The organism is Nocardia abscessus, from assembly GCF_015477775.1.
Classification (GTDB): Bacteria; Actinomycetota; Actinomycetes; order Mycobacteriales; family Mycobacteriaceae; genus Nocardia; species Nocardia abscessus_A.
This window is the reverse complement of record NZ_JADLQO010000014.1, coordinates 1-226,261: the sequence shown is the minus strand read 5'-3', so window position 1 is coordinate 226,261 and position 226,261 is coordinate 1. Positions and strand designations below refer to the sequence as shown.

At 68.8% G+C, this 226,261-nt stretch carries 209 protein-coding genes, 6 tRNA genes and 4 pseudogenes (1 of these 219 cut by a window edge); 114 read left to right on the top strand and 105 right to left on the bottom strand.

Annotated elements, in window-relative coordinates; all coding sequences use genetic code 11:
• From IU450_RS29830 to rdgB, 4 genes are all read left to right on the top strand, one after another.
• Positions 1 to 426, top strand: partial view of a rhomboid family protein gene (locus IU450_RS29830; RefSeq protein ID WP_195153059.1) — the 3' portion only. Its footprint begins 300 nt before the window's first position; the window shows 426 of its 726 coding nt (coding positions 301-726); its start codon lies beyond the left edge, outside the window; it ends in the stop codon at positions 424 to 426.
• Between the two features lie 69 nt (positions 427 to 495).
• Positions 496 to 1,260, top strand: coding sequence for a cyclic nucleotide-degrading phosphodiesterase (locus IU450_RS29825; RefSeq protein ID WP_195153058.1), 765 nt, complete (start codon positions 496 to 498; stop codon positions 1,258 to 1,260).
• A 375-nt stretch (positions 1,261 to 1,635) separates the two neighbouring features.
• Entirely contained in the window at positions 1,636 to 2,406 is a 771-nt protein-coding gene (gene rph, locus IU450_RS29820) for a ribonuclease PH (protein WP_195153057.1), read from the top strand.
• Positions 2,406 to 3,017: an RdgB/HAM1 family non-canonical purine NTP pyrophosphatase gene (rdgB, locus tag IU450_RS29815; RefSeq protein WP_195153056.1), complete on the top strand. Its 612-nt coding sequence runs from the start codon at positions 2,406 to 2,408 to the stop codon at positions 3,015 to 3,017. The genes rph and rdgB overlap by 1 nt, the downstream gene beginning before the upstream one ends.
• A 21-nt stretch (positions 3,018 to 3,038) precedes the next feature.
• On the opposite strand, the gene IU450_RS29810 is transcribed toward rdgB, so the two are convergent.
• The 4 genes from IU450_RS29810 to IU450_RS29795 all read right to left on the bottom strand — a co-directional run bounded on the left by IU450_RS29810 (position 3,039) and on the right by IU450_RS29795 (position 6,596).
• Positions 3,039 to 3,404 carry a DUF3817 domain-containing protein gene (locus tag IU450_RS29810; protein WP_195153055.1) on the bottom strand — a complete coding sequence of 122 codons (366 nt, stop codon included), beginning with the start codon at positions 3,402 to 3,404 and terminating at the stop codon, positions 3,039 to 3,041.
• Complete coding sequence (locus tag IU450_RS29805; protein WP_195153054.1) at positions 3,401 to 3,865, bottom strand: transcriptional regulator; 465 nt, start codon at positions 3,863 to 3,865, stop codon at positions 3,401 to 3,403. Before IU450_RS29805 ends, IU450_RS29810 begins: the two co-directional genes overlap by 4 nt.
• Positions 3,866 to 4,151: 286 nt before the next feature.
• On the bottom strand, positions 4,152 to 5,027 hold the full coding sequence (locus tag IU450_RS29800) for an oxidoreductase (RefSeq protein ID WP_195153053.1): 876 nt from the start codon (positions 5,025 to 5,027) through the stop codon (positions 4,152 to 4,154).
• Between the two features lie 126 nt (positions 5,028 to 5,153).
• Positions 5,154 to 6,596, bottom strand: a complete 1,443-nt coding sequence (locus IU450_RS29795) for a lipase family protein (RefSeq protein ID WP_416382916.1) — start codon at positions 6,594 to 6,596, stop codon at positions 5,154 to 5,156.
• A gap of 131 nt (positions 6,597 to 6,727) precedes the next feature.
• Here IU450_RS29795 and IU450_RS29790 point away from each other — a divergent pair, with 131 nt between their 5' ends.
• A complete protein-coding gene (locus IU450_RS29790; protein ID WP_324197874.1) occupies positions 6,728 to 7,369 on the top strand; it encodes a TetR/AcrR family transcriptional regulator in 642 nt (213 codons plus the stop codon).
• Here the strand turns inward: IU450_RS29790 and IU450_RS29785 are convergent.
• Positions 7,366 to 8,004 carry a TetR/AcrR family transcriptional regulator gene (locus tag IU450_RS29785; protein WP_195153051.1) on the bottom strand — a complete coding sequence of 213 codons (639 nt, stop codon included), beginning with the start codon at positions 8,002 to 8,004 and terminating at the stop codon, positions 7,366 to 7,368. The genes IU450_RS29790 and IU450_RS29785 overlap by 4 nt on opposite strands.
• A gap of 168 nt (positions 8,005 to 8,172) precedes the next feature.
• On the opposite strand from IU450_RS29785, the gene IU450_RS29780 reads away from it, so the two are divergent.
• The 6 genes from IU450_RS29780 (at position 8,173) to IU450_RS29755 (ending at position 14,649) form a co-directional block, all read left to right on the top strand.
• On the top strand, positions 8,173 to 8,409 hold the full coding sequence (locus tag IU450_RS29780; RefSeq protein WP_195153050.1) for a hypothetical protein: 237 nt from the start codon (positions 8,173 to 8,175) through the stop codon (positions 8,407 to 8,409).
• An 81-nt stretch (positions 8,410 to 8,490) separates the two neighbouring features.
• On the top strand, positions 8,491 to 9,447 hold the full coding sequence (locus tag IU450_RS29775; RefSeq protein WP_195153049.1) for a sigma-70 family RNA polymerase sigma factor: 957 nt from the start codon (positions 8,491 to 8,493) through the stop codon (positions 9,445 to 9,447).
• 55 nt (positions 9,448 to 9,502) lie between these two features.
• Positions 9,503 to 11,536 carry an MDR family MFS transporter gene (locus IU450_RS29770; RefSeq protein ID WP_324197873.1) on the top strand — a complete coding sequence of 678 codons (2,034 nt, stop codon included), beginning with the start codon at positions 9,503 to 9,505 and terminating at the stop codon, positions 11,534 to 11,536.
• A 58-nt stretch (positions 11,537 to 11,594) separates the two neighbouring features.
• Complete coding sequence (locus IU450_RS29765; protein WP_195153048.1) at positions 11,595 to 12,239, top strand: PadR family transcriptional regulator; 645 nt, start codon at positions 11,595 to 11,597, stop codon at positions 12,237 to 12,239.
• A gap of 181 nt (positions 12,240 to 12,420) precedes the next feature.
• The gene (locus IU450_RS29760) at positions 12,421 to 13,623 is read left to right on the top strand and encodes an FAD-dependent oxidoreductase (RefSeq protein ID WP_195153047.1); all 1,203 of its coding nucleotides are present in this window, start codon (positions 12,421 to 12,423) and stop codon (positions 13,621 to 13,623) included.
• A 102-nt stretch (positions 13,624 to 13,725) separates the two neighbouring features.
• Complete coding sequence (locus IU450_RS29755) at positions 13,726 to 14,649, top strand: LysR family transcriptional regulator (protein ID WP_195153046.1); 924 nt, start codon at positions 13,726 to 13,728, stop codon at positions 14,647 to 14,649.
• 12 nt (positions 14,650 to 14,661) lie between these two features.
• Here the strand turns inward: IU450_RS29755 and IU450_RS29750 are convergent, their stop codons facing one another.
• Complete coding sequence (locus tag IU450_RS29750; protein WP_195153045.1) at positions 14,662 to 15,453, bottom strand: helix-turn-helix domain-containing protein; 792 nt, start codon at positions 15,451 to 15,453, stop codon at positions 14,662 to 14,664.
• An 86-nt stretch (positions 15,454 to 15,539) separates the two neighbouring features.
• Here IU450_RS29750 and IU450_RS29745 point away from each other — a divergent pair, with 86 nt between their 5' ends.
• Positions 15,540 to 15,983 carry a hypothetical protein gene (locus tag IU450_RS29745; RefSeq protein WP_195153044.1) on the top strand — a complete coding sequence of 148 codons (444 nt, stop codon included), beginning with the start codon at positions 15,540 to 15,542 and terminating at the stop codon, positions 15,981 to 15,983.
• Between the two features lie 7 nt (positions 15,984 to 15,990).
• Here IU450_RS29745 and IU450_RS29740 read toward each other — a convergent pair whose 3' ends face one another.
• Positions 15,991 to 16,713 carry an HNH endonuclease family protein gene (locus IU450_RS29740; RefSeq protein WP_195153043.1) on the bottom strand — a complete coding sequence of 241 codons (723 nt, stop codon included), beginning with the start codon at positions 16,711 to 16,713 and terminating at the stop codon, positions 15,991 to 15,993.
• Positions 16,714 to 17,405: 692 nt separating this feature from the next.
• On the opposite strand from IU450_RS29740, the gene IU450_RS29735 reads away from it, so the two are divergent.
• Positions 17,406 to 18,278, top strand: a complete 873-nt coding sequence (locus IU450_RS29735; protein WP_195153042.1) for a haloalkane dehalogenase — start codon at positions 17,406 to 17,408, stop codon at positions 18,276 to 18,278.
• A 64-nt stretch (positions 18,279 to 18,342) separates the two neighbouring features.
• Positions 18,343 to 19,203 (top strand): RNA polymerase sigma factor, encoded by an 861-nt coding sequence (locus IU450_RS29730; protein ID WP_195153041.1) that lies wholly within the window; start codon positions 18,343 to 18,345, stop codon positions 19,201 to 19,203.
• Between the two features lie 45 nt (positions 19,204 to 19,248).
• Here the strand turns inward: IU450_RS29730 and IU450_RS29725 are convergent, their stop codons facing one another.
• On the bottom strand, positions 19,249 to 19,911 hold the full coding sequence (locus tag IU450_RS29725; protein ID WP_324197872.1) for a phosphate signaling complex PhoU family protein: 663 nt from the start codon (positions 19,909 to 19,911) through the stop codon (positions 19,249 to 19,251).
• 533 nt (positions 19,912 to 20,444) lie between these two features.
• Here IU450_RS29725 and IU450_RS29720 point away from each other — a divergent pair.
• A complete protein-coding gene (locus IU450_RS29720; protein ID WP_181719972.1) occupies positions 20,445 to 20,840 on the top strand; it encodes a nitroreductase/quinone reductase family protein in 396 nt (131 codons plus the stop codon).
• A 70-nt stretch (positions 20,841 to 20,910) separates the two neighbouring features.
• Positions 20,911 to 22,002 carry a calcium:proton antiporter gene (locus IU450_RS29715; RefSeq protein WP_228835293.1) on the top strand — a complete coding sequence of 364 codons (1,092 nt, stop codon included), beginning with the start codon at positions 20,911 to 20,913 and terminating at the stop codon, positions 22,000 to 22,002.
• Positions 22,003 to 22,070: 68 nt separating this feature from the next.
• On the opposite strand, the gene IU450_RS29710 is transcribed toward IU450_RS29715, so the two are convergent.
• On the bottom strand, positions 22,071 to 22,451 hold the full coding sequence (locus IU450_RS29710) for a DUF5313 family protein (protein ID WP_195153039.1): 381 nt from the start codon (positions 22,449 to 22,451) through the stop codon (positions 22,071 to 22,073).
• Positions 22,448 to 22,939 carry a MarR family winged helix-turn-helix transcriptional regulator gene (locus tag IU450_RS29705; RefSeq protein ID WP_195153038.1) on the bottom strand — a complete coding sequence of 164 codons (492 nt, stop codon included), beginning with the start codon at positions 22,937 to 22,939 and terminating at the stop codon, positions 22,448 to 22,450. The genes IU450_RS29710 and IU450_RS29705 overlap by 4 nt, the downstream gene beginning before the upstream one ends.
• A gap of 118 nt (positions 22,940 to 23,057) precedes the next feature.
• Here IU450_RS29705 and IU450_RS29700 point away from each other — a divergent pair, with 118 nt between their 5' ends.
• Positions 23,058 to 24,059 (top strand): DUF418 domain-containing protein, encoded by a 1,002-nt coding sequence (locus tag IU450_RS29700; protein WP_195153037.1) that lies wholly within the window; start codon positions 23,058 to 23,060, stop codon positions 24,057 to 24,059.
• A 2-nt stretch (positions 24,060 to 24,061) separates the two neighbouring features.
• On the opposite strand, the gene IU450_RS29695 is transcribed toward IU450_RS29700, so the two are convergent.
• The 5 genes from IU450_RS29695 to IU450_RS29675 all read right to left on the bottom strand — a co-directional run bounded on the left by IU450_RS29695 (position 24,062) and on the right by IU450_RS29675 (position 27,885).
• Positions 24,062 to 25,261: an MAB_1171c family putative transporter gene (locus tag IU450_RS29695; RefSeq protein ID WP_195153036.1), complete on the bottom strand. Its 1,200-nt coding sequence runs from the start codon at positions 25,259 to 25,261 to the stop codon at positions 24,062 to 24,064.
• Positions 25,262 to 25,265: 4 nt separating this feature from the next.
• Positions 25,266 to 25,823 (bottom strand): ImmA/IrrE family metallo-endopeptidase, encoded by a 558-nt coding sequence (locus IU450_RS29690; RefSeq protein WP_195153035.1) that lies wholly within the window; start codon positions 25,821 to 25,823, stop codon positions 25,266 to 25,268.
• Between the two features lie 3 nt (positions 25,824 to 25,826).
• On the bottom strand, positions 25,827 to 26,270 hold the full coding sequence (locus IU450_RS29685; RefSeq protein WP_195153034.1) for a hypothetical protein: 444 nt from the start codon (positions 26,268 to 26,270) through the stop codon (positions 25,827 to 25,829).
• A gap of 165 nt (positions 26,271 to 26,435) precedes the next feature.
• Positions 26,436 to 27,599, bottom strand: a complete 1,164-nt coding sequence (locus tag IU450_RS41060; RefSeq protein WP_195153033.1) for a cytochrome P450 — start codon at positions 27,597 to 27,599, stop codon at positions 26,436 to 26,438.
• Between the two features lie 91 nt (positions 27,600 to 27,690).
• Complete coding sequence (locus IU450_RS29675; protein ID WP_195153032.1) at positions 27,691 to 27,885, bottom strand: heavy-metal-associated domain-containing protein; 195 nt, start codon at positions 27,883 to 27,885, stop codon at positions 27,691 to 27,693.
• 114 nt (positions 27,886 to 27,999) lie between these two features.
• Between IU450_RS29675 and IU450_RS29670 the strand changes: the two genes are divergently transcribed.
• The 3 genes from IU450_RS29670 to IU450_RS29660 are packed head-to-tail and all read left to right on the top strand — an operon-like array spanning position 28,000 to position 28,801.
• Positions 28,000 to 28,437 carry a hypothetical protein gene (locus IU450_RS29670; RefSeq protein ID WP_195153031.1) on the top strand — a complete coding sequence of 146 codons (438 nt, stop codon included), beginning with the start codon at positions 28,000 to 28,002 and terminating at the stop codon, positions 28,435 to 28,437.
• Between the two features lie 23 nt (positions 28,438 to 28,460).
• Positions 28,461 to 28,616: a DUF6131 family protein gene (locus IU450_RS29665; protein ID WP_174188126.1), complete on the top strand. Its 156-nt coding sequence runs from the start codon at positions 28,461 to 28,463 to the stop codon at positions 28,614 to 28,616.
• Between the two features lie 11 nt (positions 28,617 to 28,627).
• Positions 28,628 to 28,801: a CsbD family protein gene (locus IU450_RS29660; RefSeq protein WP_195153030.1), complete on the top strand. Its 174-nt coding sequence runs from the start codon at positions 28,628 to 28,630 to the stop codon at positions 28,799 to 28,801.
• Positions 28,802 to 28,895: 94 nt separating this feature from the next.
• Here the strand turns inward: IU450_RS29660 and IU450_RS29655 are convergent, their stop codons facing one another.
• The 3 genes from IU450_RS29655 to IU450_RS29645 all read right to left on the bottom strand — a co-directional run bounded on the left by IU450_RS29655 (position 28,896) and on the right by IU450_RS29645 (position 30,511).
• The gene (locus IU450_RS29655) at positions 28,896 to 29,624 is read right to left on the bottom strand and encodes a VIT1/CCC1 transporter family protein (RefSeq protein ID WP_195153029.1); all 729 of its coding nucleotides are present in this window, start codon (positions 29,622 to 29,624) and stop codon (positions 28,896 to 28,898) included.
• Between the two features lie 61 nt (positions 29,625 to 29,685).
• On the bottom strand, positions 29,686 to 30,060 hold the full coding sequence (locus tag IU450_RS29650; RefSeq protein ID WP_195153028.1) for a hypothetical protein: 375 nt from the start codon (positions 30,058 to 30,060) through the stop codon (positions 29,686 to 29,688).
• Positions 30,061 to 30,121: 61 nt separating this feature from the next.
• Positions 30,122 to 30,511 (bottom strand): PPOX class F420-dependent oxidoreductase, encoded by a 390-nt coding sequence (locus IU450_RS29645; RefSeq protein ID WP_195153027.1) that lies wholly within the window; start codon positions 30,509 to 30,511, stop codon positions 30,122 to 30,124.
• Positions 30,512 to 30,667: 156 nt separating this feature from the next.
• Between IU450_RS29645 and IU450_RS29640 the strand changes: the two genes are divergently transcribed.
• Positions 30,668 to 31,660: a sigma-70 family RNA polymerase sigma factor gene (locus IU450_RS29640; RefSeq protein WP_195153026.1), complete on the top strand. Its 993-nt coding sequence runs from the start codon at positions 30,668 to 30,670 to the stop codon at positions 31,658 to 31,660.
• On the opposite strand, the gene IU450_RS29635 is transcribed toward IU450_RS29640, so the two are convergent.
• Complete coding sequence (locus IU450_RS29635; protein WP_195153025.1) at positions 31,657 to 33,600, bottom strand: UvrD-helicase domain-containing protein; 1,944 nt, start codon at positions 33,598 to 33,600, stop codon at positions 31,657 to 31,659. The genes IU450_RS29640 and IU450_RS29635 overlap by 4 nt on opposite strands.
• A 155-nt stretch (positions 33,601 to 33,755) precedes the next feature.
• On the bottom strand, positions 33,756 to 34,844 hold the full coding sequence (locus IU450_RS29630; RefSeq protein WP_228835292.1) for an AraC family transcriptional regulator: 1,089 nt from the start codon (positions 34,842 to 34,844) through the stop codon (positions 33,756 to 33,758).
• Here IU450_RS29630 and IU450_RS29625 point away from each other — a divergent pair.
• Complete coding sequence (locus tag IU450_RS29625; RefSeq protein ID WP_195153024.1) at positions 34,843 to 36,348, top strand: flavin-containing monooxygenase; 1,506 nt, start codon at positions 34,843 to 34,845, stop codon at positions 36,346 to 36,348. The genes IU450_RS29630 and IU450_RS29625 overlap by 2 nt on opposite strands.
• A gap of 24 nt (positions 36,349 to 36,372) precedes the next feature.
• On the opposite strand, the gene IU450_RS29620 is transcribed toward IU450_RS29625, so the two are convergent.
• Complete coding sequence (locus IU450_RS29620; RefSeq protein ID WP_195153023.1) at positions 36,373 to 37,185, bottom strand: DUF1460 domain-containing protein; 813 nt, start codon at positions 37,183 to 37,185, stop codon at positions 36,373 to 36,375.
• Between the two features lie 181 nt (positions 37,186 to 37,366).
• Between IU450_RS29620 and IU450_RS29615 the strand changes: the two genes are divergently transcribed.
• Complete coding sequence (locus IU450_RS29615; protein WP_195153022.1) at positions 37,367 to 37,777, top strand: nitroreductase family deazaflavin-dependent oxidoreductase; 411 nt, start codon at positions 37,367 to 37,369, stop codon at positions 37,775 to 37,777.
• Positions 37,778 to 37,845: 68 nt separating this feature from the next.
• Here the strand turns inward: IU450_RS29615 and IU450_RS29610 are convergent, their stop codons facing one another.
• The 4 genes from IU450_RS29610 to IU450_RS29595 form a co-directional block, all read right to left on the bottom strand.
• Complete coding sequence (locus tag IU450_RS29610) at positions 37,846 to 38,784, bottom strand: alpha/beta hydrolase (protein WP_195153021.1); 939 nt, start codon at positions 38,782 to 38,784, stop codon at positions 37,846 to 37,848.
• A gap of 167 nt (positions 38,785 to 38,951) precedes the next feature.
• On the bottom strand, positions 38,952 to 39,944 hold the full coding sequence (locus IU450_RS29605; RefSeq protein ID WP_195153020.1) for a hypothetical protein: 993 nt from the start codon (positions 39,942 to 39,944) through the stop codon (positions 38,952 to 38,954).
• Positions 39,931 to 41,262, bottom strand: coding sequence for a hypothetical protein (locus IU450_RS29600; RefSeq protein WP_195153019.1), 1,332 nt, complete (start codon positions 41,260 to 41,262; stop codon positions 39,931 to 39,933). Before IU450_RS29600 ends, IU450_RS29605 begins: the two co-directional genes overlap by 14 nt.
• Entirely contained in the window at positions 41,259 to 41,582 is a 324-nt protein-coding gene (locus tag IU450_RS29595) for a hypothetical protein (RefSeq protein WP_195153018.1), read from the bottom strand. Before IU450_RS29595 ends, IU450_RS29600 begins: the two co-directional genes overlap by 4 nt.
• A gap of 384 nt (positions 41,583 to 41,966) precedes the next feature.
• Between IU450_RS29595 and IU450_RS29590 the strand changes: the two genes are divergently transcribed.
• The 4 genes from IU450_RS29590 (at position 41,967) to IU450_RS29575 (ending at position 46,368) form a co-directional block, all read left to right on the top strand.
• Positions 41,967 to 43,046, top strand: coding sequence for a sugar ABC transporter substrate-binding protein (locus IU450_RS29590; protein ID WP_195153017.1), 1,080 nt, complete (start codon positions 41,967 to 41,969; stop codon positions 43,044 to 43,046).
• Positions 43,047 to 43,120: 74 nt separating this feature from the next.
• The gene (locus tag IU450_RS29585; protein ID WP_195153016.1) at positions 43,121 to 43,894 is read left to right on the top strand and encodes an ATP-binding cassette domain-containing protein; all 774 of its coding nucleotides are present in this window, start codon (positions 43,121 to 43,123) and stop codon (positions 43,892 to 43,894) included.
• Complete coding sequence (locus IU450_RS29580; protein WP_195153015.1) at positions 43,891 to 45,129, top strand: sugar ABC transporter permease; 1,239 nt, start codon at positions 43,891 to 43,893, stop codon at positions 45,127 to 45,129. The genes IU450_RS29585 and IU450_RS29580 overlap by 4 nt, the downstream gene beginning before the upstream one ends.
• A 30-nt stretch (positions 45,130 to 45,159) precedes the next feature.
• Complete coding sequence (locus tag IU450_RS29575; RefSeq protein WP_195153014.1) at positions 45,160 to 46,368, top strand: ROK family transcriptional regulator; 1,209 nt, start codon at positions 45,160 to 45,162, stop codon at positions 46,366 to 46,368.
• Positions 46,369 to 46,394: 26 nt separating this feature from the next.
• On the opposite strand, the gene IU450_RS29570 is transcribed toward IU450_RS29575, so the two are convergent.
• Entirely contained in the window at positions 46,395 to 47,642 is a 1,248-nt protein-coding gene (locus tag IU450_RS29570) for a phthiocerol/phthiodiolone dimycocerosyl transferase family protein (RefSeq protein WP_195153013.1), read from the bottom strand.
• Positions 47,643 to 47,869: 227 nt separating this feature from the next.
• Here IU450_RS29570 and IU450_RS29565 point away from each other — a divergent pair, with 227 nt between their 5' ends.
• From IU450_RS29565 to IU450_RS29535, 7 genes are all read left to right on the top strand, one after another.
• Complete coding sequence (locus IU450_RS29565; RefSeq protein WP_195153012.1) at positions 47,870 to 48,556, top strand: crotonase/enoyl-CoA hydratase family protein; 687 nt, start codon at positions 47,870 to 47,872, stop codon at positions 48,554 to 48,556.
• A 6-nt stretch (positions 48,557 to 48,562) separates the two neighbouring features.
• Complete coding sequence (locus tag IU450_RS29560) at positions 48,563 to 49,144, top strand: TetR/AcrR family transcriptional regulator (protein ID WP_195153011.1); 582 nt, start codon at positions 48,563 to 48,565, stop codon at positions 49,142 to 49,144.
• 132 nt (positions 49,145 to 49,276) lie between these two features.
• Positions 49,277 to 50,629 carry a flavin monoamine oxidase family protein gene (locus IU450_RS29555; RefSeq protein WP_195153010.1) on the top strand — a complete coding sequence of 451 codons (1,353 nt, stop codon included), beginning with the start codon at positions 49,277 to 49,279 and terminating at the stop codon, positions 50,627 to 50,629.
• Between the two features lie 58 nt (positions 50,630 to 50,687).
• Entirely contained in the window at positions 50,688 to 51,137 is a 450-nt protein-coding gene (locus IU450_RS29550; protein ID WP_195153009.1) for a universal stress protein, read from the top strand.
• A gap of 58 nt (positions 51,138 to 51,195) precedes the next feature.
• Positions 51,196 to 51,681: a CrcB family protein gene (locus tag IU450_RS29545; protein ID WP_324197871.1), complete on the top strand. Its 486-nt coding sequence runs from the start codon at positions 51,196 to 51,198 to the stop codon at positions 51,679 to 51,681.
• Positions 51,678 to 52,046 (top strand): fluoride efflux transporter CrcB, encoded by a 369-nt coding sequence (crcB, locus tag IU450_RS29540; RefSeq protein WP_195153008.1) that lies wholly within the window; start codon positions 51,678 to 51,680, stop codon positions 52,044 to 52,046. The genes IU450_RS29545 and crcB overlap by 4 nt, the downstream gene beginning before the upstream one ends.
• A gap of 141 nt (positions 52,047 to 52,187) precedes the next feature.
• Positions 52,188 to 53,195, top strand: coding sequence for a cation diffusion facilitator family transporter (locus IU450_RS29535; RefSeq protein WP_324197870.1), 1,008 nt, complete (start codon positions 52,188 to 52,190; stop codon positions 53,193 to 53,195).
• A gap of 1 nt (position 53,196) precedes the next feature.
• Here IU450_RS29535 and IU450_RS29530 read toward each other — a convergent pair whose 3' ends face one another.
• Positions 53,197 to 54,006, bottom strand: coding sequence for a class I SAM-dependent methyltransferase (locus IU450_RS29530; protein WP_195153006.1), 810 nt, complete (start codon positions 54,004 to 54,006; stop codon positions 53,197 to 53,199).
• A gap of 88 nt (positions 54,007 to 54,094) precedes the next feature.
• Positions 54,095 to 55,513, bottom strand: a complete 1,419-nt coding sequence (locus IU450_RS29525) for an amidase (protein ID WP_195153005.1) — start codon at positions 55,511 to 55,513, stop codon at positions 54,095 to 54,097.
• 241 nt (positions 55,514 to 55,754) lie between these two features.
• Between IU450_RS29525 and IU450_RS41055 the strand changes: the two are divergent.
• The 3 genes and pseudogenes from IU450_RS41055 to IU450_RS29510 all read left to right on the top strand — a co-directional run.
• Positions 55,755 to 56,867, top strand: a pseudogene (locus IU450_RS41055) (FUSC family protein); the annotation flags it as partial.
• Positions 56,868 to 57,266: 399 nt separating this feature from the next.
• The gene (locus tag IU450_RS41050) at positions 57,267 to 57,719 is read left to right on the top strand and encodes an SRPBCC family protein (protein WP_195153084.1); all 453 of its coding nucleotides are present in this window, start codon (positions 57,267 to 57,269) and stop codon (positions 57,717 to 57,719) included.
• 37 nt (positions 57,720 to 57,756) lie between these two features.
• Positions 57,757 to 58,410 carry an SDR family oxidoreductase gene (locus IU450_RS29510; protein WP_195153004.1) on the top strand — a complete coding sequence of 218 codons (654 nt, stop codon included), beginning with the start codon at positions 57,757 to 57,759 and terminating at the stop codon, positions 58,408 to 58,410.
• A 13-nt stretch (positions 58,411 to 58,423) separates the two neighbouring features.
• On the opposite strand, the gene IU450_RS29505 is transcribed toward IU450_RS29510, so the two are convergent.
• On the bottom strand, positions 58,424 to 59,677 hold the full coding sequence (locus tag IU450_RS29505) for a cytochrome P450 (protein WP_195153003.1): 1,254 nt from the start codon (positions 59,675 to 59,677) through the stop codon (positions 58,424 to 58,426).
• A 104-nt stretch (positions 59,678 to 59,781) separates the two neighbouring features.
• On the opposite strand from IU450_RS29505, the gene IU450_RS29500 reads away from it, so the two are divergent.
• Both IU450_RS29500 and IU450_RS29495 read left to right on the top strand, forming a co-directional pair.
• The gene (locus tag IU450_RS29500) at positions 59,782 to 60,252 is read left to right on the top strand and encodes a winged helix-turn-helix transcriptional regulator (RefSeq protein ID WP_195153002.1); all 471 of its coding nucleotides are present in this window, start codon (positions 59,782 to 59,784) and stop codon (positions 60,250 to 60,252) included.
• Between the two features lie 48 nt (positions 60,253 to 60,300).
• Positions 60,301 to 61,377: a DNA glycosylase AlkZ-like family protein gene (locus IU450_RS29495; RefSeq protein WP_195153001.1), complete on the top strand. Its 1,077-nt coding sequence runs from the start codon at positions 60,301 to 60,303 to the stop codon at positions 61,375 to 61,377.
• A gap of 230 nt (positions 61,378 to 61,607) precedes the next feature.
• Here IU450_RS29495 and IU450_RS29490 read toward each other — a convergent pair whose 3' ends face one another.
• Complete coding sequence (locus IU450_RS29490) at positions 61,608 to 62,831, bottom strand: L,D-transpeptidase (protein ID WP_195153000.1); 1,224 nt, start codon at positions 62,829 to 62,831, stop codon at positions 61,608 to 61,610.
• 268 nt (positions 62,832 to 63,099) lie between these two features.
• On the opposite strand from IU450_RS29490, the gene IU450_RS29485 reads away from it, so the two are divergent.
• From IU450_RS29485 to IU450_RS29475, 3 genes are read left to right on the top strand one after another with little or no spacing between them, the layout of a single operon-like run.
• Entirely contained in the window at positions 63,100 to 63,396 is a 297-nt protein-coding gene (locus tag IU450_RS29485) for a DUF6285 domain-containing protein (RefSeq protein ID WP_195152999.1), read from the top strand.
• A complete protein-coding gene (locus IU450_RS29480; RefSeq protein ID WP_195152998.1) occupies positions 63,393 to 64,391 on the top strand; it encodes a phosphotransferase family protein in 999 nt (332 codons plus the stop codon). The genes IU450_RS29485 and IU450_RS29480 overlap by 4 nt, the downstream gene beginning before the upstream one ends.
• A gap of 8 nt (positions 64,392 to 64,399) precedes the next feature.
• Positions 64,400 to 65,662: an acyl-CoA dehydrogenase family protein gene (locus tag IU450_RS29475; RefSeq protein WP_195152997.1), complete on the top strand. Its 1,263-nt coding sequence runs from the start codon at positions 64,400 to 64,402 to the stop codon at positions 65,660 to 65,662.
• A 6-nt stretch (positions 65,663 to 65,668) separates the two neighbouring features.
• Here the strand turns inward: IU450_RS29475 and IU450_RS29470 are convergent, their stop codons facing one another.
• The gene (locus IU450_RS29470; protein WP_195152996.1) at positions 65,669 to 66,346 is read right to left on the bottom strand and encodes a class I SAM-dependent methyltransferase; all 678 of its coding nucleotides are present in this window, start codon (positions 66,344 to 66,346) and stop codon (positions 65,669 to 65,671) included.
• A 126-nt stretch (positions 66,347 to 66,472) separates the two neighbouring features.
• Between IU450_RS29470 and IU450_RS29465 the strand changes: the two genes are divergently transcribed.
• Positions 66,473 to 66,637 (top strand): hypothetical protein, encoded by a 165-nt coding sequence (locus IU450_RS29465; RefSeq protein WP_195152995.1) that lies wholly within the window; start codon positions 66,473 to 66,475, stop codon positions 66,635 to 66,637.
• Between the two features lie 45 nt (positions 66,638 to 66,682).
• Here IU450_RS29465 and glpD read toward each other — a convergent pair whose 3' ends face one another.
• The 3 genes from glpD to IU450_RS29450 are packed head-to-tail and all read right to left on the bottom strand — an operon-like array spanning position 66,683 to position 70,788.
• Positions 66,683 to 68,362, bottom strand: coding sequence for a glycerol-3-phosphate dehydrogenase (gene glpD / locus IU450_RS29460; protein WP_195152994.1), 1,680 nt, complete (start codon positions 68,360 to 68,362; stop codon positions 66,683 to 66,685).
• A 51-nt stretch (positions 68,363 to 68,413) separates the two neighbouring features.
• Complete coding sequence (gene glpK / locus IU450_RS29455) at positions 68,414 to 69,934, bottom strand: glycerol kinase GlpK (protein WP_195152993.1); 1,521 nt, start codon at positions 69,932 to 69,934, stop codon at positions 68,414 to 68,416.
• 38 nt (positions 69,935 to 69,972) lie between these two features.
• The gene (locus IU450_RS29450; protein WP_195152992.1) at positions 69,973 to 70,788 is read right to left on the bottom strand and encodes an MIP/aquaporin family protein; all 816 of its coding nucleotides are present in this window, start codon (positions 70,786 to 70,788) and stop codon (positions 69,973 to 69,975) included.
• A 259-nt stretch (positions 70,789 to 71,047) separates the two neighbouring features.
• Between IU450_RS29450 and IU450_RS29445 the strand changes: the two genes are divergently transcribed.
• The 3 genes from IU450_RS29445 to IU450_RS29435 all read left to right on the top strand — a co-directional run bounded on the left by IU450_RS29445 (position 71,048) and on the right by IU450_RS29435 (position 74,281).
• On the top strand, positions 71,048 to 71,812 hold the full coding sequence (locus IU450_RS29445; RefSeq protein WP_195152991.1) for an IclR family transcriptional regulator: 765 nt from the start codon (positions 71,048 to 71,050) through the stop codon (positions 71,810 to 71,812).
• 48 nt (positions 71,813 to 71,860) lie between these two features.
• Positions 71,861 to 73,378 (top strand): glycerol kinase GlpK, encoded by a 1,518-nt coding sequence (gene glpK, locus IU450_RS29440; RefSeq protein WP_195152990.1) that lies wholly within the window; start codon positions 71,861 to 71,863, stop codon positions 73,376 to 73,378.
• A 63-nt stretch (positions 73,379 to 73,441) separates the two neighbouring features.
• Positions 73,442 to 74,281, top strand: coding sequence for a DUF72 domain-containing protein (locus IU450_RS29435; protein WP_228835291.1), 840 nt, complete (start codon positions 73,442 to 73,444; stop codon positions 74,279 to 74,281).
• A gap of 56 nt (positions 74,282 to 74,337) precedes the next feature.
• On the opposite strand, the gene IU450_RS29430 is transcribed toward IU450_RS29435, so the two are convergent.
• The 4 genes from IU450_RS29430 to IU450_RS29415 form a co-directional block, all read right to left on the bottom strand.
• Positions 74,338 to 74,886, bottom strand: a complete 549-nt coding sequence (locus tag IU450_RS29430; RefSeq protein ID WP_195152989.1) for a YceI family protein — start codon at positions 74,884 to 74,886, stop codon at positions 74,338 to 74,340.
• Positions 74,887 to 74,957: 71 nt separating this feature from the next.
• Positions 74,958 to 75,557 carry an FMN reductase gene (locus IU450_RS29425; protein ID WP_195152988.1) on the bottom strand — a complete coding sequence of 200 codons (600 nt, stop codon included), beginning with the start codon at positions 75,555 to 75,557 and terminating at the stop codon, positions 74,958 to 74,960.
• Positions 75,554 to 76,648: an LLM class flavin-dependent oxidoreductase gene (locus IU450_RS29420; RefSeq protein WP_195152987.1), complete on the bottom strand. Its 1,095-nt coding sequence runs from the start codon at positions 76,646 to 76,648 to the stop codon at positions 75,554 to 75,556. The genes IU450_RS29425 and IU450_RS29420 overlap by 4 nt, the downstream gene beginning before the upstream one ends.
• 102 nt (positions 76,649 to 76,750) lie before the next feature.
• Positions 76,751 to 77,998 carry an alpha/beta hydrolase gene (locus IU450_RS29415; protein ID WP_195152986.1) on the bottom strand — a complete coding sequence of 416 codons (1,248 nt, stop codon included), beginning with the start codon at positions 77,996 to 77,998 and terminating at the stop codon, positions 76,751 to 76,753.
• A gap of 348 nt (positions 77,999 to 78,346) precedes the next feature.
• Here IU450_RS29415 and IU450_RS29410 point away from each other — a divergent pair, with 348 nt between their 5' ends.
• Positions 78,347 to 78,724: an Rv3235 family protein gene (locus tag IU450_RS29410; protein WP_195152985.1), complete on the top strand. Its 378-nt coding sequence runs from the start codon at positions 78,347 to 78,349 to the stop codon at positions 78,722 to 78,724.
• 175 nt (positions 78,725 to 78,899) lie between these two features.
• Here IU450_RS29410 and IU450_RS29405 read toward each other — a convergent pair whose 3' ends face one another.
• Together IU450_RS29405 and IU450_RS29400 are read right to left on the bottom strand one after the other, a co-directional pair.
• A complete protein-coding gene (locus IU450_RS29405) occupies positions 78,900 to 79,796 on the bottom strand; it encodes a cutinase family protein (RefSeq protein WP_195152984.1) in 897 nt (298 codons plus the stop codon).
• A 221-nt stretch (positions 79,797 to 80,017) separates the two neighbouring features.
• Entirely contained in the window at positions 80,018 to 80,617 is a 600-nt protein-coding gene (locus tag IU450_RS29400) for a TetR/AcrR family transcriptional regulator (RefSeq protein WP_195152983.1), read from the bottom strand.
• Between the two features lie 108 nt (positions 80,618 to 80,725).
• Here IU450_RS29400 and IU450_RS29395 point away from each other — a divergent pair, with 108 nt between their 5' ends.
• Positions 80,726 to 81,742, top strand: coding sequence for a crotonase/enoyl-CoA hydratase family protein (locus tag IU450_RS29395; RefSeq protein WP_195152982.1), 1,017 nt, complete (start codon positions 80,726 to 80,728; stop codon positions 81,740 to 81,742).
• Here IU450_RS29395 and IU450_RS29390 read toward each other — a convergent pair.
• Together IU450_RS29390 and IU450_RS29385 are read right to left on the bottom strand one after the other, a co-directional pair.
• A complete protein-coding gene (locus IU450_RS29390; protein ID WP_195152981.1) occupies positions 81,718 to 84,252 on the bottom strand; it encodes an MFS transporter in 2,535 nt (844 codons plus the stop codon). The two genes, IU450_RS29395 and IU450_RS29390, sit on opposite strands and share 25 nt — an antisense overlap.
• 9 nt (positions 84,253 to 84,261) lie before the next feature.
• Positions 84,262 to 84,759 (bottom strand): MarR family winged helix-turn-helix transcriptional regulator, encoded by a 498-nt coding sequence (locus tag IU450_RS29385; protein WP_195152980.1) that lies wholly within the window; start codon positions 84,757 to 84,759, stop codon positions 84,262 to 84,264.
• Between the two features lie 133 nt (positions 84,760 to 84,892).
• Between IU450_RS29385 and IU450_RS29380 the strand changes: the two genes are divergently transcribed.
• Positions 84,893 to 85,702, top strand: a complete 810-nt coding sequence (locus tag IU450_RS29380; RefSeq protein WP_195152979.1) for an APH(3'') family aminoglycoside O-phosphotransferase — start codon at positions 84,893 to 84,895, stop codon at positions 85,700 to 85,702.
• 4 nt (positions 85,703 to 85,706) lie between these two features.
• Here IU450_RS29380 and IU450_RS29375 read toward each other — a convergent pair whose 3' ends face one another.
• Positions 85,707 to 85,925, bottom strand: coding sequence for a hypothetical protein (locus IU450_RS29375; protein WP_195152978.1), 219 nt, complete (start codon positions 85,923 to 85,925; stop codon positions 85,707 to 85,709).
• 217 nt (positions 85,926 to 86,142) lie between these two features.
• Between IU450_RS29375 and IU450_RS29370 the strand changes: the two genes are divergently transcribed.
• Both IU450_RS29370 and IU450_RS40685 read left to right on the top strand, forming a co-directional pair.
• Positions 86,143 to 86,817 carry a hypothetical protein gene (locus tag IU450_RS29370; RefSeq protein WP_228835289.1) on the top strand — a complete coding sequence of 225 codons (675 nt, stop codon included), beginning with the start codon at positions 86,143 to 86,145 and terminating at the stop codon, positions 86,815 to 86,817.
• Positions 86,818 to 86,913: 96 nt separating this feature from the next.
• Positions 86,914 to 87,216 carry a hypothetical protein gene (locus IU450_RS40685; RefSeq protein ID WP_195152977.1) on the top strand — a complete coding sequence of 101 codons (303 nt, stop codon included), beginning with the start codon at positions 86,914 to 86,916 and terminating at the stop codon, positions 87,214 to 87,216.
• Positions 87,217 to 87,299: 83 nt separating this feature from the next.
• Here IU450_RS40685 and IU450_RS29360 read toward each other — a convergent pair whose 3' ends face one another.
• Together IU450_RS29360 and IU450_RS29355 are read right to left on the bottom strand one after the other, a co-directional pair.
• Complete coding sequence (locus IU450_RS29360; protein ID WP_195152976.1) at positions 87,300 to 88,355, bottom strand: phosphotransferase family protein; 1,056 nt, start codon at positions 88,353 to 88,355, stop codon at positions 87,300 to 87,302.
• The gene (locus tag IU450_RS29355) at positions 88,352 to 89,560 is read right to left on the bottom strand and encodes an acyl-CoA dehydrogenase family protein (protein WP_195152975.1); all 1,209 of its coding nucleotides are present in this window, start codon (positions 89,558 to 89,560) and stop codon (positions 88,352 to 88,354) included. Before IU450_RS29355 ends, IU450_RS29360 begins: the two co-directional genes overlap by 4 nt.
• Positions 89,561 to 89,650: 90 nt before the next feature.
• Here IU450_RS29355 and IU450_RS29350 point away from each other — a divergent pair, with 90 nt between their 5' ends.
• The 4 genes from IU450_RS29350 (at position 89,651) to IU450_RS29335 (ending at position 93,672) form a co-directional block, all read left to right on the top strand.
• On the top strand, positions 89,651 to 90,316 hold the full coding sequence (locus IU450_RS29350) for a TetR/AcrR family transcriptional regulator (protein WP_195152974.1): 666 nt from the start codon (positions 89,651 to 89,653) through the stop codon (positions 90,314 to 90,316).
• Positions 90,317 to 90,500: 184 nt separating this feature from the next.
• The gene (locus IU450_RS29345; protein ID WP_195152973.1) at positions 90,501 to 92,078 is read left to right on the top strand and encodes a hypothetical protein; all 1,578 of its coding nucleotides are present in this window, start codon (positions 90,501 to 90,503) and stop codon (positions 92,076 to 92,078) included.
• A gap of 248 nt (positions 92,079 to 92,326) precedes the next feature.
• Positions 92,327 to 92,932, top strand: a complete 606-nt coding sequence (locus IU450_RS29340; RefSeq protein WP_195152972.1) for a ClpP family protease — start codon at positions 92,327 to 92,329, stop codon at positions 92,930 to 92,932.
• A 146-nt stretch (positions 92,933 to 93,078) separates the two neighbouring features.
• A complete protein-coding gene (locus IU450_RS29335; protein WP_195152971.1) occupies positions 93,079 to 93,672 on the top strand; it encodes a ClpP family protease in 594 nt (197 codons plus the stop codon).
• A 49-nt stretch (positions 93,673 to 93,721) separates the two neighbouring features.
• Here IU450_RS29335 and IU450_RS29330 read toward each other — a convergent pair whose 3' ends face one another.
• Positions 93,722 to 94,108, bottom strand: coding sequence for a helix-turn-helix domain-containing protein (locus IU450_RS29330; protein ID WP_195152970.1), 387 nt, complete (start codon positions 94,106 to 94,108; stop codon positions 93,722 to 93,724).
• Positions 94,109 to 94,248: 140 nt separating this feature from the next.
• Here IU450_RS29330 and ilvD point away from each other — a divergent pair, with 140 nt between their 5' ends.
• The 3 genes from ilvD to IU450_RS29315 all read left to right on the top strand — a co-directional run bounded on the left by ilvD (position 94,249) and on the right by IU450_RS29315 (position 98,481).
• Positions 94,249 to 95,955 (top strand): dihydroxy-acid dehydratase, encoded by a 1,707-nt coding sequence (gene ilvD, locus IU450_RS29325; RefSeq protein ID WP_195152969.1) that lies wholly within the window; start codon positions 94,249 to 94,251, stop codon positions 95,953 to 95,955.
• A gap of 475 nt (positions 95,956 to 96,430) precedes the next feature.
• Positions 96,431 to 97,045 carry a TetR/AcrR family transcriptional regulator gene (locus tag IU450_RS29320; protein WP_195153081.1) on the top strand — a complete coding sequence of 205 codons (615 nt, stop codon included), beginning with the start codon at positions 96,431 to 96,433 and terminating at the stop codon, positions 97,043 to 97,045.
• Complete coding sequence (locus tag IU450_RS29315; protein ID WP_228835288.1) at positions 97,042 to 98,481, top strand: hypothetical protein; 1,440 nt, start codon at positions 97,042 to 97,044, stop codon at positions 98,479 to 98,481. Before IU450_RS29320 ends, IU450_RS29315 begins: the two co-directional genes overlap by 4 nt.
• Before the next feature lie 128 nt (positions 98,482 to 98,609).
• Here the strand turns inward: IU450_RS29315 and IU450_RS29310 are convergent, their stop codons facing one another.
• The 4 genes from IU450_RS29310 to IU450_RS29295 form a co-directional block, all read right to left on the bottom strand.
• The gene (locus IU450_RS29310) at positions 98,610 to 99,341 is read right to left on the bottom strand and encodes an alpha/beta fold hydrolase (RefSeq protein WP_195152968.1); all 732 of its coding nucleotides are present in this window, start codon (positions 99,339 to 99,341) and stop codon (positions 98,610 to 98,612) included.
• 33 nt (positions 99,342 to 99,374) lie between these two features.
• Positions 99,375 to 100,340, bottom strand: a complete 966-nt coding sequence (locus IU450_RS29305) for an alpha/beta hydrolase (RefSeq protein WP_195152967.1) — start codon at positions 100,338 to 100,340, stop codon at positions 99,375 to 99,377.
• A gap of 35 nt (positions 100,341 to 100,375) precedes the next feature.
• On the bottom strand, positions 100,376 to 101,098 hold the full coding sequence (locus tag IU450_RS29300) for an alpha/beta fold hydrolase (protein WP_195152966.1): 723 nt from the start codon (positions 101,096 to 101,098) through the stop codon (positions 100,376 to 100,378).
• 104 nt (positions 101,099 to 101,202) lie between these two features.
• Positions 101,203 to 102,219 carry a GlxA family transcriptional regulator gene (locus IU450_RS29295; protein WP_195152965.1) on the bottom strand — a complete coding sequence of 339 codons (1,017 nt, stop codon included), beginning with the start codon at positions 102,217 to 102,219 and terminating at the stop codon, positions 101,203 to 101,205.
• A 78-nt stretch (positions 102,220 to 102,297) separates the two neighbouring features.
• Between IU450_RS29295 and IU450_RS29290 the strand changes: the two genes are divergently transcribed.
• Complete coding sequence (locus IU450_RS29290) at positions 102,298 to 102,909, top strand: TetR/AcrR family transcriptional regulator (protein WP_195152964.1); 612 nt, start codon at positions 102,298 to 102,300, stop codon at positions 102,907 to 102,909.
• A gap of 91 nt (positions 102,910 to 103,000) precedes the next feature.
• Here the strand turns inward: IU450_RS29290 and IU450_RS29285 are convergent, their stop codons facing one another.
• Positions 103,001 to 103,864: a helix-turn-helix transcriptional regulator gene (locus tag IU450_RS29285; RefSeq protein ID WP_324197869.1), complete on the bottom strand. Its 864-nt coding sequence runs from the start codon at positions 103,862 to 103,864 to the stop codon at positions 103,001 to 103,003.
• Positions 103,865 to 104,009: 145 nt separating this feature from the next.
• On the opposite strand from IU450_RS29285, the gene IU450_RS29280 reads away from it, so the two are divergent.
• Positions 104,010 to 104,933 (top strand): SDR family NAD(P)-dependent oxidoreductase, encoded by a 924-nt coding sequence (locus IU450_RS29280; protein ID WP_195152962.1) that lies wholly within the window; start codon positions 104,010 to 104,012, stop codon positions 104,931 to 104,933.
• A 451-nt stretch (positions 104,934 to 105,384) separates the two neighbouring features.
• On the opposite strand, the gene IU450_RS29275 is transcribed toward IU450_RS29280, so the two are convergent.
• Entirely contained in the window at positions 105,385 to 105,807 is a 423-nt protein-coding gene (locus IU450_RS29275; protein ID WP_195152961.1) for a hypothetical protein, read from the bottom strand.
• Between the two features lie 377 nt (positions 105,808 to 106,184).
• Positions 106,185 to 107,147 (bottom strand): serine/threonine-protein kinase, encoded by a 963-nt coding sequence (locus IU450_RS29270; protein WP_195152960.1) that lies wholly within the window; start codon positions 107,145 to 107,147, stop codon positions 106,185 to 106,187.
• Between the two features lie 185 nt (positions 107,148 to 107,332).
• On the opposite strand from IU450_RS29270, the gene eccB reads away from it, so the two are divergent.
• A complete protein-coding gene (gene eccB, locus IU450_RS29265; RefSeq protein ID WP_195152959.1) occupies positions 107,333 to 108,808 on the top strand; it encodes a type VII secretion protein EccB in 1,476 nt (491 codons plus the stop codon).
• A gap of 279 nt (positions 108,809 to 109,087) precedes the next feature.
• Complete coding sequence (locus tag IU450_RS29260) at positions 109,088 to 110,551, top strand: MDR family MFS transporter (protein ID WP_195152958.1); 1,464 nt, start codon at positions 109,088 to 109,090, stop codon at positions 110,549 to 110,551.
• 116 nt (positions 110,552 to 110,667) lie between these two features.
• Here IU450_RS29260 and IU450_RS29255 read toward each other — a convergent pair whose 3' ends face one another.
• The 10 genes from IU450_RS29255 to IU450_RS29210 form a co-directional block, all read right to left on the bottom strand.
• Entirely contained in the window at positions 110,668 to 111,987 is a 1,320-nt protein-coding gene (locus IU450_RS29255) for a UDP-glucose dehydrogenase family protein (RefSeq protein WP_195152957.1), read from the bottom strand.
• Positions 111,980 to 112,951, bottom strand: coding sequence for a glycosyltransferase family 9 protein (locus IU450_RS29250; protein ID WP_324197868.1), 972 nt, complete (start codon positions 112,949 to 112,951; stop codon positions 111,980 to 111,982). The genes IU450_RS29255 and IU450_RS29250 overlap by 8 nt, the downstream gene beginning before the upstream one ends.
• Positions 112,921 to 113,610, bottom strand: a complete 690-nt coding sequence (locus IU450_RS29245) for an SDR family oxidoreductase (protein ID WP_195152956.1) — start codon at positions 113,608 to 113,610, stop codon at positions 112,921 to 112,923. Before IU450_RS29245 ends, IU450_RS29250 begins: the two co-directional genes overlap by 31 nt.
• Positions 113,611 to 113,630: 20 nt before the next feature.
• Positions 113,631 to 115,007, bottom strand: a complete 1,377-nt coding sequence (rfaE2, locus tag IU450_RS29240) for a D-glycero-beta-D-manno-heptose 1-phosphate adenylyltransferase (protein ID WP_195152955.1) — start codon at positions 115,005 to 115,007, stop codon at positions 113,631 to 113,633.
• Entirely contained in the window at positions 115,004 to 115,567 is a 564-nt protein-coding gene (locus IU450_RS29235; protein WP_195152954.1) for a D-sedoheptulose-7-phosphate isomerase, read from the bottom strand. Before IU450_RS29235 ends, rfaE2 begins: the two co-directional genes overlap by 4 nt.
• Entirely contained in the window at positions 115,564 to 116,607 is a 1,044-nt protein-coding gene (locus IU450_RS29230; RefSeq protein ID WP_195152953.1) for a glycosyltransferase family 9 protein, read from the bottom strand. Before IU450_RS29230 ends, IU450_RS29235 begins: the two co-directional genes overlap by 4 nt.
• Positions 116,604 to 118,103 (bottom strand): HAD-IIIA family hydrolase, encoded by a 1,500-nt coding sequence (locus tag IU450_RS29225; RefSeq protein ID WP_195152952.1) that lies wholly within the window; start codon positions 118,101 to 118,103, stop codon positions 116,604 to 116,606. Before IU450_RS29225 ends, IU450_RS29230 begins: the two co-directional genes overlap by 4 nt.
• Positions 118,100 to 119,722 carry a carbamoyltransferase gene (locus IU450_RS29220; protein ID WP_195152951.1) on the bottom strand — a complete coding sequence of 541 codons (1,623 nt, stop codon included), beginning with the start codon at positions 119,720 to 119,722 and terminating at the stop codon, positions 118,100 to 118,102. Before IU450_RS29220 ends, IU450_RS29225 begins: the two co-directional genes overlap by 4 nt.
• A gap of 107 nt (positions 119,723 to 119,829) precedes the next feature.
• Positions 119,830 to 120,828, bottom strand: a complete 999-nt coding sequence (locus IU450_RS29215) for a UDP-glucuronic acid decarboxylase family protein (protein WP_195152950.1) — start codon at positions 120,826 to 120,828, stop codon at positions 119,830 to 119,832.
• On the bottom strand, positions 120,825 to 121,793 hold the full coding sequence (locus tag IU450_RS29210) for a glycosyltransferase (RefSeq protein ID WP_195152949.1): 969 nt from the start codon (positions 121,791 to 121,793) through the stop codon (positions 120,825 to 120,827). Before IU450_RS29210 ends, IU450_RS29215 begins: the two co-directional genes overlap by 4 nt.
• Positions 121,794 to 121,942: 149 nt before the next feature.
• Here IU450_RS29210 and IU450_RS29205 point away from each other — a divergent pair, with 149 nt between their 5' ends.
• A complete protein-coding gene (locus tag IU450_RS29205; RefSeq protein ID WP_195152948.1) occupies positions 121,943 to 123,334 on the top strand; it encodes an aldehyde dehydrogenase family protein in 1,392 nt (463 codons plus the stop codon).
• 47 nt (positions 123,335 to 123,381) lie between these two features.
• Here the strand turns inward: IU450_RS29205 and IU450_RS29200 are convergent, their stop codons facing one another.
• The 3 genes and pseudogenes from IU450_RS29200 to IU450_RS41415 all read right to left on the bottom strand — a co-directional run.
• Entirely contained in the window at positions 123,382 to 124,191 is an 810-nt protein-coding gene (locus IU450_RS29200; RefSeq protein ID WP_195152947.1) for an SDR family NAD(P)-dependent oxidoreductase, read from the bottom strand.
• A 70-nt stretch (positions 124,192 to 124,261) separates the two neighbouring features.
• On the bottom strand, positions 124,262 to 125,329 hold the full coding sequence (locus IU450_RS29195) for an alpha/beta fold hydrolase (RefSeq protein WP_195152946.1): 1,068 nt from the start codon (positions 125,327 to 125,329) through the stop codon (positions 124,262 to 124,264).
• A gap of 73 nt (positions 125,330 to 125,402) precedes the next feature.
• Positions 125,403 to 125,615 (bottom strand): annotated as a pseudogene (locus tag IU450_RS41415) (oxygenase MpaB family protein); the annotation flags it as partial.
• A gap of 143 nt (positions 125,616 to 125,758) precedes the next feature.
• Between IU450_RS41415 and IU450_RS29190 the strand changes: the two are divergent.
• From IU450_RS29190 to IU450_RS29175, 4 genes are all read left to right on the top strand, one after another.
• Positions 125,759 to 126,424: a TetR/AcrR family transcriptional regulator gene (locus tag IU450_RS29190; protein WP_195152945.1), complete on the top strand. Its 666-nt coding sequence runs from the start codon at positions 125,759 to 125,761 to the stop codon at positions 126,422 to 126,424.
• Positions 126,425 to 126,515: 91 nt separating this feature from the next.
• Positions 126,516 to 127,178, top strand: a complete 663-nt coding sequence (locus IU450_RS29185; protein ID WP_195152944.1) for a hypothetical protein — start codon at positions 126,516 to 126,518, stop codon at positions 127,176 to 127,178.
• Positions 127,179 to 127,372: 194 nt separating this feature from the next.
• Positions 127,373 to 127,552 (top strand): hypothetical protein, encoded by a 180-nt coding sequence (locus IU450_RS29180; RefSeq protein ID WP_195152943.1) that lies wholly within the window; start codon positions 127,373 to 127,375, stop codon positions 127,550 to 127,552.
• A 106-nt stretch (positions 127,553 to 127,658) separates the two neighbouring features.
• Entirely contained in the window at positions 127,659 to 128,855 is a 1,197-nt protein-coding gene (locus tag IU450_RS29175) for an MFS transporter (RefSeq protein WP_228835286.1), read from the top strand.
• A 459-nt stretch (positions 128,856 to 129,314) separates the two neighbouring features.
• Here the strand turns inward: IU450_RS29175 and IU450_RS29170 are convergent, their stop codons facing one another.
• Positions 129,315 to 129,794 (bottom strand): hypothetical protein, encoded by a 480-nt coding sequence (locus IU450_RS29170; RefSeq protein WP_195152942.1) that lies wholly within the window; start codon positions 129,792 to 129,794, stop codon positions 129,315 to 129,317.
• Positions 129,795 to 129,999: 205 nt separating this feature from the next.
• Entirely contained in the window at positions 130,000 to 130,836 is an 837-nt protein-coding gene (locus tag IU450_RS29165) for an NAD(P)H-binding protein (protein WP_195152941.1), read from the bottom strand.
• 63 nt (positions 130,837 to 130,899) lie between these two features.
• Between IU450_RS29165 and IU450_RS29160 the strand changes: the two genes are divergently transcribed.
• Positions 130,900 to 131,298 carry a winged helix-turn-helix transcriptional regulator gene (locus tag IU450_RS29160; RefSeq protein ID WP_195152940.1) on the top strand — a complete coding sequence of 133 codons (399 nt, stop codon included), beginning with the start codon at positions 130,900 to 130,902 and terminating at the stop codon, positions 131,296 to 131,298.
• Between the two features lie 190 nt (positions 131,299 to 131,488).
• Here the strand turns inward: IU450_RS29160 and IU450_RS29155 are convergent.
• The 3 genes and pseudogenes from IU450_RS29155 to IU450_RS41410 form a co-directional block, all read right to left on the bottom strand.
• A pseudogene (locus IU450_RS29155) lies at positions 131,489 to 132,525 on the bottom strand (LLM class flavin-dependent oxidoreductase).
• Between the two features lie 879 nt (positions 132,526 to 133,404).
• The gene (locus tag IU450_RS29150) at positions 133,405 to 133,719 is read right to left on the bottom strand and encodes a hypothetical protein (RefSeq protein ID WP_195153093.1); all 315 of its coding nucleotides are present in this window, start codon (positions 133,717 to 133,719) and stop codon (positions 133,405 to 133,407) included.
• Positions 133,720 to 133,838: 119 nt separating this feature from the next.
• A pseudogene (locus IU450_RS41410) lies at positions 133,839 to 134,027 on the bottom strand (TetR/AcrR family transcriptional regulator); the annotation flags it as partial.
• Between the two features lie 346 nt (positions 134,028 to 134,373).
• Here IU450_RS41410 and IU450_RS29140 point away from each other — a divergent pair.
• From IU450_RS29140 to IU450_RS29125, 4 genes are read left to right on the top strand one after another with little or no spacing between them, the layout of a single operon-like run.
• Positions 134,374 to 135,438, top strand: coding sequence for a trypsin-like peptidase domain-containing protein (locus tag IU450_RS29140; RefSeq protein WP_195152939.1), 1,065 nt, complete (start codon positions 134,374 to 134,376; stop codon positions 135,436 to 135,438).
• A gap of 6 nt (positions 135,439 to 135,444) precedes the next feature.
• Positions 135,445 to 138,783, top strand: a complete 3,339-nt coding sequence (locus IU450_RS41045; protein WP_195152938.1) for an SUMF1/EgtB/PvdO family nonheme iron enzyme — start codon at positions 135,445 to 135,447, stop codon at positions 138,781 to 138,783.
• Positions 138,784 to 138,792: 9 nt separating this feature from the next.
• Positions 138,793 to 139,653, top strand: coding sequence for an AAA family ATPase (locus IU450_RS29130; RefSeq protein WP_195152937.1), 861 nt, complete (start codon positions 138,793 to 138,795; stop codon positions 139,651 to 139,653).
• 23 nt (positions 139,654 to 139,676) lie between these two features.
• Positions 139,677 to 141,812, top strand: a complete 2,136-nt coding sequence (locus IU450_RS29125) for a hypothetical protein (protein WP_195152936.1) — start codon at positions 139,677 to 139,679, stop codon at positions 141,810 to 141,812.
• A 440-nt stretch (positions 141,813 to 142,252) separates the two neighbouring features.
• Here IU450_RS29125 and IU450_RS29120 read toward each other — a convergent pair whose 3' ends face one another.
• Positions 142,253 to 142,537: a hypothetical protein gene (locus tag IU450_RS29120; protein ID WP_195152935.1), complete on the bottom strand. Its 285-nt coding sequence runs from the start codon at positions 142,535 to 142,537 to the stop codon at positions 142,253 to 142,255.
• A gap of 178 nt (positions 142,538 to 142,715) precedes the next feature.
• Positions 142,716 to 142,797, bottom strand: a tRNA-Leu gene (locus IU450_RS29115).
• 386 nt (positions 142,798 to 143,183) lie between these two features.
• Between IU450_RS29115 and IU450_RS29110 the strand changes: the two genes are divergently transcribed.
• Both IU450_RS29110 and IU450_RS29105 read left to right on the top strand, forming a co-directional pair.
• Positions 143,184 to 152,507, top strand: a complete 9,324-nt coding sequence (locus IU450_RS29110) for a type I polyketide synthase (RefSeq protein ID WP_228835284.1) — start codon at positions 143,184 to 143,186, stop codon at positions 152,505 to 152,507.
• Positions 152,508 to 152,583: 76 nt separating this feature from the next.
• Positions 152,584 to 153,021 carry a holo-ACP synthase gene (locus IU450_RS29105; RefSeq protein WP_195152933.1) on the top strand — a complete coding sequence of 146 codons (438 nt, stop codon included), beginning with the start codon at positions 152,584 to 152,586 and terminating at the stop codon, positions 153,019 to 153,021.
• 37 nt (positions 153,022 to 153,058) lie between these two features.
• Here IU450_RS29105 and IU450_RS29100 read toward each other — a convergent pair whose 3' ends face one another.
• On the bottom strand, positions 153,059 to 153,679 hold the full coding sequence (locus tag IU450_RS29100) for a TetR/AcrR family transcriptional regulator (RefSeq protein ID WP_227954938.1): 621 nt from the start codon (positions 153,677 to 153,679) through the stop codon (positions 153,059 to 153,061).
• A 297-nt stretch (positions 153,680 to 153,976) separates the two neighbouring features.
• Between IU450_RS29100 and IU450_RS29095 the strand changes: the two genes are divergently transcribed.
• Positions 153,977 to 155,200: a hypothetical protein gene (locus IU450_RS29095; RefSeq protein ID WP_195152932.1), complete on the top strand. Its 1,224-nt coding sequence runs from the start codon at positions 153,977 to 153,979 to the stop codon at positions 155,198 to 155,200.
• A gap of 68 nt (positions 155,201 to 155,268) precedes the next feature.
• Here IU450_RS29095 and bcp read toward each other — a convergent pair whose 3' ends face one another.
• Entirely contained in the window at positions 155,269 to 155,742 is a 474-nt protein-coding gene (gene bcp / locus IU450_RS29090; protein ID WP_195152931.1) for a thioredoxin-dependent thiol peroxidase, read from the bottom strand.
• Between the two features lie 166 nt (positions 155,743 to 155,908).
• Here bcp and IU450_RS29085 point away from each other — a divergent pair, with 166 nt between their 5' ends.
• Entirely contained in the window at positions 155,909 to 156,130 is a 222-nt protein-coding gene (locus IU450_RS29085) for a DUF3618 domain-containing protein (protein ID WP_181719869.1), read from the top strand.
• A gap of 65 nt (positions 156,131 to 156,195) precedes the next feature.
• Here IU450_RS29085 and IU450_RS29080 read toward each other — a convergent pair whose 3' ends face one another.
• Together IU450_RS29080 and IU450_RS29075 are read right to left on the bottom strand one after the other, a co-directional pair.
• The gene (locus tag IU450_RS29080; RefSeq protein WP_043688643.1) at positions 156,196 to 156,492 is read right to left on the bottom strand and encodes an excalibur calcium-binding domain-containing protein; all 297 of its coding nucleotides are present in this window, start codon (positions 156,490 to 156,492) and stop codon (positions 156,196 to 156,198) included.
• 135 nt (positions 156,493 to 156,627) lie between these two features.
• Positions 156,628 to 157,605, bottom strand: a complete 978-nt coding sequence (locus tag IU450_RS29075) for a pirin family protein (protein WP_195152930.1) — start codon at positions 157,603 to 157,605, stop codon at positions 156,628 to 156,630.
• A 58-nt stretch (positions 157,606 to 157,663) separates the two neighbouring features.
• Here IU450_RS29075 and IU450_RS29070 point away from each other — a divergent pair, with 58 nt between their 5' ends.
• A complete protein-coding gene (locus tag IU450_RS29070; protein WP_195152929.1) occupies positions 157,664 to 158,128 on the top strand; it encodes a MarR family winged helix-turn-helix transcriptional regulator in 465 nt (154 codons plus the stop codon).
• 31 nt (positions 158,129 to 158,159) lie between these two features.
• Here the strand turns inward: IU450_RS29070 and IU450_RS29065 are convergent, their stop codons facing one another.
• The 4 genes from IU450_RS29065 to IU450_RS29050 form a co-directional block, all read right to left on the bottom strand.
• Positions 158,160 to 158,687, bottom strand: coding sequence for a DUF1992 domain-containing protein (locus IU450_RS29065; protein WP_195152928.1), 528 nt, complete (start codon positions 158,685 to 158,687; stop codon positions 158,160 to 158,162).
• 94 nt (positions 158,688 to 158,781) lie between these two features.
• Positions 158,782 to 159,096, bottom strand: a complete 315-nt coding sequence (locus IU450_RS29060) for a hypothetical protein (protein WP_195152927.1) — start codon at positions 159,094 to 159,096, stop codon at positions 158,782 to 158,784.
• A 270-nt stretch (positions 159,097 to 159,366) separates the two neighbouring features.
• On the bottom strand, positions 159,367 to 160,011 hold the full coding sequence (locus IU450_RS29055) for a transglycosylase SLT domain-containing protein (RefSeq protein WP_195152926.1): 645 nt from the start codon (positions 160,009 to 160,011) through the stop codon (positions 159,367 to 159,369).
• A gap of 706 nt (positions 160,012 to 160,717) precedes the next feature.
• Positions 160,718 to 160,790 (bottom strand) — tRNA-Lys (locus IU450_RS29050).
• 305 nt (positions 160,791 to 161,095) lie between these two features.
• Here IU450_RS29050 and IU450_RS29045 point away from each other — a divergent pair.
• The gene (locus tag IU450_RS29045; RefSeq protein WP_195152925.1) at positions 161,096 to 162,328 is read left to right on the top strand and encodes a L,D-transpeptidase; all 1,233 of its coding nucleotides are present in this window, start codon (positions 161,096 to 161,098) and stop codon (positions 162,326 to 162,328) included.
• Between the two features lie 67 nt (positions 162,329 to 162,395).
• Here IU450_RS29045 and IU450_RS29040 read toward each other — a convergent pair whose 3' ends face one another.
• From IU450_RS29040 to orn, 3 genes are all read right to left on the bottom strand, one after another.
• Positions 162,396 to 162,647, bottom strand: a complete 252-nt coding sequence (locus IU450_RS29040; protein WP_195152924.1) for a hypothetical protein — start codon at positions 162,645 to 162,647, stop codon at positions 162,396 to 162,398.
• A 194-nt stretch (positions 162,648 to 162,841) separates the two neighbouring features.
• Positions 162,842 to 162,917 (bottom strand) — tRNA-His (locus tag IU450_RS29035).
• Positions 162,918 to 162,972: 55 nt separating this feature from the next.
• Entirely contained in the window at positions 162,973 to 163,629 is a 657-nt protein-coding gene (gene orn, locus IU450_RS29030) for an oligoribonuclease (RefSeq protein ID WP_228835304.1), read from the bottom strand.
• 201 nt (positions 163,630 to 163,830) lie between these two features.
• Between orn and IU450_RS29025 the strand changes: the two genes are divergently transcribed.
• Positions 163,831 to 165,513, top strand: coding sequence for a helicase HerA-like domain-containing protein (locus tag IU450_RS29025; RefSeq protein WP_195152922.1), 1,683 nt, complete (start codon positions 163,831 to 163,833; stop codon positions 165,511 to 165,513).
• A 21-nt stretch (positions 165,514 to 165,534) separates the two neighbouring features.
• On the opposite strand, the gene lysA is transcribed toward IU450_RS29025, so the two are convergent.
• The 4 genes from lysA to IU450_RS29005 all read right to left on the bottom strand — a co-directional run bounded on the left by lysA (position 165,535) and on the right by IU450_RS29005 (position 170,490).
• Positions 165,535 to 166,872, bottom strand: coding sequence for a diaminopimelate decarboxylase (gene lysA, locus IU450_RS29020; RefSeq protein ID WP_195152921.1), 1,338 nt, complete (start codon positions 166,870 to 166,872; stop codon positions 165,535 to 165,537).
• A 142-nt stretch (positions 166,873 to 167,014) separates the two neighbouring features.
• A complete protein-coding gene (gene cmrA, locus IU450_RS29015; RefSeq protein ID WP_181723888.1) occupies positions 167,015 to 167,818 on the bottom strand; it encodes a mycolate reductase in 804 nt (267 codons plus the stop codon).
• A gap of 62 nt (positions 167,819 to 167,880) precedes the next feature.
• A complete protein-coding gene (locus IU450_RS29010) occupies positions 167,881 to 169,911 on the bottom strand; it encodes an NADPH-dependent 2,4-dienoyl-CoA reductase (RefSeq protein ID WP_195152920.1) in 2,031 nt (676 codons plus the stop codon).
• Positions 169,912 to 169,932: 21 nt separating this feature from the next.
• Positions 169,933 to 170,490: a PadR family transcriptional regulator gene (locus IU450_RS29005; protein WP_043688536.1), complete on the bottom strand. Its 558-nt coding sequence runs from the start codon at positions 170,488 to 170,490 to the stop codon at positions 169,933 to 169,935.
• 124 nt (positions 170,491 to 170,614) lie between these two features.
• Between IU450_RS29005 and IU450_RS29000 the strand changes: the two genes are divergently transcribed.
• Positions 170,615 to 171,979, top strand: a complete 1,365-nt coding sequence (locus tag IU450_RS29000) for an MFS transporter (protein ID WP_195152919.1) — start codon at positions 170,615 to 170,617, stop codon at positions 171,977 to 171,979.
• Positions 171,980 to 172,005: 26 nt separating this feature from the next.
• Here IU450_RS29000 and IU450_RS28995 read toward each other — a convergent pair whose 3' ends face one another.
• Positions 172,006 to 172,626 (bottom strand): TetR family transcriptional regulator, encoded by a 621-nt coding sequence (locus IU450_RS28995; protein WP_228835283.1) that lies wholly within the window; start codon positions 172,624 to 172,626, stop codon positions 172,006 to 172,008.
• A gap of 171 nt (positions 172,627 to 172,797) precedes the next feature.
• Between IU450_RS28995 and IU450_RS28990 the strand changes: the two genes are divergently transcribed.
• From IU450_RS28990 to IU450_RS28980, 3 genes are read left to right on the top strand one after another with little or no spacing between them, the layout of a single operon-like run.
• Positions 172,798 to 173,919 (top strand): ferredoxin reductase, encoded by a 1,122-nt coding sequence (locus tag IU450_RS28990; RefSeq protein WP_195152917.1) that lies wholly within the window; start codon positions 172,798 to 172,800, stop codon positions 173,917 to 173,919.
• Between the two features lie 19 nt (positions 173,920 to 173,938).
• The gene (locus tag IU450_RS28985; protein ID WP_195152916.1) at positions 173,939 to 175,087 is read left to right on the top strand and encodes a fatty acid desaturase family protein; all 1,149 of its coding nucleotides are present in this window, start codon (positions 173,939 to 173,941) and stop codon (positions 175,085 to 175,087) included.
• Positions 175,088 to 175,405 carry a hypothetical protein gene (locus IU450_RS28980; protein WP_195152915.1) on the top strand — a complete coding sequence of 106 codons (318 nt, stop codon included), beginning with the start codon at positions 175,088 to 175,090 and terminating at the stop codon, positions 175,403 to 175,405.
• Here the strand turns inward: IU450_RS28980 and IU450_RS28975 are convergent, their stop codons facing one another.
• Positions 175,406 to 175,936 carry a DUF4254 domain-containing protein gene (locus tag IU450_RS28975; protein WP_195152914.1) on the bottom strand — a complete coding sequence of 177 codons (531 nt, stop codon included), beginning with the start codon at positions 175,934 to 175,936 and terminating at the stop codon, positions 175,406 to 175,408.
• A 391-nt stretch (positions 175,937 to 176,327) separates the two neighbouring features.
• On the opposite strand from IU450_RS28975, the gene IU450_RS28970 reads away from it, so the two are divergent.
• Both IU450_RS28970 and IU450_RS28965 read left to right on the top strand, forming a co-directional pair.
• Complete coding sequence (locus tag IU450_RS28970; RefSeq protein ID WP_181723897.1) at positions 176,328 to 176,648, top strand: hypothetical protein; 321 nt, start codon at positions 176,328 to 176,330, stop codon at positions 176,646 to 176,648.
• A 626-nt stretch (positions 176,649 to 177,274) separates the two neighbouring features.
• Positions 177,275 to 177,943 (top strand): DUF4389 domain-containing protein, encoded by a 669-nt coding sequence (locus tag IU450_RS28965; RefSeq protein WP_195152913.1) that lies wholly within the window; start codon positions 177,275 to 177,277, stop codon positions 177,941 to 177,943.
• Positions 177,944 to 177,980: 37 nt separating this feature from the next.
• Here IU450_RS28965 and IU450_RS28960 read toward each other — a convergent pair whose 3' ends face one another.
• The 3 genes from IU450_RS28960 to IU450_RS28950 are packed head-to-tail and all read right to left on the bottom strand — an operon-like array spanning position 177,981 to position 180,557.
• Positions 177,981 to 178,967 carry an ABC transporter ATP-binding protein gene (locus tag IU450_RS28960; RefSeq protein ID WP_195152912.1) on the bottom strand — a complete coding sequence of 329 codons (987 nt, stop codon included), beginning with the start codon at positions 178,965 to 178,967 and terminating at the stop codon, positions 177,981 to 177,983.
• A complete protein-coding gene (locus tag IU450_RS28955; protein ID WP_195152911.1) occupies positions 178,964 to 179,791 on the bottom strand; it encodes an ABC transporter permease in 828 nt (275 codons plus the stop codon). Before IU450_RS28955 ends, IU450_RS28960 begins: the two co-directional genes overlap by 4 nt.
• Positions 179,784 to 180,557, bottom strand: a complete 774-nt coding sequence (locus tag IU450_RS28950) for an ABC transporter permease (RefSeq protein WP_324197867.1) — start codon at positions 180,555 to 180,557, stop codon at positions 179,784 to 179,786. Before IU450_RS28950 ends, IU450_RS28955 begins: the two co-directional genes overlap by 8 nt.
• Positions 180,558 to 180,784: 227 nt before the next feature.
• Here IU450_RS28950 and ectB point away from each other — a divergent pair, with 227 nt between their 5' ends.
• On the top strand, positions 180,785 to 182,041 hold the full coding sequence (ectB, locus tag IU450_RS28945) for a diaminobutyrate--2-oxoglutarate transaminase (RefSeq protein ID WP_195152910.1): 1,257 nt from the start codon (positions 180,785 to 180,787) through the stop codon (positions 182,039 to 182,041).
• 274 nt (positions 182,042 to 182,315) lie between these two features.
• Here the strand turns inward: ectB and IU450_RS28940 are convergent.
• Positions 182,316 to 182,389 (bottom strand) — tRNA-Arg (locus IU450_RS28940).
• A gap of 202 nt (positions 182,390 to 182,591) precedes the next feature.
• Between IU450_RS28940 and IU450_RS28935 the strand changes: the two genes are divergently transcribed.
• From IU450_RS28935 to IU450_RS28905, 8 genes are all read left to right on the top strand, one after another.
• A complete protein-coding gene (locus IU450_RS28935; protein ID WP_195152909.1) occupies positions 182,592 to 184,625 on the top strand; it encodes a cytochrome c oxidase assembly protein in 2,034 nt (677 codons plus the stop codon).
• Positions 184,622 to 185,590 carry a serine/threonine dehydratase gene (locus IU450_RS28930; protein WP_195152908.1) on the top strand — a complete coding sequence of 323 codons (969 nt, stop codon included), beginning with the start codon at positions 184,622 to 184,624 and terminating at the stop codon, positions 185,588 to 185,590. Before IU450_RS28935 ends, IU450_RS28930 begins: the two co-directional genes overlap by 4 nt.
• 171 nt (positions 185,591 to 185,761) lie before the next feature.
• A complete protein-coding gene (locus IU450_RS28925) occupies positions 185,762 to 186,259 on the top strand; it encodes a single-stranded DNA-binding protein (RefSeq protein WP_195152907.1) in 498 nt (165 codons plus the stop codon).
• Positions 186,260 to 186,339: 80 nt separating this feature from the next.
• On the top strand, positions 186,340 to 188,016 hold the full coding sequence (ettA, locus tag IU450_RS28920; protein ID WP_195152906.1) for an energy-dependent translational throttle protein EttA: 1,677 nt from the start codon (positions 186,340 to 186,342) through the stop codon (positions 188,014 to 188,016).
• Positions 188,017 to 188,352: 336 nt separating this feature from the next.
• On the top strand, positions 188,353 to 188,475 hold the full coding sequence (locus IU450_RS40680; protein WP_263291371.1) for a hypothetical protein: 123 nt from the start codon (positions 188,353 to 188,355) through the stop codon (positions 188,473 to 188,475).
• A 192-nt stretch (positions 188,476 to 188,667) separates the two neighbouring features.
• Positions 188,668 to 193,608: an NAD-glutamate dehydrogenase gene (locus IU450_RS28915; protein WP_195152905.1), complete on the top strand. Its 4,941-nt coding sequence runs from the start codon at positions 188,668 to 188,670 to the stop codon at positions 193,606 to 193,608.
• An 89-nt stretch (positions 193,609 to 193,697) separates the two neighbouring features.
• Complete coding sequence (locus tag IU450_RS28910; protein ID WP_083899217.1) at positions 193,698 to 194,069, top strand: thioesterase family protein; 372 nt, start codon at positions 193,698 to 193,700, stop codon at positions 194,067 to 194,069.
• 44 nt (positions 194,070 to 194,113) lie between these two features.
• A complete protein-coding gene (locus tag IU450_RS28905) occupies positions 194,114 to 194,782 on the top strand; it encodes a hypothetical protein (protein WP_195152904.1) in 669 nt (222 codons plus the stop codon).
• A 203-nt stretch (positions 194,783 to 194,985) separates the two neighbouring features.
• Here the strand turns inward: IU450_RS28905 and IU450_RS28900 are convergent, their stop codons facing one another.
• Both IU450_RS28900 and IU450_RS28895 read right to left on the bottom strand, forming a co-directional pair.
• The gene (locus IU450_RS28900) at positions 194,986 to 195,294 is read right to left on the bottom strand and encodes an AzlD domain-containing protein (RefSeq protein ID WP_195152903.1); all 309 of its coding nucleotides are present in this window, start codon (positions 195,292 to 195,294) and stop codon (positions 194,986 to 194,988) included.
• A complete protein-coding gene (locus IU450_RS28895; RefSeq protein WP_195152902.1) occupies positions 195,294 to 195,989 on the bottom strand; it encodes an AzlC family ABC transporter permease in 696 nt (231 codons plus the stop codon). Before IU450_RS28895 ends, IU450_RS28900 begins: the two co-directional genes overlap by 1 nt.
• 111 nt (positions 195,990 to 196,100) lie before the next feature.
• Here IU450_RS28895 and IU450_RS28890 point away from each other — a divergent pair, with 111 nt between their 5' ends.
• Positions 196,101 to 196,667, top strand: coding sequence for a helix-turn-helix domain-containing protein (locus tag IU450_RS28890; protein WP_195152901.1), 567 nt, complete (start codon positions 196,101 to 196,103; stop codon positions 196,665 to 196,667).
• Positions 196,668 to 196,671: 4 nt separating this feature from the next.
• Here the strand turns inward: IU450_RS28890 and IU450_RS28885 are convergent, their stop codons facing one another.
• Entirely contained in the window at positions 196,672 to 197,376 is a 705-nt protein-coding gene (locus IU450_RS28885; protein ID WP_195152900.1) for an HNH endonuclease, read from the bottom strand.
• Between the two features lie 243 nt (positions 197,377 to 197,619).
• On the opposite strand from IU450_RS28885, the gene IU450_RS28880 reads away from it, so the two are divergent.
• The 4 genes from IU450_RS28880 (at position 197,620) to IU450_RS28865 (ending at position 200,691) form a co-directional block, all read left to right on the top strand.
• Entirely contained in the window at positions 197,620 to 198,024 is a 405-nt protein-coding gene (locus IU450_RS28880; protein ID WP_181723910.1) for a globin, read from the top strand.
• Positions 198,025 to 198,254: 230 nt separating this feature from the next.
• Entirely contained in the window at positions 198,255 to 199,859 is a 1,605-nt protein-coding gene (locus IU450_RS28875) for a glycoside hydrolase family 13 protein (protein WP_195152899.1), read from the top strand.
• 102 nt (positions 199,860 to 199,961) lie between these two features.
• Positions 199,962 to 200,240, top strand: coding sequence for a hypothetical protein (locus IU450_RS28870; RefSeq protein WP_195103977.1), 279 nt, complete (start codon positions 199,962 to 199,964; stop codon positions 200,238 to 200,240).
• Positions 200,227 to 200,691 carry a DUF5130 domain-containing protein gene (locus IU450_RS28865; protein ID WP_195152898.1) on the top strand — a complete coding sequence of 155 codons (465 nt, stop codon included), beginning with the start codon at positions 200,227 to 200,229 and terminating at the stop codon, positions 200,689 to 200,691. The genes IU450_RS28870 and IU450_RS28865 overlap by 14 nt, the downstream gene beginning before the upstream one ends.
• A gap of 68 nt (positions 200,692 to 200,759) precedes the next feature.
• On the opposite strand, the gene pepN is transcribed toward IU450_RS28865, so the two are convergent.
• On the bottom strand, positions 200,760 to 203,342 hold the full coding sequence (gene pepN, locus IU450_RS28860) for an aminopeptidase N (protein WP_195152897.1): 2,583 nt from the start codon (positions 203,340 to 203,342) through the stop codon (positions 200,760 to 200,762).
• A 219-nt stretch (positions 203,343 to 203,561) separates the two neighbouring features.
• Between pepN and IU450_RS28855 the strand changes: the two genes are divergently transcribed.
• Positions 203,562 to 204,398, top strand: a complete 837-nt coding sequence (locus IU450_RS28855; RefSeq protein WP_195152896.1) for a phosphoribosylaminoimidazolesuccinocarboxamide synthase — start codon at positions 203,562 to 203,564, stop codon at positions 204,396 to 204,398.
• Positions 204,399 to 204,401: 3 nt separating this feature from the next.
• Here the strand turns inward: IU450_RS28855 and IU450_RS28850 are convergent, their stop codons facing one another.
• From IU450_RS28850 to IU450_RS28835, 4 genes are all read right to left on the bottom strand, one after another.
• On the bottom strand, positions 204,402 to 204,884 hold the full coding sequence (locus tag IU450_RS28850; RefSeq protein WP_195152895.1) for an NUDIX domain-containing protein: 483 nt from the start codon (positions 204,882 to 204,884) through the stop codon (positions 204,402 to 204,404).
• 162 nt (positions 204,885 to 205,046) lie between these two features.
• Positions 205,047 to 206,312 carry an RNA polymerase sigma factor gene (locus IU450_RS28845; protein ID WP_195152894.1) on the bottom strand — a complete coding sequence of 422 codons (1,266 nt, stop codon included), beginning with the start codon at positions 206,310 to 206,312 and terminating at the stop codon, positions 205,047 to 205,049.
• Positions 206,309 to 206,710 (bottom strand): YciI family protein, encoded by a 402-nt coding sequence (locus IU450_RS28840; protein WP_195152893.1) that lies wholly within the window; start codon positions 206,708 to 206,710, stop codon positions 206,309 to 206,311. Before IU450_RS28840 ends, IU450_RS28845 begins: the two co-directional genes overlap by 4 nt.
• A gap of 109 nt (positions 206,711 to 206,819) precedes the next feature.
• Positions 206,820 to 208,055, bottom strand: a complete 1,236-nt coding sequence (locus tag IU450_RS28835; RefSeq protein WP_195152892.1) for an NAD(P)/FAD-dependent oxidoreductase — start codon at positions 208,053 to 208,055, stop codon at positions 206,820 to 206,822.
• 180 nt (positions 208,056 to 208,235) lie between these two features.
• On the opposite strand from IU450_RS28835, the gene IU450_RS28830 reads away from it, so the two are divergent.
• Positions 208,236 to 208,877, top strand: a complete 642-nt coding sequence (locus tag IU450_RS28830) for a DsbA family protein (protein WP_195152891.1) — start codon at positions 208,236 to 208,238, stop codon at positions 208,875 to 208,877.
• A 37-nt stretch (positions 208,878 to 208,914) separates the two neighbouring features.
• Here the strand turns inward: IU450_RS28830 and IU450_RS28825 are convergent, their stop codons facing one another.
• Positions 208,915 to 210,024 (bottom strand): M48 family metallopeptidase, encoded by a 1,110-nt coding sequence (locus tag IU450_RS28825; protein ID WP_228835282.1) that lies wholly within the window; start codon positions 210,022 to 210,024, stop codon positions 208,915 to 208,917.
• A 176-nt stretch (positions 210,025 to 210,200) separates the two neighbouring features.
• On the opposite strand from IU450_RS28825, the gene IU450_RS28820 reads away from it, so the two are divergent.
• Both IU450_RS28820 and IU450_RS28815 read left to right on the top strand, forming a co-directional pair.
• Positions 210,201 to 210,674 (top strand): ribose-5-phosphate isomerase, encoded by a 474-nt coding sequence (locus IU450_RS28820; RefSeq protein ID WP_195103991.1) that lies wholly within the window; start codon positions 210,201 to 210,203, stop codon positions 210,672 to 210,674.
• 23 nt (positions 210,675 to 210,697) lie between these two features.
• Complete coding sequence (locus IU450_RS28815) at positions 210,698 to 211,510, top strand: Fpg/Nei family DNA glycosylase (protein ID WP_195152890.1); 813 nt, start codon at positions 210,698 to 210,700, stop codon at positions 211,508 to 211,510.
• A gap of 14 nt (positions 211,511 to 211,524) precedes the next feature.
• Here IU450_RS28815 and IU450_RS28810 read toward each other — a convergent pair whose 3' ends face one another.
• Positions 211,525 to 212,475: a GGDEF domain-containing protein gene (locus tag IU450_RS28810; RefSeq protein ID WP_195152889.1), complete on the bottom strand. Its 951-nt coding sequence runs from the start codon at positions 212,473 to 212,475 to the stop codon at positions 211,525 to 211,527.
• Between the two features lie 1,085 nt (positions 212,476 to 213,560).
• Here IU450_RS28810 and IU450_RS28805 point away from each other — a divergent pair.
• Both IU450_RS28805 and IU450_RS28800 read left to right on the top strand, forming a co-directional pair.
• A tRNA-Gly gene (locus IU450_RS28805) sits at positions 213,561 to 213,634 on the top strand.
• A 47-nt stretch (positions 213,635 to 213,681) separates the two neighbouring features.
• Positions 213,682 to 213,758 (top strand) — tRNA-Pro (locus IU450_RS28800).
• A gap of 400 nt (positions 213,759 to 214,158) precedes the next feature.
• On the opposite strand, the gene IU450_RS28795 is transcribed toward IU450_RS28800, so the two are convergent.
• The gene (locus IU450_RS28795) at positions 214,159 to 214,881 is read right to left on the bottom strand and encodes a MerR family transcriptional regulator (protein ID WP_051168626.1); all 723 of its coding nucleotides are present in this window, start codon (positions 214,879 to 214,881) and stop codon (positions 214,159 to 214,161) included.
• Between the two features lie 267 nt (positions 214,882 to 215,148).
• On the opposite strand from IU450_RS28795, the gene IU450_RS28790 reads away from it, so the two are divergent.
• The 9 genes from IU450_RS28790 (at position 215,149) to IU450_RS28750 (ending at position 225,866) form a co-directional block, all read left to right on the top strand.
• Positions 215,149 to 215,601 carry a hypothetical protein gene (locus tag IU450_RS28790; protein ID WP_195152888.1) on the top strand — a complete coding sequence of 151 codons (453 nt, stop codon included), beginning with the start codon at positions 215,149 to 215,151 and terminating at the stop codon, positions 215,599 to 215,601.
• A gap of 50 nt (positions 215,602 to 215,651) precedes the next feature.
• Complete coding sequence (locus IU450_RS28785; RefSeq protein WP_195152887.1) at positions 215,652 to 216,545, top strand: ROK family protein; 894 nt, start codon at positions 215,652 to 215,654, stop codon at positions 216,543 to 216,545.
• Between the two features lie 377 nt (positions 216,546 to 216,922).
• Positions 216,923 to 218,047 carry a GAF domain-containing protein gene (locus IU450_RS28780; protein ID WP_195152886.1) on the top strand — a complete coding sequence of 375 codons (1,125 nt, stop codon included), beginning with the start codon at positions 216,923 to 216,925 and terminating at the stop codon, positions 218,045 to 218,047.
• A 67-nt stretch (positions 218,048 to 218,114) separates the two neighbouring features.
• The gene (locus IU450_RS28775) at positions 218,115 to 219,119 is read left to right on the top strand and encodes a conjugal transfer protein (protein ID WP_324197866.1); all 1,005 of its coding nucleotides are present in this window, start codon (positions 218,115 to 218,117) and stop codon (positions 219,117 to 219,119) included.
• Positions 219,120 to 219,135: 16 nt separating this feature from the next.
• Positions 219,136 to 219,396 (top strand): hypothetical protein, encoded by a 261-nt coding sequence (locus IU450_RS28770; protein ID WP_039796594.1) that lies wholly within the window; start codon positions 219,136 to 219,138, stop codon positions 219,394 to 219,396.
• Positions 219,393 to 219,932, top strand: a complete 540-nt coding sequence (locus IU450_RS28765; protein WP_195152885.1) for a hypothetical protein — start codon at positions 219,393 to 219,395, stop codon at positions 219,930 to 219,932. The genes IU450_RS28770 and IU450_RS28765 overlap by 4 nt, the downstream gene beginning before the upstream one ends.
• Complete coding sequence (locus tag IU450_RS28760) at positions 219,932 to 222,457, top strand: ATP-binding protein (RefSeq protein WP_195152884.1); 2,526 nt, start codon at positions 219,932 to 219,934, stop codon at positions 222,455 to 222,457. Before IU450_RS28765 ends, IU450_RS28760 begins: the two co-directional genes overlap by 1 nt.
• Positions 222,457 to 224,925, top strand: coding sequence for a hypothetical protein (locus tag IU450_RS28755; protein ID WP_195152883.1), 2,469 nt, complete (start codon positions 222,457 to 222,459; stop codon positions 224,923 to 224,925). The genes IU450_RS28760 and IU450_RS28755 overlap by 1 nt, the downstream gene beginning before the upstream one ends.
• Before the next feature lie 83 nt (positions 224,926 to 225,008).
• A complete protein-coding gene (locus IU450_RS28750; protein WP_195152882.1) occupies positions 225,009 to 225,866 on the top strand; it encodes a hypothetical protein in 858 nt (285 codons plus the stop codon).
• The last annotated feature ends 395 nt before the right edge of the window (positions 225,867 to 226,261 follow it).

Sequence of the window (226,261 nt, the reverse complement as noted above, 5' to 3'; positions counted from 1 at the left end):
TGGCCGCACCTGATCGGCAACACGGTTCCGGTGCTGGTGCTGGGCTTCCTCGCGTTGCTGGCGGGCATCGGGCGCGGGCTGGCCGCGACCGTGATCATCTGGCTCGTGGCCGGGCTCGGCACCTGGCTCACCGGAGCGACGGGCAGCGTGCATGTCGGCGCGTCCTCGCTGGTATTCGGCTGGCTGACCTTCCTCATCTCGCGCGGCTGGTTCGCCAGGAACCTCGGACAGATCGTGCTCGGCCTGGTCGTGCTCGCGCTCTACGGGTCGCTGCTGTGGGGCGTGCTGCCGGGAGACCCCGGAATCTCTTGGCAGGGGCACCTATTCGGCGCGTTGAGTGGATTGCTGGCCGGCTGGGTACTCTCTGGAGATGCACGACGAAACCGCCGCGGGGATCGAGCCGGAATCGGCGCGTCGCCGCGGTGAGCACGCGGCCCGCCGGAGAATGTGGGGGATCCTTTCTTGAGTGAGAATTCCGCGTGGCAGCATGGGGGAATGCGCCTTACCGTCCTCGGGTGCTCGGGCAGTGTGTCCGGCCCGGACTCTCCTGCGTCGGGTTACCTGCTGACCGGCCCGGACATGCGGCCGACGGTCATCGATTTCGGCCCGGGAGTGCTCGGCGCGTTGCAGCGCCACGCCGACCCCGGTGAGGTCGACATCTTCCTGACCCATCTGCACGCCGACCACTGCCTCGATCTGCCCGGTTTGCTGGTGTGGCGTCGCTACCACCCCACCCCGCCGGAGGGAAAGGCGATCGTGCGCGGCCCCTCGGACACCTCGCTGCGCATCGGCAACGCCTCCGCCGAGATCGGCGGCGAATGCGACGACTGGTCCGATGTGATCGACATGCGGCCCTGGGCCGAAGGCGAGCCGATCTCGTTCGGGCCGGGCCACACGGTGACCGCGCGCCGCATGTACCACCCGCCGGAGTCCTACGGTCTGCGGATCGTCACCGCGGCCGGACGCACCTTCGTCTACACCGGCGACACCGCACTCTGCCCCCAGGTCCACGAACTCGCCCAAGGCGCCGACATCCTGATGGCGGAGGCGTCCTGGACCCATGACCCGGCGAATCGGCCACCCGGCATTCATCTTTCGGGCACCGAGGCCGGCCAGATCGCCGCCGAGGCCGGCGTGAAGGAATTGCTGCTCACCCACATCCCCCCGTGGACCTCCCGCGAGGACGTGATCGCCGAGGCGAAAGCACAGTTCGCCGGCCCCGTCCACGCCGTGGCCCCCGGCGAGACCTTCGACCTCTGACCGAATCCGCCTCGGATCACCGCCGCGAGAAGAAGGGCGCGCTCCGAACGCGCCAACCGCACCATTCCCGGCCCGGCACCCGTGTCTCCGCATCGATGCCGCGGTGACCGCCGTACCTTCCGCGCACATGGCCGTCACCAGCAGGGCACCATCGCCAGAAACCTGAACCTGAACGCCGATCGCTTTCGGGAACCGACGGCCCTCTGATCCTCGGCAAGCGCTCAGGAGCAAGCCTCATCACTCGACGCAACCAGCACCGGCCCAACCACGTCTTCCGAGCGAAGCGAGACCGAGCATGCACCGTTCGCGAGCCACAAGGGGGCCGCGAACACGCCGCGCCGCAGGCGCGGCCAAACGACCCAGTAGGCTGTGGCCGTGTCGAGACGAGCCGATGGCAGGGCGGACGATGAGCTCCGCGAGGTCCGGATCACCCGTGGATTCACCACGCATCCAGCCGGTTCGGTGCTGGTGGAGTTCGGTCAGACGCGGGTGATGTGCACCGCGAGCGTCACCGAGGGGGTGCCACCGTGGCGGCGTGACTCCGGATTGGGCTGGCTCACCGCCGAATACGCGATGTTGCCCGCCGCGACGCACACCCGCAGCGGGCGTGAGTCGGTGAAGGGCCGGGTCGGCGGACGGACCCAGGAGATCAGCCGCCTGGTCGGCCGCTCGCTGCGCGCCTGCATCGACCTGGCCGCGATCGGCGAGAACACCATCGCGATCGACTGCGATGTGCTGCAGGCCGACGGCGGCACCAGGACGGCCGCCATCACCGGCGCCTACGTCGCGCTGTCGGATGCGGTGACCTACCTCGGTGCGATCGGTGCGCTGGCCGACCCGCAGCCGATCTCGTGCGCGATCGCCGCGGTGAGCGTCGGCGTGGTCGACGGCCGGGTGCGCTTGGATCTACCGTACGAGGAGGATTCGCGCGCCGAGGTCGACATGAACGTGGTCGCGACCGACACCGGAACGCTGGTGGAGATCCAGGGCACCGGCGAGGGCGCCACGTTCCCGCGCTCCACGCTGGACAAGCTGCTCGACGCCGCGCTCGCGGGCTGTGAGCAACTGTTCGTCGTGCAGAAAGAGGCGCTGGCGCTCCCGTATCCCGGCGGGCTTCCGGAGCAGGCCGAAGCGAAGAAGAAGTGATGACTCGCCGTCTACTGGTTGCCAGCCGCAACGCCAAGAAACTGAACGAGCTGCGCCGCATTCTCGACGAGGCGGGTATCGCCGGAGTCGAGATCGTCGGGCTGAACGACGTTCCCCCGTACGACGAGGCGCCCGAGACCGGCGCGACGTTCGAGGAGAACGCGCTGGCCAAGGCCCGCGACGGGGCCGCGGCCACGGGATTGGCCTGTGTCGCCGACGATTCCGGCCTCGAGGTGGACGCGTTGAACGGGATGCCCGGCGTGCTGTCGGCGCGCTGGTCCGGCAAGCACGGCGACGACGCGGCCAACAACGCGCTGCTGCTGGCGCAGCTGTCCGATGTGCCGGAGGAGCGCCGTGGCGGGCGGTTCGTGTCGACCTGCGCGCTGGTGGTGCCAGGCGGCGTGGAGACCGTGGTGCGGGGCGAATGGCCCGGCACGATCGGGCGCAAGCCGGTCGGCGACGGCGGTTTCGGGTACGACCCGCTGTTCACGCCGGAGGGCGGCGAGGTCACCGCGGCTCAGTTGACGCCCGCCGAGAAGGACGCGGTGTCGCATCGCGGACGGGCGTTGGCCCAGTTGACGCCCGCGCTGGCGGCGCTCGCCGAAGGCTGACGCGGGCGGCGATCCGCCGGGTCAGACGCCGAAGTTCTGCTTGACCTGCTTGGCGTTGACGTGTTCGACGAAGAACGACAGCAGCGGGATGGTGCCCGCGAGCAGGGTGCCGACGGTGCGCAGGACCGGCCAGCGGACCTTGACCGCGAGGTCGGCGGTGAACAGCAGGTAGACGAAATACACCCAGCCGTGCACCACGGCGATCCAGCTGGGAGTGTGCACGTCGAAGCCGTACTTGGCGATCATCTCGCCGGTGAGCAGCAGCAGCCAGAGACCGGTGATCCAGGCCAGTGCCCGGTAGCGCAGCAGTGCCGGACCGATTTTGGCGGCGTTGCCTGCTCGGGCCGGGGCGGTGGTGGTCTCGGTGGAATTCTCGCTGGTGGTCAACCGGCGCTCCTCTCGCGGGTGTGCAGGCCTGCCGATCGGACCTGCTCATCGATGTCGTCGGCGTGCAGCGCGGCGAGGTACCGGTTGTACTCGGCGAGCACGGGGTCTTCGCCCCGGACGGCCTTCGGGCGCTCGGGCAGCAGGCCCGGCGGGAGTTCCGTGGGAGCGGCCGGTTTCGCGGCGCGCCCGGCCGGGGCGGAAGTGCGCCGCGTGGCGTCGGCGGAGGCCTCCTCTTCGGCGGCCGCGCGCTCGAGCCGGACGAACCGGAAGTAGGCGAAGACGGCGAACCCCGCGAACAGGGGCCATTGCAGCGCGTACCCGAGGTTCTGGCCGGTGCCGGTGGCGGAGTCGTACCGTTCCCACTGCCACCAGGCCAGTGCCAGGCAGCCCAGCGCGGCGAAGATCACCAGCGCGATGAGGGCCGGGCGATTGTGTGCCGAGCGGCGGGGTGAGGCGGACACGGCTACTACGGTACCCGTTCTACTACGCGGGCCGTAGTGCCAGGTACACCGTGCCGAGCACGCTGTGACCACGATCATCGCGGCATCTCTCGGCCCACTGACCCTAGTAGACCCAGGGGAGGGCTTTGTCGGCCGAAGAATCAGCGTGTGGACGCGCTGCCGGGGCCCGCTCGGGCCGCCCACTGCGGATGACCCGCTGCGATCGAGCGGGCTCCTCGGTCGCCTGGATGAGCGGCCCGTCCCGGACGTCGGTGGTCCCGGTGACCGCACCGGGAGTCCGTTCGGCTCAGAACGAGTAGATGACCCCGGTCTTGCGCTCGGACTCGGCCCACAGCCGCTGCCACAACTCCTTGTTCTGGGAGAGGCGGGTGGACGACGCGGGCTTGACCGGTCCCTGCGTTCCGAACAGCCAGGTCGGCCCCCAGTAGACCTCGGGGTCGGCGTCGGGCATGGTCGCGGCGAACAGCGTCGAGTGCGCGGCTTTGGCGGGTGAGTGTCCGATGAGGCGGATGAACGGCTTCGAGATGTAGTCGAGCGGGGTCTCGGTGTGCGCGAAGAGATCGGTGGCCGAGACACCGGGGTGCACGCCGTAGGAGCGCTTGGCCGAGCCGGATTCCGACAGCCTGCGCTGGAGTTCCCGCGCGAACATCAGATTGCACAGCTTGGCTTGCGCGTACGCGAGATTGCGCTGGTAGCGCCGGTTCTCGTAGTCCAGGTCGTCGATCCAGAGCTTCGGGGTCTGCTTGTGCGCGATGCTGGAGAGCGTGACCACCCGGTCGGTGATCCGGTCCAGCAGCAGGCCGGTGAGCGCGAAGTGTCCGAGGTGGTTGACACCCCATTGGGTTTCGAATCCGTCCTTGGTCCGCGAGAAGGGGAGGTTCATCAGGCCCGCGTTGTTGACCAGGACGTCGAATTCGCCGCTGTCGTCGGCGAATTTGCGCACCGAGGCCAGATCGGCCAGATCGAGTTCGGCCACCCGGACATCGCCGTCGATTCCGCCGGCGACCTCTTTCGCTTTGACCGGGTTGCGGCAGGCCATGATCACGGTCGCGCCCTTGGCGGCCAGGACTTTCGTGGCCACGGCGCCCAGACCGCCGTTCGCGCCGGTGATGACAAAGGTGCGTCCCGTCTGGTCCGGGATCTCAGTAGGTTTCCACGCCATGGCTCAACCTTACTTTGGAGTAAGTTACGGGGGAAGGTGTGAACGGTATACCAGTTCTGATCGTCTCAGACGCAAGGGCTCGTGTCGTGGAACACCGCCGCGACACGAGCTTTCGTGCGCCACGTGCTAGCGGCCGCTGCCGATGGGTTGCTGGAAGGCCGCGGCGAGGACGGCGCCCGCCGTCTCGCCCCACACTTGCCAGGTGGCGGGGTCCAAGGTCATCGAGCCCACATCGGTGACGGTCACGCCCTCGGCGACCGGTATGCCCGCGAAGCGGTCCTTCAACCAGAGCATGGCGCGCGGCGCCCCGATCGGGTCGAGCGTCAGGTGCTCGCTGAAGTGGTCGCGGATGTATTCGACCCGGGCGCCCGGATCCTGGGCGTAGGTGGCGACGAGCTCGTCGACCGGTCCGACGGGGATCAGCCAGTCGGCGTTGGCCTGGTACATCAGCATCGGCATGTCCGGCACGGCCTGGCCCAGTTTCGTCTTGTTCAACACGTCGACGACCGCGGGATCGGTGAACGGATTCTTCGCCAGCATCCCGAGGTTGTTCGCGAACGGGAACAGCGCGGCCTGGTAGCTCGCGCAGAGCTGTTCCTTGCCCGCGATCATGAGCTTGCCGAGGCCGTTCGCGTTCTCGTCGAGGAATTTGCGCAGTTCGGGATACTCGCGGGAGACGCCGAGCGCGCCCGCGAAGATCAGCCCCGCGGACAGATTGCCGTTGGCCATCCGCAACGCGGCCGACAGGTCGGCTGGGATGCCGCCCTCGGCGGTGCCGACCACACGCAGTTCGGGCGCGTAACTTCGCTTCAGCTCGGCGGCCCAGCCGGTGGCGATAGCGCCGCCGGAGTAGCCCATCATCCCGACCCTGGTCGCAGTCCCGGACAATTGCATCGGCGCGAAGTTCTCCGCGGCGCGAATGCCGTCGAGGGTGATGCGCCCCGCCAAAGGTCCTGCGGCGTACGCCGAGTCGGGCCCCTGGTGATCGGGGACCACCACGGCCCAGCCCTGGGCGAGTGCCGCCTGCACCTCGAGGAATTGCGCGGCCACCAGGGTGGAACCGGTCAGGGTCGCCGGGATCGAACCCATTTGGAGCTGATACGACGGCATGCAGTAGTTGCCGGTCGAGTCCTCCGCGATCTGATACGAGAACAGCGGCCGGTCGGCGACGTGACCGCGGGGCTTGATCACCGTGGCCACGGCGGGGATCGGCTCGCCGCGGGAGTTGGTGGAGCGGTAGGACAGCTGCCAGGCGTCCACGTTCACCGGGATGAGCGACAGGTTGGCCAGGTTGACCTGGCGTGCGGCGATGATCCGGCCGGGCGTCAGATCCGTGTACGTCTCCGGGGCCGGGCGATAGAACGCCGGGTCGAAGCCGGGCGGCAGCGGTGGAACCGGGAACGGCAGGGCGGGCTGGATCACCGGATCGTTCGGGGCCGGTTCGGCGGACGCCGGCCCCGCAGGGAGGACGGACAGCCCCACGGCCACCGCGGCGAGGGCGGCGAACAGCTTCGGTGCGTGCCTACGGGAAATGACCACGCGAGAACCTCTTCGTTCTATGAGCCACATATGTGAGCCCCATCGGTTTCAGACTGGCACGAGTATGCGGTGTCATGACCCGGATCACAAGAACGAATCTCGCCGGACCCTCGGCCGGCGAGGTAGTTCGTGGTCGCCGCGATTTCGCTACGGTGAGAGATGTGACGGCGACAGTGGGTAGGCAATACGGCGGGCGTGCCGTCGTGGAGCGGAAAGCCGAGCGGCGTCAGCGGTTCCTCGAGGCGGCCACCCGGATCTTCGCCGAGCGCGGTTACGCGAATTGCTCCCTGGCCGACGTGTGCGCCGCCGCGGGCTTGTCCAAGCGGCAGTTCTACGAGGAGTTCCACGCCAGGGAGGACGTGCTGGTCGCGGCCTATGACCGGATCCAGGACGAGGCCGCGGCCGCCGTGCTGGCCCGCCTCGGGGAGCTCGACCCCCGATTCGACCTGCCCGCCGCGATGACCGCCGTGGTGACGGCCTACCTCGAATCGATCGGCTCCGATCCGTACCGCGCGAAGGTCGCCTTCATCGAAGTGGTCGGTGTGAGCGACCGGATGGAGCAGCACCGTCGCGAACGTCGTCACGCCTGGGCGGCGGTGCTGGAGTCCCGGGTGGTTCCGGTGGTCGCGCCCGGTTCGCGGGTGCGGGGCGCGCCCGGGTGGGGCGCGAGCGCTTTGATCGGCGCGATCAACGGGCTCGCGCACGAGTGGGTGCTCGCCGACCCGCGCCCGACGGCGGCCGAACTCGTCGATCTGCTCGTCCCGATGGCGATGGCGCTGATCGAGCGGCCCGCGGAGAGCTAGCCGCGCACGGCGTAGTCGCCGATCGCCTGCTCCAGCGTGTCGAACGCGGCGCCGATGTACTCGATGAGGGCGGCGGCGATGTCGTCGTCGGATTCGCCGTCCAATGTGCGGCGCAGGGTCTCGTCGAACAGCACACGATGTACGCCGCCGAGCAACGCGGCTGCCACCCGGGGCGTGATATCGGTGTCGGCGGTGCCCGTTTCCGCGGCGAGGGCGGCGGCCAGTGCCTGTTCACGCTCGTCGTGGAACTCCCGCAGCCGGGCCACCAGTGCGGGGCTGTCGGTGATCATGCGGGCGAACTCGGGTCCGGAGAAGCCGACCACCGGATCGTGCCGGGCCACGGCGGCCAGATAGTCCCGCCGTAGGGCCGCGCTCGCGGACTCGCCGCAGGCGCGCTCGCGCACCACGCGAGCGAGCTGTTCGACGAACACTTCGTGCAGGTCGAGCGCGAGATCTTCTTTGCGGGGGAAGTAGTTGGTGACTGTCATCTTGGCGACCTGCGCCGCGGTGGCGACGTCGGCGATGGTCACCTTGTCGAAGCCGTGCTCGAGGAACAGCAAGGTCGCGTGGTGGGAGATGTTGTCCCTGGTCTGTTGCTTTTTTCTGGCACGAAGCCCGAGGTCCGACGTGGTCATGCGGCCACTATATCTGAAGTCGACCTAAAAATTGTCTTGACATATTTTTATGCTCGTTCTAAGTTTGTGCTCGTCATCGAACGAAGGGACGCCACCATGCACCACGGACTTGTCGAAGCGACCTCGGCTCACCTCAGCTCCAGCGCCGACCGAAAGGGATCAGCCGTCATGGCCGACAAGACCACCGCGCCCACCGTCGTCGAAACCGCGGTTCGCCTGCTGCTCGCCGAAGCGCACGGCGCAACCGGAGCTCCCCGCATCGCCGGTGCCGAACGCACCGCGCCGCCCGCGCGCTCTTACCCGGGCTCGCGGCGCCGCGACCGAAAGGGTGTCGAACCGATCCGGGGCACCAGCGGTTATCGCGCCAAGCCGCAGCGTCCGCTGCGTATTCCGGGGCGTGGCTGACCGCTCGCCGCCCCATCCCACCGTTCGGCGGCGTGTTCCCGCACGCCGCCGGACGGTTCGCTCCGCCAGGAAGGACGTTCCGTGACCAAGTTGTGCACCCGCCCCCTCCGCTTCACCGGCACTGTCAGCGACGACCCGATCAAGGACTATCTGCGGCTCATCGGCCGGACCCCGCTGCTCACCGCCGCGCAGGAGGTCGAACTCGGCGAGCGGATCGAGGTGGGCGAGCAAGCCGCGCTCCGCCTCGGCGATGCCGCCGCGGCCGCCGAACTCGACGTGCGGGAGCGCCGGGAACTGCGCCGCCGGATCGCGGACGGCGCGCGTGCCAGGGACCGTATGGTCGAGGCCAACTTGCGCCTGGTCGTCTCGATCGCCAAGCGGTATCCCACGCCGACCGGCATCTCGCTACTGGACCTGGTCCAGGAAGGCACGCTGGGCATGATGCGCGCGGTGGAGAAGTTCGATCACCGGCGCGGGTTGAAGTTCTCGACCTACGCGACCTGGTGGATCAAGCAGTCGATCGGTCGAGCGCTGGCCGATCAGAGCCGCACCATCCGCATTCCGGTGCACGTCGTCGAGGTGCTCAACCGACTGAACCGTGCGCAGCGGGCGCTAGCGCAGCAACTGGGTCGCGCGGCCACGGTCGCGGAACTCGCCGCGGAGCTGGAACTGTCCGCGGGAAAGGTGCGCGAACTGCTCGATCTCGCTCGCGACCCGCTGTCGCTGCACACCCCGGTCGGCGACGATGCCACCGAGTTCGGCGCCCTCATCGCCGATACCGGGCCGGACCCGTCCGAGTCGGTGGCCGCGTCGGCGCTGCGCGATCAGCTGGACCGGGCGCTCGGCGCGTTGACCGAACGGGAGGCGGCGGTCATCGCGTTGCGCTTCGGGTTGGGCGGCGCGGAGCCGAAGACGCTCGACGAGGTCGGCAAGACCTACGGGGTGTCCCGCGAGCGGGCTCGGCAGATCGAGGCCAAAGGCATGGCGAAACTGCGGCAGCCCGCGCGGGCCAAGGCGCTGGAGGGCTTGCTCGGCTGATTCGCTGTCGTGTCGCTGGATGTCCATCGCGGCGGCAAAGTCCCATACTGGGCTGATGGCCGGTTCGGTTGCTGTCGCCGCTGACCCAGTGGCCCCGATGGGCAGGGCCAAGACCAACATCGTGTTCGGCACGATCGTGCTCGGCATGTTGATGGCGGCGCTGGACCAGACCATCGTCTCCACCGCGCTGCCCACCATCGTCGCCGACCTCGGCGGTGCGGGGCACATGGCCTGGGTGGTCACGTCGTACCTGCTGGCCGAGGCGGTGGCGACGGCGCTGGCGGGCAAGCTGGGCGACCTGTTCGGCCGCAAGCTGGTGTTCCAGGTCAGCGCGGCGATCTTCATCTTCGGCTCGATGGTCGCCGGTCTGGCCAACGGCATGCTGCTGCTGGTGCTCGCCCGTGGCGTCCAGGGCTTCGGTGCCGGTGGGCTGATGGTCACCTCGATGGCGCTGATCGCGGACATCATCCCGCTGCGCCGGCGTGGCAAGTACCAGGGCGCGCTGGGCGCGGTGTTCGGTGTGACCACGGTGATCGGCCCGACGCTGGGCGGCCTGTTCACCGATCACGCCAGCTGGCGCTGGTGCTTCTACGTCAACGTGCCGGTCGCAGTGGTCATGATCGCCTTGGCGGCGCGCACCATCCCACGGGTGCGGGCCGTGGCCAAGCCGATCATCGACTACGCGGGCATCGGTCTGGTGGCGCTGGGCGTCTCCTGCCTGATCCTCGGATTGGAATGGGGCGGACAGCAATACGCATGGGCCTCGCCGATGATCGTCGGATTGTTCGCCGCGGCGGTGATCCTGCTGGCCGCGTTCGTCGCGGTGGAGTTGCGGGCCGCGGAACCGATGCTGCCGATGGGGTTGTTCCGCAGCCGGGTCTTCACGGTCTGCTCCCTGCTCAGCTTCATCGTCGGCTTCGCGATGCTCGGTTCGATGACCTACCTGCCCGCCTACCTCCAGTACGTCGACGGGGTTTCGGCCACCATGTCCGGCGTGCGCACCCTGCCGCTGGTGGTCGGCCTGTTCGCCACCTCGATCCTGTCCGGACAGGTGGTCGGCAAGACCGGGCGCTACCGGTACTTCCCGATCGCGGGCACGCTGGTCATGGCGCTGGGCCTGTACTCGATGTCGACCATGGGCCGGACCACCGCCACGTGGCTGGAGTCGCTGTACATGCTGATCCTGGGCCTCGGCATCGGCCTGGCCATGCAGGTGCTCACCATTGTCGTGCAGAACACCGTGCCCTACGCCCAGCTGGGCACCGCGACCTCCGGCGTCACGTTCTTCCGCACCCTCGGAAGCGCCTTCGGCACGGCCGTTTTCGGCACGCTGTACAGCAACGAACTCGAGCCGAACCTCGCCGCTGCCCTGGCCCGCGTGCGGGTGGTGCCGCCGGACGTGGCGGCCGACCCGCAAGCTTTGCGCGCACTGCCCGCCGAACAGTCGGCCCCCATCATCGACGCGTACGCCGACTCCATCGATCACGTGTTCTTCTGGGTCGTGCCGGTGGCGCTCGCCGGATTCGTGATCGCGTGGTTGCTGCCCGAGGTGCCGCTGCGCGACAGCGCGCGAGCGGGCGCGGGCGACGTGGGCGAAGGGTTCTCGGTGCCCGACTCTCCCGACCGGCTGGTGCAGCTGGAGCGCGCGATCGCGGGCACCATGCACAAGGCCGGGGCCGAGGACCCGATCGGACCGCGCATCCTCGCCGACGCGGACAGCGATCTCACGCGAGGCGAGGCATGGGCTCTCGGGCAGGTGTATCTGCGCGAGCGGGTCACAGGCGACGCCACGCTCGCCGCGATTGCGCGGGCGCACCGTTTGCCCGAGGAGGTGATCGAGCCGATCTACGACCAGGTCGGCGCGGAGGGGTATCTGACGCGGGACGAGAACCGGTTGCGGCTCACCGACTCCGGTGCCGCCGAGATGGATCGGATCAAAGCGGCTTGGCGGCGCTGGCTCGACCGCAGACTCGACGACTGGAACGAAGCCGATCCCGTCGACCGCGCGCTACTGGACCGGGCGCTGACGAACATCGCCACGAAGTTGCTGGAAGACGAAGCGCGCGGGCAGGAAACAGTGCGGGTCTGACTACTTGCGTCCGAATACTCGTGCACGTATATTCGTAGACGAGTAAGGAGGCGCCGCGATGAAGAAACGCAAGGTCGACAACCTGCTCGCGCTCGCGGTGCTGTCCGTGATCGTCGAGCGCCCGATGCACCGGTACGAGATCGCGCAGACGTTGCGCGACCGGGGCAAAGACCACGACATGGCGATCAAGTGGGGTTCGCTCTACACGGTCGTGCAGAACATGGCCAAGGTCGGCTTCCTCGAGGTCGTCGGCAGCGAACGGGAGGGCGCCCGGCCCGAACGGGTGATCTACCGGATCACCGACGCGGGCCGCGCCGAGATGGCCGATTGGACCAGGGAGCTGCTGTCGACGCCGGAACCGGAACCGCACCGGTTCGTCGCGGGTCTGTCCATGCTCGCGGTGCTTCCGCCCGCCGAGGTGGTCGAACTGCTCGGCGCCCGGCTCGAAGCGCTGGAGCGGACCATCGAGACCGTGCGGCGTGAACTGGGCGAACTGGCGGGCACGCTGCCGCGACTGTTCATCATCGAATCCGAGTTCGGGCTGGCCATGCTGGAAGCCGAAGCGGCGTGGACGCGTTCGCTGCGCGACGAGCTGACCGAGGGCGCCTTCCCGGGGCTGGCGCACTGGCGGGAATGGCACGAGCGCGGGATGCGTCAATCCGAGGTCGCCGAGCTGGTGGAGAGGGGGATGGCCGAGAACTAGCCGAGACCGGACCCGGCGAGGTGCGGCAACACCGCCGCCGGGCCCGATCGAACAGTCTCGAACCGCGCCCGCGAACGCGCACCCGGCTACAAGGCTGGCAACCACAGGATAACCGGGTGGGTGGCGCGTGGGTCGGTTCGGGGAACCGAAAACCCGAATCGCACGAATCCTGGAGACACCTATGTCCACAACACGTACCGCCCTGGTGATCGGTGGCGGCATCGCCGGCCCTGTCGTCGCGACGGCCCTGCGCAAAGCGGGCATCGAAGCCCGCGTCTACGAGGCCTATCCCGGCCCGTCCTATGGCATCGGCAGCGGGCTCGCCCTGGCGCCCAACGGCATCGCCGCCCTCGACATCATCGGGGCGGGCGATCCCGTCCGCGCGATCGCGCAGCCGGTGACGAAGATGAACATGGGCGTCGGAGACAAGGTGCTGGCGCTGCCCGGCCTCTCCGACGTGCCGCCGCTGCAACTGGTCGATCGCAGCGAACTGCACCGAGTGCTGCACCGGCACGCGATCGCCGCGGGGGTTCCGTTCGAGTACGACAAGCGCCTGGTCGACGTGCACGAGGACGCCTCGGGCGTCACCGCCCGCTTCGCCGACGGCAGCACGGCCACCGCCGACGTGCTGGTCGGCGCGGACGGCATCCGCTCGGCCGTGCGCACGCTGATCGACCCGAACGCGCCGGGGCCCGATTACACCGGCATGCTCGGCTTCGGCGCGATCACCGAGTGCGACGCCGACATCGCGCCCGACACCATGACTTTCGCGTTCGGCAAGCGGGCGTACTACCTGTACTGGCCGGTGGGGGACGGACGGGTGGCGTGGGGAGCGAACCTGCCGCACAAGCAGTATCTGTCGCTCACCGCGGCGCGGGCCGTGCCGAACGCGCGCTGGCTGGAGATTCTGCGCGAGACCTACCGCGACGACACCCCGGGCGGCGAACTCGCGCGTCGCACCACCGAGGAGCAGTTGGAGGTGGTCGGCGCGCTGCACATCATGCCGCCGGTGCCGCACTGGCATCGCGGGCGGATGGTGCTGGTCGGGGATGCGGTGCACGCCCCGTCCAACAGCTCCGGCCAGGGGGCGTCGCTGGCGATCGAGAGCGCCGTGCAGCTGGCCCGCTGCCTGCGTGACCTGCCCGCCGCGGGGGCGTTCGCCGTCTACGAGCGCTTGCGCCGCGCCCGGGTGGAGGGCGTCGCGGCTCGCGCGGCGAAGATCAACCACAGCAAGACGCCGGGGCCGGTGGGGCGCAAGATGATGCAGCTGCTCATGCCGCTGATGGCCAAGACGGTGATGAAACCGGAGAAGTCCATGGGTCCCGAGCAGCGCTACCGGATCGACTGGGACGCGCCCGCCGACCGCGAACTCGCGGCGGTCTGAGTCCTGCTGAGCGATCCCGCCGGTCCGGCCGACCGGCGGGATCGCTCGTTCTCCGCGTGGCCGCCGACCGGAGCCCTATCGGCGGAGAAATAGACTGACGCGGTGAACGATAGGGATTCCGATGGGAATGTCGATCTGAATCAGTTGCGCACGTTCCTGGCCGTGCACCGGGCCGGTTCGATCACGGCCGGAGCGCGGCTGGTCGGGCTGTCCCAGCCGACGGTGACCGGCCAATTGCAGGCCCTGGAGAAGCGGCTCGGCGCCAGACTTTTCGAGCGACTGCCGCGCGGCGTGACACCCACCGCGGCGGCGACGGAGCTTGCGGCACGCATCGCCGCGCCGCTGGACGCGTTGGACACCGTAGCGGATCCGGCCCGCCGCGCCGAGCCCGTGCCGCAGCCCGCGGTGCGGCTGGCCGGGCCCGCCGAGTTCCTCGCGCTGCTCGCCCTTCCGGCGCTGGCGCCGCTGGTCGCCCGGGGTGTGCGGCTGGCGGTCGGAGCCGGGCTGTCCGACGACCTGCTCGGCGGACTGCGCGTGGGGCATTTCGACCTGGTGGTCTCGACGGTCCGGCCCCGAGGCCGGACGGTGGTCGCCGAACCGCTGTTCGACGAGGAATTCGTGCTCGTCGCCGCGCCGCCGGTCGCCGCACGGATCGACGGCGGGCTGTTGCGGGCCAAGGGCCCGGTCGCGCTGTCCGGTGTCCCGCTGGTGAGCTACGCCCCGGATCTGCCGATCCTGCGCCGGTATTGGCGGCACGTCTTCGGCGTCCGGCTCGCCGCCGAGGCCGCGGTGGTGGTCGCCGACCTGCGCGCGGTCGCCGCGACGGTGGCCGCCGGAGCGGGAATCAGTGTGCTGCCGCGCTATCTCTGTGCCGCCGCGCTGGATTCGGGAGCGCTGGTCGCGCTGCTGGAACCGGATGACCCGCCGATCAACACGGCCTTCCTGGTGCGCCGTCCCGGTCCGGTGGCCCGCCCGCACGTCGAGCTGGTTCGTCAGCGGCTGAGCACGGCGGCGGCGCGGTGGTGAGCGCTGTCCCGCTCAGCGGCGTGCGGCGCGGTCGCGCAGGATCCGCGTGGTCTGCTCGTCGCCGGGCAGGAACGCCTCCAGTTGCAACTCGGCGAGTGTGACGTCGACGGCGGTGGCGAACGAGGTGAGCGTGGTGATCAGGCGCAACTCGCCTTCGTCGCAACGCAGCCGCAGGGGCACCGCGAAACCGAGATGGTCCGGCCCCGGTTCGGTTTGCGGCAGATAGGTTTCCAGCTCGTCGATCAGTTCGTCGAGGGCGGGATCGGGGCTGCGGGTCACCCGATTGCGCAGCGCCTCGGTGACGTGCCTGCCCCATTCCGGCAGGTTGAGAACGCGGGCGGCCAAGCCGTCGGGGTGCAGTGCGAGCCGGAGTACGTTGACCGGAGGTTCCAGCAGCCAGGGGGCGGCGCCCTCGGTGAGCACGTCGAAGGCGGCGTTGGCGGCGAGCAGAATGCCGTAGGGCCGCACGACCAGCGCCGGGTAGGGCAGATGACCGTCCAGAATGGCCCGCAGAGCCTCCAGCACCGGCGCCAGTTCCACGGTGTCGAGCTTTGATTCGGGAAAGACCGGCGCGTATCCCGCGGCGAGCAACAATCCGTTGCGTTCCCGTAGCGAGAGGTCCAGTGATTCGGCCAGTCGAACCACCATGGTGCGGCCGGGGCGCGAGCGGCCCTGCTCCAGGAAACTGAGATGTCGCTGTGTGGTGTCCGCGCGGATCGCGAGGTCGAGCTGGCTGACCCGGCGCAGTGTCCGCCAATGCTTGAGCTGCCGGGCGAACCCGGTGGACTGAGTCGCCGTCGTCATAGCAGCAGTATCGGGCGAGTCGGTGACCGCTCGCCATACCCTGCGGGGAATCGCACACATGCCGGACGACGGCAAAACTCTGCCGTATGAGCAAACAACTCGATGAGCAGGAACTGTCGCGATTCGCCGAGCGGTACATCGCGCTGTGGAACGAGCCCGACGCCGAAGCCAGGCACGAGCAGATCAGGCGTCTGTGGTCCGAGGACGGCGCCCAGGTGCTGGTGGATCCGCCGCAGGCGATGCGGGAAGCATTGGCCCAGTTGTCCTTCCCGATACCGACCGTGGAGATCCGCGGTTACGAAGCGCTGGACCGTCGCGTCGATCGCGCATACGACGAGTTCGTCGCCCCTGGCGAGCACGTGTTCGTCGGGAAGGGGCCCGCAGTGCGGTTGTCGGTGAACCTGATCGGCCTGACCTGGCACATGGTGGCCAAGGCGGACGGCGCCGTCGTCGGCGGTGGGTACGACGTCATCGCGCTCGACGACGAGGGCCGGATCCGGTGGGACCACCAGTACATCGGCGTCGCGTGAGGAATGCTCAGGGGCAGGCGGTGAGGATGCGCACCATGGCATCCTTCTCGGCCGGGGTCACCCAGAGCTGGTAGGCCGCCTTCACCTGGATCTGCCTGGTCACGTAGGCGCAGTGATAGCCCTTGACCGGCGGCAGCCATTCGGCCGCGTCGGAGTCGCTCTTGGACTGGTTGGTGGGACCGTCCACGGCCTGCAGGTTCAGTGGGTCGTTGGCCAGGTCACGGCGGCGTTCGGCGGAAAGCTGCTGTGCGCCTTTCTGCCAGGCGTCCGAGAGCGCGATGACGTGATCGATCTGCACGTCGTCGGAGGACTTCGTGCCGCGTTTGAAGTTGATGGTCTTGCCGGTGTACGGGTCGGCGAGGGTTCCGGTGGCGACGATGCACTTGCCCGACTTGAAGGTCACGTCGGTCAGGTCGCGCTGCAGGATGTCGTTGCGGGTGTCGCAGCCGTTGCCGCCGCCGGGCACCGAGACGTTGTCCGACCACGGAGGCCCGAATTCGTCTCGGCTGTAGCCGGTTTTGGGTGCGCGATCCGCGACGCGCAAGGAGTTCATGAGGGCGATGGCGTCGCGTCCGGGAATCGAGGCGGGCGCGTCGGCGCAGGCCCGGCCGTCGGAACCGCACTGCGCCGCCGTCGACTCACTGGGCCGAATGGAGGAACAGGCGACGAGTCCGATGGAAGTCGCGACCATGACACCGATCAGAGCCAGCCGCTGCGCTGTGGACTTCATCGAACTTCCTAACGCCGAATCCACTTGAAACTGTAACCGGCGTCAAAGTATCCAGTCCCGGTCTTCGCGCAACCGAATGGCGCGTATGAGATTCGGCACAGGCGGTCGATATCCGGCGGCTCACAAGGCCGTCGGGGCGGAAAGTGGGCCCGCCCCCGAATCGCCGTGCCGGCGCCGATTCGGGGGCGGTCTATCACGAGGAGACCTGTGGAGCCGCGCGGTTGTGCGGATGGTTGTCCACTCCGAATTCCGCACTGGGACGACACCACGGGGCTGATGAGGGGGAGGTCCCGAGGTGTCGAGCCGCGCCGGTTCCGGACTCACTCGTGACGATCAGGGCGATCGGGATCCGCTCGGTGCCGGTGACCGGAGAGGCCGTACCCTATTGGGCGCCAGCACACATCAGCTCCATCTCGATCTCGCTTGATCCTACGTATCAAGACAGTAGATATGCGAGATGTTGATTGGCAAGTTCGTTCTGATGGTTCGAAAAATTTCTCAGCGGATCTTCAGTTTCGGCCATGCATCTACTGCATGACTACGGATGTCTCCACGAGATGACGGCGCAGCGCTGGTCGTTGTCCATCCGCTCGGGAATGTGACGATGCTCACTTCGTGTCCGGTCACAGACAAGCGAAATCGTGTGTCGAAACGGGTGCAGGCAAGCAGACCGGATCCGGAAGGACCACATCATGCCGACCGTCGACGTACTCGACTCCTTCATGCACTACCGCGACACCGGTGTGGGCGACACCCCCGTGGTGTTCCTGCACGGCAATCCGACTTCGTCGTACCTGTGGCGCAACGTGATTCCGCACGTCGCGGACCGGACCAGGGCGCTGGCGCCCGACCTGATCGGCATGGGGGAGTCGGGCAAGCCCGGCAGTGACTACCGGTTCACCGATCACGCCGCCTACCTGGACGCCTGGTTCGACGCACTCGGGCTGGACCAGGTGGTGCTGGTCGGCCACGACTGGGGTGGCGCGCTGGGCATGGACTGGGCCGCCAGGCATCGGGGCAGAGTGCGCGGAGTCGCGCTGATCGAGACGTTCCTGCGGCCGATGCGCTGGGACGAGCTGCCTCCGCTCGGCGCCGAGCTGTTCCGGAAGTTCCGCTCGGCGGAAGGAGAGCGAATGGTGCTGGAGGAGAACACTTTCATCGAGTTCAACCTGCCCAGGGGCATCGCCGATCTGTCGGCCGAGGATCACGATGTGTACCGCGCGCCGTACCCCACACCGGCCGCACGCAAGCCGCTGCTGGCGTGGCCGCGCGAGTTCCCGCTGGACGGGGAGCCCGCCGACGTGGTCGCTCTGGTGCGCGACTACGGCGCGTGGGCGGCCGCGACACCCGAGGTGCCCAAATTGCTGATGGCGCTGGAGAACGGCGTCGGGTTGGGGTCGGCGGAGATGATCGACTGGGCCGCAGACGCCTTCGCGAGCGCCGAGGTCGCGCCGATCGGTCCGGCCGGCCACCACGCGCCCGAAGACCGGCCGGACGAGATCGGCCGGGCGGTCGCGGCGTGGCTGGACCGGCACGCCCTGATCGGGGCCGCCGCTCGCTCGTGACCCGCGCCACGGAGAGACCCCGCCCTGCTTGCGTCGACAGCGACGCAAGCCGAATGATGGCCCGATGAGTACGCAGCACGAGCGGGTCGCGGCGGACGAGCAGGTCATGGTCGCCCGCGCGGTCGCGGGCGACCGGGACGCCGTCGCCCAGGTGGTGCGCCTGCTGCAGGACCCGCTCTATCGGCTGGCGCTGCGGATGGTCTGGCGTCCCGCCGAGGCCGAAGACGCGACACAGGAGATCCTGGTTCGCGTCCTCGACCATCTGCACACTTGGCGCGCCGAGGCGAAGCTGCTCACCTGGGCTTACCGCATCGGCGTCAACCACCTGCTGAACCTGCGGCGGCAGTCCCCGCACGAGGTCGCGCAAGTGAGCCTGGACGCCTACCGGGACGGGCTGGCCGACGGCTTGTCGGAGGCGGACTATCGCGGACCGGAAGCGGTGCTGCTGACCGCCGAAGTGCGGCTCACCTGCAGTCAGGGCATGCTGCAATGCCTGGCCCGCGACGAACGGGTCGCCTTCGTGCTCGGCGACGTGTTCGAGCTGAACTCGGCGGAGGCCGCCTGGATTCTCGACATCACTCCGGCCGCCTACCGAAAGCGGTTGGAACGCGCCAAGAAACGGCTCGGGAACTTCCTGAACGCCACCTGCGGCCTGGCCGACCCGCAAGCGTTCTGCCGCTGCTCGCGCCGGGTGGACAGAGCACTGGCGCTGGGCCGGATCGACCAGCGCCGTCCGGTGTATGCGCGCCATCCGGTCAGCCCGGGCGGGCGCACCGCGGCCGAAGCCGAACAGCAGATGATCCGGTTGCACGATGCGGCGTCTGTGCTGCGCGCGCACCCGGACTATGCCGCGCCGCAAGCGAAGATGGACGCGATCGCGGGGCTGCTCGGTTCCGGTCGCTTCCCCCTGCTCGACGAGAAGTGACCGGTTCGGCAGTTCCCGTCGCGGTGGTCGGCTGGAGGACGCGGCTTACTCGTCGTCGGTCGGCTGGGCGGTCGGGGGAACCCCGGTGTCGAGGAAGCGGATGAGCCGATCGATGCGTGCCGTGTGGTCGATACAGCGCTCCAGGTGATGACCCAGCAGCGCGATATCGATCGCGACCTCGGTGGACGGCTGGGACTCCGGCTCGCGCAGCGCGGCATGCAACTGCTGGTGCAGCGTTTCCATCGGGCGCGCGGCGGGCGTCTGCTCCTCGGCCTGCGCCTGGTGGCCCGCGACCGCCTGCGCGGCCAGCGCCGTGCGCTGCGCCGCCAACTGCCCCATCGCGGCGAGGATGTCCAGGATGGGTTGCGTCGCCACGTGTCCCGGATGGCTCCGGTACACCTGGTCGGCGACCCGGCTGGCGAGCCAGCCGATGCGGGACAGTTCACCGGCGATCTGGATCGCGGTCACCACGTGCCGTAGGTCACGCGCTACCGGCGCCTGTAACGCCAGCAGCACCACGGTGCGCGCCTCGCACGCGCCGTACATCTTCTGCAACTGCTCGTCGAGCGCGAAGACCTCGTAGGTCGCGGTGAGGTCGGCGTCGACGAGCGCGTCGGTGACACGCTCGACGGCGTCGTGGGCGAGCGTGCACATCAGCGTCAGATCTTTCGTCAACGCGATGAGCTCGGCAGTGAACTGAGTGCGCACCGCCAAATTCTCACCTATCGACCGGTGCGGGGTCGATTCCTTGTCGGATGTTCTTCGGTAACGACCTCGCCTCGGCGCGGCGCCCGACGCGCCGCCGCGATCGCCGACCGCGTGGTACGGGCGCTCGGGTCGGGTGGAATGCCCTGGTACTGCTGGTTGTTTCGGGCAGCGTGGGCATCGGCGGGGCCGCCGGCTCGGCGCACGAGCCCGAGGGCGTCGCACGCGTCGACTCCGCGTGATTGCGCTGGTCGGACACGTGGCGGAGAGTTATTGCCGGACCGGATGATTATGGTGCACATCACAGAATGCTGTTGCTGCGCACACCGACTCGTCCGATTGCTCACCGCATGCCCCGTCCTGCCCGCGGCGGCGGCGCGGACGGTCGATCCTGCGCGGTGCCGCGAGCGGGTGTTTGCGATCCGGTGCCTGCGCGCGCCACGGCTCGGCGCGCGTCTGCCCGAGCCCTGCTCAGCGCCCGAATCGCGCAGGCGGCGAAACCTGCCCGCGGATGCCGCCGGTGTTACCGTCGCGGCATGCCGAACTTGCGCGACATTCAGCATCGGGTGGTGACGGCGTTCCAGCGCCGGGTCGGCAACCCGATCCTTCGCACGCTGCCGGGGCAGACCCTGCTGGAAACCACCGGCCGGGTCAGCGGGCAGCCACGGACCACCCCGATCGGCGGGCGGAAGATCGGCCGGGAATTCTGGTTGGTCGCCGAGTTCGGCGAACGTTCGCAGTACGTCCGGAACATCAAGGCGGACAACCGGGTCCGGCTGCGGCTGCACGGGCGGTGGCACACGGGCACCGCGCACCTGCTGCCCGATGACGATCCGCGTGCCCGTCTCGCCGCCCTGCCGCGAGCCAACAGCGCCGCCGTCCGGCTCGTCGGTACCGACCTGCTCACTCTGCGCATCGATCTGGACGACTGAGCCCGCGCCCGCGGCGTGGACAGTGCTGACCCGACCGGGATGCGAATAGTTTGCTGGGACGATGGTGGGCATGATCCGTGTGTTGACCGCCCGCTGGACCGTACTCGTACCACTGCTCGCCGTGCTCGCCCTCGCGGCCACCTGGGGCCGAAGTCTGCCCGCTGTCGCGGTGACGATCGTGGTGGTGGCGTTGATCGGCGCAGTGCTCTCCGCGGTGCACCACGCGGAGGTGGTCGCGCTCCGGGTCGGTGAACCGTTCGGCTCGCTGGTGCTGGCGGTCGCGGTCACCGTCATCGAGGTCGCCCTCATCCTGACGCTGATGGGCTCGGGCGGCGACAAGACCGCCACCCTGGCCCGCGACACGGTCTTCGCCGCCGTGATGATCACTTGCAACGGCATCTTCGGTCTCTGCCTGCTGGTGGGCGCCCTACGCAGACGGGTGGCGGTGTTCAACGCGGAAGGCACCGGTGCGGCGCTGGCCACCGTGGCGACCCTGGCCACGCTCAGCCTCGTGCTGCCGACCTTCACCACGAGCAAGCCCGGCCCGGAGTTCTCGCCCGCGCAGCTGGCCTTCGCCGCGGTGGCCTCGCTCGCGCTGTACGGCCTGTTCGTGATGGTGCAGACGGTGCGTCATCCGGACGATTTCCTCCCGGTCGAGGCGGACGGTGTCGTCGCCGAGGGCGACGAGCACGCCGAGCTGCCCAGTGCGCGCGCCGCGCTGGCCGGCCTCGGTCTGCTGCTGGTCGCACTGATCTGCGTGGTGGGGCTGGCGAAGGTGGTGTCGCCCGCCGTGGAGTCGGCCGTCGAGTCGGCGGGCCTGCCGCAATCGGCGGTCGGTGTGGTGATCGCGCTGTTGGTGCTGCTGCCCGAGACGCTGGCCGCGGTGCGCGCCGCGCGCCGCGACCAGGTGCAGATCGGTCTCAATCTCGCCCTGGGTTCGGCCATGGCGAGCATCGGCCTGACCATCCCGGCGATCGCCGTGGCGAGCATCTGGCTGGAGGGCCCCTTGGTGCTCGGCCTCGGCGCGACCCAGATGGTGCTGTTGGCCCTCACCGTCGTGGTGGGCGGGCTGACGGTCGTCCCGGGAAGGGCGACGCTGCTGCAAGGCGGCGTCCACCTGGCTGTGTTCGCGGCCTTCGTCGGCCTGGCCGCCAGCCCTTGACCGGCGAACGCGGGAACCACGAAGCGGTCGGCCCACGCGCGTTCCGTGGCCGCGACGGAATGAACCGCTCAGTGCGGGTGCTGCGCCGCGTATCTCGCCCGCTCCAGCTCTCGGCGCCGGGCCCGCCGCGGGTTCTCCAGATCCGCGGGCAGCCCGTGCTTCGCGAGCCGGTGCGCGCGGTTCATCGGCATGAACGCGACGGTGTAGAACAGGGCCAGCAGCAGCGCCAGCAGGACCATCGCGCCGCGCAGCCACAGCTCGCCGGGGAACAGCAGGAACGCCGCGAACAGGGGTGTGAACGGCACCGTCCCGCGCAGGATGTGCCGGACGGCTGCGAACCTTCCGGTCAGGTCGTCACGTACCCACTCGCGCATCGAGTCGGGCAGGCGGCGTCCGAAGGCGTAGCCGATCCACTGGATCGGATCGGGCCGTCGTCGCTGTCGGGTCATGCCTGAACTCCTCGGTCGGCGGCGGGGGAGCCGGACTCGGCGAGCACCGACCGGCGGGCCGCCTCGTTCACCCGGGTGAGGACGTCGCGCAACTCCTCGAGGTCGGCCATAGTCACGCCGAGGCGGCGCACGACGGCGGGCGGGATCCGCTCGGCTTGCTCCCGCAGTTCGGCTCCGGCTCGGGTGAGGTTCACCACCAGGTTGCGCTCGTCCCGGCTGTCGCGTTCGCGGCTGATCAGGCCGGCCGCTTCCAGGCGTTTGAGTAGGGGGGACAGGGTGGGGGAGTCGAGCCGGATGGCCTCGGCGATCGCTTTGACCGACATCGGCGCCTCGCCCCAGAGGGCGAGCATCACCAGATACTGCGGGTGGGTGAGCCCGAGCGGTTCGAGCAGCGGCCGGTAGACGGCCAGCACCGCGCGGTTGGCCACCGCCAGCGCGAAACACACCTGCCGGTCCAAGCGCAGGGGATCGTCCATCTCGGTCTCCATCGGTCCTCCTTGTCCGCGCTCTAAGTTAGCGCATTAATAGTTAGTGCGTTAATCAATGTGCGCGACATCTCCGCGCGAGATCCCGGTGCGGCGGCGGCTGCTCGATACCGTGAAATCCATGCACAACCACCCGGGTCCGCTACGCATCGAGGAACTGGACGCGGTGCGTGGGTTCGCGCTGTGCGGAATCCTCGTCGTGAACATCTGGCAGATCGCCGAGATGGCAACGACGGACGGATCGGGCGTGGTGCTCCCGGTGCGGCACGCGCTGTCGGTGGTGTTCGAGGGACGGTTCTTTCCGATCTTCGCGTTCCTGTTCGGGATCGGTTTCGCCTTGCTGATGGACACCGCGGTGGAGCGCGGCGAGCGGCCGCGGCTGGTCCTGATCCGCCGACTGCTCGCGCTCGGCGTCATCGGCCTGGTCCACCAGCAGTTCCAACCGGGTGAGGCGCTGCTGCCGTACGCGCTGGCCGGATTGGTGATCCTGGTGCCCGCGTCGGCGCTGCCGAACTGGGCGGTGCTGCTGGCGGGCCTGGCAGGCACCTTCGGCGTCGCGCTGGCCCTCGGCGGCGGACTGGCCCTGGTGCCCGGGTTGTTCCTGCTCGGCCTGGCCACCGCACGCGCCGGGATCGTGGACACGCTGGACGAGCGGGGTTGGCAGATCGGTGCGGTCTTCGCTCTCGCCCTGCCCGCCGCGATAGTGGCGGGCAGGTGGGAGTTCCGCACGCCGTATCTCGAGCTGTGGTCCACCCCTGCCATAGCTGTGGCGGGCCTGATGGGCGCACTGGCTTATCTCACCGGACTGCTGCTGTTGCTGCGCATCGAACCCGGCCAGGTGCTGGCGGAGGTGTTGCGGCCGATGGGCCGCATGGCTTTGACCAACTACGTCGGCGCGACCGCCCTGATCCTGCTCGCCGCACCGCGTCTGGGATTGACCGGCTCCGACGACTACGCGACGGTGCTCGGGTTGGCGGCCGCGATCGTCGCGGTGCAGGCGGTGTGCAGCGCAGGGTGGTTGCAGTTGTTCGAGTACGGCCCGCTGGAATGGGTGTGGCGCTGCGTCACCTGGTGGACGGTGGTGCCGATCCGGCGGGTGCGGGTGCCGAGCCGTCGGTACTGAACTCAGCGCCCGGCGTCGGGATCGCCGGTCTTCTCCAGCGCGGCCAGCGTCGCGGAAACCAGTGGCGCGGTCTCGAACTGGACGGCGACCTCGACCAGCCAGGCCAGCTCGGCGGCCAGCGTGGGCCGGCTCGGCTCGGCGAAGGATTCGTCGTCCCCTGCGGGTGGCAGACCGAGCCGGTGCGCCCGCAGCGCGGCGGCGATGCGGGCGGCCTCGATCGCGGCGGCCCGGGTGCGCTCCGGGACGGCCGGTTCGGTGGCCAGGCGCTCGGCGATCGCCGTCGCCTCGGCGGACAGGTGCGGTTGCAGGCGCAACAGCCAGTCCCGGATCTCGATCACCCTGCGATACACCCGGTCTCGGGCCGCTGTGCTCCGGTCCGGCATGGGCGCCAGTTCCGGATCCACCTCACGCAGGGCCAGCCACAGCGGACGCAGTCGCGGCAGCGCCCGCAGCCGGGCGATCGTGTGCAGCAGCCACGGCGCCAGCGAGGGGCACAGGTAACCGACCAGCATGACGGTCGCGCCCAGGCTCGCGAACGCGGGCGCGATGTCGGTGTTGAGGGGGCGCAGATCGATGTCGAACCACGCCGCGCCGACCGCGATCACCTTGCCCGCGCTGTAACCCAGCGCGACGGCGCTGCCGACCGCGAGCAGCCGGAGGCCGCGCCGCAACCACAGCCGGTCGACCTCGCCGATCCACCTGCGGCACAACACGATGATGCGGATCAGCGCCGCGGAGTACACCGCGAGGTAGACGCCGAGGAATGCCACCGCCAGGGGGACCCGCGCGTAGTGGGCGTCGAAGTCGGTCGGATGACCCTCGTCGTGCACCGGGGACGCCGCGAACAGCACCGCCAACACCGCGAGCACGAGCAGCGGCAGCGTGAGGACGCGCCGCCCCGCCCCGGCGTCCGGCTCCTGGGGCGCCACCATGAACCCCGTCCACACCACCTGGGCGAGCACGGCTCCGGCGATGGCCCCGTATACCACGAGGGAAGCGAGATTGGGAATGCCCGAGACGTCCCCGATCCAGGTATAGGTCTGCGGCACAGCCGCTTCGAATCCGATCCCCGCCGCGAGAATGGCGAACGCGACGGCCCAGCGTGCGGGGCTACCTGGGTTGCGAAGAGCGAGGGCGACCCGCCACAGGAAGGCTGCGAAGGCGAAGGCGGCCACGCCGCCGTAGACCAGTCCGAACCACATGGGCTCAGCCCTGCCCCGGGCCCAGCGCGTCCAGCAGGCGGCGCGCGGCGACCGGCGCGGAATCGGGCAGGACCCACTCCTCCCGGTCGGTCCACTGCGTGATGTGGTGCGCCATCAGCATATTCGCGAGGTGCTCCGCCTCGCGCTCCTGTGGCTGCGCGTAGCTGGTTCGCCCGAGCATCCGCCGCACGACCGCGGGATCGATGTTCGGCGCGAGCAGTCGCACCGCTTCCGCGCCGCCCACGTCGACGGTGCGGTGCCCGGCGAGCAGATGGCCGAGCTCGTGACAGACGATGTGGTCCTGGTGCACCTTCGAGGTGTTGCGCTGGTAGGCGATGAAGTCGATCGCGTCGGTGACCAGCAGGCCGCCGGTGAGCCCGGTGACCGGGAAGCTCTCCGGACGCAGGCGCAGCGGCCGGGCGCGGCGCTCGGCCACCGCCTCGGCCAGCTCTCCGACGGTGAACCGGCCGGGCAGCCCGAGACCGCGCAGTTCGCGACGCAGCCAGCGACGATCCAGCACCGGCTGGTCACCTCCGTCCTTGCTCCAGGCCGCGATCCGCATCGCTCACTCGCGTTGTTCGTTCTCGATGCGCCGCAGGACATCCAGCATCGCCAGCACCGACTCCGCGCGGACCGTACCCTGTTGCAGCCCGTCGCGCAGCACCAGCTCGAGCACCTCGTGCTCGGCATTTCCCTTGAGCGCGTTGATCAATGCCAGCTCGCTGCCCCGCGCCGCCGCCAGCTGCGGATCGGTGAACGGGTCCAGGCTGTCGAGCCCGAAGTAACCGCGGAACACCTCGAGCGTTTCATAGGACGGGTTGACCGCCTGTCCGGTGCGCAGCTTCCAGAGGTAGTTGGCGGACAGGCTCGCCCCGGTGGTGCGGTGGATGTCCTCGGCGAGCGCTCGATGGGTGATCTCTTGCGGCCGTCCGTCTTTGCTCGCCGGGGGGTGCATTCCGTTGATGAGCGTCGTGAGAGCCCGCGTGAACGGGTGTGGATCCTCCCCCATGGTCAGCGTGTCTCCTGTAGTTGACAGCGTGTGTGTCGTAGATCATACTCGTCCGTGCTCCGCCGGCGCATGCCGGTGTGGTCGCCCCGAAGGGGTGGGTGACCGCGAGAGGCCCGGCATCCGAGAGCGGGAGCAGGTGGGGCGATCATCGTCGCTCGCCCCATCTCATCGCAGATCCACCGGCAGCGCCAGTGGACCTCGATGACGAAAACCGGAGCGCCAGACGATCTCTCGCTCGTCCACCGCGAGGGCCGAATCCGGCCACCGGCTGAAGACGTGATCGACGGCCGCGGCGGTGACGGTGTGCACCAGCGCGTTGCCCAGGCAAGCGTGCATGCCGTAGCCGAGCGCGAGCTGGACGCCGCGGTCTCGATCGAGGTCCAATTCCCAGGGCCGGTCGAAGGTTTCGGGATCGTGATTGGCCGAGGCCAGGCACAGCAGAACGGTCTGTCCCGCGCAAATCGTGGTGTCGCCGATGGTCAGCTCGGTGGTCGCGAAACGTGGCCCGGCCAGCACCTGCGGAGACAGATAGCGCAGCAGCTCGTCCACGGCGGACTGCTTGTCGTCCGTCGCGCGCCACACCCGCAACTGGTCCGGACGGCCCAGCAAGGTGAGCACCGAACCGGCGATCAGGTCGGCGAGCACTTCGTACCAGACGAACAGCAGGTAGAACAGCAGCCCGGCCAGCTCGTCGGCGGTCGGCGAGCCGGAACTCCGGTGCGCGGCGACCCAACGGCCGAGCGCCGTCTCGGGCCGAGCTCGCGCGGTGGCCTCGGTGATGATCGCGTACATGGTGGCCAGGGTGTCGCGGGCGCGCGGCGGCGATGGCGACGCAAGCAATGTCGAATTCGCCCAGTCACGAAGACGTTCCGAGACCGGGTCATCGAGGCCGAGCAGCTCGCTCAGCACGGCCGCGGGGAGGGGCACCGCCAGCCGTTCGACCAGATCGACCGTCACGCCCGGATCACCCGCGCGCAGCAGCGAATTCACCAAGCCCGGAGCGAGTGCGGTCCACTCGGCCAGCCTGCGCGGCGACAACTCGGCGGTGACCAGGCTGCGCAGCCGGGCGTGGTCGGCCGGAGCGGCATCGAGCATCTCGTCCAGCGGTCGCGGGACGAGGAATCCTCGGTAGTCGTCCCCGTGCGCGTGCCGGGCCTGGGTGGACAGCCGGTGATCCAGCAGTCCGGCCCGCACGTCGCGGTAGCGCGTCACCAGCCAAGCCGCGGGGCCGTCCGGCGTCCGGACGCGGTGGACGCCCCCAGCGGTGCGCAGCCGATCCAATGTGGGCCACGGGTCTCGCGCGAATTCGGGGTCGAACACGTCCGTCACCCGGTCATCATCTCGCACCATACGGTGCGCGCGGGCGGGCGATGGTTACCGCACGGGCGGCGATGCCGTGGAGTGCGGCGGAACGCTCCGATCAGGAGGCGGACGCTCCGGTCTGCCGTATCGCGTCGAGAACCTCGCCGTAGGTCAGCGTCGTGGAGTTGATCAAGGCGCGCTCCGACGGCACGTCGATGTCGACGGAGTCGATGCCGTTGACGCCGCGCAGTGACGATTCGATCGCCGACGCGGACTCGCGGGTAACGTTGTGCAGAGTAACTGTGTACGTCATGTGTTTCGCATTGCCCGATTCGTCCCGATCAAACTTTCCTTTTCGCCGCGTTTGATCGCCCGGACCCCGGGAATAGCGGTGTTGTCATTACGACTCGACGCCACAGGGATTGTCATGATCATCATCATCGGGCTCGTCGCCCTGATCGCGGCCGTGATTATCGGTGTTGCCGCCGTAGTCGGCAACACCGGCCCCGCTCAGCAACTGACGAGCGATTTCGCGGTATTCGACTACCACTTCCACGGTTCCAGCGGAGCGCTGTTCGGCTACGGGGTCGTGCTCGGCGCGATCGGGATGTTCGGACTGGCGCTCGTCCTATCCGGTGCCTGGCGGGTGACCCGCCGCGGCATGGTCGCGCGTCGTGAGCTCGCGCAGTCTCGTCGCGAGATGGCGGCGGTACGGCGTGATCTGGCGACAGACACCTCCGTCCCGGCCAAGGGCACAGCCCAGGAGCCGGCTTGGCGGCGGTGGCTGCGCACACCCGGTTCGGGCGGCGTCCGAACCGATCGCGGCGCGACGGTATCGACCTCCAAACCCGTGACCGCGAAATAGTTATCGAGAAAAGGAAAACGACAATGATTGTTCTCGGCCTCATCCTCCTGGTTCTGGGCTGGCTGCTCGGAATTTCGTTGCTCACCACCGCGGGCATCATCGTGCTGATCATCGGGCTGGTGCTGCTGGTGGCCGGTTCGGTGGGCCGTCCGGTGGGCGGCCGACGCTGGTACTACTAGAGGAATTCGCGATGAAGTTCGAAGATCGCCTCGCGCACCAGGTGCAAGCAGCCAGGGGCAGCATGAAGAAATTCCTCGGCAGAGCGACCGGAAACTCCCGGCTGGAGGGCGAGGGACGGCGTGAGCAGGCTCGCGGCAACGTCAAGCGGGCCGCGGACAAGCTGCGGGGCGCGTTCAAGCGCTGACCGCGTAACCGGCGACCGGTGCCGGGCGAAGGCCGAAGCCTCCGCCCGGCACCGGCGTGCGTCGGGACCGATGCGCAACAGCGCTGCGCCGAAGTCAGATTCCGGCGACGTCGGCGAGCTGCCCGATGCCATAGGTGACGGCCATGGCCAGCGCACCGCCCAGCGCCACCCGCAGCACCGCCCGGCCACGGGAGCTTCCGCCCAGCCGGGCGCTGACCGACCCGGTGAGCGCGAGCGCCGTGAGCACGGCCGCGAAGGTCACCGGAATGCGCGCGGTGACCGGCGGCAGCAGGATGGCCAGTAGCGGCAGCAGTGCGCCGAGAGTGAACGCCACCGCCGAGGACAGCGCCGCCTGCCAGGGGTTGGTCAGCTCGGCGGGGTTCAGGCCGAGTTCGGCCTCCGCGTGCGCGGTGAAAGCGTCGTGCGCGGTGAGTTCTTCGGCGACCTTCCGCGCCGTTTCGGGCGTCAGCCCCTTCGCTTGGTAGATCCCCGTGAGTTCGGCCAGCTCGTAGTCCGGCTCCTCACGCAGTTCCCGGCGTTCTTTCGCCAGCAGGGCCCGCTCCGAATCGCGCTGGGTGCTGACCGACACGTACTCGCCCACCGCCATCGAGATCGCGCCCGCCGAAATACCCGCGATGCCCGCCGTGAACAGCGCCGCGGTATCGGTTGTCGCCGCGGCGACGCCGACGACCAGCCCCGCGGTGGACACGATGCCGTCGTTCGCGCCGAGCACACCCGCGCGCAGCCAGTTGAGCTTCGCGGCGAAGCTGTCGCCGTGCGGTTCGTGCGGATGCGCGCCGGAGGCGCTCGTCGTGCGAGCCATGAACGCACCCTAATGACACCGCGACGCGCGGACGGGAAGTCCGTGCCGCCCGCGCGGTCGGCTAACCGCCCGGCTGACGGGGAACGGCCAGCGGATGCGGAAGCATCGTGCGGTGGATGATCTGCAGGATCAGCAGGAACAGGACCGAGAGCGCGGCGGTGGTGTAGTCCCCGAGCAACACCGCCAGCACCGCGAACCCGCCGAATACGGGGAACTCCAGCAGGGCGCACCAGCGCAGGATCCGCAGCCGCCTGGCGTTGGCGGTCAACCGTTGCACGCCGTCGTCGATGATGGTCAGCGCCGTCTCGTAGCGCACCATGCCGTCGCCGACCTGGACGAACATGTGCACCGCTTGGTCGCGGCTCAGTTCGCCGAGCCAGGCCCGGTCGATGAGCCGCTTGCCCTCCTCGGCGACCTCCTTGATAACCGCGTCCATGCGGCCCCCTTCCCAGTCGTCCAGGAGTCTAGCGGCCGAATCGTGCCTTCCCAGTGGCGATTCAGGCGGGCGGGAAGACGTAGACGCGCTCCGGGACGATGCGCACGATCAGCCGGTGCGCCTCGGGTTCCGGCGGGGGCGTCGCGCCGCCCATGTACTTGGCGTACATCGCGGCGTGCAGGGTCTTGTCCGGGTCGGCGGTGATCTCGACCCGGCCGCGCACCTCCACGTACCGGCCGTCGGTGCGGCTGAGCACCAGCAGGCTCACCCGGGGATCGCGCGCCATGTTGCGGGTTTTCAGCCTTCCCTCGATCGTGCTGAACAGCAGGGTGTCGCCGTCGTAGTCGACGAAGATCACCGATGACTGCGGACGGCCGTCCGCGTTCGCGGTGGCCAGGACGGCGGCGTGGGGGCCGTCGATCAGGGTGCGCACGGTGTCGTCGAGTGGCATGGGAATTCTCCTCGGTCGATGCGGGAACCACGGTGATCCCCGTCAGGTGGACTCGCGTCGCGAGCCGGAGGAATCGGGGTCTGCGATTCTTTTTCGCGTCTCGCTCGGTCTCATCTGTGACGGCTCACGCTCGGTGGACCGGGAAAGGACCTGCGGATGACCACGACCGGCGCGCTGCCCGACGCCGAATTCACCCGCCGCACCCAGCCGTACCGGCGGGAATTGCTCGCGCACTGCTACCGCATGCTCGGCTCGGTCCACGACGCCGAAGACCTGGTGCAGGAGACCTATCTGCGGGCTTGGCGCTCCTTCGACACCTTCGAGGGGCGCTCCTCGGTGCGGACCTGGCTGTACCGGATCGCCACGAATGCGTGCCTGACCGCGCTCGGGCACCACGGGCGGCGCGTGCTGCCGTCCGGCCTCGGCGCGCCGGGCACGAACCCGTCCGCGCCACCGGTGGCCGCCGCCGCGGATGTCCGGTGGCTCGAGCCCCTGCCGGACGCGCTGGTGACGCCGGAGTCGGCGGACCCGGCCGGTGTGGCCGTGGCGCGCGACAGCCTGCGCCTGGCGCTCATCGCCTGCCTGCAACACCTGAACGGCAGGCAGCGCGCCGTGCTGCTGCTGCGCGACGTCCTCGGACTGCCCGCGGCCGAAGTCGCCGAGCTGCTGGACACCACCACCGCGGCGGTGAAGAGCACGTTGCAGCGTGCCCGGGCCCGGCTCGCCGAGGTCTCCTCGGCCGCCGAGCAGGCGGTGGCGCCGAGCGATCCGGGACAGCGCGCGCTGCTCGAGGAGTACCTGATCGCGTTCCGCCGTGCCGATCCCGCGGCCATCGAACGACTGCTGCACCGCGACGCCGTTCTGGAGATGCCGCCGTCGGGCACCTGGTTCGCGGGCAAGCGGACGTGCGTCGCCTACCTGGCCGAGCAGGTCCTCGGAACCCCCGGCGAGTGGATGCTGTTACCGGCCGCGGCCAACGGGCAACTCGCCGCGGTGGCCTATCACCGCGAATCCGGCTGCGACTACCGGGCTTTCGGCGTCGCGGTGCTCACCACGACGAAGGACTCGATCATCCGGATCACCGCATTCGGCGATCCCGGCCTGGTCACGGCCTTCGGATTCGCCCCGGTCCTGGGGATGACCCGCTAGGCCCGGTCGGCGCCTGGACGGTCGTCTCGGATGCCGATCCACGCGTAGTCGCGCGCTCGGGTGATCGCGACGAGCTTCTGCCGGTCGGCGAGTTCGGCTCGTTCGCGGCTCGCGCCCGCCCCGGGCTGCGTGCCGCCCGACCAGGTCGGGTGGAAGACGGCCGCGAAGTCGAGGCCCTTGGCGCGGTGGACCGTGCCGACCTTGACCGCGGCCACCGGTGTGCCGTCGTACTCCTCGAGGCGCAGGGTCGCGATGCCGACGGCGTCGAGCGCCCCGACGAGCCGGTCGGCCTCATGACGCGTCCTGGTCAGTACGGCGATGTCCGACAGCGGTTTCCCGCATTCGCGGATGCCGCGCACCAGCGCCGCCTCCAGGTACTGGTCCGGTCCACGCCAGACGTGCACCAAGCCGTCGGGCAGGGCCACGTCGGCGTCGCGCAACAGCACACCGGGCGCGTCGTCGAAATCGCCCAGCGCGTTCACCGCTTCGATGCCCGCCGCGTTCTCCCACACGCGGCGGCGATTGCGGTAGTTCACCCGCAGGATCTCCCCGCGGCCGCGCAGGTTGATGCCCGCGTCGGCCATCCGCCAACCGCCCGCGTACACCTGCTGCTGCCCGTCGCCGAGCAGCAGCAGCGGACTCGATCCGTTGCCCCCGGCGATGGCGTGGGCCAGCCGCAGCCCGGCCAGCGTCATGTCCTGCACCTCGTCCACGACGACCGCGTCGTACGGTTGCGCCAGTGGTTCGTTGCGGATCTCGGCCAGCGCGACGGCGATCACGTCGCTGTAGTCGGAGATGCCGCGTCTGCGCATCTCGGTCACGTAGGGGACGTAGAGCTTGCGCCACACCTCGGCGCGCCGCTCCCCGTCGAGGCGCACGCCGTCGCGTCCGAAGCGCTCGGTGCGCTGATAGACGTCGAGATCATCGATCTCCCGGCCCTTGATGACCCGGTCGATCTCCTCCCGCCAATAGCTCTCGTGCGGCTCGATGTCCTCGAAGTCCGCTCTCGCGCGCTCCCAGACCCGGCCGAAGACCTGATCGGCTCCCTGCGGATCGAGTCTCGGCGCCGCTATCCGGCGGCCGAGGAAATCCAGAGCCCAGGAATGCAGCCCGGCGAACTGGACACGGCCTTCGGTTCCTGGCGCGAGCCGGCGGAAGTAGGTTTCCTGGCAGCTCGCCAGCGTCTTGACGAACGTCGTGTAGAGCTGACGGCCGGTGGATCGCTTGGCCTGTCTGGCCATGCGGTGCAGGGCCACCACCGTCTTCCCGGTGCCCGCAGGGCCTGCCACCCGTGCCGGGCCGGTGTAGGTGCGGGTGACAAGGAGTTCCTGTTCGGGATCCAGGAAGGTCATCCAGTGCTGGAACGGCATCCGCAGCGCGGTGTCCCGTTGCGGAGCAAGCACATCCGATCGCTCGAGCAGGGCGAGATCGGGTGGGCCGTCCTCTTCGATCTCCAGCAGGTCGTATTCGCGTGCGGACTGATGCGCGATCGTGTTCGCGATCGCCTGTACCCGGCTCGGGCGCAGCCGCCGGTTTCGTGTGCGGATCACCCGATCGAGCTCGCCGGGCCCGGCGACGGCGAACCGGCCGTCCTCGCGCAGGCCGACGCCGGCGGGGACGAGCAGGACGATCTGCACGTCGTGGGCGACCACCTTCTCCCGCCCGAACTGCAACTTGCCGAACCTCGCTTCGACGTCGCGCCGGATGTCGTCGAGCTCGGCAGGTACGTCGTCGGCGAAGCGCAACGCGAAAAGACCTGTGCCGCAGACCAGCAGCGCATGCGCGTGGTCGGCGGGCGCGCGTCCCGCGTCCCGGTGCGCCAGCAGGTACCGCCCCGGCTGCGCCAGCGCGTCGGCGAGGAATGCTCCCTGCTGAGAGGTGAAGCCGGGGATGCGGGCCAGCGTGTCCGCGACACGGGCAAGCCAGGTATCGGTGCTCATGGGTCCCCCTTCGGTGCACACCTACCTCGTCTTCGACGGTAAAGACCCGGCGTCGAGGAGGGAATGGACCGATCACTTTCCGTGGCAACCGTTACCGAAACGGGCGAATCGTACGCCGTTCCGTTGTCGCGCCGTCACCCGAAAGTGTTGTGCGGCTATGTCCTTCCCTGCGATCCGGTGCGGCGCAGCGCGGTAGGCGTTGTGCCCCACCACCTTCGGGCGCATCGGGTGAACGTCGCCTGTTCCGACAGCCCGATCAGCGAGGCGACCTGACTCATCGGCATATCGGTCGTGGTCAGATACCGGCGCGCCGCATCACGGCGCACCTCGTCCAGGATGGCGGCGAACGAGGTGCGCTCGGCCGCGAGACGTCGTTGCAGTGTGCGCGGGTGCACGGTCAGCAGCCGGGCGACAGCGCCGATCTCGGGCGCGGACGTGCCGAGCAGCTGCCGGACGGCGGCGCGCACCTTCGGAGTGATCGCCGCGTCCGCGCCGCCGGACTGTTCGGCGAGAAACGCGATGGCCAACCGGTGCAGGTTCTCGTCACCGCCGGTCAGCGGTCTGCTCGCCAGGCTGCTCGGCACCCGCAGCGCCGCGAACGGCCGCTCGACGCGCACCGCGGCGCCGAAGAACTCCTCGTAGCCGGCGACCGGCGCCTCCGGCCGATACGGCAGCTCGACCGAGCGCAACCCGTAGCGGTCGCCCACCAGACGCTGAATGGTGCGATGCACGAACGCCAGTCCCAGGTCGGTGCCCTGAACAGGGGTCGGCAATCCGGGCTGCACGCCGTACCGCAGCGCGATCACTCCGCGATCGCCGTAGGGGTCCGGCTCCAGCGTGAGGCTCAGCGACCGCGCGTGCAGGAACAGATACCGGGCCGAGCATTCGAGCACGTCGGCCAGTGACGGCGAATTCCGGATGGCCAGCGCCAGCGGGCCGAGCATGTCCAGGTCCTGCCGCTGGGAGATCCGCAAGCCCAGGTCGGGGCAGCGCAGCTGGTGCGCGGCCAGCTCCAGCACGCCCGCGACCCGCTCGTCGGGCACGAGCAGGTCGTCGGCATCCAACGCGGCCACCGGCAAGCCGCACGCCGCGGCCAGCGCCTCGGCGTCCCCGCCCAGCTCTGCCACGGTGGCGCGGAACCCGCGCAACCCGGCGGACCGAATCACCGACATGTCGTCGAGGATCAAATACTTGTCGTGCAAAGTCAAGAAAGCCATCCGCGCGGCTCGCACACTGGAGGACATGACCGAGACCGTCGCAGTACCGGAACACCTCGATGTCGTGATCGTCGGCGCCGGCCTCTCCGGTATCGGCGCGGCCTACCGGCTGCAGACCGAGTGCCGTGGCAAGTCCTACGCCGTCCTCGAGGCCCGCGACGTGCTGGGCGGCACCTGGGACCTGTTCCGCTACCCGGGGATTCGCTCGGACTCCGACATGTTCACCCTCGGCTACCCGTTCAAGCCGTGGCGCGACGCCAAGTCGATCGCCGACGGCCCGTCGATCCTGCGCTACATCACCGAGACCGCGACGGAGCACGGCATCGACCGGCACATCCGCTATCGCACCAGAGTGGTCGCCGCCGACTGGGACAGCGGCACCGCACGCTGGACGTTGACGCTAGAGCAGCGCGACGGGTCCGGCGGCACCGAGACGCGCACGCTCACCTGCGGCTTCCTCTACGCCTGCGCCGGGTACTACGACTACGAGCAGCCGTACGCGCCGGAGTTCCCCGGCATCTCCTCCTTCGCGGGCGAGGTGGTGCACCCGCAGTTCTGGCCCGAGGACTTCGACTACCGCGGCAAGCGCGTCGTCGTGATCGGCAGCGGAGCCACCGCTGTCACGCTGGTTCCGGCCATGGCGCAGCAGGCGCAGCTGGTGACGATGCTGCAGCGCACGCCGACCTGGATCAGCGCCGTACCCGGCCGGGACAAAGTGGCCGACAAGGTCCGCGAACTACTCCCGCCGCGGCTGGCTCATCGCGTGATCCGCACCAAGAACATCCTCTTCGGCATCGGCTTCTACCAGTACTGCCGACGGCGTCCGGAAGCGGCGCGCAAGCTGCTCACCGGCCTCACCACGCGCATCCTGAAGGACGACGAGGCCGTCGCGGAGCACTTCACGCCCAGCTACAACCCGTGGGACCAGCGGCTGTGCGCGGTCCCGGACGCGGATTTCTTCAAGGCGATGAAGAAAGGCAAGGCCGAGGTCGTCACCGACCACATCGACACCTTCGTGCCGGAGGGTATCCGGCTGAAGTCGGGGCGTGTGCTGGAGGCGGACGTCGTGATCACCGCGACGGGGTTGAAACTGCTGGCCTTCGGGGGTATCGCGCCCAGTGTCGACGGCGCGCGAGTGGAGTTGTCCGACCAGTTCGTCTGGCAGGGGACCATGATCACCGGCGTGCCCAACTTCGCCGTGTGCATCGGGTACACCAACGCGTCCTGGACGCTGCGCGCCGATCTCACCTCCCGGCTGATCTGCAAGGTGCTCAACCACATGGATCGCAAGGGCTACGCCGCCGTGGTGCCGCAGCCGCAGGGCGAGCTCGCCGAGCACCCGCTGCTGGATCTGGCCTCCGGTTACATCCAGCGCTCCATCGGCGACTTCCCGCGCCAGGGCGATCGTCATCCGTGGCGGGTGCGGCAGAACTATCTGCTCGATTCGGCCACCACGTTGCGCACGGACTTGGACAAGACGCTCACCGCGACGCCGAAATCGGCGGTGCGGCAGCCTGCGCCGGTCGCATAGCCCGGCAGGCGTGCTCGGTGCGGCCTATCGCGCGCGGAGGACGACGATGCCCGGGGTGGACCGGACGTATTCGGCGAAGGGCGAGTCCACCACCCTGTTGTTGCCCGCGAGCGAAGACGCGTTGCGGAAGACCGCGCCCGCGGGGGTCATGACGAAGATGCCGACGTGGGTGACGTCCAGGCCCGGTCGGTCGGTGTAGGCGCCGATGTAGTCGCCGGTGCGAAGCCTGCTCACGACGTCCTGGTCGACCGCGGCGCTGGGCACGTAGGTGACGGCGCGATCCACCACGGGCAATCCGGGCAGATGGTTACCGCCGTCGGCTTTCGCGTTGAGGTGCTTGGTGACCGTCACCGCCTCGGTGCTCAGGGTCGCCGTGATGTCGGTGGCCGCGACTCGGGCGGTGTGGGACCAATCGCTGAAGAAGTGTTTGCGCTGGCGGAAATCGACTCGGCCATCGGCATAGCGGGTTTCGATCAGATTCGTCGTGAACTGGTCCCGATCGGTCGATCTGCTCAGCGCCTCGACATAGTCGAGGTAGGTGAAGCAATCCACCCGGCGGAAGTCGATGACCAGCTGTTCGGGCTCGGTCGCCGACCCGACGAGCATGTTCGCGCCGTACGGCGTACCGAGGAACGGCCGCGACAGCAGCTCGATCAACTCCGCCTTGCTCGCCGAGGCGGGCGCCTGAGCACGCACCGACAGCAATTCGTCGAGCTTGCGCGAGGTGGCGTCGTCGAGGTGACCGGCGGGTGGCGCGCCGAGCGCCGCGGGCGGAATCGACACGGCGGCGCAGGCGAGAACCGCCAGGACGAGCAGTACGCGAGCGATGGTGCGCAAGACGCCTCCAGCAGAGGTGATCGGTGATACGACAGCGACACCCACGGTAGCGGGGGAAGGGCAGTCGAGGTTGCCGATGACCCAGCGCCGTCCCTCTTCCGCTCTTGGGTGGCTGTTGGTTCACAAGCCTGGGTAGGCTCGCGCACGACCCGGCGCACCCGACTCCCAGGAGAGACAAGTCATGGCAGGCGATTGGAACGCCCAGATCATCGAAGAATTCCGCGCCAACCAGGGCAAGGTCGGCGGTCCCTTCGCGGGTCGCGAACTCCTGCTGCTCACCAGCATCGGCGCCAAATCCGGTCTGCCGCGCACCAATCCGCTCGCCTTCATTCGCGACGGCGAGGACATCGTGGTCATCGCCTCCAAAGCGGGCGCTCCCACCAACCCCGACTGGTTCCACAACGTGCGGGCCCATCCCGAGGTCACCCTCGAGATCGGCACCGAAACGCTGGGGGCGACGGCGACTCCGGTCACCGAGGGACCGGAACGCGATCGCCTCTACGCCGCGATGGTCGAGGTGATGCCCGGCTTCGCCGAGTACCAGGAGAAGACCGACCGGGTGATTCCGGTGGTCAAGCTGACGCCGCGCTGAGGTCGCGGCCCCGGCCGAGTCGCCCGTGCACGGCGTTGCGAAGTGTTCGACCCGAGGTCGTCAGCCGACTACGCCGCGCCCACCGAGGACAGCAGCATGGGCAGGGCGGCGCGCATCTGGAACTTCCAGGCGTCCCAGTTGTGGCCATGATTCGGGACATACCGCTCGTCCACCTGCGCCCCGAGCTGTTGCAGACGGTCCACGAAGCGGAAGTTCTGCTCGTAGGCGGCGGACTCCACCGGATCGCCCTTGCCGTAGGAGACGAACAGCGGAATGCCGGTGAGGTCGGCGGCCCGGCTGTACGGGTTGTTGGCGACCCAGAGATCGCGGTGGACGGCGTAGTCGCCCCAGACCCGTTTCCAGTCGGCGGCGCAGCCCTGGCCGGGCTTGTCGGGTTCGCCCGGTGCACCGGAGTCGTGCAGCGGGTCGACGTTGCCGCTGAACGAGGCGGCCGAGTTGAACCAACCCGGGTGCGCCGCGGCGAATTTCATAGCGCCGAGGCCGCCCATGGAGTTACCCGCGATGGCGCGTGTCGAATTGGCGCGGTAGCCCGATTCCAGCAGGGTGCGCACGTCCTCCAGGAGGTAGCTCTCCCAGGCGGGCGGACCGCCGCGACCGTCGTTGTACCAATTGGAATAGGCGCTGCACCAGCTCGTTTCGGGCAGCACGAAGATCGCCTCCTTGCCCGCGGTGAGCGCCTCGAGATCGCCCTTGTCGGTCCAGGACTTGTGGTCGTCGAAGCCGCCGTGCAGCACCCACACGGTGGGCCAGGTCCGGGCGGCGTCCTTGGACCAGCCCGGCGGGAGCAGCAGCCGGACCACCTTGACCGACCAGTCCGGGCCCTCGAGGTTGGGCGAGGAGAGCCCGATGTCCAGGATCCGGTCGCTTACCCGGGTCTCCCAGCGCACCGTCGGCGCCGCCTGGGCGGGCTGAACGGACAGGAAAGGCACGGTGAGACCTGCGATGACGGTGGCGATGGCGAGGGCAATCCGGCTCAGGCGACGCAACGATCGGACCTTTCGCTCTGCGGTCGTGTCGAAATGTTCACTCTCACAACTGAATCTAGAGCACGTCGGTCTCTATGAATAGCGCTGTTCGCAAACAATCTCGGCGCCGGCCGCTATCCGCTGCGTAACCGGCATGTTCCGGCCCGGGTAGCGCCGAGCCGAGCGAATCAGCCTGCGGTGATTCCCGTGATCAGCGTTTGGTCCGTACCGGTCCGGGTCGTGATGAACTGCGTGAAGGTGTTCGGGTCCTCGTCGGGAAATTGCTGGGTCAATCGGACTTCCCACCGCGCTTGGCCCTCGGGGCCGTCACCGGCCCGGGAGATCTGGACGCAGTACCGGGTGCCCGCCGGCACTTGGTTGATACCGCGCTGGATCTGATCGGCGGGCGCCACCGCCGCGTCGGGCGCGACCACAGCGCGGGCCCGGTATCCCGACCGCTCGGCGTAATAGGCGTACTCGAAGGCGAAGATGGCGTCGGGGCCGCTGCCGGTGCCGCCCGGATCGGTGCCGGAAACGACATCGGCGGTGCGCTTCTGCTCGCATCCCGGCGTCGCGATGGCCCACGGTGGCTTGACCCGGGACGTGGACGTGGCGGGGACGGCGGCGGGTCCGGCCGCGCGCGCGGGCGACGTGACCGCCGCCTTACGCGAATTCGATCCGGAACCGTAGATCATGGCCAGGCCGATCGAGACGGTGGCGACCACGATGGCGAGGACGATCAAGGCGGTCAGCGAGCGATTGCCGCGCTGTTGATCGGAGCGCCGCGGATGGCGCACGGGCGTGCCGGGATGGCGACCGGATCGGTTGACGATGGCGGGCGCCTTGACAAGGCCGTCCTCGACCTGGGGCGGTTCCGCGGCGACGGGCGCGCTGCGCTGCTGCGCGGTCTGCGGTCGCGGCGCTCGCTCGGCCGGTGGCGCGGGATCGAGCCATTGTTCCCACTCGCCGAACTGCGGCCGGGAACTCTGCCGCTCCGGCTCGCGCGGCGGCTCCGCGACCTCGTACTCCGGCTCGCGGCGCCGAACCTGCTTGCGACGGCCGGGTGAACGACGTCGCTTCGACGGCTTGCCCGCGGGAATGCGCAGCATCGGCAGACCCGTGTCGAACGGATTGCTCTGGCTCGCGCCCTGACTGGGATGGTCCCGGTCAGGGGGTGTCATCGTCGAATTCGCCCAGCACCGGTACGACCGCTGTCACAGCGGACGGGATGGTCACGCCGAGCTGTCCGTCGCGCGGCTTGTGCTCGTGGTCGTTGCCGCCGGGCGGCGGAGCGGGCGGCAGCACCATGCCGCCGCTGTGACCGGGCTGACCGGGGTAGTCCGGACGGCTCGCGGGCGCCGGTGCCGTGGAGTCGGCGGGCGGCGCGACCGTGGGGGCGGGCCTGCTTTCCGGCTTGGGCACCTCCGGCCGCGCGGCGGGCGAGGAATTGCCGGGCGGGATCACCGAACCGGGACCGGTGGACGACGGCTTGTGGTCCTGCGATCCGCCGAAGTCGAACAGCTTGGAGGAGTTCTTCGAATCGTCGCCGCTGGTGCCGGAGTTGGTGGTGGAGCCGGGGTTGATCAGTTCCGGGATCGCCTTGTCCGCGGCCGCCGCGACCGTATCGATGCCGTGGATGCCGACCTCGGCGATCTTGTCGATGATGTGCGTGCCGATGTCGACGCCCGCGTTGATGGCCGTGGTGCCGAGTTGCACGCCCGCGGAGATCAGCGCCTGCTGCAACTGGAGCTGGGCGGCCATGGCCGGGTCCATGGGCTGCGTGGTGGCCGGCGACGCGGCGCCGGGCGCGACCGTGCCCGGCGTCGTCGTGCCGGGCACGACTTGCGCCGTGCCGCCGGTGTGAGCGGACTGACTTTGGCTGACGCCGGACGGTGCGGTGACCGTGAGCGGGCCCATGTCGCCGAGTTTTCTGGTGTGGTCGTCCATTTCGGTGCGCGCGGCCGTCACGGTGGTGAGCGCGTCGCGCAGCGCCAGGCTGGCGCGGGCGATGACGGCGTCGGTCTCCGGCGCCGAGGTCGCGTTGGCCAGGATCTCCCGCGCGTCGCGGCGGAAGTCGGCGATGATCTGGTCGACGCGCCGCGCCGCGCGCCCGGACGTGGCGTGCGCGTCGGCGAGGACGGACAGGTAGGCGGGCCCACGATCGGAGATGTCGCCGATCTCGGTCTGCGTGGTGCGCAGCGCGGGCACCGCGGCGTCGGCGGCGCGGGAGGTCCAGGTCGACTCCAGCGCGTGCAGACCTTCCCTGTGCGGCGCTTCGGTGTCCGCGACCTGCGCGGACGCGGCCGAAAGCGCGCCGGTCGCAGCCGCGCTCGGCACGCCGACACCGGTGCCCAGCGAGGAGCGCAACGTCAGCAGTGGGCGCACCAGCGCGGCGATGATCGGCGGATCGACGCCCGGTTCGGTGCTCTGCGGCCGGGGGGCGTCGGTGGCGGGCTGGGTGGCGTGCGCGCGTTTGCGCAGTCCCATCAGGCTTCTCATGCCAGTGCCTCCCCGGAGCGGGTGATCGCGGCGGCCGTCGCGGCGTCCACATCCTGGGCGTCCTCGCTGTAACCGCGCAGGACCTGGCCGTAGGCGCCGACCAATTGCCCCGCGGTCGACAACGCTTGCGCGTGTTCGGATACCGCGGCGGAGAAACGCGCCGCGAATTCCGCGCCGACGAGCCCGAGGTCGGCGGCCAGCCGATCCGGATCCACCGCGCCGGAGGCGACCGTGGCCGCCGATGCCAATTGTTTCGCCACCGCGTCCGCTATCGCGGTGTAGGCGGCCACCGCCGCCGGGTCGAGCCTGAGCGTGTCCACTGTTCCCCTCCCGGATCCCAGTCTGTCGCTGCCGCGCCAAGATTCACCGCCAAGCGTACTGTGCCGGAGGGCTGCTATGCGCCCGATCCTCGGTGGTCTGTTCCCCGCGACTGCCACGCTCCGCGTCCGCGCTGCGCATCGGGTCTCTGTCGGATCCGTCCGAGTCCGCGGACGTGGCCCCGCGCGCTGGGCCGACATCCCTGTTCACGAGCCCTCCTCGGCGGCTGCCACCTGAGCGGATGCCCGCGTGTCGAGATTGTTATGCGGAACAACAAATTACCTGTTGTGCCCTGTGTCACAGTCGAATATGTTGCTGTGAACAACATTCGCTCCACTCCGACCGGCCCCGGGACCTTCCCGGGGCCGGTGATGAAAGGCCCACTCATGCGTAAGGGCATGTTCAGCGCCGCGGCGCTGTCGTTCACGCTGCTCGCCGCCACGCTCACCGCGTGCGGCGACGACTCCGCGGAATCCGGCGGCAAGACCCAGATCGGCGTGATCCTCCCGGACAGCAAGACCTCGGCACGCTGGGAGACCGCGGACCGCAAGTATCTGCAGCAGGCTTTCGAAGCCGCGGGCGTCAAGGCCGATATCCAGAACGCGCAAGGCGACAAGAACGCCTTCCAGACCATCGCCGACCAGATGATCACCAACGGCGCCGCGGTGCTGGTGATGACCAACCTGGACAGCGGTACCGGCAAAGCCGTGATCCAGAAGGCGAAAGCGCAGGGGGTCACGGTGATCGACTACGACCGGCTCACCCTCGGCGGCGGCGCCCAGTACTACGTCTCCTTCGACAACGTGAAGGTCGGCAACCTGCTCGGGGAGGGCGTCGCGCAATGCCTGACCGACCGCAACGCCCCGCGCCCGGTGGTCGCGTATCTGAACGGCGGTCCGACCGACAACAACGCCACCCTGCTGAAGACCGGTTACGACGGGGTGTTGAAGCCCCGGTTCGACGCCGGACAATACGTCAAGGGACCGGATCAGGCTGTCCCGGAGTGGGACAACACCAAAGCGGGCACGATTTTCGAGCAGATGCTCACCGGACGGCCGGACATCGGCGGCGTCGTCGCGGCCAACGACGGATTGGCCAACGCCGCGATCGCGGTGCTGAAGAAACAGAAGCTCAACGGTCAGGTGCCGGTCAGCGGACAGGACGCCACGGTGCAGGGCCTGCAGAACGTGCTGGCGGGTGACCAGTGCATGACCGTCTACAAGGCGATCCAGAAGGAGGCGGAGGCGACCGCGAAACTCGCGGTGGCGCTGGTGAAGGGGGAGCAGGGCACGACCAACGGCGCGGTGCGCGATCCGGAGTCGAATGCCGACGTGCCGTCGGTGCTGCTGGAGCCCAAGGCGATCTACCCGCGCGACGTCAAGGATGTGATCGCCGACGGCTATGTCACCGAGGCCGAGCTGTGCACGGGCGAGTTCGCGAAACTCTGCGCGGACAACGGGATCTGATATCGCACGCCCCTTCCGCGGTTCGATGAGGGGATTGCGGAAGGGGCTCCATTCCTGCTCGAGGAGTTACCCCAATGTCCGAACTGCCGGTAATCGAATTACGCGGAGTACAGAAGAGTTTCGGTCCCGTGCACGTCCTGCACGAAGTCGCCTTCAGCGCCTATCCCGGCGAAGTGACCGCCCTTGTCGGTGACAACGGCGCGGGCAAGTCCACGCTGGTCAAATGCATCGGCGGCACCCATCCCATCGACGCGGGCGAGTTCCTCTTCGAGGGCTCCCCGGTGCAGGTGCACAGCCCGCGCGACGCGGCGGCGCTCGGCATCGAGATCGTCTACCAGGATCTCGCGCTCTGCGACAACCTGGACATCGTCCAGAACATGTTCCTCGGCCGGGAGCGCAGGCGCGGTCTCGTGCTCGACGAATACGCGATGGAGGAACTGGCCGGAAAGACGCTGGCCGGTCTGTCGGTACGCACCGTCAAGTCGGTCCGGCAGCAGGTTTCGAGCCTGTCCGGCGGTCAGCGCCAGACGGTGGCCATCGCGAAAGCCGTGCTGTGGAACAGCAAGGTGGTGATCCTCGACGAGCCGACGGCCGCGCTGGGCGTCGCGCAGACCCAGCAGGTGCTCGAACTGGTCCGCAGGCTCGCCGACCAGGGTCTGGCGGTGGTGCTGATCTCGCACAACATGAACGACGTCTTCGCGGTGTCCGACCGGATCGCCGCGCTCTACCTCGGCCGGATGGCGGCCCAGGTCCGCACCTCCGACGTGACGCACGCGCAGGTGGTCGAACTGATCACGGCGGGCCGCAGTGGCGCGCTCGGCCTCGAGACGAGCGGGGTCACCCGATGACCGCGGTGGCGACCCAGCGGCGACCGGCGTCGGCGCCGGTGACCGACCTGGTGAGCGACTACGTCGGCCGCGTGCGCGGGGGCGACATGGGGGCGCTGCCCTCGGTGATCGCGCTCGTCGTTCTCTCGGTGATCTTCTGGGCGGCGCGCCCGGTCTTCATGTCCGAGGCCAACTTCGCCAACCTGTTCACACAGGGCGCGGCGATCGCGGTGATCGCGATGGGACTGATCTTCGTGCTGCTGCTGGGCGAGATCGACCTGTCGGCCGGATTCACCAGCGGCGTCTGCGCGGCCGTGCTCGCCGTACTGCTCACCGACAAAGGGTGGCCGTGGTATCTCGCGGTGCTGGTCGCGCTGCTGACCGGTGTGGCGATCGGGCTCGTGATCGGCACGGTCGTGGTGAAGATCGGCATCCCGTCGTTCGTGGTGACGCTGGCGGCGTTCCTCGCGCTGCAAGGCGTGGCACTGAAGATCATGGACAACGGCCGCAACATCTCCATCCGCGACGAGACGATCGTCGCGATCGCGAACAAGAACGTCCCGCCCGCGATCGGCTGGGCGCTGTACGCGGTGCTGGTCGCCGGGTTCGCGCTCGTTCAGTACCGGAAATTGCGGGCCCGCACGAAACTCGGGCTCACCGGCACGACGGCGCGCACCGTCGTGGTGCGTGTGGCGCTGCTGGCGTTGGTGGCGGGTGCGGCGGTGCTGGTGCTCAACGGCGAGCGCAGCCGCAATCCCGCGCTGCACTCGCTGGCGGGAATGCCCATCGTGGTGCCGCTGATCGTGGCCCTGTTGCTGCTGTGGACGTTCGTGCTGGACCGCACCGCGTTCGGCAGGCACATCTACGCGGTCGGCGGCAACGCCGAGGCCGCCCGGCGGGCGGGCATCGCGGTGGATCGCGTGAAAATCACCGCCTTCGTGCTGTGTTCGACGATGGCGGCGGTGGGCGGGCTGATCGCGGCCTCGCGCGCGAACTCCGTCGATCCGAACACCGGCGGCAGCGACGTGCTGCTCACGGCGGTCGGCGCGGCGGTGATCGGCGGCACCAGCCTGTTCGGCGGCCGCGGGCGGATGCTGGACGCGGTGCTCGGCGCGGCGGTGGTCGCGGTCATCAACAACGGGATGGGGCTGATGGGCTACAGCGCGGGCACGAAATTCGTTGTGACAGGATTTGTGCTGCTCTTGGCCGCCGGAGTGGACGCGCTGTCGCGTAAGCGTGCGCTCCTGCATCGATGAATCCCCGACCTCGTGACGAAAGCCCGGTGAATGCGAGCAGCACCTTCTCCCGAGGAGATCCGCACGCGCAACCTCGCCGCGCTGCTGCGGAACGTCCACCGTGACGGGGCGGTGTCGCGCGCCACGCTGGCCGAGCGAATGGGACTGAACCGCAGCACGATCCTCGCGCTCACCACGGACCTGGCGGCGGCGGGCTTGGTGAGTGAGGAACTGCCCGGCCAGACCGGCCGGGCAGGCAGGCCCTCGCTGGTGGTGCGGCCGCGCGCGGAACGGGTGTACGTCGTCGCGCTGGACGTCGGTGCCGACCGCCTCGCCGCCGCACGGGTCGGGTTGGGCGGTTCGGTGCTCGATCGCACCGAGACCACCCGTCCCCGCGGCGCGTTCGACCCGGACGATGTGATCGCCGCGCTGGTGACCATGGCGCGGGCGATGATCGCCGCGGCCGCGGCGGACGCCGTGTGCGTCGGCGTCGGTGTCGCGTTCTGCGGCATGGTCCGCGAGGAGGACGGCGTGGTGCGGTACGGGCCGAACCTCGGCTGGGTGGACGTCCCCTTCGGCGCCGCGATGACCAGGGAGCTCGACCTCGGCCTGCGGGTCGCGGTCGGCAACAACGCCAATCTCGGCGCGCTGGCCGAACGGGAACGTGGCGTCGGCGTCGGCTTGGCGAATCTGATCTACCTGCACGGCGACGTCGGCATCGGCGGCGGAATCATCGTCAACGGCGAGTTGCTCGGCGGGGAAGGCGGTTACGGCGGAGAAGTCGGGCACATGATCGTTCATCCGGGTGGGCGGCACTGCGCCTGCGGATCCCGGGGCTGCCTCGAGGCCGAAGCGGGCGAACTCGGGTTGATCGCGGCGGCGGGACGCAGCGATCCTCCCGGGCAGGCGGCGGTCGACGCGATCGTCGATGCCGCCGCCCGCGGCGATACGACAGCGCGGGACGCGCTGCACCAGGTCGGCGAATGGCTCGGATACGGCGTCGCCAATCTGGTGAACGTCTTCAATCCGTCGGTGGTGGTGTTCGGCGGCGTGTTGCGGGAGATCTATCTGGCGTCGGCGGCGCAGGTGCGCAGCCGGGTGGCGATGAACGGCCTGCAAGCCGTCCGCGAACGGGTTCGCCTGCGCACCAGCGCACTCGGCGGGGACGCGACCCTGATCGGCGCCGCGGAGCTGGCCTTCACCGACGTGCTCACCGATCCGTTGCAGACGTTGTCCCGCACGTCCGCCGCGCGCGCCTGACGGTCAGGTTCGGACGCGACCCGGCCTTATGCGGCGCCTGCCGCGCTGAACTCCGACAGGTGCGCGGCGAGCAGCCGGACCCGCACCCGTTGTTCGTCGGTGGTTTCCTCGGGGTGGTGGATCTCGATGCTCAGCCGGTCGTCGAAGGTGCTGATGATGATGGTGCCGCTCGGCTGCTGCAGCCGGTGCCCGGTCTTGTCCGGTTTGCCGAGCATGATCGAGCGGAAGTCGGTGATTCGCAAGTCGTCCGGGACCCGGGGTCTGCGCACGCGTCCCCAGTTGGTGGCGAGCACGATTCCCGGTGCGCGTGGCGGAGGGCCCGCGGCGATCTCGGGAATGTGCAGCGGGGTCTGCTGCACGTCGCCCGTGTCCACTCCGGCGCGCAGCGTGTCGCTGATGCCGCGAGCCAGCTCCACGAGCGACGTGCCGGTCCGCGGCGCCGGGACGAAGTTCGCGAAGCCGAGTACGTTGGTGCCCTCTGTCGTCCCGATCGGCGGCGTCACCCGGGTGCGCAGGTCGACGGAGTAGGTGTAGGCCAGTTCGGCCAGGGGCAGCCTGCGCAGCTCGGCCTCGGTGAGCAGAATCGCGGCGGAGGCCAAGCCGTTGATCGTGGTGTTCTCCCGATGCCCCAGCTCGACCAGCGCGGCGGTCTGTTCGCGGGTCAGCCTGCACCGCGCCGTGCGGGGCAGGAGGTAGTCGGGATCATCGGGGCCGGAATACATCTGGGCGACGCCCATCGGGCGGTGCGGCATCACCGGTGTGTCGGTCTTGCGCACGCCGCGCTCGCGGAGCAGGTCTTCCACCGAGCGTGGGAAGCCGTGCGGCTCCAGCTCGGGCGGCCGCCCCCGGGCGAGGTCGGTATAGCACGACCACAGCTCGGCGAACACAGCCAGCGAATGATAGGCATCCGCGACACTGTGATGGGTCACCAAGGTGACACCGGCGGCGGCGCCGTCGCGGACCACGCACAGCGAGCCGAGCGCTCTGCGCTGATCCAGCCGCGCGCCGGTGAGCAACCGCTCGGGATCGCCCTCGGCGACCGTCATCTCCGCTGCGGCGCCCGGGGATTCGAGCAGGAGGTGCCCGCCGCGCCCGTCCGGCTCCAGGTGGGCGCCGAGGATCGGGCGGGAGCGAACCACGGCTTCGAACGCCGCCGACAGCGCGGCGAGATCCAACCGGCCGGCAACCCGAATCGAATAGCCGACGAGGACTTCGCTGTTGGCGAAGATCGCCTCGCTCGGCGCCAGCGGACGGATGACGGTTGCTGCGGTCATGTCGCTTCCTCCACCTGAGCCTGTCCCAGAGGCTAGTCCGAAGCCCGGACGCGCCAGGCTCTTTCGGCAGCATCATCTGTGTCCTGTATCGGGAGACATGGACCCGCTGTTTCGCGTCGTTGCCACAACGACACCTTGTCCGGACCGGACCCTCCGGCGCGGAGCCCAGCGTTAGCTGCCGCAGCTCTAGAGTGATACTCTAGAGCCCTGCTCTAGAGGAGGTTGGAATGACCGAACTCGTCACCTACCGGCTCGATGCCGGGGTCGCCACGATCACGCTGGACGACGGCAAGGCGAATGTGATGTCGGAGACCATGATCGGGGCCATCGCCGCCGCCCTGGACCGGGCCGAGGCCGACCGGGCTGTCGTCCTGTTGACCGGCCGCCCGCGCATGTTCTCCGCCGGCTACGACCTGGCGACGTTCTCCCGTTCCGCCGACGACATCCGCCGTACCCTGCGCGCCGGAGGCGACTTGGTCCATCGGCTGCTCGGGTTCCCGTATCCCGTCGTCGCGGCATGCCCAGGGCACGCGATCGCACAGGGCGCGTTCACGCTGCTGGCCACGGACGTGCGGTTCGGCGTCGCGGGGGATTTCAAGCTCGGTCTCAACGAGGTCGTGATCGGGCTGACCATTCCGCACTACGGCGTGGAGACGGCGCGGCATCGGCTCACCGCGCCGGGCTTCGACCGGGCGGCGAATACCGGCATCCTGGTCGGTCCCGAGGAAGCCAGGGAGCTGGGCTTCCTCGACGTGCTCGCCGCCGATGCCGACGAGCTGCACGAACTCGCTACCGCCGAGGCGCAGCGATTGACCGGCATAGACTTCGCCGCGCACACCGGCACGAAGCTGCGGGTACGTGCCCAGGTGCTCGCCGCGGTCCGGTCCGGCATCGACGCCGAGTTCGGGGCGTAGCGGCTCGTGCGCACCCGCGAGCGGATCCTGGCCGAGGCGACCGAACAGCTCCTGGCCAAAGGTTATCCGGCGTTCACGGTGGCGGGCGTGCGCGATCGGCTCGGTTTGTCCAGCGGCAGCATGTTCCACGCGTTCGGTTCGAAGGCCGAACTGGCGGCCGCCGTCTACGTCGCCGGGATGCTCGACTATCAGCGCGCGGTGCTCGACCACCTCGACGCGCACGGCATCGGCGCCGAGCAGGCGATCCGCGCGATGCTCGCGGCCCATCTCGGCTGGGTGGAGGACCATCGTGAGCTCGCCCGCTTCCTGTTCGCCACGCTTCCGGACGAGGTCGCGCGCAGCGCGGAGCCGGAACTGGCACAGCACAATCGAACCTTCTTCGGCGCGCTGGAGCGCCGGTACCGTGAGCTGCTCACAACCGCGGACGTGGGCGGCGACGGCTATCCGGTGGCCCACGCGATCTGCGTCGGACCGGCGCAGGAGTACTGCAGGCAATGGGTGCGCGGACGCGTCTCGGCTCCGCCGCGCACACTGACCGCGACCTTCCAGGATGCCGCCGTCGCCGCGCTCGCCACACTGAGTCGCTAGCCGCAGCGTATTTCGGCGTCCGGGCGCGGAGTACCGAGTGACGGTGCCGGGTCGATGCGCGCGCCGGTTGCGGATCTGCGATGTGTGATCAACAGTGGTTGTCGAGTTACGGTGCGGCGACGGGAGGCCACCATGGACCGTGCGGACGTCGTTGTCGTCGGTGCGGGATATGCCGGGCTGTGCGCGGCGCGCGCCTTGCGGGCGTCCGGTCGGGATGTCGTCGTGCTGGAGGCGAGCGATCGCGTCGGCGGTCGCACCCTGGCCGCGCGCGTCGGCGACGGATGGGCAGTCGACCTCGGCGGACAGTGGATCTCGGGTGCGCACACGCGATTCGCCGCGCTGGCCGAGGAGTACGGCGCGGCGATGTACGCACCGCCGGAGGGGATCGACCTGCTGGTCGAGGGAGTGGTCCGGCGCCGGTTCACCGGAGCCCGGCCGCCACTGCCCGCGCTGGTCCTGGTGGTACTCGCCCAGGCCATGTGGCGGCTGGAACGCATGGCCGCCCGGATCGACCTCGCGCGCCCGTGGACCACGCCGGGCGCGGATCGGCTGGACGCGATGACCGCGGCGACCTGGCTGCGCCGGAATCTGCCGGAGCGGCGCGCGCGGAACCTGGCCGAGGTGATGATCGGCGAGGAGTTGTGCGTGGACGTCGGCAGCATCTCGATGCTCGGTCTGCTGACCACGATCCGCTCGGCGGGCGGTGTCGAGGCCGGGATCACCGCCGAGACGGTGACCCGCCTTTTCGTGGACGGCGCCGACGGGCCCGCGCTGGCCATCGCCGCGGAACTCGGGGACGCGGTGCGTCTCGGCGCACCGGTCACGAGTATCCGTCAGCGGGCGGACGGCGTCCTGGTGAGCGCGGCTTCCGGTGACGTGCTCGCCGAGCGCGTGATCGTGGCGGTGCCGCCCGTCCTCGCCGGACGCATCGCCTACGATCCGCCGCTGCCCGCCGCGCGCGACCAATTGACCCAGCGCATGCCGATGGGTTCGGTCCTGAAAGCCTTCGCGGTCTACGAGCGGCCCTTCTGGCGCGACGACCGGCTCACCGGCCAGGCGCTGAACCTGCACGATCCGGTACCGGTGACCTTCGACGCCACCCGCCCCGGCGGCCCCGGCGTGCTCGGCGCGCTGGTGCCCGGCCGGGCGGCGCAGCGGCTGGCCGCGCTTCCCGCGAGCGAGCGACGCGCCATGATCGTCGGCTCGCTCGTGCGCGCCTTCGGTCACGCCGCCCGCGAGCCGCTGGAGTGGCACGAAAAGGTCTGGGCCGACGACCCGTACACCCGTGGCGGCTACGGCGCCTTCTTCCCGCCGGGCGTGTTGACCACTCTCGGCTCGGCCTTGCGCCATCCGGTCGGCGCGATCCACTGGGCGGGAAGCGAAACCGCCACGGAGTGGTCGGGCTACATCGAAGGAGCGATCCGATCGGGCGAGCGCGCGGCCGCCGAGGTGCTCGCAGCGGACCGATCCGCGGCCACCGCATGATTGCCAACAGATTGCCATAGCGCTGGCTCCGGCCGAGCCGAGGGATCACAATGGAAAGGTGTTCCAGCGGATCGTGGTGGGCTACGACGACTCACCCGGCGCCAGGGCCGCCTTGACGATGGCGCTCGACTTGGCGACGGTGCATCACTCCGTGCTCACGGTGGTGGCGGTCGAAGAGTATCTGCCGCACTACGGCCCGGTGGTCGGCGAGATCGAGGACGAACGGTCGATCGGCGAGCAGACCTGCCGCCGGTGGCTCGGCGCCGCCGCCGAATCCGCGCAACAGCGCGGCATCGCGGTGCAGGCTGAGGTTCGCGCGGGCCAAGCGGCGAAGGAGTTGGCCACGGCCGCGGCCGAGCATCAGGCCGACCTGCTGGTTCTCGGCCGCAGCGGGCACTCGGGCATCTGGGGCCGGTTCATGGGCAGCACCGCGGAGAAGGCCGCGCGGCACGCGGGCTGTTCGGTGCTGGTCGCGCACGACGGCGACGGACCGCCCGAAGGCCGGTGAGCGCGCCACGTCGTGACGGCGGTGGCGCGGCGCCGGGCCGTTCGTGTTAGAGATGTGCGTGGCCGGTGAACCGACCGAGGAGCCGATGCACGCCGCCGAGCACGCCGAAACGCCCGCGCGGTGGCGGGAATTCTGGCGCTCCCAAGGTGTGGTCCTGGTGGTCGTCGCCGTGGGTGGCGCGCTCGGCGCGCTGGCCCGCTACGGTCTTGCCCAAGGGTTGCCCGGTCGAGCCGGACACATCCCGTGGGCCACGTTCGTCACCAATGTCTCGGGCTGCTTCGCGATCGGCGTACTCATGGTGGCGGTGACCGAGATATGGACGGCGCATCGGTTGCTGCGCCCGTTCCTCGGCGTGGGCGTGCTGGGCGGATTCACCACCTTCTCCACGTATGTCAACGAGATCCGCGAGCTCATGCGTCCGGAGACGATCGTCGCCGCGGCCTGCTACCTGGCGGGCACGCTGATCTGCGCTCTGCTCGCGACGCTCGCGGCGATGTGGCTCACCAGGGCGGGCTACGAGCGCGCGCGAAGGAGGGCGAAATGACCGTGCTGCTGGTCCTTTCGGGCGGCGCGATCGGCGCGCCGCTGCGATATCTGATCGACCGGGCGGTGCAGAATCGCCGCGACAGCCTGTTCCCCTGGGGCACGTTCCTGGTCAACCTGATCGGCTGCCTGATCCTCGGCGCGCTCAGCGGAGCGGGGGCCGCGCTGGCCGCGCCGCTGTTCGCGCTGCTCGGCACCGGATTCTGCGGAGCCCTGACCACCTACAGCACCTTCGGTTACGAGACGGTGCGATTGGCCGAGCGGGGCGCCTACCTCTTCGCGGCGATGAACGTGATCGCCAGTGTCTGTGCGGGACTGGTCGCCACCGTGTCCACCTATGCCGCGGTGCACGCCCTGTTCGGCTGACCAGGCCGTCTCGCTCAACCGATATGGGACGTGATCCAGTTCACTCGGCCGACCTACCGTGGGCCGGTCGGGGTCGGTTAAGCTCTGTCCTGACAGATGCAAATATGCGCATACATTGCGGTGATGGGAAGGGTTGGGTCGATGGGACACGAACATGGTCACGCGCACGGACACGGAGTGTCCGGTGAGGCCGACCGCAGGTGGCTGACCATCGCGCTGGCCCTCATCGTCGGATTCATGTCGGTCGAGGTCGTGATCGGCGTGCTGGCGAATTCGCTGGCCCTGCTGTCGGACGCGGCGCACATGCTCACCGACGCCGCGTCCATTGTGCTCGCGCTCATCGCGATCCGGCTGGCGGCACGGCCCGCGAACGGCAAGTACACCTACGGCTACAAGCGCGCCGAGATCCTCTCGGCGCAGGCCAACGGTGTCACGCTGCTCGTGCTGGCGGGCTGGCTCACCTATGAGGCCGTGCGCCGCCTGTTCGAGCCACCCGAGGTCACCGGCGGTCTCGTGTTGGTGACCGCGCTGGCCGGCATCGTGGTCAACATCGCGGCCACCTGGGCGATCAGCAAGGCCAACCGCTCCAGCCTCAACGTGGAGGGCGCCTTCCAGCACGTGCTCAACGACCTGTACGGGTTCATCGCCACCGCCGTTGCCGGACTCGTCGTACTGACCACCGGCTTCGCCAGGGCGGATGCGATCGCCACCCTGATCGTGGTCGCGCTGATGGTCAAGGCGGGGCTCGGCCTGGTCCGCGAATCCGGCCGGATCTTCCTGGAGGCGGCGCCCGCCGGGGTCGACCCGGACGCGCTGGGGCGCAGGCTCGTGGACATCGAGGGTGTCGACGAGGTGCACGACCTGCACGTCTGGCAGATCACCTCCGGCGACATCGCCCTTTCGGCACACGTACTGGTCCGCGCGGGCGCGGACTGCCACGGGTTGCGCCAGCGGATCGAGCACGTGCTCGATCACGACTACGGCATCACCCACACCACGCTGCAGGTCGACCACAGCCACGCCGTCGCCGCCGCGCCCGCCGCGGACGCGCAGCGCCTGCTGCCGGTGCTGGAGGACCACTGCGACGACGCGCACGGCCCGGTGCACCGCGACCGTCCGTCGTCCGCGGCGGGTATCGGCGCCTCCTGACCTACTGGGCGCCACGCGCGTGCACGATGCCGGGCGGGATGTCGCGCAGCACCGGAAGGCGCTCGAACATCGGAAGACTCACCGCGAGCGGACCGCGGGAAGGGCCGAAGGACGACATCGTCACCTCTGCCACCCGCGGGCTCCATTCGCGCAGCAGCCGCGCCGCCCGGCTGCGCTCGACTCCCCACGGCATCGGCGGCGCGGTGTAGTGGGGTGTCTTGTCGAAACCCCGCATGGTCTTGCGGGAGAACCACGGCGGGATGATGTCGAACATCAGCTCCACGCCGGGCAGCCGGTCGAAGATCGTGGTGCACAGGCGCCGTACCTCGTCGGGCTCGAAGTACATGAACAGGCCCTGCGCCGTGACGAACACTCCGCGTCCGGTGTCGATCTCGTCGAGCCAGGCCGGGTCGAGCGCGCTGATCGCCAGATGACGGCAGCGCTCGCTCGGCGGCAGGAGCCGCTCGCGCAGCGCGATGCCTTCGGGCACGTCCACGCACACCCATCGCACCTGCCCGTCGTCGCACCGCTGGAATTGGGTTTCCAACCCGGACGCGAGTTCGACGACGGTGCCGCCGGGATGCGCTGCCAGCCAGGGGCGCAGCGCCTGGTCGAAACGCAGCGACCGCATCGCATGCGTGCCGTCGGGTGCGCCGAAGGCCCGCGCGTAGTCGTAGTCGAGCGCGTCGAAGATCCGGACGCAGTCCGGGTCGCGCAGGATTCCGTCCGCCCGTTTCGCTTCCGACGCCCGGTTGTAGAGCGTCCACAGCATGGTCTCCGGGACTCCCGCCAATTCGACGCTCGCGCTCATGATTTCGTCCTCTCCGGCCCCCCCGGCCGTGTGCCCGCCGATCTCGAAACAAGCGAACTTAGCCTAACCTAATTCGGGCTGAAGCGGGTCAGCGACGCAGGCGCGGGAACGGCTGCTCGGACTCGATCAGGTAGGCCAGCTCCAGCAGAGTGCGCTCGTTGCCGCGCGTGGCGGCGAATTGGACTCCGATCGGGAGCCCGCCCTCGGTCAGTCCGCCCGGAACGGTGATCGCCGGCGTTCCGGTGATGTTGTTGATCGGGGTGAAGCAGACGTAGGCGCGCAGGCGGTCGATGAGCTCCTCGAACGGCACCGTCGGGCTGAGATGTCCGAGTTCCGGCGTGGTGTGGCCGAGCGTGGGCAGCAGCACCGCGTCGTAGGGGCCGAGCGCCTGCTCGTAGGTGGCCGCCGCCGCCCGTAGTCGATAGAGCGTGAGCGGGGCGCGCAGGGCCCGGCGCAGGAAGAGCGCACGCAGGCCGACGGTCAGATCGTCCACCCGGCGCGCGTCGAACCGGCGGTCGAGAAATCTTCCCGTCGTGCTGATCGCGGCCGCGAGCAGACCCCAGTAGTGCAGAAAGGCGCTTTCGATCGTCGCGTCGAACGGCAGCGGCACCGGCTCGACCGAATGGCCGCTGGATTCCAGTACGTGGGCAACCCGTTCGACGGCTGCCCGCGTCGGACCGGCGGCGAGCGGCCCCGCGAGGTTGTCGAGCACGAGCGCTATCCGCATCCGCCGGGTTGCCGGTCCCTCCACGACGCCGATCGGTTTCAGCGCGGGATTGCGCCAATAGCGTTCGGCCGCCTCGGCATATGCCGCCGTGTCGCGCACCGTTCTGGTCAGCACTCCTTCGCTGACGATGTCGACCGGCAGCGTGCGGGCCAGCCCGGAGACCACGTGCCGTCCCCGCGTCGGCTTGAGACCGACCAGCCCGGCGCAGGCCGCCGGAATCCGGATCGATCCGCCGCCGTCGTTGCCGTGCGCGATCGGGACAACGCCCGCCGCGACCAGCGCGGCCGCCCCGCCCGACGAGCCGCCCACCGAATAGCCCGTGTGCCACGGGTTGCGGGTGGGCGCGGCATGGGGCGGCTCGGTGCTGGCGTTGAAGCCGAACTCGGGCATGGCGCTCTTGCCGAGGACGGTGAGGCCGGTGCTGAGGAACTGCCGGGTGTAGCCGCTGTGCGCGCGGGCGGGTGTCGCGCGGAAGGCGGCCGTGCCCTGGTTGGTCGGCATGCCCGCCACGTCCGTGTTGTCCTTGACGAAACTGGGCACGCCGTAGAACGTGCCGGTCCGCTCGGCGGGCAGCAGTGGGTTCGCATAGCTCGGGTAGGCGACGGCCGCCAGCTTCTCGACCTGCTGGGCGCGCGCCACGGCGGCGGCGGCGAGTTCGCGTGGTGAAACCGCCCCGTCGCGCACCAGCTCGGCGAGGCCGACGGCGTCGTGATCACCGAGCGCGTCGTCGGCGAAGGCGTGGACGCGCGGGGGTAGCGGTATTTGAGCGTCGGCGGTCATCTCCCGAATCTAATGTGTGCACCAGGCAGTTCGTCCAGACCAGAGTCCAGACCAGAGAGGGCAGCAGGTGGCCGCGACATACCCGGATCCGGTGCCACCGAAGGGTCGGGTCGGCTCGCTGTTGTTCGCCCTGCCACCCGCGGGACGGCGGTGGAGTGTGGCGCTGCGCGCTGCCGTGGCGTTCGCCGCCCCCGCCGCGATCCTCACCGCTCTCGGCCGTCCGGAGACCGCGGTGTTCGTCATGTTCGGCGCGTTCGCCGTGCTCTACGGCGAGGGGCGACCGTTCCGGGTGCGCGGCTGGGTCGTCCTCGCGGCCGGTCTGGCCCTGCTGGCCGCCTGCGCGATCGGCGCGGTGGTCGGCGCCGCGCTGGACACCGGACTCGGTTCGGCCCTGCTCATGGTGATCGTGGTGTCCTCGATCGCGGTGGTGGCCGTCTTCGTCATCGACGCGCTGCGGCTGGGGCCGCCGGGTGCGCTGTTCTTCGCCCTGGTCTGCGCGGGCGCGATGAAAGCGGTCGAATCCGGGACCGCGGTGGCGACGCTGTTGTTCAGCGCGGCCTGCGGTGTCGCCGCGTCGATCGTCGTTTCGATGGCCGGGGTGATACGGGACCGCCGCAAACCCGAACGCACGGCGGTCGAGGCCGCGGTGCGCGCGGTGGACGCCTACGTGGCGGCGCGAGAAGCGGGGACGCCCGCCATCGAGCTGCGCCACCGGGCGGGCGCCGCGATGGCGGAGGCGTGGGCCGCGGTCTACGACGCCGGTCGGCCCTCGGATCCCGGGGAGGCCGAGCTGCTGACCACCCTGCAGGACGCACGGCGCAGGCTCGCCGGGCACGCTCCCGCCGACGACGACACCGAAGACCTGCTCGTCGACCCTTTGGTCTCGTTCGCCCGTCCTGGCGTCGGCTTCCGGCTGGGGCGTTCGCTGTCGTTGTCCTCGCACGCGGCGATCAGCTCGATGCGCGTAGCCGCGGGCTGCCTGGGCGCGGGTGCGCTGAGCGCGCTGCTCGGTCTGGAACGGCCGCACTGGGCGGTGCTCAGTGCACTGATCGTGTTGCAGACCGGGCCGGACCGGGTGCGCGGCCAGGTGCGTGCCATCCACCGGTTCGTCGGCACGATCGCGGGCCTCGGACTGTTCGCGCTCATCTTCCAGTTCGGGCCGACCGGGTACGCGCTGATCGTTCTGATCGCCGCGCTGCAGTTCTGCATCGAGCTGTTCGTGCCGCGTAACTACGCCCTGGCCGTCGTCTTCATCACGCCGGTCGCGCTGATCGCGGGTGGGGTCGCCACCACGGGCGGGCCGATCGGGCCCGTGATCCGGGACCGGCTGCTCGAGACCGTGCTCGGTGTCGCCGTCGCCGTGCTCGCGCTGCACGGCGTCGCGCCGCGCGGCCACCGGCGCACCTTCCACTGGATGGAACACCGGGTGCGTGCCGCCGCCCGCGACCTGCTCGACCGGCTGCGCCGCAAGCCGATGGACGGCCAAGCCTGGGTGCTGGTCCAGCACCTGCAATTCGAGCTGGTCGGCGTGGTCCGCAGCGGCATCGACTCGGCGACCGACGACCCCGAGTGGACCCGCGAGTACTGGCCGGAGCACACGGCCGTCGCGCACTACGGCCACGATTTGCTCGCCGCCTGCTGGGTGCTGCTCCCCGGCCAGTGGCTGGCGGACGTGGACGGCTGGACGGCCCGGCTCGCCGCGGCCCGGTCCGGCCCGGACGCGACGGCCGGACCGCCTGCTAGCGTTCGGCGCATGCACGACAGCGTGACGGTACGAATGGCTGCACCCGCCGACAAGATCTGGGCACTGGTCAGCGACATCGAGAACACCGGGCGGTTCAGCCCGGAGACGTTCGCGGCGGAGTGGCTGGGCGGCGCGACCGGTCCCGCGGTGGGCGTGAAGTTCCGCGGTCACGTCAACCGCAACGGGTGGGGGCTGAAATACGCGACGGTGTGCCGGATCATCGCCTGCGAGCCCGGTCGCGAGTTCGCGTTCACCGTGCTCGGCCCGCGCGGCATCCCGATCAACACGTGGCGCTATGTTTTCGAGCCGGTCGAGGGCGGCACCGACGTCACCGAGTCGTTCCAGCTGCACAGCAACCCCGTGCTGCGGCTGTACTGGTTGCTCGCCGGATGGGCGCGGAACAAGACCAATGTCGAGGGGATGCGCGAGACGCTGAACCGGATCAAGGCCGTGGTCGAATGATCCCGGTCCCCAGCCGCCGGACTCGGGCGCGGCGACCGTGAGCGCTCCCGTGCTGCTCGTACTCGGCGCCGGTCCCGGCGTCGGGCTGTCGGTCGCCCGCCTGTTCGCCGCCGACGGCTTCGCCACGGTGCTGGCCTGCCGGCTCGCCACGGAGGCCGAACCGCTGGCGGAGCAACTGCGCGGGCAGGGATTCGAGGCCGACGGCGTCGGAGTGGATCTGAACGATCCCGCCGACGTGGCCGAGGTCGTCACCGGAGTGGGCGAGCGCCACGGCCGCATCGACGTGTTGCACTTCAACCCCAGCGTCTTCCGTCAGGCCGATCCGCTGCGGCTCACGGTTCCCGAATTGCTCGAGGACTTCACCGTCGGCGCTGCGGCGCTGCTGCCCGCGGTCCAAGCGGCGCGGCCCTTTCTGTTCGAGGGCGCCCGCGTGCTGGTCACCGGCAGTGCGGCCGCGGACAAGCCATGGCACCAGGCGGCCTCGCTCGGTGTGCAGAAGGCGGCGGTGCGCAACCTGGTGACCAGTGTGGACGCCACGCTCGCACCCGCGGGTATCCGGGCCGTCGCGGTGCAGATCAACGGAGTGCTGGGCGAGGGCGCCTTCACCAGGGACCGGGTAGCCGAGGCGCTGCACGCCGCGGCCACCCGACCGGCCGAGGGATGGACGCCGCACGTCGACTACGACGGCTGACCTGCCGGGCGGGCTACCTGGGCCGGATCGCCGCGAATTCGATGGGCAGGTGCGCGGGACCGCGCAGATTGACGTGTTCCCGATACGGCGGCGGGTCCACGGTCAGCGCCGGGGAATCGACCCGTTGCGCGAACCGGGTCAACGCCACTCGCGCCTCCAGGCGGGCCAGGGGAGCGCCGACGCAGAAGTGCGCCCCGAGGCCGAAGGCCAGGTGGCGGTTCTCGCGGGCGGGGTCGAATAGGCCGGGATCGCCGAACACCGAGGGGTCGCGGTGCGCGGCGGCGATCAACAGCACCACCAGATCGCCGCGCTGGATGTCCGTGCCGCCGATGGTCAGATCGTCGGCGGCGATACGCGGGATCAACTGCACCGGCGGATCGAAGCGCAGTGTCTCCTCGACGACGCCCGCCGCCCGGTCCGGATCCGCGCGCAGCGCGGCGAGTTCCTCCGGCCTGCGCAGCAGGGCGAGGGTCGCGTTGGCGATCAGGTTGACCGTGGTCTCGTGCCCGGCGACCAGCAGAAGCGCGCAGGTCGAGATCAGTTCCGCGTGCGTCAGCGCGTCGCCCGCGTCTTCGGCCGCGATGAGTTCGGACAGCAGATCCTCGCCCGGGGTGTGGCGGCGGCGCTCGATGAGATCTTCGAAATAGGCGTGCAGTTCGGTGCCCGCGCGCTGGATCTGCGCCGGGTCGGCGCGGAATTGCGATGCCGCGCGGGAAGTCGGGTCGAGTGTGCGCGACAGCAGCGCGGACCACGCGCTCAGCCGTGCTTCGTCCGCGAGCGGGACGCCGAGCAGTTCGCAGATGACAGTGACCGGCAGCGGGTAGGCGAAGTGGTCGACGGCGTCGAAGCTCCCCTCGCGGGCACGCTGGTCGAGCAAGTCGTCCACGATCTCGGTGACCCGCGGCTCCAGTCGCCGCACCACGCGGGGCGTGAACGCCTTGGCCACCAGGCGGCGCAGGCGAGTGTGATCGGGCGGATCGAGGAACAGGAACGAGGGCTTCGCCCGTGCCGCGCCGTCTTCGCTGGTCGCGTCGTAGATCGGCATCGAGCCGAGCTGCAATCGGGCCAGTGACCGGTCGACGCTCGCGCGCGGATCGCGCAGCATGGCGGCGCAGTCGGCGTAGCGAGTCAGGACGACCACCGGGGCGGTGCCGATCCGGAACGAACCGGAGTCGCGCATACGCGCGAAAAGGGGATAGGGATCCGGCCGCACGGCGGGGTCGAGCAGGCGCACGTAGTCGTCGGTCGGGTGGTTCGTGGTCGTCATCGACACTCCCAGTCGTCCGGCCCGGATGGGCATCGGTCCTGGTGGTATTATTCCGATACCAGCAGTAGGAAAGCAATACCGATTCGAGATGCGAAGATGTCGCCATGACACTGCGGCGCCCGGTCGACGATTCGGTCACCCGCGTCGTCGAACTGCTCGGCGACCGGTGGACCATCCTGCTCATCGCCGAGGCGTTCTTCGGGGTGCACCGGTTCAGCGATTTCGCCCGCAACATCGGCATCAGCAATCGCAACCTGCTCACCAGCCGCCTCCGCATGCTGATCGACGCGGGAATCTTCACCCGCACCGACCACGGCGGCGGGCGCGTCGACTATCACCTGACCGCCGCGGGCCGCGAGCTCTATCCGATCGTCACCGCGATGATGGTCTGGGGCGACAACCATCTCGTCGGGCCGGAGGGCAGGCCGATCGTCCTGGAACATCGCGGCTGCGGCCACGAGACCTCGCCGATGCTGGTCTGCGACCACTGCCGCGAACCGATCGACCCGCGCGACGTCGAACCCAAGGCGGGCCCCGGATTCCATCAACCGCCGGGCGCTGAACAGGTGGAGTGAGAAGTTCGCCGGTGACCGAGTGCTCGGCAGGGCAATAGGGTGGGGTCCATGGCGCAGGCGATCGCCGTCGACCGGGCGCGGTGGCTCGGATTCCGCTGGCATGGCCAGGGTCTGGGCGGTGCGGTCCGCGTGGAGGCACTCGATGATCTGTTGCTGCTCGGCGTGCAGGGCGGCCGCGGCGGCGGACCGGAGCAGTCGCTGATCCAGCGCACCGCCACGGTCGGTGCCACGCCTGTCGCCGACGCGGTTCGGCCGGAGGGCCCCTTGGTGAGCATCTGGTCGGTGCGCGGCGCACCGCACGCACATCCGCTGGCCCGATTGGACCTGGTGTGTGACGGTGTGGCCCCCGTGGCGACCGACGACGGCGGGACGGCGTATCTCGCGGCGGTCGACGAGGTCGCGGCCGCGTTGACCACGGTGGTTACCGCGCCGATGACCAAGGCCGAGGCGAGCGCCGCCGTCACCGCCCGCGTCGGCCCCGCACTGGTGACCTGGTGCGAGCGGTGCCGGGCCACGCACGTCCCCGACGGTCTGTTCCGGGCCGGCGGATGCCGGGCGCGGATCGTTCTCGAAGCGCGAGGGCGAGCGACCCGGTTGCACCCTGCCCCGGCCCATCCGGGTGAGCGGGCCGAGCATCCGCGAGTGTCGTTGCTGGAGGCATACTTCCGGGTGAACGGACCGACGGCGCGACCTCAGGTGCGCGACTGGCTCGGCAGCGATCCCACGGCCGCGTGGAATCGGATGGACGATCTGGTGGGTGTCCGAGTCGATGGACGCGGCTTCGAACTGCCCGGGGAACTGCTCGATGCCGTGCGAACCGCGCCGGAGGCCGAAGGGGTGGCGCTCGTCCCGCCCAACGACGGTTATCTCCGTCAGGTCGATCGTGAACTGCTCGCCCCTGATCGTGCGCGCCGCCATGCGGTGTGGCGCGCGCTGTCCGCGCCGGGGGCGGTGCTCTCGGCCGGTGAGGTGGTCGGCACCTGGCGCTACCGGCGCGTTGATCGGGAAGTCACCGTCACGTGTTTCGAGCGACCGACGGCGCGGGAGCGGGCGGGCGTCGAACACAGCGCCGCGCTGATCGCGCAGGCCACCGGAGCGCGGCCGCCCGTGGTGCGCTGGAGCTGACCCGCGCTCAATCCAGCGCGTTGAGCAAAGCCTCGGCCAGGTACAGCGGTAGGAGTAGGTAGTACAGCAGCATCGCCATCGAGCCGGCTCCGATCGTCAACGCGGGTCCCACGCCGTGCCGTCGCGGGTACGTCGCGCAGGGATTGGAGACCGGGTGGTCTCGCGAGAGCAGGAATGTAGTGCAGCGGGGGGACGTCGGCAAGACCGGACCGCGTGTCGGCGCGAGGCGGCTACCGCAGCGCGCTGCCCCGCACCCACTGGTCCCAGGGCAGTCCCCAGTCGCCGTTCTGCCAGACCTCCAGCGGGGCGCCGCCGGTGTTGCGGATCTCCACCACGTCGCCGGGGACGGAGAAATTGAAGAACCACTGGGCGTTCTCGCCGCTGAGGTTGAGGCATCCGTGCGAGACGTTGGTGTTGCCCTGCGCCCAGACGGTGGAGTCGAGTTGATGCAGGTAGATGCCGTCGGAGCTGATCCGGGTCGCCCAGCCGATGGTCTCCTTGTAGCCGAGGCGGGAATTGATCGGCAGGCCGTAGGTGGAGGAGTCCATGATCACCGGATTGGCCTTGTCCATCACCGTGTAGATCCCGGGCTGGGTCCAGAACGTGATCGTCTTGCCCGCGACGACCTCGCTGCCGCCCATGCCCATCGAGGTCGGCATGGTGCGGATCAGCCGCCCGTTGTCGAAGACCTGGATCTGCTTGGTCGCGTCGTCGGCGATGGAGACGTGCGAGGCGCCGATGGTGAACGTGGTCTCGGTGTCCTCCTGGCCGTAGAGCCCTCGGCCGAGTTCCTGACCGTAGATGTTCGCCGCCACGGTGACCTCGGTGCCCGGCGTGTAGTACTCCCTCGGACGCCAGCGCGCGTTGCGGTCGTCCAGCCAGTACCAGGAGCCCTGCACAGGCGGGTCGGTGGTGACCGACAGGTGCTTCTCGGCGGTGGCGCGGTCGGGAATGTCCTCGTCGAAGTGCGCCACCACCACGGTGCCGACGCCGAATGTGCCGCCGTCGGACAGCGGCGTGCCGCCGGTGGTGGTCAGCGACACCTTCGTCTGGTTGTTCGGCGTCAGCGTGGAGAACGTGGCGGTCGCCGGGCCGGTCTTGCCGGTGACGGTCAGCCCTTCCGCGGTGACGGTGTAGGTGCGGCCGTAGCCGAGCGGTTCGGTGGGCTTCCAGGCCGTCCGGTCCGGCGTCAGGACCCCGTCGATCACCTTGCCCTGTTCGTTCGTCATGGTGACCGAGGTCAGCTGGCCCTCCGTGGCGCTCACCTGCACCGGTGCCAGCGGATCGACCTCGCGCGCGCCGGAGGCGGGCGTGATGGCGATCGGCACGGGCGCCGAACCGGTGGCTCCCGGTGCGCCATCCGGCGGGGAGGAGGACGAGCAGGCCGCCACGATCACCGCCATGACCAGGGCGAACCCTGCTATGGCCGCGGATCGGACGCGACTGGTCGCCATACATTCTCCTGTGTTTCGCCCAGCGCAACGAATGGCGCGTCCGCGCCTCATGTCCCCCCTCGCAGTCTACCGGCCGAGCCCTTGACCCGAACCTGTCCGACGAAGCGCAGTGGCCGCCGGCGAGATTCGTCTACGTGGCGTGGGACGGCGGCGACCCACGGCAGCGGGGCTGGTGCGACTGCGCGGCCAGGGGTGACGGCCGAAACTACCGATCGGGGCGGCAGCGGTGCGTGCCATGCTGAGGGCCGGAGTCGACCGAGGGGAACGAATGCAGAATCGCCCATCGGCAGCGGAGTTGCTGGAATCGCTCGCCGAACTGCTCGAGCAGACGCTGCTGCCCGCCCTGCCCGCGGATCTGCAGCACAAGGCGCGGGTCGGGGCCAATCTCGCCAGGATCGTGCGCAGGGAGATCGAATCGGGCCCCGCCGCGGCGGAGCGGGAGCACGCGCTGCTCGCCGCGGTGGCCGAGGGGGACGACGAACAACTCTGGGAAGCGTTGGTTTCCGTGGTGCGGGCCGATCTCGCGATCGCGAAACCCGGGTACGACGCCTGGGCGGGCGAGTGAGCGCCGACCTGGCCCGCGGTTTGACCGAGTTCCTCACGGCGGGGAGCGGCCGGCCGGTGACGGTGTCGAACGTCGAATTCCTCTCGGCGGGCGCTCGCCGCCGAAACGTCGCCTTCGACGCCGATGCCGGAAGCGGGACACGACGCTTGGTCGCGACCATCGTGCCGAGCGCGATCGAGCTGGTCCCGGTGGACGTGGAGGCCGCGGTCCGGGAACTGGCGCGCACCCACGGTGTGCCGGTGCCGCCCGTGGTCGCGATCTGCACCGACAGCGCCTATGCGGGCGGGCCGTTCGTGATCTCCGAGCGGGTGGACGGAGAGACCGTGCCGCGCCGAGTGCTACGGCTGACCGAGGCGGCGGACCTCGGCGAACGAGTCGCCGCGCAACTGGGCGAGGCCATGGGGCGCCTGCATGCCATCGACCCGGCGAGCGCGCCCGCTCGGCTGCCCGCGGCGGCCGCCGATCCCGAGCGTCAGCTGAGCGAGGCCGCCGAGCAGGTGCGCGCGCTCTTGGCGGACCGGCCGGTGTTCGCCCTTGCCCTGCGCTGGCTGGAACGCCACTGCCCACCGCCGCCGTCGCGCACGGCGCTGCTGCACACCGACATGCGCAACGGCAACATCGTCGTCGGTCCCGACGGCCTGCGCGCGGTACTCGACTGGGAAGGCGCGCAGCGTCACGGCGATCCGATGCGCGACGTGGCCTGGCCCGCGCTGCGCATGTGGCGCTTCCGCGCGGACGAGCGGGAGTTCGGCGGACTCGCAGGCCGCGCGGCGTTCGTGCGCGGGTACTCCCGCGGCGGCGGCGACTTCGACGAGGACCGGTTCCGCTGGTGGAAGGTGATGTGCACGCTGGCCTGGGGCGTCGGACTCGCCGGGCAGGCCGCGGCGCACATCGACGGCAGCGTGCGCGACATCGTGATGGCGGCCAGCGGGCGCCGGGTGTCGGAAATCGAATGGGACCTGCTGATGCAGATCCGACCCACTGCGAAAGGGTAGATACCGCGATGGATTTCGAGTTACCCGCGGAACTGGTCGATTACCTGGCCGAACTCGACGCGTTCATCGAGCGGGAGATCGAGCCGCTCGAGCAGGCCGACGACAACATCCGGTTCCTCGACCACCGCCGCGAGGACGCCCGCACCGACTGGGAGCGCGACGGCCTGCCGAACGCGGAATGGGAGGAGTTGCTGGCCGAGGTCCGCAGGCGGGCCGACGCCGCCGGGCACCTGCGTTACGCGTTCCCGGCGCGATACGGCGGCCGGGACGGCACCAACCTGGGCATGGCCGTGATCCGCGAGCACCTGGCCCGGCGCGGTCTCGGCTTGCACTGCGACCTGCAGAACGAGCACGCCATCGTGGCCAACAACGTCGGCCTGCTGCTCATGCTCGAATACGGCACGCCCGCTCAGCAGGCGCAGTGGGTGGACGGGCTGGCCTCGGGGACGAAGTTCTTCGCCTTCGGCATCACCGAGCCCGAGCACGGCTCCGACGCGACCCACATGGAGACCTCGGCGGTCCGCGACGGCGACGGTTGGATGATCACCGGACAGAAGACCTGGAACACCGGCGTGCACATCGCCGACGCCGACCTGATCTTCGCGCGCACCTCGGGCGGCCCGGGCGACGCGGCGGGCATCACGGCGTTCCTCGTGCCCATCGACGCGCCGGGCTTCGTCGTCGAGGAGTACCTCTGGACCTTCAACATGCCCACCGATCACGCCCGCGTCGCGCTCAACGGCGTCCGGGTGCCGGACACCGCCGTCTTCGGCGGCGAAGGACGCGGCTTGGCGGTGGTCCAGCACTTCTTCAACGAGAACCGGATCCGCCAGGCCGCGTCCAGCCTGGGTGCGGCGCAGTACTGCATCGACGAGTCGGTGGCCTACGCCAAACAGCGCAAACCTTTCGGCAAGCCGCTGGCCGCCAATCAGGCGATCCAGTTCCCCCTGGTGGAACTGCACACCCAGTGCGCGATGCTGCGCGCCCTCATCCACAAAACCGCGTGGTCGATGGATGCCTACGGCACGTTCGCCGTCTCCGAGCAGGTCTCGATGTGCAACTACTGGGCCAACCGGTTGTGCTGCGAGGCCGCCGACCGCGCCATGCAGGTCCACGGCGGCCTCGGCTACTCCAGGCACAAGCCGTTCGAGCACATCTACCGCCACCACCGGCGCTACCGGATCACCGAGGGCGCGGAGGAGATCCAGATGCGTCGCGTCGCGGGCTACCTGTTCGGCTTCATGGGAAGCAAAGCGCCCAAAGGGGTGTGAGGCGGTTCAAAGGCGGCGGATGCGAGCCAGCCACGCGGCGGCGTCGACCCGGCCCGATGCGGAGACGTCCAGGTCTTGCGTGTCCTCCTGCGCCACCAGGTCCGTGATGCGCCCCCGGTAACGGGCCGGCCGCAATTCCTCCAGCGCCCAGCCGTCCCGGAAGGAGTCCCGGATCAGGGTGTCGCTGATCCGCGGACCGAACCCGGGCTCGACGTCGGAGAGCGCGAGCACATGGACCGTGCCGCCGGGCTTGCAGACCGCGTGCAGGCTGCGGACGTACGCGGCGCGCGCCTCGTCTTCGGTCCCGAACACATGGAACAGCGCGCTGTCGACGATCGTGTCGAACGCGGGCGCGGAACCGGGCGGGTCACCGGCGAAATCCGGCCGGTCACCGAGCGCTAGCGCGTCGGCGACCTCGAACGCCGCGTTCGGTACACCCTGCTCGGCCGCGTTGGCGCGTGCGTACGCCACCGCACTCGGCGACATATCGATGCCGCGTACGTCGTATCCCAGTCTGGTCAGCAGGATCGTGTGCTCACCGGCGCCGCAGCCCGGGTCGAGCACGCGGCCGGTGATACCGCCCGCCCGCTCGAGCGCGACGATGGCCGGTTGCGGCTCGCCGATCACCCAGGGCGCGGTGTCGTTGTCATAGACGGTGTTCCAGAAATCAGCTGGACGAGTCATGCACTCATGCTCCATCCTCAACCCCGCTCGAGGTCAACCCCCGCACCTGCCGCCGCGTGTTCGGGCGCGAAGAGTGTGAACAGGCGTGCTCTGCGTCAGGGTGGCGTCGCTGGGTACGCGCGGGTTATGAGCACACCGAATATCGATCCGACGACGGCGGAGTCGATGCAGCAGGACGCGGATTTCGCCGACGAGCACACCAAGCCGACCCACGCCGACGAGCACCCGGCCGGTGCGGAACTCGAGACCGACGAGTCGACGCCGCGCGGGCACAGCGGTATGGATCGGTGAGTCCGGCGTGGCACGGTTTCGCGCGGGAACCGTGCCACGCCGTACTCAGACGACGGCGACCAGCCGGGCCGCGTTGGCGGACTCGTCGTCGGCCGCCTGATTGGCGGCCAGTTCGGCGTGCACCCGGTCGCGGTAGCGGGTGATCTCACGCTCGGTGGCGGCGGCGTCCCAGCCGAGGTGAGCGCCGATCAGCCAGGCCACCTCGGGGGCGGCGGCCAGCCCTCGGTCGGCCGCTTCGATGGAGACGCGGGTACGGCGGGTGAGCACGTCGTCCAGGTGCAAGGCGCCCTCGTGGGTCACCGCGTACACCGCCTCGGCGCCGAGGTAGCCCGGTGCGCCGGTGAGCGGCTTGCCCAGTTCGGGTTCGCGGGCGATCAGGTCGAACAGGTCGGTGATCGCCGAGCCGTAACGGCCGAGCAGACGCTGCACCGTCGCCCTCGGCAGGCCCGCGCGCTGCGCGAGGCTGTCCAGGTCGGCCGCCAGTTCCTGGTATCCCACCGCCCCGAGGATCGGCAGGTGTTCGGTCACCGAGGGGGCCACCGCCCGGCCGAGCCCGGCCACCGCCGCGTCCACGACGTCGGCGGCCATCACGCGGTAGGTCGTGTACTTGCCCCCGGCGATCACGAACAGCCCCGGAGCCGGTTCGGCCACCGCGTGCTCTCGCGAGAGCGTCGCGGTGTCGGCCGACGCGCCCGACAGCAGCGGGCGTAGTCCGGCATAGGTGCCGACGATGTCGTCCCGGGTGAGCGGCTCGCGCACCACCCGGTTGACGTGGTCGAGCAGGTACTGCACGTCGGCGTCGCTGGCGGCCGGGTGATCCTTGTCCAGCGACCAGTCGGTGTCGGTGGTGCCGATGATCCAGTGCCCGTGCCACGGGATGACGAACAGCACGCTCTTCTCGGTGCGCATGATCAGGCCGGTGTCCAGGTTCAGCCGGTGGCGCGGCACCAGGATGTGCACGCCCTTGGACATCCGGACGTGGAACGGGAACTCGACGCCGGTCATCCGGTTCATCTCGTCGGTCCACACGCCGGTCGCGCTGATCACCCGGCGCGCGCGCACGGCGTGCACGCGGCCGGTCTCCAGGTCGGTGACCTCCGCTCCGACGACGCGTTCGCCGTCGCGCAGCAGAGCCGTCACCTTGGTGCGGGTGAGCACGGTCGCGCCGTGCTGTGCCGCGGTGCGCGCGATCATCATCGTGTGCCTGGCGTCGTCGACCTGCGCGTCGAAGTACCGGATGGCGCCGGTCAGCGCGTCCTCACGCAGCGCGGGGGCCAGCTCCAGCGCGCGCGTGCGGGACAAGTGCCGGTGCATCGGCAGCGCGCGGGCGCCGCCGAGGGTGTCGTACAGCGCGACGCCCGCGCCGATGTAGGCGCGCTCCCACACCCGATGCCGCAGCGGCAGCAGGAACGACACCGGGCGCACCAGGTGCGGGGCGAGCCGGTGCAGCAGCAGGCCGCGTTCCTTCAGCGCCTCCCGCACCAGCCAGAAGTCGAGCTGCTCCAGGTAGCGCAGTCCACCGTGGATGAGCTTGCTGGAGCGGCTCGAGGTGCCCGCGGCGAAGTCCCTGGCCTCCACCAGGGTCACGGTCAGGCCGCGGGCGGCGGCGTCGAGAGCGGCTCCCGCGCCGACCACGCCGCCGCCGATGACGAGCACATCGATCTCGGTGTCGCCGAGTGAGTTCACCGCGCGGGCGCGGTACTGGAGGTCCAATCGTGCGGACACAGCGGTATCTCTCCTTGTTTCGGTGTTATTCGGGGAGGACGGCGTCGCCCCTCATTCGTCGACGTCGATCCAATCGAGGGTGCGGGCGACGGCCTTCTTCCAGCGCGCGTAGCCCCGCTCGCGCTGCTCGTCCGACCAGGTCGGGCTCCAGCGCTTGGCTTCGTTCCAGTTCTGCTCCAGTTCTTCGGTGTCGCTCCAGAAGCCGACCGCCAGCCCCGCCGCGTAGGCCGCGCCGAGCGCGGTGGTCTCCGCGACCACCGGACGCGACACCGGAACACCGAGGAAGTCGGCCTGCAACTGCATGCACAGCTCGTTGGCCGTGACGCCGCCGTCCACCCGCAGCACGTCCAGCCGCACGCCGGAATCGGCCTGCATCGCCTCCACCACGTCGCGGGTCTGATAGCAGATCGATTCCAGCGTCGCCCGCGCTAGATGGGCGTTGGTGCTGTAACGGGACAGGCCGACGATCGCGCCGCGCGCGTCCGAACGCCAGTACGGCGCGAACAACCCGGAGAACGCGGGGACGAAGTACACCCCGCCGTTGTCCTCGGCCTGCCGGGCCAGCGATTCGCTCTGCGCCGCGCCGGAGATGATGCCGAGCTGGTCACGCAGCCACTGCACCGCCGAGCCGGTCACCGCGATCGAACCCTCCAGCGCGTACACCGGCTTCTCCGAGCCGAACTGGTAGGCGACCGTGGTCAGCAGGCCGTGCTGCGACCGCACGATCTCGGTTCCGGTGTTGAGCAGCAGGAAGTTACCGGTGCCGTAGGTGTTCTTCGCCGCGCCGGGACGGAAGCAGACCTGCCCCACGGTGGCGGCCTGCTGGTCGCCGAGCACGCCGGACAGCGGGACCGCGCCGCCGAACGGGCCGTCGGGGCGAGTGGTGCCGAAGAGCTCCGAGTTCGCGGAGGGCGCGATCCTGGGCAGCATCGCGCGCGGCACCCCGAACAGCGACAACAGCTCGTCGTCCCAGTCCAGTGTCTCCAGGTCCATCAGCATGGTGCGGCTGGCGTTGGTCGGATCGGTGACGTGCACGCCGCCGTCGACCCCGCCGGTCAGCTGCCACAGCAGCCAGGTGTCGGTGGTGCCGAAGAGCGCGTCACCGCGTTCGGCGTCCTCGGCCACCCCCGGCACGTTGCTCAGGATCCAGCGCAGTTTGCCGCCGGAGAAGTAGGTGGCGGGCGGCAGACCCGCCTTGCGCCGGATGGTGTCGCCGTGCCCCGCCCGCTCCAGTTCGGCGGCGATGCGATCGGTGCGGGTGTCCTGCCAGACGATGGCGTTGCAGTAGGGCCGCCCGGTCTTGCGGTTCCACACCACCGTGGTCTCGCGCTGGTTGGTGACGCCCACCGCGGCGAGGTCGCTCGCGACGAGATCGGCCTTGGTCAGCGTGGTCTGGATGACCGCGCGGGTGCGTTCCCAGATCTCGGTCGGATTGTGCTCCACCCACCCGGGACGCGGCAGGATCTGCTCGTGTTCGAGCTGGTGGCGGGCCACCTCGTTGCCGCTGTGGTCGAACACCATGAAGCGGGTGCTCGTAGTGCCCTGGTCGATGGCGCCGACGAACTTGCTCATCGCGGTCCTTTCGGAAAAGTGCTGTCGGAGAGAAGGATTCAGAACAGGAACTGGGCGGCGATACCGGCGAGCGCACCGCCGACCAGCGGCCCGAGCACCGGCACCCAGGCGTATCCCCAGTCGGAGTCCTTGGTGCCCGGTGTCGCGTGGGCATCGGGAGATGCGGTCGGCGCGGGAGCGCCCGCACCCGCGGGGACCAGGACCGCTTCGGCGGGGGCGTGCTTGCGTACCGGCAGCAGCGCGTGCGCGAGGCGCGGACCCAGGTCGCGAGCGGGGTTGACGGCGTATCCGGTCGGGCCGCCCAGCGAAGCGCCGATGCCGACGACCAGGAGCGCGGCGGCGGCCGGGCCGAGCCCGCTCGGGGTGTGGCCGAAGGTGAGGATCACCAGGACGAGGGTGAACGTGCCGATCACTTCGGTGGCGAAGTTCCAGCGCAGGGCGCGAATCGCGGGTCCGGTGGCGAACACGGCGAGCTTCTTGTCCGCGTCGGTCTCCGCGTCGAAGTGGCGTTTGTAGGCCACGTAGGCGATCGTCGCGCCGACGAACGCGCCGAGGAATTGGCCGCTCAGGTACGCGAGCGTCGCGGAGCCGGAGATCGCGATGCCGGGGGCGAACTCGTCGGCGCCGCTGAACAGGATGCCGATGGTGACCGCGGGATTGAGGTGGCCGCCGGTCTTGTAGGCGACGTAGACGCCGGCGAGAACGGCGAACCCCCATCCCACGTTGATCAGCAGCCATCCGCCGTCCAGTCCTTTGGACTTGGTCAGCAATACGTTCGCGACCACGCCGACCCCGAGCAGTACCAGCACTCCCGTGCCGAGTGCTTCGCTGAGAAAGATCGAGCCGAAGTTCATCGTTGAGCCTCCGTTCACCCCGCAAGCCGCGGACGCGACCGTGCGTGAAACGGAAAGTACGGCGGAATGACGGACCCGGATACGGCCCCCGTTCGACAATGTCGAACGGCTCGACTGGTTGCCGGGAGGCAGCGCCACTACCGTCCGACGCGCGAGGAGGATGTATGGCGCAGCTCACACTGGGTTTCAATGATGTAGCCCAGGTATCACCAACCGTTCGACATTGTCGAATCACGACGCGGGGGATAGGTTTCCCGACATGCCGGGTGCGATCCAATCGATCGAGCGGGCGGCGGCCGTCCTGCGGCTGCTGGCCCGCGGCTCCGGGCGTCTCGGCGTCGGCGACATCGCGGGTGCGCTCGAGTTGCCGAAGCCGACCGCGCACGGCATCCTGCGCACCCTCCAGGGTGTCGGGTTCGTCGAGCAGGACCCGGCGACCGGCAAGTACCAGCTCGGCGCGGCGCTGCTGCACCTGGGCACCAGCTACCTCGACGCGAACGAGTTGCGCTCCCGCGCGATCAATTGGGCCGACGCGCTGGCGGCGCGCACGGGCGAGTCGGTGCGGATCGGCGCGCCGATGGACGGCGCGGTGGTCGTGGTCCACCACGTGTTCCGGCCGGACAACACCGAGCAGGCGCTCGAACTCGGCGAGCTCCTGCCGCCGCACGCCACCGCGCTGGGCAAGGTCCTGCTCGCCTACGACACCGACCTGGCCGCCACGGTGCGCGGCGCCGAACTGGCCCCGCTCACGCACCGCACCCTGGTCGACCGGGCGGCGCTCACCAGGGCGCTCGGCGGTGTCCGGCAGGCCGGATGGGCCGGCGACACCGAGGAATTCCGGACGGGGGAGGCGGGTATCGCGGCGCCGATCCGGGCGCCCGGTGGCCTGGTGGTCGGCGCCATCGGCATCACCGGCGCGGTGGACCGGCTCTGCGACGCCCAGTTGCGGCACCGGCCCGCGCTGGTCGGTCAGGTGCTCGACGCCGCTCGGGCGGTATCACGGGATCTCGGTGCGGCGCACTGACCGCCGTCGGGTGGACGACCGGCGGATCTCGACCAGGAGCAGCCGAGCATGAAGCAGCGTTACGTGCTGGCGATCGATCAGGGCACCACCTCTACGCGGTGCATCCTGTTCGATCAGCGTGCCCGGCTGGTCGGCGTCGCCCAGCGGCGGCACCGGCAGCATTATCCGCGTCCGGGGTGGGCCGAGCAGGATGCGCTGGAGATCTGGCGCGATGTCGAGCGGATCGTGCCGCAGGCGATGCGCGATTCCGGCGTCGCCGCCGACCGCATCGCCGCGCTCGGCATCGCGAACCAGCGCGAGACCACCGTGGTGTGGGACCGCCGCACCGGGATACCGATCGGGCGCGCCATCGTCTGGCAGGACGTGCGGACCGAGGAGTTGGTCCGGGAACTGGAGGGCAAACCGGGCGCCGCCCGGATCCGCGAACTCTGCGGTCTGCCGCTGGCCGGCTATTTCGCCGCGCCGCGGCTGCGCTGGATCTTGGACTCCGTGCCGGGGGTGCGCGAGCGCGCCGAGCGGGGAGAGGTGTTGTTCGGCACCATGGAGACCTGGCTGATCTGGAACCTCACCGGCGGTCCCGACGGCGGGCTGCACCTCACCGATGTCACCAATGCCAGTCGCACCCTGTTGATGAACCTCAGCACCCGCACCTGGGACGCCGAACTGCTGGAGTTCTTCGGCATCCCCGCTCGGATGCTGCCGCGCATCCAGCCCTCGATCGCGTCCTACGGCACGACCCGCCGGGTGGTCCCCGGCATCCCGATCGCCGCCGCGCTGGGCGACCAGCACGCCGCCCTGTTCGGCCAAACCTGTTTCGCCCGTGGGGAAACCAAGTGCACCTACGGCACCGGCGGATTCCTCATGATGAACACCGGACCCGAGCTGGTGCGCTCCGAGCACGGCCTGCTCACCACGATCGGCTACCAGATCGGCCCCGAGCCGGTCTACGCGCTGGAAGGACCGATCGCGGTCACCGGTTCGCTCGTGCAGTGGGTGCGCGACAACATCGGCCTGGTCACCAGCGCGCCGGAGATCGAAACCCTCGCCCGCACCGTCGAAGACAACGGCGGCTGCTACGTGGTGCCCGCGTTCTCCGGTCTGTACGCGCCGCATTGGCGCGGCGACGCCCGCGGTCTCATCGCCGGGCTGACCTCCTACATCACCAAGGGGCACATCGCCCGCGCGGTCCTGGAGGCCACCGCGTGGCAGACCCGCGACGTGGTCGAGGCGATGAACGCCGATTCCGGCCTGCAAGCCGCGGCGTTGCGCGTGGACGGCGGCATGACCTCCAACAACCTGCTCATGCAGATCGTGGCCGACGTCCTGGACGTTCCGGTGTCGCGTCCGTTCGTCGCCGAAACCGTCTCCCTCGGCGCCGCATACGCCGCGGGCCTCGCCGTCGGCTACTGGCCGGACCTGGAAGGACTGCGCAACAACTGGCGCCTCGCCGCCCAATGGGTTCCACGGATGGACCCCGAGTTACGCGAGGACGAGTACGACAACTGGAAACGCGCCGTCGAACTGACCTTCGGCTGGGTCCGTACGAAGAAGCGGGCGCGGCAATGAGTCCGGGGCCGCCGGGGTGAGCGCTCGACACTCGTGTCGGGACGGTGGGTTAGCGTCGGAAGCATGCGGCTTCACGTGGGATGTGCGATGTGGACGCACGCGGCTTGGCAGGACAAGCAGCTCGCGCCGGGGGAGCGGTTGCGCTGGTACGCCACGTGGTGCAATGCGGTCGAGGGCAACACGACGTTCTACGCCACGCCGTCGCGGCGAACAGTGGAGTCGTGGGCGAGCCAATGCGATCCCGCGTTCCGGTTCGTGCTCAAGCTGCCCAAGCCGATAACCCACGAACGCAGGCTGGTCGGCGCCGAGGAGGATCTGCGGTCGTTCCTCGGCGTGATGGAACCCCTCGGGGAACGCATCCACGCGCTGTGGGTGCAGCTGCCCGGCTCGTTCGGCCCGACCGATCTCGGTGCGCTGGCCGGATTCTTGCGGCAGGCGCCGCGCGATCGCCGGATCGCCGTCGAGGTCAGGCATCCCGCGTTCTTCGCCGACGAGCAGGCGGCGCGCAGGCTCGAATACGTGCTGTCCAGGGTCGGCGCCGAGTGGGTTCCGTTCGACACCACCGTGCTTTTCGACGGTCCGCCCACCAGTGCGGCGGAGCAGGAGGCGGCGGCGAAGAAGCCTCGGGTGCGGCGCAGGATGCGCGCGCTGACCGAATACCCGATCGTGCGGTATCACGGCCGCGACGACGTGCAGCGCACCGTCGATGGCTGGCAACCATGGGTCGCCACGGTCGCGGAATGGTTGCGTGAAGGCCGGTCGCCGACGGTGTTCCTGCACACACCGGACAATGCGGGCTCGCTGGAGCTGGCCCGCCGTTTCCACGACGAGGTCCGTGCCCGTCTGCCCGAGCTCGACCCGCTGCCCGAGCCCGCTGCGGCCGAGCCGATGACGCTCTTCTGATCGAGAGAACGCCTTCCGCGGGAGCTCGAAGCTCCTGCGGAAGGCGTCCGAAGCACTCAGGCCTGCAAGCCGACCTCCACCTCGAGGGTGAGGGTGATCTTGTCGCCGATCACCGCGCCGCCGTCGGGCAGCGGCATGTCGATGGTGATGCCGAAGTCGCGTCGGTTGATCACGGTCTTGGCCTCGAAGCCCGCGACCGGCCCGTGGCCCATGCCGAGGTTCACGCCGAGGAATTCCACCTCCAGCGAGACCGGCTTGGTGACGCCACGGATGGTGAATTCACCGTCCACCACGAAGTCCTCGCCGTTCACCCGGAATCCGGTGGACTTGAACGTGGCCACCGGGAACTGCTCGGCCTGGAAGAAGTCCGCGGTGCGCAGGTGCGCGTCGCGCTGTTCGTTGTCGGTGGTGACCGACTCGACCCGGATCTCGGCCTCGGCCGAGGCGCTGCCGTCCTCGCCGATGACCAGCTTGCCGGAGAAGTCGGTGAAGCGGCCGCGCACCTTGCTGACCATCAGGTGGCGTACCGAGAAGCCGAGCGTGGAGTGGGCGGGGTCGATGGCCCAGGTGCCCGCGGTCAGAGCGTTGGTGGTTCCGGTCGACATGTCGTTCTCCTTCTATAGTTGAGTTTTAAACTAGTTAGGTGTGGATCGGGCGGGGTCGATCGAGGGAAAGATCAGCCGAGCAGCTGTGCGAACGGTACCGGGTCGTCGTACGGATCGGTGGCACGCGGTCGTGGCGTGTTGGTCAGCATGGCGGCGAATTCCGCTGCGGCACGGCTGATTCGGGTACTCAGCCCGCCCTGGGCCGCGGACGCCCAGTCCTCGGACGCCGCGTAGACGGCCGTCGGCGCGACCGCCGCGTGCAGGTAGCTGAACATCGGACGCAGCGCGTGCTCCAAGGCGAGGGAATGGCGCGCCGAGCCGCCGGTCGCGCCGAGCAGCACCGGCATCCCGGTCAGTGAATCCGGTTCCAGGACGTCGAAGAACGTCTTGAACAGGCCGCTGTAGGAGGCGTTGAAGATCGGCGTGACCGCGATCAACCCGTCGGCGGCGGTCACGGTATCGATCGTCGCGCGCAGCTCACCCGCCGCGAATCCGGTCAGCAGGTTGTCGGCCAGATCGCGGGCGTGGTCGCGTAGCTCCACGACGTCGACGGTGACGTCCTCGCCGGTCGCGGCCAGCGCCTCGCCGGTGGCGGCGGCGAGGCGATCGGCGAGCAACCGGGTCGACGAGGGCTGCGACAGGCCCGCGGAGACGACGGCGATGCGGGTCATCGGTTCGCCTCCACCGCCGCGTCGCGGGCGGCCACCAGGCTCGTGTGCGTCGGCGCGTCCGGAACGTGCGCCGGGCGCAGCGCCGCGAATTCCTTGCGCAGCACCGGGACCACTTCTTCGCCGAGCAGGTCCAGCTGCTCCAGCACGGTCTTCAGCGGAAGGCCCGCGTGATCCATCAGGAACAGCTGGCGCTGGTAGTCGCCGAACGCTTCGCGGAAGGTGAGCGTCTTGTCGATGACCTCCTGCGGGCTGCCCACGGTGAGCGGGGTCTGCTCGGTGAACTCCTCCAGCGACGGGCCGTGCCCGTATACCGGCGCGTTGTCGAAGTACGGCCGGAACTCGCGTACGGCGTCCTGGGAGTTCTTGCGCATGAACACCTGTCCGCCCAGCCCGACGATCGCCTGGTCGGCCGAGCCGTGGCCGTAGTGCTCGTAGCGCTGCCGGTACAGCGCGATCAGCCGCTGGAAGTGCTCTTTCGGCCAGAAGATGTTGTTGGCGAAGAATCCGTCACCGTAATAGGCCGCCTGCTCGGCGATCTCGGGGCTGCGGATCGAGCCGTGCCAGACGAACGGCGGGACGTCGTCCAGCGGGCGTGGCGTGGAGGTGAACGACTGCAGCGGCGTGCGGAACTTGCCCTCCCAGTCGACCACGTCTTCGCGCCAGAGCCGGTGCAGCAGGTGGTAGTTCTCGATCGCCAGCGGGATGCCGTCGCGAATGTCCTTGCCGAACCAGGGGTAGACCGGGCCGGTGTTGCCGCGGCCGAGCATCAGGTCCACGCGTCCCTCGGCGAGGTGCTGCAGCATCGCGAAGTCCTCGGCGATCTTCACCGGGTCGTTCGTGGTGATCAGCGTCGTCGCGGTAGAGAGCTGGAGCCGCTCGGTCCGCGCCGCGATATAGCCGAGCATGGTGGTCGGCGACGACGGCACGAACGGCCGGTTGTGGTGCTCGCCGGTGGCGAACACGTCCAGGCCGACCTCTTCGGCCTTGCGCGCGATCGTCACCATGGCGGTGATGCGCTCGTGCTCACTCGGCGTCCGGCCGGTCGTGGGGTCGGTCGTCACATCACCGACCGTGAAAATTCCGAACTGCACGACGCCTCCTTCGTTCTCAGTCTGACCTAATTTGGTGGATATGGCAACCAAAGGAACCGGGCGGGGTGCGCGGGTATTCCCGGGGCGGTGGTGTGGCGTCGGTTACGCCAGGTATTCCGCCAGCCAGGTCCGGGTGAGCTCGCGGGTGACCTGGGCGCCTGTGTCGAGTTCGGTGGTGCCGAAGGCGTGGTCCAGGAAGGGGAGTTCGACGTAGCGGTGCGGGATGCGGGCGGTCTCGAGCGCGGCGGCGTAGGCCGAGGTGTGCTCGGCGAGCACGAGATGATCGCCGGCGCCCTGGATCAGCAGCGTGGGCGGAGTGTTGCCGGTGACGTGTGCCGCGGAGCCGGTCGCGGTGTAGCGATCCGGGTATTGCTCCGGCGTTCCGCCGAGGTACTGCCGGGCCGCGTCGACGCCGAGCGCGGTCTCGGTACCCGACGCGGCCAGATCGACCGCGGGGTACAGCGCGATCGCCGTGCGCACCTTCGGCAGCTCGGCGGCGCTGCCGCAGCTGGGCCGCAAGGCACCCGCGTTGATCTTGTTCGCGACGTTGATCGCGAGATTGCCGCCCGCGGATTCGCCGAACGTGGCGACTCGCCGCATGTCCCAGTTGTACCGCTGCGCGTTCGCCGCGGCCCAGGTCAGCGCGCAGGCGATGTCGGCGTCCTGGGTGTCCCAGCGGTGGTGGTCGGCGTCGGCGAGGCGGTAGTCCACGTCGAGGACGGCGTATCCGTTGCCTGCCAGCCAGGTCGTGTAGGCGTCGGTGCCGCGGCTGCCGCCGACGAAAGCTCCGCCGTGGATGCTCAACACCAGCGGGGCCGGTACGGGCGCGGGTGCGGGCAGGTACAGATCCGCCTGGATCGGCTGCCCGTCGACCGTCGCGTACGTGACGGTCTCGTCGGGCGCGTCGCCGACCGTACTGAACGGGACGAGCGGGGCGAACGGAATCCAGACGCCCGCCGCGTCGCGCGCCGCGAACACGAGGGTCGCACTGGTCAGGACGGACAGGACCAGGCCGGCGGCGGCCACGCCGGTCACCGCGCCCGCGAGGCGCCGTCTCCGCCCGCCCGTGCGAAACGCGATCAGCGCGAGTCCGGTCGCGAGCACGGCGAGCACCATGTTCCACGAGCCGAGGGCGTCGCGGACCGCGCCGAGCAGGAGCACGGCCGATTGGACGATCGCGTCGCGCAGCAGGGGCATCAGCCAGGAAACCGGTGCGACCGCGAGCAGTTGGCTGAGCGCGAGGTACCCGGCGAGCACTCCGGCGAGCGTCAGCAGCGCGCCGCGAGCCATTGGACGAGGGGGCGCGGATTTTCCGGGTACGGTCGCGTCCGCTCGTCGCTCGTCGGTCATCCGGGATCTCCGTTTCCGTGTCGGGCTTGCCGACTCCAACATAGGTCCGCCTACGTGCCCGCCGACTCCCGGTGGTGGTCGGTCCGGCCGGAATCGGGTAGCCGACTACGCGCGATATCCGGTGGGCCGTCCGCAGAATCGTCGACACAAGGGTTCGACCACTGGGTTTCGAAGGGGATCTGCATGGCTGGTTATCGCGATTGGTTGGCGCCTGCTCCGAATCCGGAGCCGCCGCTGGACAGTCGACGGCGCGCGGAGGCGGAGCGCTCGGTAGGGGACCCGGCGCCCACTCGAGCGCTGACGTGCAGGCCGCGGCCGCACGCGGCATCCGCTCGGTCCAGTGCGGGGGTGCGCAATGTGGTGCGCCGAAGTCACGCGGCGCCGGCGCAGGCCGACGAAACACAGCCGGCCGCACACCGGTTCGCCGAGTCGGCGGTGCGCATCGTCCTCGAAGTGCTCGACCGCAGGCGGCCCGTGCCCCAACTCGCCGTGGTCGCCGACGCCACGGTCGTGGCCGCGGTGCGCACGTTGATCGACAACGGTCTCGTGCCCGGGCGTGCCCTCGGCGCCGCGGTGCCGGTCCGGGTGAGCGTGATCATCGTGGACGCCAAGACCGCCGAGGTCGTCGCCGCATACGGCCGTGGCAGGCGCCGTTTCGCCTTGGCGGCACGCATCGCGCGGACGCGCTCGGCAGGCTGGCGGATGACGGCGCTGCGCATCCGATGACGGTCCGAATGGTCACTCGGTCCGAACGGTCACCGATCCGAACGGTCACTCGATCTGCGGTCGGTCGGGCTGAATGGTCGGTCGGGCTGCACGGTCGGTCGGGCTGAATGGTCGGTCGAGCAGGGCGCCGTCGCGGAGGTTTGCGGAGAGGCCGCGCGGCGGCGCGCCCGCTGACTCAGGCCAGCGATGCCAGCCAGTCGTGCATCCACGACAGCGCGGTCTCGCCGCCGCCGACGGGATAGCTGCCGTAGGCGGTGTGCGCCTGCGAGCGGTAGAACTCGTCGAACAGCCGAGCCCGTTCCTGATTGGCCGATTCCGACAGCTGGCTCTGCAGCAGCGTGATGCCGCCGTTGGACATCAGATCACCGACGATCGCGCCCATTTCGAGCTGGTAGCGCCAGAGGAAGGCCGGGTCGGGGTGGGAGGTCTGGGCCAGGAAGCCCGCGAAGCGGGTCACGAAATCGTCCGAGGCCGTTGCGCAGTACAGATCGCCGATCGCGCAGATGGTGCGGGTCTGCGGCGTGACGAAGCCGAACCCGCCGATGCGGGGACCGCCCGCGCCCGCGCCGCCCACCGGCGGCCCGACCAGTGCGTCGGTGGGGGAGCGGCGCGGGTCGGAGATGAGTCCGACGGCGGCGATCCGGTGCGGCGGCACGACACCGAGACCCGTGCCGATCTCGGCGGCGAGATCACCGGCGGCGTCCGCGCCCTGGCTGTAGCCGAGCAGCGCGATTCTGGTCGCACCGCACTCCCGGCCCATCGCCGCGATCATGCCGCGCGCGTTGTCGGTCGCCTCGCGCTTGGAGGCCCCGTATACCTCGCTCTCCCAGGGGAATGCGGTCGCGGCGTAGCTGACGTAGTCCACCCGCGTCGAGGGCGGCAGGCCGCTGGTGACTCCGGCCAGCATCCCGGGGCCGTCCAGCTGGTCGGTGGTCTCCCAGGTGCCCGGGATCGCCACCACGTACAGGGTCGGGCAATCCGGTGCGGCGACGGCGGGTCCGCTGCCCGGTCCCACACACGACAGCGCCATCGCCGCGATACCGATGGCCGCCGAGATCAACTTCGATCGCATGGCGTTTGCTCCTGGTAGTCCACGCGCCGCAGGCGCTCCCCGGCAGGAATCGGCCTCCGCCGGAGCCGTGCGGTGGTCGAACCCGGCCCCGTCGAAGGCTGCATTGAGACTCGGTGGTCTCAAAGTGCAGCCAGGATAGCGACCATGTGGGAGACGGCACAATCGGAGGCGCAAGTGACGCGTGTCACAACCAATTCGGCTACGGCCACGCCCGATGATTGCTATCGATCCTGTGCGAGTAGAACTGTCATGGCCTCCGCCCATCGGTCGATGGTTGCCGTGGCGGCGCGCTCGGTGCTGCGCAGCGGACGGGACATCGCGGTGCCGCGCAGGATCGCGATGGTGAGGTCGCGCACGGCCGGATACCGCGGATGGGCGACGACGTCGGGACCGAACAGCGCATCCACCACCCGCCGCAAGTCGCGCCCGGCTTTTCGTTCGGCCGCGCGCAACGCTTCGGCAAGCGCTGGGTCGGTCCGCGCGGCCGCCCACAGTTCGAACTCGGCTTGCGCAGCCGGGCGAGCCATCGACTCGTACAGGGCGGTCAAGGCGCGCGTCAGGGGATCGGTCCCCTCGCCGAGCCCGGCCGCGATCTCCCGGACGGCTGCTTCGTTGCGTGCGACCAAATGGCTGACCAGTTCGGCGATCAACGCGGCGATGGTCGGGAAATGGTGCAGCAGCGCCCCGCGGCTGACGCCCGCGGCGCGCTGCACGGACAAGGTGGTCAGCGCCCGGTAGCCCTGCTCGGCCAGCAGATCGGCGGCGGCGTCGAGGATGTGGGCGCGGGTCGCCCGTTTCCGCTCCGCGCGTACTCCGGCCATTCCAGCTCCCTCCGTCGGCGCGAGAATTTCACAGTCACTGTTGACTGTCAAATGGTGGGTGCGCCAGACTGCGTGGACGGGTTCCGGACCAGCGTCGAAGGGAAAGCGATGACCGACAGTGACATCCAGGCCGATGGCGGATCGGGCGCTTGGTATCGCGATTGGACCGAGACGGCGGACTCGCCGTGGGCCGGACGCCCCGAGCCGAACGGCGCACGCGAGTACCGGACGCTGACCTACGAGCGGGACGGCCGCATCGCGCGCATCACCTTCGACCGGCCGGAGAGGGGCAATGCGATCACTCCCGACACCCCGCACGATCTGGCGCACGCGGTCGAACGCGCCGACCTCGACCCGCGGGTGCACGTGATCCTGCTGTCCGGGCGCGGCAAGGGATTCTGCGGCGGATACGACCTGAGCATGTTCGCCGAGCAGGGTTTCGGGGCGGCCGGCGGTCCCGGCGACGTGGCGGGGACGGTCGTCGACCCGGTGGTGCAGGGCCGCAACCACGATCCGGCGCAGACCTGGGACCCGATGATCGACTACGCGATGATGAGCCGGTTCAACCGCGGTTTCGCCAGCTTGATGCAGGCGAACAAGCCGACCGTGGCCAAGTTGCACGGCTTCGCCGTAGCGGGCGGCAGCGATATCGCCCTGTTCGCCGACCAGATCATCTGCGCCGACGACACCAAGATCGGCTATCCGCCCACCCGGGTCTGGGGTGTGCCCGCGGCGGGCATGTGGGCGCATCGCCTCGGTGACCAGCGCGCCAAGCGCCTGCTGTTCACCGGCGACTGTCTCACCGGAAAGCAGGCGGTCGAATGGGGCCTGGCGATCGAATCCTGGCCCGCCGACGAACTCGACGCGCGCACCGAGGAATTCGTCGCCCGGATCGCGCGCATGCCGATCAACCAGCTGATGATGGCCAAACTGGCGCTCAACTCGGCGCTGTACGCGCAGGGGGTGGCCAACTCAGGCATGATCAGCACGGTCTTCGACGGCATCTCCCGGCACACCAGGGAGGGCTACGCCTTCCAGACGCGCGCCGCCACCGCCGGTTTCCGCGAGGCGGTCCGGGAACGCGACGAACCGTTCGGCGATCACAAACGGGGCCGGTCCTCATAGCCCAGCCGCACATCGTGCGCGACTTCGCCGCCGCGCACCGTTACCTGGCTGGTCACCGGCGGGTAGCCGCGCGCGACGACCGTGTAGTCGCCTTCGGCGAGATCCGTGACGACATAACGCCCGTTCTCGTCGGTGCGCGTCGTGGCGGTCGGGACGCCCGCCGCGTCGAGCACGCTGATCTGCACGTCCGAGACCGCACGGCCGCCGTCGGTCCACGCCGACCCGGCCAGCACCGCCATCGGCGTGAGATCGATGTCGTGGTGCAGCAGTCCGCTGTCCGGCACGGTCAGCGCGGTCGCGCTCGGACGCATGTGCTCGGCGACCGCGACCAAGGTGTACGTGCCGGGCACCACGCCCTGGCACAGGTAGGCCCCGTCGGCCGCCGCGGTCGCCGAGCCGACCACCTCGCCGTCCAGGTCGGTCAGTGTGATGGTCGCGCCGGGCAGCGGCTCGCGGAGGGTGGCGGACCGGACCACCCCGGACAACTCCCCGGAGCCGAGCAGGGTGATGTCGAACTGCTGCGGCCGGTCACCGACGGTGACGTTCACCGCGGTGGGCTGATGCCCGGCGGCCGACACGATCAGCACGTAACCGCCCGCGTCCGGCGCGCTGACGAGGTAACCGCCGTCGTCGCCGCCGCTGGTCCGAGCGGCCTGCCGCCCGTGGTGGTCGATCAAGGTGAGTGCGGCGGCGGGCACGGGGCGGCCGTCCTCGCGATGGACGTAGCCGCTGAGCGAACGACTTTCGTACTCGGCGTCGTCGAAGCTCGCCTTCGGCTCACGCCGGTAGGCGCCGTTGCCCGCGGGATCGCCCGCGGCGTGGCCGCTCGCGGCCGCGGCGAGCACCGGTTCCGGCTCCGACAGCGCCTGCGCGGCGCCCTCCCAGACCCGATCGGCGTCCCAGTGTGACTCTTCGGCTTCGGTCTCCTCGATCGGAGCCTGCGCCGGGACGTCCTGCAGCGGGATCTCTTTCATGAACATCAGCACCACGCAGGCCAGCAGCGCGACACCGGCCGCCGCGTAGAAGACCCCGTGCATCGCGTCGGTGAAGCCGGTGAGAACGGGGATCCTCACCTCGTCGGGCAGCGTCGCGATACCGCTGGTGTTGGACTGGATGCCGCTGAGCTGGTCGGGGCCGAACCCGGGCGGCAGCGCGCCGCCGAACGCGTCGATGATCCGGTGCGGCAGCAGATTGAACAGAATGGTCAGGAACACCGCGACGCCGAGCGTGCCGCCCATCTGCCGGAAGAACGTGGCCGACGCCGTGGAAACGCCCATGTCCGAGCGGGGTCCGGCATTCTGCGCGGCGATGATCAGCGTCTGCATGCAGCAGCCGAGCCCGAGCCCGACCACCGCGCCGTAGACGAGGGGTTGCCATAGCGGGCTGTCGTAGTGCACCTGGGCGTACAGCAGCGCGCCCACCGCGACGATGAACGTGCCCGCCACCGGGAGGATCTTGTAGCGGCCCGTCTGCTTGGTGATCCGCCCTGCCAACTGCGAGCCCACCGTGATGCCGAGCACCAAGGGCAGCATGAGCAGACCGGCCTTCGTCGGCGAGTAGCCGCGCACGACCTGGAAGTACGTCGGGACCATGGTGATCGCGCCGAACATCGCGATACCGACGATGAATCCACCCGCGATGGTGACGCTGAACGTCGAGTTCTCGAACAGGCGCAGCGGGATCAGCGCAGAGTCCTTCATCAGGAACTCGACCAGGACGAACAGCAGCAGCCCCGCCGCCCCGATGCCGTAGCAGAGCAGCGACCGCTCCGACGACCATCCCCAGTGGCGTCCCTGTTCGGCGACGATCAGCAGCGGCACGACGCAGATCGCCAGCGTCAGCGCGCCCAGCCAATCGATCCGGTGGTTCTGGCGCTGGTGCGGCACGTTGAGCACCTTGGCCACCACGAGCAGGGCCAGCACGCCCACCGGGACGTTCACCAGGAAGACCCACCGCCAGCCTTCGATGCCGCCCAGTTCTTCGTAGTCGGAGAAGAAGCCGCCGAGCACCGGGCCGAGCACGGTCGCCGTGCCGAAGACCATCATGAAATAGCCCTGGTAGCGCACGCGTTCCCGCACCGGGACGATATCGCCGATGATGGTGAAAGCCAGCGACATCAGTCCGCCCGCGCCCAGCCCCTGGAACGCGCGGAACGCGGCGAGCTGGTACATCGAGGTGGCGAAGGTGCACGCCACCGAACCGATGATGAACAGCGCGATCGCGGTGAGGTAGAACGGCTTGCGGCCGTAGATGTCGGCCAGCTTGCCGTACAGCGGCGTGGTGATCGTCGCGGTGATCAGGTAGGCGGTGGTCGCCCAGGCCTGTTCGTCGAAGCCGTGCAGGCTGTTGGCGATCCTGACGATCGCGACGCTGACGATGTTCTGGTCGAGGGCGGCCAGGAACATGCCGAGCAACAGCCCGGACAGGACGGTCAGGATCTGCCGGTGGGACAGTGCCGTGTCCGCGCCTGCGTCCGGGTTCCGCGGAGCCCGGGTGGTGGAATTCGTCATGGATGAGCCCTATTTCGGATCGGCTTGGTGTCGGGGAGTGGTCTCTATTCCTGCGGTGAGCCGGTCGAGCAGAACGGTCAAGGTGTCGCGGTCGGTCGCGGGCCAGTCGGCCAGGATGTCGGCCAGCCATCGGTTGCGCAGCGCGCGGTTCTCCTCGAAGACGCGCACGCCCTCCTCGGTGGCCGTGAGCACGCACGCGCGTCCGTCGACCGGGTCGGCCCTGCGCTCCACCAGGCCGTGCGCCACGAGCGATCTGCTCTGCCTGCTGATGGTGGACGCCTCGGCGTGCAGCAACTCGGCAAGCCTTCCCGCGCGCTGTGGTCCGTCGTGCACCAGGCAGAACAGCACGGCGTAGGCGAGTCGCTCCAGCCCTTCCGGCCCGGGCCGGGCAGGCTGCCACTTCGACCGGTTGATCGCGCGCATGAACCGGACCAGCCGCTGACCGAGTTCGTCGGCGGCCGCGAGTTCGGCCGCGGACGCGCGGTGCTCGCGAGCGGTTGCGGACATGACACTCACCTCGACGTTCCCCACCGGCAGATTACTTAGCAACCTCAACTAGTTGCTTTTGGCAACTATACATCTGGTTTGCCGACGGTCTGCGAGGTGGGCCGGTCCGGTGCGCGTTGCTACCGTCGATGGCGTGTCCGAGTCGCTTGTTCGCTTTCCGGCCGCTCTGCCGTCCGATTGCCGATGGGAGCCGGTTCGTGGCGGGGAGTCCGGCGCCGACGTGTTCCGGTCCGCCGACGGATCCCGCTACGCCAAATGCGTCGGCCCCGGCCTGGTCGCTGCCCTCGCGCTGGAGCGCGACAAGATCACCTGGCTCGACGGCCAGGATATTCCCGGCCCTCGAGTGCTGGACTGGCGGATCGGCGACGAGGGCGCCTGCCTGGTCACCAGTGCCGTCCCCGGCGTCGCCGCCGACGCCGTTTCCGCGCAGACCCTGTCCCGCGCATGGGAATCGATCGCGGACGCGGTGCGCCGCCTGCACGATGTGCCGGTCGCGGAGTGCCCGTTCGACCGGGGCCTGGCGCGGATGTTCGCGATCGCCCAGGACGTCGTCGTCCGTGGCGCGGTCGATCCCGAGTTCCTCCCAGAAGAGCAGCGGGACACTCCACCCACCGTCCTGCTCACCAGGCTGGCCACCGAGCTCGAGTCGAGGATGACGCAGGAACTCGCCGAAGCCGTGGTGTGCCACGGCGATCTGTGCCTGCCCAACATCATCCTCGACCCGGACACGGACACCGTCGCCGGTTTCATCGACCTCGGCCGCCTCGGCATCGCAGACCCGTACGCCGATATCGCTCTACTGCTGGCCAATTCGCGGGAGTCATGGCAGGACGAACGGCGCGCCGAACGCGCCGACCGGATCTTCGCCGACCGCTACGGCATCGGTCTGGACGCCGAGCGTCAGCGTTTCTTCCTCCACTTGGATCCGCTGACCTGGGGTTAGCCGGTCACGCCACGGGCGTGATCAGAACGGCGGTGCCGTATGCCACCTCGCTCATGGTCCCGGCGATCTCGTTGCAGTCGAAGCCGCATCGCGATGATCGCGTTCGCGCCGTCGAGAGGGCGTGCCGGCACATCGAGTTCGAGGCGAAGCTGCGGCAGCGCACGGTGAGCCCGGCCACTTCGCCGAACACCCGGACGATCGCTCGGCCGGGGACGTCGTTCATGGGGGACACCAGGATCGGACCGAACCGCACCGACCGCCCGGTCCTGATCAGCCGGTGTTTCGGCGCTGCGCCGACCGCTGTGCGTGGTTCGGCCTTGCCTGTTGAGCATTCGACCGACAAAATCCAGGGAGATATGCAATGTTGTTATTGCGCAACGGCATTGAGAGGGAACCCACGGTGGCCGAGTAGGCACCGTAAAAGGGGGTGCGGCGAGATCATGTCGTCGAACACGTCCGAGCCCGGCGGCCGACGCGCCCGGCCGGGCCGTGACCGGGGCGAACGCGTGCCCACCTGGCCCGGAATGCTCTCCGCCCAGGAGCCGCCGCCCCGTTCGCGCGGGGACCGGCATCGGGCGCCTCGCTCCCGGCGTCGCGCTCGGCGCGGGCCACGCCGCGCCTGGCTGGTCGGCGGTGTCGGTGTGGCCGCCTCGCTCGCCGCCGCCGCGTTGGTCCTGGTCTACACGGACGCGGCCTCCGCGCCACGGCAATCGGCCACCGTGGCGGACCCGGTACTCGGCGGCGGCCCCGGTTGCGAACCGACTCGCGGAGAACAGTTGGTGCGCGGCAACGGAACCGGCTCGACAGCCTCGGGACCGGAGGTGATCCTGGCGTTTCAGCACGCCTATTACGTGACCCGCTCGGGAGCGGTCGCACGATCGCTGACGGTGCCGGACGCCGCGGTGCCGCCGGTCACCGTGATCGACGCGGGCATCGCCTCCGTCCCCGCGGGAACCCAGCACTGCGTCATGATCACGCCCATGCTCGACGGACGCTACGACGTGGTCATCACCGAGCTGCGGCCCGACTCCGGCAACCGCACCTACCGTCAGTTCGTCACCGTGGCCGACACCGGCGGCGAATCGACCATCGTCAAGATCGCCCCGCCGACCTGAGCCTCTTCCAACTCGCCGCGACGATCCGGTGATACGCCGCTCGCGCACAGCGGCTTTCGCTACGACGCCTCTGGCGGGGCGACCGCCACCGCGGCGATGACGGCGCGACGTCGCCGCCCACGGGTATCGCCACTGCCGACCGCCGCGATCGCCTACGGCCCGCTGGCCGCGCGGATCGCGCTGGACGGCATCCGGGCCGCGGAGAATTCCGGTCCGCTCGCGCTGCCCGGGCCGGATACCGAGGTGGCGATGTGGGGTTACTCGGGCGTCACAGATGTCGGGCTCCATCGCGCTCGGACGCTGACTTCGGCGGCGGTGCCGGGGTCGCGGGCGCACGGGTGGTCGGCGCCCGCGCCGGTGGTCGGGGTGCACGGCAAACCCATCGCGACGTTGCGGTGAGTCGGGAGGCCTGGAAGCGCCTGCGCGACAGAGCCGAGCGCGACGCCGGACGCACCGACGACAGTTATATGGGTGGGGCTGCCCTACTCGAGCCCGGCGACCTTCCGGCAGCGCCAGTCCAGGTAGTTGATCACCATCCAGAAGTCCTTGAACGCCGGGTTGGTGGTCTGCCCGTGGTGGTAGCGGTAGTAGATCTGCTGGGCGATCACCGCGAGCCGGAACAGCCCGAAGACCTCGTAGAACGGCCAGTTCTCGGCGGAGCGGCCGGTGCGCGCGCAGTAGTGCTCGACGATCTCGGCGCGGGTCAGCATGCCGGGCAGATGACTCGGCTGACGGCGGGCAGCCCGCATGGCGTCGTCGTCGTCGGCCTGCACCCAGTAGGCCAGCGCCCCACCGAGATCCATCAGCGGATCGCCCAGTGTCGCCATCTCCCAGTCGAGCACGCCGACGATCGCGCCAGAGCCCGACGGGTCGAGCACCAGATTGTCCAGCCGGAAGTCGTTGTGGATGACGGTGGTGGCGACGTCCTCGGGCCGGTTGGCCTCGAGCCACGCCATCACCGCGGCGAAATCGCTGACATTGTCGGTGCGGGCGTCCACGAAGCGCCGCGACCAGCCCGCGACCTGGCGGCCGACATAGCCGGTGCCTTTGCCGATTTCGGTGAGCCCGGCAGCGACGGGGTCGACCTCGTGCAGTTCGATCAGGCAGTCGAAAGCCGTGGTGGACAACCGCCGAGCCTGGTCGGGCGACAGAGCCGTCCCCTCCGGCAGATCGCCACGCAGGATCGTGCCCGCCACGCGCTCCATGACGTAGAACTCGCTGCCGATCACACTCGGATCGGCGCAGTGCGCCACCATCCGGGGAACGTAGCCGTAGTGCGGACGCAACCGCTGCTGCACCAGGTACTCACGGCCCATATCGTGTGCGGAAGCCGCCTTCTTGCCGCCGGGCGGGCGGCGCAGGATCAGGTCGCGATCCGGGTAGCGCAGCAGATACGTGAGATTGGACGCGCCACCGGAGAATTGACGCACCTCGGGCGGCTCGCTCAGACCCGGCACCTGGTCGGCGAGCCAGGTGTGCACAGCGGCGACGTCGAAGGCGTCCTCGGCGCGGACGGCGGTGGCCTCCGGGGCGCTCACCGGTCGTTTCCGTATTTGCGTAGTTCCTGCCGGGCGATCACGCCGAGGTGCACCTCGTCGGGGCCGTCGGCGAAACGCAACGAGCGAATGCCCGCGAACGCGCGAGCCAGCGGGAAGTCGTCGGAAAGCCCGGCGCCGCCGTGCAACTGCATCGCCATGTCGAGCACCTCCTGGGTCATCCTCGGCACGACCGCTTTGATCTGGGAGACCTCGCTGCGCGCGCCGGCCAGGCCCTTGGTGTCCAGCAGCCAGGCGGTGTGCAGGACGAGCAGCCTGGCCTGATCGATCGCGACGCGGGCGTTCGCGATGCGCTCCCGGTTCCCACCGAGGTTGGCCAGCGGCTTGCCGAACGCGGTGCGCGAAAGGCTGCGGCGGCAGGCCAGTTCGAGCGCGCGCTCCGCCAGGCCGATGGCGCGCATGCAGTGGTGGATGCGGCCGGGGCCGAGGCGGCCCTGGGCGATCTCGAAGCCGCGTCCCGGCCCGGCGATCACGGCGTCCAGCGGAAGCCGCACGTCGGTGAAGGTGACCTCGCCGTGGCCGAAGGGCTCGTCCAGATAGCCGAAGGTGGTGAGCATCCGTTCGACCCGCACGCCGGGCGTGTCCAGCGGGACGAGCACCATGGAGTGGCGCTGGTACGGGTGCGCTTCCGGGTCGGTGAGGCCCATGAAGATGACGAACGCGCAGTTCGGATGGCCGATGCCGGTGCTCCACCATTTGCGGCCGTTGAGCACGATCTCCTCGCCGTCCACCACGGCGGTCGCGGCCATATTGGTCGCGTCCGAGGACGCGACCTCGGGTTCGGTCATACAGAACGCCGAGCGGATCTCGCCGTCCAGCAGCGGCCGCAGCCACTGCTGCCGCTGCTGCGTGCTGCCGTAGTGCAGCAGGACCTCGGCGTTGCCGGTGTCGGGGGCATTGCAGTTGAACACTTCCGGCGCCCAGCCGGAAGCGCCCATCGCCTCGGCCATCGGCGCGTACTCGACATTGCTCAGGCCCGCGCCGAGTTCCGGATCGGGCAGGAAGAGGTTCCACAGCCCCGCGGCCCGCGCCTTCTGCTTGAGCTCTTCGACCACCGGCGGGACCGCCCATGGCGATTCCCGCAGGAAGGCGGCGTGCTCCTCGTCGCGCGGCTCGATCTCGTCGCGCACGAACTGCCGCACCTGATCGGTGAGGCGGACGGCTCGGTCGGAATGCGTGAAGTCCATACCCATCCTCGAGGCTCGCTGAGCATTGCTCAACTTCCGGTCGAGTCATTGGTAGCATATTATTGAGCATTGCTCAATAGAGGAGGGTGGATGACCGAGGTTGCCGCGGAGCCCGGCGGCCGCCGCTCGGCGGACGACCGGCGCCGACAGTTGATCGGCATCGGCCTCGGCATGTTGATCGACCGCCCCTGGCACCAGATCACCGTCGACGCGGTCGCGCAGCAGGCGGGCATCTCACGCGGCCTGCTCTTCCACTACTTCCCGACCAAGCAGGAGTACTACGCGCAGCTCGTCCGGGCCGCGTCGCAGCGGTTCCTGCGCGCCACCGGCCCCGATCCGGACGCCGCGGACCCGCTCGCGTCGATGATCGCCAACTTCGTCGGCTACATGCGCAGGCGCAGTGGCCCCCTGGTGGGTCTGCTCCGCGCCGCGGGGCAGGATCCGGTGCTCGAGGCGATCATGGAGCAGATGCACGACGAACTCACCGACCGGGTGTTCGCCGCGCTGGGCGGGCCCGCGCCGTCGACCGCCGAGCGCCTGGTGGTGCGCTCGTGGTGGGCGATGGCGGAGGATCTAACCGTGCAGTGGCTGTCTCGCGACGACGTCGATCAGGACCGGCTGGGCAGACTGCTGTTCGGCACATTGTCCCAGGTGCTCGACGCGGTGCGGGACGAACCGGCCGGCGCCACTGACCGGGCTCTTATCCGCGAGTTACGTCGCGCGACGCGAAATCCGCGGCTTTTGCGCGACGGCTGAAGAAGTGCTCGCGACCGGCGGAAATCACGCCGCGCCGCGTGTGTCGTCCGCGGCACGCCGAATAGTTTTGCGAGATGGCAAATGAACAGTTTCGCCAGTAGCGGTGGATCGACTATGAATGAAACGTGCCGTTGCCATTCGTGATCACTTGTCTGCCATCGACTCTCCCGTGCGGGGAGCGCTGATGGTCATCGAACATCCCATCGAGGACGAGGTTACACAGCTGGCGAGGCGGGTCGAGAAGGCCCGTGGACGGCTCGCCTACCAGTTCGATCCCGCGCTCACCGAGGCGCTGTCGGAGGACGAACTGCATGCCGAACGTGAGCTCGCCGAACGGATTCGCACTCAGGAGCGCGGACAGCGCTGGAAAGAGGCGCAGGCTGCCGCCGCGGCATCCGACCGCGCCAGGCAGACCACCGAAGCGATCGAGAAGGCCGACATGCGAGATCTCCTCCTCGCCCGCAAGGCGATTGCCGCGCAGCGACGCGAATCCAGCCCGCACGCGAAACTGGCCTCGCTCTACCGGCATCGGTCCTGGTCGCTGCGCGCGCTGGCCGGTGTCGTCGCGGCGGGCATGCTGTGGTCGGCGGTCAACGTCCAGCAGAACATCGCTCCCGGCGGCGCGACCGATCCGCTGTACTGGTTCAGCTACTTGCTCGAAGGCATGATCAGCGTCTGCCTGATCATCATCATGATCGGCACCAACAAGGTCGCCGAATGGGGTGTGGTCGACAACCGCCGTCAGGTCGCGGCGGCCGAGGTCGCCCTGCTGGCGCTGACCGTCAGCCTCAACACCTATCCGTATCTGCGCACGGGCGCGTGGTACGACGCGGCCGTGCACGCTATCGCCCCGGTGATGATCGGTGTCGCGCTGCTCATCCACGACGCCGCGAGCGCCCGCTACGGTCTCGCCATCGCCAGGGCCACCGAGCAGGTTCGCGACCTTCCGGACCCGGCCGAACAGATCCGGCTCACCCTGCCCAGGTACCGGATGCCGGTCGCCCCCGAGGCGCCCGCCGTCCCGCACGAATACGTGGAGCACGAGCCGCAGCCCGTCGTGGCGGCCGCCCCGGTGGAGGTCATCGAGCAGGAAGTGGCCGAGGTCGCCGAAACCGATGGCGCACCGCAGGATTCCGACGAGCAGCCCACGGTCGTGGTGACAGCCGAGCAGAAGCGGGCGCCGGTCGAGGCGCCGCGCAAGCCGGTGCTACCCGAGTCCATCGAAGACCTCGACGCGATGGAGGTCGTCGCGGCGCGTCCCAGCACGCCGGTGAAGGTCAAGGACCTGGACGTTCCGATCGCCGCCAAGAACGGTGCGTCCGCCACCAACGGAAGCAAGCCCCTGGCGAGCGAGCCCGTGGCGCCCGCGCCGGTGTCGTCGGTCAAGGTCGACGAGCGGCCGGCCACGCGAGTGCCCGTCGAAGAACCCGCCGCGGCGAAGGTGGTCGTCCGGGAGGCGGCTCCGGCCAAGCCGCGCACCCCGGAGGCCGAGGTTGCGACGGCCGAGATCCCGGCGGTCACCCGACGCCCGCTCGCGGACGTCAAGACCGACAGCCCGGCGCCGGAATCGAAGAACGGCAAGGACACCCCCAAGCCCGACATCGCGCAGCCGCCGACGGCCCGCACGCCGGACATCTACGACACCGGTTCGTTCCGCGTCGCCGACATCCTCGAGCAGGAACTCGCCGAACTGCAGGCCGAACGCCGCCGCGCTCGCACCAGCAGGCAGCGCTCCGCCTCGACCGCGGGCCGCGAGTCCTAGCGAGCCGCGTTCCATCGACGATGCCCGTCAGCGCGGTAAGCGCCGACGGGCATCGCCGTTTCCCGGGTACCGCTGCCATCCGGACTTCTGGCCGGGCGCGCCCGCGACGACGATCTTCGCGACACCCGCCTCCGGGACGGCAGGCGGCGCTGCGCCCCTCCGCCGCACCGCAACCCGACTGCTGAGAGCAGATCTGCCGTGGGCAGCGCCGGGCCGGTTTCGCGCCGCGGATGCGGCACCGTGGGGTCATGGCTCACGATGACAACACCCCGATGTTCAGCTGGCGGGCCCGGGAGCAGCTGCTCAGCCGCCGGATAGTCGTGCTGGACGGCGCGCTCGACGACGACAACGGCACGCTGCTGATGACCCAATTGCTCACCCTCGCCGCAGAAGACGCCGAGGCGGGCATCTCGCTGTGGATCCATTCGCCCGGCGGCTCGGTTCCGTCGATGCTCGCCATCCGCGACGTGATGCGACTGGTCCCGTGTGAAGTTTCGACGCTCGCGCTCGGATTGGCTTGCAGCGCGGGTCAATTCCTCTTGTCGTCGGGGAGCAAGGGCCGCCGTTTCGCGTTGCCGCACGCCCGGGTGCTGATGCACCAGGGGTCGGCGGGCATCGGTGGCACCGCCGTCGATGTCGAGGTCCAGGCCGACGACCTGCGTTACACCGTGGACACGGTGCTCGGCATCATCGCCGAGGACACCGGTCAGCCGTTCGACCGGATCTACGAAGATTCGCTGCACGATCGCTGGTTCACCGCGGCGCAAGCCAAGGAGTACGGCTTCATCGACCACATCGTCGACTCGTTCGGGCAGATCGTCCCGCAACGCCAACGGATCGGGATCTCGGCATGAGCGGTCAGGCCTGGAGGCGGCAGCGGAGCGTGACCACGCAAGGCCCCGCTGATGCCGGAAACGGATACAGCATGAGCGGTCAGGCCTGGAGGCGGCAGCGGAGCGTGACCACGCAAGGCCCCGCTGATGCCGGAAACGGATACAGCATGAGCACCTACACCATCCCCAATGTGATCGCGCAGCATCCACGCGGCGGCGAGCGAATCACCGACATCTATTCCCACCTGCTCGCCGAGCGGATCGTCTACCTCGGCACGCTGATCGACTCGGGCGTCGCCAACGCGCTCATCGCGCAGTTGCTGCACCTGGAATCGGAAAGCCCGGAACAGGAGATCAACCTCTACATCAACTGCGAGGGCGGCGATCTGTCCTCGATGCTCGCCGTGTACGACACCATGCAGCACATCCAGTCGCCCGTGCAGACCACGTGCGTCGGCCAGGCGATCGCGGTCGGGGCGGTGTTGCTGGCCGGTGGCGAGCCCGGACGCCGCGCACTGCTGCCGCACGCCAGGGTGGTGCTGCACCAACCCGCCGCGCGCGGGCAGGGAACGATCCCCGATCTGATCCTGCAGGCCGACGAGCTGGTGCGAATGCGGGCGGAGATCGAGTCGATCCTGTCGCGGCACACCGGGCAAACGGTGGAGCGGCTACGGCGCGACACCGACCGCGACCGGGTCTTCACCGCGTCGGCCGCGGTCGAGTACGGGCTCGTCGACCGGGTCCTCGGGCGGCGTGACTGACCAGGCGTCCCTCCGCCTTCGCCGCGGCCGTGCGCAGGGCTGTGTCCGGCTAGGCCGCAAGCAGCATGAGCGTGGGCCCGGTGCCGGAGCGGGGCTCCGACCGTTGCAGGAAGGCGACCCGGCGCCGGGCGCGGAGTTCGTCCGCCACCTGGCCGGTGATCTCACCCAGCGTGGTGCCGAGAGAACCGGCCAGGGCGGCGATCATCTCGCTCGACGGCTCCTTGCGTCCCCGCTCCACCTCCGACAGGTACTGCGGGGAAATGCCTGCCCGCCGGGCTGTTTCGACCAGCGTCTCGCTCCGGTCCTGCCGTAGCGTGCGCAATTGTTCGCCGAGCACCTCGCGCCAGAGGGGTTCCGGGGGCATCTGCGGTTCCGGCTGCCGAGGCCGGTCGTCGCGTCCACCGGGGATCGAGTGAAGTCTCGGGTGCTCGGTCATGGTCCGAGCGTACGATCCCGGGCCGCCGGTCTGCCCGCCATTACGCTCTGGGCGTACGAGCGGGCGTTTCCGGCGCGGGCGTGCAGGGGTTCGGCGTGGTCACCGCCGCGATCGGGCCGGACCGAGGATGATGGGGAACCGTGCCCGAGAATACGAAGGTCTCCGATCTCAAGCCCCGCAGCCGCGACGTCACCGACGGCCTGGAGAAAACCGCTGCCCGCGGCATGCTGCGCGCGGTCGGCATGGGCGACGATGACTGGGAGAAGCCGCAGATCGGCGTGGCCTCCTCGTGGAACGAGATCACTCCCTGCAACCTGTCGCTGGACCGGCTGGCCAGAGGTTGTAAGGACGGCGTCTTCGCCGGTGGCGGATTCCCCATGCAGTTCGGCACCATCTCGGTGTCCGACGGCATCTCCATGGGGCACGAGGGGATGCACTTCTCCCTCGTCTCGCGCGAGGTGATCGCCGACAGCGTCGAGACGGTGATGCAGGCCGAGCGGCTCGACGGTTCGGTGCTGCTGGCCGGGTGCGACAAGTCGCTGCCCGGGATGCTGATGGCCGCGGCCCGGCTGGATCTGGCGAGTGTGTTCTTGTACGCGGGTTCGATCCTGCCCGGCATCGCCAAGCTCTCCGACGGCAGCGAACGCGAGGTGACGATCATCGACGCGTTCGAAGCGGTCGGCGCCTGCTCCCGCGGCCTGATGAGCCGCGCCGACGTCGACGCCATCGAGCGGGCGATCTGTCCCGGCGAGGGCGCCTGCGGCGGCATGTACACCGCCAACACCATGGCCAGCGCGGCGGAGGCGCTGGGCATGTCGCTCCCCGGCAGCGCGGCGCCGCCCGCGACCGACCGTCGTCGTGACGGTTACGCCCGCCGCAGCGGTGCGGCCGTGGTGGAGTTGATCCGGCAGGGGATCACCGCATCCGACATCCTCACCAAACCCGCCTTCGAGAACGCCATCGCCGTCGTCATGGCATTCGGCGGCTCAACCAACGCCGTGCTGCACCTGCTCGCCATCGCGCACGAGGCGAATGTCGACCTGAGTCTGGACGATTTCGCCCGCATCGGTCGCCGGGTTCCGCACCTCGCCGACGTCAAACCCTTCGGCAAGCACGTGATGACCGATGTGGACCGGATCGGCGGCGTGCCCGTCATGATGAAGGCGTTGCTCGACGCCGGCTTGCTGCACGGCGACTGCCTGACCGTGACGGGAAGAACGGTGGCGGAGAACCTGGCCGACATCACCCCGCCGGATCCCGACGGCAAGGTGATCCGGGCGATGGCGTCGCCGATCCATCCGACCGGCGGCATCACCATCCTCACCGGTTCGCTCGCGCCCGATGGCGCGGTCGTCAAGTCGGCGGGCTTCGAGTCCGACGTCTTCATCGGCACCGCACGGGTTTTCGACCGGGAACGATCCGCGATGGACGCCCTCGAAGACGGCACGATCGCGGCTGGCGACGTGGTCGTCATCCGGTACGAGGGACCGAAAGGCGGTCCCGGCATGCGCGAGATGCTGGCCATCACCGCCGCTATCAAAGGCGCGGGCCTGGGCAAAGACGTCCTGCTGCTCACCGACGGGCGGTTCTCCGGCGGCACGACGGGTCTCTGTGTCGGGCACGTCGCACCGGAATCCGTCGACGGCGGCCCGATCGCGTTCGTGCGCGACGGTGATCGCATCCGCCTCGAGGTCGCCGCGGGCACCCTGGACCTGCTGGTCGACGCCGACGAACTCGCCCGCCGCCGCGACGGCTGGGAACCCTTGCCACCCCGCTACACCCGAGGCGTCCTGGCCAAATACACGAAGCTGGTCGGCTCGGCATCGATCGGGGCAGTCTGCGACTGACGGCCGCGTCGTAGCCGCACCGTGCCCGGCCTGCGTGTGAGGCGGGTGGTCGCATCGTGTCCGGTCGCGTGTGAGGCGGGTAGTCGCACTGTGTCCGAGTCGCGTGTGAGGCGGGTAGCCACGTCGTGCCCGGCCCGCGTGTGAGGCGGTAGCCGCACCGTGCCCGGCCTGGGTGTGAGACGGGTAGCCGCACCGTGCCCGGGCCTGCGTGTGAGGCGGTAGTCGCACCGTGTCGGGTCGCGTGTGAGGCGGGTAGCCGCACGGTGTCCGGTCGCGTGTGAGACGGGTAGTCGCCCAGTGCCCCGCCGCCTGCCAGGCGGGTGGTCGCACCGTGCCCGGGTCGCGCTCTTGACGGGTCTTCCTGCCGCGACCTCGACTTTGTCCTCTGAGTGCGGGCTGCCGGAATTAAGCTACTAATTCGTAGCTACGCTTGTTTAGCTACTAAAACGTAGCTATAGTCGGAGGCGTGAACGCGATGAAGCCCCCCGAAAAGGGCCGCCGCACCAAACTCGAGTTACGCGCCGACTGTCATACGGCCGTCATCGCCGAGGCCGCCGAGGCGGGGGTGGGACGTCTGGCGATGGAGGGGGTCGCGCGGCGCGCCGGCGTCGCCAAGACCTCGCTGTATCGGCACTGGGCGACGGTCGAGGAGTTGCTGATCGAGGCGCTGGCGCAGGCGTACCCCGTCGAAGTGCCCACCCCGGCCGGCGGCAACCTGCGCGGGGACCTGCTGCGCGCATTGCAGCAGTTGACGGAATGGTTGTCCGGTCCGACCGGCTCGGCCACGGCCGCGATCCTGAGCGAGCGGCAGCGGCGGCCCGAGCTGGTCGAGTCGTTGTACCGCAATGTCTTCGACCTGCGCGGCGGCCGGTTCACCCGCACCGTTCTCGACCACTACGCGGCGCTCGGTGAAATCGACGCCGCGCTGGTCACGCCGATAGTGAGCGATATCGGCGAGGCGCTGGTGATCAAGCACCAGATCGACACCGGGCAGTGGCCCGACGAGCGCGTCCGGGCGGCGATCGTCGACGAAGCCCTGCTCCCGGCGCTCGGATTCCCAACCCCCGCAGCGAAGAGAAGGACGAAATGACGGGCGCACCACTGAATTCGATCCACATCGATTGGGCCGCGATCACCGGCGTCTCGCGCACCACGCTGACCACGCACCTGTGGACAGCGCCGCCACTGCGCCGAAGCTCACCGATCCACGACAAGGCCTTCGACGCGCTACGCGCGCTCGATGCCGACCTCGTTCGATTCCTGCCCTGGTATTCCCACCCGCGTATCGCTGTCGCGGAGCTGAACCCGCCCACCGCGAGCGAAACGTTCTGGAGCTTCGAGCTGCTCGATCCGCTGGTCGAGGACTTCATGGAGGCCACGGGCGGTAAGCCGGTCGTCGCGAACTTCGCGACCATCCCGGCCTGGATGTTCCGCACCGAGGAGCCGGTTGCCGTAGCGGAGGACCCGGACGAAATCCACTGGGACTACGAGCGGGGCACCGAGTTCCGCGACCCCACCTTCACCGAGGCCGCGGACTACTTCTACCGCGTCGCCAGCTGGTACATCGCGGGCGGGTTCACCGACGAACTGGGTCGCCGTCACGAGTCGGGGCACCACTACCGCTTCGCCTATTGGGAAGTGCTGTGCGAACCCGACCTGGGGCACCGGATCGCACCGGCCGACTACACGAGGCTCTACGACGCGATCGTCGAACGTCTTCGTCCGCTGGACCCCGACATGAAGTTCGTCGGGTTGTCGCTGAGTCATATCTACCGCGAGCCCGAGTACTACTGGCATTTCCTCGATTCGGCCAACCACCGGCCCGGCGTCCCGGTGGACGCGTTCTCCTATCACTTCTATGCGTCGCCGGACATCCGCAACCCGTTCGGCCCGGAGGGCAACGCGCCGTACGCGCACTGGCGCGACATCTTCTTCGCGCGAGCCGACGGATTCCTGGAGCAGGCGCGGTTCATCGATGGCATCCGGCGCAGGCTCGCTCCGGCCGCGAAAACGTTCGTCAACGAAATCGGTACCTATCCGGCTGACGTGATGAATCCGAGCCCGGAGATCCCCGAGGAGTACTGGGCACTCAGCGCCGCGGTCCAGTCCTATCTCTGGGCCGAACTCGTCGCGCTCGGCACCGATCTGGTCGGGATCGCCGAGTTCATGGACTACCCGGGCATGATCCCCGGCACCTCGCTGATCGACTGGGAGACCGGCGCTGCGAACCTGCGCTACGAGGCCCTGGCCTTACTGCTGCGGCACTTCGGCCCCGGCGACGAGCTCGCCGCCACTACCACCGCCTTCCCCGACCCACGGATGCACGCACAAGCTTTCGTCACCGAGTCGGGCGAGCGAAAACTCGTGGTGATCAACAAGTCCGACACTCCGCTGATGGTCACCCTGGCTTCCCCGTCCGCCCCGGTCACCCTCGAACAGGTCGGATCCCACGGTCCGCGAGCCACGCCGATCACCGACGCCGTCCTGGTACTCGACGGCTTCGCCACAGCGGTGGTCACCTGCTGAGAACGAAGACGGATCGCCGCTGCCTTCGACGCGGTCCGGCGCGTCCGATCGCGCGGACCGGGCGCGCTACGGAGCCCCGCGCGGAGGGAAATCCCTGGCGCGCGGAGCTCCGAGGCCGTACTACTCGACTACTCGCCTGCGGCTGCCCGGATGATCAGGTCACCGACCGCGTCCGGCATGGAAACCGAGACCGCGTGGGAGGCCGACACTTCGGCGGTGACGGCTCCCGCGCGTTCTGCCATGAACCGCTGTGCTTCCGCGGGGATGTTCTTGTCCTCGCTGGTGACCAGCGCGAACGACGGGATGTTCCGCCAGGCGGCGGCAACCGCGGGCTGCTGCAAGGCGTCGAGGGCGACCGGCCGCTGTGTCGCGGCCATCAGCTCGGCGGTAGCGGCGGGCACGTCGGCGGCGAACTGCTGGTGGAATTCCTCCGGCCGGATGTAGAGCTCGGTGCCGGTGCCTCCGTCGGGAAGCGGATAGGAGGCGGGCCTGGTGGTCGGCCCGAGCGTCGAGCCGGGGAATTTGTCGGTCAATTGCAGTGCGCTCTCGCCCTCGTCGGGGATGAATGCGGCGATGTAGACGAGCGCTTCGACCTCGGTCTTCCCGGCTGCGGCGACCGTGATGACGCTGCCGCCGTAGGAATGGCCGACCAGAACGCACGGCCCTTCGACAGAGTCGAGGACCGAGGCCACATACGCGGCGTCACTGTCGAGGCCGCGCAGCGGATTGGCGGCCGCGATCACGGAATGCCCTTGGGCGCGCAGGCGTTCGACGACCCCGTTCCAGCTGGAAGAGTCGGCGAACGCGCCGTGGACCAGCACGATGGTCGGCGCGGAAGAACGGGTGGGCTCGGTGCTCAAGAGTGGGTTCCTTCGATTTCGATCGTCGGTACGTCAGGCGGAGTGCAGTGCGGCCCGCAGCGTGGCGACGGCCTGCGCCACCGCGGCTTTGGCGGCGTGCGTGTCGTGCAGCGAGTTCACCATCACGAAGTCGTGCACGATGCCGCCGTAGCGCACCTGGGTGACGGGCACGCCCGCGGCGCGCAACTTGCCCGCGAAGGCTTCGCCCTCGTCGCGCAGCACATCGGCTTCGGCCGTGATGACCAGCGCAGGCGGCAGTCCGGTCAGCTGCTCGGTGGTGGCCCGCAGCGGCGAGGCGGTGATCTGCGCACGATCCTCCGCGCTGGTGGTGTACTGGTCCCAGAACCACTTCATGCCCTCGCGGCTGAGGAAGTATCCCTCGGCGAACTGCTCGTAGGAGCCGGTGTCGAAGTTGGCGTCGGTCACCGGATAGAACAGCACCTGCTGAACAAAGGAGACGTCGCCGCGCTCCTTGGCCATCAGAGTCAGCGCGATGGCCATGTTGCCGCCGACCGAATCACCGGCGATCGCGATCCGGGACGAGTCGAGACCCTTCTGCGCGCCCTCCGCGGTGACCCACTGGACCACCCGGTAGGACTGCTCGTTGGCCACCGGGTAGCGCACATCCGGGGACCGGTCGTATTCGGGGAATACCACGGCGGCGTGCGCGCCGACAGCGAGATCGCGCACCAGGCGATCGTGGGTGTGCGCGTCGCCGAAGACCCATCCCGCGCCGTGGGTGTAGACGATCACCGGCAGCGTTCCGGTGGCGCCCTGCGGTTTGACGATCCGGACCCGCACCGAGCCGGTCGGTCCGCCCTCGACGGTGATCCATTCCTCGTCGATCTCGGGCTTGAAGATCGGCGAGTCCTGCACGCCGTCCACCGCTTTGCGGCCCTCTTCGGGCGGGAGCTGGTAGAGGAACGGCGGCTGCGAGGTCGCGTCGACGAAATCCTGCGCCGCGGGTTCGAGCGAGATGCCCAGTGGGTTTCCTGACATGATCGTGCCTCTCTAGGGGTGGGAAATGCTGCGGCTCAAGCCGAGTGGGCGATCGCCTCGGTGATGACGGCGACGACTGCGTCGGGGTGGGTCTGCATCACCAGGTGTGGTCCGTCGATCTCGACCACGGCGCGGAATCCGGCTCGCTTGTAGCCGAAGCGTTCGACATCGGGATTGATGGTGCGGTCGGCGCTGGACACGATGCCCCACGCGGGTTTCGTCTTCCACGCGGCCGCCGAGGCGGGCTCGTTGAACGCGATCGCCGACAACGGCCGTTGCGAGACGGCGAGGACCTTGGCTTTCGCCGGATCGAGACCGGCGGCGAAAACCTCCGGGAAGGCGTCGACGTCGACCGAGACGTCCGTGCCGGGCTCGGCGCCCGCGACCGGGTAGGGCGCGTAGACGAGGTTGGCGGCCAGGTCGGAGTCCGGGAACCCGCCCTGCAACTGCCCCAGGCTCTCGCCTTCTTTCAGCGCGTAGCCGGACACGTAGACCAGACCGACGACATTCTCGGCGACACCGGCGACGGTGATGACAGCCCCGCCGTAGGAGTGCCCGGCCAGCAGCACCGGGCCGTCGATCTGCCGCACGAACGACTCGATGTAGGCCGCGTCCGCGGACAGGCTGCGATTGAACACCGGGGGAACCACGACCCGATGGCCCTGGGCGAGCAGCCGTTCGGTGACGGGAGACCAGCTCGAGGCATCGGCGAACGCGCCGTGCACCAGGACGATGGTGGGACTTGCCGGGGCGGACATTGGCATTCCTTTCTCCAGCGCTCGGTAGGGAGCGCTGCGGGTGACTCAGTTTCGGCCGGAACACCCGCCCGGCGCCCCTCCCCACGGGCCACAAAAGCCTCTGATCAGGACACGGCCCGTGCCATGGCCTGCTCCATCCCGGTGGTCGAGCCGGTCGACCGGAACCGCTGCTGATACTTGCGCGGGGAAATGCCGAGGCGGGCAACGAAGGCTCGGCGCAGCGCCTCGCTGGTGCCGTAGCCCGCCGCCATGGCGGCCTCCGTCACGCTGTATCCGGCGTGCAGCATGTCCCTGGCCGTCCCGAAGCGGATGAACGCCACGTATTCCGCGGGCGAGCGCTCGAGTTCCGCGCGGAACAGCCGGGTCAGGTGCCGGACGCTGACTCGCGCATGGGCGGCCAGGGTCTGCACCGTGTGCGGATACGCCGGGTCGGCGCAGATCAGGTCCACCACGCCGCGGACGAGCGGGCTGCGCGGCGCCGGTCCGCTCAGCGACGCCGAGAACTGCGACTGGCCGCCGGCGCGCTGCATGTAGACCACCATCGACTGCGCCACCCGACGAGCCACGTCGGCGCCGTGGTCCTCTTCGACCAGTGCCAGTGCGAGATCGACGCCCGCGGCCACCCCGGCCGAGCTGTACAGATTGCCGTCCCGCACGAAGATCGCATCCGGATCCACCTCGACCGCGGGGTACCGCCGCGCGAGTTCGGTCGCGAATTTCCAATGGGTGGTCGCGCGCCTGCCGTCGAAGAGTCCCAGCTCGGCGAGGACGAACGCGCCGCTGCAGATGGATGCCAGCCGTCGTGTGTTGCAGGCCAGATGCCGCGCGGCCGCCAAAACCTCCGAGGTCACGAATTTCCCCGGTGGGAGCTCGCTTCCCGGAATCACCACCGTGTCGAAACGACCCGCGTCGGCGGCCGCGCAGCTCACCTCGACCCGTGCGCCGATCGAGGTCTGGGCGTCCTTGCCGTCGGCCGAGACCACGACCACCTCGTACCCCGCCATCGACTGGTTCGCCTCGACGAACACCTCCGCGGGCCCGACGAAATCGAGCATCTTGACGCCGTCGAAGACGAGAACGCCCACCCGTCTGCGGGGCCGGGTGGCGAAGTTGGAAGACATGTCCACCAGTATTGTGGAGGCACGCCTCCAGAACAAGTTGTGTGGGATACCTCGCAGGTCGATTGGTACGGTGAGCACATGGGACGGCCGCGACAGTTCGACGAATCGAACCTGCTCGACGCCGCGACCGAGCTGTTCTGGTCGAAGGGTTTCGACAGCACTTCGGTGGAAGACGTCTCGCTCGCCACGGGCATCGGGAACGGGAGCATCTACGCCGCCTACGGTAGCAAGCGTGGCCTCTTTCTCGCCGCGTTCGAACGCTATTGCGAAGGTCGCGCGCAACTGGTCCGCGGGGCGATCGGTGCGGCGGGCGGATCGGCGCGATCCGCGGTGCGCGCGCTCTATCAGGCGATCATCGAAGACTGTGCCGCGCAGCCGGATCGGCGCGGCTGCCTGATGATCAACAGCATCGCCCAGCTCGGCACCCGGATCCCCGAAGTCGCCGCCATCGGCGCTCGGACCACCACGGCGATGGAGCAGGGTGTCGCCGACCGGCTGCGGCCCGCGATGCACGACGCCGGAGACCACGACGAGGCCGCGCTCTCCGCCCTCAGCGCCACCGTCGTAGTGGTCGCGCAGGGGCTGATCCAGTTGAGCCGCTTGGGAACTCCCGCGCAGCGGTTGCACGAAATCGCCGACGTGTCGAGTGCGACCCTGCCGCAGGCATGGGCCGACCAGCTCGTCCACTGACCCGGCGTCGTGGGATCGACCGCCTGCCGGACGATCCGCCTTGCCCTGGCCCGAGTGACGAGACCGATTGGCCTGCTACTGGATTGGTAACTCAGGGGAGCGTGGTGGCCGCACGGCCGTCCGTGACGCGCAGGAGGTCGAGTTTCCCCGCGTCGCTGCTCGCGCCTGCCGCCGTGTAGGTGACCATGCGCAGATCCGCGCCGGGAACGACGAGCACGTCGCAGTCCAGGGTGATCTCACCGACCTCCGGATGCCGGATCGTCTTCCGGTCGCTCGTGTGCTGGGACGCCGTCGCTGTCGCCCAGAGGTGGGCGAAGGCGGCGGACGTGGTCCGAAGCTCATGGACGAGGCGATCGAGCCGGTCGTCGGCGGGATAGCGCGCCGCCGCGTCTTTCAGATCGGCGACGATCGACGCGGGGAAGGCGTCTTCCGCTCGGTCGGACCGGAAGGGACGTAGCGCGGCGCGAGCCGCGCCGGTACCGAAAACGGCGCGCGCGAGGTTCCGCTCGGCGGCCGGGACCAGCGCCGGGTCACCGTGCAGGGCGCTCCACATGCCGTTCCACCAGACCAGCGTCCAGTCGGCGGTGAACACTCCGATCGGGACATCGCCGAGCCGCGCGACGAGCCGCTGGATGCCCGCGGGCACATGCGTGCCGATCGTCCCGTCCTGCGGCGGCAGCAGCCCGGCGCTGCGGTACAGCTCGTCGCGCTCGGTCCGGGACAGCTGAAGGGCGCGGGCGAGTGCGCCGACCACCTGAGCCGAGGGGTTTCGCGCGCGTCCTTGCTCCAAGCGCAGGATGTAGTCGACCGAGAGCCCGGCCAGTTGCGCGAGTTCCTCCCGGCGCAGTCCAGGGGCGCGACGGCCCGCGGTCACCGCGAAGCCCGCGTCGGCAGGCGACAGCCGATCACGCCAGGCGTGCAGGAGCCCGCCGAAAGCGGAGCGAGAGGTAGCCACGCGTTCATTCTCGTCGCCGCGGGCCCGACCAGCCTGGGTACTGCCGGTCCTGGTGACCGGCGCGGCACTGGCAGCCGACGGGGTCGGCGACGAAGGTCGGATATGCCCGTCCGGGCGCTTTGCCACGCCAGTGAAGGAAGACGACATGCCGTCGACCATCGTGATGACCGGAGCGAGTCGCGGGATCGGCCGGGTCGCCGCGGAGCACATCCTTCGCCGGGCGCGGGAGACGCATCTGGTCGTCGCCGCCCGCGGGTCCACCGGCGCACGGCTGGCCGCGGAACTCGGCGGGGATGGGCGCCGGGTCTCGCACGTCGCGGCGGACCTGGGCGCACTGGACAGCGTGCGGTCGGCCGCGGACGAGATCCGCGCCCGGCTCGACAGTGGGGATCTGCCCCCGCTGCACGGTTTCGTGGGCAACGCGGGGATGCAGTACACGAACGCGCGCACCGCGGGGCCCGACGGTTTGGAGTCCACCTTCGTCGTCAACGTGCTCGCGAACCATTTGTTCGTTCGCCTGCTGGAGGATCGCTTCCGCACCCCGGCCCGGATAGTGGTCACCGTGAGCGACACCCATTTCGGCGATTTCCGGCACAACTTGGGGATGGTGCCCGGCCCGATTTGGCAGTCACCCGACGTGCTCGCCCGCCCGGGCGCGTTTCCGAAGCCGGGCACCACCGCCGCCGGACGCACCGCGTACTCGACGAGCAAGCTCGCCGCCATCCACCTCGTGCACGAGTACGCGCGTCGACTGCCCGCCGGGATCGACGCCATCGGCTTCAACCCGGGGTTCGTCCCCGGCACCGACCTCGCCCGCAACGCGGGGCCGGTCTCCCGGTTCGCGATGCGCCGTATCCTGCCGGTGCTGGCAGGCACGCCGTTGGCGACCAGCCGCGCGGCCGCGGGGCGATACCTCGCGGACGTCGTCCTCGGCGCCACCGCGGCCCCCACCGGCTCCTACGTCGATCGCGGCCGTGTGTCCCGGTCGTCGGAGGAGTCCTACGACCGGCGGCGTGAAGCCGAACTCTGGGCCGCGGCGGAACGTCTTGTCGCGCCGTACTACGGCTGAGCGACATCGGCTGCCCCCGCGCGCTGTGGGCGCACGTTCGGCCGCGCACTCGCGTATCTGTCCTGGTCGGCCCAACCGATTGCCGACACCGGCTCCAGCAGGAAGCCCCCTTTCGCCGCTCCGGAGGCGACCGGCGGATTGGTGGATGGCGTGGGTTACGGCCGACTCCGGATTGGTTGGCGACTGGCTGACTGTTGGTCGGGGTTGGCGGCTGGCTGACTGTTGGACGGGGTTGGCGGCTGGCTGACTGTTGGTCGGGGTTGGCGGCTGGCCGACTGTTGGACGGAGTTGGCGACTGGCCGACTGTTGGACGGAGTCGGCGACTGGCCGAGCGCTCTACGGGACCGATGACCGGTTGACTGTTGGACAGAGTCGGACCACGGCCGGGCCGATACCGCTGACACGCTTCGGCGACGACCGCCCGCACGAAGGGGTGCTCGGCCCGTGACGCTCAGAGGTAGGGGAAGCAATCGATGTCGCGGTGGGTGAAGCACGGCTGCTCGACCGGTCGCAACCAGCGGGCGGGAACCCGTAGTGGTTCGACCTCGGGCAGGCGCACGGGCCGGTCCTCGCCGTCGAACAGGGTCCCGCGCACCCGGAACACCCCGACCGGCAGACCCAGCTCGGTGGCCTGCTCGGCGGTCAACACCACCGCGATGCGAGAGTTCGCGGTGATCCGCAAGCCTTCGACGATGGTCGGAGCGCTGGTGTCGTCGACCTCGGTCACGGTGAGCCGGAACCGGCCGCCCCGCAGCCACGACCACGCCCAGGTGAGCGAGCCCGGCTGGTCGCAGTCGGGGTACCGCCTGCGCGGCAGACGCTGCGGGACCAGCACCATATAGGTGCACCCGACCTCGATATCGCGGGTCCGCATACCTTTCAGCGTGACGGCGCACCGGCTCCCTCGCAAGGAAACCAGCAAATACGGCGTCCCAGCTGCGCAGCTGTCGAGTACGTGGCTCGGTGGGCGGCCGCGGGCCGGTGTCCGCCTCGCATCGGACGAGCTGTCGAGCCGGGTGGTCGACTGTGCATCGCCTGCGCGCCGAGACCAGGTCGGATCGGACCGCCGGTGTGGACACTCAGAGCTGCACACTCAGAGCTGCGCTGAGTCACCCGGCAGGAGCGCCCTGATCGGCGTCGAACTCTTGCGCGGGCTGAGCGGCAAGCGTGCACCAGGACCCCGCGCTTCCGGTGGCGTTGCTCGACCCGGCCTACGCGGCCGAGCGGATGACGGAGGTCGCCACGATTTCGTCAGCGTATGACGCGGGCGCCGAACCCCTTGCCGCCTATCCGCCCCAAGGTGGCATTCATCAATGGCGCTCGGCTCAACGCCGCTTTCACGCGGTCCAGTACAGGGGAGATGGGGCGAGGATCAATGTCCTGAAGTATCTCGCTGACCAAGCGGATGGGCTCGGCGCACGAGTCGTAGCGGGCGCCGGGCTCTTTGTCGAGCGACCGGTGCAGGATCGCATCCACCTCCGGCGGGATCCAGCGCCTGCGGCGGGAGAGCTCGGGCGGTGGATCGTGCAGCTGGGCCTCCGCGGTGGCCATGAGGGTGCCGCGGGCGAACGGCGTGTGGCCCGTGAGCAGTTCGAAAGCCGCACAGGCCAGGGCGTATTGGTCGGTCGCCGGGGACACCGTGCTCGCCCGGAGCAGTTCCGGCGCGGCGTACGGTACCGACACGACGACGAAACCGTTGGTCGCCAAGGGCGGTTCGGGCCGTTGCAACCATCGGGCCGAATCGAAGTCCGAGATCTTCACCGTCGCGGGCTCGTCCGTGCCGACCAGGATATTCGCCGGTTTCACGTCGAGATGGACTACGCCGTTGGCGTGCGCGAAATCCAATCCCGCTGCGACATGGGTCAAGACGTGCAGCACCAGTCGCAGATTCGGGGGCCGGTGCGGCGCAGGCACCAGAGTCGAACCGGTCGCACCGGCCACGTACTCGTGTGCCGACCACAGCCTGCCGTCGCTCTCCCCGTGCGTGTACATCCGCACGATGTCGGGGTGCCGCAGCGCCGACAGGATGTCGAACTCGTGCACGAATCTCGCCCGCGCCTCGGGCGATCGGCTGTCCTCGGGTCCGAGGATCTTCAGCGAGACCGGCCGCGATTCTTCCGGGTCCTGCGCGAGATACACCTCGCTGCTGCCGCCGTGCCCCAGCCGGGCCTGCACGATGAATCCCGCAAACTGGTCACCTGGTTCGAGCGGCACCGCATCACCATAGTTCGCCGTCAGCGACCACATGCCCGGGTTTGCCCACGTGTGCCCGACGGCACTGGCGGATCCGGGGTCACCGCCGCGCGTGTGCTGTCTGTTCCGCGTCGCGGCCGCTCGGCCGAGCGGCAACTTGTAGGGTTGGCTCGGCAAGTCATGAACACCGGTTCGGGGGAGCACTGATGCCTTCAAAACCCACTACGCGTTGGCAGGTGAGCGGTTACCGCTTTCTGGTCCGGCGGATGGAGCATGCCCTGGTGCGCCGGGACGTGCGCATGCTGCACGACCCGATGCGCTCGCAGTCGCGCGCCTACGCGGCAGGCCTGATTCTGGGCTGTGTCGTGCTCGCGGGCTGCGGTGTGCTCGCGTTGTTGCGCCCGCAGGACAAGATCGGCGACAGCAAGATCCTCATCGGCAAGGATTCCGGTCAGGTATACGCGTCGCTCGACGGTGTGGTGCATCCGGCGCTCAACCTCGCGTCGGCTCGCCTGGCGGTCGGCGATGCGGCCAAGGCGGTCATCGTCAAGGAGTCGGAGCTGTCGAAGCGGCCGCGCGGCACGCTGATCGGCATCCCGGGCGCGCCTTCCGCGCTGGGCTTCGACACCGGCGGCAAGGGCCGTGCCTGGACAGTGTGCGACGAGCTGAGGACGGACGGCTCCAACGCGTTGAGCAGCACGGTCATCGCAGGCGATCTGAACCTCGGTGACAAGGTGGGCGTGCTGGCGCAGGAGCGCGCCCTGCTGGTGCAGGGCAAGGACTCGGCGTATCTGATCTACGCCAACCGCCGCGCCCGCGTGGACATGGCCGACCGTGCGATCACCGACGCGCTGAAGATCCGCGGCATGACCCCGCGCCCGATCAGCCAGGGACTGCTGAACGCGATTCCCGAGGTGCCGCCCATCGAGCGTCCCAAGATCGATGATCCGGGCGGGTTCCCGCTCAAGCCCGTCGACAACCGCCGCAACGGCGACGTGGTGCGCGTCATCAGCGTGAACCAGCACTACGTGGTGCTGAGCACCGGGCTGCAGCCGATTTCACCGTTGACCGCCGACATCATTCGCAATTCCAACCCCACCGCGGGGAACTACGAGATCACCGACTACGCCCGCTCCCACACCGACCTGGTCAGCACGCTGCCCGTGCAGGACTACCCCGAAACCGCCCCGGCCATCGTGGACATGAAGGACCAGCCGGTGCAGTGCATTTCGTGGAAACCGCTGCCGGTCGCGTCGGACAAGGCCGACGGCACCCGCCGTGCCGAGCTCTCGCTGATCACCGGGCGCGCGCTGCCGATCCCCGACAACGCTCGCCCGGTGCAGCTGGCCCAAGCCGACGGCTCCGGCGGAAACGTCGCCCAGTTCTACACCAAGCCCGGATCGGGAATGCTGGTGCAGACCACGGGTATCGAACCAGACAGTCAGCGCAAGGACAGCCTGTTCTACATCGCGGATACCGGAGTCCGCTACGGCATCAAGGACGCCGACGCGCAGAAAGCCCTCGGGATGGATTCCGAACACGCTACGCCGGAACCCGCGCCGTGGCCGATCGTCGGTCTGCTGCCCGGCGGCCCCGCCCTCGGCCGTCAGGAGGCGATGGTGGCGCACGACGGTGTGGCGCCGGACGCCAACCCGGCCAAGCAACTGGTGCAGTCCAAATAGCGGCGGCGGCGATGGCCGTTCAGGAGGGGTGACCAGGCTCACGATTAACTATCGACGGCTTGTGAGAAGTAGTCCTGACCAGCAGTTTGCGATGAGACTGCGCGGTGGGGCGGCGGAATAATCGAGTGATTTGTGTCGGTGCCGACCGGAATACTGACCCGCGCCCGATGAGTTCGAGCAGTTGACGGCGTCTGCACCACTGTGGCGCCGGGACGCGAATCGATGACTGGGCAACGGGCCACATGTTCCTGTCGACGACCCACACTCCGGAGGTAACCGATGTCCGCCGAACCAACCGCTCCCGCCTCGGGAGGGCGGACACCGACCGTCATCCGGGTGCTGGTCCTCGCGACGTTCGTGGTGATCTTGAACGAGACCATCATGATCAACGCCATTCCGCGGCTGATGGAGGATCTCGCCATCACCGACCGTGCGGCGCAATGGGTGTCGACGGCGTTCATGCTGACGATGGCGGCGGTCATCCCCACCACCGGCTGGTTCCTGCAGCGTGTCTCGACCCGGACGGCGTACACGGCGGCGATGGGGGTCTTCCTGGCCGGCACCGCGCTGTCCGCGGTCGCGCCGTCGTTCGCGGTGCTGCTGGTCGGACGGATCATCCAGGCAGGCGGTACGGCGGTGATGATGCCGCTGCTGATGACCACGCTGATGACGGTGGTGCCCGAGCGCGATCGCGGCAGGGTGATGGGCAATGTCACCCTGGCCATTTCGGTGGCGCCCGCGATGGGTCCGGTGATCTCCGGTGCGGTGCTGCAGATCGCCTCGTGGCGTTGGCTTTTCGTGCTGGTGCTGCCGATCGCGGGTGTGATCGCCTGGCTGGGTCTGCGTCAGCTGGAGAACGTCGGTGAACCGCAGGCCGGGCAGATCGATGTGTCCAGCGTGGCACTGGCGGCGCTCGGATTCGGTGGACTGGTCTTCGGGCTCAGCCGGTTCGAGAGCGGCAACCTCGCAGGTCCGGCACTGATCGTGGCCGTGGGCGCGGCGCTGATCGCCGCGTTCGTGTTGCGTCAGCTGCGCCTGCAGCGCACCGGCACTCCGCTGCTGGACCTGCGGGTCCTGCTGTCGGGCATCTACACCAAGGCGCTGATCCTGATGTCGGTGGCGTTCATGGCGATGCTCGGATCGATGATCCTGCTGCCGCTGTACCTGCAGAACCTGCGCGGCCTGAGCCCGTTGGCCACCGGCTTGCTGGTGATGCCGGGTGGGTTGGCGATGGGTCTGCTCGGACCGACCGTGGGCCGTCTGTTCGACCGTTTCGGTGGTCGCTGGCTGGTGATTCCCGGCTCGATCGGGATCGCGGCGTCACTGGCCGGTTTCACCCAGATCTCGATGACCATGCCGTACTGGCAACTGCTGGCCCTGCACATCCTGCTGATGGTGTCGCTGGCCGCGGCCTTCACCCCGGTCTTCACACTCGGCCTCGGCGCCCTGCCGCACCAGCTGTACTCCCACGGCAGCTCCATGCTCGGCACGCTGCAGCAGGTCGCGGCCGCTTTCGGCACCGCCCTGGTGGTGACGGTGATGTCGGCGCGCGCCACCACGCTCGCCGCCGACGGCGTCGATGTCGTCTCCGCTCACCTCGACGGCATGCGCCTGGCGTTCGGCGTCTCGGCTGCCCTGGCGCTGATCGTGATCGTCACGGCAGTGCTGCTGCCGAGCCGGTCCGCCGCGCCGGAAGCCGCCGAGGAGCCCGAGACCACCACCCCCGAACTGGTCAAGGGCTGAGCGAGGTTCGGCGGCGGGAAGCTGCGCCTGCCGCACCGACCCTGCGGGCGGTCCGAAGAAGCTGAGTGACGGCGCGGTCGGGGCGCGCCGTCGCTCTTCTCCCTTCGGAGAGTCGGTCATTGGCACGCGTCGTGCCTGGCGGTTCCGGTGCTCAGCAATGTGAAGCCGGTGCCGCTCAGCAGGCGCTCGTCGAGCAGATTTCGGGTGTCCACGATCACGGCCCGCTCCACGTCGGTCGCGATCCTCGCCCAGTCGAGCGAACGGAACTCCGGCCATTCGGTGAGGATTACGATCGCGTCGGCCTCTTTCGCCACCAGATATGGGTCGTCCACCACTCGAATGCCGTCGAGGCCGGGGGCGCCCGACTCCGGGACACATGGGTCATACGCGGTGACCGTGGCTTCGTGAAGGGAAAGCTGCCGCGCGACCGCGACGGCGGGGGACTCCCGCAGGTCCCCCGTCCCGGCCTTGAACGCGAGGCCGAGCACGCCGATCCGCGTCCCCGACAGCGAGCCGTCGACCGTACCGGTGGCCGCGCGGCGGATCTTGCGCAGCACCATCGCTCGCTGATGGTCGTTGGCTCGCAGCGCGGCACGAAGCATGGCGAAGTCGACCCCCGCCGCCTCCGCGGCCCGTAAGAGCGCGCGCGTGTCCTTGGGCAGGCACGAGCCGCCCCAGCCGGGACCTGGCGCGAGGAAGGCCGGACCGATCCGATCGTCCATTCCCATCGCGCCGGTGACCTTCGTGATATCGGCGCCGACCCGTTCGCACAGTTCGGCCAGCGTGTTCACAAACGAGAGTTTCACCGCGAGAAAAGCATTGCTGGCGTACTTGGCGAGTTCCGCGCTGGCCGAATCCGACCGCAGGACCGGCGCGCCCGTTCCGGCGTAGAGCGCCGCCACACGATCGGCCGACTCCCGATCCTGCTCGGCCGCGCCGAGGAGGACGCGATCGGGGCGCAGGAAGTCCTCCACCGCGTGGCCCTCCCGGAGGAATTCCGGGTTGCTGATGACGGCCGTGCTCGCGAGACCGGACAGGGCAGGGATGCGCGCCGCGGTGCCGACCGGAACGGTGGACTTGGTGACGAGCACGCAATCCGGCGGCAGGACGGTGGACAATCTCGCGAGCGCGTCTTCGATCACGCCCAGGTCGGCCGTACCGCGGGCGCCCATGGGCGTAGGAAGGCACAGCAGGACCACTTCGCATTCGTGCAGCGCCCGTGGGTCCGAGGTGAAGACGAGCCGGTTCTCCGAGAGCCCTTCCCGAACCAGTTCCGGCAAGCCGGGCTCCACGATCGGGACCGTGCCCGCGCGAAGAGCCTCGACCTTGGACTCGTCGTTGTCGACACAGACCACGTGGTGTCCCAGGTGGGCGAGGCAAGCGGCAGTAGTGAGCCCCACGTAGCCTGCGCCGACCACACCGACACGGCTACCCATGGCGCACCTTCTCCCCGAGCAATCCGGCCGCGGCCGTGAGCACCTGCTCGGGTCGCACCATGAGCAGGCCGGGATCCGGATAGGCGGCATGCGGATCGCCGACGGCGCCCGCCCACAGCGCTACATGGTGTTTCGCGGCGGCGGGCGGCCCCCATCGGTGCGGCGGCGTGGGGCCGAACAGCACTACCGACGGTGTGCCGAAGGCGGTGGCGAGATGCCCGACGCCGGTGTCACCGCACACGACCAATGCCGCGGCGGCCACCAGTGCGGCGAGTCCCGCCAGGTCGGTGCGTCCCGCGTACACCGCTGAGGGCGGTAAGCCCGCCTTCTCCGCGACCGCCCTCGCCAACGGGATCTCGGCGTGCGTACCGGTGATCACCACTCGGTGGCCGTCGGCATCGAATGCCCGTGCCACGCGAGCGAAACGTTCGGATGGCCAGCGGCGTGCGGGATAAGCCGCGCCGGGATGGATCACGATCGCGTTCGGCTCGGGGGCGGGCTCCGGCGGCTCAGGGAGCTGCAACGCGGTCGGATCGACGTCGATTCGTCCGTATTCCAGTAGTCGGCACCAGCGATCCACCTCGTGCAGGTCGTCGCGCCAGTCGAGGCCGGGAAGTTGGGGGAAATCCGGATGGCGATGGGTCAGCAGTGCGTCCGGACGTTGCGCCAGCAGATCACGAATGCTTTCCGGCCCGCTGCCGTGCAAGTTGACCGCCAACCTCGGCGATGCGCCCTGCCATCGGAGCACACCCAATCCCGCCGTCGGCAGCAGTTCGTCGACGGCGTCGATGAGGTCGACCAGATCGCGAAGCGCTTCCGGCGCGGCGAGCACCAGGCGGTCGTCCGGGTAGGCGTTCCGCAGTCCACGCAAGGCGGGGACGATGGTCAGCAGGTCGCCGAGCCCGAGCGCGCGGAGCACGAGAATCGAGCCGGTCAAGGCCACGATCCCTCTTCCGATGCGCACACGACCATTTCCCTGACCTCGCAGCCCGGCGGCTGGCGCAGCGCGAAAACGACTGCGTCGGCGACGTCCTCGGGTTGGTTGAGTTTCGCGTCGGGCGGCGGTTTGTACTGCTCGTCGCGGTCGTCGAAGAAGGCGGTGTGCATTCCGCCAGGGATCAGCAGGGTCACCCCGACGCTGCCCGCGGTTTCGGCGGCGAGGGCCCTCGTGAAGCCGATCACACCGAATTTCGAAGCGCAGTAGGCGGTCGCGTCACCGACGGCCTTGATGCCCAGGGTGGAAGCACAGGTCACTACCGTTCCCTTGCTTCTCCGCAGGGCAGGAAGGGCGGCCCGCACCACGGCGGCCGTGCCGAACAGATTGACCTGGACCACGTGCTCCCATTTCGCGGTGGGCACCTTGTCCAGTGGACCGCAGGCGTCGGTTCCCGCGGCGGTGAACACGCCGTCGATCCGGCCGCCCGCGCGCTCGACGAGGTCGCGCACAGCTCGTTCGGCGGCGGCCGTATCGGCGAGGTCGGCACGCGCGAAGTCGACGGGCGTCTGGGGCTCCACCCGGTCGATCACGTAGGGGCGGCCCCCGTTCTCACGGACGGCGGCGGCCACCGCCGCGCCGAGCCCCGAAGCACCGCCGGTGATCACGATATTGCCGAGGGTTCGCATCGCGCTCCTTCGTTCTCGGGTCAGCCACGGCCCTCGGCCGCGGCGACGAGCTGTGAGGTCGAGTAACCGGGAACCGTTGGGATCAGCGCGATCTCGCCGCCGTAACCGCGAACGACCTCGGCCTCGGGAAGCTCCGCGCCGGAATAGTCGCCGCCCTTGACCCAGACATCGGGGCGAAGACGGGCCAGCAGTGCGCTCGGTCCGGCTTCGTCGAACACGACGACGGCGTCCACCGAGGACAGTGCGGTGAGCAACCGGGCGCGGTCACCCGCGGGGACGATCGGACGGCGCGGCCCTTTCAGATGCCGCACCGACGCGTCGGAGTTGAGGCAGACCACCAACGCGTCGCCCATGGCGCGAGCCTGGCGCAGCAAGCTCACATGACCGGGATGCAGCAGATCGAAACAGCCGCCGGTGGCGACGAGTCTGCCGCCGCGCGCTCTGATCCTGGCCGCCACCTCGAACGCCGACCGGCCCTCGTCCGCGGCGTGTGCCTTCGCGGCGGCCGTGCTGTCGCAGACGGACAGCGTGGCCGCGCCTCCGGCCGCGACGAACCTGGCCGCCTCGTCCACGGCGTGCGACACCGCGTCGGCCACTGTGGAGCCGTCGAAGAGCGCTGCGGTGGCGGCCGACGCGAAGCGGTCGCCCGCGCCGCAAGTGTCGGAACGGGCGTGGCCACGTAGCTCGGCGGGCACGGGCACCATGGTGAGCCGCTTCCCATTGGCCAGCACCGCACCGCCCGGTCCGGTGGTGACTGCGACGGAATCCGCCTCCCACTCGTCGCGAAGTACCTTCGCCAACTCATCGGGTTCCGCGTATCCCGGCGCGAACCGGCGCGCCTCCTTCAGATTCGGCGAGACCAGTGACATTCCCGGCGTCGGCGCCGGGCCGCGCGGGTGTGGATCCCACACCACCGGCACGGACCGGGCCAGTTCGGTCAGCAGTTGCCGGATCTGCGGATGCGCGGCGACGCCTCGGCCGTAGTCCGCGACGAGGATCGCGCCCGCCGCCCGCAGTGTCTCGGTGACCGCAGCGCTCACCGAGCCGCCATCCGCCGTCCCGTCGCCGGTGTCCAGCCGCAGCAGCGACTGACCGGCGGCGCGGATGCGGGTCTTGCGCACCGTCTCGCCGCGCAGCAGCATCGGAACGAGCTGAACGTCTCGGTCGAGCAGCTGCGCGAGGGTGCGGCCGTCCTGGTCGTCGGTGGTCGCCGTGACGAGCGAGACCCCGTCGACCGACCGGGCGGCCAGCGCGGCGGCCAGACCGGCGCCGCCGGGGCGTACCCACTGGCGTGTCACGTCCACCACGGGCACGGGCGCTTCGGGCGACAACCGGTCGGCGACACCCTCAATGTCGACGTCGAGGATGGTGTCGCCGACCACGACCAACGGCTTCATGTGGGTATTCCCAGCGCCTCGTCGAGCGCCGAACACAGGGCGTGCACCAGGACCAGGTGCACTTCCTGCACGGTGGCGGTGGTGGGTGCGTCCACGGCCACCGCGTCGTCGCACAGTGCCGCGAGCGGATTCGGCGCTGGTCCGGTCATGGCCCACGTGGTGACGCCGATGTCGTGCGCCGCTTTCGCCGCGGCCAGGACGTTCGGGCTGGCGCCGCTGGTGGACAACAAGACGAGGACATCGTCGGGCCTGCCGTGCGCGCGGACCTGACGCGCGAACAGTTCGGTTTCGCCGTAGTCGTTCACGATCGCGGTGCTCGCCGAAGTGTCGGCGTGCAGGGCGATCGCCGACAGCGGGCGCCGCTCGTTACGGAAGCGGCCGACCAGCTCTCCGGTCAGGTGCTGGGCTTCGGCGGCGCTGCCACCGTTGCCGCACGCGAGCAATCTGCCGCCGTTGTCGAGTACGTCCGCCAGTTCGCGCCCCCATCTGCGGATGTCGGGTGCGACGCAACTGGTGCGCTCCAGTGCCGTGTGCAAAGCCGCGAAATGTTCCTCGATCACCGCACACCTCCTGTCCGCAGCTGCGAATGCCTGCCTGCACCGAGTTCTTCGGCCACCATGACGACCCGCTCCGGAGTGATCGACTCGAGGCACGGATGATTCACCACCGGGCATTCCCGAGCCCTGCTGCCCCGGCACAGTGCTCGCTGGTCACCGAGCACGGCCACCGGCACGCCGTACGGCGCCCACCGCTCGGCGGGCACGACCGGCGCGAAGAGGGAGACCACGGGTGTCCCGACGGCCGCGGCGAGATGCGCCGGACCGGTGTTGGGCGCCACCACGACGCTCGCGTCGCGCAGCACGGCGGCGAGCTCGGGCAGGGTGGTGGCTCCACCGAGGTCGAGGGCGTGGCTGCCCGCGACAGCGCCGGTGAGCGGTCGGTCGGAGGCGGCGCCGGTCACGATCACCCGGTGACCGGCGCTGGTGAGTGCGGCGACGATGGCCGCCGAACAAGACGAGGACGGCTGCCGCGCCGGTACCGAAGCGGCCGGGTGCACCACCACGTAGCCCGGCTCGCCGGTCAGGCCGCGGACGTCCGGCAACGGCTGCCGGACGGCGAGTTTCCCGTCGTCACCGGGCGGTAGCCGGAAACCGGCCGCCTCGGCGAGCGAAAGCGCGCGTTCGGCTTCGGGTGGATCGCCTTCCACGCGGTGGCGCAGATCCAGCAACGAACCGGGGTAGTCCTCCGAGATCGCGCCGATCCACGGAACACCGGCCATCCTGAGCAGCAGTGCCAGCGGCAGCGGCGACTGGTGAAAAGACGTGAGGATCAATGCCAGATCCACGTCGATGGCGCGTATCCGATCGATGAACGCGGTGATACCCGCCGACGCGACCGGGGGCGGTTCCGGATCGATCCAGGGAGCGCACCAGGTCGAGATCTGTTCCACACCCGGCAACAGCTCCCCGGCGCCACGACCTCGGGGCCCGGTCAGCAGCGTCACCGAATCGACGTGCGCCGCCACCGCACGCACGCACGGCCCGGCCAGCAGCACGTCGCCGAGGTTGTCCATGCGCGCCACCAGCGCCCGGCCGGTCATGGCACACCGGCCATCGCCAGCCGTACGGCTTCGGTCAGATCCCGCGCCACGGTCGCTTCGCGATGCGCGCGGTGCACCTCTTCGGGGCGGGTTCTGGCCGTCGGCACCAGAATCGCCCGTGCGCCCGCGGATATCGCGGCGCTGACATCGGCGCCGGTGTCACCGATGAGCACACACCTGCCGATGTCGACGCCGAGGTCCGCCGCGGCCCGTCGAACCAGGCCGGGCCGAGGTTTGCGGCACGCGCAGCCGTCGCCTTCGCCGTGCACGCACACCTGCCAGGTGGCGAACGGTCCGAGCAGTTGCTCGACCCGGGAGTTCACCGCGACGAGCTGTCCCGGGCTGATCAGTCCTCGCGCTACCCCGGACTGGTTGCTCACGACGCCGAGCTGAATGCCTGCCGCGCGCACCTGCCGGAGCGCGTCGACGGCGCCCGGCACCGGCTGAACCTTGGTGGGATCGGCAAGGTACGGGACATCGATGATGAGGGTGTCGTCCCGGTCGAACAACAGCGCCAGCGGCGAATCGTGGGTCGCCTTCCGGTGGCGCCACTCACCGCGCAGCCGGTGCCAGCACGCGGCAGGCGGAATCAGCGCACTGCTCACTGTCATCCGGCCGATCTCGCTGGGCGTGCGGGGCCCGGGCAGGATCCTGCGCGTGGCGAATTCGCCGGTCAGCGCCGTCCAGAGCGCCGCGAACCCGAGGGCGGAGCGTTCGCGGCCCGCGATGCCGGTCGCGATGGCCGCGATACCCGCGGCCGTGGTGAGCGCGTGGCGGGGGAGACGTCCGGCGTCTTCGCCGATGCGCTGACGCCAGCGAGCGCCGTACTTTCGCCGCAGTAGCGCGTTGTCGGCGTTCCCGCGTTGCACGCGCACACTGGCCATGGGCCCTGAGCCGCGGACCGGGTGGCAGGTGAGCCGTTGTCCGGACGCGATGACGTAACCGGCGAGGCAGACCCGCAGCGCCAGGTCGGCGTCCTCCCGGAATGCCCTGGGGAACCGTTCGTCGAAGCCACCGACCTCGACCAGCACGCAGCGGCGATAGGCCATGTCCGCGGTGATCCACCGCGCGGTGGCCAGTCGCGCGGTTCCCCGTTCCGCGTCGGTCGGTCGGCGGTGCCTCGGCAACGGGACTTCGATACGGGCCGTGGACGCCGCCGTTCTCTCGTCGAGAGCGTGCAGGTCCTCGGCCAAGCGGGCAGGCCAGTCCGACGCGGTGAGCACATCGTCGTCGAGGAAGGCGATCCACGTGCCCGCGGCGTGCTGCCACCCGGCGTTCCTGGCTGCGGCGGGTCCGCGGCCACCGGAGCGGACGATCCGTACCGGAGGCACGGTGTCGGGCAGCGGTAGCGGTCCTGCGCTGGGCCGATCGTCTACCACGATGATTTCCCGTGGCTTCGGGCCGGTCGCGCTGTCGAGCGACTCGAGTAGCGAGCGAAGGCTCTCCCGGCCCGTGGTCGGGATGACGACGCTGTAGTCCACGGTGTGGCCGTTCATGGGCGACGCACCAGAAAGGAGCCGATGGCGAGCAGATCGATCGGAGCCGAACCGAAGCACTCGAGGGCGTCGCGGGGCGAATCGACCATCGGCCTGCCCGCTGTGTTCAGGCTCGTATTGACCACCACGGGCAGACCCGTGCGCCTGTCGAACTCGGCCAGCATCCTCGCCAGGACCGGGTTGTCGGCGGGGTCGACGGTCTGGACGCGCGCGGTGCCGTCCACATGGGTCACCGCGGGGATGCGTGCCCGCCACGCCGGGGCGACGTCGTGGACGAACAGCATGTACGGGCTCGGCAGCGGCCCGCGTCCGAAGATCTCGGACGCCCGGTCGGCGAGCACCATCGGCGCGAGCGGACGGAATTGCTCGCGCCCTTTCACCTCGTTCAGGCGTTCGAGATTCGCGGCCCGGCCGGGATGCGCCAGCAGCGAGCGATGCCCGAGTGCGCGCGGGCCGAATTCCGCCCTGCCCTGGAACCAGGCCACCACCTGGTCCTCCGCGAGCGCTCGCGCCACGTCGGTCGCCACGTCCGCGGACCTCGTGTACCCGACCTTCGCCGTGCGGAGAACACTTTCCAGCTCGGGATCGGTCCACTCGCGGCCCAGGCCGGCCCCCCGCATCGGGGTGGCGCGCTCCCCGAACTCGGCAGCCAATTGCAGCGCGGCGCCCAGTGCGGTGCCCGCGTCACCTGCCGCCGGTTGCACCCAGATCTGTTCGTAGGGGCCTTCGGCGTGCAGTCGGCTGTTGGCCACGCAGTTCAGCGCGATCCCACCGGCCAGCGTGAGAGTCCGATGCCCGGTCTGACGATGCAGCCAGGAGGTCAACTCCAGCAGCACGTCCTCGAGTCGACGTTGCACACTCGCGGCCAGGTCGGCATGGTCGCGCCCGGGCTCGCCACCGGTCACGGCGGGTGCGAAGCCCGCCCAGTCCACCGGCTCGGTGCGGAAACCACCGTCACCGGTGGGGTACAGGAGGTCCCGGAACCGGTCGAGGAACCGGGGCGTGCCGTAGGAGGCGAGAGCCATCACCTTGTATTCGTCGCTCGACCGGGTGAACCCGAGATGTTCGGTGAGGTCCTCGTACATCAGTCCGAGTGAGTGCGGCAGCCGCTGCGACGCCAACTCCACGAATTTGCCGTCGCGGTATTCTCCGGCGAGGTAGGACTGGCTTTCGCCGCGTCCGTCGGCTACCAGAACCGCGCAGTCACCCGCCGGGGCCGCGAGCGCCGCGGATGCGGCGTGCGCCAGGTGATGTCGTACGAAGCGCACGATCGCGGGATCGAGGCCGGGCAATGCGGCCGCGAGGAACCCGGGCGCTCGGAAAGCGTAGTCCGTACGGGTCTCTTCGCTGTTTCGATCGAGACCGCCGAGCGAATGATCGACCAGCCTCGGGTCGTAGGAGTAGCCCACCGCGTCGAGCTGATCGGGACGTAATCCCGCGCGGTCCAGACACCAGGCGGCCGCTTGCTCGGGCAGCTCCCACGCGGAGAACGGCACCGGTCGCTTGCCGTGCTTGCGGCGGGTGAACCGCTCTTCTTCGGCCGCCGCGACTATTTCGCCGTCCACGATCAGGGCGGCGGCGGGATCATGGAATATCGCGTTTATTCCGAGAATGCGCACGGGCCCGCCTTTCTGGTCGAGACGCGGGACCTGTCGGTCTGCCCGCTACATATGTGGGGCGCTACCCGCTGAAGTCACCACTAAACCGATCTGCTGCACGGCGCTGATCAGCGCAAAGACCCTTCGGCCGACTTCGCCGCGCGTCCGGCGAACCAGTCGATCGTGCGGCGCAGTCCTTCTGCCCGGGTGACCAGTGGCCGCCAACCGAGTACGCGCCGAGCCAGCGAAATGTCCGGGCAGCGCCGCTGCGGATCATCGGTCGCGCCCTCGACGTACGTCACTGGGGACCGGCTGCCGGTCAACGCTCGGATTTCCGCGGCGAGGCACCGCACGGAGACTTCGTGCGGATTGCCGATGTTGACCGGCCCCGGATGGTCGGTCGCCGCCAGCGCGAGCAAGCCGCGCACCGTGTCCTCGACGTAACACAGGGAGCGGGTCTGCTCGCCGGTTCCGGCGATGGTGAGTGGCGCGTCCGACAGCGCCTGGGCGATGAAAGTGGGCACCATTCGGCCGTCGTCGGTGCGCATGCCGGGGCCGTAAGTGTTGAAAATCCGGGCTATTCCGGTATTCACGCCTCGTTCCCGGTGAAATGCCATTGTCAAGGCCTCGGCATACCGTTTCGCCTCGTCGTATACGCTGCGCGGACCCACCGGGTTGACGTGACCCCAATAGTTTTCGGGCTGGGGGTGGACCGCCGGGTCACCGTAGACCTCGCTCGTCGACGCGAGCACGAATCGAGCTCGGCACCGTTCGGCCAGCTCGAGGGCGTTGGCGGTGCCGAGCGAACCGGCTCGCAGCGTCTCGATCGGCAGCCGTAGGTAGTCCGGCGGTGACGCGGCCGACGCGAGGTGGAAGACGACGTCGAAGCAGCCGAGGGTGGGCAGTGGTTCGGTGACGTCGTGCCGTAGGAGATCGAATCCGGGCCGCTCCAACAGCCCGGCGACGTTGTCCGGGGCGGAGGTGACGAAGTTGTCCACGGCGAGCACGGCTGTTCCCGCGTCGAGCAACTGTGCACACAGGTGCGACCCGACGAATCCGCAACCGCCGGTGACCAACGCACGTTCACATGGTTCGGACACGGCAACCACGCCGATCACGCCCTTCATTCGGTGACCTCGGCGAGGAGGGAATCCCACCGGCGCAGGAAGATCCCCAGGCCGAAATGCTCCAGCGCGAACTGCCGGCCCGACTTGCCCGCGAGCACCGCCAGGTCGGGTTCGTGCAGGTATTCATGGAACTTCGCGGTGAGCGTGGCGATGTCGGAAGAGATGGCGCCTGCTTCCGGCGGCACCGCGCGCACGGCCTCGGTGGTGGCGACGGCCACGACCGGCATGGCCAGGTGCATGGCCTCCAGCAGCGACAATCCGAGCGAGGTCCACCGCGCGGTGTGCAGATAGACCCTCCGCCGCGCCATGTCCGGATGCAATGCGGACTGGTCGAGGTCGCCGATTCCGCGGATCGGGTGTCCGGCGGCTCGGTCCGGCGTGAATTCGTCGGCTCCGATGCCGTACAAATCGATCGGCCCCGCCATCGCGAAGTCGGGCAGCAGATCACTTCCGGTGATCCTTCCGCGGCGCATCGGTTCGTTGATCAGTGCGACGCCGTGTGGCACTTCGCCGGTGTAGAGCGCGCCGGGGTCCACGATGCCGTGCGGCACGATCCGGGTGGGCGCTTTCCCGTTGTCCCACATCAGATTGTTGAAATGCGTGACGTGCACGATCGGGATGTCGGCGCGATCCGCCAGCGGATGCCGAGTGGTGGCCGCGCTGGGACGCGGAGTGTTGTGCTCGACGTAGACCGCCGGAATGCCCGCGCCAGGACGACGACCGAGCCATCGCTCGGTGAGGTCGAGTTCTTCCGGGCGTTGGAGGACGACCACGTCCGGCTCGGTGTCGCGCAATCGCGCCACGGGCACCTCCGCGGCGGACGGCCAATCGCGGCCGCACCGCCCTCGACCCCACGGCCCGCCGCCTTCCAGCACAGGGACCAGATAGCGGTGTGGTCCTCGGACGAAAGACGTCGTCCAGGAACCGTGCACGTGCCACAGCAACACCGTGAGCCGTCCGGCCATGTCGATAGCTCTTGCCTCTTACCGCAGGTTCAAACCGGCCTGCCCACCGACAGCTACCACGTGGAACACGCTCGAGCGCCGGGCGGCGGATCGGCGCCGACGTCGCGCCCGCTGGGTTTGAACCATGTGAGCCAGGTAACGCCCGCGATATGAGCGCACCGAACGCTGTCACGTTTCCCTCCGACCATCGGGCGACCGACACGATCGAGATCCTCGACCCCGCGACCGGTGCCACCGTCGGCAAAGTGCCCATGACCGGTATCGCGGACATCGACCGTCAGCTGGTGCTGGCCAATCGGGTTCAGCCCACGTGGGCACGCACCCCGGCAGCCGAGCGGGCCGGCGCACTGCGTGCGGGCGCTGCCTCGCTTCGTGAGCGCGCCGATGAACTGGCCGAGCTCAACCGCCTCGAAACCGGACGCCCGCAATCGGAGAGCAAAGCGGGCGTGCTGGCCGGCGCCGGAACGCTGGAGCAATACGCCGAACTGGGGCCGGTGCACCGAGGGAAGAGTCTTCAGGGCGACTTCGAAGCGACCGATCTCATGGTGTGGGAACCTCGCGGCGTGGTCGTCGCCCTGACGCCTTGGAACGATCCGGTGGCGGTGTCCTGCGGTTTGCTCGGCGCGGCGCTGGTCACCGGGAACACGGTGGTGCACAAGCCGAGTGAACGCGCACCTCATACCGGCGGTCTTCTCGGCGATCTGCTCGGCCGCGCGCTCCCCGAGGGTGTTCTGCAGACGGTCCAAGGTGACGGGCGCATCGGCGCACTGCTCGCCGCACGCCCCGATGTGGACGTCGTCGCGCACGTCGGCAGTACGGCTACCGGACGATCGATCGCGAAAAGCGCCGCGGTCACAGGCGCCAAGGCATTGCTGGAGAACGGCGGCAACGACGCACTCGTCGTCGACACCGGTGTGGACCCCGTGTGGGCCGCCGGGCAGGCGGCGCTCGGCGCGTTCGCGAACTCCGGTCAGATCTGCGTGTCCGTCGAGCGGATCTTCGTGCACCGCGACGTCGCGGAGGCATTTCTCGCGGCGCTGGTAGCCGAGGCCGAGTCCTGGACGCCCGCGCCGTTGGTCGACCGGCGCCATCGCGATCAGGTGCACGCCCAGGTGCGCGATGCTGTGGAACACGGGGCCGATCTGGTGACAGGCGGCGTGGTGCCGGACGGCGCCGGTGCGCACTATCCGGCAACCGTACTGACCTGCGATCCGACTGTGCGGATCATGCGTGAGGAAACGTTCGGTCCGGTCGCGCCGGTGCGGGTGGTGGACACGTTCGAGCAGGGCGTCGCCGAGGCCGCGAGCGACGAGTACGGTCTCGCGGCGACCGTCCTCACCCCGTCGCTGGCCAATGCCCAGTACGCCTGGCGCGAACTGCCGGTCGGCACGGTGAAGATCAATGCGGTGTTCGGCGGGGCGCCCGGTGGAGCAGCGCACCCTCGCCGTGCCAGCGGAACCGGCTTCGGCTACGGGCCGGAACTACTCGACGAGATGACTCAGACGAAGGTCGTGCACCTGCGCCCGGCGGTGACGGCCTGACCGACACGCGCCGACGCGCGGGTACTTCGACCGGGTAAGGCGGCCGCTCATCGAGGTCGCAGCGCCGCCTCGAGCATCGGATCGAGCAGGGCGTCGGGTAGCCGGTGCATGAGCACCCGCCGTAGGTCGGGCCGGACCGAGTAGCGCCTGCGCGGCCGGGATGCGGTGGCGGCCTTCCACACGGCGCGAGCGAGGACATCCGGGTGATGGGCGCGGCTTTGCTCGCCTTCGGCGAGGGCTGCGACCTTGCCGGTCAGTTCGGCGAAGTGAGTGGACCGCTCGCGTGCTCGTTCGAAGGTGGCGCGGATGCCGTGCACCATGTCCGTGCGGAAGGGGCCCGGCTGGATGACGCTGACGGGGATGCCGAGGAACATCAGTTCCCGCCGCAGTGCGTCGGAGTAGGCCTCGATGGCGTGTTTGGTCATGGCATAGGGCCCGTTGAGCATGAGGGCCTTCTGCCACCCGGTCTCGGAGCTGACGGTGATCACCCGTCCGCGGCGACGGTGCACCAGCGGGAAAGCGGCTCGCACCACGCGGTGGGTGCCGAGCACGTTCACCTCGAAGATGCGTTGCAGGTCCGTGTCGTCGACCTCGACGAGGGCGCCGACGAACATCGTCCCTGCGAAGGTCACCACCGCGTCGAGCCCACTCGGCGCGTGCTGTTCGGCGCTGGTCAGTGCCGCGTCGACCGACGCGGGGTCGGTCACGTCGAGTTCGAGCGGGATCGTGTTCGGCGCGGGTGCGGGCGGGCGCAGATCGGCGGCGAGCACTGTCCAGCCGCGGCGGGCGAACAGGGCCGCGGTCGCACCGCCGAGCCCGCCACCGGCGCCGGTGATCAGCACGGTTCTCTCGGTCATCGGCCGTCTCCTTCGTCAGCGGGACTCCGGCCCGCTCGACTTAGAAGTAGAACATGCTTCAAGAGTTGATTCAATCAATGATTGAACCGGTTCGTGGCGAGGCTGTGCGGATGCGGCGAGACGTTGCTCGCGGTTCGCCCTTCGCTCCGGTCCGTGTCGCCGTCACGCATTCGGGTGCGCGTCCACCGGAACGTGACCGTGCGCGAGTTCGCGCAGGGCCGTGGACACGGCATCGGCGCATTCGAGCGGTGCGCAGTGCCCGCAGTCCAGTCCGAGCAGTTGCAGCAACTGCGGGAGCCGGGACGCGATCAGGCGGGACCGTGCCGGTGGTGCGATGCGGTCCGGCGCGCCCGGCGATGACCGAAGCGGGGACGTTCAGCGCGGCCGGGTCGAGGGCCGTCAGCAGGTTGACCAGCAGGCTGCCGTAGCCGCCGCGACCGCGGGCCGAAGTCGTGGCGACCATGCGATCCAGCCCGGAGCCGACTGTCGCACCGGCCGCCCGACCGACCGCGACGTGGGTCAGGAGCCGGCGGCGCAATGGCATGCGGCGCGGCAGCGGTATGCCCGCCAGCGGCACCACGGTCCGTGCCAGACGCCGTCGCACGCCGAGCAGGCGGTCCGGGCCGCGCAGCACGTGCATGTGGTCCAGGATCACGCCGGGTGTGGTGTTGACCAGCGCCACCGCCGCGGCACGGGCGGTGACTTCGTCGGGATGCCGTGCGGCCCAAGCCATCACCGCGATTCCACCCAGGGAGTGCCCGGCGATCACCGCCCGCTGGTTCCCTGGCACGGTGGCGGTGAGAACCGCGTGCAGGTCGTCGGCGAGATGCTCGATGCCGTAATGCCCGGCGCGGGGCGCCTCGCTGCGGGCCGTGGCCGCGCTGGTCGTAGGCGACGATCCGGAATTCGCCGCGAAGGTCTTCGATCTTGTTGCGCCAGAACTCGAGTGAGCACAGCACGCCGTGGGCGAGCACGATCGTCGGTGCGTCGGCCTGGCCGTGCACCTCGACGTGCAGCCGCGTTCCGTCGCTGCTGCGCACCTCGAGGATCTCGGCCGCGGTGGCGAGGCGGGAGGGTCGGCCCGCGGGTGAACCCTCCGGCACGGCGTGAGGTCGGGAAACTCCGCCGCGCCGCGCACGCGGGTGTGCGCGCCGCGCCTGCGGCACCAGGCGCAGCGGCGCGGGCAGTCGCGGCACCGTCGCGCGAGAGAGCGCGGCGAGTACGCCGAATGCCAGACGGCGCCGACGGTTCCACGGGACGCCGAGCAGTTCGCGTAGCCGTGGCGTCAACAGGCCCGCCGTCGTCAGCACCAGCACCCGCCCGGCGATCGGGCCCAGCGTGTGGTTCCACACGAAGCCGTGCCGGAGCACCGCTACCGGTGGCGGCTTCGGTGAGCCGACCACGGCCAGCACCCGGTCGGTGATGTCGCTGCGCTCCAGGCACGAACGTCACGTCGCCGAATACCGCCCACGCCACCGAATCCGGACCCAACGGCACCGGCTCGGCCGGCGATGATCCCGCATCCGATTCCACACTCTCATGAGACTATTACGAGCATAGTAGTCTCATGAAGGATACTGGGCGGGTGACCCGTCCCGGCGCCCCGCTGACCAGCCTGTTCGAACGCGCCGTCGGCCGGGCCGCGACCCCGGGCCCCGCGACGGCCGACGACGAGCGCGTCTACGAGGCCGCCATGCGGGTGCTCGCCGAGCGTGGCACCCGGACGGCGACGATGGACGACGTCGCCGCCGCCGCCGGAATCGGCCGCGCGACCCTGTTCCGCCGCTTCGGCGGCAAGGACGCCGTGTTCGAGGCGGCCATCGCGCACACCCTGCGCGCGTTCCTCACCGAGATCGCCACGACCTTCCTCACCGTCACCGACCCCACCGAGCGGATCACCGAGGGATTCCTCGCTTGCCTGCGGCTACGCAGGAGATTCCTCGCCGCCGACGCCGACGTCACACGCACCGGCGAACTCCTCGCCATGTTGTCCGCGGGCGACCCCTCACCGCTGGACACGGGTCACCGGTTCATCGCGGCCCACATCGTCGCGGGTCAATCCGAAGGCGTACTGCCACAAGCGGATCCCGACATCCGAGCCGACGCGATCATCCGCCTGACCCTCGGCTACCTCGTCCTGCCCCACACCCGCTACGACCTCGATGACGAGGCCGTCGCCCGGCGCATCGCCCGCCGTGCCATCGCGCCACTGATCACCGGCCGCCCGTCGTGATCAGCGAGTCCGGTCGAGGGCGCGGCGCCGCAGCGGTGACGGTGGCGCGTGCTCGCCTGTTCGTGTCGGTGCGTACCGCTAATCTGCTCGCATGGTCGGACCGGACGCGGCGCTGCGCCGACTGACGCGAGAAGCGGGAAAGCTGCTGCAGCCGTACGGCTTCGATGGCTCGGACGCCAGGTGGGTGCGGGTCGTGCCGGGCGGTGTCGCCTCTGTCGGCCGCAGCCGGACGCTGCGTACCTGGACCGGAGGGCAGCAGGAGCTGAAGTTCGGTTTGACCCTGAGTGCCACACCGGCCGCCTGGTGGGAATTCTGCAACTGGCGCAATACGCGGCTCGGTCTCCCGATAGCGCCGCTCGAGCAGGCGACCGGCCCCGGACCGATCGACGATCACGGATTGCCCGACGATCTGACCGAGTTGTGGTCCCTGAGGGTCGACCCGGCGCGACCGGGCCAGGCGCTGCAGGCCGACATCGACGCCATCCGCGCTGGGCTGCCCCGGCGGGTGCACGCCTACGCGCGACGGGCGCTGCGACTGCTGGAACCGGGCCGGTACCTCGACGAACTACTGGCCCTCCCGGACCCGCGGATCGAAACCTGGGAGGCGATCGTCGTCCTGCTCACCGACCGCGGACCAGGACCGCAACTGGAGGACGCGCTCGTCCGATACCAGGCATGCTGCGCGGAACAGGGCACGTCGGCCTACGCGGAGAACGTGATCGCATACGCACAACGCCGCGCGGCTGAGGTTTGAGCAGTGACGAGCCGAGGCACATTTGCTTGTCGAGTAACGCTTGATCGTGCTGCCCACAATCGCCGGAATAAGTCACCGAGATTTCGAATCCGCACAGCGCAATATTCGATTCCGGCGTAAATCCGTCGACGTGCACCGAGACTCACCGGCGTGGGGCGGTGTTTTCGGCGGTGATCACCGGTAGAACTTTGATCATGCCTGATCAGATCCGATTTGCGCGGTTGGCGCTGGACCAGGTGGCCGCCGAGCTGGACCGAACCGCTTTCGGCGGCGGCTACCTCACCGCCGAGCGTATGCGGTTCCTCGCGACCAAAGTCCGCGACGCAAGCCAGGTGTACGACAAAGCCGTCGAGTCGGCAGAATCCGCCGGCTGAACCGAGCGCATTCACGCCGAAAGAGCACCGGACACGCGCTGTGACTGCGACGATCGCGTCCTTTTCCCGCCGGAATCCGGGCCTCGGCGTTCCTAGCGTCGGTGCAATGGAAACCGATCTCATTCCCGGCGCAAGGGGCGCCACCGCCTTGCGGACACCCGTCGTCTGGTTCATGGCGCTCGCGGCCGCGCTGGCCACCGCAAGTATCTATCCGCTGCAACCGGCCATCGCCGAGGTGGCTGGTTCGCTGCACACCTCGCTCGCGGCGGTCGGCATGGCCCTGGCATGCGGACCGATCGGCTATCTGGCAGGCCTCGCGCTCCTGGTACCGCTGGTCGACCAGTTCGCGCCGCGCATCGTGGTATCGGCCCAGTTCGGTGCTCTGGCAGTCGCATTGGCGGTGAACGCGGCGGTCGGTTCGCCCTGGCTGCTCGGCTTCGTCGTCGGCCTGATCGGCGCAGGATCCTCGGCCGGCGCCCAATTGAGTTCGATCGCCGGGCGTTTCGCGCAACCGTCACGGCAGGCCACGGCACTGGGAATCGTGACCGCGGGCATTTCGGCGGGGATTCTCATGGGCCGGATCGTCGGAGGGTGGCTGACGGATTCGATCGGCTGGCGCGGGATGTTGTCCGTCTTCGCGGTGGCTTGCGCCGCCATCGCCGCCATCGCTCGCATAGTCCTACCCGCCGCGGCGGGAAGTGCCACCGTCGGCTATTCGGCGACGCTGCGCGAAATTCCGGGACTGTACACCCGGTTTTCGGCGCTCCGAGTGGCGGCGGGTCGCGGGGCCCTCTGGTTCTTCGCTTTCTGCACCGTCTGGGCAGGACTCGCGGTCGCGCTGTCCCAGCCGCCGTTCTCGTATTCCGCCGAACGGATCGGCATGTACGCCTTCGCCGGGCTCCTCGGCGTTGTCGCCACTCGCATTGCGGGGACGTGGACCGATCGCATCGGTGCGCGGCGAGTGATCCTGGTCGGGCTCGCGCTCGCCCTCGCCGCCGCCGCGGTCCTGAGCGCTTCCCTGCCGCACACCGCCGTAACCCTTTTCTGCCTCGGCCTCTTCGACGCAGGACTGTTCGCGGCGCAGGTAGCCAATCAGAGCACGGTGCTCGCCATCGACCCGGCCGCACCGGCCCGCTTCAACAGCGCCTACATGATCGTCTACTTCATCGGCGGCAGCTCGGGCACCGCCGCCGGGGCCGCCGCCGTCGGCTGGTTCGGCTGGCCTGCCACCGCCGCCCTCGCCGCCGTGGCCATCGCAGCCGCCACGGCCGTGACCCTGACTCCTTCGCGCACCCGGCCCTAGCTATGCACGGGCATCCTCCGGGCAGCGACTCGCTTCGACCGTGCGGTTCCGTTCGCGACGACCGAACCAGGAGTAGGCCTCGTCTAACAAGGGGCGCTGGTAGCCGCACGGATACGGAGATGGGCTGGTCATGGGCCCCGGGGGGTGGAGGGTGCCCACCCCCCGGGTGGGTGGGTGAGGCGCCCTCAGGGGGTAGGCACCTTGCACCCACCTCGGACGGTAGCGGCTCGCGGGTCGGCCGCGAGGCGAATCCACTGCGGCGTTCCGCGTGGCACGACCTTGTCCGCATTGCCCTCTCACGACTGAAGGGTCGCCGCCGCGGGCGGTAGCGACCCTTCAGCAAGCGAATTCACTCCGCAGTGGGCAGAATAAGTCGCCTCCGCATCCGTGGGCCCAATGGACGGCCGGGTAGCCACTCACGCTGACCGACGGGGCCAGATTCGTTCTGCCACGAAGAGATCAGGAGCTTCCGGTCGAGGGACGAGAGTTGCGCAACCGCTCACATTCGGCGTGGTCGGCATCAGGGCGGTCCTCACCGGTGCGGGCGCAGCCCTGCGCGGTGTATCCCGATCTGTCGTAACCCCATTTGTCGTAACCGAACCGGTCCCGTCCGGACCGGTCGTAGCCGGATCGGTCCCTGCCGGAGCGGTCGTAGCCGAACGAGTCGTAACCGAGGGAGTCGTAGCCGGATCGGTCCCTGCCGGAGCGGTCGTAGCCGAACGAGTCGTAACCGAGGGAGTCGTAACCGAACCGGTCACGCCCGGAGCGGTCGCGGCCGAAGTCGTCGAAGCCGTCCGCCCCGTATCGGTCTTCGATGCCACCGGGATTGTGGGCACAACCGGCGGTCGCGGTCCCGTGGCATGGAACGGCGAAGGCCGGCACGACGACAGCGGCAGGAGCGAGCGTCAACGCCGCGATGACCGCGGTGCGCGCAATCATGCGCCCAGCCCTCCCACTGCCCATGGTTCTCGTCAACAACCTCGACCTCCTGTTCACCAGTTGCACAACGCTTTCCGACGTCATGTCGCGAAGGCCGACCGAGCGTATCCAAGGCGATCACACTTCCACCTCAGGGGAATCCCCCATATCGCTGCTGCCTCATCGGCCACGATTCACGCCCCACCCGGCTCGGCAGCACGACCGGTCAGCGGAAGTCGGTCGCGTGGTCCTGCGCCCACTGCGCGAAAGTACGCGCCGGGCGACCGGTGATCTCCTCGATGATCGTTGACACCTGCGGCGGTGCAACTGTTCCGGCTTCCCATCCGGCTATGACGGCCTCCACGCCGATCGCAGGCATGCTCGCGCTCAGTGCCGTACGCGCCTGTTCGACGGAGACCGCCTCGAAAGCGATATCGCGGCCGATGGCCTCACCTATGTGCCGCACCTGCTGCCGCAGGGTCAGCGACTCGGGACCCCACACAGAGTAGGCGTGGCCGTGGTGACCCGGCTCGGTCAAAGCGGTCACCGCGATTGCCGCCAGGTCCTGCTCGTGGATGGGCGCTGTTCGCGAATCGGGGTACGGCATCCGGACGACGCCCTCGTCGCGAATGGACTTCTGCCACCACCACAGTGCGTTCGTGGCGAACATGCCGGGCCGGATGAATGTCCATTCCAGATCGGACTTTTCGATAGCGGACTCAACGACGGTATGCATTCGAGCGATCGGGTTGTCGGCATTGTTTTGCAGGACCGCCCCGGACGACAGGAGCACCACGTGCCGTACTCCGGAGGTCTCGGCCGCCGACACGAAACCGTCGATCCCGTCGGGCTTGGCGTAGAGGAACACGCGCTCCGCTCCTTCGAGCGCGGCGGGCAGCGTGTCGGGGCGCTCCAGATCAGCCGCGACGACCTGAGCGCCCGGCGGGAAGCCCGCCGCGTCGGGTGCCCTGCCCGTCAGACGGACCTGCTCACCCCGCGAGATCAGGCCCGCCGCGACGTGGCGGCCGACATTGCCCCTTGCTCCGAAAACGACTGTGACCATGGCGGCAGCGTAGGCCGTCCGGGTTACTGCCAGTAAGGACATACCTCTGGGTAAGCTCCGGATATGGCGGTACGTTCGCAGGTCCGAAACCCTGCCTGGCCCACGACAAGTGACGCATTCAACAGCGAGTGCCCCGCGCGAGAGGTGCTCGATCACATCACGAGCCGCTGGGGCATGCTGATCTTGACCGCCCTGGGCGGCGGGCCACTGCGGTTCTCCGAGCTGCACAACATGATCGGCGGGATCAGCGAGAAGATGTTGTCGCAGACGCTGCGCACGCTCGTGCGGGACGGGCTCGTCGCGCGCGCTGTGGAGCCCACCACGCCCCCACGGGTCAGCTACGAACTCACCCCCCTCGGCCAGGGACTCACCGAGTCCTTGTGGCAGTTCCTGGAGTGGATCCGTCAGCACACGGCCGATGTCGTCGCCGCCCAGCACCGCCACGACGAGCAACGCGGATGACTCCACGGCACCCGGTTGCGCCCCAACGCAACTGGTGTAAGTGGTAATCAGGAACCGATACCCGGTTCTCTTGAACGCCGAGCAGGCCGCCGCGCCGGTCGCGACCCCGGACCGTGATTGCTTCGAGCCGTCGGTCGGTTGGCTGGTGGTCAGATGATTTCGTTGTTGCGAGGGTTCGCTGGCCGGATTGCTATACGTCAGGGGAGTACTGACGCTTACTCGCCCACTTCAGCCAGTGAGCCTTCTCGCCCATCAACAGTTCGTAGGATCTGTATCGGTCGTTCGGATCGTATAGGTCGGTCTTGATCAACAGCTCGTCAGCGCCAGTCTCATGGATGAGTGCCTGTAACTGTGGGCGCACGGTTGCGGTTCCCCCGACGAACACGCCGGTCAGCTCATCGTGTGCGGTCCGATTCTTCGCATACCCGTTTGCCTCAGCGGCTTGTGGGCTGGGTAGCTGTATCGGTCGGCCCTGCTGTCGCCGAGCGATCTTCATCCTCAGCGGTCCGGCCAGCCACTGGGCTCGCTCGTCGCTTTCAGCGACGATCACCGCCACACTGATCGAGATCCGCGGAGTCGCGCATATCGCTGACGGCTGGAACGTCTGCAGATAGGTTCGCACGGCCTCAACGGTGTTCATCGGCTTCAGATGGTGGGCAGCGGCGAATGGGAGCCCAAGGCTCCCAGCAATTCGGGCGGTATGGTTGCTGCTGCCGACCAGCCAAACCTCGGGCCTGTTGCCTACGGCAGGCACAGCCGCCGCTCGGCCGTCGGAGTTCTCTGCGTCGAACAGCGCGAGCAATTCTCGGATCTGATCTTCGAACGGTTCGGCTGTGCGGTCGTGCTCGCTGCGCACGCGGTCGGCAATTTCGCGAGGTCCGCCGAGTGCACGACCGAGTCCGAGGTCGATGCGGCCCGGGTGGAAAGCCTCCAAAGTGCCGAACTGTTCGGCGATCACGATAGGCGCGTGGTTGGGCAGCATCACCCCGCCTGCTCCGACTCGTATCGCCGTGTCACCGAGGCAACACGTTCGGCAACGACTGCTGGTGCTGCGCTGGCCACGCCTGACATTCCGTGGTGCTCGGGTACCCAGTACCGGTAGTAGCCGAGGTCGTCGACGAACTGTGCCAGTTCAACGCTGTTACGCAGCGCCGTGCTCGCGTTCGATCGCTGCGTGATCGGCGCCGTATCCAGAACCGAGATGCGCACCTTGTGCGAAGGATCCATGCTGCAGAAGCACCTTTCCGCGCCGTGACCCCGCGCTAGCCCAGTTCCCAACTGACATCCAGCATCTGCCCCACTCGGGATCTCCGAACCTTCGGGATGACCTCCCCGGAAGGCTCTCCCTACCAGTCGGTGATGCATTTATCCAGGACGCGGGACGCCTCACCAACGGAGCACGTGCTTTCAAGTGAACCCGAACGCAGCGTGCGTGCCTGTTGTGAGGGACGGAGCTGCCGCGTCGACGCTGCTGGTCACGACCCGAGGTACAACCGTTCACACGGCAGACGCGGCAGCGACCAGACCTCGATGGTGTCGCGGATCAACTCGATCGTGAACCAGGCCTTGCGCTCCAGTCGCAGATCAAACTGCGCACCGCCTCTCTGGATGCGGCGTAATCGAGGGCCGCGTCACCCAGCCAGATCCGTAGGTGTACATCACCTAGGGATCGTGTTGATCCGGTCGCGGTCATCGCCGATCACCCGCTGAGGCGATGCGTCGCAGAGTTGTTCGGCTTCTGGCCTTCTTCCTCCGAGCGCTTCGGGGACGAACGCCACTGGCCGCGGGCCCACCCGGCGCAACGACCGCCTGTAGGTGAACCCGCTCGGATCGGTGCGCTTGCTGCGACCCGACCCGCTGCCTCCACCCGCCCCGCCCCGGCGCGCGAGGCCGCGAAACCCCCGATGCCCCTTCTCGTGCGGCGGGTCATGAGTTCGGGGCGGAACACTCGACCCCGGCGGCACCGGTGTGCCCGAAGCCAACCTGCGCTTGCCCAGCGGCTCCGCCGGTGGCCTCAAAACAGGATCCTCGGGCGGCTGACCTGCCATCGGTTGCGGCGAGCACCGCCGAAGCAACCCTCCCGGAGCCCGCGCCGGGAGGGTTGCGTCACTGACCGGTCAAGCCCAGCAGCCGCTGCGACGTCACCGTCAGTGTGTCGACCAGCCGCTGCTCGGTGGCCTCGTCGGCGGGCTGCAACGAATGCTGGTAGGCGCTCTGCAGCAGCATCGCGAACAACGCATCTGCCAGTTCCCGCGCCGCCGGTGGCGCCGCCGCGGCAGTACCGGCGCGCTGGGCCCTTTCGATCGAATCGGCGACGTCATCGAGGATTTCGTCGCGGATCTGCGCCCAGAACTCGCGTAGGTCCGGGTCCGACTCCACTTGCACCCGGATCGCCCGCAACACCTGCCCCGCCCCCGCCACCGGGGCAGGTATCCCGCGATCAACGGAGCCAGATCACCGACCCGACCCTCGGCATCGGTCGCGAAAGCGCCGGTGGAGGAACGGATCTCGGATCCGGCCCGTTGCACCAAAGCGCGCAGCACCGCTTCCTTGGAATCGAAGTAGAAGTAGAACGACGACCGGAAAATGCCGGCTCTCTGTGTCAGGTCACTCACTGTGATCTCGGCCAGCGACTTCTCCGCCAGCAGCGCCCACGCCGCGTCCAGAATCGCCGCCTCCTTCAAATCCCCCTTGCTCGGTCCCCGCCGACGCCCCGCCGACCGCCCCACCGCAGGCGTCACTCGACCACCTCTGTCACGCCGTACTCGTCGCCGTACTGAAAGCCGGGAGTGTGCCTGCCGACAGCCGGATTTCGGGATACTTCACCGAATGTGGGGACATTCGTGCCGCGGTGACGAGACCGGCGGGGGAGATGGCCATCTGGTTCAGCGGCTGTTCGATCCGGACGATCGTCTCGGCCGCTGTCGCTGCGGTGACCGGTACGGGTTGTGGGATCTGTTCGATCCGCTGATGCCGAAGTTCGGTTCCGTCGGGGTCGGTCGGGTGCGGGCGCGATTGCGTAACGCCGTCCCGCTCGGTCCGAATAAGAGGTAGTGTCGGCGTCACGGGAGGGAAATGAGCATCAACCTGGAGTCGCGAGATTTCGCGCGGGTCGTTGAGATCCTCAGCGCTCTACCGGAATTCCGGACCGGTCGGTCGCGTATTGATCTGATGACGGATGTATTCGCCGGAACGTCGCGAGCCGACGATGTCATCACCACACTCGATCTCGACGGTTCGCCGCGCGCGGTCGCCGTTCGGGTGGTGCAGCGATTGCAGTCCTTCGGGCAGGACGAGCCAGGGCGGGAGACGCTGGGCGTGCTCATCAACAAGATGCTGGCGTATCTAGGCGCGGGCGAGCACGCCGACGACCTGCGTGACATACTGGCTCGCTATCCGTTCGAGACGACGCCGACCGCGGATTCCCGAGGGATCACCGGATGGTCCGGTCGGGAGTCGCCCGGCGCGGTGCACGAGCGAATCATCGGAGAGAACACCCTCCGCGATGTGTTCATGCTGGAAATGGCTTTGGAAGCGGCTCGCGCCGTCGTCAGGATCCGGACACCTGCCGGGCTGGGCACCGGATTCCTGATTTCCCCGACGCTCGTGATGACCAATAACCACGTGATTCCCGATGCCGCCAGTGCGATACGCAGCGAGTTCGCCTTCAACTACCAGATCGATAGATTCCGTAAGCAGGTGCCCGGCAATACCTACGGTGCCGCGAGGGACGGACTGTTCTATACGAATCCGGAATTGGATTTCACAGTGGTCGAACTACGCGACGCCGACGACGTCACACCACTGGAATTGCGACCTCGGCGCGCCGTCCGCGGTGATCGGGTCAATATAATTCAGCACCCCGGCGGGCACTACAAGAAGATCTCCATGCAGAACAATTTCGTCGCGTACGCAGATGACCGGATCATCCAGTACACGACTTCCACGGAACCCGGCTCGTCCGGATCGCCGGTATTCGACAACGCGTTCGAGGTCATCGGCGTCCACCATGCGGGCGGCATGCTGACCGAACCAGGAAACGACGAACGCTATCTGCGCAACGAGGGCATCAGCGCGATCGCCATCCTCGCGGATCTGAGGAACAACGGTCCCCTGATCGCCACCAGGATCGCCAGGTGACACGCTGTGGCCGATCTCGAATGGCACCTGTGGCGGGAGGTGCGAAGTTGGCTCGCTCCGCACTTGATCGAAGAGGATCAGCGCCTGGCCTTGTCGCACCTGCTGATCCGATGGCCGGGACACACAAAACTGCGTCGGAATACAGATGCTCAGACATTCACCAACGACTTGCTGCGGCTGTTGTCGAACGAACTACTCGTCGAAGTGCTGCGGACAGTGGCTGAAGGTTTGGGAGTCGAGCAGCGACGAACCGCCGAAGATTTGTGCGCGCGCATCGAGGAAGCCGATGCCGCAGGCAGTTCCGGTAGATTACCACCACTGGGTTCGAAGCGGGTGCCTGCCCAGCTGCAGAATATCGGTGAGTCCGTTCTGTTCCATCCCGCTGACACAGCCGCGGACCCGGATGCGACACTCTCGGTCGAAGCCATTGGAGCGGAATGGCGGGATCCGCTCGTCCTGATCACCGACTTCCCAGCGGATGCCGAACAATCGCTGGTCGCACTCGCCCAGGTCGGCGGCCCGGTGATCTGGGTCGCGGGCGAGGATCTGGTGGGTGCGAGTTCGTCGGCACCCTCCAACGGCTCCGGCCACCGGGATCTGGCAGCTACTCCGCCGGGGCTGCTGCTGGTGGATTTCTCCGGGATTCATCCTGAGTCGGCGTGGGCCGAAGACGGTTCGGGGGCCGAAGCGTTGTCGATGGCGCTCGCTTGGGCCGAGGCCAAAGGACACCGTGTCGCACTCGCCTTGCCCCGCCATGTTGAGCCCGGCCTCGGTTTGGATTCACCGCACCACCGGCCCTGGCGTGTATATCGAGCCGTCAAGCTCTATTCGCATCGCTACGCCCATCGTGCGGAACATTGCGAGAGGCTCTACCGCGCACCGTTGCCGCTTCGCGATGTGTTGTTCCCACTGCTCTCGGCCAACAGCGCCTGCCTGGCCGCGCACGTGGCCGGAATACTTACGAAGGAGACTCCTCGCAGATCCCGTACCGAGTCGGATGAGATCGCCCTCGCCATGTCGCTGGCCCGCGGTCTCACGGCGCTCGGGTTCTACGAGATCGCCTACCGACTCGAAGTGCACTGCCGAACCAGATCGGTACGCGCCGGGCTCATTCCGCTCGCGGTCGACCTCCTGCCGACACCCGGAAGCCCAGAAAAAGGCCGAGTAGTCGGCTTCGTGGCATCGGCCTCCGATCTGCCAAGCCGAGTGCAACGGGCGACCCTGACGGGTCCTACCGGCGCGGGTAAGTCGATCACGCTGCGCGATATCGAGAATCGGTGGTCCGTGCCGGGGGCGGGGCAGCTCGATGAGTGGATTGTGCCGTATGTGCCGGTGTATGTATCGCTGAGCGGGGCAGACGCTCCGCGACGAAGAATCGATGACCACCTCGCCGATGTAGGGTTCCGGTCGTTCGTCCATGGCGACACGTGGTTCGAACTTGTCTGCCATTCGATGGTCTCGCGCCTCGGATCGCTCGACGGTATGCGTCGCCTGTTCAGCTCGCCTGTTCTGCTGCTGTTGGACGACGCCGACGAGCTCTCGCCGGATGCCGAGAGGGAACTCGAGCTGAACGCGCCGTCCGAATCCGACACGGCCCTGCTCCTGGCGTCCCGCGTCAACCGCGGGGGACCTGCGTTGCGGCTCAGGGAAGCTCGTATCCGTGAACTGGACGAGCAGCAGGTTTCCTTGCTGCTCCAGAAGCGCGGCGGGCATCGGTCCCTGTCGGACCTGCTGGGCCCGCACGGTCGTGGGATCGCATACCACATTCGGAATCCCCGATTGCTGACCGTACTATGCGAATTGGAACTCACCGTCGACGATCTCGCCGAGGCCGATCTCGCGACGATCCTCGAGAGGTTCGTCACGCGCCGGTCGACCGAGAGCGGTTTCGCGCGGGCGGCCGGTGAAGACCCCGATCTGCTGACACAGTGGCTGGCCGACGTGGCGTACGAATTTCTCACGATTCCGCAGCGAGCGCGTCGCGCCGCGAAGTCGGAACGAGGGCTCGTCGCCGAGGCTCGCAGTATCGGATTACTGCGCGAGCGTACCGATCGCGACCTGATCGAGTTCGAATTCGAGACTCTCGGGGCCTATTTCGCCGCGCGACGGCTCGCTGCCGAGGTGGGCCGACATGGGGTGAATGCGGTGATGGAGCCGCATGTGCGGCGAATCGTCGCCGATTCGTCGGGGCAATGGCAAGATGTCTGCAGAATTCTCGTAGCCCTGCTCCGGACGCAGGACACTCGAAAGTTCATCGAACTGCTCGCCCGAAACGACTTGCGTCTCGCTCACGAATGCGCCGCCGAACTATCGGGAGAGCGCCGCCGGATCGGTTCGGAGACCGCTGCCCTCCTGATGCGCCGGATGACAGCCGAGCGTGACACCGATGATCGCATCGACGACGCACGGGCGCTTGGTCGCCATGATCCGCGAATCGACGCGGACAAACCGCGCGACGGCATGGTCGAAGTGCCTGCCTCGACACTTCAGGGTTCGTACCGCATCGGCCGGTATCCGGTCACCGCCTTGGAATTCGCCCGGTTCGTCATGGCCGATGGGTATCGGAACGAGGATTGGTGGAGCCCGGCCGGTTGGCGGTGGAAGCAGCGGCACGGCATCGCTTTTCCGAGGTACTGGCACAATCGCGCGATCGGTGGTCCCAACTATCCCGTGACAGGGGTCAATTTCTTCGAGGCGAGCGCGTACTGCTCCTGGCTGACGCACAACCATCGCGATCGCGATCTCGTTTTCCGCCTGCCGTCGACCCTCGAATGGGATCGAGCCGCATACAGCGACGATCGTGTCCTGCAACTGGTACTCGACATCACCGCCGGTGCATTGGCGCCGCGAGCCGAGCACGGACAGCCGCCGGGCCAGCAATTCGGCAGACAATTTGCCGCCGCCATGTTGACAGCTGCTGACGACATGGTGATCGCGAACCTGCTACGAGCGGATATGGATCGTGTACGGCAGGCCAAGACGCTGATCGAAGAATACCTCGCACCGCACCAGGAACAGTTGCGATTCGAGGCGCCGACCCCGGTCGGGATCTTCACTGCGAACAAGCTGGGTATCCACGACCTCTTCGGGGGCGTCTGGGAATGGTGCAACACCGCTGTTCGCCAGATCTCGCAAAGTGCACAGCAATACGACGATATTCCCCATAATACGACTGTGGCCGAGGGCGTTACGGTAGGCATCAAGGGAGGCGGGAACCCTTCGGGGTCCTACAACCCGATATGGTTGCTCATCGGTGGATGGTTCGATCCGCTGGTGCGCTCGCACCGCCTCGGCTTTCGCGTGACCTGTCGCCCCGGATCATCCTCCGGGTTGGTAGCAGAATGAGGTGATCCCATGGACCGAGAAGGCGTCATCCGCCGGACCCGATTTTGGCTCGCTGACCCCGCCGACCTGCCGAATAGCCCTTTCATCGGACGAGAAAAGGAGCTACTCATGTGCTGGACCGCGTGGGGCGTCGGTGACAATGGCACGCGGCTACTCGACAACGGTGTCCCGCCACTGAGTTTCCGACTGGAGGGAGCGCCCGGACTCGGAAAGAACGAGATCGTCTACGAACTAGCTCGTCGGCTCGATATGCCACTGTATATCCTGCAGGGCCACGAGGAACTCACGCCAGAAGATATGGCGTTGATGTTGACCCCGGACCCGGACATCGTCGAAGGCGATCCGGTGCGGCTGACCTTGCGGGCGAGCCCGCTGGCGACTGCTCTGTACGAAGGGGGGCTGTTCTTCTTCGACGAAATCAATCGGGTCCCCGAGCGGGCTCTGAGTCCACTCGCATCGGTGTTGGACGGAAGGCAGTATGTCTATTCGGCCATCACCGGGACCAATATCGGTCCGCAGGACGACGAGGCGAGAGCAAGGTTTCGATTCTGCTGCGCGCTCAATCCCGCGGTGAGTGACGCAGGCTATGCGTTGCCGGAATACATCGAACAGCGGACGCTGCCGGTCATCGAGATCGGGAAGCCGCCATTCGAAGACATTCTCCGGATCATCGATACGGCGCTCGAACCGTCGCCGGAATTCCTCGATGCCTTTCAGACGTGGTACCTGCAAGAGGAACCCGAGGATGTGTCGGTGCGACAGGTGATGGCACTGATGAGATATGCGATGAACTACTCGGACCAGGTCGGCGGGGACAAGGTCAAGATCCTGCGGAGGATGATGTCCCTGTTCGTCGGTCGCAGGCACTGAATCGGCGGCGCACCGTGAGCACCTTGTATATCGAACAGGGCAATGTCTTCATGGTCCCGGTCCTGCGGAATCGGCTCAGTTTCGCGGTGCAGGTGCAGCGGGTTGTCGATGATATCGGGCTGGGCGAGTCCGACATCATCGCCGTGGCGCTGCCGGAGTCCATCCGCGCGCGGACCTTGCAGGCGATACGTCAGCTTCCGCGAGTCTCGCTGGTGATCTCTTCGGTCAGCGACTCGGAACAGCGCGAAGTCTTCCCGGTCACGCCCGCCGACGGCATCGTCGAGGCGGTTCGCATTGCCGTCGAGCGAGATATTCCGCTCTATTTCGTCGACCAGGAAGTCGCGCCAGGACACTTGATCGACCACTTCTGTGTGAACGACCGAGACTGGCCGGACGATGGTTTCGCGCTGGTGCGCGGTGCGCAAGCATATCTGGACCTGATCGCCGACCGGCTCACCCATCAGCCGTCGCGCTTCGAACCGGTGGACAGTTGGCGCGAACTGCACATGGCCGCCCAGCTGCAAGGGCTGGTGACCAGAAACCGGCGCATCCTCTTCGTGTGCCACGCCACTCATATAGAGCCGATCCGTCGGCTCATGCGCCGACCGGTTCCGCTGCTCGACGATGCCCCCGCGCCGCTGCCGCGTCTCGAATACAAGATCAGGCAACCGAGCCTCGCCATGTTGATGCGCTACCTCGACCACATTCCGCGTTTGGTGGAGGCATACGAACGGCAACGCGCGAAGGGGAAAGCGCACCTGTTCGACAAATTCGACGAACTCGTGCGGATCATGCATGAACTTGCAAACGAGTCGGCGCATCTGGACGTCTCGATTCGACATTATCAGGCGTTCACTCGTATCTTGGCCGGCTTGCTCACATACTCGGGGCAACTGTCCCCGGATCTCGAGACCGCGGTGCAGGCATCGGAATCCTGTTTTCCGCCTGCCTTCCGGGTGCATGCCGAAAGGCACCTGCTCGGCTACTTCGACCAGGTCAAAGTCCAGCGAATCGGCCGGATCCGCGGTTCGAAAGAGTCGGTGTTCGAGATCAGTAATACGGCCGCGCAGGCCACCGGCCGCGACCCCTACGTCGCGCGTAGCTGTACAAAGCTGGACCATTACTACGAGATCATCCGCGTGCCCGGTGAACCCGGCGACCGCGACGTCCCCGATATCGCGCCGGATATGACGCCTTCCACCGTCATCGATCTCGATATCCCGGTGCCGCCGCGTAGTTGGTTCAGAAGGTTGATGGGATGGAGCGAAACGTGGGCGCCCCAAGACGAATTCCGTATCAGAATGCGGCACAAAGCTTTTCGACTGGCCCGGCGTCAGAACGCGAACCGCTTGCGCAGTCACGAGTTCCGCGGCTCGATGCAGGACGGTGTGGACCTCCGTAGAACGCTGCGCAGCTACTACCGGGGGCAACCCCAGCTCTACGTCAAGCATGAGATCCGCACCAAAGTACCGGAAATCGACCTCGATGAGCCGGTGCTGTGGCTGTTCGACGGGTACGCGTCGGCCGATCTGAACAACCCGCGTGTCGACCCAGATTACGACCGGGTAGGTACACGGGATCTGAATTATCTACTCGGGATGATTCTAGATGATTCCGCACGGGATACCATTGCCCTGGAGGACCGGGCGGGAAATCCGGTAACAATTCTGCCTAAAACCGTACACGCTCTCCTCACATTCATCGACTGGGACTTCAAGAAAGCCACCGAGGAGAATTTTCGACGGCTGGGCGGTCAGCTCGCCGTGCGGATGCCATCGCAAGAGGTGGGGGAGGCATGGCACGACTTCGACGAGATTTGCGCCGAGTTCTCGGACCGCTACAAACTCACCCTGACGGCTGCCCGATGGTGGGAAGTGCTCCTGGTGGCGGCGCTGCGCTATGCGAAGGACCGTATGGTGCTGGTGGCACCGCAGAATTTCCTTGTCCCCGATGCCATTGTGCGCCGGTTCGCGGCTGAGCGAAAAGGTATCGAGCGCGTATCCGTGAACTATTTCACGCGGGCTGAACAGCGAGGACTCCAGACCATGCTGTGGCTCCAGCACGCCTACGAGCCGATCAACCGCGACCCTACGTCCCTCCATCATCGAGCCTTCATGACGGACCATTTCGGAGACCTGATGCGGCCGTACTGGGGCTGAGTCGTTCTCCGATGCGCACCCGTCGTCATCGACGACGTACCGGCCGAGTCGTCGGAGAGCGTCGAGTTCGTCGTCTGTAAGGGCACGGCGGGTCTATCCTTCTCCGCCACAGGCCCTACGGGCCGAAACGTCCACTACACCAACTCGATCGACGGGGCGACAACAGCAACACTCCACAGCGGCCGCGGACGCCACGGCACCGACCCGTGCCAGGTGCCATATGCGGCGCGTCGGTCCGTGCATCCCCGCCAGGTCGGCATCTCGATTCAGCGGTCGGGTCCGCGTAAGTGCGGTCGACCCGCTCGGTGCGGGAGGACGCGAAATCCGCATGCCCGCCGCTGCCGCGGTGCGGTGGACAGAGCAGTGGTGGTGATTCCCATCAGAGTGCACGAGAGGCGAGGGCGACTGCGAAGGCGACCGATGCGGAAGATCCGCCGGCATCACGGAGCGGTCAGCGAGCGAGCGAGCAGGCCACCTGCACCCCCATGTCCGTCTACGGCGTCACGGAAGCTCACGCCGCCGCGATCCGCGACTCCCGGGCGGGTGTCCGGCCGCCAATCGAGGGCGGCGAAGGGGATCTTGTCGAGGACGCGGCCTCCGTCGCCGACGGTGCAGATTCGGTGGACGACATCACCGTCGGCGGTACGAACCACGCGGTTCGTGACCTGCGGTCCGTAAACGAGTTCCCGCAACGGCGACTCCGGCGGGATGACCGGCGCGATCACCGCCGATACCCCGGTCAGCAAACTTTCGCGGGGAGAACGCGGGGAGAAGATGTGTCGCGATCTGGCAGATGTGCCAGCAATCGGTCCAGGTCAGAACGTGGTTCCACGGATGGCCTCCGTGTGTGCGAGTGCACTCCGACACGCGGCTGGGGAAAGTGTCACGTATGACGGGAATCTGTGCGCGAGAGGGGACTTGAACCCCTACGTCCGTGGACACCAGAACCTAAATCTGGCGCGTCTGCCAATTTCGCCACTCGCGCTTGATGGTACGACCGTCCAAACTCTACCGGGCGATTCGCCCATAGCGAAGCATTGGGAGGGTGTGGCGTACTCGTCAGTAACCTTACCTGGGATTATAACGATTTGGACAAAGGCAACATGAGGGGCGCTCATGTTTCGTACGCGTTGGTAACCCGAGGGACCAGCGAGTTCAAACATGAGGCAGGGTCATGTTCATTACTATTCTGGTACGGACGTACGCGAATACTCCTAAGTAACGGCTTCACCTGGAAGCAAACGTGAGGATTTCCTCATGATTTTGTGCCATCCTCGCCGGTATCAGGCCGATCACCCGCGATCACTCGTGAACCGGTAGGGACCGGCGTGTCGCCGAGGCATGTCGCATGGAGAAGGAAGTCGAAGCGTCTTGACGATCAACGAGAGCACCAAGACCGAGTCCGGACAGAGCACGAAGGTGGTAGCCGCCGCCGGGAAGGCCGCGTCGGGCGGGGCGCGGTCGCCGCTGTTGGATCGTCTGCTCGGCGGCGCGCCGTACGCGCTCGCCTTCGGTGGGCAGGGTGCGCAGTGGCTGAGTGAGCTGGAGGAGATCGGGCGCGACAGCGCGCTGGAGCCGGAGCTGACCGCGCTGGTCAACGAGGCGGCCGCCTTGCTCGAGCCGGTTGCGGCGCAGTTGCTGGTGGTCCGTCCCGTCGGCTTCGACCCGATCGGCTGGATGCTCGAGAACGAGCTGGCCGACACCGACGAGGGCGAGACCTCCGCCGCCCCTTCCGAACATGTGCTGCGCTCGGCCGCGGTGTCCATGCCCGGTGTGCTGCTGGCCCAGGTGGCGGCCGTGCGGGCGCTGCGGTTACAGGGTCTCGATCCGGCCGAGCACGCGCCGGTCGCGATCGTCGGACACTCGCAGGGCCTGCTCGCGGCCGCCGCGGTCGAGGCCGGTGGCGCTCGTGACGCGGAGCTGCTCGCGGTGGCCCAGATGATCGGTGCGGCAGCGGGTTTGGTGGCACGGCGGCGCGGGCTGATGCCGGTGGGTGATCGCTCGCCGATGGCCGCGGTGTCGAACGTCGATCCCGAGCAGCTGCGTGCCGTGGTGGCGGAGGTGTGTGCGGGAGTCGATCCGGCCGCGTCCGTGGTGATCTCGATCCGCAACGGGCGGCGCCGCGCGGTGCTGTCCGGACCGCCCGCCCAGCTGGAGCGGGTGCAGCAGCGGTGCGCCCGGATCCACGACGAGCAGGCGCGTGAACGCGACGCAAAAACGCGTGGTGGCTCAGTGTTCGCTCCGGTCTTCGAGGACGTGGCGGTCGACGTCGCGTTCCATCACCCGGCGCTGGCCGACACCGTCGATCTGGTGAGCAGCTGGGCCACCCAGTGCGGCTTGGACGCCGAGCTGGCGGGCCGGCTGGCGCGGGAGATCCTGGTCGACCCGATCGACTGGGTGGACGTCGTCGAGAGCGTGATATCCGCGGGCGCGCAATGGATCCTGGACCTCGGGCCGGGCGATCTGCTGTCCCGCGTCACCGCGGGCACGTTGAAGGGCACCGGCCTGGGCATGGTCGCGGCCGCCACTCGCGCCGGTCAGCGCAGCCTGCTCACCCCGGGCGCCGCGCCGGAGCCCGCGACCCCGTGGTCGGCGTTCGCGCCGCAGCCGGTGCGGCTGCCCAACGGGCGCATCGTGGTCGAGACCGCTTTCACGAAGCTGACCGGGCGCTCGCCGATCCTGCTCGCGGGTATGACCCCCACGACGGTCGACGCGAAGATCGTCGCGGCCGCGGCCAACGCGGGCCACTGGGCCGAGCTGGCCGGCGGTGGCCAGGTGACCGAGCAGATCTTCGCCGACCGGGTGGCCGAGCTGAAGAAGCTGCTGCACCCGGGGCGCTCGGTGCAGTTCAACTCGTTGTTCCTCGACCCGTACCTGTGGAAGCTGCAACTCGGCGGTAAGCGCCTGGTGCAGCGGGCGCGCTCGGCGGGCGCCCCGTTCGACGGCGTCATCGTGACCGCGGGCATTCCGGAGCTGGAGGAAGCCGTCGCGCTGATCCAGGAGCTCACCGAGGTGGGCATCGCGCACGTCGCGTTCAAGCCGGGCACGGTCGCCCAGATCCGGGCCGTGCTGCGGATCGCCGACGAGGTTCCGGACTACCCGGTGATCATGCACATCGAGGGCGGCAAGGCCGGTGGGCACCACTCGTGGGAGGACCTGGACGATCTGCTGCTGGCCACCTACGCCGAGCTGCGCAACCGCGCCAACGTGGTGGTGTGCGTCGGCGGTGGCATCGGAACCCCCGAACGGGCGACGGAGTACCTCACCGGTCAATGGGCGGTGCAGCACGGCTACCCCGTGATGCCCCTGGACGGTGTGCTGGTCGGCACGGCGGCCATGGCCACGCTGGAAGCCACCACCGCGCCGGAGGTCAAGCAACTGCTGGTGGACACTCCCGGCACCCCCGACTGGGTCGGCGCGGGCACCGCGTCCGGCGGGATGGCTTCGGGCCGTAGCCAATTGGGCGCCGACATCCACGAGATCGACAACGCCGCCTCGCGCACCGGCCGCCTGCTGGACGAGGTCGCGGGCGACGCCGACGCGGTCGCGGCGCGCCGTGCGGAGATCATCGCGGCGCTGAACGCCACCGCGAAGCCGTACTTCGGTGACCTGGTCACCATGACCTACCAGGACTGGCTGGAGCGCTACGTCGAGCTCGCGGTCGGGCTGGACCGGCGCAAGGACTTCGACTGCGGCAGCGACCTGGGCGACGCGATCGCGGAGGCGACCAGCTCGGTGTGGCTGGACATCACCTGGCGCGACCGGTTCGCGGAGATGATGCGCCGCACCGAATCTCGGCTGCATCCAGCCGACCGCGGCGAGATCCCCACGCTGTTCGCCAGCGACGAGGACTTCGAGGACCCGGTCGCCGCGCTGTGCACCCTCAAGGACGCCTACCCTGCGGCGGAGCAGACCCTGCTGCATCCGGCGGATGTGCCGTTCTTCGTGGCGCTGTGCAAGACCCCGGGCAAGCCGGTGAACTTCGTGCCGGTCGTGGACGCCGATGTGCGCCGCTGGTGGCGCTCGGACTCGCTGTGGCAGGCGCACGATCCGCGCTACTCGGCCGATCAGGTGTGCGTCATCCCCGGCACCGTCTCGGTCGCGGGCATCACGCGGGTGGACGAGCCGGTCGGCGAGCTGCTCGACCGCTTCGAACAGGACACGGCGTACTCGCTGGTGCGCGCGGGCGTGGTGCCCGCCGCGGTGGACGCGCGCCGCACGGCGGGCGTCACCAGCGGCCCGATCGACGCCGTCCTCGCCGCGCCCGACGTCCAGTGGGCGGGCCGCACCACGATCAGCCCGGTGCACCGGCTCGGCGATCTGTCCGAATGGGTCGTCGACGGCAAGGGAGCGGTGCATCCGCCCAGCGGCGCGACGCTGGTCGAGACCACCGGCCCCGAGCCGGAGCACGCCTACCTGGAGTTGACCGTTCCGCTGCTGGCGGGCAACGCGGTGCGCATCCGGATCACCGTGCCGACCTCGGTCCACAACGGCGGCGCCCCGGTCGTCACCGAGGCCGACGCGCACGAGGCCATGGCCGCGCTGCTCGCGGTCGCAGCGGGTCAGGATCTTCCGGAGGTCAAGGGCAAGGTCGCGCACGTGAACCTGGCCTGGACGCCGGACCTGATCGCCGATCACGCGGGCGTCACCGGCTCCGGCCTGCCCACCACGCTGAGCACGCTCGGCCGAACCGTGCCCGACGTGCTGGTCGGCGCCTGCTGGCCCGCCGTGTTCGCGGTGCTCGGCGCGACCCGCACCGCCAAGGGCGAGAGCGTCATCGAGGGCATGCTCGACCTGGTCCACCTGGACCATCAGGTGCACATCGCCGCCGACCTGCCCGCCGAGACCAGCGTGCTCGCGGTGCGCGCGGAGGCCGGGGAGACCCTCGACACCGACCTCGGCCGCGTCGTCGAGGTGCACGTGCGGATCACCGCCATGCTGGACAAGCCCGAGACCGGGATGTCGATGCCGGTGCTGGCCACGCTCACCGAGCGGTTCGCGATCCGCGGACGCAACGGCACCGGCGAACTCACCGATCCGCCGCGCGCCGGGGGCACGGTGTCCGACGCGGCCACCGACACTCCGCGCAGGCGCCGCCGCGATGTCACGATCGTGGCTCCGCGCACCATGCACGCCTTCGCCACCGTCTCCGGTGACCACAACCCCATTCACACCAGCGATTCCGCCGCGAAGCTCGCCGGGCTCGGCAGCCCGATCGTGCACGGCATGTGGCTGTCGGCCGCCGCGCAGCACGTCGTGTCGGCGGTCGATCCGGCCGGCTCGGTGCCCGCGCGGACGGTGACCGCGTGGACCACCCGCTTCCTCGGCATGGTCCGCCCCGGCGCGTCGATCGATGTGCGCGTCGAGCGCGTCGCGGTCGACGCGGGCAGCGAGATCGTCGAGGTCTCCTGCCGCACCGAAGGCGAACTGGTGATGACCGCGACCGGTCGCACCGCGGCGCCGAAGACCGTGTACGCCTTCCCCGGACAGGGCATTCAGCGCAAGGGGATGGGGCTGGACGCTCGCTCCCGGTCGAAGGCGGCCAAGGAGATCTGGGAGCGCGCGGACAAGCACACCCGTGCCGCGCTCGGCTTCTCGATCCTGGCCGTGGTGCGCGACAACCCGACCTACCTGAAGGCGCGGGGCGTCGAGCACCGGCACCCCGACGGTGTGCTGCACCTGACCCAGTTCACCCAGGTCGCGATGGCGACTCTCGGTGTCGCCCAGGTGGCGGAACTGCGCGAGGCCGGCGCGTTCGTCGAGGACGCGCTGCTCGCCGGCCACTCGGTGGGCGAGTACAACGCGCTCGCCGCCGTCGCCGGAGTGCTTCCGCTCGAGGCGGTGCTCGAGGTCGTGTTCCAGCGCGGTTCCGCGATGCACGAACTGGTGCCGCGTGATTCGCAGGGACGCAGCGACTACCGGATGGCCGCGATCCGGCCCTCGCAGATCGGGCTGCCCGACGGCGAGGTCGTCGACTTCGTCAAGGAGGTCGGTGATCGGGTCGGGGAGTTCCTCGAGGTGGTCAACCTGAACCTGCGCGGTTCGCAGTACGCGATCGCGGGCACGGTGGCCGGGTTGGACGCGCTGGAGGAGGAGATCGACCGTCGCCGTGCCGAATTCGGCGGCAAGCGGGCGTTCATCCTGGTTCCCGGCATCGACGTGCCGTTCCACTCGACGGTGCTGCGCAAGGGCGTTCCGGAGTTCCGGCAGAAGCTCGAACAGCTGCTGCCGGTGGACCTGCGCCCGGAGGTGCTGGTCGGCCGCTACATCCCGAACCTGGTGCCCAGGCTGTTCTCGCTCGAGCGGGCGTTCGTCCAGGAGATCGCGGACCTGGTGCCGTCCGAACCGCTCGCGGACGTGCTGGCCGACTTCGACAGCTGGGCGGCCCGCCCGACCGAGCTGTGCCGCGTGGTGCTGATCGAGCTGCTCGCCTGGCAATTCGCCAGCCCGGTGCGCTGGATCGAGACGCAGGACCTGCTGTTCACCGACCCCATGCACGGCGGACTCGGCATCGAGCGGTTCGTCGAGATCGGTCTCGGTGCGACGCCGACGGTGGCCAACCTGGCCTCCCAGACGCTGAAGCTGCCCGCGTTCAGCGGCGCAACGGTCGAGGTGCTCAACATCGAGCGCGAGGCGGCGATCGTCTACGCGACCGACACCGATCCCGCGCCCGTCGACGAGCCCATGGAGGAGCCGGCCGCCACCGCGCCTGCGGCAGCGGCCGTGGCCGCCGCTCCGGTCGCCGCGCCCGCTCCGAGCTCGGGCGGCCCGCGTCCGGATGACATCGCGTTCACCGCCGCCGACGCCACCCGCGTGCTGATCGCGCTGTGGACGAAGCTGCGGCTGGACCAGATCGGCCCGGTGGACACCATCGAGGGCCTGTGTGACGGTGTGTCCTCCCGGCGCAACCAGCTGCTGGTCGACCTCGGCTCCGAGCTGTCGCTCGGCGCGATCGACGGCGCGGCCGACGCCGACATGGGCGCGCTGTCCGCGACGGTGGAGCGGCTGGCTCGCACCTACCGTCCCTTCGGCACGGTGCTCACCGACGCGATCGGCGATCATCTGCGCAAGGTCTTCGGTCCGTCCGGTAAGCGTCCCGCCGCCATCGCCGATCGGGTGAAGAAGGTCTGGGAACTCGGGGACGGCTGGGCCAGCCACGTGACGGCCGAGGTGTCGCTGGGCACCAGGGAAGGCGCCAGCGTGCGGGGCGGTGACCTGGGCGGGCTGGTCTCCGGCGCGCTGGGCGACGCCGCCTCGGTCGACGCGGCCATCGACGCCGCCGTGCAGGCCGTCGCGGCCCGCCGCGGTGTCGCGGTGTCGCTGCCCTCGGCGGGCGGCGGTGGCGGTGCGACCGTCGACGCCGCCGCGCTGGGGGAGTTCACCGAGCAGATCACCGGACGCGACGGCGTGCTGGCCACGGCCGCGCGCGTCGTGCTCGAACAGCTCGGCCTGTCCGAGCGGGTCTCCGCGCCGGAGGCGTCCGAGGACTCCCTGGTCGATCTGGTGTCGGCCGAACTGGGTTCGGACTGGCCGCGTTTGGTCGCGCCCGCGTTCGACGCGCGCAAGGCGGTGCTGCTGGACGACCGGTGGGCCACGGCGCGCGAGGATCTGGCCCGGCTGTGGCTGGCCGACGACGCGGGCAGCGCGAACGGACCGGTCACCGGTTTCCTCGGGGCAGGCGAAGCCGTTGCCGCACAGGCGAACTGGTGGCGGCAGCGGGCGATGCACGAGGCCCGTTCGGTGCTCGCCGGGCTGTACGAGCGCATCGCCGAGGCGGCGCTGAGCGTCGACGAGCCGGGCCTGTGGTCCTCGGACATCGCGGTGATCACCGGCGCCAGCAAGGGATCCATCGCCGCGGCGGCGACCGGCATCCTGCTCAGCGGCGGCGCCACGGTGGTGGTGACCACCTCGGCGCTGAACGACGAACGCCTCGCCTTCTACCGGAAGCTGTACCGGGACAACGCCCGCCACGGCGCGGCCCTGTGGGTCGTGCCCGCCAACATGGCGTCCTACCAGGACGTCGACGCGTTGATCGACTGGATCGGCACCGAGCAGGTCGACAGCGCGGGCGGGGCGAAGATCAAGATCAAGGACGCGATGACGCCGACGCTGCTGCTGCCGTTCGCGGCGCCGCGGGTGGCCGGTGACCTCGCCGACGCGGGCGCTCGCGCCGAAATGGAAATGCGAGTGCTGCTCTGGTCGGTCGAGCGGCTGATCGGCGGACTGTCCAAGCTGGGCGCCGATCACGACGTGGACGCGAAACTGCATGTGGTGCTCCCGGGTTCGCCCAACCGCGGCATGTTCGGCGGCGACGGCGCCTACGGCGAGTCGAAGGCCGCGCTGGACGCGGTGGTCGCCAAGTGGCGGGCCGAGAAGTCGTGGTCGACCCGGGTCACCCTGGTGCACGCGCTGATCGGCTGGGTGCGCGGCACCGGCCTGATGGGCCACAACGACCCGATGGTCGAGGCGGTCGAGAAGGCGGGCGTGCAGACCTGGTCCACCGCCGAGATGGCCGCCGAACTGCTCAAGTGGTGCACTTCGCGGGCACGTCAGGTGACCGCGAGCGGCCCGCAGCAGATCGACCTGACCGGCGGATTGGCCAGGGCCAAGCTGGACCTGCCCGAGCTGGCCAAGCAGGCCGCGGAGCAGGCGGAGGCGCAGACCGACGCCGACGCCGACACGGGTCGCACGATCGCCGCGCTGCCCGCGCCGCCGACGGTGACCTCCGCGCTTCCGGTGCCCGAGTGGGGCGAGGTGACCGCCGATCCGGCCGACATGGTGGTCATCGTCGGCGCGGGCGAGCTCGGGCCGTACGGCTCGGCGCGCACCCGCTTCGAGATGGAGGTCTCCGACGAGCTGTCGGCGGCGGGCGTGCTGGAGCTGGCCTGGACCACCGGCATGGTCGCCTGGGAGAACGACCCGAAGCCGGGCTGGTACGACACCGACTCCGGCGACTACGTACCGGAGCACGAGCTGGCCGAGCGCTACCACGACGCGGTGGTCGCCCGCTGCGGTGTGCGCCGCTACGAAGACGACGGCGCCATGACCGACAACTCGGCGCCCCTGATGACCTCGGTCTTCCTCGACCAGGATCTGTCGTTCACGGTGGGCGGCGAGGCCGAGGCCCGCGCCTTCCACGCCGCCGATCCGGAGCACACCGTCATCACGCCGGTCGCCGATTCCGGCGACTGGACCGTGACGCGCAAGGCAGGCACCGAGATCCGCGTGCCGCGCCGGGCCAAGCTGTCGCGCACCGTCGGCGGCCAGATCCCGACCGGCTGGGACCCCACCATCTGGGGCATCTCGCCCGATATGGCCGGCTCGGTGGACCGGGTCGCGCTGTGGAACATCGTGTGCACGGTGGACGCGTTCATCGGCTCCGGCTTCAGTCCCGCGGAGCTGATGAGCTGGGTGCACCCCTCGCTGGTGGCCAACACGCAGGGCACCGGCATGGGCGGCATGTCCTCGATGCGCTCGCTGTACATCGACAACCTGCTCGGCGAGTCGCGCCCGAACGACATCCTGCAGGAGGCGCTGCCGAACGTGGCGCTGGCGCACGTGGTGCAGTCCTACGTCGGCAGCTACGGCGCGATGGTGCATCCGGTGGCGGCCTGCGCCACCGCCGCGGTGTCGGTCGAAGAGGGCGTCGACAAGATCCGGCTCGGCAAGGCCGATCTGGTCGTGGCCGGCGGTTACGACGATCTCGGCATCGAGGGCATCGTGGGCTTCGGCGACATGTCCGCCACCGCGGATTCGGCGGCCATGAGCGCCAAGGGCATCAGCGACCGGTACTTCTCCCGCGCCAACGACCGCCGTCGCGGCGGGTTCGTCGAATCGCAGGGCGGCGGAACGGTGCTGCTGGCGCGCGGCAGCGTCGCGCTGGAGATGGGCCTGCCGGTGCTCGGCGTGGTGGCCTACGCCCAGTCCTTCGCGGACGGCGTGCACACCTCCATCCCGGCTCCGGGCCTGGGTGCGCTGGGTGCGGGTCGCGGCGGGACCGAGTCCAGGCTGGCGGTCGAACTGCGCAAGCTCGGCGTGACCCCGGACGAGATCGCGGTGGTGTCCAAGCACGACACCTCGACGGCCGCCAACGACCCGAACGAGTCCGAGCTGCACGAGCGCCTCGCCACGGCCATCGGACGCTCGGACGGCGCTCCGCTGTTCGTCGTGTCGCAGAAGTCCCTCACCGGGCACGCGAAGGGTGGTGCGGCGGCCTTCCAGCTGATCGGCCTGTGCCAGGTGCTCGAGCAGGGCGTCATCCCGCCCAACCGCAGCCTCGACTGCGTCGACGAGAAGATGCGGCCGTACCCGCACCTGGTGTGGCTGCGTGAAGCGCTGCGGCTGGGCGATCGGCTTCCGCTGAAGGCCGGTCTGGTCACCTCGCTCGGCTTCGGCCATGTGAACGGTCTGCTGGCGGTCGTGCACCCGCAGGCGTTCATCCAGGCCATCGAGCCGGGGCGGCGTGACGAGTACCAGCGCAGGGCGCAGGAGCGTCAGCTGAGCGGCCGCCAGCGGTTCGTGGAGGCCATGTGCGGCGGCGCGCCGCTGTACGAGCGTCCGGCGGACCGCAGGCTCGGCGGGGAAGGCACGCCGTCCGGGCGGGCCCGGCAGCTGGAGGCCGACGTGCTGCTCTCGCAAGAGGCGCGCCTGGCGCACGACGGCGCGTACCGGGCGAACGGCCCGGGATGCGCGTAACCGGTAGCGCGGCGGGGCAACCCGTCGCGCCGGGTTCGCGCACGGGCTCGCCGAGTAGGTCGTAGGCTGCCCGCCTATGACGATCCTCGGTATCGGCTTGGACTTGGTGACCATCTCCGATTTCGCCGAACAGCTCGAACGTGCCGGAACCACCATGCTCCGGGAAAGCTTCACCGCGGGTGAGCGGCGCTACTGCCAGAGCAAGGGAACCGATCCGGCGCGCAGCTACGCGGCGCGGTGGGCGGCGAAGGAGGCGGTGCTCAAAGCCTGGGCATCGTCGCGGTTCGCCCGCCGCCCGCAGATCGGGGACAACCCCTATCCGCTGATCGAGGTGGTCAACGACGCGTGGGGCAGGCCGAGCATCAAGCTGCACGGCCTGGCCGCCGAGTTCCTGCCCCGGGTCCGGGTTCACCTGTCGCTGACGCACGACGGCGACACCGCCGCCGCGATGGTGGTGCTCGAGGACCCGGGCGAGCTGGCCGACCTCATCGAAGGCCGCGACAGCGCGGGCTGAGCCGCGCGGTGGTCCCGGTTCCCGCCGGGACCACCCGCTATCGCTCGCTGCCGGTGCGCGATTCCTTCTCCGCGACGAGCAGGTAGGCGACCATCAGCCGCTTGAGTTCGGCGACCGCTTCGGCGCTGCTCTGCTCGTCCTGCACCGAGAAATTGAGCATCGAATAGACCACATGCACCAGCACTTCGGCCATCATGGTGCGCCGGACCCGGGGGGTGCGCGGGGTGAGCGGCCGCAGCATCTGCGACACGACCTCGGCGAACTGCTTCTCGTGGATCGCGCCGGTGGCCCGGGTGGACGGGGTGGACTGCATGGCGAGCCACACTTCCCGCCGGGACGGGTCGGTCATCCAGAGGTTGGCCAGGTGGTCGACGAACTGGTTCATGTGCCGCAGCCAGTCCAGCGACGGGATCTCGCCGTGGAAGTCGGCCAGCTCCTGGGAAACGGCAACCAGGTCTTGACGATTCAGCTCACAGACGATGACGTACTTGTTGGCGAAGAACTGATACAGCGTGCCGATCGGCACCTCGGCCCTGGCCGCCACCTCCTCACAGGTGAACGACTCGAACCCGACCTCGACGAGCAGTTCCCTGGACGCCTGGAGTAAGGCGTCGAACTTTCGTTTGCTGCGTTCCTGCGTCGGCCGGCGTCGCGGCATGAGCTCCTGTGGGTCGTCCTGCAGCTCCAACGCAGGGTCCAGACGGTGCTTCGACCTGGCCTCCGCGCGTACTTCCACGCATCCAGGCTAACGGTAGGGACACGCGTGCGATACGCGCATCCGTCGTTCGAGTCCAGGCGGCTGGATTTCCGCTACCCATCCGTAACCGATGTGGTGCCGAACACTTACCGAGCGCGCGTGCATCGCGACGTGTGTTCCGAGCAGGGGAATCCATGGGGCTCATGGCTTTCGGCAAGTCCGTGAGCTCGGTCAATGCGCAGAGGGAAGGCGTGATCAGTGGTAGCTGAATCTGTGGTGACTCTCGGCGTTTCCACCGAACGCGGCGCCGTGCACGCGGTGGCGCTCGCGGACGGCGAGAAGCTGGCCGACCGCGTGCTGCTGCGTCGGGTGGAACGAACGGACGGTGACGGCAAGGCGGAGGTGGCCGCGGCGGTCGAGACCGTGCTGGACACCCTGGCCGCGGGCCTCGGCTCGGACCGGGAGATCGGCGGCGTGGCGGTCGCCTACCGGGACGCCGCCGAGCGGCGCGCCATCGTGACCCGGTTGGCGACCGGTCCGTGGCACAGCGCCTCGATGGTCTCGGCGAAATCGGCCCACCTGAGCGCGGCGAGCATGATGACGTGGCTCGACGCCTACGACAACCTGCTGATCTGCGAGGTGGTGCCCGGCTACCAGGCGTTCACCCTGGTCGATCGCGGCCGCCGCCGAGTGCTCGCCGCGGTGGGGCAGGCGGGGCGCGCGACGCCGCGCTCGCTCGGCATGGGCGTGGCGGCGGCGTGGGATCAGCTGGAGGCGGCCGCCGCCCGGCCGGACGCGGTGGCACTGATCGGCTCGGCGGGCGCCGGCCCGGCGGTGCTGAAGGCGTTGGAGGACTTCGGGGCGCCGGTGATCCCGTGCACGGTGGGCGCTTTCGCGTCCGCCGCGGGTGCGGCGTTGAGTGCGCGACTCGAGCAGGACGGCTGCGCCGAGCCGGTGAGCGAGCCGTACCGGGCGCGCGGCGGAGTCGCGGTGTTCGCCGCGGCCGGTGTGCTGGCCAGCGGAATGGTCGTCGGGGGGAGCTATCTGCTCAACGATTCCTCGTCGCCGATGCCGACCGTCGTCGTGGCGGACGGCCGTATCGAGAGCGCCGGTGCGGTCCATCCGGGGGAGCCGGTCCATGCGGGGGGCGCCGGGGCACACGGTTCGTTCGACGGACCACTCGACTCCGGCACGACCGGAGCGCAGTTCCCGGAACAACGCTGGGGCGCCGCCGCGCGCAATCGCCCGCTGCCGCTGGTGCCCGTCGACGCTGCGAACGAGGCGGAGACGAGCGCGCCCGCGCCGCTGGTGCCGGGCACCGGGATCCCGGCCGAAAGCAAGGTGGGCGCGCCCGACGGAGCGCTGCTCTTCCCCGGTGAGACCCCGCCGCCCGCCGCGTTCACCCCGGAAGCCGCGGATTGGTGGGACGAGCATCTCCGCTTGATGGCGCAATGGGCCGCCCAGCAGGTGTGGCAGAGCTGAGCTACCCGAGCGGGCTCCCGAACTCGGCCCGGCGCCGCTGCGGCGCCGGGCTTTTCGCTGCCCGCGGGTTACACCGACAGGTCGCGGCGCAACTTGGCGACGTGGCCGGTGGCGCGGACGTTGTACTGCGCGACGGCGATCTTGCCCGCTTCGTCCACCAGGAAGGTAGAGCGGATGACGCCGACGACGGTCTTGCCGTACATCGTCTTCTCGCCGTACGCGCCCCACGCCGTGAGCACGGCGCGGTCGGGATCCGACAGCAGCGGGAAGGTCAACTGCTCGGCGTCCCGGAACTTGGCCAGCTTGGCGGGCTTGTCCGGCGAGATGCCGACGACGTCGATGCCCGCGCCGTCCAGGTCGGCCAGGTTGTCGCGGAAGTCGCAGGCTTGCTTGGTGCAACCGGGCGTGCTCGCGGCAGGGTAGAAGTACACGATCACCTTGCGTCCGCGGTAGTCCGACAGCGAGACGTCCTTGCCGTCGGCGTCGGAAAGCGTGAAGTCAGGGGCGGTGTCGCCGGGGGCGAGTCGTTGGGTGGTGGTCACCTCCAGCACGGTATCCGAACGTCGCGACCGGAGATCCTCGCGCGGCCGGATAACGCGGCGCGGGGGCGGATAGACTCGTCCGCGAGCCCTGGGCGCTCCACGAACGGCCGAGCATGCGGCGTGCTTCGTGCCCCAGGTGCGGCAATCGACAACAGGAGGGTGGAACGTGGCAAGGGATACCGAGCGGATCGAGCAGGAGATCGAGGCCGCCCGCACTCGGCTGGCGAGCACGCTCGACGAACTCGCGGTACGCGCGGACCCGCATCGCATCGCGGACGACACCAAGCACATCGTGGTCGCGAAGCTGAACGAGCCGAAGGTGAAGTACAGCCTGATCGGCGCCGCCGCCCTGTTCGTCGGGCTGGTGCTGCTCAAGATCTTCCGCTGAGCTGGAAAAACGACGACACCCGGTGGGCAGCGCCCACCGGGTGTCGTCGTTCTTCCACCTTCGGTTCAGACCGTCGGGCAGGCGAAGCCGTCACCGTCGGGATCCAGATGCGGGCCGAAGCCCGGTTCCCCGCGGAACAGCGGCGCCCGTCCGGCATTGCGAGCGTCGTCGCAGTTGGCGAAGGCACCACCGGCCGAACCGGTCTGCGACAGACCGGCCGAGCCGGTCGCGGCGGAGCCGGTGTCGACGGCCGAGGAGCCGGTTCCGGCGGAACCGGACGGGGGGGCGGCTAGGGCGGCGGGAGCCGCGAGAAAGGTCAGTCCCGCGACGGCCGCGCTGACGGAGAGCCGGCGAACGTTCATGTATTCCTCTATGTGGTTGCTGCGGTGGATGGGGCGTCCGACCGGACGCCGCATCCACTGTTGTGACGGGCCGCTCTCTTGTCAACCTCGGGGGGATGGAACTAGGGCATTAGGGGATTGCGCCCGCGCTGCCGATCAGGCGGTCGTCGCAGCGCCGCCGATGTGCTCCGCCGGGATGTTTCCCATGCGTCCGGCCTGATAGTCCGTCATCGCTTCGATGATCTCCGCGCGCGTGTTCATCACGAACGGGCCGTACTGCACCACGGGTTCCCGGATCGGTCGTCCGCCGAGCAACAACACCTCGAGCGATCCGGTCCGATTGTCTTGCCGCGCATCGGCTGTCACGGTGACCGCGTCTCCGCGGCCGAAGACCGCCAGCTGCCCTTCGCCGAGCGGTCTGCGCTCCGCGCCGACCGTGCCGCTGCCGGACAGCACGTACGCCATCGCCGTAAACTCCTGCGGCCACGGGGTTTCGAGAAGTCCGCCGGGTGTGATCGACGCGTGGGCGTAGGCGATCGGGGTGTAGGTCGAACCGGGACCGGTGAAGCCGCCGACCTCCCCGGCGATGAGCCGGACCAGCGCGCCGCCGTCGTGCGAGCTCACCAGGGTCAGTTCGCGGGCGCGCAGATCCTGGTAGCGCGGCGTCGCGAACTTCAGTGCGCGCGGCAGGTTCACCCAGAGCTGGATGCCGTGGAACCAGCCGCCCGAGGCGACCATCTCCTCCGGCGGCACCTCGTCGTGCAGGATGCCGGAGCCCGCGGTCATCCACTGGGTGTCGCCCTCGCCGATGACGCCCCCTCCGCCCTGCGAGTCGTGGTGCACCATGGTGCCGTCGAGCATGTAGGTGACCGTCTCGAAGCCGCGGTGCGGGTGCCAGGGCGCGCCCTTCGCCTCGTGCGGTTCATAGGCGACCGGGCCCATCTGGTCGAGCAGGATGAAGGGATCGGCCGCGCGCAGGTCCATGCTCGGGAACGGCCTGCGCACCTCGAATCCCGCGCCCTCGCGCTGCTTGTGGGCGGTGACCACGCTCCGGACCGGCCGTTGACGCAGAGTGACGTCGGGGCGGGCCAGCCGCGGCAGGACCATGATGTCGGGAACGGTGACGGCGGGCATCGGGACCTCCTCGGGAGTTAGTGTCCATGTCAACCAACTGTGACTACACTTCATTCCCATGGTCCGGTGGCTGAGTGACGACGAGCAGGCGACCTGGCAGGCCTATGTGCGGCTGCGCCAGCGTTTGGATGGGGCGATTTCCGCCGGGCTGGCCGAGGACGGCCTGTCCCTGGCGGACTACGAGCTGATGGTGGCGTTGTCCGCGGCCCCGAACGGCTGTCTGCGCGCCAAGGAGCTGGCCGCCGAGGTGTGCTGGGAGAAGAGCCGGTTGTCCAAGCATCTGGCCAGGATGGACGCCCGTGGACTGGTCGAGCGCAGGCCCGCGGAGGAGGATGCCCGCGGCATTATCGTCGAACTCACCCCGGAAGGGCGCGTCGCCCTGGAGCGAGCCGCGCCGAACCACGTCGATCTGGTCCGTCGCGTCTTCGTGGAACCGATGACGTCCGGCGAGGCCCGGGTCCTGCGCGGGCTGGCGGACAAGGTGGTCGCCGAAGTGGAGCAGGTGACCGAACTCGGCGCTTGATCGGCGGCGTTCGTACCGGCGCAGGTGGGCGCTAACCGGTTGCGTGCCCCCACCATCGGCGCCACCATCGGCGGGGTGGACGCGCCGTGCCCTCGTCGGACGGCGCCCGCGAAGGCGGTGTGGTCTGCCCGTACGGGTGGGCACGCATCCGTGCCGCCTCGCGTTCACCGCGCCATTGCGCGACGATCTCGTCCGCGTTCACGGGGGCGATCGGGACGTACGGCCCTTCGGGCATCCGCAGCCAGTCCACGATGCGTTGGTTGAGTTCGCTCACCGTAGCGCGCACCTGCCGTTCGGTGGCCGAGTCACGCACCGCCTCGGGGAGATGCTCGATATCGCGCCGCAGGACGAGCGACGGCGGTAGCAGGGCATCGCCGCTGACTCCCTCGCGGCGTAGATACCCGCGCAGCCACCAGTCCTCGTCGTAAGCCGAGCCGACCCCCGGAATCGGCTTACCCGCGCCGGACAGGTTGTCGAAATCGCCACGCTCGGCCGCCTCGTGGATCTGCTTATCGATCCACGATTCGAAGGTCTCCTTCGGCGGCTTGCGCTCGGTCATCGCGACGGCAGTGTCGGCGGGTGCATGAGACCAGTCTACGGAAGTCCGTAGTAGGCATGGGAAATGTTGTGCTGCAACATATTTCGCCCAAATATCAGGTCCAAGGCGTGATCGGCGGCTTCACCCAGAGCAGCTTCTCGTCGGTGTGTTCACGCCGGGCCGCGGGATGCTCGGGATGGCGGGCGGCCCAGCTGTCCTTCTCTGTCAGCAGTTGCGCCACCGTCGTCCAGGTCTCGTCGGTGCTCGGCGGATTCGTTTCGGCGGCCCTGGCCAGTTTGCGCCGTACCGACGCGGGCATCGCGAGCACCTCGGCTCCGGTGATGCCGCGCTGCCAGAGGTAGCTCGCCAGCCGTCGCGCTTTCTCGGCGCGGCTCTTGGCCGCCGTGTCGCTGTGTGCGTAGTCGGTCATCGCCTGTCCACAGGGTCGCAGGTGCATCGACCTTAATGGACGCAGGTGCATCGACTTCAGTGGACGCTGTCGGACGTCGTCCGTCGTTCGCCTGCGCATGGCCGGAGCGAAGGCGGAGGTACGCCTTGATGGACGCTGGCGGACGTCGTCCGTCGTTCGCCTGCGCATGGCCGGAGCGAAGGCGGAGGTACGCCTGGACGACCGGGCGACCGGCCGGAAAACGCCGCAGCCTCCCCATCGGTGGATGAGGAGGCTGCGGAGCGATATAACTCAGTACGCGCTGTTGACGTTGTCCATCGAGCCGTAGCGGTGCGCGGCGTAGTTGCAGGCGGCGACGATGTTCGCGACCGGATCCCAGATGTCGAAGGGCGTGCCCGCGACGTGGTAGGTGGCGAAGGTGGGGTCGATCACCTGCAGCAGGCCCTTGGACGGGATGCCCATGGCGGCATTGGAGTCCCACAGGTTGATGGCCTGGGGGTTGCCGGTGGACTCACGCATGATGTTGCGGTGGATGCCCTCGTAGGTGCCCGGGATGTTGTTCGCCCGCATGACGTCGAGCGCCTGGCGGATCCAGCCGTCCAGGTTGTTCTCGTACACCGGCAAAGGCGGGGCGGGCATCGGGGCCGGAGCGGGCTCGGGCGCGGGAGCGGGCGCCGGAGCAGGGGCAGGGGCCGGGGCCGGGGCCGGGGCCGGCAGCGGCGCGGGGATCGCCTCCGCGACCGGTTCGGCGACCGGAGCGGGTGCGGCGGCGGGCTGCTGCTCGGCCACCATGGCGATGCGAGACGGGACGCTGTCGTCGGCAACGGACGCCGCGGAGCAGGCGGCCACGGCAACGACACCCGCGGCCGCGACGGCGACGGTGATGGTCTCGCGAAGCGAGGGGCGGCGAAGGGTGGAAAGGCGTCTGTCAGGCATTGCGAATCGGTTCCTTGTTCGGGGACATACTCGATCCGGCCGCGGTCGGGCAGCACGGATCCTGCGGCGCGTACGCTGGTAGCGTTCGCCGAAACGGCCATGTGCTGTTGTGTGGTTTTGTTGTGGGGGACGTACAAGTCCCCGGAACGCGACGTTTCGTGCGTGCGGCGCCGGATCGCCCTCGGTGGGCTCGGCCGCGGTGTCGCGCGGGACTTCGCATCTCGATGCGAAGAGACGGGCGGAAGTGTGGGATTGCGGGTCCGTTGCCGGATTCCGCTCCGCCGATCACGTGGCCGGCTTGCCTGCCGTGTGATCGTTACCGAATCGGTGTCTACAACTCCTCGGGCTGACCAAACTTCAGGTCGCTTTGTGACCTGATTGCAGAATGGTCACGCTTGGTTAACGGAGGATGAACGAATCCTGAACGGGAGACGCTGCCGATCTTGGAAAGCCCAGGACGCGGTTGCCGAATCGTTATCCAAGCTGGGAGTTTGCTGCTAAACCTCTTGTGTGGTAGATCACAGAACTTTTCGGCCGCTGGACTGAATTCCGGCGGCTTCGGGTGCGTGTCGCTGTCCGAATTGAGACCCGTGGTGCTTCTGGGAAGAGTCCAGGTCACGGTGATGTCACGGAATTCTGGCTGTGCGGAGAGAGAAAAACCGTGCCCTTGCCAGCTGATGTCTGACAAGGGCACGGTTTCTGATTGTGCGCCATCAGGGACTCGAACCCCGAACCCGCTGATTAAGAGTCAGCTGCTCTGCCAATTGAGCTAATGGCGCTTGCCCGTGTTCCGGTGCGGGACAAACCTTAACAGGCGGGGCCCGCAGAAGTGAAATCGCGTCCTGACCGGCACTGACGTGATGTGCTCCCGCGCCGGTAACACCGGGGGTCGTGGAGTTGATCTACAGGTGGTAACGCTGCAGTGACGGACGTGGTGTTCACATTGGCCTGGACGTGACGCACTGGCAGAATGTCCGGTTGTGGTCTCGACCGCCCGCGTACACGGCGGGGTGAGCGGCGTGGCGGTCGGCATCCGAAGCCATCGGTGTGTCCTGGAGCACCGAGACTTTGAAACGGGGTTGAAATGAATGGTGGTACGGGTCGGCGCAAGTCGGCCACACGGTGGTCGATACGCACTATCGCGGGACCGGTGATCGTCGTCGCCGTCGCCGCACTGGCGTTGACGGGATGCTCGGCGTCCGACGCCACCGAGGCGGCGCAGGCGGCCATCGACCGCAACCCCATCACGGAATTGATCAAGCCCAAGCTGATGTCCCCGGTGAAGGACGGCGAGGTCGGCGTCTCGCCGGGCGTTCCGATGACGTTCAAGGTGGAAGACGGCAAGTTCACGAACGTGACCTTGGTCAGCCCGCAGGGCAAGACCGTGAACGGCAAACTCGCCGCCGACGGAAGGTCGTGGGAGACCACCGAGGTACTCGGTTACGGCAAGACCTACCAGTTGAAGGCGGACGCGATCGGCCTCGGCGGCGCGAACTCCGCGACGCTCAGCTTCACCACGAGCTCGCCCGGAAACCAGACCAAGCCCTACCTGATTCCGGGTGAGGGTGAGGTCGTCGGTATCGGCCAGCCGGTGGCCGTCCAGTTCGACGAGAACATCCCCGACCGGAAGGCCGCGCAGGAAGCGATCAAGATCACCACCGAGCCGCCGGTGGAGGGCGCCTTCTACTGGGTGAACAACCGCGAGGTGCGCTGGCGGCCGGAGCACTTCTGGGCGCCGGGGACGAAGGTCACGATCGACGTGAACGTCTATGGACGTGATCTCGGCAACGGTCTGTACGGCCAGGACAACATCCATTCCTTCTTCACCATCGGCGACGCGGTGATCTTCACCGCCGACGACGACACCAAGCAGGTGACCGTCGAGCAGAACGGTCAGGTGATCCGGACCATGCCGACCTCGATGGGCAAGGACAGCACGCCGACCGACAACGGCATCTACATCGTCGCCGACCGGCACGAGAAGATCATCATGGATTCCTCCACCTACGGCGTGGCGGTCAACTCGCCGGACGGGTACAAGACGCCGGTGGACTTCGCGACGCGACTGTCCTACAGCGGCATCTTCTTCCACTCGGCGCCGTGGTCGGTGGGTGCGCAGGGCTACAGCAACACCAGTCACGGCTGCCTGAACCTCAGCCCGGCGAACGCGCAGTGGGTATTCCAGAACGCCAAGCGCGGTGACATCACGATCGTGAAGAACACCGTGGGCGGCACCCTCTCCGGCGTGGACGGCTTGGGTGACTGGAACATCCCGTGGCCGGTCTGGAAGGCGGGCAACGCCGACGACAATCGCTGAGCGGCAAGAACGCCGAACGGGCCACCGGAGCGAATCCGGTGGCCCGCTCGGCGTTTCGGGGAGGTGGTCAGGGCAGCATGTCGCAGCCCAGGTGGGCGTTGCCCAGGATCGCGATCGCGCTGCCGGTGGCGGCGCACAGCAGCTTGCCGGCCGCCGAACCGGTGCCCGCCGAGCCGGTGGTGGCCAGGCCGCCCGCCGATCCGCTCGACGCCGAGCCGGAATCGGGCAACGGGGGAAGCCCGATGCCGGCCATCGCGGTCCCGCTGGATCCGGTGAGCAGGGTGGCGCCTACGAAGGCTGCGATAACCGCAGAACGCATCACGAGGTGTCTTTCTGGTCGAACCGGGAGGGCGCCCCAGCGACGCCGTCCCACGTGCACCGCAGTCTACGGTCGCGGGCCCAGTTCTGGAGCAGATTCGTTTCACATATCGGGCGATGTCCGTCCGGGAAAGAACGTGGGACGCAAGGGAAAAGGCCCGGGCGGCTCCGATCTCTCGGAGCCGCCCGGGCCCTTGGGGTGAGCGACGGGACTCGAACCCGCGACAGCCAGGATCACAACCTGGTGCTCTACCAACTGAACTACGCTCACCATCACCGGTGAAGAACCGGCGGGCTAGATATTAGCGTGTCAACCCGCCCGCGCCCTAATCGGTTTCTGGCGAGCCGTTGACCTGGGCCGATTCGGTCCGCTCTGCCGTGATATCGGGGGCTGGGGGGACCTCGGAGACCTCGGCGGCCACGGCGGCGATCTCGGTAGTGGAGGGCCCGGGGGGCGCGACGAACGCGGTTCGCCGGTAGTACTCCAGCTCCCGGATGGACTCCTGGATGTCGGCCAGCGCGCGGTGGCTCAGCCCCTTCTCCGGCTGACCGAAGTAGATGCGCGGGTACCAGCGGCGGCACAGCTCCTTGATCGAGCTGACGTCGACCATCCGATAGTGCAGGTGCGCATCGAGTAGGGGCATGTCCCTGGCGATGAAACCGCGGTCGGTGGCGATCGAGTTACCGGCCAGCGGCACGGTGCGAGGGGTGGGGATGTACTGGCGGATGTAGTCGAGCACGCGCTGCTCGGCCTCTTCGAGGGTGACCGTGGAGCGGCGGACCTCGTCGGTCAGCCCGGAGCGCGCGTGCATCTCGGCGACCACCGCGGGCATCGCGGCCAGCGCGTCATCGTCGGCGTGGATGACGATGTCCACGCCCTCGCCGAGGATGTTGAGATCGCTGTCGGTCACGAGCGCGGCCACCTCGATCAACTTGTCGCTGTCCAAGCGCAAGCCGGTCATCTCGCAATCCATCCACACCATGTATTTGTCGGACACCCGTGCAACATTAGCCGGGCCGACGCCCGGGGCAGGCGATGCGGCAAGGCAATCGCAAAGCTACTGATGCGGCCCCGAATCGGAACAGCGGGGATACAGTGCTCCCAGATCGGCACTCGGCGTTTTCGGTGCGACAGCAAACACTGCGTGACGCAGTTCGAGTCGAACCAGGACGGAGGACGTGCGATGACCACCCCTCAGGAGAAGGCGGCAGCGGCGCGCAAGGCCGCCGACGAGGCCGCGCAGGCCGCGGCGGAGGCGGCCGCGGCCGCGGAGGCCGCGGAACGCGAACTCGCCGAGCAGACGGCGACCGCGGCGCGCGCCGAGCCGGTCGCCGAGGCGAAAGACCTGCCCGCCGCGCAGGAGATCGCCGCGGGCTACGCCTTCGAGGGCAGTGCGCTGGAGCTGGGAGCCGTCGTGGTCGACGGCACGGTGGACCCCGCCGCGCACGTCCGCATCCCGATGCGGATGATCAACCGGCACGGCCTGGTCGCCGGGGCGACCGGCACGGGGAAGACCAAAACCTTGCAGGGCATCGCGGAGCAGCTGTCGAGCGCCGGGGTTCCGGTGGTGCTGGCCGACATCAAAGGCGACCTGTCCGGCTTGGCCGAGCCGGGGCAGCCGAGCGAAGAACTCACGGCGCGCGCCGCGCAGACGGGCGCCGCGGACTGGGCGCCGGCCGGCTTCCCGACCGAGTTCGTCGCGCTGGGCTCCACCGGCACGGGGCTGCCGATCCGCGCGACGATCAGCTCCTTCGGCCCGGTGCTGCTGAGCAAGGTGCTCGAACTGAACGAGACGCAGGAATCCACCCTCGGCTTGATCTTCCACTGGGCCGACCGCAACGGTCTCGCCCTGCTGGACCTGAAGGACCTGCGCGCGGTGATCACGCATCTCACCAGTCCCGAGGGCAAGGAGGACCTGAAAGGCATCGGCGGCGTCTCCGCGGCCACCGCGGGGGTGATCCTGCGCGCGCTGGTGAATCTGGAGGCCGACGGCGGCGACACGTTCTTCGGCGAGCCCGAACTCGACCCGGCCGACCTGGTGCGGATCGTGGACGGGAAGGGCGTGATCACGCTCTTCGAGCTGGGCGCGCAGGCGGCGCGGCCGGTGATGTTCTCCACCTTCTTGATGTGGGTGCTCGCCGACCTGTTCCAGACGCTGCCCGAGATCGGCGACGTGGACAAGCCCGAGCTGGTCTTCATCTTCGATGAGGCCCATCTCCTTTTCTCCGACGCCTCGAAGGCTTTCCTGGAGCAGGTGGAGCAGACCGTCAAGCTGATCCGGTCCAAGGGCGTCGGTGTGTTCTTCTGCACCCAGCTGCCCACCGATATCCCGAATCAGGTGCTCTCCCAGCTCGGCGCGCGCATCCAGCACGCGCTGCGCGCCTTCACCCCGGACGACCAGAAGGCGCTGGCGAAGACCGTCCGCACCTATCCCAGGACCGCCGTCTACGACTTGGAGCAGGCGCTGACCTCGCTCGGCATCGGTGAAGCGATCGTGACGGTGCTCTCCGAACAGGGCGCGCCGACACCGGTGGCCTGGACCAGAATGCGGCCGCCCCGGTCACTGATGGACACCATCGGCGCGGACGCGATCACGTCGCGGGCCCTGTCCAGCCCGCTGGCCTCGAAGTACGGCCGGGCCATCGACCGGGAGTCGGCCTACGAGATGCTCGCCGCGAAGATGGCCGCGGCGGCGCAGGAACCGCAGGCCGCTCCCGTTCCCGGGCGGTCCGCGACGCGCGCGGAGGAGGAGTCCGCCGCCGAACGGATCATGAAGAATCCCGCGGTGCGCAGCTTCCTGCGCTCGGCCGCCAGCGCGGCCGGCCGCCAGATCACCCGCAGCTTGTTCGGCACCAGGCGCCGCTGAGCGCCGCGGCGCGCAGGCCGGTCAGCATCCGACGTCGCGGGCCAGCAGGTCCGCGGTCGTCTCCCTGCGGACCAGTTCGCGGGCGCGGCCGTGGCGGACGGCGATGATCGGCGGTCGGCCCACGCTGTTGTAGGTCGAGGCCAGGCTGTGGTGGTAGGCGCCGGTGCACGGCACCGCGAGCACCTCGCCGGGGCGCAGGTCGGCGGGCAGCCGCACGTCGGTGGCGAGGACGTCACCCGCCTCGCAGAAGCGACCGGCGACGGTCACGGTCATCTGCGGACCGCACGGGTGCCGGTTGGCGACCACGACGTCGTAGCGGGCGCCGTAGAGCGCGACGCGCGGGTTGTCGCTCATTCCGCCATCCACGGTGACGTAGGTGCGCCCGCCTTCGACGTGCTTGATCGAGAGCACCCGGTACAGCGTCACCCCGGCCCGGGCGACGACGGCGCGGCCTGGTTCCAGGGCGATGACGGGGCGCGGAAAGTGGTGGCGGGCGCAGGCGGCATCGAGGGCGTCCTCCAGGATGTCGGCGAGTTCGGCGAGGTTCAGTTCGGCGTCGCCGCCGCGATAAGCCACCGCGTGGCCGCCGCCCAGATCCAGTTGGGTCAGGATGACGCCGTAGTCCTGCCGTACCCGAGCCATCACCCCGACCATGCGCCGCACCGCCTCGCCGTAGTGGTCCGGGTCGCAGATCTGCGAACCCAGATGACAGTGGAAGCCGACGAGCGTCAGATTCGGCTGACGCAGCACCCTTTCGATCGCCTCGGCGGCCGAATCGCTGCCGAGCGGGAAGCCGAATTTCTGGTCGTGCACACCGGTGCGCACCGCGGGATGACCGTGCACATCGATCCCGGGGGACAGCCGCAGCAGCACCCGCTGCGGCGTCGTGGCCAGCGCGGACAGCAGGGTGATCTCGGTGAGCGAGTCGATCACGATCCGGCCGACCCCGCTGCGGACCGCGGTGGTCAGCTCGTCGAACGACTTCCCGTTGCCGTGCAGGACGAGGCGCGCGGGGTCGACGCGGGCCGCGAGCGCGACGGCCAGTTCGCCACCCGAGCACACGTCGATCGAAAGCCCTTCCTGGGTCACCCATTCCAGGACGGCGCGGGTCGTCAGCGCCTTGCCCGCGTAGATGATCTCGGCCTCGGGGAAGGCTTCGCGGTAGGCGCGGCAGCGGGACCGCACCTCCTGCTCGTCCAGGACATAGGTGGGTGTCCCGTACTGATCGGCGATGTCGGCCAGCGTGACGCCGCCGAGAGTGATCCCGCCGTCGCCGTCGTAGTGCGTGTCCCGGGGCCAGATCGCGGAATCCAGGCGCGAAGGTGATCCCAAGGACGGGAGGATGTCGAGCAGCGTCACGGTGTTCTCCTGGGTCGCCCCCGCTTTCTCGGATTGCGGGGCCGATGCCAGGACTACGCCGGGTGCGAGGCCGGTGGGCTGGTCGTTTGCGGATCCTTGACCACGCGGCGTCGCTTCTTGACAGCTCGCTGACGCCGGTCGTTCAGTTGCCGAGCTTCTTGTAGAACGCGCCGGCGATGGGTGCGGTGACCGCGCGCGGTCCGTACTGTCCCGCCACGCTCATCCCCTTGCTGATCAGGCCGGGAACCACGCGCATCTTGTTGCGCGCGAGCGCGTCGATGGACACCTTGGCGGTGTATTCGGAGGAGACCCACATGAAATCGGGCACCATCCGGTCGACGATGGACGCCTCGGCGGGGTCGGGGATCTCGGTGCGCACCGGCCCGGGCGCCAGCAGCGTGACGTGCACGCCGGAGCCCTTCAGCTCACCGCGCAGCGATTCGGAGAAGGTGTTGGCGAACGCCTTGCTCGCGGCGTAGGTGGCATTGTTCGGGATCGGCATGTTGCCCGCGGCCGAGCCGCTGATCAGGATGCCGCCGCCGCCACGCGCGAGCATGCCGGGCAGCACGGCGAGGGTCAGATCGTGCACGGCGACGGCGTTGAGCTCCATCTGCGCGCGCTCGTAGGCCGGGTCGAGTTCGGCGACGGCGCCGAAGGTCGCGATGCCCGCGTTGTTGCACAGGATGGCGATGTCGCGGGCGGACAGCTCCTCCACCAGCGCGCCGCGCTGGTCGCGGTCGGCCAGGTCGACAGGGCGCACCTCGGCGGTGATGCCGTGGGCGAGGGTCAGCCGCTGCGCGAGCTCGGTGAGCAGTTCGTCGCGGCGGGCGACCAGGATCAGCGAGTAGCCGCGAGCGGCGAGCTCGGCGGCGAGCGCGGTGCCGATGCCGGAGGAGGCGCCGGTGACGACCGCGCGGTTCTCGGAGGTGGGGGAGGGCAGGCTCACCCGGTGCAGCCTAGGCGATGCGGCGACGGTGGCCGGGCATCGAGCCCGGCCACCGCGCTCGATCACAGCCGTGCGGCCAGCCTGGTGCCCTGGTCGATGGCTCGTTTGGCGTCCAGTTCGGCGGCGAGTTCGGCGCCGCCGATCACGTGCAGGCTGACACCGGCGGCGCGCAGCGGGGCCTCCAGATCGCGCACGGATTCCTGTCCCGCGCAGACGACGACGTTGTCGACCGGGATGAGCTGGGGCCGTTGCCGGTTCTCGCCGAAGCTGATGTGCAGGCCGTTGTCGTCGATGCGTTCGTAGTTCACGCCGCCGATCTGCTCGACGCCCTTGGCTTTCAGCGCGGCGCGGTGCACCCAGCCGGTGGTCTTGCCCAGGTCCTTGCCGAACGGCGTGGTTTTGCGTTGCAGCAGGACGACTTCGCGTGCGGCTGGGGCGGGCCGCGGCGTGGCGAGCTGTCCGGGGACCTGCTCGTCGTCGGAGGTGACGCCCCACTCTTCTTTCCACTCGTCCAGCTTGAGCGCGGGATGCCCTTCGACCGTGAGGAATTCGCTGACGTCGTAGCCGATGCCGCCCGCGCCGATCACGGCGACGCGCTTGCCCACCGGCTTCTCCTCCCGGACCAGTTCGGCGTACGACAGCACCATGGGGTGGTCGATACCCGGGATGTCGGGGATGCGCGGCTGCACACCGGTGGCGAGCACCACCTCGTCGTAGCTGCCCGCGATCAGTTCGTCGGCGCCGACCCGCTTGTTCAGGTGCACCGTGACGCCGGTCAGCTCGAGCATCCGGTTGTAGTAGCGGATCGACTCGCTGAACTCCTCCTTGCCCGGGATGCGGCGGGCGATGTCGAACTGGCCGCCGATCTTGTCGTCGGCCTCGAACAGTTCGACGCGGTGGCCGCGTTCGGCGAGGTTCACCGCCGCCGAGAGCCCGGCCGGGCCCGCGCCGACCACGGCGATGCGCTTGGTGCGACGGGTCGGCAGCAGCGTCAGTTCCGTCTCGTGCCCGGCGCGCGGGTTGAGCAGGCAGGAGACGGTCTTGCGCTGGAAGGCATGGTCCAGGCAGGCCTGATTGCACGCGATACAGGTGTTGATCTCGTCGACGCGATCCTGCGCGGCCTTGTTCACCCACTCCGGGTCGGCGAGGAAGGGGCGGGCCAGCGAGACGAGCTGCGCGTCGCCCCGGGTCAGGATCTCCTCGGCCACCTCGGGCATGTTGATCCGGTTGGACGCGCACACCGGAATGCTCACCCGCGCGGTGATCTTCGCGGTGAACTCCACGAAGGCCGCGCGGGGCACGGAGGTCACGATGGTGGGCACCCGCGCCTCGTGCCAGCCGATATCGGTGTTCAGGATGTTCACCCCGGCGGCTTCGAGTTCCTGTGCCAGCGCGATGATCTCGTCGAAGCTCTGCCCCTGCTCCACCAGTTCGGCCATGGACAGACGGAACACGATGACGAAGTCCGGGCCGACCGCGGCGCGGGTGCGGCGCACGATCTCCACCGCGATCCGGCGCCGGTTGCTCGGTGAACCGCCCCACGCGTCGGTGCGCTTGTTGGTGCGCGGTGCGAGGAACTGGTTGATGAAATAGCCTTCACCGCCCATGATCTCGCAGCCGTCGTACCCGGCGAACTGGGCGAGGCTCGCGCAGCGGGCGTAGTCGTCGATGGTTCGCTCGATGCCTTTGGCCGACAGTTTGCGCGGCCGGAACGGATTGATCGGCGCCTTGATCGATGACGCCGACACACTGCCCGGCATATAGGAGTAGCGGCCCGCGTGCAGGATCTGTATGGCGATCTTGCCGCCCTCCGCATGCACCGCTTTGGTGATCGTGCGGTGCCGGTAGGCCTCGGTTTTGTTGGTCAGCTTGGCGCCGAAGGGCAGCAGCCAGCCCGCGCGATTGGGCGCGTAGCCTCCGGTGATGATCAGGCCCGCGCCGCCACGTGCGCGTTCGGCGAAGTAGGCGGCGAGCTTGTTGGTGTCCCAGGCGCGGTCCTCCAGCCCGGTATGCATCGATCCCATCACCACTCGGTTGCGCAGGGTGGTGAAGCCGAGATCGAGCGGCTCGAACAAATGGGGGAAGGAACTCATCGGTGAGGTCGCCTTTCTCCGTCAATCCGCATGCGGGGCTGTCGCGCGCGGGTGCAGTGCGTGCAGTACTTCGTCGCACCATTCGACGAACCCCGACTCCACGCGGATGCCCGCGCGCAGGACGAGGTACTGGTGCAGGGCCGTCCCGCCGAGCCGGTCCGGGGCGGGGAAGTCACGTTTCTCGATGTGCCGGTACAGCTCGAGCCGCTGCGCGTGCTGGTCGCGGTGGCGGGCCACCTCGGCGCGCAACGCGGTGATGTCGCCGTAGGCGGCGGCGCGGATCTTCACCGCGAGTTCGTTGCGCGGGGTGCCCGAGTCGCTCGGTTCGGCGATCCAGCGCGCGAGTTCGCCGCGCCCCGCCTCGCTCACCGAGTACACCTTCTTGTCCGGCCTGCCCTCCTGCGCCACCGACTCGCCGTCGACCCAGCCGGACTCCTCCATACGTTTGAGGACGCGATAGATCTGCTGGTGGGTCGCGCTCCAGAAGTAGCCGATGGACTTGTCGAAGCGACGCGCCAGCTCGTATCCCGATCCGGCGCGCTCGGTGAGCGATACCAGCAACGCATGCTCGAGGGCCATGCGGCGAGAATAACCGTGACACTCGGTACTATGCAACTGGGTGCATACAAACCGGCCGCTCCGCGGCGGCACACGATGTGGCTGAGAGCCGACTCGGAACGTCCGCGCGCATTAAGCTGCGCGCATGACCGAGGTGAACGCCCGGGCGACGGTCGGGCAGGCTGCCGGGCGCGGGCAAGTGGTGGCGTGGGGGCTGTGGGACTGGGGATCTTCGGCATTCAACGCCGTGATCCTCACGTTCGTGTTCTCGGTGTATCTCACCGACAAGGTCGGCGACGACCTGCCCGGCGGTGTCTCCGCCAGCGCCTGGCTGGGCTGGTCGCTGGGTATCGCGGGATTGATCGTGGCCTTGACCGCGCCGGTCAGCGGCCAGCGCTTCGACGCCTCGGCGAAACGCAAACGCTCCCTGGGTGTACTGACCGCACTCACCGTGGCGGCGATGACGCTGATGTTCTTCGTGCACGACGACTACCGCGACCTGTGGCTCGGTCTGGTGCTGCTGGCGTTCGCGTCGGCCTGCTTCGAACTGGCGAACGTCCCGTACAACGCGATGCTGCGGCAGGTGTCCACACCGCGGACGGTGGGCCGGATCTCCGGATTCGGCTGGGCGATGGGCTATTTCGGCGGCATCTTCCTGCTGCTGATCTGCTACTTCGGCTTCATCGCCGGCGAGGGCGACAACCGCGGGCTGCTCGGTGTGCCCACCGACGACGGAATCAACATCCGCCTGGTCGCCGTACTGGCCGCCGTCTGGTTCGCCGCCTTCGCACTGCCGGTCCTGTTCGCGGTGCCGGAATTGCCCCGCACGGACGCCGATCCCGGCGCGGCGAGCGCCGGATTCCTCGGCTCGTACCGGGTGCTGCGGCGCGACCTGAACGAGCTGTGGCGCACCGACCGGCGCACGGTCGGCTTCCTGGTGGCCAGCGCCGTGTTCCGTGACGGTCTCGCCGGGGTGTTCACTTTCGGGGCGGTGCTCGCCGTCCGCGTCTACGGCATCGCCGACTCGGACGTGCTGTTGTTCGGCATCGCCGCCAATGTCGTTGCGGCGCTGGGCGCGATCGTCGCGGGACGCTTGGACGACCGGGTGGGGCCGAAGATCGTCATCGTGTGGTCCTTGGCCGCCATGCTGGTGTGCGGGCTGGCGCTGCTCGTGGTGTCCGGCCCGCTGATGTTCTGGATCTTCGGCTTGCTGCTCACGGTCTTCGTCGGTCCCGCCCAGGCGGCGGCGCGCTCGTTCCTGGCCCGTCTCGCGCCGCCGGGGCGTGAGGGCCAGCTCTTCGGCTTGTACACGACCACAGGGCGTGCGGTGTCGTTCCTCGCGCCGACGCTGTTCGGCCTGTTCGTCTGGCTGTTCGGCGCGGACCGTGCGGGCATCGCGGGTCTGCTGGTCGTGCTCGCCGCGGGGCTCGCGGTGCTGCTGCCGGTACGTCCGCCGGATCGGATCGCGGTCGGCGACGGTGACGCCGGGCAGTCCCGATCCGCCGGGTGAATCGCGGCTCGTGGCCGAGCGCCGGATCAGCGGCGCTTCGGCGGCCGCCAGCCGCCCATGCCGAGCGCGATCAACCGCATCTGCTGGACGGTGCGATCGATGATCGCCTGCTCGTCGCGCGTCGCGGCCGATACGTAGGCGGCGATCCCGTCGGTCACCGTGGTGACCATCAGGTCGGCGGCGATCTCCAGATCACGCGGCGTCCAGGAGTCCAAGGCCCTGATCCGGGACAGATCGGCGACCAGTTCCCGCACGATCAGCTGGATCTCCCGTGCGATGGCCGTGCGCAGCGCCGCGGACCCACCGTGGCGCTCTCTGGTGAGGAAGCCGAACAGTTCTCGCTTCGGGCCCACCTGCGCGAAGACGAAGCGCACGGTGTCCGACAGGCTGGCGTCCGCGTTGCGGCGGACTTCGCGCAGGGCCAGCCGCAGCGCGGTGACGCCGTCGTCGACCAGGGTGGCGCCCAGGTCCTCCAGCGACGCGAAGTGCCGGTAGAACGCGGTCGGCACGATGCCCGCCGAACGGGCGATCTCACGCAGGCTGAGCGCGGCGAATCCGCGGTCGGCGGACAGCGCGAGGGTGCCGTCCAGGAGTGCCTGCCTGGTCCGCTCCTTGCGTTCGCCTCGGGTAGCCGCCTGCTCACTCATCCCGGTGAGCATACATCCGTTCACCATTCGCCCTATCTCCAGATGTAGTTCGAGTCACATGTTTCGCCGGTTGACACCAGGCCCCCGTCATCCGTCACACTAGTTGAGTGTACAGACGTGCACTGAAATTGGTCGCACGTCGTCAGCCCCGACAAGAGGCACGGAGAACGAATGGTGGATCTCATCAACCTGGTGCAGACCCTGACCTCGCCGCACCCGCTGGACCGGTATCTGGAACTGGTCCGCCCCACCCTCACGGTGCGGGACATGCGGGCCGAAATCACTCACGTGCGCCGCTCGGCGCCGGGTTCGGTGACGCTCACCCTGCGCCCGACCCGGCAGTGGAAGGGCCATGTCGCCGGACAGTACGTCCAGATCGGCGTGGTCATCGATGGTGTGCGGCACGCGCGGTGTTACTCGCCGGTGAATCCGGAAGGCGGTCGGGATCGTCATATTCAGTTGACCGTCAAGGCGCATCCGGACGGCTTGGTGTCGCAGTACCTCTACCGCCACGCCGCTCCCGGCATGGTGGTCGATCTGACGCCCGCCGACGGTGTGTTCCGGTTGCCCGATCCGCGGCCGGAGCGCGTCTTGCTGATCAGCGGCGGCAGCGGCATCACGCCGGTGCTGTCCATGTTGCGCACGCTGGCCGCGGAGGACCATCCGGGCGAGGTCGTGTTCCTGCACTACGCGAAGTCGCCGGCAGTGCTGCCGCACCGAGCCGAACTGGACGCGATCGCACGGCGGCACAGCAACTTTCGCATCGAGCTGCGGTATCCGCACCGCACCGAGGACGTGGCGCCGCGAGTCGACCCCGATGCGCCGTGGGTGGACCTGGCCCCTGCGAAAGGCGGCGGGTACTTCGACTACGACGAACTGGAGCGCGTCGCGCCCTGGTTCGCCGACGCGCAGACCTACGTCTGCGGCCCGCAGTCGCTGATGGACGCGGTGCGCACGATCTATCAGGCCGAGCAGCTGGAAGACCGGCTGCACACCGAGGAGTTCACGATCGCGCTCGCGCCGGTCGACGCCGCGGAAGCGCACGGAACGGTGAACTTCTCGGCCAGCGGGGTGAGCGCGCGCAACGACGGCGCCACGCTGCTGGAACAGGCCGAATCCGCCGGGCTCAGTCCCGAGTACGGCTGCCGCATGGGGATCTGCTTCTCCTGCACCGCGGTGCGCCGCTCCGGCTGCACGCGCAATCTGCGCACCGGCGAGACCGACAGTGACCCCGACCAGCCGATCCAGCTGTGCATCAATGCGCCGGTCGGCGACGTCGAGGTCGACATCTGACCCCGAAAGGGAGCTAATCATGACCATCCTGACCGAAACCGACAACGGACCGCTGGTCCTCAGCCCGGATCAGATCGAGGAACTCGGCCGCGAACTCGACGAGCTGCGCGCCGCGATCGTCGCCGATCTCGGCGAACGCGACCGGGAGTACCTGTACTCGATCATCAAGGCGCAGCGCGGCTTCGAGATCGCCGGGCGCGGCCTGATGTACCTCGGCTTTCTTCCGCCGTTCTGGCTGGCCGCGGTGGCGTCGCTGAGTGTGTCGAAGATCCTCGACAACATGGAGATCGGCCACAACGTGATGCACGGCCAGTACGACTGGATGCGCGAGCCCGGCCTGAATTCCCGGGTGTTCGAGTGGGACACGGTCTGCCCGGCCGACCAGTGGAAGCACTCGCACAACTACTTGCACCACACCTACACCAACATCCACAACAAGGACCGCGACATCGGCTACTCCATCCTGCGCATGGACGAGGCCCAGGAGTGGAACGTGCTGCGTCTCGGGCAGCCGCTGTACGCCTTCGTGCTCATGATGCTGTTCGAGTGGGGCGTGATGGGCCACGACCTCGAGGTGGAGAACATCCTCGCGGGCAAGAAGAAGTGGCCGGAGGTCAAGCAGCTGATCCTCGGCCAGTGGAACAAGGCCGGCAAGCAGGTGCTCAAGGACTACCTGGTGTTCCCCGCGCTCACCGGGCCGCTGTTCTTCCACACCCTCGCCGGAAATGTCACCGCCAACCTGGTGCGCAACGTGTGGGCCTTCGCCATCATCTTCTGCGGTCACTTCCCGGCCGGCGTACAAACGTTCACCGAGGAGGAGACCGCCGACGAGACCCGCGGCGAGTGGTACATCCGGCAGATGCTCGGCTCGGCGAACATCACCGGAAGCAAACTGTTCCACATCATGTCCGGCAATTTGTCGCACCAGATCGAGCACCATCTGTTTCCGGACCTGCCCGCCAGCCGTTATCCGGAGATGGCGCCGACCGTGCGCGCATTGTGTGAGAAGTACGGTTTGCCGTACAACACCGGCCCGCTCGGTAAGCAGATCGGCTCGGTATGGAAGAAAATCTTCAAGCTGGCTCTGCCGCCGCGCTGGGTCAGGAGCGAGCCGTCTCCCGGTGTTATCGTGATGCGTCAGCCGAAGGCGAGCGAAGCGGGCGTGTGAATGATCGGGAAATTCGAAAGCAACAAGGATCTCATTCAGGAATTGACGTCCTCCGGCGCCCGGCACGTCGGCAATATCGCCAACATCATCACGGGCACCGTCGCTGAGGTCACCCGGGAGATCGGTGAGTGGATCACCGACGCGATCGAGATGAACGAGGCGGCCGCCGCGGCTCGCCGGGACGCGGCGGCGCGGGAGGATCTCGATCACGACCTCGATACGGAGACCGAAGTAACGGTCACGAAGCCGCCGGTCGCCGAGACGGAGGGGTTCCTCGACGCCGAAGTCGTCGAGCCGGGGGTCGACGAGCCGCGCTGATCACCACACCGGCAGCCTGCGCCGGTGTGCGACGACGTCGGCGATCAGATCCTGATAGCCGTCGATCAGCTCGGCCAGCCGGGTCCACTGCAGGTGGGCTTCCCCGCCCGCCTGCATCGGATGCGGCCGAGTCGTGACTTCGTCGCCCAAAGAGTGTCGGGCCGCAACCCATTTCGCCGCGATTCGATCGATGACCGCCCCGAGGGTTTCGGTGTGCAGTGAGGCGCCCTCCCGGTGCTGCACGTTCGCGGCGACCCAGGCGTCGATCCGGCCGACCCACTCGACCCGGCAGCCGTCGATGTCCTCCACTTGCCGGCTGCACGCCGCGACATGAGTGCTGGAGGCCCCCGGTGCGTGCGCTCGCTCGAGTGCGTGGTGCCGCCGCTCGTGGCACTCGACGAGTTTCCGGGCGGCGTGCAGCACGCTGTGCAGGTGCTGGTCCTCGCCGGGTTCGCGAATCGCGCGAAGCAGGGCGGCGGGCGGTGGCAGCTCCTCGGCTCCGAAACTGCGCTGAGCGTATTCGGTGGGCATGGCATACCTTCTGCGACGCGATAAATCCTGGGTACGCCAGGGCCGAGGAGGATTTCGGGGAGGGGCGCCCCTCGGCTCCGGCGCAGTCCCGCAACCGGACGCCATCCCACGGTCCACCAGCACGGCAGAGCAAACCGGGAAATCCGCGACGATGCGAGAGAGGGCGGTCCGGGATATCGGGACACTTTCAGGAAAGCGCGGTAGTCGAATCGGCGCAATACTCTGCCGGACAAATCCGAAAGCTGCCGGGAAATCGTTATGTTTCGTTACGGATCGGTCACCCGGCGCCGCGCCCGCGGCAAGCGCACCCGCCAATTATCGAGCGCACTATGGGCAACCGATTCGATCCGACCGCTGCGCGTGGTCGCCCGATCCGCTAGCCTCGGTGTTCGTGCCCGCCTACGTGTCATCGCCGGAGCTGACATTCGGCTTCATGTTCGCGCTGGAAGATCCCGAGCGAATCGCGGAGGTCGTGCGCAACCTGATCGTCCGCAAGACCGTCTCCGTCTTCCGGCTCGCCCGGCTGTCCGACGACGACGGCCCGCCGGAGCGCTACGTGGTCAACTGGGCGGTCATCCCACAGATCTCGATCACCACCGCCGCGCCGGATCAGGAGGAGTTGCGGGCCACCCGCACCATGCTGGTCAACGCCTTCCTCAGTGAGGACGGCGAGGTCAGCCTGTATTCGGCGCAGGCGAACGGACCTGCCTGACCGGACTGCCCTGAGGCAAGCGGCCGGGACGCGACGATCGATCAGCGGGTCGGGATCGGCGGGGCCGGGACGGACGAGTCCGAACCTTTCCGTGAGGACTGCGTTGTGCCGGGTCCACCCGCTGGGCTCGGCGTCCCGGCAGCGACTCGGGTGCCGAGCGGAGCGCCGAGGCTGGTGCTTCAGCGGTCGTGACCGACTCGTTGTCCGGCGATCGACCACGACGTGCACGTCGAGCGGAAACCACGCCGCCGCATGGACTCTCGGCCCAGCGAGGATCGACAGCAGTGTGCCGACGGCCGTACTTCAGCGAACCGGAGTATCGCCATGCTGGGTCCAGGCCAGTGGTCCAGTGATCCAAAGTCTCTGCATCACAGTGTATTTCGGTTGATTCGCTTGCCACGGCCGCCCACGCGCCGTAAGCACGCCGAGGTCGGCCCGCGCTGAGGGGCTCGTATGAAACAGGCGGCTTCGCAGAGTGAGTCGGGCTTCGGTCCCGATCTGCCGCCGTGCGCACCGATTCGTTGGCATCTCGGTATCAGATGGTGCCGTTCCCGATCGGCCCGATACGCGACAATCAGGACATTGGACTGTGGCTTGGATCACAGCAATCGTGAGGAGCGTCGATCATGGAACTCGAGAAGCCCGTGCCGCCCGACCCGATTCGCGTCCGGGGCGATCTGGACCCCGCGCTGTCGCGATGGATGTGGCTGGTCAAGTGGCTACTGGCCATACCGCACTACGTCGTGTTGCTCTTCCTGCATATCGCGTACCTCGTCCTCACGATCGTCGCCTTCTTCGCGATCCTGATCACCGGCAAGTACCCGCGCGGGCTGTTCGACTTCAACGTCGGCGTCATGCGCTGGGGATGGCGGGTGACCTTCTACGCGCTCTCGGTGCTCGGCACCGACAAGTACCCGCCGTTCACTCTGCGGCCCGACGCGGACTACCCGGCCGACCTGGAGATCGACTATCCGGAAACCCTGCACCGCGGACTGGTGCTGGTGAAGTGGTGGCTGCTGGCCATTCCGCACTATCTGATCCTCGGCGCGGCGGTGAGCGGCGGCGTCTTGATCGGGGGCGGCGACGACTGGGGCGGCGCCTCGATCTCGCTGCTGAGCATCCTGCTGATCGTCGCGCTGATCGCGTTGCTGTTCACGGCGCGCTACCCGCAGGGCGTCTACGACTTCGTGATGGGCATCAATCGCTGGATCATCCGCGTGCAGACCTACGCCGGTCTGATGCGCGACGAGTACCCGCCCTTCCGGCTCGACCAGGGGGCCCGCGAGTCCGACTGAACCGGTAGCGCCGACCGTGCCGAGTCCGCCCGCCGCCTCAGCGGGCGGACTCGTATATCCGGCGGACCACGTCCTCGATCTCGGGCTCTTCGATCGACAGATCCCGGACCTCGGCGCGGTCCGACACGGCGGCCAGCAGTTGCGCGGCGGTGATCTCTTCCGGATCGAAGGCCAGCCGCTGCCGCATGCCGTCGCCTTCGGTGCCCAGCAGTTGAGCCGCGGGGAGATCGTCGAGGTCCGGCGCCGGTTCGGCCAAGTCGACCACCAGGACCCGGCGCGCGCCGACCGTGGCCGCCAAGCCCGTGAGCGACCCGTCGTACACGAGGCGGCCGTGGTCGGCGACGAGCACTCGTCCACAGAGCCGTTCGATGTCACCCATGTCGTGCGTGGTGAGCAGCAGGGTCGTGCCGCGCTCGGCGCGTTCGGCCCGGAGGAACTCGCGCAGCCGCTGTTTGGACAGCACGTCGAGGCCGATCGTGGGTTCGTCGAGGATCACCAGCTCGGGTGAATGCAATAGTGCGGCCGCCACTTCCGCGCGCATGCGCTGGCCCAGCGACAGCTGCCGCACCGGTGTGTCGAGGGTGTCGGCCATTTCCAGTTGCTCGATCAGTTCGTGTGCGCGCTCGCGTGCGGCCTCCGGCGCCAGCCGATGGATCGCGGCCAGTATCGCGAACGATTCGCGCAGCGGCAGATCCCACCACAGCTGCGAGCGCTGGCCGAACACCACGCCGATCCGCCCGGCCAGTTCGCGGCGCTGCCGCACCGGGTCCAGACCGCAGGTGCGCACGGCGCCGGAAGTGGGCACCAGGATGCCGGTGAGCATCTTGATGGTGGTGGACTTGCCCGCACCGTTGGCGCCGATGTAGCCGACGGCGGCGCCCCGCTCGATCCGGACGGTCATCCGGTCGACCGCGGTGAGCGTCTCGCGCCGCCTGCGCCAGCGGGTGCCGTCCTTGCGATACAGGGTGAACTGCCTGGTCAGTTCGTTCATGTCGATGATCGCTTCCGGCTGCCCCGTGCTCATCCGCCGCCTCCCTGGTAGTGCCGTGTGCCCGATCGCCACAGACTCAGTGCCAGCACCCAGACCCACAGTGCGGCGACCGGCGTCAGCCAGGCCAGCCAGGCGGGCAGTAGCGGCGGGCCGGGTAGCCCCAGCAGCGCGAGGGTGGGGAGGTAGGCCGTGAACGACACCGGGATGGCGAACCCGAACAGCAGCCGCATCGGGGCAGGGAACACCGACGCGGGTTGCGTCGCCGCGAAGGAGCCGCCGTAGGTGAAGCTGTTGGTGAGTTCGGAGCCGTCGATCAGATAGAACTGCAACCCGGCTGCGCAGACGAACACCCCGCCGAACAACGCGATGCCGCCGACGAGCGTGAGCGTCAGCAGCGCGGTCGTGGTCGAGGACCACTCGATGTCGTTGCGTGCCAAGCCGACTCCGAGTGCGACGATCGAGACCGAAGCGCGAGCGAACCTGCGCAGCGAGATGTCGCTGGTGATCAGTTGCAGCAGGAGCGGTTGCGGCCGTAGGTGATAGGCGTCGAGCTGGCCCATCCTGATCAGTACCGGCAGCGTGTCGAGGTGCCCGAACAGTACCTGGGACAGGGCGAAACTCGAGTGGCTCAGTCCGAACAGCAGCAGTGCCGCGTCCAGGTCGAGCCCGCCGAGGACGCGCGCGGTGCGGAAGATCAGCCACACTTCGGCCAGTTCGACCAAGCCCACCATGAAGGCGCTCAAAACCTCGGTGGCGAAGGACAACCGGTAACTGCGCTGGGCTCGGATCCTGGAGCGCAACACCGCCACGTAGGGCGTCGACCACGACCCGGCGCGCGGGGGCGCGGCATCAACCACCCTGCACCTCCAGCCTGCGGCGCCCGGCGATCAGCAGCACCCGCCCGGCGATTCCGGCCACGAGCACCCAGAACACCTGGACGCCGATGACCGAGAGCGCCTGCGCACCGGTGACCCGCCCCGAGAGCACGTCGACCGGAGACTGCAGGATCGAGGGAAAAGGCGTGGCGGCCGCGATCGCGCCCAGCCACGAAGGGAACATGTGCACCGGCACGAAGAGTCCGGCCAGGAAGGTGCCCGAGGTGTAGTAGAGCAGGCGGATGCCGCGGGTCTCCACGACCCAGAATCCGATCAGCACCATGACGAACCGGCACAGGAACGAAACCACCACGGCCAGCAGCACACTCACCACGCCGAGCAGGTACGGGCCGGGCGTGACCGGCATCGCCAGGCCGAAGGTGAGCGTGCCGACCAGCACGCTCGGCACCCCGCGCGGCAGGAAGGTGCACGCCGCTCGCCCGAGATCGTCGGCGAGATAACCACACTGGATATCGACCGGGCGCAGGAAATCGATCGCGATGTCGCCGTTCTTGACCCGATCGTCCAGCTGTCCCAGCGGTCCCATGAACTGCATCGCACCGAGCAGTCCCTGCGAGAGCCACACGTACGCGCCGATGCTGCCCTGGTCGTATCCGCCGAAGTCGCCCGCGGCGTCCACCGCGGCCATCAGGACGGCCGCGCGGACGAACCCGAACACACAGTTGGTGAACAGCCCCGCGAACATGGCCAGTTTGTATTGCCACTGCCTGCGGAATCCGGCGCCCACGAGCGATGCGTAGAGGGCGACGGCGCTGCGAAATCGTTTCCCGACGGCACGCTGTCCGCCCCCCTCCGGTCTGCCGCGCACAAGAATTTGACTTTACTGACCCCGGTGAGCGCGGGGAAGGCTTCGGCGCTGTTTGCGGAAAAGCGCCACATCCAGCCGTCGGCGGTGTTAGAAACACTGTCACTTCAGATTTTGGCGCGCTCGCGCACGCCGAGTAAGGATCGCCGATGACCGTCGCCGAGATGACTGTTTTCGAGGCACTCGAATCGAACGTGCGCGGGTACTGTCGCTGCTGGCCCGCGGTCTTCGACACCGCCAGCGGAGCGTGGCTGCGGGACGAGACCGGCAAGGACTACCTGGATTTCTTCGCGGGGGCGGGCTCGCTCAACTACGGCCACAACAATCCGGTGCTGAAACGGGCGCTGCTCGACTACATAGCCGGGGACGGCATCACCCACGGGCTGGACATGTCCACCGTCGCGAAACGGCGTTTGCTGGAAGCTCTGCGCGACACCGTCTTCGGTCCGCGCGGGCTGGACTACAAAGTGCAGTTCCCAGGGCCGACCGGAGCGAACGCGGTCGAGGCCGCCCTGAAACTCGCGCGCAAGGTCACCGGGCGGCAGACCGTGCTGAGCTTCACCAACGCGTTCCACGGAATGTCGCTGGGTGCGCTGGCCGTGACCGGAAACGCCGCCAAGCGGTCCGGCGCCGGGGTTCCGCTCGCGCACGCCATGCCCATGCCCTACGACGGATACCTCGGCATCGCCGACGACTTGCTGTGGATGCGCCGGGCGCTCGACGATCCGTCCTCCGGGTTGGACAAGCCTGCCGCGGTGATCGTGGAGACGGTGCAGGGGGAAGGCGGCATCAACGTCGCCCGCGCGGAATGGCTGCGCGGGCTGGCCGAGCTGTGTGCGGCCCGCGGCATCCTGCTGATCGTCGACGACGTGCAGATGGGCTGCGGCCGTACCGGACCGTTCTTCTCCTTCGAGGTCGCGGGTGTCACGCCCGACATCGTGACGTTGTCGAAGTCGATCGGCGGCTACGGGCTGCCGATGGCGCTGGTGCTGTTCAAACCGGAACTCGATCAGTGGGCGCCGGGTGAGCACAACGGCACCTTCCGCGGCAACAACGCGGCTTTCGTCACCGGGCGCGTGGCTCTGGAGCACTACTGGTCGGATTCCGTACTGGAACGCGCGACTCTGGCCAAGGGGGAGCGGCTCGCGCGGGCGCTGAGCGAGCTCGCCGCGGCGTTCCCGGGCGTCACGACGCGCGGACGTGGCCTGGTGCACGGCGTCGTCTTCGAGGACGCGTCACTGGCGGAGAAGGTCGGTCAGGCAGCTTTCGACCGCGGTCTGCTCGTGGAGACCTCGGGTTCGGCGGACGAGGTGATCAAGCTGATGCCGCCCCTGACGGTCACCGACGAGGAAATCGATCAAGGCATTCGACTGCTGGCGGGAGCGATGGAGGCGGTCTGCGGCTGAATGTCGCATGGCGCGTTATGTCGCATGGCGCGTTGCGGAAACCACGCAGCGCTGCCCACCGGCGTACGGCCGCGCCGCCGCTCGGAGCACGGCGGGTCTGATCGGGCTGCCTGGTCCTGCAACCGGCTCGCAAGTCTCGGGGCGGCTTCGGCTGGATCGCCGGCACCGTCCCCGCGATGCGAGGCACCAGGCGAGAATTTCTTCGTGTTTGAGCGGCCCGCTCCGCGGGTAATAGCACTGGAGACCCGCATAGCTGCGGGTCTCCAGTGTGCTGCGCCCCCGGCAGGAATCGAACCTGCGACCTAGGGATTAGAAGGCCCTTGCTCTATCCAACTGAGCTACGGAGGCAGCGGGTTCCACGATGGCCGACATTGGCCGTGCTGTCCAGCGGGTCGATTATAGCGACCGTCCAGGTGCCCAGACTCTTAGCGTTAGCAACGTTTCAGCCATCCCGAGACAGTAGGTGACGCGCCCGTGGTGGTGCGCGGCCCACAATATCGGTACAAACCCGACCGGGCCACGGAATACTCGCCGAACTACGCTCAGTCGTATGTCGTCCGCCGCCACCTCGTCCGTCGCTCCCGAAGCCGAGACCTCCCGGTCCGGGGCGACGTTCGCGACGGTCACCGCGCTGGCGGGCGCCATCGCGGCCGTGGTGGCGGCGCTGGTGGTGGGGCTGTCGGCGGCGCAGGCACTGAGTCTGCTCGGCATCCCCGATCCGGGCGCGCCGACCACCTACGGCCTGCCCGCGGTGCGGGCGCTCGCCGATCTTTCGGCGGCGCTGACGGTCGGTTCCCTGCTTTTCGCGGCCTTCCTCGTGCCACCGCAGCCGAACGGGCTGCTGGACGTGGGCGGGTACCGCGCGGTGCGCCGGGCGTCGAACTTCGCCGTGGTCTGGGCATGTTGCGCGGCGCTTCTGGTGCCCCTGACGGTGTCGGATACCACGGGTCAACCGGTGGGGGAGGTCCTGCGGCCGGAGGGTTTGTGGCGGGCGATCGGTCAGATCGAACTGGCCGGAGCCTGGCGCACCACCGTGATCTTCGCCCTGATCGTCGCCGTGGGCGGCCGACTCGCGTTGCGCTGGGGCTGGACCCCGGCCCTGCTCGGGGCCGCGATCGTCACCATGATGCCGCTGGCGTTGACCGGGCATTCGTCCTCGGGCGGGTCGCACGACGTGGCGACCAACAGCCTGATCCTGCACCTGATCGCGTCCGCAATGTGGGTCGGCGGCCTGTTCGCGGTGCTCGCGCACGCCCTGCGTGGCGGGGCGTACACCGACGTGGCCACGCGGCGCTTCTCGCTCACCGCCACGGTCGCGTTCGCCGTGATCGCGATCAGCGGCGTGATCAACTCCTGGGTCCGCGTGCCACCCGAGGAGTTGTTCACCAGCACCTACGGCAGGCTGGTGCTGGCCAAGGCCGCCGCGTTGACGCTGCTGGGCGCGTTCGGCTATCTGCAGCGCCGCGCCGCGTTGCCCGCCCTCGCGGCCGATTCCCGCGACCGCTCTGCGCTGGTCAGGTACGCGGGCGTGGAGGTGCTGATCTTCGCCGCGACGATCGGTCTCGCGGTGGGGCTCGGCCGTACGCCGCCGCCACCCCCGGATTCCGTCCCCACCCCCGTCGAAGTGGAACTGGGCTACGAACTGGCCGGGCCGCCGAACCTCGCCCGGATGCTGTTCGACTGGCGCTTCGATCTGATCTTCGGAACGCTGTCGCTCGTGCTGGCCGTGCTGTACCTGCTCGGGGTGCGGCGGCTGCGGGCGCGGGGTGACGCGTGGCCGGTCGGGCGCACGCTCGCCTGGCTGTCCGGTTGCGTGGTGCTGCTGGTCGCGACATCGTCCGGAGTCGGCCGGTACTCGCCCGCGATGTTCAGCGTGCACATGGGGGCGCACATGGCGCTGTCGATGCTCGCGCCGATCCTGTTCGCGCTGGGCGGTGCGGTGACGCTGGCGCTGCGCGCGCTGCCGCCCGCGGGCCGTGGTGGCGTCCCGGGGCCGCGCGAATGGCTCCTCGCCGCGGTGCACAATCCGGTGTCGCGTTTCCTGACCCACCCGATCGTGGCCTCGGCGATCTTCGTCGCCGGGTTCTACGCGCTGTACCTGGGCGGCATCTTCGACACGTACGCCGACTCGCACGCCGCCCACCTGCTGATGAACGTGCACTTCCTGCTCAGCGGCTACCTCTTCTACTGGGTGGTGATCGGCATCGATCCCAAGCCGAGGCAGGTGGAGCCGCTGACCAAGCTGGCAATGGTGTTCGGCTCGCTGCCGTTCCACGCCTTCTTCGGCGTCGCGCTGATGAGCATGACCACCGTGCTAGGCGGCTGGTTCTACCGCGGTCTCGGCCTCGGTTGGAACGGCGACCTGCTCGGCGACCAACGTACCGGCGGCAGCCTCGCCTGGGCCAGCGGTGAGGTCCCCCTGGTGGTGGTGATGATGGCGTTGCTGATCCAATGGTCCCGCAGCGACCATCGGCTCGCGCAACGTACCGACCGAGCCGCCGAACGCGACAACGACGCCGCACTCGCCGCATACAACGCGATGTACGCCGAACTGGCCAAGCGAGATGGAGAAGTGCGTAAGTGAGTGAACGCGCCACCGTGGCCTCCCCACACAGGCCGGTCGGGCGGGTGGAACGGTCGGACGTGCGCTCCGCGCGCAAGCGGCTGGCCGGGCAGATCCGCAAAACGCCGGTCTTCCACACCTCCGTCGCGAGTCCGTCCGGGCCGGTGCCGGTGACGATGAAGCTCGAGCACCTCCAGCACGGCGGGACATTCAAGGTGCGCGGCAGTCTCAACGCGCTGCTGGAGTCGGGCGGCGGCATCGATCGCGTGGTGATCGCCTCCGCGGGCAACGCGGGTATCGCGGCCGCGCTGGCCGCGGCGCGGCTGGGCAAGGCATGCACGGTCGTCGTCCCGGAGACGGCGCCGCACACCAAGGTCGCCGCGATGTGGTCGCACGGCGCCGAAGTGCTCTGGTACGGCACCACCTACGGCGAGGCTTTGCAGCACGCCACCGAGTTGGCCGCCGAACGCGGCGCGCTGCTGCTGCACGGCTACGACCTGCCCGCCGTGGTCGCCGGCGTGGGTGTGGTCGGCCTGGAACTCGAGGAGCAGGTGCGCGGGCGGCCGCCGGTGCTGGCGGCAGTGGGCGGCGGCGGACTGGTGGCCGGGATCGCGGCCGCGCTCGGGCGCCGTCAGCAGGTGATCGGGGTGGAGCCCGAAGGCGCCGCGATCCTGCGGGCGGGCCTGGATGCGGACGGCCCGGTGGACATCCTCGGTTCCGGCATCACCGTCGACACCCTCGGCCCCACGCGGATCGGCGACATCGCCCTCGACGTCGCGCGCCGCCACGGCGTGCGGTCGCTGCTGGTCAGCGACGACGCGATCGGCGCGGCGCGGGAGTACCTCTGGCGCGAGTTCCGCATCCTCGTCGAACTCGCCGGCGCCGCGGCGCTGGCCGCGGTGCACAGCGGCGCCTACGTTCCCGCGCCGGACGAGCGGCCGGTGATCGTGCTCTGCGGCGCCAACACCGACGTGGCGGTGTTCTGATCGCACGGGCGTGAAAGGCGCGATCTTCACACTCCGGCAGGTTGTGCACATTTGCGGATCGGAACGCTCGGCGCCCGCGGATCCGGCGCACCCTGGAAGTGCCTCCTGAAGGGGGAGGAAATTCCGGGCATTTCCAGGCGGGCCCGGATCCGAATGTGAAGGGGCGTAATCATGTACGAGGCCAACGCGACCGTGATCGGCACGATCGCCACCCATCCGGTCAAGCGCGACCTGACCAACGGGGAGCAGGTGGTCACCTTCCGGCTGGCGAGCAATTCCCGCCGGCTGGATCACGCGTCGGGTCAGTGGGTGGACAACGGCACGCTGTATCTCACGGTCAGCTGCTGGCGTCGGTTGGTGGCGGGTGTCGACGCCTCGCTGCGGCGCGGCGATCCGATCATCGCCTACGGTCAGCTGCGCTCCCACGAGTACCGGAGCAAGGACGGGGTGGAACGGCGGGACCTGGAGATGCGTGCCAGTGTGGTCGGACCGGACCTGTCCCGCTGCGCCGCGCAACTGACCCGGTTGTCCGACCTGCCGTCGCGGAATACTTCCGGGTCCGCGAGCGCTGAAGTTCGGGTGCCGGTCGGCGAGGCGCCGGGGGAGAATGTCGCAGCCGCCGGTTCGGCGCCGCCCCGCGGCAGCGCACCCCAGCCCGTCGACGCGTGATCGCGCGACCGGTTTCCGTCCCGGCGGCAGGGTAGCTCTGCTTCGTCCCCCCATCTCCCGCACCGATAGGCTTCACACTTATGGCTGAGTTCATTTACCAGATGAAGAAGGTTCGCAAGGCGCACGGCGACAAAGTCGTGCTCGACGATGTCACCTTGAACTTCCTTCCCGGCGCCAAGATCGGCGTCGTCGGCCCGAACGGCGCAGGTAAATCCAGCGTGCTGAAGATCATGGCCGGACTGGACCAGCCGAACAACGGTGACGCGTTCCTCGCCGCCGGCGCCACGGTCGGCATCCTGCAGCAGGAACCTCCGCTCAACGAGGAGAAAACCGTCCGCGGCAACGTCGAAGAGGGCATGGGCGAGATCAAGGTGAAGCTGGATCGCTTCAACGAGATCGCCGAGTTGATGGCCACCGACTACTCCGACGAGCTCATGGAGGAGATGGGCAAGCTCCAGGAGGATCTGGACCACGCCGACGCGTGGGACCTGGACTCCCAGCTCGAGCAGGCGATGGACGCGCTGCGCTGCCCGCCGCCGGACGAGCCGGTCACCAACCTCTCCGGTGGTGAGCGCCGCCGCGTCGCGCTGTGCAAGCTGCTGCTGAGCAAGCCCGACCTGCTGCTGCTCGACGAGCCGACCAACCACCTCGACGCCGAGAGCGTGAACTGGCTCGAGCAGCACCTGGCGCAGTACCAGGGCGCTGTGCTCGCGGTCACCCACGACCGGTACTTCCTGGACAACGTCGCGCAGTGGATTCTCGAGCTGGATCGCGGCCGCGCCTACCCGTACGAGGGCAACTACTCCACCTACCTGGAGAAGAAGGCCGAGCGGCTGGAGGTGCAGGGCAAGAAGGATCAGAAGCTGCAGAAGCGGCTCAAGGAAGAACTCGCCTGGGTGCGTTCCGGCGCCAAGGCCAGGCAGGCCAAGAACAAGGCCCGCCTCGGCCGGTACGAGGAGATGGCCGCCGAGGCCGAGAAGATGCGGAAGTTGGATTTCGAGGAGATCCAGATTCCCGCGGGCCCGCGCCTGGGCAACGTGGTGGTGGAGGTCGAGCACCTGGACAAGGGCTTCGGCGACCGCCAGCTGATCAAGGACCTGTCGTTCACCCTGCCGCGCAACGGCATCGTCGGCGTGATCGGGCCGAACGGCGTCGGTAAGACCACGCTGTTCAAGACCATCGTGGGGCTCGAGCAGCCGGACAGCGGCGAGGTGAAGGTCGGCGATACGGTCAAGCTGAGCTACGTCGACCAGAACCGCGCGGGCATCGACCCGAAGAAGACGGTCTGGCAGGTGGTCTCCGACGGTCTGGACTTCATCCAGGTCGGCCAGCAGGAGATGCCCTCGCGCGCCTACGTGAGCGCGTTCGGCTTCAAGGGCCCCGATCAGCAGAAGCCGGCCGGCGTGCTGTCCGGTGGTGAGCGCAACCGGCTGAACCTGGCGATGACCCTCAAGCAGGGCGGCAACCTGATCCTGCTCGACGAGCCGACCAACGACCTCGACGTGGAGACCCTGGGGTCGATGGAGAACGCGCTCGAGAAGTTCCCCGGCTGCGCCGTCGTCATCTCGCACGACCGCTGGTTCCTCGACCGCACCTGCACCCACATCCTCGCGTGGGAGGGCGACTCGGACAACGAGGCCAAGTGGTTCTGGTTCGAAGGCAACTTCGAGGCGTACGAGGCCAACAAGGTCGAGCGGCTCGGCCCGGAAGCGGCCCGCCCGCATCGGGTTACGCACCGCAAGCTCACCCGCGGCTGAGTTCGCCGCGACGGGTGGGTGCGGTTCCGCCCGCACCCGCCCGGGGCTTGCTCGCCGCACCGGCCGGGCTCCGCGTTCGTCCGAGCGTCCATCTCGGTGTCGGCGAGATTATTTCGTTGTGCGCGACTCCCTCTGCCGGTGCGGGGGAGCGCTCGAAGCCGGACGGGCCTCAGGCACTGCCCGGCGTTTGCTGGTGTATCGGCGCAGGGGGAGATCCGGCCGGAACCACGCCCAAATCGAGGGAATAGCGCCTCGGCAAGGCGGGGCGACGAGGTTTCTCGCCGAACGCGGAACAGGAGTGACACCTACCCGCGCGTAGCCCACTAGGGTGGAGTCGTGAATGCGCAGGCGCAGTTCGAGCAACCGGTGGCTTCGACCGCCGATGCGGTGGCCGAGCTGACCCGAGGTACCGGTGCGGCGCCGCTGCCGCCGCGGATACGACCTGTAGCGCTCACCTGACGTTCGCGGGTCCGATTCTGTGCTGTGCCCGAGGTCATCCCGTCCGATCTCGGCACACGAGCGGCGAACTCCGCGGTCGTGGTGAACACCCGGATATCGAAAGGGAATTCACCCACGCGTCATCGGCGCACAGTTACCCTCGGACCGGCGTCACTTTGTTACGGAACCGATATCCGAGGGAGTTGGCGAAAAATGACCGTCTCGTCCGAATTGTCCAGCGCGGCGTGGGCCGCGGGTTTGCCGCAGACCTTGCGCGGCGAACTCGCGACGCTCGAGGAGGCATACTTCCGCCACGTCGACGCGGGCGATGTGGACTGTGCGATCACCGGCATCACCCAGATCTTCCGCAGGCACCTGGAATTGGCCGTCACGCGTCGCCCCGGTCGTGCGCTGGTGCGGGTGTATCACCCGGATGACGGCTCAGGCATCGGTGCGGCGCTGCAGGTCGTCACCGACGACATGCCCCTGCTGGTCGAGTCGATCAGCTCGTCGCTGAGCCGGATCGGCGTCAGCGTCAGCGAGATCATCCATCCCATCTTCGAGGTCGAGCGGGACGAGGACGGGCACCTGACGCACGCCGCCGCGCACGAGGTGGACGGCACCGGCACGGCCGGGCTGCGCGAATCCTGGATGCACGTGCAATTGCATCCGTCGACCAGCGCGGCACTGCTGGCCAAGGTCGAGAGCTCGGTGCCGGACGTGGTGGACGACGTCCGGCAGGTGATCGGCGACACCGAAGCCATCGAGGACGTCCAGGGCAAGCTGGCCGACGACCTGGAGCTGGCCGCACAATCCGGGTCCGCGCCGTTCGAGCAGGGCGAGCTGATCGACACCGCCAAGCTGCTGCGCTGGCTGGCGAAGGGAAACTTCACCCTCCTCGGCTACGCGCGCTATCGGCTGAACAGCGACGAGGGCCGCGAGCTGTCCACCGTCCTGCCGGCGACCTGCCTCGGCGTGTTGCGGCCGGACGTCGGCACCGACTTCCACGTGCCGGTCAACGGCGGCGACCGCCCGCTGCTCACGCTGACCCAAGGGCTGGTCCCCGCCACCGTGCACCGTGCGGTGTACCCGTACTTCGTCAGCGTCGCCGACTTCGACGCAAGCGGATCGGTCATCGGCGAGCACCTGTTCATCGGCGTCTTCACCGTCACCGCTGTGCACGAGAACGTCCTGGATATACCGGTGATCGAACGCCGGGTCCGCTCGGCGATCGAGGAGAGCGGTTTCGACCTGGATTCGTTCTCCGGTCAGGCGATGCTCGAGGTCATCCAGTCCTTCCCGCGCACCGAGCTGTTCTCCGCCGACGCCGAGACGCTGCGCCGCACCGCCACCGCCGTGATCAGCGTGAGCCTGCGCCGTCAGGTGCGCTTGTTCTTGCGCGCGGACACCTACGGGCGCTACGTCGCCTGCCTGGTCTATCTGCCGCGGGACCGGTACACCACCAGCTCGCGGCTGGAGATGCAGGAGATCCTGGTTCGCGAACTGGGTGGGGTGTCCATCGATTACTCCGCCCGGGTGGGCGAAAGCGATTTGGCGCGAGTCTATTTCACGGTGCGCATGCCGGAAGCGGAGCACGGCGTCCCGAGCCGGACGCCGCCGGCCGCCGACACCTCCGAGCCCAACCGGCTGCGTCTGCAGAATCTGCTCGCGGAGGCCAGCCGCACCTGGGACGACCGCCTGAACGACGAGGTGAGCACGTCGACCGTGCTCGATCCTGCGGTGGTGCAGCGGTACGCGGAGGCCTTCCCCGAAGGCTACAAGCAGGACTTCGCCGCTGCCCGCGCCCTGACTGACATCGTGCGCCTGGAGCGGCTCCGCGAGGGCGGGATCGACCAGTACCTCTACCGGAAGCTGGATTCGGCGCCGGGTTCGTGGCGTTTCACCCTCTACATCGGCGGCAGCGGAATCTCCTTGAGCCAGGTGCTCCCGCTGTTGCAGAGCCTCGGGGTCGAGGTGGTCGACGAGCGGCCCTACCAGCTCGAGCTGGAGGCCGCGGCCGATGGCGGCGCAGGTGGGGAGCGCTGGATCTACGACTTCGGTCTGCTCGCCCGTCCCGAGTTGTTGCGCAGTTCGCTCGACCGGGATCTGGACGCGGAACTGCTCGAGTCCTCCAATCGCGCCGCCGTGCTGGAGGCGGAGGTGCGCGGGTTGCGTGAGCGGTTCGTGGAAGCGTTCGAGGCCATGTGGTACGGCCGCGCGGAGGCGGACGGGCTGAACGAGCTGGTGCTGCGTGCCCGGCTGCCGTGGCGGGCCGTCTCGATCCTGCGTACCTACGCGAAGTACTTGCAGCAGGCCGGTTTTCCGTACAGCCAGGCGAACATCTGCCGCGTGCTGCTCACCTATCCGGATATCGCGCGCCTGTTCGCCGACCTGTTCGCCGCGCGTTTCGACCCGGACACCGTCTCCGCCGAGCACGCCGCCGAGTTGGAGACCCAGGTGCGTGGGCGGATCGACGAGGTGGTCAGTCTGGACGCGGACCGCATCCTCCGTGCGATCCTCGGCCTGATCACGGCGACGCTGCGTACCAACTACTACGTGACCGCCGCGGACGGCAGTCCGCGCGACTTCGTCTCGGTCAAGGTCGAACCGCACGCGATCGCCGAACTGCCCAAGCCACGCCCGCAGTTCGAGATCTTCGTGTACTCGCCGCGGGTGGAAGGCGTGCACCTGCGCTTCGGGCCGGTGGCGCGCGGTGGTTTGCGGTGGTCGGATCGTTTGGAGGATTTCCGCACCGAGATCCTGGGTTTGGTGAAGGCGCAGGCGGTGAAGAATGCCGTGATCGTGCCGGTGGGCGCGAAGGGCGGGTTCGTGGTCAAGCAACCGCCCACGGCCACCGGTGATCCCGTCGCGGACCGGCAGGCGTTGGGCGCGGAAGGCGTCGCCTGCTACCGCACCTTCATTTCGGGCTTGCTGGACGTCACCGACAACGTGGATCGGGCGACCGGGGAGGTATTGCCTCCCGCACGAGTCGTGCGCCGCGATGGTGACGACACCTATCTGGTCGTGGCGGCCGACAAGGGCACCGCGACGTTTTCGGATATCGCCAATGATGTGGCGCAGAGTTATGGTTTCTGGCTCGGTGACGCGTTCGCTTCCGGTGGTTCCGCGGGTTACGACCACAAGGCGATGGGCATCACCGCCAAGGGCGCCTGGGAAAGCGTGAAACGCCACTTCGGCGAGATGGACATCGATACGCAGTCACAGGATTTCACTGTGGTGGGTGTCGGTGACATGAGTGGTGACGTGTTCGGTAACGGCATGTTGCTGTCGGAGCACATCCGCTTGGTGGCCGCTTTCGACCACCGCCACATCTTCCTCGACCCCAACCCGGACGCGGCTGTCTCCTACCGGGAGCGGCAGCGGATGTTCGCGTTGCCGAGGTCGTCGTGGGCGGACTACGACACAGCGCTGATCAGCGCCGGCGGCGGCGTGTGGGACCGCACTGTCAAGGCCGTGCCGATCAGCCCGCAGGCCAGGGCGGCCCTCGGTCTGGGCGACGACGTCGTCTCGCTGTCGCCGCCGGACCTGGTCCGCGCGATCTTGCTCGCGCCGGTAGACCTGCTGTGGAACGGCGGAATCGGCACCTATATCAAGGCGAGCGCGGAGACCAACGCCGAGGTGGGCGACAAGTCCAACGATGCGGTTCGTGTCAACGGAAACCAACTGCGGGCCAAAGTGATCGGTGAGGGCGGCAACTTGGGCGCGACGGCGCTCGGCCGGATCGAGTTCTGCCGCAACGGCGGCAAGATGAACACCGACGCGCTGGACAACTCGGCGGGTGTGGACTGCTCCGACCACGAGGTCAACATCAAGATCCTGCTCGACGCCGTGGTCTCCGGCGGTCAACTGCCGCCGGACGAGCGCAATCCGCTGCTGGCCTCGATGACCGACGAGGTCGCGCAGATGGTGCTGCGCGACAACGTGGCGCAGAACTTCCTCATGGGCATCTCGCGCACCGAGGCGCCGCAGATGCTGAGTGTGCAGATGCGGCTCGTCGAGGATCTCGAACAGCGTCGCGGCTTGGACCGCGAACTCGAGGCGCTGCCCTCGGACCAGGAGATGAAGCGCAGGCTGGAAGAAGGTTCCGGACTGGCTTCGCCGGAGCTGGCGAATCTGATGGCGCACGTGAAGCTTTCGCTCAAGGCCGATCTGCTCGATTCCGACCTGCCCGACAGCCAGTATTTCGCCACGCGGCTGCAAGACTACTTCCCGGCCCCGCTGCGCGACCGTTTCGGCGCGGCGATCAAGCGCCACCGGCTGCGCCGGGAAATCGTCACGACCATGCTCGCCAACGAGATGGTGGACTACGGCGGTGTCACCTACGCACACCGGTTGAACGAGGAGGTCGGCGCCACCGCCACCGACGCGGTGCGCGCTTTCGCCGCGGCCAGCGGGATCTTCGACCTGCACCAGATGTGGACGCGAATCCGCGCGTGCGACGCGCCCACCTCGGTGCGCGACCTGCTCGAGCTGGAGACGAAGCGCACGCTGGACCGAGCGTCCCGGTGGCTGCTGAGCAACCGGCCGCAGCCGATCGCGGTGGGCTCGGAGATCAGCCGGTACTGCGCCGACGTGCGCGAACTCGCCCCCAAGGTGGCGGGCTGGCTGCGCGGGCACCACGTGTCCATCCTCACCGACCGGTCCGCCGAGTTGATCGCCCGCGGCGCCCCGACCGATCTGGCCACCGAGGTCTTCGGCCTGCTCAACCTCTTCCCGCTGCTGGACATCGTGGACATCGCCGACATCACCGACCGGGACGGCGACGAGGTCGGATCGCTGTACTACGCGCTCAACGATCACCTCAAGATCGACTGGCTGTTACAGGCGGTGAGCCACCTCGAACGCGGCGACCGCTGGCATGCGCTGGCGCGGCTCGCGCTGCGCGACGATATGTACGGATCGTTGCGCTCGCTCACCCTCGACGTGCTCTCCGGCGGCGACCCCGAGGAGACGGCGGATGAGAAGATTGCATACTGGGAGTCGAAGAATCAGTCCCGCCTCGGCCGAGCCAGGGCGGCGCTGTCGGAATTGTTCGAGTCCGGAACCCACGATCTCGCCACGTTGTCGGTTGCAGCGCGGCAAGTGCGGAGCATGGTGAGCGGGGTGGGCGCTCAATCGGAGGTACCACGTTGACGAGTTCGGTGAACCGGAACGGGACGGCGGCGGGCAGCCTCGTGCTGCCCAGGCGTTTTCACGCCAAAGTGGATGTCAGATGGTCGGACATGGACGTGTTCCAGCACGTCAACCATGCCCGGATGGTGACGCTGCTGGAGGAGGCGCGAATCCCGTGGCTGTTCGAGGACGGCCGCCCGACCGCCCCGTTGCGCGAGGGTTGCGTGCTCGCCGACCTGCGGGTCCGCTACCGCGGCCAGTTGCGTCACGAGGACACGCCGCTGGATATCGCCATGTGGATCGAACAGTTGCGCGCGGTCGACTTCACCATCGGTTACGAGGTGCGGGCCGCGGGCGCCGCGCCCGATTCGCCCGCGGCGGTGGTCGCGTCCACGCAGATCGCCGCGTTCGACATGCCGGCGCAGCGGTTGCGCAGGCTCACCGACGCCGAGCGTGATTATCTGTCCGAGTGGATGGAATGAGCGACCCTCGTCGGTGATCGTCGAATGCTGACGGCGGAGCGGCCGTGATATCGGAACAACGGGTACTGCACGTGCCCGATCCCGCGGAGCGGGAGAATCTCGCCACGTTCCTGACCAGGGCCGTGCGCTTGGACCCGGCGGCGGTGGTGCGCCTGCGCCGCCGGGGGGAGCACTATGTCTCCGCCTGGGTGGCGACGGGCTTCGAGGCGCTGGCGATGCGCACCGTGGTCGGCGAACTCGGCGTCGACGACGTGACAGTCGGCGCCGATGTCGTGCTGGCCGGATCGGCCGGCGGCGGTCCGATCGACCTCGGATACTCGATGGACTCCGCGTGGCGTGGCGCGTTGCCGCCGACGGACGGTTTCGCGCACGTCGAGGACGTGCCGGCACGCACCCTGGTCGAACTCGCCGAACAGGGTGCGCAGCTGGCGAAGGAACACGGCAGCGGCCACGGTCCGCCCGCCTCGCTGCTGGATCAGGCGGTGCTGACCGTGTCCGGCGCGGGCACCCGGGTGCAGGTGCCGATGCGAGTCGTCTTCGCGCTCACGGCGATGGATTTCATCCCCCACTCGGGGGACAAGGCCGATTCGCGCCGCATCCCGCCCGCCGAGATAGTCCGCGTCCGCGCGACCAGAACATGGCTGCGGATCGACGCCCGCTACGGTTCCGTCGCCCGCCGCATCGGTGGGGCGATTCCCCTGCTGCCGCAATGACCGCGCCGTGCGCCGAAGGTGGGCCGGGCTCGGAAGTCCGCGACGAACTTCGCTGGTGTGCCGGGCGTAAGGGCCATGGACGAAATGCCCGGTAGCACTTGACCGCCCGGGAGCGATCGATGATGTAGGCGGCGCCGTCGGCAGGAGGGGACGGCGCCGCCTTCGTCGGCGAAGCATGGTGGCGGGGACGGTGTTCCGGTCAGTCAGGAGACGCCGATCAGGCGAAGCAGTGCCGTCGTCGCGGCGGCGGCGAGAATCACCACCAGAATGGGACGGCGGAACCAGGCCAGCACGCCGCCGACGAGAACGCCTGCGGGCACGGCGAATCCGAGGCTCGTGGTGCCGAGCGGCAGCGTGGTCACCGCCACCAGTGCGGTCAGCAGGACGACGGCGGCGATTTCCAGCAGGCGCACCACGCGCGCCGGAGGACGCACTCGGTCGCGCAACACGGGCCCGGCCCAGCGGAACGCATAGGTGCCCACGGCCAGGGCGACGATTCCGGCGGCCAGCATCACGCCGCTCCCGATGTGGTCGCTGGTTCCGGTTTCTCCCGTGCCGCGACCAGCACTCCGGAGAGGGCGAGCAGGACCGGCAGTCCCGTGGGCAGGAACGCGGCGGTGATCAGCGCGATGGCGGTGCCGACGCACACCGCCGCGAGGGTGGTTCGGTCACGCAGGGCGGGCAGGACCAATGCGAGCAGAACCGCGGGGAACACCGCATCGAGTCCGAGCACCGAAGTGTCGCTGACCACCGATCCGATCAATGCTCCGATGGCCGCGCCACCGGGCCAGGCCAGAAGCACGCCCACGCCGGTGATCCAGTACGCGGCTCGCCTGCGGTGTGCGTCGGACTGTGCGATGGTCATGGCGACCGACTCGTCGTTCATCAGATGGACGCCCAGCGGCCTGCGCCATCCCGTGCCGACCGCGTCGGGAATCGACAAGCCGTACGGCACGTGCCTCGCGTTCACCAGCAAACCCGCCAGCACCGCCGCGAGCGGGCTACCACCTGCGGCGACAATCCCGATGAACAGGAATTCCGAACTCCCGGCGAGCACCACGCATCCGAGCAGGACCGGAAGCCACACCGGGAAGCCCGCGCTCACCGCGGTCGCTCCGTAGGAGATCCCGATCACGCCGACGGCGAGCAGCACCGCCCCGATACCCGCCAGCGTGTCCCGATCCAGTGTTCGCCATATCGAACGCATGTTGTTTATAGTGAACATGGCGCGGCGCTTCGTCAATGTGGTTTTCTGTCGAGGGTTCCCAAGGGCGAACACCCAGCGCCGCGGGCGCTGGAAAACCAACAGGGAGCGGGAATGACGCGGCAGGACGCGACGACTACACCCCAGGCGGTGATCGCCGCCGCGCTGCGCCGTGAGCGCACGCGGGCCGGGTTGTCGTTGAGCGAGGTCGCCGGCCGGGCGGGCATCGCGAAATCCACGCTGTCGCAACTGGAATCGGGAGCCGGGAACCCGAGTCTGGAGACATTGTGGGCGCTGTGCGTCGCGCTGGACATGCCGTTCTCCCGATTGCTGGATCCGCCGCGCCCGAGCGTGCACGTCATCCGCGCCGGGGAAGGCCCCGTTGTCGCGGCCGAGCAGTCGGAGTACCGGGCGACCCTGCTGGCGGCCGGGCCCGCCAATTCCCGCCGCGACCTGTTCCGCATCACCGCCGAACCGGGGCATGCGCGCCGATCGGACCCGCATATCGCCGGGGTGGTCGAGCACGTGCTGCTCGCCGAGGGGCGCGCGTTGGTCGGCCCGGTCGAGGCGCCCGTCGAACTACACCCCGGCGACTACATCGCTTACCCGGGCGATCGGCCGCACGTGTTCGAAGCGCTGGCATCGCCGACATGGGCGACGCTGGTGGTGGAGTACACCTGAGCGGTCAGGCCGCGCCCTCGCCGAGATACTGCAACCACAAGGGGTCGAGTTCCGTGGTGGTGGACAGCAGGCGCCAGTGCGGGCCCTTCGGTGAGACCAGCGGAGATCGCAGCGTCCAGCCCAGCTCGCTGAGCAGCTTGTCGGCCTTGCGGTGGTTGCACGGCGCGCAACTGGCGACGCAGTTCTCCCAGGAATGCTCGCCGCCGCGGCTACGCGGGATGACGTGGTCGATGGTCTCGGCTTTGCCGCCGCAATAACCGCACCGATAGCGATCCCGGTGCATGAGGGCCGCACGGGTCATCGGGACCCGGGCCCGGTACGGGACGTGGACGTAGCTGCGCAGGCGGATCACCGAGGGAATGGCCACCGCCGTCTCGGCGGAGTGCACAATCGGCCCTTCGTCGTTGTGGTGAACGGCGTCGGCCTTGTCGCAGATGAGCAGGACGATCGCGCGGCGCGCGGACAGAGCGGTGAGCGGCTCGTAGGTGGCGTTCAACAGCAGCACCCTGGTCTTGAGCCAGTTCGTGCCCTCGACTGGCGGGGCGGTGGGGCGGGGGCCGTGGTCGTGATGGCCACGATGTCCACCCGGATGATGTTCGGACAAGATGTGCAGCGGAGTAGCCCCCGACCCACGATTGTGGACGTCGGCGGGCTGGAGTTGTCGGTGTGCTCGCGCCTCGTGTGACCGGGCGCTGTGCCGCTGCTTCATCTCGACCTCGATTTCATGATTGGCAGGATCATGTGGTATCTGCAAAGCAGAGACTGTCCCCCAGTTGACCATGGAATGTCGGGCATTGCACGGTGATTTTCGACAATGTCCGGTTAACTGTGGCTGAAGTGCCATTTCGGCGCGATGTTCCGGTTGCCGAGCGGCGGCGCAAGGGCAGTGCGGCGGCGGTGCCCCGGCGCGGGCACAATGGACACCGGCGCATCCGGTGAATCGAGAGGGTCTATGACTTCGGGCGAGCAAACGGCGACGTCGTTCTACGAGGCGGTCGGTGGGGCGGAGACGTTCCGGCGGCTCGTCGCGACGTTCTATCGCGAGGTGGCCGCCGACGAGGTGCTGCGCCCGCTCTATCCGGAAGAGGATCTGGTCCCGGCGGAGCGCCGGTTGCGGATGTTCCTCGAACAGTACTGGGGCGGTCCGCGCACGTACTCCGACGAGCGCGGCCACCCGCGCCTGCGCATGCGGCACATGCCCTTCACCATCGGGCCGATCGAGCGGGACGCGTGGCTGCGGTGCATGCGTATCGCGGTCGCGGAGATCGAGCCGGAGACGCTGGACGACGAGCACCGCAAGGCGCTGCTGGACTACCTGGAGATGGCGGCCAACTCCTTGGTGAACGCGCCCTTCTGACAAGGTGATCGCCGTCGAGCGGATGACTTCGCCGGAAATGTGTTTTCTACCGCGTTGAGGTCGCGGCGAATTCGCTGATGAACAGCAGGTGACGGGGGCGTTGCCGTCGAGAGGCGTGGCAGCGGCGGCATTTTCACTGCGGCGGACTGTGGTGCTGAGGATTTGCCCGCAGTTCGCGGCTGCGCGTCGCCTGGAGGCTTTCACTACAAAACTTTGGCACTATTGCGGATGTGAGTGATGCACCAGCCTTAACGGCGCCGGTGGATCCCACCACGCAACCGTGGTGGCGGTCGGCCGTGTTCTACCAGGTTTATCCGAGATCCTTCGCGGACTCGAGCGGCGACGGGGTCGGCGATCTCGGCGGCGTCCGGGACAAACTCGGCTATCTCGAACTGCTCGGCGTCGACGCGCTGTGGATCTGTCCGGTGATGCGTTCGCCCATGGCCGACGGTGGCTACGACGTTGCCGATCCGCGCGACATCGATGAGCTCTTCGGCGGGCTCGCCGCGATGGACGCGCTGATCGCCGCAGCGCACGCCCGCCGGATCCGGGTGACGATGGACCTGGTGCCCAACCACACCAGTGACCGGCATTCGTGGTTCCGCGCGGCGCTGGCGGCGGCTCCCGGCAGCCCGGAACGCGACCGGTACATCTTCCGCGACGGCCGCGGACCCGGTGGCACCGAGCCGCCGAACAACTGGCCGAGCATCTTCGGCGGGCCCGCCTGGACCAGGATCACCGAACCCGATGGCACACCAGGCCAGTGGTACCTGCACATCTTCGCCCGCGAGCAGCCCGACCTGAACTGGGCCAACCCCGAGGTCGCCGCCGACTTCGAGCAAACCCTGCGGTTCTGGCTCGACCGGGGCGTCGACGGGTTCCGGATCGACGTGGCGCACGGCATGGCCAAGCCCGACGGCCTGCCCGACATGCCGCAGCTGAGCGTCTCGGCCCTGCTCGCGCACGACGACAGCGACCCGCGGTTCAACAACCCCGCCGTGCACGACATCCACCGCCGGATCCGCAAAGTGGTCGACGAGTACCCCGACGCGGTGCTCATCGGTGAAGTGTGGGTGAACGACAACACCCGCTTCGGGGAGTACGTCCGCGCCGACGAACTGCATCTGGCCTTCAACTTCCGACTCGCGGAATCGGCGTTCGACGCCGAGGCGGTGCGCGACGCGATCGACAACTCGCTCGCCGCCGTCGGACCGGTTTTCGCCGTGCCGACCTGGACGCTGTCCAACCACGACATCGAGCGCGAGGTCACCAGGTACGGCGGCGGCGCGATAGGGGTCGCTCGGGCGCGGGCGATGATCCTGCTGGAACTCGCGCTGCCCGGCGCGGTGTTCCTCTACAACGGCTCCGAGCTGGGGCTGCCCAACGTCGACGACCTGCCGGAGGAGGTGCTGCAGGATCCGGTGTGGGAGCGCTCCGGGCACACCCAGCGCGGCCGCGACGGCTGCCGGGTGCCGCTGCCGTGGGAGGGCGCCGCGCCGCCGTTCGGGTTCACCACCGGTACGCCGTGGCTGCCGATCCCGTCCGACTGGGCGTCGCTGACCGTCGAAGCGCAGCTGGAGGAGCTCGGCTCGACGTTGTCGCTGTATCGCCAGGCAATCGAACTGCGGTCGGTACGGCCGGAGTTCGCCGGGGACCGGATCGAGTGGTACGGCAGCCCGCCGGGTTGTCTCGCGTTCCGCCGTCCGGGTGGGCTGGTGTGCGTACTCAACGCCTCCGACGCGCCCATCCAGTTGCCGCCGGGGGATGTGCTGCTGGCGAGCGCGCAGGCCGAGGGCGGTCAGTTGCCGCCGAACGCGGCCGCCTGGTTGGTCTGAGGCACGCCGAAGTCCCAGCTCGAGCCGGGTGAAGCCGACACAGACGGCCTCCCGGCTCGACCGGACGGAGAACTACTACAGAGCATCGTCTACCTTTGACCCGTGAGCATTCTCGAGACAGTGCTGATCTTCGCCGGCATCCCGCTGGTGATCTACGGCGTGATCGCCGGATTGTCGTTCCTCGGTAAGCCACTGCCTGGCGAGAAGCCGGTCCACTTCGCCCTCGGCCAGAAGTGGACCCAGCAGCCGGTGCTGTGGAGTGCCACTGAAGAGGTGATCGGCTCGGGTCACCACTTCGCGGAAACGCCGCATGGACAGCATGCGGCCATCGAGTCCACCGAGGTGGAGCTGATCGGAGGACGGGCAAGTGGCAGGTTCTAAGTGGCCCGCGGTGGTCGAAGCCGAATTGCCGCACGGATACGCGATCACCAGCAGCGGGCGCGTCTCCGGCGTGCACGAGGCGGGCGACGTGTTCAAGGAAGCGCCGTTCAACGATGACGAGCGGCTCACCATGGACAACGTGCTCACCGAGGCGACCCGCGCGACCAAAGTGCGGTTCAACGTCTACATCGGCGATCTGGGTGCGGACCCGGCCGCGGGCGCGGACGCGATCTTCCCCGGCACGCCCGAGGCGGCGCACTCGGTGCTCATCGCCGTCTCGCCCAACGACAAGGCGATCGAGGTGCGCTCGGGCCGCGCGGTCGCCGACCGCGCCAACGACCGCGTCTGCCAGCTCGGCGTCACCGCCGCGCTGAGCTCGTTCCGACAGGGCCAGCTGATCGACGGCCTGGTCTCCGCGGTTCGCGTGATGGCAGCGGCGATCGGGAGGTAGCGGTCGGCTCCCGTCCGTGTCGTGATCCGGCGCGTCCCCCGATCATCGGGTGGACGCGCCGGTCTCGTCTACGGCTGGGCGTCGAAGGCGCGGGCGCGCAGCGAGCGTTCGATGCCCGCTTTGCCCTCGCTGACCAGGCGGCGCAGCGCCGGAGGGTGGTCGCCCGCGAGGAACTTGTCGGCGACGGCCACCGCGTCCTCGCTGATCGCCCAGTGCGGGTAGAGCCCGACCACCACGGTCTGAGCGACCTCACTGGAGCGACGTTCCCAGACGCCGGGGACCTCGGCGAAATACCGTTCCACGTAGGACGTGAGCAACTCGCCCTGTCCGGCGGGCGCGAAGCCGCCGACGATCGAGCGGGCGGTGATGTTCGGCACCGAGTCGTCGCCCATCACCGTCGCCCACGCCTGCTCCTTCACCTCGGCGATCGGACGCGCCGTCGCCGCCGCGGCCGCTTGGCGCTTGCCCGCGGCGGTGGAGTCGTTGGACAGCTCCTGATCGATGACCGGCGTGTCCAGCCCGTCGGCATCGATCTCGCCCGACGCCGCGAGCGCGGACAACAGCCGCCACCGCAGGTCGGTGTCGACCGCCAGGCCCGGCAGCCCGACCTTCGCCGGATCACCGTCGAGCAGTTCGCGCAGCACCTCGGTGTGCCAGGCCGACAGCTTCGCGCCGGTCAGCGCGTTGACGAAGGCCAGTTGGTGGTCCGAGCCCGGCTCCGCTTCGCGGGCCAGCTCCAGCAGCCGGTTCGCGTATTCCGGCCAGCCGGTGGTCGCGGCCCACTCCGGATCGGCGTAACTGCTCAGCGCGGTGTTGGCCTGCATCAGAAGCCGCTGCACCACACCGATCTCGCTCTCGGCGCCGACGCCACGTTCGACCAGAGCGACGAAGTCGCGGGCGCGGAACTCGGCCTGGCGCGTCATCTCCCAGGCCGCCGACCAGGCCAGCGTGCGCGGCAGCGGCTCCGCGATGTCGGCGATGCGGTTGACCAGCACGTCCAGCGAATCGGCGTCCAAACGGATCGAGCAGTAGGTGAGGTCGTCGTCGTTGACCAGCACGAACTTGCCGCGCGGCACGCCGACCAGCGCGGGCACCTCGGTGCGCTCGGACGCGTCGAGGTCGAGCTCGACGCGTTCGGTGCGCACCAGCTTTCCGTCCTGGTCGTCGTACACGCCGATGGCGAGACGGTGCACGCGCCGCTCGCCCGCACCCGGCTGCGCGCCCTCCTGCACGACCGCGAACGAGCTGAACCGCCCCTCGGCGTCCACCTCGAAGTCCGGGCGCAGGATGTTCAGTCCGGTGGTCTTGAGCCACTGCGCGCCCCAGGTGGACAGGTCGCGCCCGGAGGACTTCTCCAGCGCCGACAGCAGGTCGTCGAAGGTGGCGTTGCCGTAGGCGTGGTCGGCGAAGTACGCGCGCAGACCGGACAGGAACGGCTCCAGACCGACGTAGGCGACGAGCTGCTTCAGCACGCTGGCGCCCTTGGCGTAGGTGATGCCGTCGAAGTTCACCTCGACGGCGGCGAGATCGGGGATGTCCGCGGCGATGGGGTGGGTGGAGGGCAGCTGGTCCTGCCGGTAGGCCCAGGACTTCTCGACGTTCGCGAACGTGGTCCATGCGTTGGTGTATTCGGTGGCCTCGGACTGGCACAGCACCGAGGCGAAGGTGGCGAACGACTCGTTCAGCCAGAGGTCGTCCCACCACTTCATGGTGACCAGGTCGCCGAACCACATGTGCGCCATCTCGTGCAGCACGGTCTCGGCGCGGCGCTCGTAGGACGCGCGGGTGACCTTGGAGCGGAAGACGTAGTCCTCGAGGAAGGTCACCGCGCCCGCGTTCTCCATCGCGCCCGCGTTGAACTCGGGGACGAACAGCTGGTCGTACTTGCCGAACGCGTACGGGACGCCGAAGTTCTCGTGGTAGAAGCCGAAACCCTGCTTGGTCTCGGTGAACAGCCGCTCGGCGTCCATGTGCTCGGCCAGCGAGGCGCGGCAGTAGATGCCCAGCGGGATGCTGCCGTGCTCGTCGGTGTAGACGTCGGTCCACTGGGCGTACGGACCGGCGATGAGCGCGACCAGGTAGGTGCTCATCTTCGGGGTGGTGCGGAAGACGTGCCTACCCGGCTCGGCCGCGAGCGTCTGCACGACGGCGGCGTTGGAGATGACCTGCCAGTCTTCCGGCGCGGTGACGGCGAGGTCGAAGGTGGCTTTCAGGTCCGGCTGGTCGAAGCAGGCGAACATCCGCTTGGCGTCGGCGGTCTCGAACTGGGAGTACAGGTACACCGCGTCGTCGGCGGGGTCGATGAAGCGGTGCAGGCCCTCGCCGGTGTGCGAGTACTCGCAGTCGGCCTCCACCACCAGCTCGTTGCGCTCGGCGAGGTCGGTCAGCGTGATCCCGGTCGACTCGTCGTAGCCGGAGACGTCCAGGGCCGCGCCGTTGAGCACGGCCGAGCGCACGCCGCGCGCCACGATGTCGATGAACGTGCTCGCACCGGGCGTCGCGGTGAAGGTCACGGTGCTGCGGGAGAAGAAGGTCTGCTCGCCCGGTTTGCCCGCCCCGTCGGTGAGATCCAGCTCGACGCGGTAGTTTTCGACCGACACCGTCGCGGCGCGTTCGATCGCCTGGTCGCGAGTGAGGTTGGGTGCGGACATAAGGCTCCTTCGTGGTCGAAGAACTGGCACGGGCGACACCCACAATGCCACCTCGGCGTGGCAGGCCGCGCGGGACTTTCCCGACCAACCCTAGTGACACCCGCCCCTCACACGCCGGTACCGCGGCCGAGACCGACGGCGTGACGGCCTCGCTCCGGCGGCGGCGGTATTCTGCCTGGTGCAGCGCAGGTTCACCACCACGGATTCGGAGGCTCGACGTTGAAGCATGTGCACGCCGGAAAGGTGCGTGACCTGTACGAGGACGGCGACACGCTGCTGCTGGTCGCGTCCGATCGGGTGTCGGTGTACGACGTGGTGCTGCCGACACCGATCCCGGACAAAGGCGCTCTGCTGACGCAGTTGTCGAACTGGTGGTTCGAGTACTTCACCGACGTGCCCAACCACGTGGTCTCCGCCACCGACGTGCCCGCCGAGTTCGCCGGCCGCGGCATCCGGGTCAAGCCGCTGAAGATGGTGCAGGTGGAGTGCATCGCGCGTGGCTATCTGACCGGGTCGGGGCTGGTCGAGTACCGCCGCACGGGCTCGGTCTCCGGGGTCGCGCTGCCGCCCGGGCTGCGCGAGGGCGACAAGCTGCCCGAGCCGATCTTCACACCGACCACCAAAGCCTCCGAGGGACACGACGAAGCGATCACCTTCGCGGACGTGGTGAACCAGGAGGGGCGCGAGGTCGCCGAGCGGCTGCGCGAGCTGACCTTGCACATCTACACCCGCGGCGCGGCACACGCCGCCGAACGCGGTGTCATCGTCGCCGACACCAAAGTCGAATTCGGCTGGGACGGCGATGTCCTCACCCTCGGCGACGAAGTGCTCACGTCGGATTCCTCGCGGTTCTGGCCCGCCGACGAGTGGGAGCCGGGCCGGGCGCAGCGCTCGTTCGACAAGCAGTTCGTCCGCGACTGGTCCACCTCCACCGGCTGGGACAAGGAGCCGCCCGGCCCGGAGATCCCCGCCGACGTGGTCGCGGCGACGCGGCAGAAGTACGTGGAGGCCTACGAACTCATCACCGGCCTGACCTGGGCGGGCGTGGCGCGCTAGCGGTCAGTGCGGCAGGTGCTCGGCCAGCCGGTCCAGGCAGGGCCGCTGGCCCGCGACCAGCTTGTCGCGTGCGGTGGCGGCGTCGAACCATTCGGCGCGATCGATCTCGGGGAACTCCGTGAGCCGGCCGGAGCGCGGCGGCCATTCCAGCTGAAAGGTTCCCGGGACGACGGCGGCGGGATCGAGATCGCCCTCGACGGCCCAGACGGTGAGGGTCTTCTTGCTCGCGCCGCTGCCGTACCGCACTTCGCCCAGCGGCAGCCACGGGCCGTCCGGAACCGGCAGTCCCAGCTCCTCGGTGAACTCGCGGCTCGCCGCGAGCCGGGCGTCCTCGGTCTCCGGCTCGTACTCGCCTTTCGGAATCGACCACGCGCCCAGGTCTTTTCGCGCCCAGAACGGGCCGCCCATGTGCCCGAGCAACACCTCGACGGCTCCGTTCGAGCTCCGGCGGAACACCAGGACTCCCGCACTGTGTTTGTCTGCCACACCGGGTAGTCTGCCCGGCCGCGCGTCACGCCCGCCTTCGACCACCCGGCGCGTCGCCTCAGCGACCGCTGCCGATGCATGCCACAGCCACCGCCGTGCGCCGGGTTTCGCTCTCCCGCCTGGCTGCTCGATTTCCCGATTGGGCAGCGCTCGGGAATTCGCTCACCCGGCGAGATTCGCGCGAGCGTCGTGGCGCAGCCGTGCCGCACGAATCGTGAGGTAGTCGCGCTCGGGCACGCTCGTCGTGCGGGCAGCGGCCTTGGTGTAGCAACCGACGGCCGCGTCGAGGTCGCCTGCCATCTCGTGCAGGTGGCCGCGCACGGCGTCGAGCCGGTGCGTAGTCGCCAGGTGCGCGTCGAGCGTCCCGGCCAGCGCGAGACCGGCTTGCGGCCCCGCCACCATCGCCGTGGCCACCGCACGGTTGAGTGTCACCATCGGATTGTCCGTGAGCTGTTCGAGCCGGTCGTACAGCGCCAGGATCTTGGGCCACTCGGTGTCCTCCGCGCGCGCGGCCTGCGCATGCAGAACCGCTACGGCTGCCTGGATCTGATAGGGCCCGCGCAAACCATGCGCCAGCGTGCTGGTGATCAGGGTCGTTCCTTCGGTGATCAGCGCCCGATCCCACAGCGAACGGTTCTGCTCGGCCAGCGGGATGAGTTCGCCGTGCGTCCCGGTGCGCGCCGCGCGACGGGCATCGGTGAGCAGCATCAGCGCGAGCAATCCGGCGACCTCGGTGTCCTCGGGCAGCAGCCGGTGCACGGCCCTGGTGAGCCGGATCGCCTCGTCGGACAGATCCGTCCGCTGCAACGTCTGCCCCGAGCTGCTGGTATGGCCTTCGCTGAAGATCAGGTACAACACGTGCAGGACAGCGCCGAGCCGCTCCCGCCACCGCACGTCACCCGGCTGGGCGAACGGGCGCTCGACCGTGGCCAGCTTCTTCTTCGCCCGGGTGATCCGTTGCGCCATCGTCGCTTCCGGCAGCAGGAAGGCGCGGGCGATCTGGTCGGTGCCGAGCCCGCCCACCGCGCGCAAGGTCAGGGCGATGGCGGCGGCAGGCGACAGCGCCGGGTGACAGCACAGGAACAGCATGGTCAGCGTGTCGTCTGTGTCCACGGGGACGGCATCGGTCACCTCGCGGTCGAAGGCCGTGGTCTCCCTGCGGCGCCGGGCCACCTCCGCGCGCACGGCGTCGGCCATGCGGCGCTGCGCGACCTGGATCAGCCAGGCCCGTGGATTGTCCGGCAGGCCCTCCCGCGGCCACTGGGTCGCGGCCGCCAGCAGTGCTTCCTGTAGCGCGTCCTCGGCGGTGTCGAAGTCGCCGAACCGGCGGACGAGCGTTCCGAGGACCTGCGGCGCCAGTGCGCGCAGCAGGTCCTCGGTGCTCGCCGGGAGCGGTGTGTCGTCGGGCACCGCACGCCGGTCGCTCATTGCTCGGTGGCGGGGGCGCCCATCACCGCGCGAACTTCGATGTACTCGCCAATCGGTTTACCGCCCGGCCCGGGGGCGGCGGAGGCCTGCGCGGCGATCTCGTAGGCCCGTTCGGGGCTGTCCACGTCGACGATCCAGTACCCCGCCAAGAACTCCTTGGTCTCCGGGAAGGGCCCGTCGGTGACCACCGGCGCCGACCGCCCGTCCGAACTGACGATTCGCGCGTCGTCCGGACCGGCCAACCCCTGCGCGTCCACCAACTCGCCCGCTTCGGCCAGCTGCGCACCCAGTGCGCGCTGGAAGTCTATGTGTGCCCGGATCTCTTCCGGGGACCATTCGTTGATCGGTGTGTCGCAGTAGGCGGTGGGTCCGTAGGTCTTCAGCAGCATGTACTTCATGATTCGTTTCCTCTCCTCCGGCGCTCGGCCGTGTGGAGCGCCTCGGTGGCGCTCGCGAGGAGGTCGGAGCCCAATGTTCGGATTCGACCCATCCTCTCGGTGATCCACGTCACAAATTTGTCGTCGTGTCGGCCAGCCGGTCCGGGTCGACCGGTTCGCCCGCCAGGATCAGTTCCTTGATCCGGTCGGTCACGTCCCAGACGTTCACGTTCATCCCGGCGAGCACGCGGTCGGCGGAGTCCAGCCAGAACGCCACGAACTCGCGCGCCGCCGCGTCGCCGCGCACGACGACCTTGGTGTACTCCTCCGGCGCGGCGAACCCGGTGTACTCCATGCCCAGGTCGTATTGATCGGTGAAGAAGTAGGGCAGCCGGTCGTAGGCGGCCTGCTTGCCGAGCATGGTCGCGGCGGCGACCGCGGGTTGGTTGAGCGCGTTGGCCCAGTGCTCTACGCGGATCCGCCTGCCGAGGACCGGGTGCTGCTGCGCGGCGATGTCGCCGACCGCGACGATGTCGGGATCACTGGTGGCCAGGCGCTCGTCGACGAGCACGCCGTCCTCCACCGCGAGCCCGGCATCGGCGGCCAGTTCCACGTTCGGGCGTGCGCCGACGGCGATCAGCACCGCGTCGGCTTCGATCGTGCTGCCGTCGGCGAGCCGGACGCCGTTGGCCACATCGGTCGCGATGGCTTCCTCGGTGGTGATCGCCTCGACCTGTGCCTCGAACCGGAAGTCGACACCGTTGGCCCGGTGCAGGTCGGCGAACACCTGGCCCATCTCCGGACCGAGTACCGCCCGCAGCGGCAGGTCGGCGCGTTCGACGATGGTCACCTCGACGCCTGCGGCGCGGGCCGCCGCCGCGACCTCCAGGCCGATCCAGCCCGCTCCGACAATGACGATCCGCCGCGTCGCACTGCGGAACAGCTCGATCAACGTGTCCGAATCCTCGATGGTGCGCAGCGTGTACACGTTGGGCGCGTCGGCGCCCGGCACGGGCAGAGTTCGCGGCGTGGAACCGGTGGCCAGCGCGAGCTTGTCGTAGGACAGTGTGGAACCGTCGGGCAGGGTGACCGTCTTGGCCGCGGGGTCGAGCCCGGTGACGGTGGTGCCGAGCCGGACATCGATGTGGTGGTCGCGGTACCACTGCGCGGGGTCGACGATGAACTCGGGGAACGCCTTCTTGCCCGCGAGATGCTCCTTCGACAGCGGCGGCCGCTCGTAGGGCAGGTGCTCCTCGGCGCCGATCAGCGTCACGATTCCGTCGAAATCCTTGGCCCGCAACGCTTCCGCGATCTTGGCCGCGCCCAGTCCGCCGCCGACGATGACGAAATGCTGGTCAGAACTCATAGCGGACTCCTTCTCCGAAGGGAACCAGGCTCCTGCCGACCAACCCTACTGGCAGCCGTACGGGCGGCTCGGGAAAACGGCGAGCCGGGTGGGAACGAATCGGGAGCCGCCGTGGTTGCTCGGTAGGGCGGCGACGTGTGCGTGCCGTCCGTCCGCGATGCGATCGAGAGGAAGCCGCCCGTGACCGACAAAGCTGCCAAGGACGTCGCCGATTTCTGGTTCGACCCGTTGTGCCCCTGGTGCTGGATCACGTCCCGCTGGATCCTCGAGGTCGAGCAGGTGCGCGACATCGAGGCCAAGTTCCACGTGATGAGCCTGTCGGTGCTGAACGAGGGCAAGGACGTGTCCCCGCAGTACCAGGAACTGCTCGAGACGGGCTGGGGCCCGGTCCGCGTCGCGATCGCCGCGGCGCAGGAGCACGGCGACAAGGTGCTCTCGCCGCTGTACACCGCGATGGGCACGCGTATCCACAATCGGCGTGACGAGTACGAACGCGAGAGCCGCAAGGAGTCGCTCGCCGCGGTGATCGCCGATTCGCTGGCGGAGGTGGGTCTGCCCGCCGAGCTGGCCGCGGCCGCCGAGAGCACCGACTACGACGAGGCGCTGCGCAAGAGCCACCATGAGGGCATGGACAAGGTGGGACCGGATGTCGGCACCCCGACCATCCACATCAACGGCACCGCGTTCTTCGGTCCGGTCCTGTCCCGGATTCCACGCGGCGAGGAGGCGGGCAAGGTCTGGGACGGTGCCGTGGCGCTGGCCTCCTACCCGCACTTCTACGAGCTGAAGCGCACGCGGACCGAACCGCCGTCGTTCGACTGAGTGCAGGGGGCGGGTGGCTTCGCGGCACCCGCCCCGGTCAGAGCACGGATTTCGGCGGGCTCGCCGGTACCTGACCGTAGGAACTCGGATAGCCGCCCATCGGCGCACCGGCGCCCTTGGGCCGCTCGGGGCGCATGAACAGCTTCCCGTGCCTGCTGCGATCGCGCAGCGCCCACATCCGCCAGGTGAGCACCGGGTGGCTGGACAGGGCGTTCACCATCCAGACGAAGAAGCCCTTCTCCGACGGCGCCCGGTCGGCCATCTCGTCGAAGCCGACCAGCCTGTTCATGTACTTACCCGCGGCCAGGGTGCCCATGGCGCCGGGCGCCCCGGTATGCCGGTGACAGAAACCGTGGTTGTCGGCGGTGTACTCCTGCGCGCGGATCAGGCTGCTGCCGATGATCGGCAGGAACGGCACGAGGAACATGCCCAGCTGCCGCCAGTACGACGTGTGCCCGGCCGCGATGTGGCCGACCTCGTGGCCGATGATGAATGCCAGCGCGTCGGGTTCGCGTGCGGCGCCGCCGATCTCGAACAGGTCGCTGTAGACCACCACGTAGCGCCGGAAGCCATGTCCGCTGGCGAAGGCGTTGATCTGGCCGTTGCCGAGCACGACGTACGCGTCCGGCACCTTCGCCATGCCGAAGCGAGCGGCGGCCTCCGCCACCAGCTGGTAGCCCTCGGGGAACTGGGTGGGTGACATCTTCACGCCGTTCACCCGCTGGCTCGCGTAGTTGATGCCGCGACCGAACCACAGCAGCAGCGGGGCGGCTGCGAACGCCAGGACGTACTGGTCGAAGTTGCCGGTCGCCAGCAGCAGCAGCGCGATCAGGTAGGCGAACACCGTCAGCACCACCACGAGGACGAGCATCGGGATCTCCCAGCTGTGCCGAGCGGGCATCCCGAACGGCGACAGACCCCGGGGCCGGCGCTGCGGCGGCGCCGGGGGCGGGACAGGAACGCCGGGGTAGGAGCCGTAGGGCGCGGGATACGGAGCCGGGGGTGCGGCCGGATACGAGCCCGAGGTGTACGGCTGGCCGGAGGGCGCGGCGGGCGAATCCTGCACCGGGACCCACCCGCCCTGCGGGGCGTACGGGTCGGCCTGTCGGCCCGCCTGATCGGGCGGCTGGGGTTCGAACGGCTGCATGGGATGAACTCTATTCAGTTGCCGGGAACGGGGTCGGCGCCTCCGCCGTGTCGCCGGGCCCTGTGGCCGCGAACACAACTGGCGTATCAGTCGATTCGCGCAGGGCTGCCGCGGTGTTGATCGTGGGGTACGCCCTCTTGGCGTTCGCGCCGCGGCGGCCTGACACAATGCCTGCCATGCGCGTTTACCTGGGTGCCGATCATGCCGGTTTCGAACTGAAGAATCACGTCAAGGCCCATCTGGAGCAGGCGGGTCACGAGGTCGTCGACTGCGGCGCGCTCGAATACGACGCGCTCGACGACTACCCCGCCTTCTGCATCGAAGCGGCCCGCCGCACCGTCGCCGACCCGGGCAGCCTCGGCCTGGTCTTCGGCGGCAGCGGCAACGGCGAGCAGATCGCCGCGAACAAGGTGCCCGGCGCTCGCTGCGCGCTGGCCTGGAGCGTGGAGACCGCGAAGCTGGCCCGCCAGCACAACAACGCGCAGCTGATCGGTATCGGCGGCCGGATGCACTCGACGGAGGAGGCGCTGGCCATCGTGGACGCGTTCGTGACCACCCCGTGGTCGGACGAGGAGCGCCACCAGCGGCGCATCGACATCCTGGCCGAGTACGAGAAGACCGGAGTCGCCCCGGCGGTTCCCGCGTACTGAGCGCATCGCGGTTGTAACCGGCTGTGCCGGAAGGACATACGCTGCACCGCCTCGCGCGGCTGCATCAGCGTCGCCTCGCGGGCGGTGTGGTGCGCGTATCCAGCCCGCAGGGCAAATTCGCCGAGGGCGCGGCCCGGGTGGACGGCCGGGTGCTGACCAGGTCCGAGGCGTGGGGCAAACACCTGCTGCACCACTACGACTCCGGGCTGGTCGTGCACGTGCACCTCGGTCTCTACGGAGCGTTCACCGAATCCGGGCTGCCGATGGGGGAGCCGGTGGGTCAGGTGCGGATGCGCCTGTTCGGCGGGCCGGACGGGCAGCCGGGATTCGGCACCGACCTGCGCGGGCCGACCGCGTGCGAGATCCTGCTCCCGCCCGAGGTCGCCGCGCTCACCGACCGGCTCGGCCCGGACCCGCTGCGGCGCGGCGCCGATCCGGATCGCGCATGGCGGCGCATCCGTCGTTCGCGCAGACCGATCGGCGCCCTGCTGATGGATCAGCAGGTGCTCGCCGGGGTCGGCAACGTCTATCGCGCCGAACTGCTGTTCCGGCATCACATTTCGCCGCATCGTCCCGGCACGGATCTGTCGGTCGGCGAATGGTCCGAGATGTGGACCGATCTGGTAGCGCTGATGCGAGTGGGGGTGCGCGTCGGCAAGATGGTCGTGGTGCGACCCGAGCACGATCACGGCGAGCCCTCGTATGCTCCCGATCGTCCGCGCACCTATGTCTACCGCCGCGTGGGCGCGCCGTGCCGGCTGTGCGGCACGCCGATCGCCCATCAGGTGATGCAGGCGCGAAATCTCTTCTGGTGCCCCACCTGCCAGCCCAGCTGACCGGACGGGGACCGTCAGCCCGCGACGGCGGTGTCGATATCGGGCTCGTCCGCGATGGCGAAGCGGCGTCCGCCCGCCGTCTTCGCCGAGTACATGGCGCGATCGGCGCGGCGGAGCAGATCGGTGAAGTCGAACGGGCTACCCGGCGGGTTGTAGGCCGTGCCGACGCTGGCCGAGACCGGAACGGGCCCAGCCGACGACCAGACCGGGTCCCGCAGTGCGGCCACGATCCGGTGTGCGAGGTCGCCCAGGGTGTTGCGGTGCGGATTGGTCGCCAGCACGAACTCGTCGCCGCCGTAGCGGCAGATCACCGTGTCCGGGGGACAGGCATCGCGCAGCCTGCCCGCCAGCTCGACCAGCACCTCGTCGCCGATGGCGTGTCCGTATCCGTCGTTGATCTGCTTGAAGCGGTCCAGGTCGATCAACAGCAGTCCGACGCCGCGGGTCGGGTCGGTGGCCATGATGCGCACCTTGTCCTGCAGCAGCGTCCGGTTGGCCAGGTCGGTGAGCGCGTCGTGGGTGGCTTCGTGGCGCAGCCGGTGCTGCAACGCGGCGATCTCCTGCACCCGCAACGACACCTTGGCCGACAGGTTCTGCTCCTGCTGCGCCAGCGCCCGCTCCTGCAGCGCCTGTGCGTAACTGTCGATGGCCTGGCTGGCGATGAAGGGCCAGCGTGTGGCCACCAGGGAACCGGGCGCGCCGGAGGGGAAACCGAGCAGCCAGCGCGTGGCCTGGGCCAGCATCCGGATCCGGTCGAACGGCGCCTCGGCGAGCCTGGCTCCGAGCATCCGTGCTTCGGGCACCGGGAAGGGCTCGGACCTGGCGAGCGTGAGCAGGCGCTCGACGATCTCCACCAGCGCCGGTTCCAGCTGTTGGGGCACCGTGCCGCAACCGGGCTCGGCGCAGACCGCCCGGGCCCATGCTCGGGCCATGGCGGCTACCGGGGGCTCGATGTCGGTCGACATCGGACTCACCCGCTGTGGACGACGTCGGTACCCAGGTGCCCTGTACTGACACAGGTGCCGGCGTCACCCTGATCGTTCCCACTGCTACGCGGTTGTGTCCACCTGGTTCGGCGCACGCTCACCGCCCCCTTTCCAGATACCCCCGTCCGGCAAAAAGGATCCTAGCAAGCCACTCGGCATCGAAAAGCGGCGATTTGCAACGTGTTCTCGATACCTCGCGAATGGCGATCGGGTATGTGATCGTTCCCGACGCGTTGGTGTTACACCCGATCTTTGTTCGCTGCAAAATCGCGCCGCGACGCGCTGGCGACACGCTGTAAGAGGTGTGCGGACAGCGGTGCGCCTGCCAGGCGGGTGGTCCGGACCGAACCAGCGCCGCCGGCTTCACGAGAATCTGTTCCCGCACCCGAGGTCCTCGTCTTCCGTGTCGTGTTCCCGATGATGGTTCTGAGCGGTCGCGCGGCGGTGGGCGCATGCTCGTGGTCTTCGCGCAGGCGCGGCGCGGGCCGCTGCGTACGCCGCCCGCGGGTGGCCATAGGCGTGCCGACGGCTGCGCGGGGTGGTCCCGGGCGGTGCGCCGGGTCACCGGCCGCCGAGGCGGCGCACCCGGAGCCGAGGTTGCCGCGCGATCAGCCGAGGGTTCGCGGGACGGCCTCGCGCTCGCGGCGGATCGCGAACATTCGCTCCGGGGACGGTGGGCGCGGCTCTGCGACACGCCGAGTGCGTCGGCCGTGACGGCGAGTCGTGCGGTCCTCATCCGAATTCCCTCGAGCGACGTTCCCGGCGTGACAGGTGGCGGTGGGCCACGCTTCCCCGACGGGGTCGTCACGTGTCATTCGAGTTTCGCCCACCGGAATCCGACACGCCAGAGTTTCAATGAAAAAGAACCTCTAAAATTTCCGTCAGCGCGCCGCCCGGCGCCGGCGGGACAACCGTGCGAGACTGGATGCGGCAACCCCGGAGCGCTCCGGCGGGCAACCTGCGAGATCTCGCTGCGCGGGGGGCTGATTGGCGTTTCGGAAGCAGGGTTCGGTACAGTCGGATCGCACACGGCATCGTGGCGATCCCATCGGTGTCGTATGCCTGCGGGTGTAGTTCAATGGTAGAACCTCAGCCTTCCAAGCTGATGGTGCGGGTTCGATTCCCGTCACCCGCTCCACGGAGCAATCATCCTCGTCGGCGGCCGCCCCGCCGCCGCGAGGGCCACGGGGTGTAGCGCAGCTTGGTAGCGCATCCGCTTTGGGAGCGGAGGGTCGCAGGTTCAAATCCTGTCACCCCGACCATCGTTCGGGGGGCGGGATTCGCGGGGGTTCGCGTCGTCAGGTTCTTGTCCGCTTCGGCGTCTTCGCTCGTTCGGCTCGGTATGCGTAGGTATGCCGAAGGGGTGTGCCCTGCCGTGTCGCTGCCGGGGTTCGCCGGGGGAGTTTCGCATCACCACTGCCGCCCGAACGGTCTGCTGTCGGATACCTTGTGGCAACTCTTCGGCACAGGTCATACGTAGGTGACTTCGTCGATTCGCCCGCCAATGTCTTCGATGAACAAGACCGGGGATACGAGACATTCGGACCGCCGCTGCCGGCGAGCCGGCAAAAGATGTGGGCGCGTTTGTCTACGTAAGTATTCGACAGTGCCGGATGGAAATACCGGAACAGTGGGCGGCAGCGGAAGTTCGCGGCCGCGCTGTTACTGCTCGGCCTGCGCCTTGGGGCCGGAGGCCACCGAGGACGGCGGCAACTCGGAGTGCCGGGCGAACGCCTGATCGATCAGTTCGGAAGCGGCACGGGTGACGATCAACCGGGCGATCGCCAGGTCGGTCTCCAGCTTGGTGCGGTCCCTCGGTGTCCGCGCGGATTCCTCGTAGGTCTGCCCGGCCAGGCGGTAGAACAACTCGGTGGCGAAGCGGTCGGCGATGCGATCGCAGTCGGTGCGCAGGCGCTCGACCAACTGGAAGGTCTCCTGCATCGGGAGCCCGGTGTCGGTGAGCCGAGTCGCCAGATCGCAGCACCGCGGGTTGGTGACCCGGTAGGCCTCGAGCGGGTCCTCGCTGGAGGCCAGCGCCTGCTTCGCGTAGTCCGGCAGTTCGGCGTAGCTGTCCTGAGGTTCGGTGGTGGCTTCCGACTCCGCTTCGGCTGCGTTCGCGTTCTTCACCCCGAGCACGTCGGCGAGGCCGTCGCCGCGGTCCCAGGCTTCCAGCAACTCCCGGATCCCGTTCAGCTTCATGCCCCGCCCCAGCAGGCGGCTGATCGTTTGCAGCCGGTTGAGGTGGTCCGACCCGTAGTACCCGATCCGCCCGCGCACCTCCGGCGAGGGCAGGAGACCTCGCTCGTGGTACACGCGGACGCTGCGCACGGTGGTGTCGGCTGCCCGTGCCAGTTCGTCGATCGTGAATTCAGAGTCTGCAGCCATGTTTAAAAGGAAACCATAGTCGGGCCTCCGTGGAAAACGTTCCGTTTCATAACGTGCCGTTAAAGACGGTAGCTGGGTGTTGCTTCAAGGTCAACGAGCCGTTACATAGCGGCACAAGAGGTTGTGTGCTGGGCAACAGTGGGCTACCGTGCGTAGACCAGCTTATCGCGGCTGGGTTCCGGGGACTGTTGAGCAGCCCTGATGACCGTCCGATTCATGGGCCACGCACCTGCCAGAGGTGTGTGCTCGGCATCCCCGGAGATGGCTATGAGCATTACGCGAACCCTTCCGATGGACACGGGATCCATTGCGTCAGCAAAGATCTCGTCGATTCCGGCAAAGTCGAACCTGCGGCCCCCGTGCGCCGATGTCCCCGACAACTGGGACATGGACACCGGCAATCCGGACGCCTGGAGAGCGGCAGTGCGCACCTGTCAGAGTTGCCCGCTGCTCGCGCAGTGCCAGCAGTTGGCGCAGACCCTCACGGCACGCGGCGACGGTCCCCGCGCGATGATCTGGGCCGGCGTCGCCTACGACAACTCCGGCGGCGTCATCGAGAACTTGGACCGGCACCGTGCCGCCCCGATCGACCACAAGCGCCCCATGCGCATCATCCGCAATGGGCCTCGCCCACTGCGCACCGTGTCCACGCTTCCCGCTCCCCGTCGCCACATCGTGCTCGGGCAACCCCTGAAGCCGACCGGGACCGACGGTCTGTGACTATGCTGCGTGCAGTTTTTCGCGTCGAGACCTTCGGTGGTGTGTAACTCATGACAGTGCTGGCATTGGAGATCGGGTCGTCGGGTTTCGCGGCGACCAGGGTCGCCGACGATGTCGGCACCGACGACATCCGAAGGATCCCGATCCCGGCGACGGGCGCCTGGGACCGATGCCAGGAGCTACTGCTCGAGGTCGCGGGCGGTGGCCAGGTCACCGCCCTCGGCATCGCTTCGGCCGGGCCGATCGACATGGCGGCCGGGGTGATCGCTCCCGCTGACGTTCCGGAATGGCGAGCGGGTTTCGGCATCGTCCGAGCCGCGCGGCAGCTGTTCCCGGAAGCGCAGGTTCCGCTCGCGCTGGACGGCGTCTGCATGGCGCTGGCGGAGCGAGGTTTCGGCGCGTCGAGCGAAGTGATGGACAGTGTGGCGATCGGCGTCTCCGATCGCATCACCGGCGGGGTCGTGGTAGGCGGCTTCAGCTTGGTGGGGCGTACCGGCAACGCGGGGCACGTAGGTCATGTCCTGGTTCCCGGCTTCGACGATCGGTGCTCCTGTGGCGGGCGCGGATGTCTGGAGGCGGTCGCCGGCGGCTTGGCCGTGGTGCGCTGGGCCCGGGAGCAGGGCTGGGCGGGCACATCGGTGCGGGAGCTGCTGGACGCCGCGCGCGTGGGCGAGGACATCCCGGCCGCGGCGCTCGGCCGGGCGGGCACTGCGCTCGGCCGGGCGATCGCCTCGGTGGCGGCATTGCTCGATATCGACCTCGTGGTGCTCGGCGGCTCGCTCGCCGGAGCCGGCCCCGCGTTGTGGAAACCGCTGGGCGAGGCCGTCGCCACGCATGCCAGGCTGAGCTTCCTACCCGGACTGCGCGTGATTCCTTCGCAGCTCGGGGACACCGCGACGATCCTGGGCGCTGGTGTGCTGGCGCTGGCCGGAAGGAACGCCTGATCTATCGCGAAACCGCATAAGCCTTGGGCTGGACGGCATTCCGGCTGCGTGCGAAATTAGCTACGCGAATGCCACGTGCCTCGGATGACGGCTGCTGTTGATCTTGTGCGCCGGTTTGCAGCGGATGTGCCGTTGCGCTGCGCGCCGGTACGAGCGCGGCTCGACCGAACTTAACGTGAACAAAATGAACACGCCTGCGTGTTTCCCATGAACATGACGGAGACTTCATGAGAACAGACGGTTCTCTCACGAGTTGATTGAGCCGCTAAATAACGGTACATTGCCTGAGTCACAAGATGTCTCATCCGGGTTGAGGCGGACCCGGAGGAACGGCTGGTCGGGCAAGTGCGAAGCGAAGTGGCGCAGTGATTCCATGGGTGACGATCGAGACGTTGGCGCCGGACGGCATGTCCGTGGCCTCGGTGGGGGATGCACCGCGTGAGTTCGCGAACTGGCAGCGGGTGTTGCAGCGGACGCTGTCCAAAACGCCTGCGTTGTACGACAAGCTGACGACGGCGGGCCTGACGGAGGCGATCCATACCGCGCACGACCAGGCGCGGGATGTCGACCTGGCCATTCAGACGCGCGCGGGACGGCACCAGCTACTCATCCGTCCGATCTTCGGCCCGGCCGGCGACGTGCACGCGGTGCGACTGTGGCTCGGCCCTGCCTCGGAGCGCGTGGCCGTGCCGCGCCCCGCGGTAGGCGCCATCTGGGACCTGAGCAGTCAGACGATCCAGCAACCCAGCGGCATCACGCGGCTGTCCGGCAGCACCGCCGAACAGTACGTCCCGAGGATGTCGATAGCGGAACTGTTCCACCGGGTCTCGAGTTTCGATCGGCACGCCGAGGTGCTCGACCTGCTCTACGACCCCAAGCCCGGTGAGCGAATGCAATTCGACACCACCGTGGTGCACGGATTCGGACGCCCGGCCCAGTGGCGGATCACCATCCGGGCGCGCGACGACGAGCGCACGCGCGGCGCGTGGTGGCTGATCGAGGACGTGACCTCGGAGAACGCGCCCGCGGCGTGGCCCACTCTGGAGCGCATCGGATTGCGTGAGGCGCACCGCCGGGCGGGTACGCATCTGGCGGTGATCCAACTCGAGCACACCAGCATCTCGCACTGGCTCACCGACCCCGCGCCGTGGGTGCGGTGGGACTATCTCTTCCGGCCCGTCGACGTCTTCCATCCGGAGGACCGTCCCAAGCTGGCGGAACTCGGCGACCGGCTGCGGTCGGGTGACAGTTGCGGTGTGACGCTGCGAGTACTCAACTACGGTGGCGGTTACACACCCACCTCGCTGCTCCTGTACCCCTATCCCGGGTACTCCAGCAGACAGCTGGCGATCGCTCAGTTGGTCCGGGTCGCCGACGATGTTCCGTTGCTGGAAACCCATCGGCAGGTGCTGGAACCGCGGCAGCGCAGCGCGCCGATCGGCTATGACGAACAATTGCGGCATTGGCTCGCGGGCCGAATGAAAAGCAGCCCGGCCTGCTGACGATTGATTCCCAGGAGTGGGAACTACCGGCCGGTTGGGAACGCCTTTGCTCTCTACCATCTCGGGAGTGAGGACAGTGGTTCGGGGACCGGCAGATTCAGGTGAGGCACTGCTTCGCCGGATGGCCGCTCGCCGCCGTCGCGACAACATTGTGGTCGCGGTGCTCGCCGTGCTCGCCGTACTCGGCGGCGGCCACGCGATCCTCAGTGTCTTCGACTCCGGTCCGCCTGCGCCGTCGGATGATTCGACGACGGCAATCGTCGGACATGCGCAATTGGCGGGCTCTTACGCGGAGCAGTTCGTCGTCGCATACCTGACCGCCGTTGCGGGACAGCAGGATCGGATCGGCGAATACGTCGGCTCCAATCAGCAGATCTCGTTGCCTTCGTCCGCGCGCCAGGTGTCCGACCCGTCGGTCGTCTATGTCTCGCGTGCGCTCGCGGCCGGCGGGCTCGAGGTCTGGTCGGTGACGGTGTCGGTCCGCGTCGGGAAGGCCGGCGCCGCGACCGCCTCGGATCAGCGGCATTTCTATCGTGTGGCGGTGTCGGTGTCCGACGGGCGGCTCCGTGCGCTGTCGACGCCCGCCCTGGTCCAGGCTCCGTCGAAGGGCGTCGATCTCAAACTGGCCTATGGCGCGCCGTGCGCACCGGATACGCCGCTCGGACAGGTCGCCGCGGGCTTTCTGAGCGCCATGCTCGCCGGAAACGGTGACGTGGCCCGTTACACCACGCCGGATGCCGGGCTGGCCGCGCTGAAGCCTCCTCCCTTCACTGCCGTCGAGCTGACCTCGCTCACCACCGATGACTCGGGCTGTGGCTCCAGCGGTGCGAAGGCCCAGGTGCTGGCCACGGTCAACCCCAAAGCCGACACCGGCGCCACCGCGACTCTGGCCTACCCGCTGACCATGATGCGCAACGCCGGCCAGTGGCAGGTGGTGTCCATAGACCCGATTCCCGCCCTGGCCAGTCCGCTGGCGGTGGTCGCCGGTCAGGACTCTCGTGGCGGATCACCGCCCACTTCTACCTCGTCCCCCTCGACGTCGGTGACGATTCCGCCGGCGACACAGAACTGATCCGAGAGGCAGCCCGATGGGTAACTTGAGCAACATCCTCTATGGCATCCTGATCTTTGTCCGATGGGGCGGAATGATCATCATCGCCATCGTCACGATCGGTGTGGTGATTTCCGAGGCGGCGAAATCCAGGCTGTCGCCTGCGCGGATCATCGTCGTCTTCGGCTCGGGATTGATGGCCGGGGTGGTGATCTGGATTCTGCCTACGACCATCAACTACGCGCGAACGGACGCGAACCTCATCGTTCCCGATCACCCCATCGGTGGTTATCGATGACCCAAGTGATCAAGGTGTTCACGCCGATCAAACGTGTGCCCACGATGATCGGCAAGGCGCAGAACGGGCAGAAGCTTCCGTTCGGCCCCTACACCCTGCCCCAGGTCGCGGCCGCCGTGGCGATGATGTCGGTGACGTCGGTGGGGGCCATGACGTTGCCGCTGAACCCGGCCGTCACCTTCATCACGGGTCTGGCAGTCACCATCCTGGCGGTTTTCGTGCTCGGGCTCGTGCCGTACACGGGCGTGCGGATGCTTTCGCGCGCTTTCTGGCTCAGCAGGCTCATCGTCTACCGCAAGCCGGTGTCGGCCTCGGGCATGCCGATCACCAGTGACTCGGTGCGCCACACCATGTTCATCGAAGAGACCGTGGTCCTCTTGCTGCCTCACCGTTCCGACGCGGCGGTGGCCGCCGTGCCGAAATCCGGCATCCGCCTGCTCGAGGTGGTGAGTGGAGGCGGTAAGGCCACCGACCTGTGGCGGCGATTGAACGGCAACGGCGACAGCAACGGCACGGCCTCCGGAGGAGGTCCCTGATGGCACTCGGACGAGATCTACAGCCCACCGCGGCGATTCGCGGCAATCTCCAGTTCACCCATTCGGGTCTGGTCACCGCGACCTATTTCATCAATCCACTCGGCTACGGCCTGCGCAAGGCCGGTGACAAGTACGACGTGAAGATGGCGCATCACGCGCTGGTCACCAATTTGCCGAGCGGATCGCTGTTGCTGGGCATCCAGGCGCGGCTGAACACGATCGACGTGCTCACCAAGATGGTGGAGGGTGTCGACCTGGACGAGTGCGAGGACTACGCCGACGAGGTGGTGGCCTCCTACGAACGCGTGCACGCGATCATGCCGCAGACCCGCATCTTCCTGTTGTCGATCCCGGTCGGAGCGAGCAACTCCAGCATCTCCGCGCTGTCGCGCCTGTGGCGTGGCAGCACCCCCACGATCGATGCGACCGCGATCGCCCGCGCCGACCTGGACGAATACGACGAAAAGGCGAACGAGATCCTGTCCAGGATCGGCGGTGACTTCGATCCGGTTCCGGTGCCCGCGGCACTGTTCCAATGGCTGTGGGAGCACTATCTCTCGCGCGGCGCCGCGGGGGATCCGGTGGCACCCACCCGTGCGGGCGCGCTGGACGACGCGACGGCGGCGGTGTTCCGCTCCGCCGCGCTCGACGAGGGGGCACAGGCCGACAGCAACCGGCGTATCCGTCCCTCGTTCGTTCCTGTGGTCAAGGTGGTACAGCCGGATTTCGAGTACCGCCCGTCCTACCAGGCGATGCTGACGCCGCACTCCTTCCCCTACGCGGGCATGACCTTTCCCGGCGGCAGCGAGTTCCTCAACGTGTTGGAGGGTCTCGGCGACGTCACCGTCGACTGGGGCATGCGGATCTCGACCAAGCCCGCCGAACAGGTGTTGAAGAACAACGAACTCAGTTTGCGCAGGCTCGGCGAGCAGATGGATCAGCGGGACCAGGAGGTCTCGTTCGCACAGAACACATTGGCCTCGAAAGCGCGCATGCTCGGCGAGTACAACCAGCACTTCGAGGTCAACGGCGGGGAATCGGAGGTCTCGTTCACGACCGTCATCGCCATCGGCGGACCGACGCGGGACGCCACGATGGACGCGGTCAACACGCTCAAGCGGCGCTACAAGCGGTTCCAGGTCGACATGACCGCTCCGGTGGGCGCGCAGGTCGACCTGTGGTCGATGCTGATTCCCGGCAGCCCGCCACGCCGTGCGTTCGACGACTTCGCCCATATCGTCCCCTCGGACATGTGGGCCGGTTTCGTGCCGTTCACCACCAGCCAGATCGGTGACGACAGCGGGCCGGTGATCGGGGTCAACCTGCTGTCGGGACATTTCGAGCCGATCCACTTCGGCATCATGGAGGCCGCGCTGCACGACCTGTCCGCCTCGTTCGCGGTGACCGGCGAACTCGGTTCGGGCAAGTCGTATTTCCTGAAACTGATGGCGGTGCTCGTACACGACATGGGCGGGCAGTTCCTCGCCATCGACCGCAGTCAGGTCGGCGAATGGGAGCACTTCGCGCGGTCGATCGACGACGCGGTCATCATCGACCTGGCCAATCCCACGGTCTCGCTGGACCCGCTGCGGTTGTTCAACCCCCGGATCGCGGGTGAACGCGCGCTGGACTCGATTCTTCCGCTGCTCGATCTGTCGCCGACTTCCGGCGCGGGCGCGGCGGCGAGCAATCTGCTGTCACCCAGAGGCATGGCCGAGCACAAGATCAAGAGCCTGCTCGATCTGTACCATGTCGTGCGCCGGTTACGGGAGCATCCCGAGCGAGGCGAGGAGTACGCCGATCTCGCGGCGCGGCTGGGCACCGTGGTGGAGCGGGTGCCGGTGCTGTTCGACCCCAAGCTGCCACCGCTGCGCCTCGATGCCGCCGCGACCGTCGTCCGCAGCCACAACCTGCAACTGCCGAGCGCAGAGGAACTCACCACCCCGCACCTGTACAACCGGCTGCCGTTGACGAAGCGGCTCGGCACGGCGCTGTACGAATTGGTCGGCGTCGCGGCGCGGGAGGCGTTCCTCTCCGACAACGGCAGGTTCGGCCTGCTCGTCGGCGACGAGGCGCACCACTTCACGCAGACGCAGGTCGGCTCGGCGGTCACCTCGGACTTCAGCCGCGACGGCCGTAAGCACTTGGCCGCGATCGGCCTCGCCTCGCACGACCCGGCCACGGACTTCCAGGGCGCGGCGCACAACTTGATCCCGAACCGATTCGTCTTCCGGCAGCGCGACGAGACGCTGGCGCGCAACAGCTTGGAGTGGCTGGGCGTCGATCTGGAGGAAGCCCCGTTTCTTTTGCAGATTCTCCGCGAAGAGACCTCGCCACCCGTCGGTCCCGGTCGTCAGATTCCCGAGGAGCGTCGTGGTGAGATGTTCATGCGTGACGCGTTGAACCGCATCGGTCGCGGCAAGGTGCTGGGTCCGGCGCGTCCGGACCGTGCCGCGGCGATCACCAGCACCCCGACGAGTGTCACCGGTGCGCGTTCGGCCCTGCCCGAGCGATTGGGACGCTGATGAGATCTGCACTCGCCTCCAGAATTCGCCCAGACCAGACTTCCTTCGGGATGCCTTGGGAACCGCAGTTCTGGGACGCGGACCGCTGGCGACCGCAGATGGTGTTCCGGCGTTTCCGGGCTTGGATCAATGCTTCCCGCCGTCGCCGCCGGACCACGTGGATCGTCATCGCACTCTTCGTGCTGTTCGTCTTCCCGGGTCTCGTCCACGCGGTATCCATCGCGCAGACGGGCACGGTCACCACGGGGTCCGCACCCAACAGTGCGACCAGCTGGATGAATGTCAAAGACTCCTATGGAGTCAATGTGTCGAGCTACATGCTGGTCGTCGATCGCGGCGGAGTGCTGAACATCGGGAATTTCGCGCTGTGGATCCTCCTCATGCCACTGTTCGCGGTATGGCAGCTCTTGACGATCACCGGGGTCTGGCTGCCCGGCAAGGCGCTGGACTTCCAGTGGCTGAATCTGATCAGCGCGCCGTTGCAAGCGATGGCCCGCAACCTGACGGCGCAGATCGCGACGCCGCTGCTGGCGTCGACGGCGCTGGCGATCGGTGCGTTCTTCGTCGGCTACTTCATCGTTCGCGCCTTTTACGCGAAGGCCGTTCTACAGGTAGTGACGATGATCGCCTTCGCGATCGCGGGCGTGTTCTTCCTGACCAACCCGCTTGCCGAGGCGTTGTCCGACCATGGTGTTCTGGTGCAAGGCCGTAACGTCGGGCTTTCGGTCGCGGCGGGTCTGAACGGGGACAACAACCCAAATCCGGACCAGTTGGTCGGCACGCTGCAAGCGACCATGGCGACCAATATCATCCGGCTCGGGTTGCAGGTCTGGAATACCGGGCACGTGGTGGACAACAACCCTTCTTGCCGGGCGGCGTGGTCCGCCGGCATGGCGGCGGGCAGCGAAGACCGGGTGCGGAACGGGATGAAGTCGTGCGGCGACAGCGCCGCGTATGCCGCGATGGGGGATCCGAGCGTCGGTCAGATCGGCGCCGGACTGCTGCTGTTGCTGTGCGCGCTCATTCTCCTGGCCTTCGCCGCGTACCTGTCCTTCAAGATCATGTGGGCGGCGCTCGACCTCATCTACTACGGGTTCGCGTCGATCTTCGGGTTCGCCGCCGGTGGCTACATCTACGGTCCGACGCAGACATTCACCGTGCGTTGCGTGGTACACGGCTTCATCTCCGGCGGGAAAATGGCCTTTTTCGTCATCGCCCTCGGCATCTACGAGCTGTTGCTGGGCAGCCTGTTCCGAGCGGCGAACGGTCAGATCATGGTGGTGTTCGTGATCGGGGCGGGCGTCGAGATCGTCGCCATCGTCCAGGTGCGGCGTCTGAGCAGGAATATCGACGAGGCCAATGACTGGGTGACCCACCGCATCGGCGCGGCGATCCAGAACCCCGGATCGGCGCAGGGTGCCGGAGGTGGCGGCGCCCCATTGGGTATGGGTTTGGGCATGGGCAACTCGGGTGCGGCCAACTCGCTGACCCCGCTCGCCATGCTCGGCGCGATCAGCACCATCAACAGCTCGCCGGTCACGGCGTGGATGGCCGGTGGCCGCCTCAACCCGCTCAATCCCTTCTCGCGGGTGGACCACATCGACAAGAGGAACAAGGCGAGGGGCCTGCGGACACGCGACCTGAGGGCGGCCACGCACGGCGCTGCGTACGACCGTGTGGCTGCCGCTGAATATGCGAGGGAGGGGATAGGCAGGTCCGGGTCCCGCCGTGGTAGCGAGAGGTCTGCCGCCTACGCCGCCGAGAATGTCGCGCATATGTCCGGCATGATGGGCAGCGTGCAGTACGCCCTCCGGATGGCCGGTATCGGTTGGGGTCGAGGGCAACGGGCGACTATCGCGCGCGCGGATATCATCCGGCACGCGGATGACGAGCCGCTCGCATCGAAGCACCTCGGCCGGGTCGTCGCGGCGCACAAGCACTTCGAGCGGGACTTCCATACGAATCCGAGAATGATGATGGCCAGGTTCCACGGGTTGGAGGCCAGCGTCGATCGGTATCGAGGTGACTACCAGGGCGGTGTGCGGATTTCGGAAGAGCTGGCCCAGCTCGGCAGGGATTACATCGACAATCCGACGAGGGAATGGATCGATGCATTGCAGGCCCATGCATCGGGGCCGATCAGGGACCCTGCCGCCGCGCGGCTACGGGACATCAATGGCCGTGAAATCTCCCAGAACGATGCGGACCGGTTGAGGCAGTGGATCGCCAACGAGCATGCGCTGCGGATCCAGGCGGCCACCAACTGGGTAGCCGAGAATCCACAGGACTTCGATCGGATTCGGAGACTGCGTTCCGAAATCGACAAAGCGGCCCAGACCGACCAATGGCAGGCGGGCCGGAATATCACCGGTGCTGTCTCGCTCCCGCAGCCGGACCCCGCGGCAAATGCGCTGCCCGACATTCCGGACAGGATCCTCAATCCCCTCAGGAACCCGCGCGGTCGCTGATCAGCCCTCGATAGGGGCAAGACAATGGGGCAGATATCACAGAGAGGCACACGATGATCGGTCGTCTTCTGACGCTCGTACTTATGCCGATCTGGGTATGGGTGGTGATGGGGGGCGTGGGCGTCGTGCTCGTGTTGATGATGGTTTTGCTGGTGGTCATCGGCGGTGCGACGTCGGCGATCGCCTCCGACCTGCACTATCAGTGCGACAGTGCGGTGGGGCCTGACCCCTCGCAGACGGTGACCCCCAGCCGCGCGACCACGGCGGCGCGGCCGACCGCGAAGAGCGCACCAGCGGGTGGAGTGACCTCCACTCCCACCACGAATCCGTACGCGGAGCTGACCATCGCGCCGGACGATACCAACGCCTCCGAGTGGGATCGTGCCTGCGCGACGGCGATGAAGTACGCGCCGCGCCAGGATCCTGCCTTGCTGTACGTCAACGGGGGCATCGGTGTGGAGTGTGCGCGTGAGCTCGCTCTGGCACGGCTGGCGGCGAGTGGAGCCGGGAACGACTCCGGTAGCCGAGCAGGCGCGACGGAGTTCACCAGATCTGTGATCTACCAGGCGTCGGCCGCGCAGACGACGGGTCGATGCACGACTACCGAGGCGGTGGCGCAGCCGTCGGCTGTGGACGGCGCGGGCCGGCCGAGCGGTCCGGCGCGGCGGGCATGTGGACAGCTCGGCGAAGCGTCGGTAGTCGTGTTGCCGAACACCATTGCGGCACAGGCCGCGTGCGGTCAGCGAGTGGATCCCGTCGCGGTCTCGGCGGGCGATCTGGTGTTCTGGAATTTCCGAAACAACGCGCCGACCCAGGTCGGCATCGCGGTCAGTGACACGCGGCTCGTCACCACAGATGCGGCGACCGGTGAATTCATCGAACTGACCATCCCGAGCACGAACGATGTGCGGGTGAAACGAGTACTCGGCAGCGGGATGTGATGAGTAAGCGATGCCGCCAACAGAGGTAGAGCCACAGATAGAAACCGGCGAGGATGCCGAGGCGCCGCCGGTACCGATGACGCCGTGGTCCAACCGGCCGGATCAGCAGCGGCCGCGGGCGGGTGGGGTGCCGGGTTCGCCTGGCGGTCCCGCCCCTGGACCGGGGCAGTCTCCTGGACCGGGGCAGCCGGGATCCGGTCAGCCGAATGGTGGCGGCGACGCCGGGGTCCCGGGTTCGCCGGGTGTTTCGGGTTCGCCGTCTGTGCCTGGTCAACCGGCGCCTGGTCAGTCTGGTGTGCCTGGTCAGCCGGTGCCTGGCCAATCTGGTGTGCCGGGTCAGCCGGTGCCGGGTCAGGGTGTGCCTGGTGAGCCGGGTGGTGTGGTGGCTCCGCGGG

Coding starts and splice junctions, on each gene's coding strand:
- IU450_RS29825 (WP_195153058.1), top strand. CDS start 496: ATGCGCCTTACCGTCCTCGGGTGCTCGGGCAGTGTGTCCGGCCCGGAC.
- rdgB (WP_195153056.1), top strand. CDS start 2,406: ATGACTCGCCGTCTACTGGTTGCCAGCCGCAACGCCAAGAAACTGAAC.
- IU450_RS29800 (WP_195153053.1), bottom strand. CDS start 5,027: ATGGCGTGGAAACCTACTGAGATCCCGGACCAGACGGGACGCACCTTT.
- IU450_RS29795 (WP_416382916.1), bottom strand. CDS start 6,596: ATGTGGCTCATAGAACGAAGAGGTTCTCGCGTGGTCATTTCCCGTAGG.
- IU450_RS29785 (WP_195153051.1), bottom strand. CDS start 8,004: ATGACCACGTCGGACCTCGGGCTTCGTGCCAGAAAAAAGCAACAGACC.
- IU450_RS29780 (WP_195153050.1), top strand. CDS start 8,173: ATGGCCGACAAGACCACCGCGCCCACCGTCGTCGAAACCGCGGTTCGC.
- IU450_RS29770 (WP_324197873.1), top strand. CDS start 9,503: ATGGCCGGTTCGGTTGCTGTCGCCGCTGACCCAGTGGCCCCGATGGGC.
- IU450_RS29765 (WP_195153048.1), top strand. CDS start 11,595: ATGAAGAAACGCAAGGTCGACAACCTGCTCGCGCTCGCGGTGCTGTCC.
- IU450_RS29760 (WP_195153047.1), top strand. CDS start 12,421: ATGTCCACAACACGTACCGCCCTGGTGATCGGTGGCGGCATCGCCGGC.
- IU450_RS29750 (WP_195153045.1), bottom strand. CDS start 15,453: ATGACGACGGCGACTCAGTCCACCGGGTTCGCCCGGCAGCTCAAGCAT.
- IU450_RS29745 (WP_195153044.1), top strand. CDS start 15,540: ATGAGCAAACAACTCGATGAGCAGGAACTGTCGCGATTCGCCGAGCGG.
- IU450_RS29740 (WP_195153043.1), bottom strand. CDS start 16,713: ATGAAGTCCACAGCGCAGCGGCTGGCTCTGATCGGTGTCATGGTCGCG.
- IU450_RS29735 (WP_195153042.1), top strand. CDS start 17,406: ATGCCGACCGTCGACGTACTCGACTCCTTCATGCACTACCGCGACACC.
- IU450_RS29730 (WP_195153041.1), top strand. CDS start 18,343: ATGAGTACGCAGCACGAGCGGGTCGCGGCGGACGAGCAGGTCATGGTC.
- IU450_RS29720 (WP_181719972.1), top strand. CDS start 20,445: ATGCCGAACTTGCGCGACATTCAGCATCGGGTGGTGACGGCGTTCCAG.
- IU450_RS29715 (WP_228835293.1), top strand. CDS start 20,911: ATGATCCGTGTGTTGACCGCCCGCTGGACCGTACTCGTACCACTGCTC.
- IU450_RS29710 (WP_195153039.1), bottom strand. CDS start 22,451: ATGACCCGACAGCGACGACGGCCCGATCCGATCCAGTGGATCGGCTAC.
- IU450_RS29705 (WP_195153038.1), bottom strand. CDS start 22,939: ATGGAGACCGAGATGGACGATCCCCTGCGCTTGGACCGGCAGGTGTGT.
- IU450_RS29700 (WP_195153037.1), top strand. CDS start 23,058: ATGCACAACCACCCGGGTCCGCTACGCATCGAGGAACTGGACGCGGTG.
- IU450_RS29695 (WP_195153036.1), bottom strand. CDS start 25,261: ATGTGGTTCGGACTGGTCTACGGCGGCGTGGCCGCCTTCGCCTTCGCA.
- IU450_RS29690 (WP_195153035.1), bottom strand. CDS start 25,823: ATGCGGATCGCGGCCTGGAGCAAGGACGGAGGTGACCAGCCGGTGCTG.
- IU450_RS29685 (WP_195153034.1), bottom strand. CDS start 26,270: ATGGGGGAGGATCCACACCCGTTCACGCGGGCTCTCACGACGCTCATC.
- IU450_RS29675 (WP_195153032.1), bottom strand. CDS start 27,885: ATGACGTACACAGTTACTCTGCACAACGTTACCCGCGAGTCCGCGTCG.
- IU450_RS29670 (WP_195153031.1), top strand. CDS start 28,000: ATGATCATCATCATCGGGCTCGTCGCCCTGATCGCGGCCGTGATTATC.
- IU450_RS29665 (WP_174188126.1), top strand. CDS start 28,461: ATGATTGTTCTCGGCCTCATCCTCCTGGTTCTGGGCTGGCTGCTCGGA.
- IU450_RS29660 (WP_195153030.1), top strand. CDS start 28,628: ATGAAGTTCGAAGATCGCCTCGCGCACCAGGTGCAAGCAGCCAGGGGC.
- IU450_RS29655 (WP_195153029.1), bottom strand. CDS start 29,624: ATGGCTCGCACGACGAGCGCCTCCGGCGCGCATCCGCACGAACCGCAC.
- IU450_RS29650 (WP_195153028.1), bottom strand. CDS start 30,060: ATGGACGCGGTTATCAAGGAGGTCGCCGAGGAGGGCAAGCGGCTCATC.
- IU450_RS29645 (WP_195153027.1), bottom strand. CDS start 30,511: ATGCCACTCGACGACACCGTGCGCACCCTGATCGACGGCCCCCACGCC.
- IU450_RS29640 (WP_195153026.1), top strand. CDS start 30,668: ATGACCACGACCGGCGCGCTGCCCGACGCCGAATTCACCCGCCGCACC.
- IU450_RS29635 (WP_195153025.1), bottom strand. CDS start 33,600: ATGAGCACCGATACCTGGCTTGCCCGTGTCGCGGACACGCTGGCCCGC.
- IU450_RS29625 (WP_195153024.1), top strand. CDS start 34,843: ATGACCGAGACCGTCGCAGTACCGGAACACCTCGATGTCGTGATCGTC.
- IU450_RS29630 (WP_228835292.1), bottom strand. CDS start 34,844: ATGTCCTCCAGTGTGCGAGCCGCGCGGATGGCTTTCTTGACTTTGCAC.
- IU450_RS29615 (WP_195153022.1), top strand. CDS start 37,367: ATGGCAGGCGATTGGAACGCCCAGATCATCGAAGAATTCCGCGCCAAC.
- IU450_RS29605 (WP_195153020.1), bottom strand. CDS start 39,944: ATGACACCCCCTGACCGGGACCATCCCAGTCAGGGCGCGAGCCAGAGC.
- IU450_RS29600 (WP_195153019.1), bottom strand. CDS start 41,262: ATGAGAAGCCTGATGGGACTGCGCAAACGCGCGCACGCCACCCAGCCC.
- IU450_RS29590 (WP_195153017.1), top strand. CDS start 41,967: ATGCGTAAGGGCATGTTCAGCGCCGCGGCGCTGTCGTTCACGCTGCTC.
- IU450_RS29585 (WP_195153016.1), top strand. CDS start 43,121: ATGTCCGAACTGCCGGTAATCGAATTACGCGGAGTACAGAAGAGTTTC.
- IU450_RS29580 (WP_195153015.1), top strand. CDS start 43,891: ATGACCGCGGTGGCGACCCAGCGGCGACCGGCGTCGGCGCCGGTGACC.
- IU450_RS29575 (WP_195153014.1), top strand. CDS start 45,160: ATGCGAGCAGCACCTTCTCCCGAGGAGATCCGCACGCGCAACCTCGCC.
- IU450_RS29570 (WP_195153013.1), bottom strand. CDS start 47,642: ATGACCGCAGCAACCGTCATCCGTCCGCTGGCGCCGAGCGAGGCGATC.
- IU450_RS29565 (WP_195153012.1), top strand. CDS start 47,870: ATGACCGAACTCGTCACCTACCGGCTCGATGCCGGGGTCGCCACGATC.
- IU450_RS29555 (WP_195153010.1), top strand. CDS start 49,277: ATGGACCGTGCGGACGTCGTTGTCGTCGGTGCGGGATATGCCGGGCTG.
- crcB (WP_195153008.1), top strand. CDS start 51,678: ATGACCGTGCTGCTGGTCCTTTCGGGCGGCGCGATCGGCGCGCCGCTG.
- IU450_RS29535 (WP_324197870.1), top strand. CDS start 52,188: ATGGGACACGAACATGGTCACGCGCACGGACACGGAGTGTCCGGTGAG.
- IU450_RS29530 (WP_195153006.1), bottom strand. CDS start 54,006: ATGAGCGCGAGCGTCGAATTGGCGGGAGTCCCGGAGACCATGCTGTGG.
- IU450_RS29525 (WP_195153005.1), bottom strand. CDS start 55,513: ATGACCGCCGACGCTCAAATACCGCTACCCCCGCGCGTCCACGCCTTC.
- IU450_RS41050 (WP_195153084.1), top strand. CDS start 57,267: ATGCACGACAGCGTGACGGTACGAATGGCTGCACCCGCCGACAAGATC.
- IU450_RS29505 (WP_195153003.1), bottom strand. CDS start 59,677: ATGACGACCACGAACCACCCGACCGACGACTACGTGCGCCTGCTCGAC.
- IU450_RS29500 (WP_195153002.1), top strand. CDS start 59,782: ATGACACTGCGGCGCCCGGTCGACGATTCGGTCACCCGCGTCGTCGAA.
- IU450_RS29495 (WP_195153001.1), top strand. CDS start 60,301: ATGGCGCAGGCGATCGCCGTCGACCGGGCGCGGTGGCTCGGATTCCGC.
- IU450_RS29490 (WP_195153000.1), bottom strand. CDS start 62,831: ATGGCGACCAGTCGCGTCCGATCCGCGGCCATAGCAGGGTTCGCCCTG.
- IU450_RS29485 (WP_195152999.1), top strand. CDS start 63,100: ATGCAGAATCGCCCATCGGCAGCGGAGTTGCTGGAATCGCTCGCCGAA.
- IU450_RS29475 (WP_195152997.1), top strand. CDS start 64,400: ATGGATTTCGAGTTACCCGCGGAACTGGTCGATTACCTGGCCGAACTC.
- IU450_RS29470 (WP_195152996.1), bottom strand. CDS start 66,346: ATGACTCGTCCAGCTGATTTCTGGAACACCGTCTATGACAACGACACC.
- IU450_RS29465 (WP_195152995.1), top strand. CDS start 66,473: ATGAGCACACCGAATATCGATCCGACGACGGCGGAGTCGATGCAGCAG.
- glpK (WP_195152993.1), bottom strand. CDS start 69,934: ATGAGCAAGTTCGTCGGCGCCATCGACCAGGGCACTACGAGCACCCGC.
- IU450_RS29450 (WP_195152992.1), bottom strand. CDS start 70,788: ATGAACTTCGGCTCGATCTTTCTCAGCGAAGCACTCGGCACGGGAGTG.
- IU450_RS29445 (WP_195152991.1), top strand. CDS start 71,048: ATGCCGGGTGCGATCCAATCGATCGAGCGGGCGGCGGCCGTCCTGCGG.
- glpK (WP_195152990.1), top strand. CDS start 71,861: ATGAAGCAGCGTTACGTGCTGGCGATCGATCAGGGCACCACCTCTACG.
- IU450_RS29435 (WP_228835291.1), top strand. CDS start 73,442: ATGCGGCTTCACGTGGGATGTGCGATGTGGACGCACGCGGCTTGGCAG.
- IU450_RS29430 (WP_195152989.1), bottom strand. CDS start 74,886: ATGTCGACCGGAACCACCAACGCTCTGACCGCGGGCACCTGGGCCATC.
- IU450_RS29425 (WP_195152988.1), bottom strand. CDS start 75,557: ATGACCCGCATCGCCGTCGTCTCCGCGGGCCTGTCGCAGCCCTCGTCG.
- IU450_RS29415 (WP_195152986.1), bottom strand. CDS start 77,998: ATGACCGACGAGCGACGAGCGGACGCGACCGTACCCGGAAAATCCGCG.
- IU450_RS29405 (WP_195152984.1), bottom strand. CDS start 79,796: ATGCGATCGAAGTTGATCTCGGCGGCCATCGGTATCGCGGCGATGGCG.
- IU450_RS29400 (WP_195152983.1), bottom strand. CDS start 80,617: ATGGCCGGAGTACGCGCGGAGCGGAAACGGGCGACCCGCGCCCACATC.
- IU450_RS29395 (WP_195152982.1), top strand. CDS start 80,726: ATGACCGACAGTGACATCCAGGCCGATGGCGGATCGGGCGCTTGGTAT.
- IU450_RS29390 (WP_195152981.1), bottom strand. CDS start 84,252: ATGACGAATTCCACCACCCGGGCTCCGCGGAACCCGGACGCAGGCGCG.
- IU450_RS29385 (WP_195152980.1), bottom strand. CDS start 84,759: ATGTCCGCAACCGCTCGCGAGCACCGCGCGTCCGCGGCCGAACTCGCG.
- IU450_RS29375 (WP_195152978.1), bottom strand. CDS start 85,925: ATGAACGACGTCCCCGGCCGAGCGATCGTCCGGGTGTTCGGCGAAGTG.
- IU450_RS29370 (WP_228835289.1), top strand. CDS start 86,143: ATGTCGTCGAACACGTCCGAGCCCGGCGGCCGACGCGCCCGGCCGGGC.
- IU450_RS40685 (WP_195152977.1), top strand. CDS start 86,914: ATGACGGCGCGACGTCGCCGCCCACGGGTATCGCCACTGCCGACCGCC.
- IU450_RS29355 (WP_195152975.1), bottom strand. CDS start 89,560: ATGGACTTCACGCATTCCGACCGAGCCGTCCGCCTCACCGATCAGGTG.
- IU450_RS29350 (WP_195152974.1), top strand. CDS start 89,651: ATGACCGAGGTTGCCGCGGAGCCCGGCGGCCGCCGCTCGGCGGACGAC.
- IU450_RS29345 (WP_195152973.1), top strand. CDS start 90,501: ATGGTCATCGAACATCCCATCGAGGACGAGGTTACACAGCTGGCGAGG.
- IU450_RS29340 (WP_195152972.1), top strand. CDS start 92,327: ATGGCTCACGATGACAACACCCCGATGTTCAGCTGGCGGGCCCGGGAG.
- IU450_RS29335 (WP_195152971.1), top strand. CDS start 93,079: ATGAGCACCTACACCATCCCCAATGTGATCGCGCAGCATCCACGCGGC.
- IU450_RS29330 (WP_195152970.1), bottom strand. CDS start 94,108: ATGACCGAGCACCCGAGACTTCACTCGATCCCCGGTGGACGCGACGAC.
- IU450_RS29320 (WP_195153081.1), top strand. CDS start 96,431: ATGAAGCCCCCCGAAAAGGGCCGCCGCACCAAACTCGAGTTACGCGCC.
- IU450_RS29315 (WP_228835288.1), top strand. CDS start 97,042: ATGACGGGCGCACCACTGAATTCGATCCACATCGATTGGGCCGCGATC.
- IU450_RS29305 (WP_195152967.1), bottom strand. CDS start 100,340: ATGTCAGGAAACCCACTGGGCATCTCGCTCGAACCCGCGGCGCAGGAT.
- IU450_RS29300 (WP_195152966.1), bottom strand. CDS start 101,098: ATGTCCGCCCCGGCAAGTCCCACCATCGTCCTGGTGCACGGCGCGTTC.
- IU450_RS29295 (WP_195152965.1), bottom strand. CDS start 102,219: ATGTCTTCCAACTTCGCCACCCGGCCCCGCAGACGGGTGGGCGTTCTC.
- IU450_RS29290 (WP_195152964.1), top strand. CDS start 102,298: ATGGGACGGCCGCGACAGTTCGACGAATCGAACCTGCTCGACGCCGCG.
- IU450_RS29280 (WP_195152962.1), top strand. CDS start 104,010: ATGCCGTCGACCATCGTGATGACCGGAGCGAGTCGCGGGATCGGCCGG.
- IU450_RS29275 (WP_195152961.1), bottom strand. CDS start 105,807: ATGCGGACCCGCGATATCGAGGTCGGGTGCACCTATATGGTGCTGGTC.
- eccB (WP_195152959.1), top strand. CDS start 107,333: ATGCCTTCAAAACCCACTACGCGTTGGCAGGTGAGCGGTTACCGCTTT.
- IU450_RS29260 (WP_195152958.1), top strand. CDS start 109,088: ATGTCCGCCGAACCAACCGCTCCCGCCTCGGGAGGGCGGACACCGACC.
- IU450_RS29255 (WP_195152957.1), bottom strand. CDS start 111,987: ATGGGTAGCCGTGTCGGTGTGGTCGGCGCAGGCTACGTGGGGCTCACT.
- IU450_RS29245 (WP_195152956.1), bottom strand. CDS start 113,610: ATGCGAACCCTCGGCAATATCGTGATCACCGGCGGTGCTTCGGGGCTC.
- rfaE2 (WP_195152955.1), bottom strand. CDS start 115,007: ATGAAGCCGTTGGTCGTGGTCGGCGACACCATCCTCGACGTCGACATT.
- IU450_RS29230 (WP_195152953.1), bottom strand. CDS start 116,607: ATGACCGGCCGGGCGCTGGTGGCGCGCATGGACAACCTCGGCGACGTG.
- IU450_RS29225 (WP_195152952.1), bottom strand. CDS start 118,103: ATGAACGGCCACACCGTGGACTACAGCGTCGTCATCCCGACCACGGGC.
- IU450_RS29215 (WP_195152950.1), bottom strand. CDS start 120,828: ATGAAGGGCGTGATCGGCGTGGTTGCCGTGTCCGAACCATGTGAACGT.
- IU450_RS29210 (WP_195152949.1), bottom strand. CDS start 121,793: ATGGCCGGACGGCTCACGGTGTTGCTGTGGCACGTGCACGGTTCCTGG.
- IU450_RS29205 (WP_195152948.1), top strand. CDS start 121,943: ATGAGCGCACCGAACGCTGTCACGTTTCCCTCCGACCATCGGGCGACC.
- IU450_RS29200 (WP_195152947.1), bottom strand. CDS start 124,191: ATGACCGAGAGAACCGTGCTGATCACCGGCGCCGGTGGCGGGCTCGGC.
- IU450_RS29190 (WP_195152945.1), top strand. CDS start 125,759: ATGAAGGATACTGGGCGGGTGACCCGTCCCGGCGCCCCGCTGACCAGC.
- IU450_RS29185 (WP_195152944.1), top strand. CDS start 126,516: ATGGTCGGACCGGACGCGGCGCTGCGCCGACTGACGCGAGAAGCGGGA.
- IU450_RS29180 (WP_195152943.1), top strand. CDS start 127,373: ATGCCTGATCAGATCCGATTTGCGCGGTTGGCGCTGGACCAGGTGGCC.
- IU450_RS29175 (WP_228835286.1), top strand. CDS start 127,659: ATGGAAACCGATCTCATTCCCGGCGCAAGGGGCGCCACCGCCTTGCGG.
- IU450_RS29170 (WP_195152942.1), bottom strand. CDS start 129,794: ATGATTGCGCGCACCGCGGTCATCGCGGCGTTGACGCTCGCTCCTGCC.
- IU450_RS29165 (WP_195152941.1), bottom strand. CDS start 130,836: ATGGTCACAGTCGTTTTCGGAGCAAGGGGCAATGTCGGCCGCCACGTC.
- IU450_RS29160 (WP_195152940.1), top strand. CDS start 130,900: ATGGCGGTACGTTCGCAGGTCCGAAACCCTGCCTGGCCCACGACAAGT.
- IU450_RS29140 (WP_195152939.1), top strand. CDS start 134,374: ATGAGCATCAACCTGGAGTCGCGAGATTTCGCGCGGGTCGTTGAGATC.
- IU450_RS29130 (WP_195152937.1), top strand. CDS start 138,793: ATGGACCGAGAAGGCGTCATCCGCCGGACCCGATTTTGGCTCGCTGAC.
- IU450_RS29105 (WP_195152933.1), top strand. CDS start 152,584: ATGACGATCCTCGGTATCGGCTTGGACTTGGTGACCATCTCCGATTTC.
- IU450_RS29100 (WP_227954938.1), bottom strand. CDS start 153,679: ATGCCGCGACGCCGGCCGACGCAGGAACGCAGCAAACGAAAGTTCGAC.
- IU450_RS29080 (WP_043688643.1), bottom strand. CDS start 156,492: ATGAACGTTCGCCGGCTCTCCGTCAGCGCGGCCGTCGCGGGACTGACC.
- IU450_RS29075 (WP_195152930.1), bottom strand. CDS start 157,605: ATGCCCGCCGTCACCGTTCCCGACATCATGGTCCTGCCGCGGCTGGCC.
- IU450_RS29070 (WP_195152929.1), top strand. CDS start 157,664: ATGGTCCGGTGGCTGAGTGACGACGAGCAGGCGACCTGGCAGGCCTAT.
- IU450_RS29065 (WP_195152928.1), bottom strand. CDS start 158,687: ATGACCGAGCGCAAGCCGCCGAAGGAGACCTTCGAATCGTGGATCGAT.
- IU450_RS29060 (WP_195152927.1), bottom strand. CDS start 159,096: ATGACCGACTACGCACACAGCGACACGGCGGCCAAGAGCCGCGCCGAG.
- IU450_RS29055 (WP_195152926.1), bottom strand. CDS start 160,011: ATGCCTGACAGACGCCTTTCCACCCTTCGCCGCCCCTCGCTTCGCGAG.
- IU450_RS29045 (WP_195152925.1), top strand. CDS start 161,096: ATGAATGGTGGTACGGGTCGGCGCAAGTCGGCCACACGGTGGTCGATA.
- IU450_RS29040 (WP_195152924.1), bottom strand. CDS start 162,647: ATGCGTTCTGCGGTTATCGCAGCCTTCGTAGGCGCCACCCTGCTCACC.
- orn (WP_228835304.1), bottom strand. CDS start 163,629: ATGGTGTGGATGGATTGCGAGATGACCGGCTTGCGCTTGGACAGCGAC.
- IU450_RS29025 (WP_195152922.1), top strand. CDS start 163,831: ATGACCACCCCTCAGGAGAAGGCGGCAGCGGCGCGCAAGGCCGCCGAC.
- IU450_RS29010 (WP_195152920.1), bottom strand. CDS start 169,911: ATGAGTTCCTTCCCCCATTTGTTCGAGCCGCTCGATCTCGGCTTCACC.
- IU450_RS29005 (WP_043688536.1), bottom strand. CDS start 170,490: ATGGCCCTCGAGCATGCGTTGCTGGTATCGCTCACCGAGCGCGCCGGA.
- IU450_RS29000 (WP_195152919.1), top strand. CDS start 170,615: ATGACCGAGGTGAACGCCCGGGCGACGGTCGGGCAGGCTGCCGGGCGC.
- IU450_RS28995 (WP_228835283.1), bottom strand. CDS start 172,626: ATGAGTGAGCAGGCGGCTACCCGAGGCGAACGCAAGGAGCGGACCAGG.
- IU450_RS28990 (WP_195152917.1), top strand. CDS start 172,798: ATGGTGGATCTCATCAACCTGGTGCAGACCCTGACCTCGCCGCACCCG.
- IU450_RS28985 (WP_195152916.1), top strand. CDS start 173,939: ATGACCATCCTGACCGAAACCGACAACGGACCGCTGGTCCTCAGCCCG.
- IU450_RS28980 (WP_195152915.1), top strand. CDS start 175,088: ATGATCGGGAAATTCGAAAGCAACAAGGATCTCATTCAGGAATTGACG.
- IU450_RS28975 (WP_195152914.1), bottom strand. CDS start 175,936: ATGCCCACCGAATACGCTCAGCGCAGTTTCGGAGCCGAGGAGCTGCCA.
- IU450_RS28965 (WP_195152913.1), top strand. CDS start 177,275: ATGGAACTCGAGAAGCCCGTGCCGCCCGACCCGATTCGCGTCCGGGGC.
- IU450_RS28960 (WP_195152912.1), bottom strand. CDS start 178,967: ATGAGCACGGGGCAGCCGGAAGCGATCATCGACATGAACGAACTGACC.
- ectB (WP_195152910.1), top strand. CDS start 180,785: ATGACCGTCGCCGAGATGACTGTTTTCGAGGCACTCGAATCGAACGTG.
- IU450_RS28935 (WP_195152909.1), top strand. CDS start 182,592: ATGTCGTCCGCCGCCACCTCGTCCGTCGCTCCCGAAGCCGAGACCTCC.
- IU450_RS28925 (WP_195152907.1), top strand. CDS start 185,762: ATGTACGAGGCCAACGCGACCGTGATCGGCACGATCGCCACCCATCCG.
- ettA (WP_195152906.1), top strand. CDS start 186,340: ATGGCTGAGTTCATTTACCAGATGAAGAAGGTTCGCAAGGCGCACGGC.
- IU450_RS28915 (WP_195152905.1), top strand. CDS start 188,668: ATGACCGTCTCGTCCGAATTGTCCAGCGCGGCGTGGGCCGCGGGTTTG.
- IU450_RS28910 (WP_083899217.1), top strand. CDS start 193,698: ATGGACGTGTTCCAGCACGTCAACCATGCCCGGATGGTGACGCTGCTG.
- IU450_RS28900 (WP_195152903.1), bottom strand. CDS start 195,294: ATGCTGGCCGCCGGAATCGTCGCCCTGGCCGTGGGCACCTATGCGTTC.
- IU450_RS28895 (WP_195152902.1), bottom strand. CDS start 195,989: ATGCGTTCGATATGGCGAACACTGGATCGGGACACGCTGGCGGGTATC.
- IU450_RS28890 (WP_195152901.1), top strand. CDS start 196,101: ATGACGCGGCAGGACGCGACGACTACACCCCAGGCGGTGATCGCCGCC.
- IU450_RS28885 (WP_195152900.1), bottom strand. CDS start 197,376: ATGAAGCAGCGGCACAGCGCCCGGTCACACGAGGCGCGAGCACACCGA.
- IU450_RS28880 (WP_181723910.1), top strand. CDS start 197,620: ATGACTTCGGGCGAGCAAACGGCGACGTCGTTCTACGAGGCGGTCGGT.
- pepN (WP_195152897.1), bottom strand. CDS start 203,342: ATGTCCGCACCCAACCTCACTCGCGACCAGGCGATCGAACGCGCCGCG.
- IU450_RS28845 (WP_195152894.1), bottom strand. CDS start 206,312: ATGAGCGACCGGCGTGCGGTGCCCGACGACACACCGCTCCCGGCGAGC.
- IU450_RS28840 (WP_195152893.1), bottom strand. CDS start 206,710: ATGAAGTACATGCTGCTGAAGACCTACGGACCCACCGCCTACTGCGAC.
- IU450_RS28835 (WP_195152892.1), bottom strand. CDS start 208,055: ATGAGTTCTGACCAGCATTTCGTCATCGTCGGCGGCGGACTGGGCGCG.
- IU450_RS28825 (WP_228835282.1), bottom strand. CDS start 210,024: ATGCAGCCGTTCGAACCCCAGCCGCCCGATCAGGCGGGCCGACAGGCC.
- IU450_RS28820 (WP_195103991.1), top strand. CDS start 210,201: ATGCGCGTTTACCTGGGTGCCGATCATGCCGGTTTCGAACTGAAGAAT.
- IU450_RS28810 (WP_195152889.1), bottom strand. CDS start 212,475: ATGTCGACCGACATCGAGCCCCCGGTAGCCGCCATGGCCCGAGCATGG.
- IU450_RS28795 (WP_051168626.1), bottom strand. CDS start 214,881: ATGGCTGCAGACTCTGAATTCACGATCGACGAACTGGCACGGGCAGCC.
- IU450_RS28790 (WP_195152888.1), top strand. CDS start 215,149: ATGAGCATTACGCGAACCCTTCCGATGGACACGGGATCCATTGCGTCA.
- IU450_RS28785 (WP_195152887.1), top strand. CDS start 215,652: ATGACAGTGCTGGCATTGGAGATCGGGTCGTCGGGTTTCGCGGCGACC.
- IU450_RS28770 (WP_039796594.1), top strand. CDS start 219,136: ATGGGTAACTTGAGCAACATCCTCTATGGCATCCTGATCTTTGTCCGA.
- IU450_RS28765 (WP_195152885.1), top strand. CDS start 219,393: ATGACCCAAGTGATCAAGGTGTTCACGCCGATCAAACGTGTGCCCACG.
- IU450_RS28760 (WP_195152884.1), top strand. CDS start 219,932: ATGGCACTCGGACGAGATCTACAGCCCACCGCGGCGATTCGCGGCAAT.
- IU450_RS28755 (WP_195152883.1), top strand. CDS start 222,457: ATGAGATCTGCACTCGCCTCCAGAATTCGCCCAGACCAGACTTCCTTC.
- IU450_RS28750 (WP_195152882.1), top strand. CDS start 225,009: ATGCCGATCTGGGTATGGGTGGTGATGGGGGGCGTGGGCGTCGTGCTC.